Raw genomic sequence first — 230,686 nt, 5'->3', positions numbered from 1 at the left:
CGACGTTTATTTGGATGGACACTATACCCAATATGACCACTTTCCCGTGATAATTCTGAGTTTAGTCGATGCCTAATATTCACAAAACCTATCAGCTCCCCTTTTTCAAAAGTTAAAAATTGGCTAGAGGGTACTCGATTACCTTGTAAGTTTTCTCCCACTTCTTGTATACTTACTTTTTCAAACCACTCATTGAGAGAATCAAAATTTTGTAAAGAACTACTGCCATGTGGTTGTTCATCCGCATGTAAAAATGCCTCTCGATACTCCATAATTTGTTCGCTATATTCATTTTTCGGTTTTAATAGTTTCATTGTGTTTCTCCTCTCTTAATAACCTATAACAAACCCCTTAATAGCGCTATTTCACCATTAAGGGGTTTCTATCATTTTCATTCAAATAATCCCATGCTCAAATACCGCTCACCTGTATCAGGTGCAATACATAAAACTTTTTTACCAGCGCCTAATTGTTTCGCGATCATAGTCGCTGCGTAAACAGAAGCTCCTGAAGATGGCCCAACTAACAATCCCTCTTGTCTAGCTAAGTTTCTCATTGTCGTTAAAGCCTCTTCGTCTGCAATTTGAATAATTTCGTTATACACTTCTGTATTTAAGTTTTTCGGGATAAACCCTGGACTTGTTCCTACTAATTTATGAGGACCTGGAACACCTCCTGATAAAACGGGAGATCCTTTCGGTTCTACTACTGCAATATATAAGTTTGGTAGTTTCTCTTTTAACGTTTCCCCAGTCCCTGTAATAGTTCCACCAGTTCCAGCCGTTGCTACGAATGCATCAAGCTCGCCATCCATTTGTTCATAAATTTCAAGTGCAGTTGTATAACGATGAATATTCGGGTTTGCTGGATTTTCAAATTGCTGCGGAATAAAACTATTCGGAATTTGCTTTTGCAATTCTAACGCCTTCGCAATTGCTCCTGGCATTCTTTGTTCTGCTGGTGTTAAAACTACTTCTGCGCCGTATGCTTTTAATAAATTTATACGCTCTTTTGACATATTGTCCGGCATAATTAAAATCGCTTTATATCCTTTCGCAGCTGCATTCATTGCTAAGCCTATTCCTGTATTTCCACTTGTTGGCTCAATAATTGTATCTCCTGGTTTAATAAGACCATTCTCTTCCGCAACGTGCAATAAATTATAGGCAGCACGGTCTTTCACACTGCGTGATGGATTAAACATTTCTAGTTTTACATACACATCTGCTGCGTCTTCTGGAATAAATTTAGATAATCGGACGACAGGTGTATCTCCTATTAATTCTGTAACATTTTCACATAATTTCATAGTGCATCCCCTATTCTATCGTTTTCTTATCACTTGGTAATAACCAAGAAGTAAGTCCAATTAATGGTAGACAACTACATAGTAACATAATGAATTGTAGACTATATATGTCAGCCAATCTCCCAAGGACTACAGATCCTAAAGCGCCGAGTCCAAACGCAAGCCCTACAATTAATCCAGATACCATCCCTACTTTTCCAGGAACAAGCTCTTGTGCATAAACAACAATTACACTAAAACTACTTGAACTAATAAAACCGATACATAAAAATAGCGGTACGACCCACACGAGCGAAACGTGAGGTAATAAAAGTGCAAGTGGGGCTGAACCTAGCATTGAAAATACAATAATTGTTTTCTTTCCAAATCGATCTGCTAACGGTCCACCAAAGAAAGTTCCTAACACACCAGCAATCATAAATGCGAATACGAAATACTGGGCATTTTTTATCGATAAACCGTAATGCTCGATTAAGTAAAATTGATAAAAATTCCCGATACCTGCACCGTACCAAGAACGTACAAAAGTAAGAAAAACAAGAAGTATAATAACAAATTTAATATGCGTACTTACAATCGCATTTTCCGCCTCAAGCGCAGCCCTCTTTTTTCTTCTGACAGCGCCAGTCGCTAATTCATTCCTATACCAATTTGATACGAAAATTAATAATACAATTCCTACCGCTGCAAAGGCTGTAAAACCTAAAGAGCCAATTTGGCCGAGCGGAACGAAAATTAAAGCTGTAAAAATAGGCGCTAGGGAATTCCCTGTATTTCCTCCCACTTGATAAATCGCTTGCGCTAAACCTCGTTTTGCACCGGCTGCCATATAAGCAACTCGAGCCCCTTCTGGATGAAAGACTGCAGAACCTAATCCGATAAATAAAACAGAAATAATAACAATAATAAAGTTCGGTGCAAATGCAAGTCCGATCATCCCAAGCATACTCGAAAACATACCGAGGGGTAATAAAAATGGTGATGGCTTCTTATCCGAATACATACCAAAAACCGGCTGCATAATCGACGACGTCATATTTAATGCAAACGCAATCCACCCTACTTGCATATAGGATAAATTCATCGTTTTTTCCAAAATAGGAAACAATGCCGGCACAACTGCTTGCATCGAGTCATTTAAAAAATGACCGAAACTAATCGCAAATAGTATTCGATATATCGTCGGTGTTTCTATTGTATTTTTTTTTGAAACTGCCTGCATATATGAATCTCTCCTTCCTGTACAAAATATATATTTATTACAGTAGGTGTAATAAATTCTGACTTTTGAAACATTTCTATTCTATACTGGTTTCATTTCTTTTTCCAGAAATATCACTTCTTAAATAATATATTTTTTCTATACGTTTTATCGGATTTATTTATAGAAATTTTCTATATTTTCTTTTATACTAAGGCAGAGATGAAGGGAAGGTTGACAAATATGAAGAAAAAAACAAAAGGGATCGTTGCACTCTCAATCACATTATCTATGTTTTTAACAGCATGTGGTCAAAAACAAGAGGCAACAACTACCGGAGAAAAGAAAAAAGAATCTTCAAAACAAGTATTAAACATTGTAGAAGCTGGGGAAATTTCTACACTTGATTCATCTATCGCAACTGATGGGTTTTCTTACGCTGCATTAAACAACGTAATGGAAGGATTATATATGCCTGGTCCTGACAATAAACCTGTTCCTGCAGCAGCTGAATCATATAAACTGAGCGAAGACGGAAAAACATATATATTTACATTACACAATTCAAAATGGTCAAATGGCGATCCAGTAACTGCTCATGATTTTGAATATGCATGGAAACGTGCCGTAAATACAGAAACTGCTTCTGAATACGCACATATTATGTTCGATATTAAAAACGCAGAAAAAATAAATAAAAAAGAATTACCAATTGACTCATTTGGTGTAAAAGCAATTGACGATAAAACACTTGAAGTACAGTTAGAACACCCTGTTCCATACTTTTTAGGATTAATGGGATTTGCAACATTTTATCCTCAAAACAAAAAGGTTGTAGAAGCACAAGGGAAAAATTACGGACTTGAAGCTGCAAATGTAGTTTATAACGGGCCGTTCCAATTAAATGAATGGAAACATGATACAAGTTATAAAATGACGAAAAACCCGAACTACTGGGATAATAAAAATGTGAAGTTAAATGAAATTAATGTAAATATCGTAAAAGATACTTCAACAGCTGTTAATTTATTTGAAAGTAAACAAGTAGACCGAATTACGATTAATTCTGAGTTTGTTGATAAATATCAAAAAGATCCGAGCTTAAAGAAAATGGAACGTCCTTCTGTGACGTTTTTCCGATTTAGTCAAAAGAACCCTTTATTAGCAAACAAAAATGCTCGTAAAGCGATTTCTCTTGCTTTTGATAAACAAGGAATCGCAACAACGATTTTAAATAATGGTTCTATACCTTCGAATGCATTCGTTCCGAAAGGATTTGTAAAAGGACCTGACAATAAAGATTTTCGCAGTACAAGTCATGTAAAAGTAGAAACAAATGTGAAAGAAGCTAAAACACTATGGGAAACTGCGAAAAAAGAAACAAATTTACAAAACGCTTCCCTTTCAATCATAACAACTGATGAGTCTAATGATAAAAAAATTAGCGAGTTTTTAAAAGGTGAATTAGAGAAAAACTTACCTGGACTGAAAATCACATTACAGCCACTTCCAGTAAAAGCATTTTTAGATCGTGAAGGAAATGGTGACTATGAAATTTCACTTTCTACATGGGGACCAGATTATCCTGATCCTACAACATTCTTAAATATGTTTGTCACTGATGGACCGTTTAATAAGATGAGTTATTCAAACAAACAATACGACGAATTAATTGAGAAAACGAGCTCTACTTTAGTAACTGACTTACCAGCACGTTGGAAAGCGTTCCAAGATGCAGAGAAAATCTTACTCGAAGATGATGCAGCTATCGCTCCAATCTTCCAATCCGGACTTGTATATTTAGAACGTCCAACAGTAAAAGGTGTTGTTATTCGTCCATTTGCAGGAATTTATTCTTATAAGTGGGCCTCTATTACAGAATAAAAAAAGGCGATCCTAACATATATTAGGATCGCCTTTTTTATTAAATTGCAAAACGCTTATACTTTTCGTAATCACTCGTCTTACATTCTACTTCTAGTTTCGTACCTTCGTTTTCATAACTCGTAGATAAAACGTGCGCATGAGTATTGAAATAAGAAACTACCTGTCCTTGATCATACGGAATTAACATTTCACACTTCGTATACTCTTTATAAATGTGTGAGCGAATCATTTCTACAAGCTCTTCTATTCCAACATGTTTCTTCGCTGATAAATAAACACGGTCTTCTTGTACTTTCGGAATTTCCACATCTACCATATCTGATTTGTTATAAGCATAAATAGTTGGGATATTTTCTACTCCAATTTTCTTTAACGTTTCATTTGTAATATCAATTAATTGTTCGTAATTTGGATTTGCATAATCTACAACGTGAATAAGTAAATCTGCTTCAGCTACCTCTTCCAATGTTGAACGGAAAGCTTTTACAAGGTGATGCGGTAATTTGCTTACAAATCCGACTGTATCTGTTAATAAGAATGATTTGTTATCTGGCAAATCAATATTTCGCACAGATGTTTCTAACGTCGCGAATAACATATCTTTTTCAAATACTTGTTTTTCTTCTGTACCATTATAAATTTCAAGCATCGCATTCATCGTCGTTGACTTTCCTGCATTCGTATAACCTACTAATGCTACAACAGGAATTTCATTTTTCTTACGTTGCTTTCGCTGCGTTTGACGCTGCGCAACAAGAGCTTCTAGGTCTTTATTTAAAACTGAAATTTGTTCTTCAATTTTACGACGATCTAATTCTAATTTCTTCTCACCAACACCTTTATTTTTCGTACCGACGCCGCCGCTCTGTCTTCCTAATGATTCACGAAGACCGATTAAACGAGGCATCATATACTGAAGATGAGCTACTTCTACTTGTAACTGCGCTTCTTTCGTTTTCGCACGTTGCGCAAAAATGTCTAAAATTAATATGGTACGGTCAATTACTTTACAATCTAAATCCGCCTCTAAATTTCGAATTTGTGAAGGAGATAATTCGTCATTAAAAATTACCATATTCGCATCTACTTCATTTACATAGGCTGCTACTTCTTCAATCTTTCCTTTTCCAATATAATGTGACGGATTTACTCGTTGTAAATTTTGCGTCACTTGCCCAATTACCTCTACATCACAAGCTTCTGCAAGATTCGTTAACTCTTCCATCGAATACGCAAAGTCATCTTCATTACCTAAATTCACTCCAACTAAAACTGCTCTTTGTAATAATTCTTCCATATATTTATTCCTCCATTTCGATTACGTAAAATAAAAAACACAGATCACTGCCTGTGTTTTCGTAAACGGATAAGGGTTCACCAAAGAAACAGAAGAAAGCTATACTTTCATCCTATCTCATAGTCAATAAGTCCCAAGATCATATACGTATCCACAATAAGTGTTCACCTATACGATCCCATTCTATTTATAAAGGCAAAACAAAAAGAGGGCGTATTCGTCCCTCCCTCTTTTTCACATATAAGCTTAATAAAGGGTTCCTTTAAAATAGGCAGACCAATCCCGTTCACTCTGCACACAGACAGAGCCTTTGAGCGCTATTCAATTATTGGCACAAAGTATTGAGACGTAATCTGATTAAGATCAAAGGAAGCCCCTCCGTTCATTTTAAGTTACATAAAGTGTAGCATAAGTAATTCGCTTTCACAAGATGAAACCACCTATAGAAACAGAAAGAAAATCTTTATATTTTTACTTTAATCGTCATTTTTTGCGCATTCTTCTTACACTAAAAATCACAAGAGCTACTATCAGTAACAGGCCTATAGAAATGGTAACAACTTTCGACCAACTGAAACCGCTGACCATCTTCCCTTTTAAATCGACTTTCTTCGTCGGAACAGATTCTTTTGCAATTTGACTTAAAGCCACTTCGTCCGCCCCTGCCTCATCTAATCTCTTCGTTCCACTACAACTATGTGTGTGTAATTGTTTTTCTGGCCCTCTTTGAGAAGAATATACTAAATACTCTCCTCCTTCTACAAAGTGAAATACACAATCACCACCATTTGTATATACAATAATTTGCGAAGATGTTGTTCCTTTCCAAATGCCTTTCACTTCAAATAACACTTCAATTCCAACACTTTCTTTCCTTCCAATCTCAATTACTCTCCCCTTAAACACTACATCATTTTTTTGAAATGCATCTTCTGCTGATACGTTAATACAATCACAAGCATAAGATTTCTCTGGAAAAACAATAAGAGTCAACTCCCCCCACTGAGATGAAGCGTTTCAGTGGGGGCTTGAGTTAGAAAGCTAGGTCTTTTCGTCTATCACTAGACAGTTGACGCTCTAGCATTCATGCCACCTTACGGTAACACCCCAAGTATGTTTTTGGTTGGTACTGGCAACGAACGATTGTTTTCCCACTTGCACCACCCTTTCGAAAAAGAGCCGTTCTCCCTTGTGGAAGAAGCCACTACTCAGGTGAATCTGGCGTGTACTACAAGCCCCGACAAGTCGAGTACACATGGATGGTTGACACACCCACTAAGCTATGCGCGAAGCAACAGCCTTACGTTTTTGCACTTCTAATAGAATCGGCGTTTTCACTTTAAGATTTTCATCCCATTCTACAACTTTTGATTTTTGTAATGTATTCAATGCACCATTAATATCAGCGTGAATACATTTCCCTGATTTACTTTGGTACAGACCACGAGTGATTCGTTTGCCACTAAAGAGATACCGCATCTTATCATCCTTAGACCAAACTGGAACCCTATCTTTGTCTAGGAAACTGGCTTTTGAAGTATAACTTTCTTCTTGTTTCAAAAATCGGATACCCTCTTTTATACATTTATTCTCAATCGCTGCTATCAGTTTATGGAATGGGATTTGAACAAATGTTTGATTATTCTTTTTTCCCATATCAGATTTTTGTTTCCAACCTGCGTTATACCCTACAACAATAGTATCTATATCGAATTCTTTCGCTTTTTTGAACAACAAGCCTACCGTTTGTGAAATGTAACCATTTATTTGTCGTTCTCGTTTATGCCAAAGTGCAGCCATTCCATTCGTTACAATGCGTTTGGAAATTCCATTGTCCATATTTTTCAGTTGCAGATTACGTATCATTTTGTTGAAGTATTGGTTAATGGATTTTAGTTTTTTTCCATCAATTAAAAATGTATCACCTGTATTTGTTACACAACTTACTAATCTATCTACACCTAAATCGCAACTCAAAGCGTTACTCGTAGTCGTGGATGGTTTCTTCATTTGAGAAATGTGCATTTCATATGTGTAATGCACCTCAAAGAACCGACCTTTTTGCTTCGGTACAATCTCAATGTAGGAGATTTTTTTATTTCTTAAGTTTTTAGGCATACGTATTTGAATGGAGCCGAATTTTTTTCTAAATGCAATATTCATCGGAGTGATCCAATATCCGTTCTCATCCAATTTTGGCACTTGATAGATTTCAATAATTCGTTTGTCAGTGGAACGAGAATAATTTGGAAACTTCGGACGCCCCGTGAACTTCTCAGGATTTTTCTTCCACTGTTCCAACGCTTTAAAAAAGCTTTTTACTTCTGCATATAAGGCTCTACGAATCGCTTGAACAGAGTTTGATTGAACACCCCAGTAGTTCATATCGGCTTGCATGGCTGTGTCCACTTCTTTTATAGTAGCCATCCTGTTGTTATTCAAATAACTTTGTTTAATAGTATACAATCCAACATTTCGCAATGCTTTTGAACTATGTGACATGCGTTGCAGTAAACGAAATTCTTTGGCAGTAAGACAAGCTCGCCCGATATTCTGTTTCTGCGTGAATCGTTGCATCGTTTCTCTTTTCTTTTGTTTTCGTAATACTTTCACTGCTTTCTTTCTAGCCATTTTTTCACCACCTTTCTTAGAGAGTTCATTAAAATTACTTTTGACAAATTAATATTTAGAAAGAAATGGAACAAGAACATGTTCTTCATCGTAATTCCTTTTGGATCAAGTAGCAGAATGATAATCATTATCTAATTTCGTTGTCTTACAATCTATTCCCTCCTTATCTACACTATATCGTAAGACAAAAAGAAACAAACATTCGCCTCAAAAATTATTACGAGCGAAACAAAAGAATTCAGCCTACCTTCTTGCCGAAAGGGATAAAAGTCTTTATTGACATTTTTATAATCTGATATTAGTATCAGGTTATAAAAACAAGTTAGGAGATGTTCCCATGCATTCTAAATCTCGTATTACTGCAATTGGTACTTATGTTCCAAGTCAAATATTATCTAATAACGATTTAGAGAAAATGATTGATACGAATGATGAATGGATTGTACAAAGAACAGGAATGAAGGAAAGAAGAATTGCTAGCGAAGACGAATACTCCTCACACTTAGCCATTAAAGCAATTGAAAATTTATGTACAACTTTTAAAAAGAACTTAGAAGATATAGACTGTATCATCGTCGCTACAACAACCGCTGACTATGTTTTTCCTAGTGTCGCATGTCAAATACAACAACACTTCAACATACCTCATACAATAGCATTTGATTTAAATGCAACTTGCGCTGGTTTCACATATGGCTTGCACGTTGGGAATAGCTTAATCACTTCTGGATCACACGAAAAAGTACTTGTCGTAGCGACAGAAACATTATCTAAAGTTACTGACTACACCGATAGAACGACTTGTATTTTATTTGGCGATGGTGCTGGAGCTATTTTATTAGAAAGAGATGAAAACAAACCAAGCTTTATTGCCGCTCACATGGGAACAAATGGTGCCGGTGGCATTCATCTATACAGAACAAACTTATCTACTACTATGAATGGCACACCACTGCAAACAAATGAAAAAATCGTGCAAAATGGGAGAGAAGTATATAAATGGGCAACACGTACGGTGCCAGCAGGTATAAATGAACTATTACATACCGCAAATATACAAATAGATGATATAGACTGGTTCATACCACACAGTGTTAACTTACGAATGATTGAATCTATTTGTGAGAAAACCGAAATTCCAATCAAAAAAACTTTAACGAGTGTAAAATACATGGGAAATACATCTTCAGCTTCCATCCCACTCGCTCTAGATTTGGCTAGAAAAGAAGGAAAATTAAATAATGGAGAAACACTTTTACTATACGGGTTCGGTGGTGGTCTTACGCATTTAGGGCTAATTGTAGAGTGGAATTTAAGTTAAAAGTATGAAGAAGAGGTTCTAGTCAGTAACTAGAACCTCTTCTTTAATTTCTTTCTCCTTTTCGAGCCCATATCACAACAGGAATCAGCATGAAAGCTAAAACTCCTCCAGCTAATGACAATGCCGCATAACTTGAATTCGCCACTACCATACCTGACATCGCTCCGCCTGAAGCTCCAGCTAGCGCAATAAACACATCTATTTTCCCTTGTGTTTTTGCACGTGTGGAAGGTATAGTTGCATCAACAATTTGAGCCGTACCACTTATTAAACCGAGGTTCCATCCTAATCCAAGTAAAGACAAAGCAACGATTAATAGTATTAAAGAATCACTCGGCACTAGCGCCGCTATGACACCTGCTGCTAGTAAAATTACTCCGCCAGCTATACTCATCGTAGTTCTTCCAATTTTATCAATTAGCATTCCCGTAACGAGAGATGGAAGGTACATTGCACCGACATGAAAACCAATTACAAGACCTACTGCACTTAAAGCGTGACCGTGGTGTCCCATGTGAACTGGCGTCATCGTCATAATTGCAACCATCACGATTTGAGTAAGTATCATTACAATAGCTCCAACAGTAATACCTCGCTTGTTTTCTATTGCCTCTTCTGTTATTGGTTGCCCTTTATATGTATGCTCTTGTTTATATGTTTCTATCATATTAGCAATAAGTAACGGATCTGGACGAAGCATAACAAATAAAACAAGACCCGCCAGTATAAATGCCGCTGCTGATAAGATGAACGGACCAGCAAGTTCAGGAATTCCAATTGAATGAGCAAACCTTCCCATTACGCCTACTAAATTTGGACCTGCGACTGCACCAAAAGTCGTCATTACCATCGTAATACTAATAGCAGTTGCTCTTTGCTTCTTATTCGCTAAATCCGTTCCAGCATAACGCGCTTGTAAATTCGTAGCTGTGCCGGCGCCATATATGAGTAAAGAGGCTAGTAAAAGAATAATACTATTTGTTAAAGCTGCCACCACAACTCCAATAGCTCCTAGTCCACCTACTATAAAACCAGCTGCAAGCCCTATGCGGCGACCATGCTTTTGCGATAACTTCCCAACAAAGAAAGCCGCTACCGCTGATCCCATTGTAAACATAGCTGCCGGCAATCCTGCATATGCATCTGTCCCAAGCATTTGCTGCGCAAGAAGTGCACCTACTGTAATCCCAGCAGCCAACCCTGCTCCGCCGAACATTTGTGAAATGCTTACGATTATTAACGTTCGTTTATATAATTTTTGCTGCTCTTCTTCTGTATACATACGATTACTTATTGAAACATCGGCTGTATCAATCATTTCCTCACCCTCTCTATAAAACTAATCCCCCTTGTTAATGTACTATAGAACAGCAAAATCCCCAAATTTATAATGCTGAAATTTATTTATACATGTAAAGAACCCCATGGTTTACGTTTCACTCATTACCGAAGAGTTCCCATAATAATTATACTAATTTTTTCACAGCTAGCATTCCATCATTTGAGTATAACTCACCTTTAAATTATTTCCCTTACACTCCCCCTACAACTCTTTCCCCTCTCTTTTTACTCAAAGCCTTTCCTTCCCAAAATAACAAACTCACTAAAGCAAAAACTAAAATAATTGGCACACTCGCTTTATATAAATCTGTAAAACTCATAGCCATCTGATTCTTAGCATAATGATTTACATCATTCGAAAATGCGCGTATTTCTTTCTTTATACTTTCCTCTTGTTTTTCAACTTCATTTGTCACTTGACTCATTACTTCTTCTCTTTTTACATCTCTAAATTCTACTGGAACTTCTCTTAATACCTCAGCCACTTTTTGGTGAATTTGTTCATCTTTTTTCTCTTTATTGAACCCTACAAATGTTTCATTTTGATGCTTTTCGACATTTGTTTCTATACTTTGATTCTCTATTTTTTCTTTTGTTACTTGTAATATCTCAACTTGCTCGGCACTACTCACATGAATATTACGAACTTTTTCTTCTGCATAACGATATACATTCTCTTTATTTATAGTTAAATTATGAGTTAAGTTAGATACAAATATGGCGACCGCTAAAACAATACCTACTTGCCGCAACATTGATACAACACTTTGAGAAGCAGTTAATAACTCCCCTTCAAACGAAGAAGCACTTAAAACTGTAATTGGACCTACTACTAAACCATACCCAACACCTAATATCACACATGGAATAATAATTTCTATATTTGTTGAATTAACATCAATCATTTGCAACCAATAATAAGATAAGCCCATAACAAGAAAGCCTGACAAAATAATAGTTACTTTTCCGAGTTTTTTAATTAAAGTTGCTGCAGCTGGTGAGACAAAAAATATCATTGCTGAAATAGGTGTCACTAAAAAAGCTGCCTCAATTTCCGTTCGGCCTTGTATTTTCGTCAAGAACGTCGGAAGCAATACAGTAACTCCAATTAAAAATAAATTACTTAATATGACAACTATAGATGCTCCGACAAACATTCGATCTTTAAATAAATTTAAATTCACCATCGGATTATGAATCTTTCGTTCTACTAAAACAAATAGAATAAGAGAAATAGTGCTAATTGCATAACAAAACAAAGCTATATTACTTTGCCATCCCCATGTATTGCCTTTTACTAATATGAGAGTAAAAGAAAAAATTGCTGTGCTACTTAATAGCAATCCTATCCAATCTATTTTTGAGATAATACGTTCTTCATTTTTTATTTGTAGCATAAAGCAGCATAAAATGATTCCAAGAATACAAATTGGAACATTAACGAAGAACACCCATCTCCAACCGAAATTTTGCGTAATAATTCCACCTATTACTGGTCCCATCGCAGCTGACAATCCTTGTGTTACGCCTAAAATTGCAAGTGCAACATGCCTCTTAGCTAACGGCATTGCAGATACACCAATTATCATACTAGTTGGAAATAAAATCGCTGCCCCTACACTTTGTATAAAGCGAGAAAAGATAAGAAAATCGCCTATATTAGCAAAAGCACAAAGTACTGACCCGCCGCCAAAAATAATCAAACCAAGAATATACATCTTTGCTTTCCCAAAAATATCAGCTATCCGCCCTAGCGGGATAGCGAGTACTGCTATTGTCATTGTATAAACATTTAATACCCAAGACATCTTTTCCAATGAAGTATTTACACTCGTTTGTATCGCTGGTAAAGCTATATTCATAATTGTCGTATCAATCATACAAAGAAATATACCTAAGCACATTAAAAAGACAATCTTAATCCCCTTTGATTGCTGCATGTTCATCTACCCCTTTATTTATTATGAACGTGTTTCTCATTCTTCCATTTTATTGTGTTCTTTTACTTCTAGTTGTTCTAGTTTTCTTTTCAATGTCTCTACTTGAGCACTATAAGATGCAATACCTACATCGAGTGAAATTTCCTCGACAAAAGTAATACCGTTTCTCCACTTTTCATATTTCAAGCGAAGATCCGTAATGTATGCTTCTTTCTTTTCAATTTCATCTTCAATCCATTTTTTAATTGCCTTATCATTGCTATAATTACCGAAATACATCCTCATTAAAAAATCTGAACGTAAAACATCTTTCTCTACATCTGTTTGCATGTATTGATAAAACTCTTCACGCCCTTCATCTGTAATAAAGTACATTTTCTTATTTGGTTTCCCTTCTTGCATAACAACTTCTTTTTTTATTTTCCCCTCTTTTTCCAACTGACGTAACGTTGGATAAATCATTCCAAAACTCCCATCAAAAAAGTGAGTAAATACGTCTTCAAACACAATTTTAATATCATAACCAGACATTTCTTTTCCCATTAACAAACCTAAAACAACATCTCTTCCCTTCAAAATAAGACCCCCACATAGTATATAATCAATAATCATATTAACAACATTAATATGATTATTGATTATATACCTTTTTTTGTTAATTGTAAAATGTTTCTAAATAAAAATACCCTGTAATTTTGTTATCTAAAATTACAGGGTAACTCTACTTTATATTTCATATACAAACTTTGTACTATTTTACAACTTCATCTTGATTCGTTTCAAAGCTTTCTGTCTTTCCCTCTTTTATTTCATAATAATAAGAAGGTAATTCTATATTATGTTCTACAAGGTAATCCTCAATTAATGAAATAATCACTTTCAACGTTTTCAATCGAGCGTATAATTTATCGTTACTTGCGATAATTTCCCATTTTGCATTTGATTTATTTGTTTTTTCAAACATGTCTTCCATTGCTTCAACATACTCGTCCCATTTTTCACGGTTACGCCAATCTTCATCTGTAATTTTCCATCTTTTCAAAGGATTGTTCTCTCTATCCTTAAACCTCTTTAACTGTTCATCTTTACTAATATGATAGAAGAACTTCCCAATTATATAATAATCATCTGTTAATAGTTTTTCAAAATCATTAATCTCATCATACGCTCTCGTCCACTCTTCCTTTGTAGCAAAACCTTCAACGCGCTCAACTAACACACGGCCGTACCATGAGCGATCAAAAATAGTAATTTGCCCGTACTGAGGTAGTTTCCGCCAGAAACGTTGCAAGTAATGATACCGTTTTTCATGAGGTGCTGGTGCTCCAATTGGATTTACTTGAAACCCGCGCGGATCAAGGTGTTCCGTCACTCGCTTAATCGCACCGCCTTTTCCAGCCGCATCCCAGCCTTCCATAACGAGCATAACTGCAATTTTTTCTTCTTTTACAATTTGCTGCAATGCTAATAAGCGCCTTTGATATTTTTCTAATTTCTTATTGTACTTAGATTTCGATTCAATTCTTTTCGTTACATCTACTTTAGCAAGATATCCATTTTCCATAAAACAAATCCCCCTTGTTGTATGACAATGTTATTTTAACATATTATTGGAAAAATTTTCACATTAGAAAAAACTGTGTAGAAAAATCTCTACACAGCTTCCTTCTCTAATTGCACATCTACTTCAATATTCTCATTTTTATTTTTCACAGCTTTTATAAAGAATACAGCAGTTAATATAACGGTAATAACCGCACCTACCATATAAAATGTGTTTAACGGAATATTAAAACCAATTTTTGCATTTAAAATATAAATGACAGTCATAAGCGTGATAAATATCGTTGGAATTAAGGAAACAACATACAGTTTTCCTTTTATGAATAAATACATCGTTCCACTCCATAACGCAATTGCTGCAGTCGATTGGTTAGCCCAAGAGAAATATCTCCATAACAGCGTGAAATCACTTTTCGTTAAACCGTATGCAATAACAAACAATGGAATTGCAATAATTAAGCGATTTTTCAATTTCGTTTGATTAAAATTGAAATAGTCCGCAATGATAGAACGTGCCGCACGAAATGCAGTATCACCAGATGTAATTGGTAATACTGCATGCTAAAGATTCAACTCCAATAAAATTCCCAAAATAAACATATACAAAAATAATAGTTGCAGAAAAACACTGTCCCTGTGTTTTGATTGAATTTGATATATATTAACATACGAATCAATACTAAAATCGATACAGCAATGTGACATTCCATTAAGAAAACTGCAGCCTGAAAAAACAAACTTATTTTCATAAATTATAATAAATTTGAGCTTAACAAATAACCTCTTACATCATATGGTATATCCTTTTACAAAGAGAAGATAATAATAAATAAATCCGTTACAGAATGGGAGCTCTCTAAAAATGAAACGAAAAATATTTTCTCTCTTTGCACTAATCTGTTTAGCACTACCAATACAAGCTAGTGCATACACATTTCAATCACTACCAATTGCATCAAAGTCTAAACAATGGTATATCGAAATTGATAAATCTCATAACGTAAACAAGCAAGCAATCCAGCCAAAACAAGGTGTATTTGATACATATAGTTTACTCGTAAAAAACATCGGTCATGATGTATCAAACGTATCCGTGGAAATACTTGATAACAATCCTACCTCTAAAGCTACCTTTAAACCTACTACACCTAATGAAAATATTTCTAAAAGTCATACAAGCTTTGACTACATGGTATTCCCATTAGACTTTACTAGCCATAATTTTAAAGTTGTGATTACTTGGGAAGAAAAGAACTTCTCTTACAACGGCCATCCAGTAAATGAAAGTAAAAAAATGAAACAAACATTTGTATTTAATGAAGAGTAAGCCCTAATTTGATTAGGACTTACTCTTCATTTACAAAACCAGATTGAATTGCTTTTGTCACTTCTTTTGTGATGTTCAGTTTTGTTGCATCGGTGCTAATTTTCTTATGCCAAATATGCACGGAGGGCTTTTCGTTACAAAAATGTTTTATTAATACTAGTTGGTTATATGCTAGCTTATTTTCTCTATGGGTAGCAATATAGACTGTGAAATTTTTTGCTTCAAAGACCTTTTCTTGCAAAGTATATTGGCTGTCCCATTCCTTTGCGACTATGTCTTTCAAATTTTCTATAATCATATAAGTCGTTCCCCCTTCCCTTATATCATCAATCAAATCTTCGAATACTCGGCACACATAATGCTACTCCAATTGTTACAAGTACTAAAATAGCTAGTGTTATAATCGTTATCTCGCCACCTATGACAGTAGCTAACCATCCTACAACTACATAACCTAGTGGCAGTAAAGCAAATGAACCTAACATATCAAGGCTTGCCACCCTTCCGAATGCTTCTTCTGGCACAAGCTCTTGTAAACTCGTTTCCCAAATGAGTCCAAATATCATCATACCGAAACCTTCAATTGCCATTAATCCAATTAAAGCAGGTGCCCAAACAACAAACGGCATTATCAAAAGTGCACAACCACTTATTAAAACACCACCATAGGCAAGTAATCCCCGCTTATGCCATCGTTCCCTCCCGCCAAATATTAGCGCGGCAACTACAGCTCCAACACCAGAGGATGCCATTCCTAATCCATACACATATGCTTCAAAATGATGATGAACATTAAATAACCATGGAATTAATACGACGATAATTCCTGCATAACAAATATTGATGAAAGAAAAGACTAAAATTGTAATCCATAGCCACGGATGACTTTTTAAAACCAAAACACCTTCCATAAACTCTTGTTTGTAATCGATTTTTCTCTTTTCAATAGGTTTTACTTTTTTAAACTTTATTTCTCTTAAAAATAATAAACAAAAAAATGATAACAAATATGTTACTGCATCTAGTCCAAACCCTATTCCGGCAGATGCAACTGAAACGATTAATCCTCCAAGAGCCGGTCCAATTAGTCGTATACCTTGATTACTCATTTGCGTTAATGCATTAGCTGCATTTCGAATTTCTGGTACAAATACTTTCGCTCTTACAGCCGCATACGCTGGCTGAAATATCCCTTCCATAAGTCCATATAATGCTACAAGGACATATAGAAGTGGAATTGTTAATACGTCCATAAATATAAGTGTTGCAAGTAATAGCATTAATATGCAGCGAATGATATCTGTAAATAACATTACTTTCACCCGATCCATTCGATCTACGACTAATCCCGCAAACGGTAACGCAAGAATATTAGGAAGCATGTACATTGCCATAGTCATTCCCATTACAACTGTTGAACCAGTTAATGAATACACAACGACTGGCAAAATAACCATTGTTATCGAACTACCTAAAGTCGAAAGCAATTGTCCAATCCATAAGAACTTAAAATGTGGTGACGCTTTAACTGGCAATAGCAATTTACCGATATAACTTAAATTTTTCTCTGTCGGTATTTCTCCTTGCATATATCTCTCCTCTTTTCAAATTAAGTTAACATTAAAAGTAAAAACAGAAAATTCATTCTTAAATAATTTTAATTATATATGAAATTGTTAATTATTGGTAAAAACTAAAAAAAGAAAATCATAATGAATCTAAAAATATTACATGTTAAATATAAATAAAAAAGAAGCTGTCCCAAAAGGTGCTTTTTAGCCAAAATCGAATAAAAAACGAAAGACAGAAACGCTGATTTTATAACGTTTCTGCCTTTTAAATTTCATGTAATCTTACTTCAAAAGAGACTTATGAGACAGCCTCTTTTTTATTTATAATTTTAAGTTCTTCTTCATTGTCCAATATTTTTCTTGAGCATTTTCAAATGAAAATTCTACCCAACCGTTTGGATCTTCACGATATACATTTACTTTCTTACCATTTTCTAATTTTCCAACTTCATTTTGTGTAATATTTGGTACACTTTTAATTGTATAGCCAAATGGATATGGTACTTGATAGTAAGAACCTACTAATTGAACAGTAGCTGTTGCATCTTTTGCATAATCTTTATATGGGATCGCCTCACCTAATGCCTCTACATTTAATGTGTTAGGATTTTTCGGTAATCGTTTTACATTTTGATAATCTTTTTTGTTAAACGGTTTAATACGCTCCATAATATTAGCGATTTTGCCAGCCCATTCTTTATCAGTTGCATACTTTTCATTCATAGCAGGTAATGTGTAGCCATTAAAATGATTAGCACCTTCTTCTAAATAGTTCTTTCTTACATAATCGGCATTGTACGAAATACTTTGCTTGTATGACGGTAAATATTTTGCATATGCAAATGGATCGCGATCATACGCTCTTAAACCAAATAAATTATGCTTACGATATGCAATTTCCGATTTACCATAGGCAGATTCTAAGATTGCATGTGCAGCTAAATACAGTGCGCTCACACCATACTCATTTTGTGCTTGAATAAAATCTTGTCCCGTTCCAATAAGAGGACTGTCAGGATGCCATTTTTCAATAAAATTATCAATCTCTTGTGCTGTTATATTAGATGGTAACGTTATATCTAGATTGATATACGATGCCATAGCATTAAATAAAAATTGTGCATATTCTTCACGTGTTAAAACACTAGTTGGATTAAATGCACCTGCTCCATTACCTGCTGTAATGCCGTTAGATTCTAATGCACTAACTGCATCATTTGCCCAATGCGTGCTTGGTACATCATTAAACGTATGTTGAGCCTTTATTTTAAACTTAAAAGCATTCTGTATAATTACTGCCATCTCAGCACGAGTTAACGAGTCTTTTGGTCTAAATGTCCCTTTACCATCACCTACGAAAATCCCCATCTCTGTTAATGCTAAAATTTCTTTTGGGAACATCGTCGTTCCTGCGCTAATATCAGAGTATGGATTTTTATAATCACCTTTTGCTTCTGGTTTTAATGCGCGATACATTAATGCCGCTACTTGCTCACGAGTTACAACATCTCCGAACCCGAATTTACCATTATCGTACCCTGCAATAACCCCTTTTGACGTTAAATCAGTAATTGCTTCAAATGACCAATGATTTTTCGGAACGTCTGGAAATTCTTTTGTAGATGCAAACGAAGTTGCTGGAGCCATCACTACTTGAAGTGCGACTGTCACCGCTAACACATTAGAAATAACTTTTTTCATAATTTTTTTAACACGTTATGTATATGCTTGTCCCGTGTTAACTTGCCTCCCTTTATCGTATAATTTTCCCTATTAAACTAACAAACTCTTAAATAGTCAACAGTAAAAGTATACGTGATAAAAATAAACTAATCTACCATTATTTTATTTATAATCAGCATAATACGATATATCTTTTTATTCTGATATAAAATTACAAAAACTTACATAAAAAGCCCACCTCTGTATAGAAGATGGGCTCATCAATCAACATTATTATTTCGTTAAACGAGATTTTGAAACATCAAAACCTTTCCACTCATAATAATCTAAAATACCCGCAAAAATTGCTTCAGCAGCTATTTGTCTTCCAGATTCTGAAGCTAACTTCTCATAATCCGCGCTATTATCTAAAAACGCTAGCTCCGTTAATACTGCTGGCATCTCATTTTCTCTTAGTACATAAAAGTCTTCTGGTTTCACACCACGATTTCTTGTATCTAGAGCTTTAACTAATCGCTTTTGTATTTTATCAGCTAACATATAACTATCTTTTTCACGCTCAGTTAATTCTTTCTTTTCAGATCCTCTATAATAAAAAGTTTCCGTTCCATGTCCATCATGTTTTTTAGAAGCATTTGCATGGATACTTACAAAAATATCTCCATTATGTTCCTTTGCGAAATCCACACGCTTTTTAAGGTCTTCTCCTTGTTTTTCATCAAGACGAATATCTGTTTCACGTGTTAACATCACGCGGAATGGAGTTTGTTTCTCTATTAAACTTTGTAATCTTTTAGATGTATCTAATACAATATCACTTTCATGTAATCCTTGTGTCGCTTTCCCAGGATCTGTTCCTCCATGACCTGGATCAATAATGATTACCTGTTCTACTAAAGGGTTACCTATTTTAAGAGAATCTGCCTTTTTAATAAATTGAGCTGCCTCTGCTTTAGTTAGAATTTTTTCAGGCTCCCATCTGTCACCAGTCCCTACAGAAATCCCTAATTCAACTAGGATGTTAGCTTTTGCTTTACCCCAACTTTTTTCTAGATCACTGAATTTAGTTGCTGGAGTACCGTTCACTTTAGAATCTAATTTGTAAGCTTCTACAAGAAGAGATGCCATTGAAACGCGGTCGATTTTTCCGTCCGGCTCAAATCCATTGCCTGTACCTTTAACCACACCAGCTTTTTCTACAGCTGCGATGATTGGAGTAGCCCAATGTTTTTGAGAATCCGCGTAAGATGGTTTAGCGTTTTTATCGATTGATAAGTTTAAGATTTTAGCCATCATTGTAGCTGCTTCTGCACGAGTGATCTCTTTTCCAGGCTCGAACATTCCTTTCTCGTTACCTGTAACTGCGCCTTTTGCTGCTAAGTAGTTAATAGAATCTTCTGCCCAGTGCCCTGCTTGGACATCTGGAAACGTTTTTGTTTGCGCGAAACTACTAGATGAATAAGATAATATACTAGTTGCGATTAATCCTGCTGCGATTATTCTATTTTTCATAGAATATATTCCCCTCTCAAGTACAATGTTTTTATGTAACAGACTCATTATAGTTCTGAAAATTAATAATAGCCAATTGTAATTTGTATAATTTTGTATTATTATTGTATTTTTTGTCATATATAACTATAGTTAAAAACTATAAGGTTTTATAAGGGGAGAGATTCGAATGAGCAACAATTGGAAAGATATAGAACACCGTATTTACACGATGTGTATGATTCAGCGGAATAACGAAGTATTGCTAATACAGCGCCCCGATCATCTAGGCTTCCCTGGTTACATCGCTCCTGGCGGAAAAGTAGATTTCCCAGAAAGTATCGTTCACGCTGCTAAACGAGAAGTAAAAGAAGAAACTGGATTACTTGTTTCAAATTTAACTTTTAAGGGATTAGATGAATACGTAAATCCGAAAGAAAATGTTCGATATATGGTATTTAATTATTGGACAGACTCATTTGATGGTGAACTTCTTATGAATCCTCCTGAGGGCGAATTATTATGGGTACCAATCGATACAGCATTAAATCTTCCTATGCAAGATTGGTTTAAAGAAAGATTTCCATTATTTTTTGAAAAAGGTACGTTTGAAATTCAACGTGTTTGGGACCGAGACTTAGATAAACAAGTTGCTATGACAATTACGCATACGTAAAAAAAGCTTGGGATCTCTCCAAGCTTTTCTTACTTCTCCCCTATTTTCTTAATCTCATAATCAATTTCTAAAAACTTAACTCCAAATATCCACATTTTATGGTTAGCTTCTAACATTTGATTTGTGCCCTCTTTAATAATAAACGTCTCTGCTAACGGTAAACGGATTGTAAAGAAACGAGTATGTAAATAGATCCCCTCATCTCCCTTACCATTTCCTCTCAGCTTACTAGTAATAATTAAATTATTATTATCATTGCGTAATTTCAAAATTCCCGTCATATTCGAATATGGTAAAGGCAATGCGATATTCATATATGTATCGTTCTTATATGTATGCATTGAATACAAGGCTGAAAAAATAGACTTCCCTGCTTCATTTTTTCTTAGCCAAGCCCTTACATTCTCTCTTCCATCCTTCTCATCTATTATCCCAATAATAGAGCCATGCATCGTTTCCCACTTGCCGCCCATTCCTAAATGTATTTGTCCTACACGCTTACTCATTTTCTCATAACAAAATGCAAATGGGCGGAACCAGCGAGTCCATTTAATATGCGATTGTAATTCATACTCTGTTGTATTTTCATAAAAACGAATAATACTTACAGGAATCTTGGCCCTGTCAAATGTCTCACTATGAAAATCATTCATTTTATCAACTAAACCGTTGTATGCCTTACTATCTATTACATTTCTGTTATGTAAAAATGCTTCACCAACTGTCGCCTTTCCTCTTAATCTGCTCATTGGTTTCCCGTAATATTTATAGTTCGGAACACTCTTTTCAATCATCCAGCCGACAAATGCCGGCAACGCTACTCCAATTCCATTAACAACACCGTGAATCCAAACCATTTGAGCAATTGTAATCGTCATTACATGTTTCAAATTCCCATACGAATATATGAGTGAGAACATAATTGTTACCATGAGTGTACTAGACGATATGACTAGGAGGATTTTTGTGCTGATAGCATTAAATTTCGCTTTCCAAACGTAAATGCTATAACCATAAATCGCACCTAAATATAGGCACACTGCAAAAAATTCAAATACCCTTGAGTATGTAATCCCTATCGCAACTGTCATAGGTGAAATAACGATGATAAACATAATCGCATCATATACTTTACTGCTCTTTTCTCTCTTACGCCCTATTAAACCAGCTGATAATGGCAATAGAAATGCCGAATAATGAAAGTGTGCAGCTGTAAGTAAAACAATGTCAGCAGTAAACTGCATTATCGAAATCTTTACTACAGAAGCAAAAAACCAGAATCCACCTAAAAACAAATACATAAACGCACTATCGATAGCCGTTTCTTCTAACGGTTTCCATCCTCTTTCTAGCACTCTACTTACACCGAATAACGCAACGATTCCTGTATATACAAACCAAAGTAATGCAAAGAAATAGTGATTTGTTACGAAAGCTAACATTGCACCAATTGCTGCGATTGGATATAAAAGCGATACTAGTTTATAAAAGGATACATATGATCCATTTCTTGTCTTCTTATCAAGAATACAAAATGACATCGGTATAAATAACAAAATAGACAATAAAATAATTGCTTCAACTGGGTTTACATTTGTCCACTCACATATTAGAAAAACAATATAACAAGCAAGCCCAACTATTATATTTTTCATATCATTTATTTCCTCTCCACAAATGTTCCCTTATATGAAAATAATGAACCGATTAACGGATTGCGTACTTGTACATGAATTCGAAAGCATTGTCGTGTTTCATCATAACTTTCTACAATGTTGGCCTCCCCGTATAAGAATCTAGGTAATGGAACTTTTCTTCCAAACATGTAAAACCATTGTTTCTTTGAAGAAATATGCATTGCCCCCACCTCATCAATATGAAAATTCAATGTAGAAACAAGTATGTGTGGTTCACCAAAACAATCTACAATTTCATTATGCTCTTCATCCAACTGCATAACGGCGTTAAAATATCTTTTCTTATTATGAAAATAAAAAGTACGATTCCACCGTACTAGTTCATTTCCATGTTCATCTCGCTCAGCGGTATTATGTATTGTAAATGGCACTTCCTTCCCCCGCTCAGAGAAAAACATACGGAACTTTGATGCAATTTTTAATATGAATTTTACGAAAAAAGAACCTCCGTAAATTTCATCCATCTTTCCTTCTCCAGTAAAACTATTTTCTTCCGTAATCTCATAGCGTTTCTGTAATTTTGGATGAAGCTTTTTATAAGAATCCCCTAATAGTCTTTCATACATATTAGCCATACATTATCCCTTTCTCTTCCTCTTACAATTTTTTGAGCTTGGCAAGTTCGTGCCATTTATATAACCGACAATTGATAACCCCATTAGTAGAACGTTTAATGTAATTGGATTAAACGGCTCTGTAAAACTTGCAATATTCGTAAGCCCTGCCGCTATCGTTAAGGCTATTAACATAAAAATATGTACGATAAATACTTTTCGTTTTGGAAATGGCAACAGCCATAGGACACCAAAAAAAATTTCTAGTAATCCAATTATTTTAAGTACAAAAATACTATGTTCCGTTGAACCAATCATCACCGATAGCATTTTTACTTCTTCTGAATGAATAAACACTAATTTTGGCACTACCCCTTGATACATCCATACAAAGGCAAATAAAAAACATACGAGCCAATATGTCATTGTTCTTCTAATTAGTAACCTAGGGTGAAGTCCCTTCTCTAACCATAATTTTAATGCATCAAAGCTCCAAGCAGTTGCCCATCCTAATAACGGCCGAAACATATAGAAATCTATTACTTTCCCTATACGACCAAACCTCGTATCATAATCATATTGCGTCTCAAAATGAATGTGTTCTTTACGAGGGGTATACTTCCAATAACCACGACCTGTTTGAATAAGAGATAATTGATTATCCGTCCAAAATTTTAAAGAAGAAATACGTTCTCCTGTTTCTTTTCTTATCTCACCTATCGATTCACCTTCTCCAGCTATTTCAAGTCCAAATCCGATTTTTGTTTTATATAAAAACTTCTGTGGTTCTCCTTCTTTTTTCTCTAAATATGAAATTTCAGTAAAGCGAGCATCCCATTCTGTATGTATATGTGGTTCTTGCGTGTATTCCCATAATTTCTCCATTGTTGTGTTCATTTCTGCCGAAACATAAATAGGCTTTTTCCCCTTCATTCTTCCACCTCCAATGCACTATAAGTTTAATGTACATGCAATGAATTTAATTTGCTACATTTTTCACAAACTTTTTCATAAAAAGAAAGAATTTTTAAAATTTATATAAAACACTTGCTTCCCCAAAAAATTTAAATTATTATAAAACAAATGTTACCAACAACTTCATAAATCAAACACTCTCGCCTAAAACGTGAGATAGAGGTTGCAATACTTATGAGTATTCTAATGGAGACACAGAGATGTCTATGAAATTAGATGAAAGGAAGTGTTGCCGAAATCGATAATTTTCTCTGCATTTATCGATTGGGGCTGTTTTCGAATAGAAACAGAACTGTCATATGTACAGACGTGTACGTATGAAGAGCTATCTACAAAAAAGAGATATCATTTTTATGGTATTCCTTTTTTGGCGGTTTTTTTATTAGCTCCGTTTTCTGTTTCCCTTTTCCTGTAACAGCACCATCCTCACTTATTTGAGATGGTGTTTTTTGCTTTTCTCTGGTAACTACAGGAATATTGGGATTTATATATGTCCTAATCTATTCTTAAAAATGGATGAAAGAAGGAATTCGTAATGGAAACGATTGTACAAAAATTTGGTGGCACTTCTGTTGGAAGCGTCGAGCGCATTCAACATGTAGCAAATTTAATTATTGAAGAATATGAACGAGGACATAGTATCGTCTCTGTCGTTTCAGCAATGGGAAAGAGTACAGATGAACTTGTCGCACTTGCTAACGCGATTTCAGAAAATCCGAGTAAACGCGAAATGGATATGCTTCTATCGACAGGAGAGCAAGTGACTATTTCCTTATTAACGATGGCACTACAAGCAAAAGGTTATAACGCGATTTCATTAACAGGATGGCAGGCTGGTATTACGACAGAATCTGTACATAGTAGTGCACGGATTACTGACATTCATACAGATCGAATTCAATCTTATCTTACTGAAGGTACGATTGTTATTGTAGCTGGATTCCAAGGAATGAATGAAAATCATGAAATTACAACACTTGGACGGGGTGGTTCTGATACAACTGCTGTTGCATTAGCTGCTGCACTGAAAGCAAAAAAATGTGATATTTACACAGATGTGACCGGCGTATATACGACAGATCCACGAGTTGTAAAAGATGCTTATAAATTAGATGAAATTTCTTATGACGAAATGTTAGAACTTGCAAACCTCGGTGCTGGTGTATTACACCCGCGTGCTGTTGAGTTTGCTAAAAATCACAATGTCATGTTAGAAGTTCGCTCAAGTATGGAACAAGACAATGGAACAATTGTAAAAGGAGAATGTAACATGGAACAACAATCAATCGTTAAAGGTATTGCATTTGAAGATAATATTACACGCGTCACAATGAAAGGATTAGAACAAGGTGCACTTTCAACAGTTTTCTCTACATTAGCAGCGGCACATATTAATGTAGATATCATCATCCAAAGTATTACAAATGAAGGAACTGTTCACCTCTCCTTCTCCATCCATTCTAATGATTTAAGAGAAACATTAGAGGTATTAGAACAAAATCAAGAAACACTTCACTATGAATCTGTAGAATATGAAAATCATTTAGCAAAAGTATCAATTGTAGGATCTGGTATGGTCTCTAATCCAGGTGTTGCTGCGAATATGTTCACTACTTTAAAAGAAGAAAATATTCATATTAAAATGGTAAGTACATCAGAAATTAAAGTGTCTGTCGTTATTGACCGCCTTCATTTAGTAACAGGTGTCGAGGCGCTACATCAATCATTTATGGTGAAAATTGAGCCTTTAGTGCAGATGAGTTAATTTCCACTAGTAAAACTTAAAACAAATTAGATGAATCTATTTGTTTCCTATATTAATAAAAATAGGGTACGAATATTTTGCGGAGAAGTCGAAGTTATATTAGCGAATAGCAATTACATTATCAAATTCTTAAAATGATAGCATTCACGAAAAAAAGTTCGCGCATATTTCAATAGTAGAGGGTTTACGACGTGTTGTTCGTTCACAAGATGTTATATACTATGCCCGAAAACAGCTTGTCACACTTTCCTACACTGTGACAAGCTGTTTTTTGTTTAGTAGGAATTCCAGTATAATTATGAGGAGAATTAAATAATAAAATTCTGCATATAAGGAGATTAAGACTATGGCAAACAACAGATTACTAAGAATGGACAATGTCAGCATCGTTGTAGAATCTCTTGATAACGCAATCTCTTTCTTCGAAGAGATTGGATTAAAACTCGAAGGGCGAGCTACTGTCGAAGGTGAATGGGCTGGTCGCGTAACCAGTCTCGGTTCTCAGCGCGTGGAGATTGCTATGATGGTGACGCCAGGTGGCCATAGCCGAATTGAACTTTCGCGATTTCTCACACCACCTACTATAGCAGATCATCGGACAGCTCCTGTAAATGCCCTCGGTTATTTGCGTGTCATGTTCACCGTGGAAGACATTGACGAAATGGTATCGAGACTGACTAAGCATGGTGCTCAGCTCGTTGGCGAAGTAGTTCAGTACGAAAACTCATATTGACTCTGTTACATTCGTGGAACCGAAGGCATTTTAATCGGTTTGGCGGAAGAACTCGGTAACAAATAAGTAATTTTTTATTAGAATTCTTTACTGCAATAAAATATTTGAAAGAATTTCTAGCTTTATAAAACTTAGATTTTCAACCCCGTCCTAGCTTTAGAACGGGGTTATGCTTGTTTGCGCTTTTTAACGTCTATTAACATCTTAATATTATTATAAAAAAATTCATTTTCTTGTTATACTCTTTCCTAGGAAATATAACTGATTCTTCTCACTTCTTATCATATATATCTTTTCTTTTGAAAAACGATTGGAACTCATTCAAAATAACTTTCTTCACGTCAGAGTAAAAAACCATCATAAATATTGCTATTCCTAATAAGATTTCTTGTATTCCTTCATAATCAACGAAAGCACTCACAATTAGCAAACCAAATCCAATATAAAAACCAAACTCATTCTCTTTCTCAAAATCCTCATCTTCATCAATATGTATTTTTTCTTTTAAATTTCGGTTCCCTTTTATTAATTCATCGAGCGTAACGTTATACATTTCGCTCAATAAAATCAAATTTTCAATATCAGGGCAACTTTTATCATTTTCCCACTTATGCACCGCTTGCCTCGTTATACCAATCTTTTTAGCAACATCTTCTTGTGAAAATCCTTTTGATTCTCTTAATTTTTTAAGTTGTTGTCCTAAGCTCATAACGTCCCCTCCTTTAACAAATTATTACATAATAGGAGATAAAAAAGAAAGAAACCAGTAGTAAAACTCACTGTAAACCATTCGTTTACACCATAAAAAAGAGAGAATAACTCTTTGAGTTATTCTCTCTCCCTTCTATTAAAACAGATGAATGTTTTCCTTCTTGCAAGCTTCACGTAAATCGTCAGGCCATACAGAAGATTGAACTTCACCGATATGTGCTTTACGTAAGAAGTACATGCACATTCTAGATTGTCCGATACCACCGCCAATTGTTAATGGTAGTACGTCTTCTAAAATACCTTTATGGAAATCGTACTCACGTTTAAAGTCTTCACCTGTTTTCGTTAACTGCTCATCAAGTGATTTACTATCAACACGAATTCCCATCGATGATAATTCAAATGAAGATTGTAGTACTGGGTGCCAGAATAAAATATCACCGTTTAATTTCCAATCATCATAGTCAGCTGCGCGTCCATCATGCTTTTCACCTGAACGAAGTGCATCACCAATTCCGATAATGAAGACTGCACCATGCTCTTTCGCAATTGCATGTTCACGATCTTTCGGCGTTAATTCTGGATATTTATCTTCTAGTTCTTGGGAAGTGATGAAAACAATTTCTTCTGGTAAATACTTTCCAAGGAACGGATACTTTTCAAATAAGTGGTCTTCTAAATCTTTGAATATTCCATAAATTGTTAGTACTGTTTTTTGTAAGTAATCTACAGTACGCCATTCTTTTTGAACAATTTTTTCCCAGTCCCATTGGTCAACGTAAATGGAATGTGTTGCATCAAGTTCTTCATCACGACGAATCGCGTTCATGTTTGTATATAAACCTTCACCAGCTTCATATCCATATTCATGCAGTGCAAATCGTTTCCACTTCGCTAGTGAGTGAACAATTTCTAATTCTTCTCCTGAATGTAACATATCAAATTCAATTGGACGTTCTACACCGTTTAGGTGATCGTTTAGTCCTGATTTTTTCGTTACGAATAATGGTGCAGATACACGGAATAGTTCAAGTCGTTTTGCTAATTGATCCTCGAAAAATGTTTTAACTTCCTTAATTGCGATTTGAGTCTCTCTTACTGTCATTAATGATTGATACATGGTGGTTTCCTCCTAAAATGTTTGGATGTTGTGAAAAGAAGCCAACAAAAAAAGCCCTTCTTTCCCAAAAAACTGGGACGAAAGGCCTTGGTTCCGCGGTACCACCCAAATTAGCAACAGAGGTTGCTCACTTATACAATACGGAGATGAAATATCTCGATACTGTTCTTCTTGTAACGGCGAAGTTCCCGGCTAAGTCTACTTTCCTGTAAAGGATTTCGGTTAGCAACTCCAGGAGGTTCTTCATAATAGGCTTCGTATCAGGCTCACACCACCCCTGACTCGCTTAGACTACATCCTACTACTACTCGTCCTTTCATAGTCGTTTTGTTTTCACATCTCTGAAACATTTTATTAATGATTATTCTATACAAAAAATAAATAAAGTCAACAAAAATTTAAAAATATTTTTCAATTCTTTATTTTACGGCTTTATTGATTGTATTCAATATAACATCTTCACTTCTTTTGCCTTGTCAATCCAAAAAACGTTTCACTAACCGAAACTAACATATACACAACAAGTAATATAATCGTTCGAAATATAGAATCCGCAGTATTTCGTATTATTTTCATTTTCTTTGCAATTCCTTTCAGTTTACTTGCAAATTCATGATATACTATAGCATTCAAGCAGTTTTTTACTTAAAGTAAACATAGTCATTTATAAAGAGTATTTTCTAAATCATTGACTATTATCAAATAAGATTTTATATAACGGAGTGATCATATGAGTAAAACGAAAGCAAAACCGAAAAAAGGTGTAGGACAAGGTACAGGAAGTAAAGGATGGAACCGTTGGCAATCAAGCGCAAAGAAAAAGAAAGCTGCAAAACCATACAAAAGTAAAGGTACAAAGAAATAATTTAAATAAAATTTGATTTCTTTACTTTGTACAAAACAAAATATAATTGTTACAACAAAAAAGCTATGCCCTCATACATTTGAAGGCATAGCTTTCATTATTAGATCATTAAAATATCTCGAATTTCTTCCTCTGTGATTGATGATAATTTCTCTTCTCCCGGCTCAATCACTTCAGCGATTAAATGTTTCTTACTCTCTTGCAGTTCATGCATTTTTTCCTCAATTGTTCCGTGAGCCACTAACTTAATAACTTGTACCGTATTTTTTTGTCCCATTCGATATGCCCTATCTGCTGCTTGTTGTTCAACAGCTGGATTCCACCATAAATCATACAATATAACCGTATCGGCACCCGTTAAGTTAAGACCTGTACCACCAGCTTTTAAAGAAATGAGAAATAGATCCCCTTCCCCTTCGTTAAACCGGTCACATAGCTCTACACGTTCTTGCGAAGGTGTATTTCCGTCTAAATAAAAGTATGGAATTGCTTGACGATTTAACTCACGACCAATAATGGACAACATCTTCGTAAATTGAGAAAAAATTAAAATTCTCTTACCAGTACTTCTGCATTCCTCTAGTATGTCTAACAGTTGCTCAAATTTAGCTGAACTTCCCTTGTAATCATCGACGAATAAAGCGGGATGATTACAAATTTGTCGTAATCTCGTTAAACCAGCTAAAATTCTAATTTTATTTTTACGTAACGTATCTTTATCTAAATGTTTTAACGTTTCTTCCCTTAATTTCGCTAAATAAGCAGCATATAGTCTCTTTTGATCTGGTAATAACTCCGATGACTGTAAGTGCTCTATTTTATCTGGAAGTTCCTGTAATACGTCTTCTTTTAATCGTCTTAATACGAAAGGTTTTACGCGCTTCGCTATATCTTCTCGTCTTAAATCACCGAATTCTTTTCTTCCTGGTAATAATTCTGGAAATACGACGTGGAAAATAGACCATAGCTCTTCTAATGAATTTTCGACAGGCGTTCCCGTTAGGCCGAAACGATACTCAGCTTGAATTGTTTTCACTGCTCTTGCAGTTTGTGTTGTAGGATTTTTAAACGCCTGTGCTTCATCAAGAAATAGTGTATGAAATGGCCTCGCATACGATCTTATATCTCTTCTCAGTAACGGATATGACGTAATGACGACATCAAATTCCGCTACGTTTTTTAAGATTTTTCGTCGTTCTGTTTGATTTCCATCTGCAATAACCGCTCTAATATGCGGGGCGAATTTTTTCAATTCACTAAACCAATTGTAAACGAGAGAGGACGGTGAGACGACTAATATAGGCAGCTTCTTCTCCCGAATTTCAGGCAAAACAGAATCTATAAAAGCGATGCTTTGCAGCGTTTTTCCAAGTCCCATATCGTCTGCTAAAATTCCGCCAAAACGGTAATAGGCAAGTGTTTTCATCCACTCAAATCCATATACTTGATACTCTCTCATTACAGCATGTAAAGTTGGCGATACTGTAAACTTTAACTTTTTCGGATTTTGAATGCTTTCAACTAAATCTTGAACAGACTCATCTAAACTTAAAACATTACCTTCGTGTAGTCCGTTCATCCATTTTACACTCCGAATAAGTGGAACATTCACTTCTTCCCCATGTAAAAATTCTTTTCGAATACCTGATTCTTTTACAAACTGATTAATTTCATTAAACTCTTTGCTCTCTAGTGATAATAAAGAACCATTCGCTAATCGGTAATATTTACGTTTCTCTTCAAGAGCCACTAATACACCTTTAATTTCCGCTTCCGGTATTCCTTTTATATCAAAGCGAAATGACAACCAATCAATCCTTTCTTTCCTTCTCACCCTAATAAGAGGTGCTGTATCCCCTTTATGAATGCGTAATTTGATCGCTGTTGTCGCGTAAATATCAACTAAGCCTTTTAATGTTGGAACGACATGATATAAAAAGTTATACTCCGCTTCTTCATTATGCATAAAATAACCGCCTTCCGTTTTTGCGAAGGCACTTTCACTCATAATGTCTAAAATCTCTTTTTCCTTTTTCTCATCGCGATTAAAAACAGACGGTTGTCCGTCTTCTTCTAGCGGATTGATCATGACGTTTCCATAATGAAATTCAAGACCTGCTAACAAACGATTTTTCACTCGATCTAAATACAACTTTGCTTTTAGAGACGGCGTTTCAACACGATCGGATATTACTTCATCAATGCGTACCGTTCCAAGTTTCATTAATCCAGGTACAACTTTCGCTACGAAATGTTCCATCTTATTTTCAGGAATATAAAACTGATTGCTATTTGAGCGACTCATCATCTTTTGCAATTCAATAAGTCGCATACAATCTTCCATAGGTAAATGATATAATTTTCCATCGTAAAGAGCATAGTTATACATTTCCATAACTTGAACACGATTTAGGCCATCTATATGAAGTGTAAACCCACCATTATTGCCTTTCGTAAACTCAAAATGTAATGGCAATAATCCTTTTGAAATTTGTAACCCGTGAAACAGTTTCTCATTTTGTTTCAGATGTACATGCTCCACTTTAGAAAGTAAAGAGAGTATATCTCTCCACGAAGCTGGCGGTATAAATATCATACTTTCATCTTGTTTCGCATGTACTTCTAACGCATCTTCATACATTTTTTCATTATGATATATTTTAATGAGTTGTTGTATAATCGCGTCCGTTTCTTGTTTAAAACTATGTACATCTGGTGTGTATGTAAATTCATTGGAACAATGAAAAGTCTCTCTTTTCTCCACTTTAGAAAGAAATTCTCTAATATGATTTATAAAATATGTTTGCGCAAGTTTTAACTGAATTCCAAGAAGGGCCCCACCACTTTTCGTCGCTACCGGTGAACATATAAATGCAACATCTAATATTTCACGTGTATCAAAACGGTGTTGTTTACTCTTTGGCCGCAGTGGTTTGTCTGCAAACAACTGAAACATCCCGTTTGTTAATTGATCATTTCTGCTACTAACAGGGCCCATTCCACCCGTTTGCTGGTTATCATTTATTTGTATCAGTACGGCTGCAACATGTTGACAGTACGTTTGAAAAGACGCTAAAGAAGGACAACTACATCTCGCAACTACATCACCTTTTTTAGCTTTTTCTAGTGTAACATGAAAATCTTCATTCCCTTTTACCGTCGCCTCACAAATTTCGTTCGTTTCATCATAATGATTCACGATTACTTTATTTGATTTATAATAAGCTTCGCCTCTTTTGTATGAGGTTTCTCCGCATACTTCTTTAATAATCGATTTATTTAATGTAAAACTCATTGCTTTGACACCGCCTTAATGTAAAACCATTTTCTCTTACTTAACATTTTACATGCTCAACGAGAAAATATAAAATGTTGATTCAACAAAAAAGATGCTTATTTATAAGCATCTTCTTCACTCGATCTCCATCAACCGTTTCGCTTCAAAATACAGCACCTGAATAAATTTCTTCGTATTAATTCGTATATGTCCAGAAGTCGCTATTTCATCCTTTGTCATTTCTGTCATCCGTCTTCTAACTACAGTGAAATCAAAAAACTTCGGAGCATAGCTTTCAAATTTCGGATTTGAAAAGTCTGTTAGTCCGAGGGAAGCTAAATGATTCAACGATTGATAAATCGCTCTTCTTACACGTTGTTCAGATGCTTTTCTTTCCTTATCTATATCTGCATCTGAAGCCATATTATCTAATTTTTTTAATGTTATTTGGTGAAAAATATCTTTTAATGCAGGGAATCCGAATTCAAATGCTTGCGCCTTTTCTTGCCCATATAAATATTCCAACATACTAAGTAAATCTTTACTTCCGTTCTCTCCCGCAATACCAAGTTCTGCTAGTAAGAAGCGTCCAGAATCTGATATCTTTTTCCCTTCTTGCACTGCTTCACTACGCATTTGCGGCTTTTCCCACTGAAACACATTATTTAATGATTTTTGAATGTCATATATAGAGCGTTCCAAACGAATACGCTCTATCACTTTTCGTACAACAGATACTACTTCTATTTTGTTTAGTGGTTTTGTAATATAATATTCCACACCAAGTGTATACGCCTCGCCGATGAGCTGTTTCGATTCAACTTGAGAAATCATAATAATTTTCCCAGTAAATGAAGACGCTATATGGCGAACTGTTTCAATGCCATCTCTCATCGGCATGAGTAAATCAATAAATAAAATATCCACTTTTTTATAATTTAGCTGTTCTGCTTCAACAAAAGCTCCGTCTTCCGATTCTCCAATTACTTCCCCAAGATCGCCATCCTCAATAATTTGTGAAAGCATCGAACGGAAAACTTCATCATCATCTACGATATAATAAAACAAACCTATTCCCCTTCCTGCTTTAAACTGCACTCCGGTAAACAAACGATAAACTTACACCCTGTTCCAGTTTCATTATCTTCTAGCCTTACTTCTCCGCCAAGCTCTGTTACCATTTCGCGTATGTAAGAAAGTCCAATGCCTGTTGACGGGGTTCCCGTTTGATCATACTTTGAAGTAAACCCGGGCTTAAATACTAACTTCTTATATTTTTGTGCAATACCAGGGCCATCGTCAATTACTTCAAAGATTACATGTTGTCCTCGTTTATATAACTTAATATGAATGAGACCTCTATCTTCAATAGCTTCAACTGCATTCGCGACTAAGTTATTAAAGATTGATAGCACTGTATACACATGATATGCAGCGTGTTCACCTTCTATATGTTTAGAAAAACGTATATCTTTCTCTAGCATTTCAGCATATTTCTCATTTATTCTTACAATCATTTCTGTAAGCTCATGACCTTCTACATACTCAGCCACATTTTTATCTAATAACAGTTTAGATAATCCTGCAAAAATTCTTTGATTATCTTTTTTTATTTCGTGCACTTCTCCCGCTATTTTCAATGCTGTTTTACTACTGGAATCATTGTTTGCTTGTAAGTTTCGATAGAGTTGATATGCTTCTTGTGTAATCAATTCTGCATTTTGTAACGTTTTTTTCAAATGAACAGATTCTACATATAAATTCGAAAGGTGCATTAACATTTTTTCATTTTCTTTTCGGACTTGTGATTCTTTTAATTTCGTTTCATATAAATTCATCATATTTAAAAAGCCTAGTGCAAAGAAACTACGGAAAATAGCAATAATAATAAGTTTATTTAATTCAGAAACTATTATCGTTGTACCGAGCACGACCATATGATAAATCGCTAGTTCAGACATACTTGCGATAATTTCAATTGTAATTCCAAGGCATCCAATAACGATTGGTCTCTGATGAAACTTATTCACCCGACAAAGGGAAAAAAGACTTCCATAAATAAAATAGTAAAAAAACACAGGATAACGCAAATAAAATGATTCTGTCATATGAAATGAACCTTGCATGACCCAGTCAAGACATACGCGGAATAAAACAACACATATACCGACAAGAATACCTGCAGCCGCTGCTGGTATTCTTCTTAAAAATAGTAATAAAAAGAAGAAAAGCGGTGTCCCAAAGCTAACGCGAAACGTATCATTAAAAGGATGAAAATTAAGCTCTCCAGCAATCGGAACAACAACCATTAATATAATTAAAAGGGAAATATCTTTCTTCCATAATTGATTCCAATTCAAAGCTGCCACTTCCTATACTTTTTTCGGTAATAAAAGTGAAAGCCCGCTTATTTTTATAAACGGGCTTTATTTCTATATTCTAACCTTTTCTACCGCTTTTATTTGGCGATACTCCGGCTCCCAGATTGCTTCTTTCACTGCAATCTTGATATCGTTATCACTTAAGTTCTCTCTAGCTACACCTTCTGCAACAGCAACTTTCGCTACTTCAATTGCAACCATTTCCGAGATATTACGTAACTCTTCAACTTCTGGTAAAATAGGTGCTCCTGGCTGACTTGTATCTACCATGCTTGCAACTGCTTCAGCTGCTGCTGCAAACATTCCATCCGTCATGACGCTTGCACGTACGACAATTGTTCCAAGACCAAGACCTGGGAAAATAAGTGCGTTATTTGATTGTCCAATCACATACGTTACACCGTTGTATGTAACTGGTTCAAATGGACTTCCTGTTGCAACTAATGCTCTTCCTTCTGTCCACTCAATTAAATCAGCTGGTTTCGCTTCCGCAAGTGGCGTCGGATTCGACATCGGTAAAATGATCGGTCTTTCTACGTGAGAAGCCATTTCTTTAACAATCTCTTCTTTAAATGCGCCTGCAACAGTTGATGTACCAATTAAAATTGTCGGTTTTACATGTTTCACAACTTCAGTAAGTCCGATCACATCATTTTGTTTCCACTCACTTACTTCCGCTGCTTTTCTTGCATACAGCATTTGGAAATCAAGAAGATCTTCCATATTATCTGTAACTAATCCGTTACGATCAATACACCAGAAACGCTTATACGATTCTTCTTCTGATACACCTACGCGGACCATTGCATCTCTAACTTGATCTGCGATACCGATTCCAGCCGTTCCAGCACCAAATACAACAACGCGGTGTTCACTTAGTGGTACACCCGAAGCTTTCACTGCCGATAACACAGCAGCAAGTGAAACTGCACCTGTACCTTGAATATCATCATTAAATGTACAAATGTCATGACGATATTTATCTAGAATTTTTCGTGCATTTCGAGAACTAAAGTCTTCCCAATGTAAAAGTGCTTTCGGGAATTGCTTACTTACCGCTTGTACAAACGTATCAATAAACTCATCGTAAGCTTCACCAGTTATACGAGGGTGACGATTTCCAATGTAAAATGGATTGTTTAATAGTTCTTCACGATTTGTACCTACGTCTAGAATTACCGGTAATACACGACTAGGATCGATTCCAACCGCGGCCGTATAAACAGCTAATTTTCCGATGGCGATGTTTATACCACCAACGCCCCAGTCACCAATTCCAAGTATGCCTTCTCCATCTGTTACAACGACCAAATCAATATTTTCTGCTGTTGCACCGATATTTGCAAATGCTTCTTCAATACCTGACGGATCGTTAATTGATAAATACACACCACGTGGTTTACGGTATTCATGACTGTATCTTTGAATCGCTACACCGACTGTTGGTGTATATACGATTGGTAACATTTCGCGCAAGTGATCTGTTAAAATACGATAAAATAATACTTCATTTCGATCATGTAACGCCGTTAAGTATACATTCTTTAATAAATCATCCGGCTGAGAACAAAATTGTTCGTATGCTCGGCGTGCTTGTTCTTCTAGTGTTAAAACTGCTGGGGGTAATAACCCTTTTAAACCTAATTCTTCTCTTTCTTCTTGCGTGAAAGCGACCCCTTTATTTAAAAGTGGTGTTGATAATACTTCTACTCCTCTTAATGTCGTTTCTAATGAACCATTAGAAGCTACTGTAAACTTACTCATAACATCCCTACCTCTATTCATATATAGCATTTCTATATTGTAAACAAAAAAGAGGGGCTTGTCCCCCCTCTTTTTTTAATTTTTCTTTAAAAGAGTTGCTCCTGCAATCCCTGGGTGTGTCATTTCGAATGGATCTAGAATTAATTCTAAGTCTTCTTGTGACAGTACACCATTTTTCACACAAAGTTCTCGAACGGATTGCCCTGTCGCGATTGCTTCTTTCGCAACGCGAGCTGCTGCTTCATAGCCGATATGAGGGTTCACGGCTGTAATAATTCCTACACTCTTCTCAACATACTCTTTTAAGCGATCTTCATTCGCTTCAATTCCTTTTAAGCAATTATCTGTAAAGGCACGGAAACCGTTATTCATAATGCTAATGGATTGAAGTAGGTTGAAAACAAGTACTGGTTCCATAACGTTTAATTCTAATTGTCCAGCTTCTGAAGCAAGGCAAATTGTATGGTCGTTACCAATGACTTGGAATGCAATTTGATTAATTACTTCTGGCATAACAGGATTTACTTTCCCTGGCATAATAGATGAACCTGGTTGACGAGCTGGTAGCATAATTTCCGCTAAGCCAACGCGTGGACCTGATGCCATTAAGCGAAGGTCATTCGCAATTTTAGACATATTCATCATACATACTTTAAGTGCTGCTGATACTTCTGTATATGCATCCGTATTTTGCGTTGCATCTACTAAGTCTTCTGCACCAACAAGTGGTAGCTCACTAATTGCAGCTAAATGTTTTACAACTGCTTCAATATATTCTGGATCTGCATTTAAGCCTGTACCAACTGCAGTTGCCCCCATATTCACTTCATATAAGTGTTGACGTGATTGCTGAATTCGTTTCATGTCACGTTCAAGTACGCGAGAGTACGCTTTAAATTCTTGTCCAAGACGAATTGGCACAGCGTCTTGTAAATGTGTACGTCCCATTTTAATCACATGATCGAACTGTTCTGCTTTTAATTCAAACACATCGTGCATATAACCCATCGTTTGTAATAAACCTTCTAATGCGTTTAATGTTGCGATATGAATCGCCGTTGGGAATGCATCGTTTGTTGATTGCGCCATGTTTACATGACTATTTGGACTAATATAATGATAGTCTCCCTTTTCCATTCCTAATAATTCAAGAGCACGGTTGGCAATGACTTCATTTGCGTTCATGTTCATTGAAGTACCTGCTCCGCCTTGAATTGGATCTACGATGAAATGATCATGCCATTTTCCATCAAGAATTTCTTGAGCAGCTTCTGCGATTGCGCCACCCTTGTTCAATTCCAATCTTCCTACATCTGTATTCGCAAGCGCTGCTGCTTTTTTTACAACTGCGAACGCTCTAATTAAACCTTCATGAATTTTGTATCCTGTAATCGGGAAGTTTTCAACTGCACGCATTGTTTGTACGCCGTAGTATGCATAGTTTGGTACTTCTTTTTCACCTAGAAAATCTTTTTCAATTCGAACACCATTTTTAACTTCAGTTAATGTTGCCATGATTATTCACTCCTTAACGATTTCTTATGCTGCTTTTGTTTCTTTGACTGTTTCTACATATTGTTTTGCTTTCTCATTATCGAATTCGCCTTCCCACTTCGACATAACAATGGCTGCTAATGCATTTCCTAATACATTGACAGATGAGCGAATCATATCTAAAATGCGGTCAATTCCCGCAATTAATGCGATACCTTCTAGTGGTAACCCCATTGAACCTAATGTTGCTAATACAACAACGAACGATGCACCTGGAACTCCCGCCATACCTTTGGATGTTAACATGAGAACGAATAATAACGTGATTTGCTCTGTCAGTGACATGTGCACACCGTACATCTGTGCAACAAACAATGCCGCTAACGCTTGATAAATAGCCGATCCAGTCAAGTTAAATGTATAACCTGTCGGAATAACGAAAGAGGCAACTGCCTTTGGACAACCGAACTCTTCCATTTTTCTCATTATATTAGGTAAAACAGCTTCTGAACTTGCTGTCGTAAATGAAAGAATAAGTTCTTCTTTTAAAATTTTCATTAATGTAAAAATGTTTACGCCAACCATTCGCGCATTAATACCTAATACAATCACAACGAATAGTATAACAGTTACGTATACAGCTAGCACTAGTTTTCCTAAAGGAAGTAGTGTCGCTACACCAAATTTTGCAACCGTAACCGCAATTAATGCGAATACACCAAATGGTGCAAATTTCATAACTTGATTTGTAACCCAAAACATCGCTTCGAGTACACCTTCAAAGAAGTTAAAGACAGGCTTTCCTTTTTCCCCAATTGCTGCAACTCCTAAACCGAATAATACTGAGAAGAAAATAATCGGTAATAAGTCACCTTGCGCAATCGATTCAAATACGTTTTTCGGTACGATATGAACAATCGTCTCAGCGAATCCTTGCTTCTCTGTAGCATCTGCTGTTTGTTTATAAGAAGAAATATCACTTTGTTGTAAATTATTCATATCAACGCCAGTACCTGGCTGGAATATATTCGCTGCAAGTAATCCCATTAAAATAGCGATTGTCGTAATGATTTCAAAATAAAGAATTGTCTTCCCGCCCAGTTTCCCAAGCTTCTTCATATCTCCTACACCAGCTACCGCAACAATTAATGCTGAAATAACAATCGGTACTACGATCATTTTAATTAAGTGAATAAATATATCTCCAATTGGTGTGATATAAGAAATCGCCGTTTTATTACCATAGAAGATTGCCCCTACTACAATCCCTAAAACAAGTGCGACAAAGATTTGTGTCGCCAATCCGAATTTTTTCATTTATGTTCATCCCCTTTATGCGAACGCTTTCATTTAGTATTTATAAAAGCTTACTCACACATCATATAGGGGAACCTACAAAATCATACAAAAACCTACAAGTTCGTCACAAAAAATTCGAAAATTTTTCTTTTCTTTTTCATTGACACCTTTTTATTAAAAAGAAATAAAATATACTTGATAAGTAATCAGATTGTTTCGTATAATCAAAAAGATATACACTTACAACAAATCGAAATGAAAAGGAGTGGATGATATGAAAAATTATGTACAAAAATTCGTTCTATCTTCTTCTTTTCTTTTTCATTTTCTGAAAAAGGAACAAAGGCATTCGCCTTTGTTCCTTTTTTATTGCGATCTATATAGGAGGAATTGTTATGAGGCCATATAAACGTGTCTTAATTAAATTAAGCGGCGGTGCACTTGCCGATCAAACCGGAAATAGCTTTAACTCCAAACGATTAGAACATATCGCAAACGAGATTTTATCCATCGTTGATTTAGGTATCGAGGTGTCTATCGTCATCGGAGGCGGGAACATTTTCAGAGGTCATTTAGCTGAAGAATGGGGCATTGATCGTGTAGAAGCTGATAATATCGGTACACTAGGTACAATTATTAATAGTTTAATGCTCCGCGGCGTTTTAACGAGTAAAACAAATAAAGAAGTGCGCGTTATGACTTCCATACCGTTTAATGCTGTAGCTGAGCCATACATTCGCCTTCGTGCAGTCCACCATTTAGATAACGGTTATATCGTTATTTTTGGAGGCGGGAACGGGCAACCGTTTGTGACGACGGATTATCCGAGTGTTCAAAGAGCCATTGAAATGAATAGTGACGCAATATTAGTTGCAAAACAAGGAGTAGATGGCGTCTTTACTAGCGACCCAAAACATAATAAAACAGCAAAAATGTACAAAAAACTAAACTATAACGACATTGTTAGGCAAAACATACAAGTAATGGATCAAGCCGCTTTACTACTTGCCCGTGATTATAATTTACCAGCACACGTCTTTAACTTTGATGAGCCGGGAGTTATGAAAAGAATTTGTTTAGGTGAGCATGTAGGGACTTTGATTAATGATGATGCTTCATTGCTTGTGCATGAAAAATAATTATTTCTCATAAAAAAAGGGGTGTCTATAAAAGACCCCCTTTTCTTTAAACTTTATAAATAAAAATCCACCATCCCTGCAAATTTCTCCTTACAACGCTCCCAAAAAGATAACTTCTCAAAAAATTCTTTCGTCATTTCTTTTGAATCACGAAAATCCTCTGTTAACGCCTTATTAACTTGCCCTACAATAGGACCACCATGAATATAAAAATTCATTTCATCATTTATATTGAAGCTACGCGAAGTAAAGTTTGTTGTGCCAATAACGGTTAATTCATTATCAATAAGCATTAATTTGCCATGGAACATTCCTTTTTTATACCCATATACAGTAATCCCATTATTAATAGCTTGACGTATGTATGGATACGCCGCTTCTTTTATAAGAGGTAGATCTGGTTTATATGACCAAAGTATTTTTACTGTAACACCACGCTTTTGTGCTGCGATTAAAGCATTCATGGATTCTTTATTTTTCGCTATAAAATACGGCGTTGCAATTACAATTGAGTGCTGAGCTTGTTTTATAAGATCTATATATTTTTCAGCGACTTGATGCCCATTATAACTAACCATAGTATGTAGTGTATTCCCTTTGCTAGCCTTATTCGTACTCCTCTTTATATCTTCTTTCGTGTCTCGTTTCCAATCTAAAGCAAATTGTTCCTCTAAATCTTTTGCACCTTCACCTTTTATCCGTACATGATAGTCTCTCCAGTACCCAAAGTGTTTATCTTTCCCTAAGTATTCATCCCCTATATTAAAACCACCCGTATAACCAATCTCTCCATCAATCGTTGTAATGCGGCGATGATTACGATGATGAAGGGAATAAAACCCGAATGGTAATTCCTGTTTTCTACTATATGTAAAATGCACACCATTTTCCTGTAATTCTTTTTTCATCTTTCTTTCAAATGATAGATCGTTAAGTAAATCGACAGATAAATATACGTTTACTCCTTCTCTTGCCTTTTCTTTTAATAAGTTTAAAAAAGTATGGCTACTTTTATCATCCGACAAAATAAAAAAGTACGTGTAAATAGATTGCTTCGCTTCTCTTATATCAGTAAATAACTGTTTATAAAATGACTTCCCTTCTACATATAATTGAAAATCACTATAATGAGGTGTATACTCTGTCGGCATGTTTTTCCCGGCTTCCATTTTCCTCCCTAAAGTAACATCGATATGCATACAAATTACAATAAAAACAACAATAGCAATAATAATAGAAGTAACTCGCAATATTTTTTTAATCATTTTGATTTCCTTCCGCTCATTTTCTTTCCACCCTTCTATTTTGTCATTCCAATTTACATTTCATGCTTCATACAAAAAAGGATGCGACGTAACGTCACACCCTTTCCATATTAAACAAAATTTCTCGCATCATTATTTCTTCCAAACTTATAAATAGCAATTAAGAAGAATGCTACTGCAAAGGCGAATAAGATTAAAATATTTAAATACAACTCAGAGAATGGAATTCCTTGTTGTAGTTTTGATATCGTATCTAGTAACCAGCGTTGCGGAAGAAAATCAGCTACTTTTTGTACTGCTTTTGGCATAATGTCGTACGGGAAATAACATCCAGCAAGTAAACATGTTGGTACTATCACTAGATTTTGCATTGCATTTGAAGCAGCTGAACTTTTTGAAAAAGACACAATGACTAATGATAAACCAACTGCAATTAAAGCAAATATCATAAGCACACCAATCATTACTATGAAAGGCATATTAATATTTGTATGAAAAACATTCGTCATACATAATACTGCAATGACAATCTGCAATGTTAATATCATCATATTTACTGCCACATTGGATAATATAAATTTCTTTCCGTCAATTGGTGTTGATAATAATCTAAAGTACGTTCTATTCTCTTTTTCTTTTAAAATAAATCCTGATAAGTTCACTGCTGAAAACAGCATAAACATAATAAGATAACCCATCGTTTGGTTTGTCATATCTTTATTTTTCGAAGTATCTTCTAGCGTTTCAGTTTTCATTTTAAATGCATTTTTTTGATACCCTGCGTACATAGTATCAAATGTACTTTGATCTGTTCCTGCAACTTTACTAATAGCTGCTACATTATCAATATAGTTATATAAATATGATTTTATAAATCCTGTTACTTGATCACCTTTAATCGATGCAACTTCTATATGATCTGGCTTCCCTTCTCGAATACTTTTTGAAAAACCAGATTCTAATGTAATAACTCCATCAAGTTTTTTAGAAGTGAGTTTATCTTCTACTTCAGACTCCTTGATCTTACTCACGTTTACATTGTTTAATCCTTCTAAAAACTTTATCGTATCATTTGCTATCGGCTCATTTTCTTTATTTACAATCCCGATATTTAACGTTCCTTGCCCTGCATTTCCGTATATCGAAAAAGAGATGAGCGTTCCGATTATTGGCAAACTAATAATAATGAATAATCCTTTTTTATTTTTCAAAAGGACAGATAGCGTTTTTTGTATGAGCCATAAAATATCTTTCATACTATAGCCCCTCCCGTCTACGTAATGCAATAATTGCAATTAATAAAAAGAGTGCTGAAATGCCAAGATTTAAACATATTACCGGCTGTGCCGCTCCTACATCGTTTGCATAAATAATTTTCATGACAGCTGTGTTTGCCCACGTTAATGGTGATAAGTTCGTAACGAAATTTTCTTCTACTACGAAGTATGCACCACCAAAAATAGAAGCTAACTGTATAACAACAAGAATAATTGCTCTCGATGATTCAGCTGTTTTCGTAATATACCCGATCCCTAAACCGAAGCTAATTGCTAGAAAGACTTGTGTTAATAAAATAATAAATATGATTCCAAGGTGGTCGCCCCAATTCGCTTGAAATACAAATTTACTAAATAACATAACAAGTAATACGCAAAGGGCATTTGCTACTAGGCTACCAAGTACTTTTCCAATGAATATTTCAGCCTTACTTATTGGCGCAGCAATGAGACGATCTCCTGTTTTACGTATTCGTTCTCCCCGAATTAAAGAACTCGCTCCCATTCCAGCATATAATGCAATCATCGTCGTCATTACAACTGCATAGTAATCCATAGAACCTGGCTTTTTCGCAGCTTGTAAAGATGTTTCTTTTATATAATCATTATGATTTCCATTTGAAATAACTGAGCTCACCTTACTAGGATTTACTTTTGCAACCTCGGTCGCTACATTGTACTTATCAACAAACGTTGTAAGCATACCTTCCACAATACTTCCCTCAATACTACTTTTGTCACTTCCGTACAATTTTGCACCATCTTTATTTAACTCTACATAAGCAGCATATTTATTTTGCTTCACTTCTTCTTTCCCATCTATATTATCGGAAGCTTTTTTAAAATAAATACCAGATTTATCGACTTCTTTCGTAAATGCTTCAAACGATTGAGAAAGTGTGCTACTCGCTTCATCTTTATACAGCACTTGTATATCTTTAATCGATTGACTATCACTATTAAATGCATTCGTTAACGCCGTTCCTAACACAAGCATAAGTACGACCGGAAATGCTAACATAAAAACTAAAGTTCTTACGTCTCTGAAATCTCTTTTCATATGCATAATTGCAATATTGAAGATGTTCAATTGATGAACCTCCCTTTACCTTTTCTTCATTTACCTTTTATTTATCTCGTAAGTTTCTTCCAGTCAACGTAAGGAATACTGTTTCTAAGTTTGGAGCCTGCTCCTCTAACGAACGAATTTCAATGTCATGATTAATGAAGTGTTGAATAATTTTATTTAAATTGTTTACTCCTGCATCCGAGTTTACTTTAATTACGTTCTCTTCGATTTGAACAGCTTTCACACCGTTTATCTCTTTTAACTGTTCTACATCTAAATTTTCTACTGACTTCACTTCCACCCAAATATCTTTCGTATCAGTAATAATCGCTTTTAACTGTTCTTTCGTACCTTCTGCAATTACTTTACCGTGATCTACAATTGCTATTTTCGTACAAATCTCTTCTACTTCTTCCATGTAGTGGCTCGTGTAAATAATGGTGCTTCCCATTTCATTTAATTTTCGAACAGACTGGAGAATATAGTTTCTTGACTGTGGATCAATTCCAACTGTCGGCTCATCCATAATAATTAACTTCGGTCTATGAGCGATTGCACAAGCAATATTCAGTCTTCTCTTCATCCCGCCTGAAAAGTTTTTCGGATAACTTTTATGTTTATCGCTAAGCCCTACAAACTGAAGTGCTTCCTCTACCCTTGCTTTTAGTTCGGCTCCTCTTAACCCGTACAGTCCAGCAAAGAATTTCACATTTTCATAGGCAGTTAACTCTTCATAAATCGCAATATCTTGCGGAACGATACCGATATTCATCTTCGCAAATCGATTATGTTTCTTTATATTTTTTCCTAATATGCTAATTTCACCTTCATTACTTCTTAGCAAACCAGCAATCATATTTATCGTTGTACTTTTACCAGCACCATTTGATCCTAAAAAGCCAAATATCTCTCCTTCTTTAATAGATAAAGACATATTATCTACCGCGATGAAATCACCAAATTTTTTCGTTAAATTTTTAATTTCTAATGTATTCATCATTTCACCCCTATTTCGGTTTCTCTGCTGTTTATTATAAACAAAAAAAATGAACCTGCTCAGTGCAGAAGTTCATTCTTTTCACATGAGATTATTCACTTTTTTCATATGAGATGATTCATTTTCATAACCATTTCCTATACGGGCAACAGCATTGTTACTGAAAAACCACTTGTTCCATCTACAATAATTTTTCCGTTTACTGATGCTGTTCGCTCCTCCATCCCCATAATCCCGAGACCTTTCTTAACGAGAGTTGCACCTTTTCCGTTATCCTTCACTTGCACTTTCACCATCTTGTTAAGTACATGAATATCAATTGAAATGACTGTCGCATCAGCATATTTCATCGCATTTGTTAATGCCTCCGTGACATTTTCACCGATAATCTTCCACTGAATCGGTGAAATCATATCTAAATTCCCTTTATAGACGAAAGGGATATTTATATCATGCTTACCGGCAAATTCCTCTATGAATAATTTCATACGATGAATACCAATTTGCTCAGTAGGTGGCTTCATATTTTTTAATGTAACCCGAATACTTTCAATTCCATCTTTTGAAATATGAATTGCGTTTTGTAATAACTCAGCAGATTTTTCTTTATCTATCCCCATTAATCTCTTTGCTGCTTCCATTTGAATTAGCGCCCCTGTCATCGAGTGGCCAATTTTATCATGAATTTCTTGTGACAACCGATTTCTCTCTTCTAATTTAAATGTGTACTCTGATTGCTTTATGTACTCTTTATTTTCATGTAAGCTTTTCGTCAATCGCTGCATATCTTTTCGCATCTTATCATTTTGTGATTCAAGTTTTAATACACGCGATATATACCGTTCTGCCATAGTTAATACGAGGAAAGAAAATGCAACAATTAATCCATATGTCATTCGAATACTTTCATCTGTAAATATAATAAGAATCAGCATCATGATAAAGAGTTGCCATTTCTTCTCTATATAACGGAATATAATTTCATATAAGTTCAATGGTAAAAACAAAATAAAGAACGAATGAATCTTCCATGTAAATAACATAACTAGACCAATTGATACGCAAGTTAATATGTTTTTGTACGTATCTTTTTTAAATATAGAGATCAGCACGTTTACAGAAAGATATAAAAGCAAAGTAAGTATAATCCATGGTAAGTTCTCTACATTTAAATAAATATAACTAAACACAATATATATAAAGACAATTAATTTACTTACAATTAACCAAAATTCCATATCTTTAATCTACTTTCCCTGTTAAGTAATAAATCGCAATTTGTGTACGATGTTCAAGTCCAGTTTTCCCTAAAACTGATGTAATATAATTTGCAATCGTTCCTTCGGATATGAAAAGCTGCTTTGAAATTTCTTTATTCGAGAAACCTTTCGCAATTAATGCGATAATACTAAGCTCTCTTTCTGTAAAAAGACTTGTATCTATTTTACATTCGTCCTCTTTGCTTTCCATTAAATTGCACTTAATTTTATCAAGCACTACATCTTGCATAACAGTTTGACCGTTATATACTCCTTTTATTGCATCACGAATACGCTCTGGATCATTATTTTTTAATAAATAACCTTTCGCTCCGTTTTTTACTGCATCCAAAATATATTCATCATCATCGAACGTCGTTAAAATTAGCGGTTTCGTTTTCGTCTCTTCACAAATGACTTTCGTCGCCTCTACCCCGTTCATATTTGGCATACGAACATCTAAAAGGGCGATATCAACGTCGTTCTTTTTGCAATAGTCCACTGCTTCTTTCCCATCATTTACTGTATCTACCACTTCGAACTCTTCATATGTATTTAAAATAATTTTCATGCCTTCTCTAATAAAAGAATTATCATCTGCTATTAATATTTTTATTTTCATGTTTGTTAGTATGGACCTTCCCCCTACTAACATTCACATCCTTTCTTCCCGTAACATTTCCCACTTGCTCATTATATACTCCTTTTTACCATTTTTTCACACCTTTTTTCATATAGCCTCCTTTCTAAAAATATATTATTCTTTTTTTACAACATGTGTAGGGTGACCAGTCATTTCTTACGTCTATATAATAGAATGCGTCAAAAAGGAGGGAGAGACCCATTGAGGAAAAACAATTAATTGAAAAAGCACAGCAAGGAAGCGAACATGCTTTTCGTATCCTTGTGCAAACATATCGTCACTATATTTTCCAAGTTATCTTTTCTATTTTAAGACATGAAGAAGATGCGAAAGATGTTACACAAGAAGTATTCGTAAAAATTCACGCCTCTCTCCCAAATTATCAATTTCGCGGATTAAAAACGTGGATGGCGCGTATTGCCACCAATCACGCTATTGATTATAAGAGAAAAAAAGCTAGAGAAAACGAAGAACTCTCCTTATGTAAAGAAACTGAGGAAAATATAAAATCCTCTCAAAATATTGAGGCTTTATTATTGACGAAAGAGCAAAAATTACTCATTGCTCAAAAACTGAGAGAACTTCCCGAAAATTACCGTGAAGTCGTTCTCTCACATTACTTAGAAGAAAAAAGCTATCAAGAAATTGCTTTGCAGGAAAACATCGAAGTGAAAACAGTCGAAATGAAACTGTATCGGGCAAGAAAATGGATTAAAAAACATTGGAAGGAGGAAGAGTTTCTATGACGCATTATTCAAAAGAAGATTGGCGTAATTATACTTTAGATTTTATAGAAAGCAATGAACGTAAATCTATGGAAGAACACCTTTATGAATGTGATCATTGTTTAGCACTTTATATGGAAAGTATCGATGAACAACATGAAAACCTTCCAATGATAAATGATGATTCATTTACGAATAAAGTTATGACGCAAATTGATTTTGAAACGCTACAACCTAATGAAAATATAAAAACGAACTCACTAAAGCGAACGATTATTCACTACATAATTGCGACCGCAGCTACAATTATTTTTATGGTAAGTGGTTTATTCCAATATATTTTCACAGCGACATCAAATTTCGAGAAATCTTCAAAACATAACGAGTCTTCTATCTCACAACAAATTGTAAACAAATCGGTAGACACATCAAAAAAGGACGGAGGTTCAAAGCATGAATAAAAATCCCTTTTTAGCACTTGTATTAGGGCTAATTCCCGGGCTTGGTCATTTATATGTAAAGAAATTTGGACGGTTTATTTTATATAGCGGAGGGGCTGTATTTCTATTTATCTTTGCAGCATTTTGTACAATAGCACTAGGAGAGCGTGATATTGCTTTTCTTTCACTATTTTTATTATTCGTGTTATGGGCAATCAATTTATTAGATTTAGTTATCACCATTATTTATCAATCAAAAAAACAAGCAGCCGGAGAATTGACAGAGTCCTCTAAAGAGAGCGAACGATTTTATATCATTCTTCTATCTATCATCCCTGGACTTGGACATTTTCAATTAGGGCTTATGCAACGTGGACTTACATTTTTAGTAGCTTGTACAGGAATCGGAAGTATGATTATTTTCGTTGCACTTTTAACATCGCAAGAAAGTTTTCTTATCTTCCTTATTACGTTACCTGTTTTATGGATTTACAATTTCTTCGATGTTGTTCAGCAACTCCAGAAAAAAGAACGTGGCGAGCAACTAGATGATCGTACTATTTTCGAAGAGTTTGAAGAGCATCGTGAACAAGGAAAGAAGAATAAAACATTCGCTTCTATTTTAGCGATGTTCCCCGGAGCAGGACATATGTATTTAGGCTTACAACGCCGTGGCCTTCAGCTTATGGCAGCCTTTTTACTTTCCATATATTTACTCGACTTATTAAGACTTTCAGCGTTTTTATTTTTAGTACCAATCATTTGGTTCTATAGCTTTTTTGACGCTTTACAGCAAACTGCAAAATACGGAAAAGAACGTGTAAATGACGAACCTATCATTGATTATTTTATCAATCATCAAAGATGGATTGGTATTGGTTTAATTACACTCGGTGGTTATTATTTATTAGATCAAACACTCCTTCCTATTTTGAATGATTACTTTGCAACTATATTTAACATTCATCTTAGCGAGCTATATTATCGCTATTTCCAAACATCTATCGTTGCACTCCTCTTAATTGGCGGCGGCTTTAAATTGTTACTTGGAAATAAAGAAAAAAAAGGTGGTACAAAAGAATGAGAATATGGCGCGTTGGAACATTTTCAATGGGACTTTCTATTATTTCATTAGGTTGCTTCTTACTATTTTCAGTTATAAAAGGTACTGAGGTATTAGATTCCTTAACAGCATGGTGGCCTGTTTTACTTATTATACTTGGCGTAGAAATTTTACTATACCTTCTATTTTCTAAGAAGGAACAATCCTTTATTAAATATGATATTTTTAGTATTTTCTTTATCGGCGTTTTAGGAAGCGTCGGAATTGCTTTTTACTGTTTATTATCAACTGGATTACTAGAAGAAGTTCGTCACTCTATTAACACAACGAGGCAAACGAGTAATATTCCAGACGGACAATTTGATATACCTGAATCTATCAAAAAAATCGTAGTAGATGCAGGACATCAGCCTCTAACGATAGAGGGAAATAATACAAATCAAATTCATCTTTTGGGAACTTATGAAATGACGACGAAAGCAAATGAGAAACTCAATTTAAAACAAGAAGATTTCCTTTCAGTTCAAACAGCTGGGGAAACGATGTATATCACTTTAAAATCATTACCAGTCCAACATACGTTATGGAATTCAGCACCACAGGTCAAACCGACACTCGTTCTTCCACAAAATAAAAATGTAGAAGTTCGTGCTTCAAATAACGATCTATCCCTTTATCCAGGTCAATTACAAAATAATTGGTTTGTACAGGAAAGTTCAAATGTATCTGTCCATTTAGCAAAAGAAAGCGATGTATCTTTAATCGCCATAACAAACAAAAAAGAATCCCACGGAAACACACCTTGGGAACAAGTTGAAGATTTAACGAAAAAAGAAAATAATACCTCAGAAGAAAATCCAGAATTCAACGGGCAAGAACATTGGTATAAAAACTCGATTAAAACAGGAAATGGGACGTACAAGTTAAATATTGAAAAAGCTTATAATATAAATATGAGTGTTATTGAAAAATAAAAACCTTCCACAATTGTGGAAGGTTTTTCTCATATAATCGCTTTAATTCCTTCTAACACTAATCCAATCATAAATCCGCAAACAGCTCCGTTTACTCGGATCCACTGTAAATCTTTACCGACGTTATTTTCAATCATTTCGATTAACGTTTTATCATCTAACTTATCAAGGTTTTCTTGTACAAGTTTTCCGATTTTCGAATGATTCTTTTCCACAAGTGTGACAACTTGTTTTTGTAGCCACTCTTCTATTTTTTGAACAGTTTGTTCATCTTCTTTTATTTTATTCATTTGTGTTTGTAAAAATGGAATAACATATTTATCAGCAAATTCTTCATTTTTCACAAAAGTAATTGCCCTTTGTTGTACTTGCTCCAGCATCTCTTTAATTTTGTCAGTAGCATTCCAATTGGTAATCCATTTTTCTTTCCAATTTTCTAATTCTTGTAGTAACGCTTCATTTTCTTTTACATTTATAATTTCTTGACGAATTTTTGATAATATAAGTTGTCTTGTGCTATTATCTGCATCTTGTAAGCTGTTCATATTGCTAATAATGAATTTCTGCAAAATACCGCCAATTTTATCTTCATCTACAATATTCATAAACGATTTTAAAGTAAACTGTAAAAATCCATCTACTTTTATGTTTTCCATCGCCTTCATACCTAAGCTTCCGAGCTGGTATCGGGCTTCATCTTGCGCTGTCCAATCTTTCACTTTTACTAAAATATAATCAAGTGTCTTTTCATCATATTCTTGCACAACTAATTGATCAACAAGTACTTGTAAAATGTTACTTGTATGAATTGTATGCAAATACGTTTTTAATTCTTTTTCAATAATAACCGCTAACTTTTCTGTATCTATTGTTACAATCGCTTTCTCTGCAATCGTTACAATCCCCTTTTTCACAGCGTCAGACTGCATTTCTCTCTCAGCAATTTGTAGCACCATTTGCGCTAGCTGCATTTCTATTACTTTATTCGTAATACTTTCTTTCGTCAGCCACTCATTTTCTAACGTATGAATGAGTCCTTTCGTTACTCGTTTACGATTTTTAGGTAATAACGCTGTATGCGGAATTGGAATTCCCATCGGATGACGGAATAATGCTGTAACTGCGAACCAATCTGCAAGTCCGCCAACTAACCCAGCCTCAAATCCCCCTTGTATAATCTCTCCAGCTACCGTTCCTTGAAACGGGATAGAAGCAGCAAAGCCTACTCCCATAACCCCAAGCGAAATACCCGCTATATATTTAGTCTGTAATGACATCGTATACACATCCTCTTATTATGTAAAATAAAGCTTTTTTGTTATATTTATTCGATCTTAGTAATCCTTTATATCTATACTATAAAGAACATATGTGAAAATAACAAAGATTTTTATGTACATGAAAAAATGAGGCTATAACTAGCCTCATTTTCCTTATAGTATTAATTCTAAACCTTTCTTATAATACCCATTCATCACATCTTCCGGAACCATACTACCGCCAGTTCCCCACACAATATGAGCACCTTTCTTCATCATCTCTGTTAACTGTTGTTTTTGTAAATACGTATCTTCTTTGAATACTTTCACTGGTCCTATCATACCGGCTAACGCAGAAGGTTCTAAATAAATATTTTCTGTATCTGCTAGTTCCTTCAACAATCTATATAACTCTTCATCACTTACTGTGTAATTACCACTCAAAAATGGTTCCATCGTTTTACCGACAAATCCAGACGGTCTTCCTACCGCTAGTCCATCCGCGTCTGTTACATTATCAATCCCGATATCTTGAACAGCAATTTTATCATGAAGTCCTGTCATTAAACCGAGTAACATGCATGGAGAATGCGTTGGCTCTGCAAAGAAACAGTGAACGTTATCTTTATACAATAACTTTAAACCAAATGCGACGCCGCCAGGTCCGCCCCCTACTCCACACGGAAGATAAACGAATAAAGGATGCTCCTCATCTACTACAATCTCTAACTCTTCTAATTGCTTTTGTAAACGCGACGCTGCTACTGCGTATCCTAAAAATAAATCATGGGAGTTTTCATCATCTACAAAATAACAGCTAGGATCTGCATCTGCTTGCTGACGCCCCTCTTCTACTGCTTTACTATAATCAGCTTCATACTCAATAACGTTTACACCTTTACTTCTTAATAAATCTTTTTTCCATTCTTTTGCGTCTGCTGACATATGAACAGTTACGTTAAAACCTAGTTTCGCGCTCATAATCCCAATGCTTAGCCCTAAATTACCTGTAGAACCTACTGCAATTGAGTATTTCGCAAAAAACTCTCTACATATATCACTATCTAAAATAGAGTAATCATCATTTTCTGTTAACATTCCATGCTGCATAGCTAATTGCTCAGCATGTTTCAGCACTTCATAAATGCCGCCTCTAGCTTTAATTGACCCTGATATCGGAAGCCCACTATCACATTTTAATAGTAATTCTCCTAATATAGGTTTCCCGTAATTTTTCTCTAGAGACTGTTTCATAGTAGGTATCTTTACTAAGGGAGATTCAATAATACCGCCTGTTTCTTTCGTTTCAGGAAACACTTTCGCAATGTATGGTGCAAAACGCTTTAACCTTTCTTCTGCATCTTTTACATTCTCTTCATTCAATGGAGAATCTTTTATTGCCGTTTCATACTTTTCCATATTTGGATTCACCCAAAATACTTCTTCTGTTGCGATTAATTTATTTATTAGTGGGTACTCCTCTTTTACATTCTCTATTCTCTTCATTTCTCTTCCTCCTCATAACCTTGTAGCTTATGATTCAATAAATTATAATTAAATTAATTTTAATATAGTTTAACATAAATTATTCACTTTAGTTAATTTTAATTTAATTTATTTAAATAAAATTTAATAATTAGTAAGGAGCTTTTTATTATGGAAAATATAGATATTGGTAAAAAGATTGAAAAACAAAGAAAAGAAAAAGGCTTAACGAGTAAAGACTTAGCGAAGATGGCTGATATTACACCATCTATGTTAAGTCAAATTGAGCGCGGGTCTGCTAATCCTTCAATTCAAACATTAAAAGTACTCGCTAAAGCGTTAGAAGTTCCAACATTTAGCTTTTTACTTGAAGATACAAATACAGACGATTTAATTGTACGTTCTCATAAACGAAAAAAAATGATTATCGATAATTTATCATATGAATTGTTATCACCTGATTTCACAGGAAATTTAGCAACAGCAATTATGACTGTTCCGCCAAATACAGCTTCATCAGAAAATATACTAGAACATAAGGGTGAAGAATTGGCATTTGTATTAGACGGAACAATTACATTGTATTTAAACGAAGAAGAGTACACTTTAGAAACGGGTGATAGTGTAAAAATACCCGCTTATTTAAAACATAAATGGGTAAATCAATTCGAGAAAAATGCCATTGTTTTATTTTCTGTTACTCCGCCAATCTTTTAATATAAAATAAAAAAGATAGCCACGTATGGACATACTCCATATGTAGCTATCTTTTTACTTTTTCGGCACCAACAAAATTCCTAAACTAATAATAAAGAAGCTCATTATTTGCTGTACTGATAAACCAAATAGAACCGAGTGTTGTTCACTAATAAGCGAAATAATAATATGAGCAACACCCTCAACTATTAGAAAAACACTTATGTTCTTTCCATTTCCGAGTCTTTCATTTTTCATCCATAACAAGCCCATTATACAAAGGGCAAGAATAATCTCGTATGCGAAAATGGGGTGATATAAAAATTTAGATTCATATACTTTCACACCCCAAGGCAGTGTCGTTTGTACGCCTACTTTTTGATGGAATAGAAAATAGAAAACAATACTCATACATAGTGCAATAGGCAATGTATCAAGTAAAATACGAAGCGAAAATTGCTCCTTTTTACTTTTCCAAACAATGTATGCACTCGCAATTACGCATCCTACTATCATATGCTCCATACTTCCTATAGCTAATACTGCTTGCACTGGCGACCTAAAAGCCCATACTGGATTTAAAAACGCCGGTGCAAATTTCCATACAAATACGATGATAAGAAAGGCATTTGTTACTGCATCCATCATTTTTTCATATGGTACACTTTCGTCCTTCATCTTTCTTTTCATTAACATAAATCCAAATAGACTTCCAATGATAAGAGATACGGGTTGTAACCTCACGATCCACTCCATTAATACAAAATCCCCTTAACTCTCAATTAATTTCTTAAATTTCTCTTCTAATTGATCTGGAGGTAATACACCTCGTACTTGCTCTACAATAATTCCATCTTTATTAACAAAAAATGTCGTTGGTAACGAGAATACTTTATAATCTAATCCAGCTACTCCATCCATATCTAGTAAAACAGGAAACTTAAATCCGTGACGATCTGCAAATGCGCTCGCTTCTTGTACCGGATCTCCGATTGTTGCATTTACCGCAAAGATTTCAACATCCTTTTTATATTTATCATACATACGAACTAAGTCAGGTGCCTCCATTTCACATGGACCACACCATGATGCCCAAAAATTAATAAGATACGGTTTACCTTTTGCATCATGTAACGAATACAGCTTCCCGTCTAATCCTTTTAATGTTATGTCTGGTGCTTTAAATCCTACTTGTGGTAATACTTCTGTTTTCTGTAATTCCGCTTGTTTCGCTTTTCTTTCTTTTTCTTCTTTCTTTGAATTATAAAAATTAACTCCGGCCCAAATTAATGCCCCGGCCAGTATAATCGCAATTAGTTTCTTCACTTTTCTTCCTCCCCATTATTAAAAGCCTGTAAATCCACCGAATAGACGAATAAAGAATGCTGTAATTTTCGTCATTTGATTTGTATACAATAAAATCCCTGTTACAATCATCATTCCGCCGCCAATTTTCATCATGACATTGGCATATGTAACGATCCATTTTACCTTCCCAATAAAGAATGCCATCACGAAAAACGGAACCCCAAATCCAAGAGTGTACGCGGTAATATAAAGAAGTGCTCCTTCAGGATTCGTCGCACCAAGCATGAGTACAGCTGAAAATATCGGTCCAACACATGGCGTCCACCCCGCTGCATATGTCATACCGACTATAATCGAGCGAATATATCTAGTCGATTTACTTCTATACTGTACCTTTTTCTCTGCCATAAGCCACTTAGGCTGAAACAAGCCTGTCATAAACAGTCCCATCAAAATAATAAAAATCCCGCCAATTTGTTGAATCAATTTTTGGTTAGATGAAAATGTTATTCCAATCCAGCTTACCGATAAACCTAACGCATAAAATATAACTGAAAATCCGATCATAAAAAATATGGTATGCATAATCGCTGATTTTTGCATCATTCCACGATTTTCTTTTAAATCTTGAATAGACACACCTGTAATATATGATAAATAAGATGGATATAGCGGCAAAGAACATGGTGATATAAATGACAATACCCCTGCTCCAGCTACAAGCCAAATTGTTAAATCTGCTGCATTCATTTTATTCCCCCTAAAACACTACAATAAGTAGTGTTAACTGTTAAAAAAAGAGGCTATATGCACTCTCCGATAATAAGTACAACCGACATACAGAATAAACCTAATGTGACATATACCGAATTCGTATGTAACGGAATAGTAAGTTTAACAACTTTTTCATGTAACACTTGCTCGATTCGTAAATTTATTGCTGTTTTTGCAAATGAAGCTGTCACACATCGATTTTCCATTGTCTTTATTTTAATTAATTTTAATAACGCGCTGCCTAACTCGAATTTAGATTTCATTTTTTGCATTGCATACTTATCTGCAGCTAACTCCTGATACACATGATAGCGCTGCAATAGCCATTTTAATATCGGGATGTAAATCATTCCTTCTGCTAATAACATAAAACAAAATAATTTTAATGGGTCTCGATTCATTTCATGATATTCTTCATGAAAAATAATCGCATCCATTTCTTCATCTGAAAACGTTTGAAGCATCCCTTCTGACATGACAACTTTCGGACGAAATAACCCAATTGTAAATGCCGCAACTTCCTCGGTCGGCAATATATATATTTGTTTTCCTTTTCGAATGAAAGGGATAAGTACTTTTTGTAACTTTTTACTATAGAAAAATTGTCGCCAAATTCTTTTGCACACGATGAATACAGTAAGTAGTAAAAATCCAGCAATTATAATACGAATGAGCGATAATTCCTTCATATGTTGTTCTAACTGGAACAAGCAAAAATTCGAAAGAAAGAACACCTTATTTTGAAACAGAAATGGATATGTAACGTAATACACTAACATACTGAAAAAAAGGGTACTAACAATCACTGCTAACAATACGATTTTACGCATTTGCCATTTCATTTCATTGATCCTCTTTTTTTAACTGATTCAATTTGTCTTCTAATTTTTTTATTAAAGTCGGATCAACCTGTTCTAACTCATCTAGCATATGATTTACAACTAAATCTCCAAATTCCCCCATCAATTCCTGTGTCATTTTCTTCGTTTGATTGGATAAGAATTCTTCTTTTGTTTGTACAGCGCGATATATGCCACTTCTTTTCACAGTCTGTTTTTCTAAGTGTAATTTCTCTACTAACCTGTTCATAACTGTCATTACAGTATTAAAATTCACAGGTGATTCTTCACTTAGTTTTTGCTGCACTTCTTTAATCGTAATACCGTCAGTAGACCAAACAATCTCCATAATCTTTGCTTCAAGCGGTCCAAAGAAATGGTTTAACCCTTGCTCATTTAACTTATAGTTTTGAGTAAACATCGTATAGCTCCTTTCACACTACGAATTGTAGTATAAATGAAATGAAAGGTCAAACGTGAATGCTATAAACTAAAATTCACTCCCCCATTTCATTCACTGTAAACCTAACTTCTCTCCAAATGTTTCAAACAGATACTGCTCTAATATTTGCACACTAAACTTCTCATTACGCCCTAGTGCAAATAATTCCCGATCTTTTGCTACGATCGTATCTAACGGAATAACGACATTATCCACTATTTTTGTAATTTCAATGATGTTACTTTTTACATTTACCTCTGTTTTAAATTCAACATTTTCTAATACGATATGTGAACGTCTTCCTGATGTAAAAAAAGTAAAGTTAGGATTTTTAACAACGCCAATTTCAGCTTCTAACGCATATAAGTAGTGAAAAATTATATCTCTATGTCCATCTTTTATTATTTTTTCATCCTTCTCATCATCTAAGTATTCTTTCACCTTCGCTGCAAACTCAAATCGAAAATCCAACTTTTTCACACTCCCTCTCTGTATTTTTATATTAAATAAATATATTGAAATAATTTTACCATATTGTAATACAAGTTCCTATTAAAAGTAAAAAAACGATTTGTGAAATCTCTATTATTTCCGATTCCTTTTTAAAGTATAAACACTAATTCAATTTGAATTAATGCCTCGTTATATCCATTTAAACATATTGTTTCCATATTTTAAAACAATAGTATGAAATGTTATATATTGATAAATTGTTTCTAATTCATTTTACTATATAGTTATCACCACCTTTACTATTCCGATATATTGAAACTGTATTTTCTACTTATTCATTACATGATAGAAGGAATGTAACTCTCTTCTATCGAATTTTTATATAACGAAAATGATTAGGTGGTGCTTTACTATGAAATTAGCTGTCATTGGTGGCGGTGATTTACAAGATTCAAATCACTCGCCTATTAATGAGCGACTTATAAAATTAACAAATAAACAGTATCCAAACGTATTATTCATTCCTACAGCTAGTCATGATGATGAAAACTATATAAAATTATTTTTAGACACGTTTGAAAAGCAATTACACTGTGAAGTACAAATTTTACGCACTATAATCGATACACCTTCTAACTATGAAATAGACGAAATGATTCAATCAGCTGATTTAATTTATCTCGGTGGCGGGAACTATATTCACATGCTTACAGAATGGAAAGAACATAAACTAGATGAGAAATTATTATATGCTTTGCAGCAAGGAACGCTCATTGCAGGGTGTAGCGCTGGTGCTATGTGCTGGTTCACTTCTAGCATTCGATCAGATTATGAAGGCTCTGGTTATATAGAGAGCAACGGCTGGGGGATTGTGAACAAAAGATTTTGTCCACATTATAATCAATTAAATAGAATGAATGCCTTCCATTCCTTTTTACAAAATCATCAAGGTAATATAGAAGGAATTGCACTAGAGGATAATTGTGCTCTATATATTACAGAAGAATCTTTTGAAATTATCGGTGAACCTGAAAAAGCGTGGGAGTTTTATATGAGTGATAACAAACTCATTAGACAACATTTTGATATTACTTTAAAAAGCTATTTATAAAGTGAAACTTTAATCAGTGGGGGTTTTGTTCATCCTCCCACTGATTATCAGCCCTCACCAATCGGGCATTTACGGTCAGTTGATCTCCTACCTAACTTCTTTGCTCCAGCCGAATTTTAAGGTGGGAGTCTTACTGCCCGGCGAATAGCGGGATAAACTTACACTTACAAAAAATGTCCCTAAGTATAATAACTTAGGGACATTTGCATGATTTAACTCACTAATCGTGTAATTCGTTTCTTCTGCCATGAAAGCTTATAATATGCATACTGTAAAATTAAGCTGACAATAAATGCTGCTGGGTATCCAATCCATATCCCTTCTATGCCAAGACTTGTATGGTAAGAAAGGTAATACGCTACAGGTACTTCAACAAGCCAAATTGATACGACGCCAATAACAGTTGGCCATAATACTGTACCGCTTGCTCGCATTGTCGCACTAATAATTTGCGCATGACCGAAAATTAAATAACTCCATAATGTGATCATAACTAGGCTATGAGCAATTTCAATTGTAGTTTGACTCGTTAAAAATAGTGCTAGAATGTCTCTTGAGAATAAGTAAATAAGAGATATTAGCACACCACCGATGACGTAGTTCATAATAATTCCGGCCTTCACAACTTTCTGCAATCGATCAAATTGGTTTGCACCAATTGATTGTGCAGCAAAAATGGAAACTGTAATACCAAGACTAACAGCTGGCATTTGTACATAACTTGCAACTTGGTTCACAACGCCATAAGCTGCTGTTGCATCCGAACCGTAACGATTTACAAACGCGATTACCGCAATTTCTGATAATGAAACTAATATCATATTAATACTCGCTGGAATACCGAGTCGTAGTAATAGCTTTAATAAACCCCAATCCATTCGAAGATATTTCCTTACTGTACTATCTAATTGTAGTGGGTGATTTTTTTTCTTTAAATACACTAACATGACAATAAACGTAATAACTGTAGAAATAACAGAAGCATAGGCTGCTCCATACACATCTAATTTCGGAGCTCCTAACCATCCAAAAATAAGAATTGGTAATAAGATCATATTTAGCGCTGTACTTACAATTAAAAAGTAAAATGGCGTTTTAGAATCTCCTGTACCTCTCATAAACGTTGTGTATGCAAAATATAAAAATAAGACTGGCATCGATATAAATAAAATACGCGCATAATGAACACTTATATCAATAATATTTTCTGGCGTTCCCATAAGGCGCATAATGTCCATCGCAAAAATACTACCTATTATCGCCAACACAACTCCAATAATAAAGGTAAATGTCAGTGTCGTACCAACGATAGCTTTTAAACGATCTTCGTTTTTAGCTCCAAACGCCTGACCAATTAAAATCGAACTACCTGAACCAATACCAATTACAAATGAAACGAGTAAGAAAAATAGCGGGAAGAATGCTGATATGGCCGCTAAATCATTAACTCCAAGCCATCTTCCTACTACGACCATACCGAATAATTGTCCAACGGATTGTAATACATTACTTAATAGTAACGGTACTAAAAACATGGACATCGATTTCCATATCGGTTTACTCTCACTTTCTAACTTATGTGACTCCGCACCTTCTTTATTGTTATCTATAGGTGGTTTCAAATTTCATTTCTCCTTTTATTAAAAATCTGTTTTTCAACTTACATCTCTTTGTATAGTTGTTATATTGTTGTGCTTCTATTCATTTTTCTCTCCGTATATTATAACTTCACCCAATATTGACTTCCATCATCTGTTCTATCTAAAAAACCGTATTCGATTAAATATCTTCTTAAAGTTACAAAATCCGGGTATACGCTTACTATGATAGTATTTACTTCTTTTTCAGTGTACTTTTTATTACTATCAAACTTCGTCACTAAATGGCGTAATATAATTAACTTACGCTTTTGCTTTTTCGGAAATTTAGAAAGCGGTCCATCTAATCCTTTTGTAAAATGTGCTTTTAATACTTCATCATTTTCTTCCTCTGTAATATTGTAACGATCATCTACCATCGTTGCTGTTCTATGAATCGGTACAAATTTCGTTTGTACTTTTGCTTTTTCTTCTGACAGTTCCATTAACGCTAAAAACACTTTCGCTTGCTTCATTTTCTCTCGAAGTGTAAATCGATGATTTCGAATGGTTGAAGTACTTCCGCCATCCATCTCTTTTACAATCTCTTTATCATTCAGCCCCATATGGAAAAACTGAACCATTTTCTTTTGCAAATCAGTTAAACCAGTGTACTTCTTATCAAGGTTTAATAAATAATCAAACATAGATGTATGTTCATTTTGCACATGCAATTGTACAAACTTCTCTGCTTCATACAAAACTTGATTATCTTGATAAATTACACCCTTAATAAACGTTTCTCCACAAGCTAAACAAATATACTCTTCCGTTTCCTCATCAAACACATACCCTTTTTTCAATTCCTCTACCGACGCATCCCAAAACTTCTCTGAAATATCACTCATACTAAACACTCCTTTAAAATGTTTATTAAAAAACAAACAAATTTCAATATCGTTTATTATCACTTCATCATCTTAACACAATTAAAATAAACTTTTCAATGTTTCGTTTACCTATTTTACAAACTTTTATAAAAATATCTATTAAAAGGGTTTAATACAATGAAAAGCGAATGCGTTTATATAATATAGGATGTGAAATATGCTATTCAATATTTAAATGATAAAGAACTGATTAAACAGAGCACCGGTATTCACTCATTCCAAAACTTCAGCATTCAATTTTAACTACAAAAAGGTATTTCCGTATATGGAAACACCTTTTATCCATTATATATTCTATTTATAACCTCGACTAAAGCCTTACTTGCCTGTACAAATATATGCTTTCGATTTCCATTCTCAACAAATTTATTTGCACAACTACCCATAACCGTCATACAACTAATTATGACTAGCGCTAACTTTCTATTCTTGTAAGTCACTTCATACCTCTCCACTATTACAAAATTCCATGTAAATTTATCCCATCAGGAGATTTTACATGAATAATAAAACGTGTGAATATGCAATTATGCATATTCACACGTTTTATTACGATGTTATGATTTAATTTAGTTAGAGTACACATAAACCGAGGTGACTAACTTGAAATTCAAAGCGAAAAAGAATCCATTTCACGTCATTTTTATTACATTATTTATCACTATTTTTCTCGTTTCGCTATTCTTCCAAAATGAAAGTTCTATTTTTTTCACTCTTATGATGCTATTAAATATCGTAAATCTTTCTTCATTCTATCTCTCCCACTACAACGTAACGGAATCATCTCTTATCGTAAAACATGGTTTCATATTGCGTACTGAAATTCCATTTGAAGATATTCGCCACATTAAATACTCTGGTAAAAAACTTCATTCAAAGAAATGGACTAGACAGCAATTAGAAATCCATTACAATTTATTTGACTCAGTAACAGCTTTTGTACCCCAAGAAGAAGAAAAGTTCATGTCACTCTTAAAAGAAAACTGTCCACATATGAAAGTATTGAATATGCCTGCTAACAAATAATATATTTTGGTACTTGCAGTAATACAAATAGAAAAGATAAATATTAAAGAAGCCAAGACTCTATCATAAGAATCTTGGCTTTGTCTATTATTCTTTCGGAGCAATCATTTTTTTCGGATTGACAATTTCATCGAATTGTTCTTCTGTTAGTAGTCCAGATTGCAGTGCTGCTTCTTTTAGCGTTAACCCTTCTTTATGGGCATGCTTCGCAATTTTCGCTGCATTTTCATATCCGATATGCGGGTTTAATGCTGTAACAAGCATTAAGGAACGATTCACATTCTCTTTAATTACTTCTTCATCTGCTTCAATACCAACTGCACAATTATCATTAAATGAAACAATTGCATCTGCTAATAGATGAGCAGATTGTAAGAAGTTATATGCAATAACAGGTTTAAATACATTTAACTCAAAATTACCTTGGCTCGCTGCAAATCCGATTGTTGCGTCATTTCCCATTACTTGCGCTACAACCATCGTTAACGCTTCACTTTGTGTTGGATTTACTTTACCTGGCATAATAGAGCTTCCTGGCTCATTTGCTGGAATAATAATTTCTCCTAGCCCACTACGTGGACCACTTGCTAGCCAGCGCACATCGTTAGCGATTTTCATTAAATCAGCTGCTAATGCTTTTAACGCGCCATGCGTATATACAACTTCATCATGGCTCGTTAATGCATGGAACTTATTTGGTGCAGAAATAAATTGCTTACCTGTAAATTGGCTAATTTCCTCTGAAACCATCTCACCAAATTTAGGATGAGCATTAATACCTGTTCCAACTGCAGTACCACCAATTGCAAGCTCTTTCATATATGTATTGCTCTCAGCAATCATACGCTCTGTTTTTTCAAGCATACGGTGCCATCCGCTAATTTCTTGTCCTAATGTTAACGGTGTTGCATCTTGTAAGTGTGTACGACCAATTTTTATAATATGTTCAAATGCAGTTACTTTTTCTGCTAGCGTTTCTTTTAATTTCGTAATTGCTGGTAATAAGTGATTTTCTACTGCGATTACACATGCTACATGAAGCACCGTTGGAAAAGTATCATTTGAACTTTGAGACATGTTCACATCATCATTCGGATGAATATGTACGTCAGATCCCTTCTCTTTCAAAATTTGATTCCCACGGTTCGCAATTACTTCATTCACATTCATGTTTGACTGAGTACCGCTACCAGTTTGCCATACGACAAGTGGAAAATGTTCATTCCATTTCCCTGCGATTACTTCGTCAGCTGCTGCTACAATTGCTTCTGCTTTTTCTTCTGATAGCTTTCCTAACTTTTGATTGGTAAGTGCTGCACTTTTCTTTAAAATGGCAAATGCTTTTACAATTTCAAGCGGCATTTGCTCTGTTCCAATCGGGAAGTTTTCTTTACTGCGTTGTGTTTGTGCTGCCCATAATTTATCAGCTGGAACTTTAATTTCTCCTAATGTATCTCTTTCAATTCTGTACTCCATTTTTTCATCCCCTTGAAAATAAAATACCTACATCTATTATAATAACAGACTTTCTCTTAAATGATAAGGATTCTCACTCGTATATGTAGATATTCTATATTTATTTTTAAAAATTCCTCTTGACCTAAACTTAAGTTTAGGCTGTATCCTTTTCTTTGTAACCTACTATAACACTACTGGAGGAATTCAATATGAAAAAATATGCTTTCATAACAGGTGCAAATAAAGGAATTGGATATGAACTCGTTCGTCAATTAGCAGAAAAAGACTATCACGTATTTTTAGGTGCTCGTAATAAACAACTTGGACAACAAGCTGTGGAATCTTTACATGTTTCAAATGTTTCCTATACTCAAGTAGACATTTCTAGTACTCAATCCATTCAAGAAGCACTGAACAAAATCCATGAAACGACTGACCACTTAGATTTATTAATTAATAATGCAGGCGTAGCACTCGACTTCCATACGCTGCCTAGTGAATTAAATATTGAAACTTTACGCCAAGGATTTGAAGTTAACTTTTTTGGAACATTCCAAATGGTGCAAGCCTTTTTACCATTATTAAAGAAATCAAGCAACAGTAAAATTATCAATGTAACAACTGACATGGCTTCCTTAACAATGTTTGCTAATGGTGAAACACATCCAATTAATGCGTTAGGGTATAATTCTTCAAAAACAGCTATTAATGCTTTGACATTAGCTTTTAGTAAAGAATGTAGTACTAACGGTCCAGAAATTTTCGGAGTAACTCCGGGTTTTACAACTACTGACCTTAATGGTAATTCCCCAGGTGGCCATACGACTAATGAAAGTGCTAAAATTATTATTAAATATGCATTAAGTGAAACAAACTATAATGGTAAAATACTAAATAAAGATGGCATTATAACTTGGTAGTAAAAGGATGAATTCTATGTTTTATACGATCGGTCAAGTCGCTAAAATGCAACACTTAACTATTTCTCAAATACGTTATTACGATAAACAAGGACTGTTCCCTTTTCTTCAAAGTTTTGACGAAGAAGCACTGAAATATTTAGAAATGATTTTATGTTTAAAAAACACCGGTATGCCCATTCAAAAAATAAAACAATTTATCGACTGGTCTATGGAGGGAGAATCTACAATCCTTCAACGTTTGAAATTAATGAAACAACAAGAGACCAATGTCTTACAACTCATTCAAGACACTGAAAACAACTTAAAAAGATACAACAAAAAATCGCTAAATATGAGGATGAGATAACTTCTTCAACTCCTATTACAAAATAAAAAATCACCTTCTACATGTTGTAGAAGGTGATTTTTTATTTTATGATGCTTGCTTTCCTTTATCGGCATCATCTACATACCAAATGAATTTGCCTGTATATCCATAAATAACTGCTAAAATTAGCGATACGAAGCTTAACCACATAAACGGAACGTATGAGAACGTTGCTACACCTAAAATACCAGCCATAAAAATACCATTATCAGACCATGGAACCATACCTGAAGTTAACGTTCCACCTACTTCTGAGTTACGTGCTAATACACGTCGGTCTATTTTTAATTTATCATAGCTATCTTCCATAATTTTCGGTGTTAAAATTAGTGATACGTACATTGCACAACCAAATATATTCGCTAAGAATGCCACAATTAATGTAGACAATGTTACATTACCTGCAGAATTTAATTTCTTCTCGAATTTTGATACGATTACTTTTAAAACACCTAGTTTTTCAAGTAATCCACCAAATCCTAAACCGAAAATAATAACGGCTACTGATCCAAGCATACCGTTAATTCCACCACGGTTTAATAACTTGTCCACAAATTCAACACCAGATTGAATTGAGAATCCGTTATACGCTGTTCCAATCGCCTCTCCAAAGTTCATTCCTTGGAAAAGAGTTGCCCAAATTGCACCAATTAAAGCTCCCATTGCAATTGTTGGCATAGATGGTTTCTTCATTGCTAATAGTACGATAACAATGACCGCCGGAACAAGCATCCATATTTTAATATCAAATTGCTTTAATAAAGCTTCTTTTAAAAACTCTACTCGATTTAAATCTACATTATCGCCGCCATACATCCAACCAGCTACAGTAAACATAATGCTAGTAATAATGTAAGCCGGAACGTCTAATACGAGCATAGCTCGAACGTGAGCAATAACATCTACTTTTGCCATAGAAGCTGCCAGAACTGTACTATCCGAAAGTGGTGATAATTTGTCGCCGAAATAAGCTCCTGAAAGAACTGCACCAGCAACAAGTGGAAGTGGTAATCCAAGCCCTTCACCAATCGCCATCATAGCAATACCTGCTGTTCCAACTGTTCCCCATGATGTTCCTGTCGCAATAGAAGTGATTGAACAAATAATTAATGTTGCTAATAGGAATATGCTAGGGTGAATAAACTCTAATCCATAATAGATTAATGTTGGTACTACGCCACCAGCAATCCATGTTCCAATTAAAGCACCTACTGCAACTAAAATCAGTATTGCTTCTAATCCGTTAGAAATCCCTTTCGTAATTGCATCTTGCAATTCTTGATAACGAAATCCTAATCTTAATCCAAGCGCAATTACTAAAAACCATGAAATAAACAGCGCTAATTGAATTGGGAGATCAAAAATCGTTTGGAAGGAAAAGACAACAGCAAGAAATAGTAATAAAAGAACTATGATTTCTAGCATCGATGGTAATCTTACACTTTTCATTTTTTTCTCTCCTTACAAGTCGATAACATGACGTGTGTCGTCTTACATGTATGTAATATACAATTAGCGAAGACAAAACAAAATTTTCATATTATTTCGATTTATTTTTCCAGTATAATATAACACCTTTTCTATTGTAAAAGTAGATGTTACTTTTCGCAATGGAAAATATAAAAAATGTTACATTTTTATATAGAACAATCCGAAATAACTTTTTTACTATTTGCCACAACAAAATTTTTTACTATTATCCTCACCTTTTAAGGACTACCATTTTTCTCCACAAAAAAGCACACATCATAAAAATGATGCATGCTCCACTTTTATTTATACATATTTTGTATTTCTTCTTTATTTTTAAGTATTCCCACAAACTTATCACTACAACCTTTCGGAAATAATACTCCAAGCCCATATGAATGTTCAAATTGAAAATGAGGGTATTTTGCCTTGACCTCATCCCAAAATTTATACACGCCGAAGTTTCGATTTTTCACCTCAATATCATGAAATAACACGATACCGTTATTCGCAAGTTTCGGTAACCATGTTTTATAATCATGAGAAACTGCTTCATACGTATGGTAGCCATCAATATGCAACAAATTTATCGTTCCATCTTGAAACTGATCCACAGCCTCATCAAAAGTAGATCGAATTAAATTACCTATACTAGGATAGCTCATTTTCACCACTTTATCTACGATTTGAAAAACACCTTCTCCATATGGACCTGTATGCCCATCTCCTGTCCAAGTATCTACAGCAAAACATTTTGTAGGTAACCCGCCATCTTTTACCCCTTGACAAAAACTGAAAAAAGAAGCGCCTAGATGTGTGCCTAGCTCAACTAATATTTCTGGCTTTTCAAATCTTACTAAATCATATGCGAACTCTAAATGCCCAATCCACGCAGTATTCGCACGAATAAATGGACTATAATTATCAAATTCAAATGTTGGTTTATGAGTAACCCAGTTCATCGCGTATCTCCTTCTACACATATTTTTAACAAACCAAATTACTCTTATCTTTATTTTTTTATCGTAATGATTATGATTCTATTTCATGAAAATATGAAGAATTTATTCTTTTTTATTGGGGTAAAGCATCATATACATATGGGTCTGTTGGCTTATTGATTTTCTCCACTTTGTTTACTTTTACGAGTGGAAATAGTGTTCCTTTATATGTCGTTTCGTCCAACAAACCTGTTATTTTCACCCATGTTTCCTGTGGGAGCTTTTTTACGTTTTCCCCTGCAACAATCATCCCCCAGACAGATGCATCCGCAATACAACAAGTTATGCCGTATCGCGCCACTACCGCTTTATCACCCGTCACATCCTTATCATTATAGATAAACCCTGAGAATGTAATTTCTTTCCCTTTAAACCCTTTTACATCTTGGCCAATTATACTCATTGTTTGAACATAATCCTTATCCTCTACTTGTATTTTTCGTTGTCCTAACATACTTTTTTCTAATTGCTCTTCCACTTGATCTGTCACTTTTAAATTCGAGGTTTCATCTTGATCAACTAATATTTCTTTCCAATTAGAATTTGCCTGTATTCCCTCTTTTTCGTTCTTTTCCATACTTCTTGCCTGTACACTTTGAGTCATACCCCTTTTTCCCGCTAAACTTCCGTCAATTGTTACACTTCCAAATAGAAAAGCACTAATAATCGGAACAACAAATAAAACATATACAAAGAAACTTTTCATCCCTGATTTTAATGCTGTATGATGCTTACAACAATTACAATCATCCTGTTTTTCTCTCCCATCTCTCCAAACTTGTAAAGAACCAAGAAGTAAAATCACTACAAAAGCTATATACGTAAATTTAATCATTTTTAGAGCGATAAAATTATAAATATTCCCTGTTACAAGTAGTTTAAATAAGAGCATTGCTAAACCAATTAAAATAATGCCACGAATATAGCGATGATAAGCTTTCTGTTCCTGTTCCTCCACTTTCTCCCACCTCCTATAACGTTGTAATTTGCACGATTGTGTACACCGATAAAATAATAATTCCAATCAAAAAGAATACAAATCTCTTTTGAAAATAAGCAAATAGCATCAATGTATTTTTCATATCAAGCATAGGTCCAAACACAAGAAATGCGAGAAGTGCTTTTACAGAGAAAACATGTCCAAAAGATGCCGCTATAAATGCATCAGCTGCTGAGCAAATGGATAAAACATAACCAAATCCCATCATAATAATTGGGGAAATCACTTCATTATGGGCCATTACATCAAGTACATTTCGATCAAAAAACGTTTGAAATACACTCGCAAAAAAAGCACCAATCAATAAATATTTACCCGTATCAAAAAACTCATCTACAGTGTGATTCACAACATTCCCCCAGCCCTTTTTTTCTTTTTTCTGAGCCAGATCCTCTATATCTTTTAAAATATTTTTCCCGCGATAGAAATAATACACAATTAGCCCTACTAATAGCGCCACACAAATTGTTATCCCAAAGCGTGCATATACAACTACATCATTTTTTTGAAATGCATATACAGTAGATAAGAGAACAATCGGATTCATAATAGGTGCACTCAATAAAATTACAATTCCTACATGAAGAGGGAGTCCTTTTTGAATAAGTCTTCTTACGATTGGAATAATGACACATTCACACATTGGAAAAATCATTCCGACAAATAGCGCTGGAATTATTGCAACAATCTGTGATTTCGGCATTACTTTATGAATCATATCTTCCGTCACAAACACTTGAATGAGAGAAGAAACAATTACCCCTAATAAAATAAAAGGTATTGCTTCGAATATAATACTTAAAAACACGGTATTCACATTCAACCATTCTTTTGGCATACTTTTATGCAAATTTGCTAGACTTGTAAAATCTACAAAAAATAATAAAAATAGAAAAATAGCAATAAGGGCTATTCCTATTAATTCTTTTGAAACTCTATTAAAGACCAACATTATCCCCCCACTTTATTTATATTAAATCGTATACTTGTCCAAATGCCCTACACTACTGCAGCACAAATTTTATAGTCTATTCCTATTCTTAAATCGTAATCATTATGATTTATTATTGATTTTTTCTTTTTTATCACTTAATATAAAACGTAATCATTACGATTTGAAGGAGAGATTATTTTATGAAAAAAGTACCTATCACTGTATTAAGTGGTTTTCTAGGAGCTGGAAAAACCACTCTACTACATCATATTTTGGCTAACAAGAGCAACTTAAAAGTCGCTGTTATCGTTAATGATATGAGTGAAATAAATATTGATGCGTCGCTTATAAAAAAAGGTGGGTTTTCACGTACGGAAGAGAAATTAGTAGAAATTCAAAATGGTTGTATCTGCTGTACACTACGAGAAGATTTAATGATAGAAGTGAATCGGCTTGTTGAAAACGGTGATATTGACTATATAGTTATTGAATCTTCAGGTATAAGTGAGCCGATTCCAGTTGCCCAAACATTTACTTATACTGACGAAGTACTTAATATCGATTTAACGAAAAATTGTCACCTCGATACGATGGTTACAGTTGTAGATGCAAATACATTTTGGGATGATTTTGCAGATGGTGAAAGTTTATTAGACCGTAAACAGGCTATCGATGAAAATGATACTCGAGAAGTTATTGATTTACTAATAGACCAAATTGAATTTGCGAATGTCATTCTTCTTAATAAAATTGATTTAATAGAAAAAGAAGATAGGATAGAACTTCATCATTTACTACAAAAATTAAATCCCGGTGCAAAAATTATTGAAGCTTCATTTAGCAACGTACCATTGCAAGAAATTTTAAATACAAATTTATTCAATTATGAGGAAGCGAGTCAATCGGCGGGCTGGATGCAAGAACTAAATAGTGAACATCATACACCCGAAACTGAAGAATATGGTATCAATTCCTTTGTGTACCGTCGTAAATCCCCTTTCCATCCTGAACGCCTTATGAATTGGCTAAAAAAATGGCCTGTAGATGTTGTACGAGCGAAAGGCTTTTTCTGGCTCGCATCTCGTAATAATATGATAGGGCTTCTCTCTCAAGCAGGTTCCTCTATTACAATTCAAGGCGCTGGTGAATGGATAGCGGCATTACCTGAAACTGAAAGAAATCAAATTATTACAGAAGAACCCGAAGTATTGAAAAACTGGGACGAGCGATATGGAGATCGAATAACTGAGCTCGTATTTATCGGTATTGATATGAATCGTTCTGTGATTGAACAATCATTAGATGATTGTCTATTAACAGAAAAGGAAATGGAACAAAACTGGAATACATTTGTTGACCCTATTCCGGCTTTTACTTACACTTCATAATCTAAAATAAAAAAGGCTTCCGTCAACAGAAGCCTTTTTTATTTTATCGTTCTCTTAATTAACAAACTTTCTTTAATTTGAATAACAACTTCACATCTAGTACGAAATTTCAGTTTATTTTTTATACACTCCGTGATATATTGCATAATATATCCAATATATATTTTGAAAGGAGGACTAAATACCTTATGGATCCAAATCGTTTAAAAGGAATCATTATGGTTGTAATTGGTGCTTGTTTATGGGGATTATCCGGAACAGCTGCACAACAACTTTTTCAATATGAACATGTTTCTACTGAATGGTTAGTTACAATCCGATTGCTTATATCAGGCGTTATCTTACTCATTATTTCATCATTCGGAACGAGAAAAAAAGAAATATTCGGCATATGGAAACAAAGATCTGATGCTACTAAAATGATATTGTTTGGCCTATTCGGTATGCTTGCTGTACAATACACGTACTTCGCTTCTATTAAAGAAGGAAATGCTGCCGTCGCAACATTATTGCAATATTTAGCTCCTATATTTATTACTGTATACTTACTTTTCAAATGGAACGTTCGTCCATCAAAAATTGATTTCATTTCAATTGCTCTTTCATTAGTAGGCACTTTTCTCTTACTGACAAACGGGTCTGTACATAACTTAGCTGTTTCTACACCAGCTATCGTTTGGGGGATTTTATCTGGATTATCTCTTGCTTTTTATAGTTTATATTCAAAGGGATTACTAGATAGATGGTCTTCCTCAGTTATCGTTGGATGGGGCATGATTATTGGTGGTATTGGTGTAACGATTGTACACTTTATTTCTACGAAAGAATTTATTTTATTGTCAACTATGAAATATGTAAAACTAAGCACTCTACCGCTTATCACATTTGTCGTCATTTTTGGGACACTTATTGCATTTTATTTATACTTAGACAGCATACGATACCTGACTCCGAAAGAAACGACATTATTCGGATGTACTGAACCACTCGCAGCTATTATTTCTTCTGTTCTTATATTGCACGTACCATTTCAATCTTTTCAGTTATTAGGGGCTTTTTGTGTCATTGTAATGGTACTCATCTTAAGTCAAAAACCGGATGAAGGGAAACCAAAATTAAAGTTTGTTCATGAGAAAAAGGAAAATATACAATGAAAGGATGGAATTCACAATGCCTATCCCTCAAAATTATAAAAAACAAGGAAGAGTTTCGGCAAAATCACTCGTTTTAAATCAACTACAAGATTGGATTATTGAAGGTATACTGCAGCCTGACGAAAAAATTAATGATGGGGAATTGGCTGAAGCACTAGGAGTAAGCAGAACACCTGTAAGAGAAGCATTACAAATATTAGAACTTTCTGGATTGGTGGAAATGGTACCTGGGCAAAAAACAAAAATTGCTCCTATTAAGTTAGACGACATTCCGATCATTTATGAAACGATGGCTGGTCTTCACTCTATTATAGGAAAGCAAGCACTTCAAAATATTACAGACACTGATTTGGAACTACTTTCTGAAATAAATGATGATTTTCAGCGCTTTATAGAGAAGAAAAACGCAAAACAAGCGTTACAACTAGATATACAATTTCACAATACAATTTCTTCTATTGCTAAAAACCAATATATTGAACCGTTTCTAGAAAATATGCAACTTCACGTTTTACGTCTTGAATATTTATTTTTCCAAAACTTTGTTCCAGCAAGTCAATCTATTGAAGAACATCACTCCATCATTCAAGCACTGCAAAAGCAGGACGAAAAACAAATGGAACTAATGATGTCTCAAAACTGGCTCCGTCCAATGAAAGAAATATCAAAAATAATTTCTATGAAATAATAATAGAGCTGGTTACACAAAATCGTAACCAGCTCACCTTTTACTAATCTATATAGCTATGCCTGAATATCTGCATAATCTTCCATATCTTCGTACTCTTTTTCCAATTCCTCTAAAGACAGCTCGTATAATTGTCGGTCGCGAATCTTAAACACACCTGCTCCAATTAACTCATCGATTAAATGCCTCTTACGATTTTCAACAGCAAAACGGAGTTGACTACTCATCTTTAAAAAAAACTCCTTTCTACGATCATTGAAAATGATAATCTTTATCAATTACCACTTTTGATTATAAAAGATGACTCTTTATAAGTAAAGTAATTTCATGAAATATTTACCTTACAAAGTATTTGTGGCCACATTATATATATGTATGCCGCGCGAAAAATGTTATGACACTTTTTCTTATCCTTTTTCTTTCATACTTTGCAAGTTGTCTTACTATGATTAAATTCACCATCTATCTCTACTTGAATGGTGACATGTTCTACATGAAACTTCTTCTTTAATACATCCGTAGCCTCTTTTAATACACTTTGCGTTTCATTACCTTTAATAATCAAATGGCAAGTTAATACTTGAAAATCAGATGTGACAGACCATATGTGCAAATCATGAACTTCTTTTACAACCGTAATATTTAATAATGCACTTTTTACCTCTTCAACATTTATATGCTGCGGTGCACCTTCCATTAATATATGGACCGTATCACGTGTTACACGCCATCCACTAATAATGACTAAAATAGACACTAGAATACTAGCAATCGCATCTGCAGCAGTCCAACCGAAAAATTTAATACATAGCGCTGCAATAATTGCTCCGACTGATCCTAATAGATCACCTAATATGTGTAAGAAAGCACTTCTTAAATTCAAATTACCTTTCACATCTCCGCCTCTCATTAATATCCAAGCTGATAAAATATTAATAAGCAGACCAAGTACAGCAATAATAAGCATCCCATTACTAGTAATCTCAACTGGTTCTGTAAAACGGCGAATTGCTTCAATAAAAATGTATACTGAAATGACTATAAGAACGACACCGTTGCATAATGCTGCTAACATTTCAAATCGCTTATACCCGTATGTTTTCGCAGCTGTTGCTGTTTTTTCTCCAACCTTAAACGCAAGTAAACTTAAAGCTAAAGATACCGCATCACTTAACATATGCCCCGCGTCAGATAGTAGTGCTAAACTATTTGTTACAAATCCGCCAATTACTTCCGCAATCATAAAACTTGTCGTTAATACGAAAGCGATTAGTAACACCTTTTTATTGTTAGAATGACCGTGATCATGTGAATGTCCCATACGAATACTCCTTTAAATACAATATCTGTATGTTAGTATGAAACAAACTCCCCATCTTTATCCCGCATTAACGCCCGATTGGTGAAAGCTTATAATCAGTAGGGATGCCACACACTGATTAAAATTTCACTTTATCCCACTTCCTCTGTATACACACTTCGCTATTTTTCAAACAAGTCCTTTTTCTCAAATAAAAACAAGACTACTTCTTTTTTATTTTCATATTGTTTACTAAGGAAAGAATTTTTAAGGAGGGGACGAAATTGAAAAGATTATTTCTCTGTATGGAGCGTGAACTTGTTGTTGTAAAAGAACGATATGGTAACTATGAAGCATCCTATCACTTACAAAATATGCAACCTACCTGTATCGCTGTTGATCCGTTTCAACAAAACCGTGTATATTGCGGTACATTTGGACGAGGCTTATGGTTAAGCGACGATGGTGGAGATTCGTGGAAACCAATTGGAGACTCATATCGTTACTTTGATTTCCCTAAAGAAGATGGTATTTTACATTCTTCGATCACTTCTATTACGATAAGCCCTAATGAACAAGTTAACGGATATGGCGTCGTTTATGTAGGAACAGAACCCAGTGCTTTATTCCGTTCAGAAAATGGTGGTGAAACGTGGACTGAACTTAAAAATATGAAATCATTATTATCTTCTTATACGTGGGCTTTCCCGCCTAGACCGTTTACCCATCACGTACGCTGGATTACAGTTGATCCAAATAATCCAAATACAATCCATGTTTCAATTGAAGCTGGTGCTGTTATTCAAAGTAATGATAGAGGGCATACATGGATGGATAAAAAATTCGGTGCTCCTATCGATGCTCATCAATTGCTTATGCACCCAGAAGCTCCAAATCGCCTTTATGCATCATGTGGTGACGGATTTATGGGCGGACCTGATCGCGCATACCTTGAAAGTTATAACAGTGGAAACAGCTGGATCTCATGCAGCGAAGGACTTGAACATCATTATTTATACAGCATGGCTATCGATCCAGCTGATTGCGATACAATTCTCGTTTCTGCCGCACCAAATGCCGATCTCGCTCATCACCGTATTCCTTATGAATCTTATATTTATCGTAAAACGAAAGATACTCCGTTCCAGCAAGTACAGCAAGGTCTACCATCAGCAATCGGTACAGTCATTTCAATGTTTGCGACAAATCCAGCAGAACCACATACGTTTTACACTTTAAATAACAATGGCGTGTTTCAATCCAATGATAGCGGCGAATCATGGGAACAACTAAATATTCCTTGGAAAGATGAATATAAAACGCAACATCCTCATGCGTTACTCGTGACTAGTTCTTAAGGAGAAAAAGACTGCCTAATCGTTTTAGGCAGTCTTTCTTTTATTTCTTTAAATCAATTACGATGTCATCTAAAACAATACCCTTATTGCCTCCCAGTTTTCGAGACACGAAACTCTCCTTTACGTGTCCTCCAACTATTGTTACCGAGCCATAATTTTCAAGAGTGTGAATTCTTAAATTAACATGAGGCGTTATTATTAGTTTGGTTGCATTCTCATTGAGTTGTTGGAATGTTTTACTCCAATTAAAATTATAAGAATCCTCACCTGAGCCTCCATTTCCTTCCCCAGAATACTGATTACCTAAATCATCACTCACTTCTAAATCGATATCCACCCCATCCCATACACCCCTTATTTCTTGAGATACTTCTTGGTTATAGTATAAAATAAAAGACATTGGTGTTATTTCCATTCTCTCCATATTTACTTTTACACCATCTTTTTCTGTACTACCTCTAATCAATTGCTCTTTATTTTCTATTCCTCTTAGATTAATATTAAAATTCCAATCTCCCTTTATCGTTTCCTCTGTTTCTAAAATGTCTATACTTTTTATACTCCATTCAATGTTCACTGTAGTTTCTTTACTACTAACTAGATCGCTACTTGTTTTTATTAAACCTGTATATTTTCTATCAGCGACTTTAGTAATTTCATTGCTTCCTGATTGGACACCTGCTCCTTTAATAGTTAAAAAATCCAATGTACTTGGATTTCCGCCTAAATCTCTGTTACTTTCTATAGAATAGTTTATTGATACTGTCTTCCCATCGAAAATTGCATCATTTATCGTTATCTTAATTCCATTGCTTTCTTTTGTCATATTTAGTACTGTGGCGTATTGTTGATAATTATAATGAAGCTCCGTTTTCTTCTCTGCGTCCGCTTTATAATTTTCATATAACCCTGTTCTACCATTATCTAAAAATCGGAATATATCACCTACAATTGGCAATCCCCCTGCATATGTAGGAAATCCAATACCAAGCGTTGCAACTGATAACCCTACTAAAATAGATGCAGCAGCGACACCTTTTTTCCAACTTTTCATCTTTTTCTTCATACGTATCGATTGTTTTACATTGCGCTTCACTTTTTCTTTTTCAATTTCAGAAGCTTCAATTTCCTCAAGTTCTTTTTCATCTATATCAATATCATTTAATAGTTCGTAAATGTCTTTCATATGGCACTACCTCCAAAACTAATATTCGTAGCATTTTGTTGTAGTTTCTTTTTCCCACGGTACACACGATTATCGATCGCTGCCCGAGTTAATCCTAACTTGTCTCCTATTTCTTCTGTCTTCATACCGAGAAGATATTTCATAATAAACACCTTTTGATCTAACGGTTCTAATTGATTAATAAGATTCAATAACTCTTCCCTATCTTCCATAACGATTAATTCGTCTTCTACTGATTTTTCTGTACTAATATGAAACTCATCTGAAATAATTTCTACTTTTCTAGTCGCTTTCCGGTAATAATCAATCGCTTTAAATTTCGCAATCGCCGCTATCCATTTTTTAAAGTCACTTGGCTCTCCATGAAATTTATTTGCGTTATTCCAAATGGATAGGAAAATATCATTTACACATTCCTCTATAAGTCCATCATTTTGAACTGGAAGAAGAACTTTGTGCGTTATTCCTTTTATGAGTGGTAAATATGTATCAACAACAAATTCTAGCGCATCTTCTTTTTGCCGCTGTAATCTTTTTATATAATTTTTCTCATTTGATTTCATGTAGCGATTCCCCTTATTTTTTTGTAAAAGCTTTTACACCCTATATAACGTCTAAAAAAATATTTTCTCTCATCTTTTTATTATTTTTTGTATGTAATGGAATAATTCCCCTTAGCCATTGTCTCACATAACTATGCGTTTAAAGAAAATTTTCTCAAGTCTACAATTTGATTCATGTAGTACACTATTTATATAGTCATTCTTTAACTTGGTGTACATTTTACCCCGCATTAACGGGCAGTAAATCCCACCTCAAAATTGTGCGAATACGAAGATGTTAGTTGGGAGATAACTGCCCGTAAAAGCCCGATTGGTTCAACTAATAATCAGTGGGGGCTGGACCCCCCCCACTGATTAAAGTTTCACTTTATTTCATTAATCTACTTTTCAACATTTTAAATTAGGAGATGAGATGTGTATGTGTGGAATTACAGGTTGGGTAGATTGGAAGAAAGATCTTTCAAATGAACATGTTATTTTGGAAAAGATGGCAAATCGTATTCAGCATCGTGGTCCAGATGCTGAAGGATTCTGGTTTTCACCTCGTGCGGCCTTTGCACACCGACGTTTAATTGTTATTGATCCAGAAGGCGGGACGCAGCCGAAGACATTTCGTGCTGGTGATTATACGTATGCTCTTACTTATAATGGAGAAATTTATAATTTCCGTGAGCTTAGAGAACAACTTAGGAAATGTGGTCATGCATTTGAAACGCATTCAGATACAGAAGTGTTACTACATGCTTATTTAGAGTGGAAAGAAGATTGCGTACAACATTTGAATGGAATTTTCGCTTTTGCCTTATGGGATGATCAGAAGCAACAATTATTTTTAGCGCGTGATCATTTAGGCGTAAAGCCACTCTTTTACACAGAAAGAAATGACAGCATTATTTTCGGATCTGAAATAAAAGCATTATTAGCGCATCCATCTGTCCCTGCTGAAATTGATGCGGATGGCATAAATGAAATATTTGGATTAGGCTTATTTCGAACTCCAGGGTGTGGCGTCTTTAAACATATTCAAGAAGTGCGTGCTGGACATTGTATAACGTTTACACGTGATAAAAAAGTAGTTACGAAGTATTGGAATTTAGAAAGTAAAGCTCATACAGACTCTACTGAAGATACATCATCACATATTTTATCTATTTTACAAGATACAGTAAAAAGACAATTAATTGCCGATGTTCCTCTCGTCTGTATGTTATCAGGCGGATTAGATTCTAGCGGTATTACTGCACTAGCGGGGAAAGAATTTGCTGCTGAAAATAAAACACTTCATACGTATTCCGTTGATTTTGTAAATAGCGCAAAAGATTTCGAGCTAACATTTGCTCGCACTGGTTTAGACGCTCCTTGGGTAAAACGCGTTTCTGAACATGTAGGGACATCTCATCATGATATTATTGTGAATGCTGAAGAATTAGCAAATCACTTATTCGTTCCCCTCCGTGCAAAAGATTTACCGAGTGCTGGTGAAATGGAAACTTCACTATATTTACTATTTTGCGAAATGAAAAAAGATGCAACTGTAGCGTTATCTGGAGAATCTGCTGATGAAGTATTCGGTGGATATCCTTGGTTTCATCAAGAAGAATTACTGTATGTAGATAAGTTTCCGTGGCTAACAAATTGGAAAAATACTTCTCCTCTTCTATTAAATGAAGTAAGTAACCAATGTAACTTAGAAAACTATATTGATACACGATTCCAAGAAGCGGTTCTTGAAGTCCCTACTCTTGAAGGCGAAAGTAAAAAATCCGCGAAACAACGTCAAATGTTTTATTTATTTTTAACGAGATTTCTTCCGTTCTTACTTGACCGTAAAGACCGTATGAGTATGGCTGTAGGATTTGAAGTTCGCGTACCGTTTTGCGATTATCGATTAGTTGAATATTTATGGAACGTTCCTTTCAACATAAAAAGCATTGATAATATTGAAAAAGGCATTTTACGTAGAGCACTGAAATCTGCTTTACCTGATGATGTACGGAATAGAAGAAAAAGTGCTTATCCAACTTCACAAGATCCACATTATTTACAAACAATCCGTCATTTATCACTCGACATGTGCAGTAATAAAAACAATCCTATTTTCTCACTTATTAATCATTCCACACTACTTGCCATTGCCGATCAAAGTAATAAAGACATTAACAATTTTGAAGCAAGAAGTGCTATGGAATATATGCTTCAAGTAAATGAATGGTTAAAAACGTATCACATCCATATCGCTTAACAAAAAGGAGTTCAAGGATAAAAACCTTGAACTCCTTTTATATTAATTAGCGCATCGTTTATTTTCAGTATCAATAGACCATCCAATAATTGTGGCACAATCTCTTCCTTTCCACTGCAGTACATTTGTTAATACTGGCTCAATCTGCAAGCTATTTCCGTCGTGCAATATTTCTACTAAAGATTGATCATCATCAAACCTTCGTTTATCACACTCTAAAATACCGTCCGTTGCCATTACGATGTGATTCATTCCTTTTTCTAACCCTCTTACACCTGACGTAAAACAAGGGGTATTTGCTGCAAAAATATTTTTCCTACCAATATATTCGTAATTCTTCCGTTTATTTAATCGTCCTTTCCCATTCTTCGTTTTGTCAGAATGGAATAAATATGCGAAGCAATCACCAACTGATAACCAATATAAAAATTCACCTTTTCGTAAACAAATTAAACATGCAAGTTCCTCATCATCTTGATCACATTTTTCAATAAACAGCTCATCTGTAAATAACGCTAATAAGTACATATGTGTATGATGAAAAGCTAAATGTATCGGGTAGGAAAATAACTCTTTTAGTTTCTCTTTTCTTTCTGAAATTGCTTCTATTATATAATCTATATTTTTTGTTTTGTGGTGTGTATCAAAAATCATAACAAATTCAAATTGCAATTCAGGATCCCACCAAGCACTGCATCTCCTCGTTCATATGCATCACTCTCTTGATTTCCCCCATATACGCCGACTGAAAGAGGACCACATTTTTCAACATGTATTTCATCTACATACATCTGTTCATGACTCATCCATTTGAATGTATTCACAGCTATCATCCTCTCTCTTGCTAAATGTATACCTTTACACATAGATTACCTTATATTTCAATAAAAATAAACTTTTTCAACATTTTTTATCCAAATAAAAGGATTTTATTTCTATACTAACGAATATATCTTATTATACGATATAAAAACAGGAGGATTTATCATTATGAAAGACATCAATCAGCATTGGGAGAGCATTTATTATCACTTACGATATGAATATGAAGACAACCTTTCTCACCAAGCCATTCGTATTTTACAACTCGCTTCTCGTGAGAAAGAAATAACAATTGGAAAAGTCGCTACTGAGCTTACTCTCTCTCATAACACAGCATCTGAACACGTAAAGCGTCTTATTCAAAAAGGATTTATCATGAAAGAAAGAAACAAACAAGATGAAAGAGTTGTGAACCTTACTTTAACGAAAGAAGGCATTGAAGTATTAGAAAAGCATACTTTACTAGATAAAGAAAAGATAAAAATATTAGAATCACAGTTATCGAAAGAAGAACAACAATTAATCGAAAAAGCTTTTTCGTTATTAGCGAAGGAGGCAAAGTATGCATTTCCTCGTTAAAGTAATCGTTTCGGCACTTATTATCGGCGTTATTACTGAAGTCGCTAAACATTATAGTACGATAGGTGGGGTTATTGCTGCCCTTCCACTCGTTAGTTTACTAAGCCTATTTTGGATTTCTTTCGAAGGTGGGGACAAACAAGAATTAAGTCAATTTGCTATAGGTGTATTATATGGATTTCCTGCATCCGCACTACTATTATTTATCGTCTATATCGGTCTAAAAAACTCATTTTCACTTAGTACATCTGTCCTGTTCGGGATAGGGGTTTGGTGTATTGTTTTTGCTTGTCAAAAATTATTTCAAGCTTAGTTAGGAGGGGTTATTATTTATAAACTTGTAGAGGTATTGGGGCAAACGATAGAAGTATATATAACAGGAAGTAGTAAACAAACGGTAGTCATTCAAACCGGAATGAGTTGCTCATTTTATGATTGGCTCCCTATTATAGAAAAACTTTCACAACATTTTACAGTCGTTTCATACCATCGCCCAGGCTATGGAAAAAGTGAACTAGGGAATCATTCACGTACTACATTACAAGCAACAAAAGAACTTCATACGTTATTAGAAAAACTAGATATTCACGAACCAATCATTCTAATCGGTCATTCCTACGGAGGCTTATGTGCACAACATTTTGCGATGCTACATGAAGATAAGCTGCAATCACTTATTTTAGTTGATTCTACTTCTATGAACTTACACCGACTAGATGAACTTCATCTACCAATTTCTGATCAAACGGATTCAGATGATATGTGGCTTAAAAAATATAATACATACTCCAAAATGGATGTAGATATGCTTTATAATGAACTAAAGCCTATGCTCGTTGACCAATCAAGACAGTACATTGAATTTTCTACCTCTCCTCTATTATATAAAGCGACAGCTTCTGAACTATGTGAGTGGAAAAATTGTGCTCGCTCAATAAAAGAGCTATATAAAACATTAGAAACACCTTTAATCGTTATCGGTAGAGATCCTCATTATTCTATTACTCAGTTGACTGAGGGCGGCATGCCAAAAGAGGAAGCGACACAACTTGAATCAATGTGGCAAGAACTGATTCATGAACAATTACAACTCTCAATAAACAGCCAATATATACTTGCCGAACATGCTGGTCACGGAATCGAAAATGATCAACCAGATATTATTATTGAGGCTGTTCAATCTGTGCGAATAAAAAAAGGAAGCAACTAAAGCTGCTTCCTTACTTATCTATTCATAATCTTCTTCATCATCGATTTCTTCGTAATACGCATTCCCATTACTTACATAAATAGGACCGTTCGCAACATCAATACGTAATACCCATGCCCATGGCACAGCTAAACGCTTATGTATTGATCGCCAAAAGCTCATTGATTTTCTTTCGTACTCCTGGAACTCCTGAAGTAACTCTTTGTAGGAGGAACCGTCTAACTGAATATTTGCTTCTAGCAAACGAGAATGGGCATAGTACTGCAGCTCTAGTTCAGCAGCAATTTCCATTTCTTCTTCCGTTGCCATACCAATAATTGCTCCATCTGCTGGTGCAATTTCATATACGTTGTGAACTTCAATAAGCCCTTCTTTCTCTTTCTCAAACATGTAAACAGCCTCCTTTAACATATATTTTTATGTTACAAAGTCATACTTCTACAATAACTTCTCTCTTTCCTCTTTTTTTGATAAACTTTTACAAATTATTTATCTCATAATCTGCAGACAGTATTCTTTCAGCAAAACTGAAACAATTATTATCAAAAGTTAATTTCTACACGTCAGGCATATGAAGAGTTTTCCAAAACTGAAAATCATATTTCGAATCAAAATAATTCATTAGTAATACCATAATATTTCCATGCGTACCTATTACAATATTCTTACCTTTATATTTTCTTAATATACTTTGTATACATATTACGGCGCGTCTTTGTGCTATATCATTTGATTCTCCGCCTTCGTATGCATAATTCCAATCTCCCCACACTTTCTCCATAGCATCATCAAAATCCTGTACCGGCTCTGTACTTAATAATCTTTCACGTAAATCTTCTTCTATTTGTATCGATATATTATATGTATTCGCAATTCCTTGTACAGTTTGAATTGCTCTTTTGTACGGGCTAGAGATTACAACATCTATATGTTTATCTTTTAATAAGCGTGTTACATTCTTTGCATCACAATGCCCTTTTTCAGATAAAGGCCGTTCCCGTTGTTCTTTTGTATATGTAGAGTGGGCATGGCGAACGAAATATATTGTCGTCATTTTTCAACTTCCTTTCTTATTTTCAATCTATATTCAATGAAACAAATAAGAAATCCTGTATTATAAAAAGAAAAGGACACTTTTAAAAAAGCGCCCTTGTTTACATAATAAAATTATTTCATTATAATTTCCTTTTAAACTCTTCATCTGTTATAGCCTCTTGAAGAAAATAATCTATATTATTTCTCAGCTTTTGGTATGCAACTTGATCTTCTATACCGTTAAACATAATGACAGCTTCTACCTTATTACCTTTTTTATCTGTAGTATACAAACTTTTTGTCAATACGAATGCAGTAGAACCGCCTTTTTGACCAGCATATTCTAACTTACTATTATTAACTGTTCCTTTGAAAACATTCTCGATTTCTTCTTGCATTGGTTTTGGAAAATAATTTCTACTATTTATTTTTTCCATTATACTCATATAATCTTTAGCGTTTGCACCTACTAATCGATCTGACCAAATTCGCTGAAATTCCATATCTACTTTTAAGGGGATTTCACGTTTTTTCCATTCTTCTTCATTTTTCATCCATTCATGTATTTGTAACACATGTTTATTATACTCATCCTTTGACATGTTACGTATCATTTCTAACGATTGATTTTCTGGCTCATGAAGCTCTTTCTCTACATACCCTCTCATATATAATGAAGCAGTATACGAAGAGAACTTGTCATGACTAGTAAGCTCTAACTCTTTTATACTTTCATTTACTCTTTCTATTCCAAGCTTATCTAACAAATATGTTGTATTTGCATTAGAACTATAATGAATCATCCCTTTAGCGACTTCTTCTAAAGCGATCTGTCCATTTTTCACTAATTCTCTCGCTTTAGCATCTTCTAACCATTTAGGATGCGCTCCACCATCAGTGTTTTTAACGTAATATTTTTCTAACTCCTGCAATGAAATTTGTTCATCTCGACTTATTTTTCCTTCTGACACTTGCTTAGCAAATTCAACTGCTATTACGATTTTGGCCGTACTCGCTAATGGCAATTTCACATCTTCATTTATAGATGTTACTATTTCCCCATTTTTTCTAATTAGTAATGAACACGTTTCATCATCTTTATGTTCTTTTATGTACTGTAATACGTAATCAGGATCTTCTTTTGACAAATAGTGCTTCATAATAACAAAGAAAGCTATAGCGGCTACTATAATAACTCCTGCAACAATTCCTATAATCTTTAATATGTTCACAATATGCCCCCTCTAATACATTCCCTTCTATATTATAATTATAACTAATATAATTACAAAATTATACAAAACAGAATAACCCTTCCTAAAAAAGAAAGAGTTACTCTATTTCACATGATGTTATTTGTCCATTTAACGTAACGATTATATTTGAGTCGTCACTTTCTTTACTATCTTTTAGTCGATTGGAGTTAGGAGGACCAATTACAACTGACTCCTTAATTGGCGAAAGGTCCTTCTCTAATTTTTCTGCACTTACACCGTATGCAGCTTGAAATACTTCTGGCGGTGTTAATCTAAGTATGTCTGATCCTTCTGCTGTTTCAAACTGATCGTTATTGAAGAACAAATGTAATTGTACTTCTTCTGTTACTGCTGTGATCCAATGCCACCATCCCATTGGAATAAAGACAGTTTGCCCCGCTTTCACATGATAATTTTGCAATTGATTCGTTTCGGGATTTAAGATAGATGTAATTGCTTCTCCTGATACAACAACATCCAATTCCCACGCATTCGGATGCCAATGCGGTTCTCGCATATGCCCTTTTGTCATAAACAAATCAACAAACGCTCCTCCTATCATCGCTGGTAACTGCGTTGACGTAACTTCATATGCAACGTTTTTCTCATCCCTTTTAAAAAAGATATTTTTTCTTGAATCAAAGAAAAGATTTGGAGTTCCTGAACTTTTCTTTAAATTTTTATTATCTGGAACATAACCTGAACTACTCATTTTATCCCTCTTTTCCACTCCGAACATTTCGACTTTCACACTGTATCGTATGGAAAAAATGTATGAATGTGCCTAAGCATTAATATAACAAAAAAACATGCCTTCATAAGGAGAGCATGTTTTGTGATATTTTTCACATTATTTAGCTAAAAATAAACTTTTTACTTACCATGATGTAACATTAAATCACTAAGTTCTTCTTCAATATGATTTAATTTCGCAACGCCTTCTTTCCATTTATGAATATAACGTGAAACCCCAACGAAAAATAAAACAATAATTGTGGAAAGAATAATACCATACACGATTGCTACAGTACTCATAGTTACACTTCCTTGTAATTAGTAATGTGGTTATTAGTTATATTTTTATTATAAACCTTTTTCTTTTAAAATACTTCGATTTCAACTTTTTGTAACAAAATTGATTTTTCTAATATTTCGTTCATAAAAATAGCATATTTTTCACAAATTATACAAAACTTCACCTTATGTACTATTACCATATGAGTTATATTATTTAATAGGAAAAAGGGGATGATATAGTATGACGACTTGGTTTATTGTAATGTTAGTTGTATTTGGAGCATTTAAAATTATCGTTTCTAGCCTTCCTAACACTGTTATTGAATCCATTATTAGTAAGTACGAAACACATCCACAGCTTGAAGAAGCAAATGCGACTGTTACAATCAATGGAAATAACGTAGAAGGCGAACAGAAATCCAAAATTATTCATGATTTTAACAAAGGTTTATTTTTAGATCGCTATTATGCACCGCCACACAATGAGGGTACTCCTTTAATTATCAATGCAAAACGCGGCAAAAAAGATTTTACATTTTATATTTATAGTCATGAAGAGCATGTTGATGTTGTAAAGCAATATAAAAAGAAGGTAGTTGCTTATAGTTTACGTTCTAAAAACCTTCAAAATAATGATATGCTCGTGTCAGCTGATTTAGCGTAATACTCATATATAAAAAGGAATCCATAGCATATGGATTCCTTTTTACTATTTACTGAAAAATAAGTTCTGTCTTCAAACTATCTTTCGGTAACAGCCATCCTTTTTGTTCTATACTATTCATTAATACTTCTCTTTGTTCTTTCGCAATACTTTCCTCATTTGTTTTAAACGACACTTCTATTACGAAATCATCTTCGATTTTCCCTGTATTACTTAGTGGCCAAACTTCAATATTCGTTTTACTATTTTCAAACTCCCCTGTATACCTTTTCATTAATACAGGACCGTAAATACGGGAATCCCTTAACATCTCTTCTCCCCAATTCGTATACAGCCATTTGTTCATTTTCCCTGGTAACTTTTCTAATAACATGTTTTGAGCAGCTTGTTCGTCTGGTAGATCAAGTACTCCATATCCTTTCGCACTGTAACTTTTCTTATTTGAAATACTTAACGTTTTCTTCTCAAATCCCCAGTCTATTTCTGCCTCATAATTATCAGTTTTACTGTCAAATCCATCTTTTTTAGCTACTTCTAGTGCATCTTGAATTGCACCGTTTTGAATCGGGTATCTTTTTTTATATGTTAGCTCAAAATCTTTACTAAATTCTTTCTTTCGAATTCTGGCAAACCAGCCTTCATTACTTAAATTTTTATTTGCCGTATCTAAAAACTGTACTTGTATTCTTTCATAATTTGTACCAGCCTGGAAATGCTCTAGTACATCTTGCTTCATCTCTTTGTTAGAACCTAATACTTGTTCTGGTTTTAATAATAACTTCACTTCAAAACTAGGTGTCATTGGACTAGCAGCAAACCCTTCCTTATCGTTATAAAGGAAACAACAAAAGAAAATGCTCACGAATACAAATACTTTTTTCATATACCGATCCCCTTTACATTTCAAATAACTTCTATACGTTCCATAGTAAGTGAATATACATTTTCATACCCTGCCGTGCTAAGCTTTTTCTGTAATCGATCCGTATCCTCTTTCAAAGCGTGTACTAACACCGTATGTTCCGGTAATAATGCATTTAACATCTCTTTCACATCTCTTATACTTTGGTGAACTTTATATGGAACTCGCTTCACCCTACATTCTTTACCTATACGTTCTTTCAAAACTTTTTCTGCAAAACTCCCTTTAGCAACATGCCCAGTAAAGATAATAGAATTTCTTTCTTCATGCCTAATTTGTTCATAATATAACTGAGCCCGTTTCGTTTGCATATTCGCATCACTCATTACAACTATTCCATAACTATGTTGCGTACCGCCGTCATCATCCATAACTATTATGTTTCTTTTTAAACTCTCCATTAGCTCTTCAAGTTCTTCATTATTTTTGATCCAATCTTTATATACGAACATCTCATCAAATCCATCTAAAATTTCTTGATCTACTATAATGGGAAATTCTTTATATTTTTCATGTAAATACAATACGATATCTTGCGCCCTACCAAGGGGTGGCAATGGTAGTAACGCTATCCCTTTATTCCTCGCAGCTCGTTCAATTTCTGTACATAGTTCGTTTACTCGTTCATATTGCGAAACATCATCAGTATGATAAGCAGCATCTACAATTGCAACTTTTATATCGCCGCGCAATTTCTCAGGTAAATTCGCTCGTAGTATGTTAGACTCTGCTGAATAATCGCCAGAATAAAATACATATGCATGACTCATATCCACTAAAAACCAAACAGCTCCTAATACATGCCCACTATACCCCCATTGAAACCGCAATGTAGGAGTAATCTGTATCCATTCATTCGGATTACTAATCTCATCAACATATATATAATTTAAATCTTTTACATTTTGGTCATTATAAGGTAAATGCCATCCTTGCGCCAAATTGTAGTTTCTCCATTTTTCATAATAAGCAGGAAGTTGCTCCTTCGTATAACGAGTCGTCCAAATTTTTTTCTTATATCCATACTTCGCTAATAAAGGTAAACCCATCGTATGATCTTCATGAATATGTGATAAAAATACTGCATCTAAAAATGGTACAACTTCCCTCTCTATTTTTGGATAACTATCCTCATATGATCGATTAATACCACAATCAAATATTATTTTCGTCTCTTTATTTTTTACGAAGTAGCAGGAACGACCATATTCTCCCGCTCCTCCCCATACTTCTACCCTCATCATGCTACCCCTTTTCGTTTTTGCTCTATATGTTGCAGAAGTAATAAACATATTGTTGTAAGTCCAACCGAAACGACAGCCATCGCCATTCCAATAGATACTTCTCCTTGTTCAAATTGAGCAAAAATAAATGTTGCTGACGTTTCTACTGATGGAGGTAGTACGAGAAGTGATGCTACTAACTCTCTTATCGAGATTGTAAATGTCATCGCCCATCCAGCAAGAATACCCGGAATAATAAGAGGTAATATGATTTTCCTAAAAATATAAATATAATTTCCAGAAAACATACTTCCTGCCTGCACGAGAGAATCATCAATTTGTACGAACGACGCTTTTACATACTGCACTGTATAAGGTAAAAAAAGAACGACGTACGTTACGATAACCATGACTGGCGTATTGTAAATTGACAGGGGCATATAGGGTGAATTCCAAAACAAAATAAGCCCTACAACCATCACGATTCCTGGTACCATATTCGGTAACATACCGCACATATCAAGCCATTTTTCAGAGGACTTTTTCCCCTTTCGAATCATAAGCGCCAAAAAGACTCCAATTATAGCGGCAATTACCGCTGTTATAAGTGAAAAGAGAAAACTGTTCCATAAAGCTTCTAATCCTGGAGATCCAATTGTAAATAATGCTTCATAATGGCTCGTTGTAAAGTTATTTACATGTAAGCCGCCGCCTCTTAATTTCGATAAAGAAGCAATCAATATAGAAAAATACGGGATTCCAATTGATACGATTAATAAACCAATTACATAAAACCATGCTACAACGCGCACAAATATAGACAAAGTATACCTTTTAGATTTCACACCTTTTCCACTAACCATTGCATATGAATACTTTTGATTCAATACATTTTGCATATACCAAATGAGCATACATGCACTAAGTAATAAAGAAGATAATGCTGTTGCACTACTAAAATCAATTAGCCAACTCGAAATAAACTTATGAATTTCTGAAGTTAACACGTGGAACCCGATTCTTCGTCCAAATGTAGCCGGCGTTCCAAATTCAGCAATCGTCTTTACGAAAATGAGTAAAGCACCCATTACATAACTTGATACTAATAACGGCAATATGATTTTTCTTAAACGATAGAAAAAGCTTCCGCCATGAACTGCTGCCGCTTCTTCTTTACTACTCCCAATTTGAAGTAACGTGTTTTTCAACATAAAGTATAGAAATGGGAATAAATGCAGACTCATAATTAAAACCATACCTCCTAAACTAAAAAACGAAGATGAAATCGTCTTTAGCATCGGAAAAAACTGTTCGAAATAGCCGTTTGGTTGCATGAACAAAATCCAGCCCATCGATCCAATATACGGCGGAGTCATAAATGGAATCATAAAAACAATATCTAACTTACTATGCTTTCCAACACCTGTTTTGCTCATAATGAAAGCCAGTGGAAATGCAAAGATGGTTGCTCCTATTACTACGAGTACACCTAAAAGCATCGAGTTTAGAAAAATTCCAGCTAATCCACCACTCTGCATCACTTCAAACGGCTTTAAAAAATTCCAACTACTATTTTCATATACACTAGAAAGTAAAATGAGAAAAAGCGGAATGACGATTAACATCGCCACAAGTAACAAAGCTACCGTCATTCCAACTTGCCTTACTGATACGAATCGATTTACCATGTAATCACCATCTTATTGAAATACTTTCTTAAATTGTTTTCCTATTTCATCTTGTTCTTTCTCAACTGTTTTCCAATCAATATTTAATACTGGTATCTCTTCCACATTTGGTCTATTCTCAGCTTTTATATCTGTTCTACCAGGCAATAAATATGCTTTAGAAATTTGTTTTTGTACATCATCTGATAATAAATAATCTATAAACTCTTTTGCACCTTCTACATTTTTACTATCTTTCATAATACCTGCTGCACGTGGGCTAATAACTGTTCCGCTTTTTGGATAAACAATATCAACCGGTTCACCCTTTGCTTTTGCACTGTACGTCATATAATCAACACCCGCAATGACCATATCTTTTGCTCCTGTTACAACTGGATCTAATGCTTCTTGGTTTGCCCCTGCTACTGTAACTTCATTTTTCTTAAACTGTTCAAATAAATTCCATCCATCTTTTCCATTCTTTTTCACATATCCTGTTACAAAATCTAAAGCTGAACCTGAAAGTGCTGGATCTGGAAGATTCACTTTCCCTTTCCATTCTCCTTTCGTTATATCGCTCCAATCTTCAGGCACTGTCTTCACATTTTTTGTGTTATATACAATTCCTAACGCTGAAGCACTATATCCAAAATAATGTCCTTTATCATCCGACCATTCAGAACGAAGCTTATCAGCTTGTTTCGCTTCTTTGTAAGCTAACGTTTGTCCATCCTTTTTTAATCCTTCCATCGCTGGTAAAGATGCAAGTACGACTACGTCTACGACTGGATTTTTCTTTTCAGCTTCCATTCGCGCTAAAATTTTTCCAGTTGTCCCTTGAAACATTTCTACTTTTATACCCGTTTTCTTTTCAAAGTCCTTTTGAATTTTTTCTGCTAATCCTTTTGGCCCTGCACTATATACGACAATTTTCTTTTCATTAGTCGTTTTACTTTTTGCATCTGCATTACCTGTCTTTGAGCTACACCCTGTTACGACTGCAGAAAATAATAAAGTACATACAAATAAAGACTTAAGCGAACTGAATTTCTTCATACGATTCTCCCCCTATATGATGAATACATTTTTTCGGTACATATAACGATACTGGTTTCCCGATGCTTAGCTTACTATTGTGATAAGCTGTCCATACACCGCGTGTCCCCATGTCTACTTTCACTTCATAACGTTCTCCTACATATGTAACGTGCTGAATTTCACCTGTATACATTTCGCACACTTCATTTTTCGTCCAGCTTACATGCTCTGGGCGAACCATTTGTTTCCCCTCTACAAGCCAATTTGCCTTACCAACAAATTTTGCAACAAATTCATGAGATGGCTTCACATAAATATCTTCTGGTGCTCCTTTTTGTAATACTTCTCCTTGTTTCATGACAATGATTTGGTCTGACATTGACATCGCTTCTGTTTGATCGTGGGTTACATACAATGCCGTTAAACCAATGGAATGAACGATATCCATAAGCTCTAATCGCATTTCTTCTCGCAAAATTGCATCGAGTGCACTGAGCGGTTCATCAAACAAAATAAAATGCGGTTGTGTTACAATCGCTCTAGCAAATGCGACACGTTGCTGCTGTCCGCCAGAGAGTTCATGCGGATAACGTTTCTCCATCCCTTGTAAGCGAACTCGCTTTATTGCCTCTTCTACTTTTTCCCGTAATTGATTCGTTTGCTTTGTAGCCCTTAAACCAAATGCAACATTTTCAAATACAGTCATGTGTGGCCATAAAGCAAAATCTTGAAATACCATACCTATATTACGTTCATGAGGAGATGTTTTTATTTTTTTAGTAGAAGAATACATGCACGTATCTCCGAAATATATTTCACCTTTATCTGGTTCTTCCAGTCCTGCAATCATTCTAAGCAAAGTCGTTTTCCCACATCCCGAAGGTCCTAAAAGTGTGGTAAATTCCCCTTGTTTCATAACAATTTGTAATGGCTTTAACGCCTGCATTTTCCCAAAATTCTTTTCTAATCCACTAATTTTAATGTCCATCGTTTCACCTCTCTCCCCTCACTCTTAACCTGCTTTCATTCTATATGGAAGATTTATACTGAATGTTAATGTACTGTAAAGATTAAATTAAAAAACTTCTAATAAACTATTTATTTCTATAGATTCTTTCTATAGTTAAAATAAAAAAGGCGGCAATTCATAATGAATCTCTTAAAATTAGAAATTGTAGTGCTTATTAAGAAATACAAAAAGCTTACGATCGTTGCAGAAAAACTGGGTGTTAAACAACCTACTATTACATTCCATATAAAAAGCTTAGAAGAGGAACTCGGTGTATCTTTATTCGAATTACGTTCGGGAAGGTATTTCTTAACAGAGGCTGGTGAGGCATTGCATCATTATGCTTGTAAAATAGATGCACTTATGAAAGAAGCTAGACGGGTCACGCAAGAGTTTAAAGATTTTCATAAAGGCGCTATAACAATTGGCGCTAGTTATGTACCAGCGACTTATCTTTTACCAAAAATTGTTCACCAATTTCAATGTGAATTTCCAAATATAAAAATAACACTTATGGTAAAAACAGCTCCTGAAATTCGAATGATGCTACAAAATCATGAAATTGATCTCGGTGTAATTTCCGCAGCACCGTTTGATGAAGCACTTTTAAAACAGACGAATGTAATGCCTGATACACTTGTTCTTGCTTTCTCCAAAGAACATCATTTTTCAAAAAAAGAAAATGTATCATTACAAGATATCGAGAAGGAACGAATATTACTACATCGTAATCCATCTACTACAAGAGATTTACTTACAAAATGGATGTTAGCTCATAACATTACATTCCAATCTGAAATTGAATTAGATTCATTAGAAACGATGAAACAAATTTTAAAATATGGTAATGGGGTTGCCTTTATTTCTAAACTCGCTATTGAACAAGAAGTACAACGAAATGAACTACGCTACATACCCATCCCTGGATTTGAATTTCAACGTAACATTTATGCGATTCATCATGAGGACAGATGGAATTCTAAAATTATTTCTTTTTTACTACATAACATCACTTCTTATGCAACAAAAAATTAAAAGGCTGTCGTTATACACGACAGCCTTTTAAACTATAACTCTATTTATTTTTCTTCGCTTCAATTTTCGCTTGCGCCTCTTCAGCCTTATCTAATGCTTCTGAAACTTTTTTCTCTTTTTCTTTCACATCATCTATACTATCTACAGCTTTAATGAGTTTATCAATTCCTTCTTCTTCTACTTTTCTCCGCTTTGCTACTCTTTCATTCACTTTCTTTTCTACATCCTTTGCTTTTTGAAGCATATTCTCTGCATTTGATGTTACAGCTGTTTCAAGTGCATCGTCTTTTTTCATTTGTAACACTTCATTTGCAATGTCTTTCGCTTCTAAATACTTACCGTCTTTTAATGCCGTTGCTCCGTGATCCATTTTCTCGGCCACTTCTTTATATGATTTCGCTTCATTTCCTGATTTCTCTTTTTCTGCTTTTTCAAACCACATTGTTGCATCACTATATTTTTCATCTTTCAATGATTGCATACCTGTTTCAATATATGTGTCATAATTGCTACATCCAGTCATTACGACTAATAGAAAAAGCATAACAAAACTTAATTTTTTCATGCTGTTGTCTCCTTTTCTTTGCCTGCTCACTATACTGTAACATACATGAAAAAGAGTTTCAAAAACTAAAATACTAATTTGGTCATTTTTATAATGATACGTCAAATTTTTATTATTTTCTTATCTTTAAGCCGACACATCTACTTGTTTTTTCGCCATATGTTGCTTTACTCCAACTAATACAACTAACAATAAACTTCCGCCTATTGTCATCATAACAATGCTAGTTGGCAACATATCTAACAATAATCCATATACAATCATACCAAGCGGTGCGATTGCAGTCGCAATTGTTTCAAGTAGACCAAACACACGCCCTAAGTAGCTCGGATCTGTCGTTTTTTGCATATGTACTTGCATTGGAATATTTACAATCATAATTGCTATACCAGTTAACATCATGAAAGCAATATAGTAAATAAAACTTGCTACTTTTGGAATGATAACTAACAACGGAAAGACTGTACATAAACTTAAACCCGCAAATAAAAACAGTCCAGTATAAATAGAACGAAACGGATTATTCACTTCTTTACGCACTGATAAAGCAATCGCACCCATTAGCATCCCGACTGCCAACATTCCCTCAACAATACCGAGTTGCTTTGAAGATAAATGCAATGTACGTATGATAATGTATGGCAGTGCAACGGTTAGCCCACACGCAAAAAAGTTTACCCACAATGCTATTTTCATTAAACCATATATTTCATGTTGTCGTTTTACATATGAAAAACCTTCTTTTATACTCGTTAAGAAATGCTCTTTACTCTCAGCCACTTCTTTTTTATATAGATCAAATACAATAAACAATTGCAAAATAACCGCTAAAAAGAACGTAATACTATTTAACAAAAAGAACGACTGAATTGAAAAGAAACCAAATACAACTCCGCCAATAATTGGCCCTAAAATATTTGATAAAGAAGCTGCCGTTTGATTTAAAGCACTCGCTTTCTGAATACGCCCCTCATCTACTAAATTAGGAATAGACGAAGTTAATGCTACAGAATAAAAACTTGCACAAATTGATAATACTGCTGCTGAAATATAAATAAAAAGAAGTGATGGTCCAAATATAGTAGCAAGAATAAACATAATAAGCATCGTTAAGCTACTTAATAAATCTGTGCCAATGACAAGCCACTTTCGATTCACACGGTCAGCTACAGCACCAGCAATTGGTCCACAAATCATCCTTGGAAGTGATCCGCAAACAAGTGTAGTTGCAAACCCCATTCCTGAACCAGTTGTCTTTAATACGTATAACCCCATTGCGAACGTATAAATACCCGCGCCTAATAAAGACGTCATTTTTCCAATCATCATTAAAATAATATTTCTCGTTGCAACTTTCATTCTTGTATCATGTTGTCCTATACTTATATCTCCCATAATGAATCTCTCCCCGCAAAAGTTAAATTGTGTTAAACTTATTATATAATTAACTTTCCAATTTTTACAACAAAAAGTTAAATACAATTTAACTTTTTAATTATAAAGGAGCAATAATATGGCAACTCTCGGTGAAAAAATTAAAGCATTACGAAAAGAAAAAAAACTTACACAAACAGCACTGGCAGGTTCCGAATTGACAAAAAGTATGCTTAGTCAAATTGAAAATGGAAAAGCTACACCTTCCATGAAAACATTACAATATATTGCTGAAAAACTTGAATGTGAAACGAGTTTTTTATTAGAGGAAGATGAAGGAGAAATTGTAGAACTCATTACAAAAATGGAGCAACTAATAAAGGCAAATAAATGCGATGAAGTGTACGAGACTTTACTACCTATCGTTCAAACAGAGCTACCTTCTACTTTAAATACGGCTCGTTTATACAAACAATTCGTAACTGCTGCGGCGATTATGAAAGATTACAACATTGAATCTTACGTAGAAAAAGCTGTTTCTATTTTTGAAAACTATAAGTTATACCGTGACAGTACGGAAACAAAATTAAAATTATCTTTTGCGATATTCACACGTAAAAAGTATGCAGAATGTTTACAACTTATATCTAATATTAGAAATGATTATGAAGAGAAACATTTAGAAATGGATCTTATTATACATATTGAGTTATGTTTATATGAAGCCATCATATTACTAGCATGTGGCGATTATGAAAAATGTGAAGAAACGATATTAGAAGCACTCGCATTTTCAAAAAAGCATCAAGTGTATTATAAAACAGATGAATTTTACCGTATTTTATCGTACCAAAAAGTCATTACAGTTGATAAAGAACGATATTTATATTACATAAAAAAATCTGAGCAATTTGCCATTTTTACAGAAGATACTCTATCCATTGCGATAATTGACATTTTAAAAGCTTACTACTACAACACGATTACTAATGAATATACAATCGCATTAAAACATCTAGAACAATTTCGAAAAAAACTAAAAGATGAGCCAATTTTCCAAGACGACGGATTGTATTATCTTGAAAAAGGAAAAGCTTTATACGGATTAAAACGTTACGAAGAAGCTTTACAAGCATTGCAACGTGGTATTATACCAGATTATATGAACCACCCACTGGATCAAGCGTGGCTTACAACAGCAGGTGCATATCGTGCACTTTGTTACGTTAAACTGAATGATAAAAATAGAGCTCTTGAAGAAGCAACAAAAGCATATGAAGTGATACAATCGTATCCAGACTCTATTTTCTCTTCTTTTATTAAAGAAACATTACAAATAATACAAAAACTTTAAGAATGTCTCGAAATGGTATATTATTCCTCTTTTTTAGCAAAGATAATAATGATGGGAGGAATATAAATGAATATTCAACGTGCAAAAGAGCTTTCTGTGTCAGCGGAGCAAGCGAATGTTAGTTTTCAAGGCATGCCTGTTATGATTCAACACGTCGACGAAAGCAATGAAACCGCCCGCATATATGAAGTAAAAAACCCAGGACGCGAATTAACAGTTCCAGTTAATAGCTTAGAGGAAATATAAGAAATGCCACTTCATTTTTTTGAAGTGGCATTTTTCTTCCTTTAGATTACTTATTATAAATTTCTTCTATCTTCTATTTTACAGGAGCTGAAAAAATAAGAATTTTCTACTTCTTTTCTTTTTGTGACCTGCTAAAATACAAACTATGGATTAATTATTCACACTATACATTAAGGGGGAAAAATAATGGCATCTAATTTAGAAAAAAACAAGTCTTATTATGCAGTTATATTCACTTCTAATTTATCAAATAATACAACAGATTATAGTAACGTTGCCGACAAAATGGAGGAACTTGCAAAGCAGCAACCCGGATTTCTAGGTGTAGAAAGTGCGCGAGATCATTCAGGAATTGGAATTACAATTTCTTATTGGGAATCACTTGAAGCAATTGATAATTGGAAACGGAACGCCTTACATAAAGAAGCGAAAAAAAGAGGTCGTGAGCAATGGTATGAAAACTTCCACCTACGTATATGCCTCGTTGAGAAAGAATTTAAGTTTCATAGGAGTACATTGTAACGATGAAGAAAAAATTAGCTCTCGTTGTTGTTCATGAAATATATGGAGTGAACGACCATATGCATCACGTTACCCAACACTTCACTTCATCTCATATAGATGTATTCTGTCCTAATCTTCTAAAATCGCAACATGCATTTCATTACAGTGATGAAGAAAAAGCATATCATTTTTTTATGAATCATATTGGATTTGATAATGGAAAAAAGCAAATTGAAGAATTTATTACGCATCTGTCTAGTAGTTACACACATATTGGACTTATCGGCTTTAGTGTTGGTGCTACTATCTCCTGGCTATGTAGTAACAATCCGAAAATAGATTTTATTATCGGATGTTACGGTTCCCGTATACGTGACTATATTCATCTAAAACCAACATGTGCTACCTTACTTATTTTACCTGAAAAAGAAGCAAGTTTTTCAGTATCCTCTTTCATCCAATCGTTGCAGCAACAAAAAAATCCTTTACTAGAAATACAACAACTATACGGTGAACATGGATTTCTAAATCCGTACACTGAAAAATATAACGGGTACTCTACAAAGCAAGCATACAATGTAATAGATGCATTTCTTGTAAAAAACGCTTTTATAAGGGAGAGCTAAATGACACTTGCATTACTCTTACTTATTTTCATATTCATCACCTTTTTCTCAGCGCTAACTATCATTTTTATAACCGTAAAAAAAGGGGAGTTTTCCAAACGCCCCCACTTACAATCTATTATCGTTTGCCTATTATTTTTTACAAATTGGATCTTATATTTATCAACTTTTTATGCGTTACTTCCCGAAAAAATTAGTGAGTTCCTATTTCTGCCTATTTGGTTTTTCCTTTGTATATTAGGTTTTATCACTTTCTGGCGCGAATGGAGAAACAATCGTGTGTTCTCCATATGTATCGGTTTTCTTTCCTTTATTAGTTTTTTATTTGGGCTGTTTTTGTTAGTTCTTTCGGGGATGTGACCGTTATAAAGAGGATAAAAATCCTCTTTATAACAGTTTTTTTCGTTCCATAACGAAAGGAATTATTAAATAAAGAGCGTAAGCAATCACCATCCAAATGGTAAATGACATGATTTGCTGTGAGGATAATTGTGAGAATATGTTAGAAGAATTATACAAGATATAAGAATCTAAAGTTAAACCGATTGCCGTACCACATATACCTAACTTAATAACTGCATATTTTGTAGTATCTAGTCTTTTGTATAACCACATTACAAAGTATAAAGCTATCGCTGTTCCTAATTCAAGAAACGTTAATTGTAGAAAAAATTTATTAGAAGTGTATTCTAATAAAACGGAAGAACCGAAAATAATGAAGAACGCTGATGCAAAAAACCAAACGCCGATAGAAAATAAAATAGTGAGCCAAAGTTTATTATTCACTACCATTACCTCCCTTTTGTAGCTCTATGAACTTTTCCAATAACAGGTGCAAATCACCATATACTTTGTCGCTAGAAAAAGATGGATTGAATAAGGCTTGCAATGCCAATCCATCAATTAATGCATTACATAAAACGCTCCACGTTTCAGTTGAAATTTGAGATGTCATTGTACCTCCTATATTTTTATTTAACACTCTTGTTAATTCTTGGTTTTCATAATGTAACAATCCACCAATTTTATCTTTCATCGCATCATTTTGTAATCCACTAGCTACTAATTGAAAAAACAAATGATGATACATTGAATCTTTCACACATCTACTTTCGGCAGACTGTAAAGCCTTTTCTAACTGTACATCCTTTCCTATTTGTTCCCACGACGCTTTACAAAACGCTTCGGTTACTTCAAGTAATAATTGATCCTTCGTTTTAAAATGATAATATACGGTACCTTGTGTAACTTGAGCACTCTCTGCAACTGCTTTTAATGTCAACTTCTCCATCCCATGCTCTGCAATAATTTCTTTTGCTGCTTCTAGTAACTTCTCTTTATTAACAACATTCGGTTTTGCCATTTCTATGACCACCTTTTAGTTAGTTGGATAACTAACTAAAATTATACAGAAAAATCAGATAAAACAAAAGGAAGAAAAGCCAACATTCAACTTTTCTTCCTTTTATGTTTACCTTTAGATTTCACTGTCACTGATTCACAAGGTGTATAATAAATTTGAGGTGTCGCTCTATCAACAAACATCATAAACGTAATAAAGCCAATAATAAAGAAAATAAACAACGTTAACAAAATTGCTCCTATCGTTAAAAGTATCATAACACCACCCCTATATTTTTCATGTTATTACACTTTTCGCTATTATATGACCGTAATCCTTTTTAGAAAAAGAAACGTAACAAAATAATCACAATCACACCTGTTAATACTGTACCTAATAAACTACGAGTATATATCGCGACAAGAAATGTTGGAATTGCTGCGATCAGATAATCCCACTGCATCGTCTCATGCATAAATAAAACTTGTGCTAAAAGTGCTGCTAATATCGCAATTGGTATGTAATTTAACCATTTTAAACCCCAGTCTGGAATTTGTAGTTTGCTAAATACGAGTAGAGGTAAAATACGTGGCACGAGTGTAACAGCTCCTGCTGCTAATAAAAGTAATATTACGTCTAATCTCATTTCCATTTTTCAATCACCACTCCAATCGTCGCAGATAGTAATGTTGCGATAATAACCGCTATACTATCTGGCATAAATAAGTGTGAAACGTATGCAAGTATAATCGCTATAATTGCAACAGTAAGATGAATTGCTAGCTTCGGTTTACTACTTATAAGCTGAAGTACAAATAATCCGATAAACATCGCTGGTAATGCATAATCCATCCCATACATATGCGGGTCTGGTATCCACTCACCAAATAGCCCGCCAATGATAGTAGCAAGAATCCAATTTAAATAAGCCGTTACATTTAGCCCAATCATCCATCTTTCGCCTAAATATCCTTTTTGCGCTGCATGCTGTACTGCAACACCGAACGTTTCATCTGTAATTTGCGAACCAATTAGTAAGTTTTTAAATAGAGGCAGTTTCGTAAAGTACGGCGCAAGTGCAGCACTCATAAGAAGGTGGCGCAAGTTAACAAAAAATACAGTAAAAATAATTGCGGAAGCAGGTGCACCAGCTGCATACATACCAGCTAATATAAATTGGGCAGAACCTGCATAAATTAAAGTGGACATAAACGCAATTTCAATGATGGAGAAACCTGCTGTTTTTGCAATTACACCAGCTGCTATACCGATGCTCAAATAACCAAATACAGTTGGTAAACAATCTTTTACTCCCTGCTGAAATGTATCATCGCTCTGCAAAGCTACATGAGCCTGAGCTTTACTCATCCTTATCATCCTCCATTCCTTCTAAAGTTCGTTTTCCTGTTACGACATGAACTAAATCTATATTTTCACGCCATAACGTATCTAACTTATCAGCTCCAAATTCCTTCGTGATTTCTTCAACCATAATATCGTGCCGCACATACTCTGTAGCAACGAGAACTAATGCTGGGTCATACGTTGTAACAGCCCACGAAGTGCTATCATTTGTGAAGTTCGCAATTAATACTTCTTCCCCGTCACGCGCGATTACAGTTAAATGACCACCCATTCTCTTTTCAACAACGTGGGGCGTCATATAATTATGGTGAAACGTCGCGCCTATTTTTGTATTTGGAGCGCCAAATAAGATTGAAAATATATGTACGCCTTCCTCTTCCTTTTGATGAATGTATGGCTCAATTTCACGCACTTGATCTTCCCATACAGAAATCCATAACTCTTCCTTTGCTCTATTAATTATATTGCATATTTCTTTCAAAACACGATCATTTGAGCGAATATGCGAAATTACATCTATTTGTCGCTCTTGTTCTAAACCATTTAATTTCTCATCTAAAAATTCAAAGGACTTCTCAAAGTCTTTTCGCATTCGATCCATTAATTCGGTAGCTGGTACTGGTACATATTTAACTGGTTCAGAAGGTACAATATGTACCGCTCCTTTATCCATTAACTTACCGAGTACCTCGTAAATCATAGAACGAGGTACTCCTGTTTGTTTACTCACTTCATAACCAGTTACTGGGGAATGTTTTAGCAATCCAATATACGCTTTACATTCATACTGGGAAAATCCTAACTTTTGTAATTCCTTTATAATTTCATCCATCGGTAACCCCTCACAATCTAAATCGCTCTAACTTCAAAACGACGATTTTGCTTTCCTTTACTTTTTACTTTATCAATAACAAGCGTTCCTATTTCACTCGTATTTTTCACATGTGTGCCTCCACAAGCTTGTTCGTCTAAATTTTCAATTGTAACAATGCGGATTTCTTGTATAGTAGTTGACAGGAGGTTTATGGCTGTTTTAATCATTCCTACAGCATTTTCTGCTTCTTCGCGGCTCATATAACGAGTAGAAATTTCTTTATTTTGTTCAATAAGTTTATTCACTTCCTTAACAATTTCTTCTACTTCCACGCTCGATAACTCTTGTAACTCATTAAAATCGATACGTGCTTTGTCAGGATAAATTTGATTTCCAGTGCATAGAGCTCCATATTTTTCATAAACGACAGCTCCGATAAGATGCAGTAAAGAATGATGACGCATTAAATTATGACGTCTTTCCCAATTAATCTCTAATTTAACAGGACCTAATTTTACTTGAGCTCCATCTTTTATATAGTGAACTATTTCTCCCTGCTCCTTTTTTACTTTTTCAACTTCAAATACAGACCCATCTTGTACAATGACACCCGTATCACATTCCTGCCCCCCACCAGTTGGATAAAAAACTGTTTCTTTTACAAATACTTTATTCCCTTCTACTTTTATCACTTCTGTTTCGCAACTCGTTTTGTATGCATCTTCTAAATATAATGCCGTTGTCATACTCTCACCTCTTTAGTAGTTATAGTTATACCTACTAATATAAAAAAGAAGCTCCGTAAAGTCAATTGATAATTCTGAAATTTAAAATTAACAAAAGACTCCTATATTAGGAGTCCACTATCTCAATATTTCATTCGCTTCTTTTTCATAAATTTTATCAAATGAAGTCATAACGCGTTGTGATGCTGAAATCATTCTTTGATCCGTCATAAGATCTGCCATCTCTTTCGTCATATCTACATTTGAATTTTCTAGCATATGGTTTTTTACTGTCCCTGTTCCGTTCGGTAAATCAGCAATGTTCCCTTCTGCTAGTGTAAAACTTTTGTTTTCTCTTTGTACGAGACGATTATTCGCTTCTGCACCTACTGTTTTTGTTTGCAAGCGAGCAACATTGTTTTGTGTTACTGCATCATATAACGTACCGTCTGCTTGTACAGCTACTTTTGCTCCTTCTGGAATATGAATACGTTCATTATTCTCTCCCATTACGAAAGCGCCTGAAGTTGTTTGTAAATAACGATCACTATTTAATGTAAAACTACCGTCTCTCGTTAAAAACGTTTCATTATTTTTAGATGTAACGAAAAACGAAACTGTGCCTGCAGTTCCATCATCTAAAAAGAAATCTGTAGCACTATTTGTCATTTGTATATTTCCTTGTACTAAGTTCACATGCGTTGCGGCTGGTACTACAGCGTAATCGACCGAACCGATATTTGTCACAGCCCCATCACCACGGCGATATGTGTCTTGTACATCAAATACTTTAGAAGTCATATTTTCTGCTTTAAATCCTGTCGTTTGAGCATTTGCAACGTTATTCGAATGAACATTAATACGTTGCATGTAATTCATCATACCCATAGAACCTATATAAAGACCGTTCATACTCGTTTGAATAAGGCGGTTGCCTTATCCTTCACCTCTTTTCTATGATGTTTGCAACATTTGTTTCGCTAAATGTTCAGCTGTAGCGATATGTATATGTTGCTTCACGTCTTGTCCGTCTGTCATTAATACAATTGGAGCTGATGATACTGCTGGAATTTTCAACAATTCACCACTACTTGCTGTTTCATCAAATTTCGTAAATACGATACCATCAATATGAATATCTTTAAAGTTCGTAATGATTTCAATCATATCTTTACTTTTCATCGAAGCTGATAACGTTAAGCAAATATAATCTGGCTCTACTTGTCCCATCGTTTCAATCATTTCTTCCACTGTTTCTGACGCACGATAATTTTTTCCGGCTGTATCTATTAAAATATAATCGACACGCGCTTCTTCTTTAAAATACGTAAGCGCTCTTGTCATTGCAGCTTCATCACGTACAGCGATTACTTCAAATCCAATTGTCTTTACGTAATCTTGCAGTTGCTGTACTGTTCCAATGCGTGAATGGTCTGTCGTAATAAAACCGACCGTTTTTTTCTTACCGTGGAACTGCCACGCCATTTTCGCAAGTGTCGTCGTTTTTCCAACACCAGTTGGACCGATTAATGCAATTGTTTGCACTTCTTTTTCAAATACGTTTTCCGTGTTGAAATGAGATCTCATATCTTCTAATATATATTCGATCACTTCTTCTTCTGTAATCATCGTCGCATTCTCAAACTTCACTTTTAACTTTTCAGCATATGCATGAATGAAGTATTGTTCTACATCGTTTTGCTCTAGCATGCGAATTACCTTTTGAATAATAAAAGGTACAGATTCTTGCTTTTCTTTTTTTACAACAACTTCTTCTTTCTTAACGGGAACGACTTTTTTCACAGTTTTTTGCTTTTCCGTTACTTTCGTTTCTTCCGTCTGTTTCACAACGACGATACCTTTTTCAAACAGCTTTAATAGTTTCTCTTTCTTTCTTGTCCATTCTTCACTATTTCCTGTTTGCATCGCTGCGTATGACATGGGAGTCGTCACGTTTTCTAAATTGTGCAGTACCGATTGAATTCCGTTCGCCTTCACAATTTGTTCTGAAGGATCGTTCACAACATCCATTAATTGTTCATGAAATTGAGCTGTGCCTTCGTTCACTTCTTCTTGTTTATCCTCTGGAAAAGCGACTAACATTTCATAATTCTTTTTCCAAAAAAACGGGATATTTCGTTTTACACTTTCATCGACAACGTAATAATAATCTGTACCATATTGGTCAAATAATTTTCGATACAATTCATTTTTCGAAGCTGCTTTTATTCGCATTAACGCTTCTTTCTTTTCTGTACTTTCCATTACTTCACCCCCTACTATTCAATATAGGCAATTTGATCTACAACAATCTCTGGTGCTAATTCGCTAATACAAAGTACTTGTGCTTCTATTTGATAACGTTCTAGCAGTCTTACAATCGCAAACCTGAAATCTTTTCTACGTGTTAATAATACTGGTTCTCTTCCCATTAGCCTCGCTTGTTTGAATACGCGTTGTACTTGCTCAACGACTCGCGATTCCAAATCTAAATCCCAGTTTAATAAATAACCTTGATAAGAATTGTTCACAACGTCCGCATCTAATTCGATTGAATCTGAGAAGAGCGCCGCATAAATTTTACCGTCAGGATTTTTCGCATTTTCACAAATAACTTTTGAAATACATTCACGGACGAATGACGTTACACCGTCAACGTGGTTTTGATAAATTTCTTTTCCGTCAATAATACCTTCGATAATGGTTGGTAAATCACGAATAGAAATACCTTCTTTTAAAAGTTGTTTAATGACATTTTGAACGAGTGATAAGTCGATTTCTTTCTTCTTAATCTCCTCTAATAAAACGCCGTTATCATTTTCAAGCGAGTTAATTAAGTCTTTTACATGTTGACGCTGAATTAACTCATGAAGATTACGTCTAACGATAACATCTAAATGTGTAATTAATATGCTAAGTGGTTCTAATACTTGATAGCCTTTCATTTGTGCATCTTGTACCATATGCTCCAAAATCCAATATCCATCTTCACCGAAAATCGGATCTTTCGCTGGTTCTGCATCTAAATCGGCCATTACATTTGGTGTTTTCAATGCTAATAAGTAACCTGATTTTAAAACACCTTCAGCTGCCTTTGCACCTTTAATACGAATAATGTAACGTCCGCGTGGTCTAAAACTCGTATTATCTTTAAAGTTAATGCCAGGAACGTTAATACCAAGGTCGGTAATAATCGACTTTCTCATCAGAACAACTTTATCACGAGCTGTTTCTCCGTTAATTTTCTGCTTTACAAGTGCTGCTAAATCTAAACCGAGTTCTACTATAATTGGATATTTATCTGTAAATACTCCGAATGAATCTTCCACTTGTTGTAGTTGCTCATCTTCACCTTGAATCATTTCTATTTCTTTTTGAAGCTCGTCTTCTTTTTCTTTCTTTATTCGGTTTTTATTACGAATTCCTAAGAAGATAATTGTTCCACCAACGAGTGCGAATGGTAGAAATGGTAGCGGAGTAAAAATACCCATCGCTATAAATAAACCACCAAGCGCATATACAACGACTTCATGCGCTAATAACTCTTTAAAGATTCCTTCTGTTACTGTATCCGGTGAACCGTCAAATACACGCGTTACGATAATACCCGTTGAAATTGCAAGCATAAGCGATCCAATTTGGTTTACAATCCCGTCACCGACAGTTAACTGCGTATAATGAAGAGCTGCTTCACCAAAACTCATTCCTTGCTGCATCATTCCGACAATTAAGCCAAAAATAATGTTTACGAATAAAATGACAATCCCGAAAATAACGTCCCCTTTAATGAACTTCCCGGCACCATCCATCGCTCCGTAAAACTCTGTTTCCATATTTAATTTTTTTCGTTTTGCTTGTGCATCTTTTTCTGTAATAATACGCTGGTTTAAATCCGCATCGATCGACATTTGTTTCCCTGGTAAAGAATCAAGTGTAAAACGTGCTGCTACTTCAGCTGTACGAGATGCACCGTTTGCAACGATAAACTGGAATATAATTAATACTGTAAAAATAACGATACCAATTAATAAGTTCCCGCCAATTACGAACTGGCCGAACTCTTCAATAACATGACCGGCATTTCCGTTTGTCAAAATCGCTCGCGTCGTCGATACGTTAATCGATACGCGGAAAATTCCGATTAATAACAACATCGTCGGAAACGACTTTAATTCATCCCACTCGTTAATACTTGTCGCTCGCATATAAATAAGCACTGACATACTTAGTAGAAAAACGATAATGATATCAAGTATAAATGGTGGAAGTGGAATTAAGAGCGCCACTACGAATGACGCTGCTAAAAAGATAGAAAAATAGGTTCTTGCAGAATCTATCTTAAACAAAGAGATCTCCTCCAAACGCGCTATTATACTTCAAGTTCATTCGTTTGAATTAAATAGCGCATAACTTCAATTACAGCTACGTATAAATCTTCTGGAATCGTCTCATCCTCCTCGACTTGATAATATAAAGAACGAGCAAGCGGACGGTTTTCCACCATTGGTATTTCTTGTTCACGGGCAAGTGTTCGTATATATAATGCGAGCTCATCTTCCCCTTTTGCAACGACAATCGGTGCTGCGTCAACGTGTTTATTGTACCTGAGTACGACCGAAATATGAGTCGGGTTATTTACAATAAATGTTGCGCCATCCATCTTCTTCGCAATTGTTCCTTGCAATATAGCGTGCATAAAGTTTTTTCGTTTCCCTTTTACTTGCGGGTCCCCTTCATTATCTTTATGCTCTTGTTTTACTTCTTCTTTTTTCATCTTAATATCTTGTTCGTACTCCCACTTTTGATAAATAAAATCAATAATAGAAAGAACGATTAATATAATTAAAATAGCTAAGAAGATAAATTTAATTTGCCTAATAATTTCAGTAAGTGACGCAGTCCAGTTAAATCCAATCATACTCACGATTTTCTCTAAATTCTTTTTAAAGAGAACGTAAGCGACATAACCAATTAACCCCATATAAAACAGTGATTTCAAAATATCTACTAAACTTTTACGACTAAACAATCTCGTAAAATAATTTTTTGGATTAATACGTGACGCTTTCGGCTTAATAACTTTAGAAGAAAATAAGAAACCAACTTGAATCATATAATTGAATAAATGAAAAGCGTATACGAGTATTAATATCGGAGCTGATACTTTTAGTAGTAAAATCCCCATCATATAAAAATACTCGGTCGAATCTGTATTTTTTCCAATTTGATCAAACAGCACGGATACAGAATTGGCAATCTCAAATCCTAGCCAATCTCCAAAAAAGTAAACGACAACTGCTAACACAAGTATGGAAAATAAATTATTTAAATCTTTACTCCGGGCAATATTCCCTTCTTCACGCGATTTCTTACGCTTCTGCGGGGTGGCCTTTTCTGTTTTATTATCCTTTGCCATGTGCGTCCCCCTACTTCGTTAAGAAAAAGTTAAATAGTTTCGTATATTCCTCAAGCAATACATCCGTCATAATTTTAAACACATAACCGAGCATCGGTACACTCATCGCAATAAACAAAATACCACATGTAATTTTAATAACATACGCATTCATAAAAACGTTTAATTGCGGAGCGTTTTTTGCGATTAAAATTAAAACAAAGTTAATGATGAATAAGCTTCCCATGAGCGGAAGAGCAATTTCAACCGCTGATGTAATCGCAAATAATAACGTTGCGAGTAGACTATCTAAAAAACTAGTCGTCAGCAATTTTGAAATCGCCTCTGTATATTGAAACGACTTTAAAATCGTGGCAACGAAATAATTAATGCCGCCAAGTGAAATAAAAATAATGAGAAAAAATATATCAAAAATGGTTGATAGTAAAGTAGACTGTGAACCTGCGTTTACATCAAACAAACTTGCTTGTGATAAACCGATATCAAAGTCTAAAATATGCCCGGCCATTTTCGGAATGTTCCACAGCATTTCTACAATTTTTGAAAGTGATAATCCAATTACAATTTGCGTACCAGCATAAGCTGCAACGTCCCAAACAGTCTTGATGTGAGAGACATCAACTTGATCGGCAACAGTAATCGAAAGAGCAAGTCCAAATGTAACCTTCGCCATTGCTGGAATGGATCGACCTGAGAAAAACGGTAAAAAATATAAAAATGAAGTAATGCGGCAAAACGCAAAAAACGTCGCCGCCCATAATTCCATATTCATTTCAGTCCACCTATCTTAGTACGAACGCAACAGCGATGGAATTTTATCAAATAAATCTAAAATAAGCGTCGTTAACTCTTGAAACATCCACGGACCTAAAATGATAATAACGAGTACAATACTCGCCATCTTCGGTAAAAACGTCAGCGTTTGTTCTTGAATTTGCATCATTGCCATAATGACAGCGATGATAATAACGACAATCATACTTACACCGGCAACCGGCATTAAAATCATAACCCCTTTATAAAAAAAGGTTTGAAAAATATCTATAATTGGTGACGTATTCATTTATATGACTCCTATCACATAGCATCAAACGCTTCAGGCGACCGTTTTAAACATAATGTCGACGATTTTTGTATATCCACCTAAATATACGAAAACGAGTATTTTAAATGGTAAACTTAAAATCATCGGCGGTACCATCATCATCCCGAGGTACATTAACAGTGTACTAATAATCAAATCTATAAATACAAACGCTAAATAAATGAACATCCCTGTTAACAATCCCTTTTGAATTTGCGTTAACGTAAAGGATGGTACGAGCGTAAATAAGGATAGATCCTTTAAATCTTTCGGCAACTCTTCTCCGCGCACTTTCAGCATCATTTTTAAATCATGCTTATACGTATGCTTTGACATATACTCTTTCATAATCGGCGCTGTCGTTTCCGCAGCTTGACTTACTGTTATTTTCTCTTTTGTCATCGGATCCCACACATCGCTCTTTAGCTGCCCAAGAACAGGCTGCATCGTAAAGAGTGATAAAAATAAGGCAAGTCCAACAAGTACTTGGTTCGGTGGTAAATTCATTACCCCAAGTCCTTGACGTGTAATCCCAAGAACGATCATAAAATAAGTAAAATGTGTAAATAATAGAACGATAGATGAAGATAATGATAAAAGGGTAACGAGCGCAAATAACTGTACACTTGAGTTACTCGTAAACTCTTTTCCATTTTCGAAATTAATAAAACCGTTTTGGGCTGCATACGCTGGATTTACAAAAATAATTGAAAAAACGATAGAAAATACGAAAATAACGGCTAATAACGATAACTGTTTCTTTATTCTCATGATGGATCCTCTACTTTTTTCGTTTCACTCTTCACCGCGTCTTCTAGCGCTTGTTGAAACTGATTTCCTGTTCCTGTTAATTGCACAGACTGTACACCGTTATTACTAATAACAGTGAACACTTGCTTGCCGTCTACTTCAAATAAAAAGGCGCTCGTTTGATGATTTAAATACACGCCGTCCTTCACTTGAATGTGGCCATTTTCACCTTGTTTAAAAAACTGCTGCTTGCGCGTCTTTTTCGTCATATAATATGCACCGTAGCCGAGCGCACCAAACAGTAAAACGACTTGAAATAAGGTCGTCATATACGACATATGACTCCTCCTCTACTCTTTATCTTGCATTTGACTTTGCGCTTTCATAAGCGCAGCTTGCTTCTTGTCAGCTTCAATTTCAGAAATAATAATACCGAACTTCTCGTCCATTACGATCGCTTCCCCGATGCCGACTTTCATATTACTTAAATATACATCTACTTTATGTCCTAAGTTTTTCTCTACTTCCAGAACATCGCCAACTTTTAATTGCTTCACGTCACCAAGCGTAATAGATGCCTTTCCAAGCTTTACACCAAGTTCAATCGAAATATCTGAAACAGTATCAATATGTGCTTTACTTGCTTCATTTCGCTTTCCTGCAAAATCTTCTAATCCCATTAATGACACAGGAGATACTTCATGCTTCATATGGATCCTCCTACTCTACAAAACTTTTAAATAAGAGCGCCTTACGCGTTCCATCTTTTCCAATAAAACAATTAAATTTATGCTTTCCATCTACATAACCAAGTAATTCATCCGAAACTTTCGTATGGAGCGGAATTATATCGCCTTCTTCAATTTGTTCAATCTCGCCCATTGTCATCTTCTGCTCACCAATTGCAACGTGAACAGGTTTGTACACTTGATTTACTTTCGCTTCCACTTCTGAAGTATACTTTTTACGCTTATCCGAAGAATGTTCAACAATATTTTCAGACGTTAACTTATCCATAATTTCTTCAACAGATAAGAATGGAATACCGATACGCACCGTCGTATTCCAAAAATCCGTTTTCATATTTACGTTTAGTAATGAAATGATATCACTCGCTGTCGTAATCTTTAATGCATTCGGATCTGTCTCTGTCGTTACAAATTTTGGTTCAATCGCAACAACGCTTTCAAATGATTGCTCTAAATTTTTGCAAAGGAGCATAAAAATATTATCCAATGTTAAAAACTCAAATGCGGTAAGTGGTCTGCGCATCGTAAAGTTACGCTTACTATCTCCGCCAAGCCAACATTCATGAATATAAATAACGAAAGCTAAATCAATCTCAATAACAATTTCTCCAAGCTCCGGAAGGCCAAGATCAATAACGCAATATAAATAGTAATCTTTCGGCATTTTCTCCACATACTCACTCGTAAATGGAACTTGCTCAACCGTTGAAGGCTCTAACTCAATCGGAATACGCATACGCGCTGACAACGTCTGTGACGTCTGTTTACCAAATGTAGAAGCAATTGCTTGCAAGCTACGTAAATGCTCAACACCGAACTTCTCCGGTCTATTAAAATCATACTCTTGAAATTTCTCTTGCTTTCCTGCTTCTTGTGCGAAAGCTGGCATTTCCTCGCCTTCATTAACCGCCTTCAGCAGGGCATCAATTTGCTCTTGGCTTAATTTTTCGCCACTCATGACAATCCCCTTCCCTACCTTTTCAATTCAACGATTTCAACGTACATCTTCCCGTTTTTCGTCAAAATCTTTCCGGTTCCAATCTCTTCATTCTCAAGCATAAGACGTACCGTATTTTTCGTTGAATTTTCAAGACGATACAATGTACCTTTCGTAATATGAAGCAAATCTTCAATTTTCTTTTTCGTATTTCCGATTTCAAAATAAATTGTTAACGGAATATCATCTTGTAATTTCAAATCTAGCCAACTCCCATATCATGTTCACGAAAATTTCATGTTCTCTCTATATATGAAACTTCTTATTTTGAAACGTCGATATTTAATATTTTTTTAATATATCCTTGCGTTTCTTTAAATGGCGGTACGCCTCCGTACTTTCTCACATTACCAGGGCCAGCATTATAAGATGCAAGCGCTAGTACGAGGTCGCCATTATTTTTCTTCAAATAACCGCTTAACTCTTTCACGCCGCCTTCAATACTTTCAGCTGGTGAAAATGGATTTTTTATACCCATCTCTTTCACATTCGCTGGCATAAGCTGCATAAGCCCCATCGCCCCTGCATGCGACACCGTTTTCGGATTAAAATCAGATTCTACTTCAATCATTTTTTGAATTAACGTTTTCGGAATTCCGTATGTATGACTTACACGATCTATAATATCCTCATACTTCCCTTCATTGGAAGAACGTATTTTTTGAATATTATACTTCTTCGTTAATCCCCACGTATCAGCAGCCTCATTTTTCGTTTCTGAGAAACGTCGTTCAAACTCTTTTTGTGCGACTTGCACTTCAGTTTCAGGCTTTTCTTCCGGCTTACTTACTTCCTCTACTTTATTAATAGATTCTTCCGGTTTATTTACGACCGTTTCTATTTTCGTAGATTGTACCGGCTGACTCATATCCTCTACCTTTGCCGGCTGCGTAGTACCCTTCGTCTCCTTCGCAGGTTCACTCTGCAACTTCTCTTGAAAACGACTACTAACGAATGCTTGTGGACTACTTAACTTTTGCTGAATTTGTCCTTTCTTATATGCAAGCACTTCTTTTACTATATTTCCAACTATCATAATATCACCTTTTCGGTAAACAAAGATAATCTAATATTAGAGTTTTTTTTTAAAGTTTGCAATAATCCTTTTAATAATATTGTAATAAAAAAATGAATATATTGTTAAACTGTTATTTTTTTATATTTATTAATTCGAATTTTTAGTTGACACCCGCTATGACAGGGATTACAATAAATCTCGAAATTGATTTTTTCGCATATTACCGTTTTTCAATTTGCAGAAAAGTCAATATAAAAAAATGGGGGTTCTTAACATGAGAATTAATACAAACATTAATAGCATGCGTACTCAAGAGTACATGCGCCAAAACCAAGCTAAAATGAGTAACGCTATGGACCGTTTATCAAGCGGTAAACGTATCAACAACGCTTCTGACGATGCAGCAGGTCTTGCAATCGCAACTCGTATGAAAGCACGTGAAGGTGGCTTAAACGTTGCTTCTCGTAACACACAAGACGGAATCTCTTTAATTCGTACAGCTGATTCTGCTCTAAATTCTGTTTCAAATATCTTACTTCGTATGCGTGACCTTGCAAACCAATCTGCAACTGGCACTAACACGGAAAAAAACCAATCTGCTCTGCAAAAAGAGTTCTCTGCATTAAAAGATCAAATTGATTACATTTCAAAAAATACACAATTCAATGATAAAGCACTACTTAGCGGTGAAGGCGATACACAAGTTGGTAATATTACAATTAAAATCCAAACATTAGATTCTGATGATGCTGGTAAACAACTTGACATTAAATTAGGTAGTGCTACAGCTAAAGCTTTAGGACTTGATACATTATCAATTGAAGGTACTTCTGCAACTGGCGGAACTGGCGGCGGAACTGCTGATGTTTCAGCAATGAATACTGCATTTGATACTTTTAAAAATACATTTGATGCTGCAACAGATCCTGCTGATAAAAATGCAGCTGTCGACACTTTAAAAGCTGCATGGAATACTAATAAAACTAATTTTGATGCTGCTACTATTGCAGACTTTGACGCAGCTTTAAATGACTATGCAACAAACACTGACAAAGCTGCTGCATATACAGCAATTAAAGAAGGATTTGCTAAACTTGCAGCAGCTCCAGCTGCCCCAGGTACTCCAGCTACAGGTAAACCAGCAGCTTTAGACGCTGTAAAACAAATCGACAAAGCACTTGAAAGCATTGCTACTAGCCGCGCTGACCTTGGTGCAACTTTAAACCGTCTTGACTTTAACGTAACAAATCTTAAGAGCCAAGAAAACTCTATGGCAGCTTCTGCTTCTCAAATCGAAGACGCTGACATGGCGAAAGAAATGTCTGAAATGACTAAGTTCAAAATCTTGAACGAAGCTGGTATCAGCATGCTTTCTCAAGCAAACCAAACTCCACAAATGGTTTCTAAATTATTACAATAATCCATTTGAGTTAGCTTCATGAATAAACCTCTCTGCTTGCGGAGAGGTTTATTTTTTGTAAAACCTTTCTTTTTTTAGGTGGAAGAGAGCATCCGCGATGTGTAGAAGCGGTCAGTGCCTGTTTTAATCCCCTCTTAAGTTAAAACACAAATAGCAAATAAGCATAAGCCTTTTAATCTTTTCATGACCTTTTATTAGCTTTGGAACACTAACTATATCAAACTATAAGGAGTGTCTATAATGCGTATTGGTACGAATGTTTTAAGTATAAATGCTAGGCAGCCGTTGTATGAGAATGAGAAGCGTATGAATGTTGCGATGGAGCATTTGGCGACTGGTAAGAAGTTGAATCATGCTTCTGATAATCCAGCTAATATTGCGATTGTGACTCGTATGCATGCACGAGCGAGTGGTATGCGCGTGGCGATTCGTAATAATGAGGATGCGCTATCGATGCTTCGCACGGCAGAAGCTGCTCTTCAAACTGTGACGAATATTTTACAGCGTATGCGTGATTTAGCTGTTCAATCTGCTAATGGTACAAATTCAAATAAAAACCGTGATTCACTAAATAAGGAGTTTCAGTCTTTAACAGAACAAATTGGCTATATTGGCGAGACGACTGAGTTTAATGATTTATCCGTGTTCGACGGCCAAAACCGTCCTGTTACGTTAGATGATATTGGTCATACAGTAAATATAACGAAACACATTCCCCCTTCCCCTACACAACATGACATCAACATTTCAACAGAACAAGAAGCAAGAACGGCGATTCGTAAAATTGAAGAGGCTTTACAAAATGTATCACTTCATCGTGCTGATCTTGGGGCTATGATGAATCGTTTACAGTTTAATATTGAAAATTTAAATAGCCAAAGTATGGCCCTAACAGATGCTGCATCTCGAATTGAAGATGCGGATATGGCGCAGGAAATGAGCGATTTTTTAAAGTTTAAATTGTTAACTGAAGTTGCACTTAGTATGGTTTCACAAGCAAATCAAATTCCGCAAATGGTTTCCAAGTTACTACAATCTTAAAAAATCATCTTCCTTCTTTGAAACGATTCCATACAAAACAAAAGGGAAATACATATAAACTATGTATCTCCCTTTTATTTTGTACCCAAATTTTATTACTGCGTTACAGTCATAACCTGCCCACTACGATCAACCATAATTTTCATTTTACCGTCTTGTGCGTTATATAACCCTAATTTATGCAAATCTTGTTTACATTCTTTTACGAAGAAAGGCAATGTGCGAATTTGATCGATATCAGAACTCGTAATGAAATGAATTAAATGATGCGTCATTTCTTTTATATCATGAACAAGTTCTTCCTTTTCTCGCTTTAGCTTTTCATTTTCAGCCCGTAATACATGCAATTCGCCTTCGAGACCACGTGCATTCTTTTCATCTTTTGAACGCTCTGCAGCCATGCTAGAAAGCTTATAGATTCCTTCCATAAACTGATGTAGTTCATGCTCTTTTCTTTCACTACACTGGCTAATCGTTTCAAAATTATCAACAATACCAGATATAACTGTTACAAGGCTTTTTTCACTCTCTGTATTTTGAACTTCTTCTCTTAACTCTTGCTTGTTTTCTTTTTTCATCTCAACAATCGGTTGTTTTACAGGTGTATATTTTCGCTTTCGTCCTGGTTTTTGTTTTTCAATATTTTCAAACGGTATTTCACATTTTTTTAATTTGTAATACGTATTTTGCAATTGACTTTCTGTTTTTGAAAAAAGATTTAGTTCTTTTTTACTAACGTATTTTGAAATATTAATAATGTTTAAACCGTGACGTTGGGAAAATTGATACACTTCATACAGTAACTCTAGCTCAGACTTCAGCCATGTAATCGCTGATTTTTCATATGCTCGCATCCCGCCATGTTTTTCTATATCTATTTGAAATAATACCATTCTATTATATAAATCAACTAGTTCTTCATATTTTACTTGGAATTGTTTTTCTATTTTTTTAAATTCCGCTTCTAGTTGCATATCGTTCATTTTAGTATTTGACATGTTTTGTAAAAGATTTAATACATTGATTGCTGTGTGGTGATACATAATCTGTGTCACTCCCCCTCATCCTTTCACAATTCTCATCTGACTCCCATGTCTTCTCAGAAAATAGCATTTTTTTCATATCCATATTATAACATTTCGAAATTATCTGTCAAATATTAAACATACAAAAATGTATAGAAAGTATAGAAATAGAAAAATTATTTTTAATTAATATGTATAATTACATATTAATTATATTATATGGTATTTCGGATATATTTTCACCGAAAAAGTTTGCGTTACTACGCAACCTTACTAGCATATTCCAAACATACACTCTCTTATATTTTCAAATAAACAAGCCCGCTATTTATTCATTAAACGAATTGAAAATCTCGAAGTAGAGACTATTCATACAGCCACAAACACTCCAAAAATGTTTAATCTTTCTACCTGTACAGTAGAGTATAGAATGCAAAAAAGGAACTAGCCAGTACTACTTACACGTGGCTAGTTCCCTCCTCCCTACTAAAAAAATAGAGTTGTATATCAGTTCTTCAAACCCTCAATTAAAGGCTCTTTTCTTCTACTGACCTAAAACCACTCCATATCTCTGGTCTCACATCGCATAGGGCTCTATTAGGCACTGACCGCTCTACGCATGGTTAGAGCTTTTATTCCAGCTAAAAAAAGCTTTTCAAAACGTTTTTTACAGCACTAACTTATCAACTAAACCAATTAACTCTTGAATATCTGGCTTACTTACTTGAGCATTTGCTCCTACAGCTTCGCCTTTATGGAATAATTCGTTTGTAATTAATGAAGAGAAAATAATGACCGGTAAACGATTCATTACTTCACTATCCTTAACAACTTTCGTTAAATGATGTCCATCCATTTTAGGCATTTCAATATCCGTAATTAGCAAGTGAATATGTTCAAACATTTTTTCCCCTTGCTCTTTCGCTAATTTTTCAATTTGTGCTAATGCTTCTGCACCATTGCTGAAGAAGTTCATTTTCGTATATCCAGCTGATGATAATGTTTCTTCCAATATTTGGCGAAGCATCGCTGAATCTTCTGCTATATAAATAACTTTTTCAGCTCGATCTGTTTTCTGTTCTAGCCCTGCAAGTGATTTATTGTCATAACCAGTACCGCTAATTTCACATACAATTTTTTCATAATCTAATAGTAAAATAATTTGTCCATCTAGCTTTACAATACCAGATGTCGTTTCTTCTAGTCCCATAGATAATGAAGCTGGTTCATCAATTTGTTCCCACGAAATACGTTGAATACGATGCACTTCATCCACACGGAAAATAACTTTCATTTGATTTAATTCTGAAATAATAAATTTCGTTTGATCAAGTGGCTTTGTCGATTTTAAATTAAGAGCCGTTGCTAAATTAATAACAGGTAAAATTTCACCACGTACTTGTACAACACCTTCAACTGCATGATGAGATTCTGGCACAGTTGTAACAGGGAATGGATTAATGATTTCACGTACTTTCATTACGTTAATACTAAATAGGTTTTCACCAACAGTATATGTAACAATCTCTAATTCATTTGTTCCGCTTTCTAATAAAATACTTTGTGCTTGTGACATAAAGGTGTCGCTCCCCTTCCATTAATTCCGTATATCTAATTATTAAGCTTTATAAAAGAGAAAAAGTCAACTACCTATATAAAAAATATAGATAGTCGAACGATTTATTTTAAAAGACGCTTAATCTTGTATAAACGAAGCAAGTGCCTCTAATAACACTTCTTGTGCTCCTACAATTTCTGTTGGCATTGCTTCCCACTTTTTCGAAAGCTCCGTTTCTACTCTTATTCTTAGCTCCGAATCCATTTCTTCTAGCACATATTCTTTCGTCGCTATATCAACATCAAGTAGCGCAAGTGCATATAATTCTGGATCATTTATTTTTTTAAATAATTTTTTCAATATAGCTGGTGCTATATGTTTTAATTTTTCAATATGAATTTCCTTATCCGAAAATAGTAACTCATATTGAATAAACGTAACATTATCTTTAATCACTTTAAAATAGCAATTATTTTTTTTATCATTTACAAAATAACCGTTCGGATCTGCAATAATACTCTCTACTTTACGAATTAAATCCGGCAAACTACTCGCCGCCATAACAGTCCGCTGCTCAACCTCACTTGGCGAAATGAATGTAACGCGATACTTATTCTGCGCCATCCTCCTCATCTCTCCTTTTATAGAAATCTATCGTCACATACTATCCAGAAGGCACTGGTCTACTTTGAAATGATTATCTCATCCCAACGCCTCCATAGCTCTATTCTTACAACTAGCAGCTCGTCTGGATCATAACTGTTTATCCACACCAAACTTCGCTTACCTCTTCTTATACTACCCTAGTAACTCTCCATACCTCTGTCCTTACACACCAGTCGAGGTCCTATTAGGCACTAACCGCTCCAAAACAATGCTGGGTCCTCTCTTCAACCCTAAAAAGAGCTTTTAAGGTCTTTTTAGATCTTTTTAAGAGCTTTTCAACAACTCAATGTTATTGAACCAAAATGCAATCTGCTGATCCGTTATCCCTGATAGTGTAATAAAAAACTCACGGCACTTCATCTCGTCCTTAAACAGTTGATACTTCCATTCTCCTTCGCTACCAACACTTACGAAATAAAACTCATGAATACGGCCAATGATTGATTGCTTTTCACCAAATGAATATGGAGGTACTTGCTTAATTTCAAATTGATCAGGTAAATATATATGCTCTTCTCGTTCCATTTTTAACACTTGCTCAGCAAGTTCACGTTTATTTTCGAAAAAAGGCAATTGTAAAATTCGTTCTTGTCTTGTCGTCATACGAATAAAAAACCCTTTCTACTACATTACAATTTTACTTTATGATATATTATCGAATTAAGTTTACAACTTCATTTAATACTTCATCTGACACTTTAATTACTTTCGCATTTCCTTGGAATCCACGTTGATAAAGCATTAAATCAACAAATTCTACAGATAAATCTACGTTTGAACTTTCTTTTGCTGACCCTCGTACATTACCTGCACCATTCTCACCAGCAACACCTATTCCTGGAATACCCGCTGATGGTGTCGCAACGTAATTTCCATTCCCTGTTTTCATTAATCCACCTGAATTCGGGAATGTAGCTACAGCTAGTTGTCCTACAACTTTCATACTACCATCTGAATATTTCATCATAACGAAACCACCGTCAGAAATAGAATAGTCATTTGCAATTGCAGCTGGGCGCCCTGTTACTTCTGTGGTAGAAATAGTTTTCCCTGTCGGATAATTTGTTAATCCACTTAAATCAAGTGTTAGACCACTACCAAAAGGAATTTGAACAGATCCACCTTTAGTAATTTCGCCAGTTACTGGATCTTTTTGTACAGCCTCATCTGTCTCCTTTAAATTTCCTAATGTATCAAATTTAAGATTTTTTTCGCCCGTCATGCCTTCGACAGGCTTAAATTCTTTTTCGTTTTTAGAATCATTCCTTACAGAAACTGTATATGTATATTCGCCTGGCACTGGCTTTTCAACTTCTTTACCATCTACAGTCTCTTTTGTAGTCTTTTGCTTAATATTTACACGTAACGTTAACGAGTTTCCTTCCGCATCAAAAACCGTGAATTCGTGAGATAATGCATTTTGGTTTCTAGGAAGGTTTCCCCCTATTGTTGCTTTATCTGTTTGAATCCCACCAACAGCTGATCCCATCGGAATATGAATTGGGCTTGGTCGTGAAGAGAAATCTATTTCTTGTGTTCCTGTTTTCACACCATAACCTAGCACATACTGTCCACCTGTAGTTGTAACATAGTTATCTTTCGATACACCGAAAGACCCTTTTCTCGTATACTCTACATTTCCAGCATTACGATCACCAACCAAAAATAAACCGTTTCCTTCTATCGCTGTCTCCATCTTATCACTAGTTAAAGTAATAGAACCATCACTAAAATCTGTAGATGTCCCACTGAACTTTACACCGTTACCAATACTCTTTGGATTCGTACCAGCATAAGCACCATCACCACGTGAACCAACCGTATTATTATATAGCAAATCATCAAAAATAGCTTTTTGCTTTTTGTATCCAACTGTTTGTGCATTTGCAATATTATTTGAAGTAACACTTAATGCATTTTGTGCTGCATTCATCCCTGTAATACTTGTATATAACGCTTTAATCATAACCTTTGTACACTCCTTTTATTAATCTGGCTTAACCTCTTCATTTTTTTCTATATCATCTTTCTTCTCATCTTCCGGATTAGTTTCTGTTATCGGTTTATCAGAAACCCTTTCTATGAAACGAAGTGAGACAACTTGATTATCAACAATAAGTTGCACGTCGTTATTTTCAGCAAGTCGAACTGTTTCTACTTGACCAGTCACTTGCTTTCCGTTATTGCTTACACCTCTAACGTACTTTCCTAAAAACTTCATCCCTCCATCAAGAGCTGTCGAATACATCGTTGATTGCAATTTATCTACTGCTTTCGTCATATTCTGTACTTGCTCCATAAGCGATAGCTGTGCTGTTTGGTTCATCATTTGGTTCATATCCATCGCATTAAACGGGTCTTGATGTTGAAAGCTTGCTAAGAAAAGTTTCAGGAAATCATCTTTATCCATAATACCAGGTGTTTTTTGAGTACTTGCTGATACTCCGTTTGCTTGTTGAGCTGTCGACTGTGCACCAGTAACAGATGCGTTTTTTGTTTGTGCTCCTGCTTGTAACGGAATATGATTTGTACTCGTTGTATTTAATCCAACTGTTGGCACACTTTATTCCTCCAATAATCCCGCAAATTCTTTTGCATGTTGTTTTTCATGTTTCGTACTTGCTAATTTTTGTTTTTGTCTTTGCTCTTGTTCTCGCTGTTCTTTTCGATTTTCATCTTTATCTGAATAGCTAATTTGAATATTGATTTCTTTTTCTTTTAACTTCAATCTCAATTCATCAAAAATAATTTCAACACGTTTTTTCGCATCATGTTTTTCCATTTCTACGTGAACGTCAATTTGATCTCCATGTTTTTTCATAAACACCGTTAATGTACCAAGTTTTTCTGGATTTAACTGAAATAAAACACGCTCTTGTTTCACTACAAATTTTTGCAATGCTTCTACTTGCGCTTCCATTTTCTTTCCTAAGTCAGGTAACGTAACTTTCTCAGCGCTACTATTTAATTTTCCTATTTGATCCGTACCCGTTGCTTTATTTAGTAACTCCGCACCCGTTGAACTCGAATCGTTTAACACATCACCTTCAGGCAACTCTATCTTTACATCATCGCCCTCAGCTTTCGGAAGATCTACATCTAAGCCTTTGGAATCTTCTTGTTTCTTTGCAATATTACAAGTTTCTGTTTCTACAATTTTTAATGCTTGCATCGTTTGCTCTGGCATCTTCATTTTGTCTAATGCCATTTGCATTGTATCTTCTAAACATATAGCATTTTTGATATTCATATTGGAAAGGAGCTCTTGTAACTGTTGTAATTCACCTGCGGGCAATTCATTAAGTTTTACATTTCCATATTCTTTATACAGCTCTTGTATTTTTTGTATGTATTGATATAACAATTCTGGCTGCACACGTAATTGTTCAATTGCAACCATTTGCTCAGATACAGCTAATAACAACTGTTCTGTCTCTTTTTTTTCTTCTTTCTTTACAATTGGCTCTTCTTTCGTTACTGATTGTTTAGAAAGAATATATTCTTTTTTTTCTTCTTTTGGTGCTTCTTCTCGTTTCATTTTCTCCGTTTTCGGCTGCTTTTTATTTTCCATTCTCATCGTAAGATCGAATGAAGAATCTTCACTTTTTGATTGTACTTCTAGCCCTTTTTCTTTTTGCGGAGGTAAACTTTGTTGCACCGGTAATACAGACTGTATCACTATATTCACCTCATCCATTCATACACATTTTCAAATCAAGAAGCATTTTTTCTTCCTGCTTTTCTCGTACTTTTGCAAGCTTTTTACAATCTTCTTGATACATCTCATCAATGACACGTTCTTTTTCTTTTACTTGTTCTAAAAGGCTTTCATTTTTTTGAATAAAATCTTCCGTTTTTTTAATTTTCCGATTCCATTCTTCTATTCTTTCAGGTGAAAACGTATGTGACGAAAGCATACCAGCCATTATACGTTGCCCAGTTTGTACGACTTGACTACGCGATTTTACAACATATAAATCATATTCTTTTTTTTGTTCTATTTTTCTTTTTTCAGCTGTTAATTCATACACTTCTTTCAAAATCTGTTCTTTTTCTTGATTTATTTGCAATTTTATCGTGTCGTACTGCTGCTTATCCACCTGTTTTTATAGCCCCTTCCTATTATAACGCTCTCTTTTTCTATTATATAGTTTTTTTCCAAAAAAATCTGTGAAATATTAAAAAACAAAAAAATAAGACCTCTTGAGCAGAGGTCTTATACTATATGGTGCATCGCTTCAACAATATCATCAAATTGGAAACGATCTGATCGACCTTGTTTTAAAAACGTATTTATACCTTCTACTTTGTTTTTACATTCAAAAATATAAGCATTTTCTGCATTTTCTTGAATCGTCCCTAATTTAAAATACAATTCATTTTCTTTATAAATAGATAAGATTTTTCTCATTTCATTTGCAAGTTGCCAATGAGTTTGCGAAACAATTTCTTCCATAATCCTACTTACTGAATCTAATACTGAAATAGCAGGGTAATGACTAAGTGTTGCAAGCTCACGTTTTAACACAATATGTCCATCTAAAATACCACGTGCTAAATCTGGTACAGGTCCGTTTAAATCATCCCCATCAACGAGTACGGTATATATACCTGTTATGGATCCCTTTTGCGTTTTTCCAGACCGCTCTAACAGCTTCTTCATATAACTCTCCATTAAGAGTGTTTTACCACCAATCGGCAACTCTTTAACAGCAATATCAACACTTCTACGCGCGTCAGCAAAACGAGTAACAGAGTCCATCATAAGTAGTACGTTATTACCTTGATCACGGAAATATTCAGCAATAGATGTCGCAAGCTTCGCTGCACGAAGTTGCATTAGGTGACTTTCATCTGACGTCGCTACAACTACGACGCTTTTTCGCATTCCTTCTTCACCTAATTCTTTTCGAATAAAGTCTTTTACTTCTCGGCCACGTTCTCCTACTAAACTAATAACATTAATGTCAGCTTTTGCGTTTTTCGCAATCATTCCGAGTAAAGTAGATTTACCAACACCAGAGCCTGCAAAAATACCAATCTTTTGACCGATGCCAATTGTTAGCATGGAATCAATAGATTTGATTCCCGTTTCAAATACATCGGTAATTTCTTCACGTTCAAATGCATGAATAGGCGGGGCATCTAGTTTTATTTTTTGTAGTGGAATATTGTCTGCATCCTCATTTAGTACTCCGCCATTTGCACTTAACACTTTTCCGAGTAAATGATTGCCACGAGGTATAACAACATCTTCTTCAATTAGTGTAACTGAATCTCCGTAACATACTTTTTCTGTTTGTTCAAATGGAAGTAACATGTTGTTCTCTTTTTCAATTGCAATTACTTCACATAAGACGCTATGTTCTCCAACGAGACAAACATCACCGATTTTCGCCTTTGGCCCTTTCGCTACAAAAAACTGTTCTTGTACACTATGAACTTTACCGACTTTCGTATAAAACGGCGTTTCAATAAACGTATTCCATTTTTGGTTTTCATTCATTAATAGTCGATTCATACATTTTGCTCCTCAAATAACTTCTCTTCTTCCCATTGCTGGCGAAGTTTCGCAAATATAGGTGCAAATTTAAATTCAAAGAACTCTTTCTCTTCTTCCAGAACAAATTCACCGAACTGTAAGGAGAAATCATATTTCCATTCTACTAATTGTAGCAACCAATACTCTTTCGTATTTTCCTTTTCTTCTTGAATGCGTTCAAAAGTTTCTGGATGTACGGTAATAACTAGTTTTTCAAACGAAGTAGGCAATGTTTGAACGATGCCAGTTAAAATAGGTAACACATCAAGCAATCTAGCATCTACTGCTTGATTCACAATTTTTTCTGCTAGTTGAAAAGATTGATCCCATAATAATTCCATCCATTCGTATGCTGTTTCTTGTTGTTCTTTTTGAAACTGTATATGTGCCGATTCTATCTCTTTCATCTGCTGCTGTACATGTATTTGAAATTGTTCTTGATCATGTAATAACTGCTGACGTTCTCGTTCTAACATTTGTTGTTCTTGTCTTAGTTGATTCAGTTCAGTATGTAATGATTGTTGCTGTGCAAGAAGCTCTTCATGGTCCACCTGTATTTCTTCTTCTACTTGAACTGGTATTGGTTTTGGAAATTGTAATTCATACGTTTCTTCAGAAAAAGAAACAGAATTCTTGGGAATTCTGTTTTTAAATAAGGACATCATCTTCACCTCTTTGAACGATAATTCTTCCTTCCTTCTCTAACTTTTTCACTGTGCCTGTAATCGTTTGCTGTGCCTTTTCAGCATCCGTCATCTTAAGCGGTCCTAAGCCATCTAATTCTTCTAGAATCATCTCTTTACGGTTTGAAGACATACATGTAAATAATTTTTCTTTAATCTCTTCTTTTGCAATTTTAAGTGCTTTCGCAATAACACCGTTATCTGTAATTTCTTCTAATACACGACGAAGTGCAAGATCTTCAAGTCCGAGTAAGTCTTCAAATACAAACATGTTTTCTTTAATTTTCTCAGATAACTCATAATCCATTTCATCCAGCTTTTGAAAGACTGTTTTTTCAACACCTCGTGAAACGTTATTTAAAATGTTTACTATTGTTTTCAAGCCATCTGTTTTATTAATTGCATTAAACGCCATATTATTTAATTTTGATTTTAATAAATCCCCAATTTGATTTATTAATTCACCATCTACTTGCTCTAGCTTCGCAATCCCCATTACCGTTTCTACTCGCTTATGATCTGGTAATCTCTCAATTAATTGAGAAGCAAGCTGCGGTTTAATATAAGAAGCGATAATCGCAATCGTTTGTGGCGATTCATCATTAAGTACAGTAAGAAGTGGTTCTAAATCTGTAAGTGAATTTAAGAATTCAAACGGATTATCTTTGTTATACCAAAGATCTTCCAATAATTTTTCTAGTTCATCTTCTGGCATATTTTTAAATATGCGACGAATATATTCTTTATCTGGAGTCACTAGATTTAATTCTTTTACATTTAATTCATACAAGAACTCCCCTAGTACATTTTCTAACGTTTCCGGTTTATATACACGAAACTTCGCGATTTCACGAAGTAATACTTCTTTTTCCTCAGCCGTCATATATTCAATGACTTTTGCTGCCACCCCTTCTTCTAATGTACGAATAAGGATGGCAGCTTTTTCTTTGGAGGAGATTTCATCTAACATCGTTGTTCCTCCCTTACTGTCCATTTAACCATTTTTTAATTACTTTTGCAGTTCCTTCTACATGTTCTTTCGTAGCATCCTGCACTTGTTCATCTAACGTCGGTTCTTTCGGTTCTTCTGGTTCAGGTTTTGGCTCTGGTACTATTTTTTCTTCAGGAATTTCCATAATACTTTCACTACTTGCAGCAATTTCCTCTTCTGCTAAGTATTCTTCATATTCCTCTTCTTCTTTCTTTCTCTTACGTCTTGCTAAGAAGAACCATACTAGACCACCAATCGCTAATAAACCAGCTGGAATTCCACCGAATAACCACCAGTTTATGCCGCTTTCTTCTGGTTCTTTCTTCTTCTCTTCTTTCGGCTGATCAAACTGAACAGTTACAACGTTAACTTGACCGTTTGTAAAGTTTCCATTCGGATCAGCTTGAAGTCCAGCAGCTGTGCCGATTGCTTCTTTGAAAGTAGTCATATCTATTTTTCTTTTTACTAACGTATCGTTGTCTACCCATACTACAACATTTGTTTTCGTTAATTCTGGGTGTTTCTTAATTGTTTCAACTGTTTTATCTATTTCATAGTTTTCAATTTTGTTGCCATTTTTATTATCATAGACGATTTTACCATTTTGATTATTGTTCGTACCGTAGTTTGGTACTTCGCCGTTCGCTGTAATACCAGCGCCTTGCTTCGTCTCTGCTCCTTCTTGTGCAGTAGAGCTTTCTTCTTGCTCTTGTTTACTACGAAGTACACCTTTATCACCATATTTTTCTGACTGGCGTGTAACTTCATCATAGTTTACAGACACTTTCGTATTCACTTTATATTCATTCGGTTTAAACATCGTCATTAATGTTGCGTCAATATCTTGCTTTAATTTACCTTCAATTTGATGCTGCATCTCTACTTCTTTTTCATAAGAAGAGGAACTACTAGAATGAGCTTCATCTGCCCCTTTTGAGATGACACCTTTTTTGCTATCAATCACACTTACTTCTTCTGCTTTCACACCTGGAACTGCTGCACTAATCATTTGCTGTATACCCGCAACTTGATCAGCAGTTAATAATTGTCCACGCTTCACTCCAACCGTAATCGCAGCTGTTCCTTTTGCTTTTTCTTCATCAAAAATTGTCTCTTTTTCAGGTAATGTAATTTGAACATTCGCCGTTTCAACTGTCGCAAAGTTTCTTACAATATCTTGCTCCAATTGCTTTTTCGTACCGACAATTTGCTTCATTTTTTTATCTTGCTCACTTGAACCGAGCGAGCTTTCTAATAAAATTTCCTCACCGCTTTTAGAATTAAACGGTAAGCCCATCCCATTCATTTCTTTTCGAACCCATGGAGCATCATTTTTTTGCACACGAATCGATCCATCGGCCGCTAACTGATAATCAACACCTAACTTTGATAATTCTGCTGTAATCTCTTGCTTATCTGCATCATTTAAATTTTGATATACAACAACATATTTATCTGGCAAGGTGAAGTATAAAAGTGCTCCTGTTACAATCGCTAAAAGCGCAGCACCGATTACTAACTTATGCCACGTTTTTAACGATTGGATAACATTTTTCATCTTTTCCATTTAAACACACCCGTCCACTTTCCTAAATTTGCATATTAATTAGTGACTTATAATTTTCAATAAGATTATCACGTACGAGAGCAGCCGTTTTCATTTGAGACTCAGCCTTCTTCTGCTGAATTAAAACGTCATGCGTTTCTCCTACCCCTTTAGTTAGTAAATCATATACTGCTGTTTGCGCATTGTTTTGTGTTTGATTCATATCTTCCAATAAATCGATAAACTTTTTCCCCTCAACTACTGATGTTTGAGAAGTTTTCGGTGCACCAATTGACTGAATTGCTCCAAATGGTTGCATATTTAACATTGGTTGGATTTTCATATTACTATATTCCCCCTTATCCTCGGCCAATTTCTAAATCTTTATCAAGCATTTTTTTATTCGCATTCAATACACTTGTATTTGCTTCGTACATTTTTTGGGCAACCATTACATTCGTCATTTCAGCAGTCACATCAATATTTGGATAACGTACATATCCTTCTTCATTTGCATGCGGATGTGTTGGGTCATACACTAAGTTTTCAGTTTTATCTGCTTCAATACTTTTTATTTTTACCCCATTAGTAGGAGACCCATCTAACATATTTGCAAAACTATTGTTTGATTCTAGCACTACACTACGACGCTCATATAAATCTGCCCCCGGAGCCACCGTTGTATTTGCATTTACAATATTATTTGAAGTAACTTCCATCCACTTTCTCGCTGTCGTTAGTCCTGAGCCACTTGCATTAATTGCCTGAAACATCGTTGTCTCTCCTTCTACTTTTAACGTCCGCGTGCCGCTTGGTTAATTGCATATTGTGTATTAATCGCGTTAATTGAAATACCGTATAACTGATTTGCTTTCATTAAATCTAGCATTTCTGTCGTTACATCCACACTATTTCCATCTTTATTCGTTTGCATTGATTTTGTTTGAATCTTTGCATATGTATTTTTCGTATTTACTGTCGGTAAGTGCATTTCATTCGTTTGATATAAATCTGGATTGCTCTTTAAGTCTGCAGTATTGTTCTTATATAATGCACTACTTTTATTCATTTGCTCAGCAAATGTTACATCTTGTGCTTTATAGCCGGGTGTATTCGCATTTGCAATATTACTAGAAACAGTATTTCGTTTCGTCACTAAATAATTCATATAATGGCCTACATCACTCACTAAATCTGGCATATTCCACACCCTTTCTTTTTTAACTTAATGATCCACTGATGGAAGTTTCACTTCATTATTTATTTTCTTATATGCATTTATTAAAATATTAACAATCATGTACCCTTACATATTTTATTCCATTTTTCCATTGTTGTCTTTAGAAAAATACAAAAATATAAAAAAGAATACAAAAAAACTGTATACACGCAATAATCTATGAAACATTTCAATCTATAATCTACAAACTAAAGTTCATTTTTACATTATTTAGATTACTACTATTTTTTCATTACAGTCATAAAATGAAACCTCAATCAGCGGAAGTCTTTATTTAAACAAAGGAATGGATCCCCTCTTAAAAGGGGAATCCGTTTCTAAACTCTAGCACTAAAATTTACCGTAAAATGAATTAGCTTTCATGCGTCCATCATTTGTCATAATCATTTCTTCCAAAATCTTTTGCTTATCTCGAATATGCTGTGCCGCCTTAATAATGAATGGACTTACTTCTGCAGCAACTTGCGCACGCGTTTCCTCATCCAATGTCATCATCCAGCGATTTAACATTTCACTCTTCTCAGCAAACTCTCCATCTGACACTTGCAATTCACCGATTTCATTAAAACAGCCGACAAACGTCCGATAAATATCATTGTTCATTTTCAAGTGCTCCGCGGTAACCGTCTATTAAATCTTGTAACACTTTCACAATCGCATCAATGTCTTTTGCTTCACGTGTTACTTTCATTGTTTGAATTTGAATGCTAATCCAATCATATAAGCCATATAAACTATCATATAAATCTTTCGTAATTTCAGGATTTAATTGAAGCTTTAATTCTTCAAAAATACGTTCTAACTTTTCAAGAAGTGCATCTCCTTCTTGTAGTTTAAAAGCATGTAACAGTTCTTCTAAATTACGAAACTCTACAATGCATCTTTCATAAATAAAAATTGTATTTTTAATTGGATTACTCGTCATAATATCATTTTGCATATAACGTTGCCATGCTTGCATACGATCACTTCCTTACTTTTCATTAATCATCACTTTTTTGTTTTGTCATTGCTTTAATTGTTTTCAGTTGGCTATCAAGCGCCGCCAATGTACTCTCTAGCTTTTGATACTTCTTCACAATTTCATTTTGTTTGTCCAAATTTTGCTTTTCAATATCTTGAATCTTTTTATCTAGATCACTTACACGTGAGTCAATGTTTTTTACTCGTTCTCCAACTACACCTTTATCACCAAATATTTTTTCAAGTGGTTCTTCCATCATTTTCCCTAAACCATTAGATCCAAAGAAAAACTGTTTCGCTGCATCCGGTTTTTCTTTTAACGCTTTCGTTAATGCTTCGTCATTAACTTCCATCGTTCCATCTTGCTTTAATTGAATACCAAATGTGAATAAATAATTACCATCTTGTGAAAATGTTACAACATTGTTCATCGCTTGACGCACACTTTGCATAACGGCTTGACCTTGAAAAGCTCCACCTTTACCAGCAAAAAGATCTACCGTATTCACAGCTTTATTATAATCCGCAACCATCTTCTTAATAACATTCGATGCATCTGTTACGTTTGAGTCACTTACTGTAAATTTTAGGTCTATACCTTTTGTTTTTGGATCTGTTGTTGTACCAGCATCTGGTGTCCCTTCCACTTTTGGCTCAGTTACCTTTAATAATTCAATTTTCACACCTGGAAGAGCTTCAATTGTGTTGGTAGAACTTTCATCTGTGATACCATTAATACTATATTTAGCATTTTGTGCTTCATTAATTGTATTGAGCGCTGTGCCATCCGCATTAGCTAAACCAATATCTTGAAATAGTGTAGATGTGTTCCCCTCAAACTTAATTACTCCATCTGTTCCTTCTTTTTTCGAGGTCATGAAAATTTTATTTCCCAGTGTATAAGCTGATACGCTATAATCTCCATCATTAATCTTATTAATTAAATCTTTATATGTCATATCAGTTGTTACTTTTAGATCTTTACCACCTAGTTTTAACGTTTCATTTCTTGGAAGCTTCGCATTTATATCAGGAATATCATTTGAGGCTATTTGATGACGCTGCGCAAGCTGTGTAATTGTCATATTAAAAGTTCCTGCAATCGCACCACCATCAGCTTTTACATTTATATATCCGTCTTGCGTTGTCGTTACTTTTTTCTCGTTCCCTTTAAAATCCGCTAAGTTTTTAAAAGTCTGTGTGAAAGAGCTAAATTCTGATTTTAAACTTGTATATAATAGTTTATCTTGTGAAAGTTGGTTCTTTTCATTAGCATAAGGCGTCTTTCTCATTTCTAACGCTTGCATTTCTAATTCTACAAAGTTAGATGTATCGATCATATTATTTCCGAGGTTCCATATTTGTTGTCTACCACCGATACCCGTTAATGTTCCTGCCATATTTCTCACTCCTTATTGGATTACATATAATCTAAAATACTCGTTTTACTCATCGTACTAACAGCTTTTAATGTAGCTTCATATGTTGCGTTTATATAAGCTAAATCGGAAATGGCTACCGCTAAATCAACATCTTCGATTTCTTTACGATTTTCTTGAAGCGCTAAATTTTGTTCACTTAAAATTGTTTTAAACGTCTCCATTGTGTTCATTGTCGAACCAACTTCAGTTGTGCGATTAATGATGCCATCTAAGTTTTTCTTATTTTCTCCTAATAATGGCTGTAATGCTTTTTGGTCACCTTTTTGCATCGCTTCACTCATCTGTTTTAACGTTTTTATAACAGGGGATAATAGCGCTTCACCGTTACGAAATGCTTTTAATTCATAACCGTCATTTAGTTGCCAGTTCACATCATTTTGTCCACCTTGATACGTACCATCTTCTGTAAATGGTGGTTTCTCTATACTATCACCACCGAAAATATAACGACCTTGCTCTTTCGTATTCGCTAAATATACAACTTGTTTTAAAATTTGATCAATCTCTGCACCGATGGCTTTCAATTCTTTTTCACCATTTGGCCCATTTAACGCCTGCACCGCTAATTGATCTGCTCTTGTTACAGATTTTAAAACACCTTGTAAAGCAGTTTCAGTTTGTGTTAATACATTTTTCGAATCCGCTATATCTTTTTGCATTTGCTCCATATTCGCCAATGAATGTTGAATCGCAAATGATTTACTTGCTGCAAGGGGATCTTCACTCATAAGAAGGTTTTTCTTCCCTGAAGTTACTTGATTTCGATGGTATTGTTGTTGCACATTTAAATCCATTAACTGATTCTTTGCCCAGCTTGCATTTTGAAATGTAGATACTCTCATTTCTATCTCCTCCTTATATATTTCCAATCAATTACTATCATTTATCGAATAATCGAAAATAGACTATCAAACACTTCATTCATCGTTGTAATAGCTTTAGAGTTTGCGACGAAATATTTTTGGAAGGCCATTAAATTAACCATTTCCTCTTCCATATTAACGCCTTCAATACCCATTTTTTCTTGCTGAATCCCCTCTAATAAATCCACATGAATTTTTTGATAAGCATTCACTGCACTTTTATCAGATGCAACGCCAACTACGAATTGATCTAATGCTTGTTTATAAGAAAGACCTTCTTTATAATTTCCATCTGTAATTGCTGCTAATTTATTTGCTGTTTCAGCTGATATTTTCATTTTCGAAACATCTTTTGCAAATTCAGGGTTTAATTTCATATCTTTCGCTTGATCTCCAACAAAGAACTCTTTCCCCATTACTGTGTTCACTTCATTCTTTACAGAACTCATTAGTTCTTCAAGGTTTTTCTTATAACTAGCAATCTTCGCTTTCGTATCGATCGCTGATTGGATTGCTCCACTCGTTAAAGGAATTTCCGAACCGTAAATTTCAGCAGTCATTGGTTCTTTTTCTTTATTTAATTGAAGTGGATATGTATCTTGTCCATTTACTGTTAAAACACCATTCATTCTAACACTTGCGATATTAGGATTCATAGATTCATAAGACACTTCTATATTTGCATACTTAGACATTTCTGTAATGATACGATCACGTTCATCCAAAAGTTGATTTGGCACTTGTGTACCTGCCTGTCCAATTTTTTTATTCGCTTCCGCTAAACTACCAGCAAGACGATTAAATTCATTGACATGCGCTTCAATATCTTCTGTCGTTTGTGCTTCTGCTGTATCTAAGCTTTTTGCCAAACGATTTACTTGACTTGTAAACTTCCCAGTTTCAGAAATTAATGTATCGTAGTAATTTGGTTGTTCTGGATTTTTTGCAACTTCACGAAAAGCATTAAAGAAGCCATCCATTAAACTAGATAATGAATTTTTTCCTGTCGTTCCAACCATAGATTCTACACGTGATAAAGTCGAATTCATGTAGTTATAGTAAGAGAGTTGAGATAATTGATCGTTAAACTGTTTCGTTTTCACTTCATCTGTAATACGGTCAACGCCTAACGTTTGTACACCGTAACCTATTTTTTGTTCTGGTGAATAGCCCTGACTTGCTCCAGCCGATCCGTAATTCACCATTTGACGCACATAACCAGGCGTATGAATGTTTGATAAATTTTGTTTCGTCGTTTGTAATCCCATTTGTGCCGCTAACAAACCCGATAGCGGCGTATTATAATCAGATAATCTCATAATGCTTCACTTCCCCTTTACAATAGTTCGTTCATAAAGATTTGTGAATTATTGTTTCGCTCTAAATTATATTCAGAAACGGAATCCACAATACTTTCTGTAGTTTTTAATAGTACGTTTAAGTAATATTGATTTTTCAAAAGAATCATTTTTACATTCTCTTCTAATTCAGCTACATTTTTTTGTAATTCTTCCATTTTTTCAATTTCTTCGTTAGAAAAATGCGAAAATAATGCACTTACGCGAAACGGTTCAATTCCCTTTTCTTTACAAAACTGAATAACCATTTCTTCAAACGAGCTTGATAATCCTTTTAAACCATCTATGTACTGCAATTGCTCTACTTGCAATTTTTGAACTGCATTTACATTTTTATGTTTCAAATTCTCATATATTTGTTCTCCAAGCGTTTGAATGTTTTCATATGCTTTTTGAATAATAACGAGCTTTTCATATAATTGTATGTACATATCGTTTCCTTCCCTTTTACAAGACTAAATTTACAATTAAACCGTGGATTTCTCCAATCTGATTTAACATTTCTAAATGTCCCGTTTTCGTATTAATTAAATTCATAACATCTTCTAACTCATTTAATCCCATTTCCGCCTGTTTCACAATCGTCATTTTCTGTGAATAGCCATAACGTGGATGACGCGACATGACATCTTTATATTGCAATACATTATCTACGTAAAAATTCAAAAATGATTTTACTGTATTTTTGTATTCCATTACATTATCAAGCGTTAATTCCATTTCAATTTTCTCTTTAATTTCTCCAATGTTATCGACAAATGCTTCCATTTGTTCTAACAATTTATCTTTTTTTGGATCCGCATGCAAATTATCCGAAAATGCAAGTCCTGTCCTGACATTTGCTTCTTTCGGCATTTGAGTAGCAGGCGGTATATGCGATAAAATTGGATTATGCGAGATCGAACGCAGCATATATATCACCTATTTATTTTTTTATTTCTTCCTAAACTTAATCGTAAAATCCAGTTATTTATAATTATACTCTGAACACTAATATTTTGCAGTTATTTTTTATAAAAGATATGTTACAATTTAGCATGAGGTGGCACAAATCTATGAATATTTTTCTTTGTGGTTCAAATCAATTAACAGCATTAGATCAGGAAGAAATAAAAAAATTTTTAACTGACTATGCTCACAAACATAAAATTTACATATTATGTTATAAATCTATTGAAAATGAGATTCTTCGTTTTTTCATCGAAAACGAAAGACTCGCTCAAAATTTATGCCTTTACACGCTACAGCCGTTACAAGCATTAACAGATGAATTTCAAGAGGTCGTTGATTACTTAAAAAAACACGGAGCTGAGTATGTCGCTTTTAATCATCCTTCCGACTCCATTTACCGATCAGATTATATGTTTTTTGTAAAACAAATAATCGAAGATACTGATTTAGTTCTCTGTTTTTATAATGGGGACAAACATACATCTGTCATTCCCGTTGACGTTGCAAAAGAAGCAGGAATTGATGCTGTTATTTATGATTTACCAGGTTTACATGAAAAACAAATGAAAAAAAACTTTGAACAAAAAATCCGTATGATGTAAAGGGGGAGGCACAATATCGTTATTGTGCCTATTATAAATATGATAATTGAACAAGATTATGAGCATTTTATCGCGAGTTTTAAACAACAATTCAATATGGATATAGCTTCATATAAACAAGATAGAATGCGTCGTAGAATCGATGCTTTTATTTCGAGAAAGGGCTTTGTGAACTACACTAGTTTTCTAAGCAATTTACGTACCAATCAAAATTTATTTTTAAGTTTTATCGACTATATTACAATTAACGTTTCAGAGTTTTTTAGAAATAAAGAACGTTGGCAAACGTTAGAGACGAAAGCACTACCAAAATTACTCGAGCAAAATAACGGAAAATTAAAAGTATGGAGTGCCGCTTGCGCTGCCGGCGAAGAACCCTATACACTCTCTTTAATTTTATCGAAACATTTAGCTCCATTTCGTTTTGAAATACAAGCAACAGATCTTGATTTTCACATTTTAGAAACTGCAAAACGCGGTCAATATACAGAACGTTCTTTAAAAGAATTACCTGCCGATTTAAAAGAGCGTCATTTCACAAAAGAGAATGATATATATTCATTACACCAAAACATTAAGCAAAACGTCACGTTCAAGCAGCATGACCTGTTAATGCAGTCGTTCGATACAAATTACGATTTAATCATTTGTCGCAACGTAATGATATACTTTACTGAAGAAGCAAGGGTAAAACTTTATGAAAAGTTTAGTCGTGCTTTACGAAAAGGCGGCGTATTATTTGTTGGTAGTACTGAACAAATTTTAACACCTGAATGTTATAATCTTCAGCGCTTCGATACATTCTTCTACGAAAAAATATAAAAGAGGTCGTCACAATGTAAAGTGACGACCTTTTTATATAACTCGAATTAAAATAATAGCAACAATCCATACAAAGAGAAAAAGAAACGTCATAGACCATTTATGTTCTTGCATCTTATGTTTCAAAGCCTGTGATAATTGTGTCATATTCATTTCTGCAAGTGCTCTCCATACGCTTACATCCCGCTCTTTAGCAGTGCGATCTGTAACGCTAATTAAAATGGTTTCGTTAGACAATTTCGTTATATAAGCAGTAATAACCGTTACCATTAAATTTATATTTCCTTCTGAAGAATCACTTTCCACTCTAGAAATGAGTGCACTTACATCTAATAATGGAATATGTACCTTTCTACCAAATGATAGCTGTACTTCAGCAAAATCATACGTCCCATCTAACAAAGGAAGTTCTTTTATATGCGCTTGCTTAACAAGTCCTTGCAAGCTTCTCATTACTTGTTCAAATATTTTATCTGTTTGCTTTCCTTCTCCAGATAATGTATGTAACTTTTTAAAGAGTTGTAATACTGTATCCATCTCTTTAGAAAGCATTTCCTTCATAACCTTTCCATCACCTAAACTCGCAAGTAAAATCCCTATTTCATTATTTTTCGAAATAATCTTAGACTGTCCAGTAAACACTAGATTACTATGCTTTCGTTCTTTCTGGATTTCATGTTCTGAAATAGCTGCAGGCTGTTTTAATGGTTGTAGCGTCTTATTTTCAATTGTCGTACGTTTAATCTCCATCTAAGCGCCTCCACTACTATGAAATTATTAGCCCCATTCTTTATTACTTTTTAAAACTAGAAAGAGTACGAATAAACCAGACATAATAGCAAATACATTAGAAGCTTGTATTCCCTCGTCACTTTTAGCTTCTTTCTTATCTTCTGGCTCTTCTTTTTTCTCTTTCTTTTTCGAAATGACTTGATTGTTATTATCTTTATCTTTTTGAGCCTTCGCTTTATTTACTTCTTTGTTGTCTGTGAGGGGCTCTTTTATAACATAAGTAATTTTTTCTTTCTCTTTCAATGGTTCTTTTATAAGATCGTTTACTTTCTCTTCTTTTTTCGGAATTTGAACAACTGGTGGTTTTTCTTCCTGAAGCGGGATTTCTACTTTCGGGTCTTCCTGCTTCTCAGTTTCTTTCTTATCTTCTAATTTATCCTCTAATTTATCTTCATTCTCTCGTTCTTCTACCTTTTTATCCTCTTCTGTTTTTTGCTCCAAAACAGAAACGACATACTCACTTGCTTCAATCAGTTTATTTCCAACCGCATCTACTACCTCTACAAGTAGTTCGTATGTCCCACTTGGCAACGCATCCGTTATTTCAAATACTTTTTGCCATTCCATGTCGCGCTTATTGTAATCTAATAAAAATGTAATCTCTTTATTTTCTTTTCCTTTTAATGTAACACGAACTTCTTTCACAACCGATTCTACGTCTGTTGCCTTCACTCGTACATGTATAGAATCGCCTTGTTTCCGTTCAATTACGTTTCCCTTCGTCTCATCAATCGTAACTTTATGTAACTTCGGTAACTCTTTATCTAGCGTTGGTACTTCATTATTTATACGAATAAGAGGGACTTTCACTTCATTTTCTAAGAGCTCTTCTTTCTCATTTTCTTTTAAACTTTGAATGAGCTGAAGGTTCCAATCACCTTGCAAATCAAAAATCTCGACCTTGTAGTTAGCAATCCATCGCTTCGTTTCCTCTTCATACTTAAACGATAGCATTCTTTCTTGTTCATACTGATCGCCGTTTTTTGGCAAACGCAAAATACCTTTTATACTTTGAACATTTTGCTCTTTCGGCTCTACAATAACCTGCACTTCTTCGCCAACTTTTAATTCCGGCTTATTTACTGTAATAACCCCTTGATCCGTCTCTATCTTTTTTTCGACCTCTTGTTCATTTTTTGCTTCTTGTTGTTCCTCTTTACCATGATTCACTTCCACTTGCTCTGGTTGCTCTTGAACATCCTTATTTTCTTCTTGCACATTCACTTCATTTATATTTTGTTCTGGCACATTTTGCTCTTCCGCCTTACTTTGCAGCGGGAAGAGCAAGCACACATGTATGCATAACCAGCTCATTAGAAAAAACTTTACGTTTTTCATCTACTAGCTCAAACTCCTATTTCAACGACTTATAGCGATTTCGTCACTTTTACTCCGAAAAATCCATCTACATTTACAAGTTCACCATACGCCACCAATACATCATTTACATAAATACGAATTGGTTCGTCAATATCTTCATCTAGCACAATCGCTTCATTCTCTTGTAAACTTAAAATATCTTGAATTGTTTTCACTGTGCTTCCAAATACAAATTTCACGTTCATTTCTACATTTTGTAGGATGGATGTGTCCATGTAAACTGGTTCAATTTGTTTTACTTCTTTAAATTCAATAGGTTGCACAACAGGTTCTACAACTTTTTCTTCTTCAATTTCTTCCGTAACAATCTCTTCTTCCTCTTCCACCATTGGATATAGAAGTCTTCTTACCATTTCTTTCGCTTCTGAAATCGGTAAAATTTGATACATTTTTGATTGAAGCAGGTCGCCAATTTCAAGGTTGAACGTAATTTGAACGAGTTCGTCCACTTCCATTGACTCTCCCAAATATTCCATTTCTTCTTTTAAGGTTACAAATTTAACATTCGGTGGTGTCATGTCCATTTTTTCTTGAAACATTTCTGACATCGCCGTTGCAGCATGCCCCATCATTTGGTTCATGATTTCTTTAATACCGCTCAGTTCTAATTCACTAAGTTCTTTCTCTGGATCAACTTCCCCTGTCCCCATCATCATTAAATCTACCATTGTTAAAGCGACATCTTTCGTAAATACGAATACATTCTCATTCTTTAGTCCTTCAACAAAATCAACATTTAAAATAACAAACGGGACTGGTACTCCATCATAATGACGAACATTGATTGATTCTACATTGGGCGTACTAATTGTAACTGGCTGATTTAAAAGTGTTGACAATACTGTTGAAGCGGAACCAATTGAAATATTTGCAATTTCACCAAGGACATCTTTCTCTTCTTGTGTTAAATGTTCTTTTTCAACTTGTTCTTCTACAATCTCAGTTTCCGCTACTTCTGCTGGCTCGTCTTGCTCTTCTACTTCACCAGATAATTGCATTAATTTATTTATCATTTGTTTCGCATGTTCAACTGAAACAATTTGCACAAGTTTAGAGTTTACAAGATTATCTATCTTTAAATCAAACGATACTTTAACAATCGTTTGATTCCCATCGATTTCAGAGATTTTCTCCATTTCTTCTGATAACTTTACAACTTTAATTGTCGGCGGAGACATATCTACTGTATCTTGGAAGAATTCAGACATAGATGTAGCTGCGAACCCCATCATTTGATTCATCGCTTCTTGTACAGCACTTAGCTCTAATTCACCAAGTTCTTTTCCGTCCTCCACTTCACCTGTTCCCATCATCATTAAATCAGCAATGGATAATGCAACATCTTGCTTAAGGACAAGAAGGTTTTCCATATCTAATCCTTTTGTAAAATGAATGTTTAGTACAACGTGTGGAACTTCGACGTCGCTTGAATCATATAAATCTACCAATTCGATGCGAGGAGCAGTAATGCTTACTTGCCTATTTAAGATTGTTGATAATACAGTCGAAGCTGAACCAAATGATATATTTGCAATTTCGCCAAGAATATCGCATTCTTGAGGCGTTAAATGCTCATTTTCTTTTTCTAGCACAATTGTGCTCGTATCCCCTTTTGTGTGTTGCTCAGGCATTTTCTCTGCCTCCTCATTTCTGTTTTTCTATCAAATGATATAAACTCTCATTTTATTTTAACAAACTTATTATATAAAACGTTAATATGTATTTATTCCCATTTTCAGATTAGTAACAATTAACCAAAAAGCTCCCCAATTGTATACAAGTGGGGAGCTTTCCTTCATTCCTATTATAAACCTTCTGGGTTTAAAATGAGGACCACTCGTCCATCACCGAGAATCGTCGCACCAGAGAAATAATTAGAACTCTCTGCAAAGAAGTCACCTAATGACTTTAGGACTATTTCTCTTTGACCGATAATTGTGTTTACAATAAGTCCATAGCTGCGATGTGTATTACGAACAATTAACACAGGAACCATTTGACCATCATATGACGCAAACGCCTCATCTACTGTTTTCTCACCAAATACAGTACTTAAATGCTTCACTTCAATAATTTGATTACGGTAATTTAACACATCTTTTCCTTGTAAGGATTGGATGTCTTCTCTCTTAATCCGAATTGCTTCAACAATATTACCAAGAGGGAAAGCATAACGTTTATCATTCGTTTGAACAAGCATAGATTGAATAATGGACAACGTTAATGGCAGTTCAATTCTAAATGTACTACCTTTTCCTTCTTCAGAATCAATAATTAAATGTCCACCTAAACTATGGATCGTATGTTTCACTACATCTAACCCAACACCACGCCCAGAAAGGTCTGATACAACTTCAGCTGTACTAAATCCTGGTTGGAAGATCAAATCAAATACTTCACGATCCGTTAATTTATTTGCCTCAGATTCTGTTACAACACCATTTTTAATCGCTTTTTCTAATACTTTCCCTTTATGAATTCCATTTCCATCATCCGTAATTTGAATTACGACATGATTTCCACTATGGAACGCTTCTAATTTAATCGTACCTGTCTCATTTTTACCTGCATCACGACGTTGTTCAACAGTCTCAACACCGTGATCAATTGCATTACGAATTAAATGAACGAGTGGATCACCGATTTCATCAATAACAATTTTATCAACTTCGGTGTCTTCACCTGTAATTTGTAAATCGATTTTCTTCCCTAAATCTTTCGCTAACATACGTACCATACGCGGGAAACGATTAAAGACTGTTTCAATCGGCACCATACGCATGTTTAGTAGTACATTTTGAATATCTTTTGAAATATCGCCTAATCGATTTAAATGCTCAATTAATTCCTTGTTTTGAATTGCTTGTGCCAATTCATCTATACGGCCACGCTCAATTACACTTTCTTCAAACATGTTCATTAATCTTTCAATTTTTTCTAATTGAACACGTATGGAACGATTTTCCACTTTACCATTTTTCGTTTTTGCAGTGCTTTTAGCTGGTGTAGCATTAGCAGCTTGCTTCGATACTTCTTTAGTTGGTTCCACATGCGTAGCTACTTGTACATCTTCCTGCATAGCTTCTTGTGTACCCAATTCTTTCGAGACTACTTCTTTTAGTCCTTGCTTCACTTCTACTTTCTCAATTTCAGAAACATGAAGCACTATTTGTTTTAATTCTTCTTCACTTTGATCAGTATCCATAAATACCGTGAACTCAAACCCGAAAGCATCTGCTTCAATTTCCTCAATACTTGGAACAGTTTTTTGTACATTACCTACATTTTGAAGTGCTTCGATACACATAATTGCACGTACTGCTTTTAAAATAGCTTGTTGCTCAACAGTTATATGCACTTCATGTGAAACTGCATCATCATTATTTATAGGTTCTTGCTCAATATATTCCACAGGAGTTTCTACATTGCCATTCAATAATGCTTCTAATTTCTGCTTAGTTGTAATTACATCAATATTGCCCATTCCACCTTGTTGCACATCTGCAACCATCTTCTCTAAATTATCAATGCACTCAAAAATCACATCAATAATCTCTGCATTTACAACTATATTCCCATGACGAATTTCATCTAAAACGTTTTCCATTTTATGCGTTAAATCCGCCATTTCCGTAAATTCCATACTCGCTGACATACCTTTAAATGTATGGGCTGAGCGGAATATTTCTCCCACAACATCCATATCAGTGGGATTTTGTTCTAAAGTTAGCACATTTTCATTTAGCGATTGTAAATGTTCTTCTGATTCCTCAAAAAATATATTTAATAGATCTGTTTGCATTTTAATCCCCTACCTGTCTAACAAACATTTCATTTATGTATAACAATTTAGTGTTTTAAAACAAGAAAAAAGGGGGCCACACGCATATCCGCTATCAATGTTTAGACTCCTTGTGGCACCCCTTCTATATTAGCTGTTTGCTACTTTTGTTAAAGCTTCGATTACGCGATCTGCTTGGAATGGCTTTACAATAAAGTCTTTTGCCCCACCCTTAATTGCATCTAATACCATACCTTGTTGTCCCATTGCAGAACAAATAACAACTTTTGCACTTGAATCAATTTTAATAATTTCTTTTAATGCTTCAAGTCCGTCCATTTCTGGCATAGTAATATCTAATGTAACAATATCAGGTTGAAGTTCTTTATACTTTTGAATTGCCTCTACTCCATTTTCCGCTTCTCCAATTACTTCAAATTCAGAATTACTTTTTAATAAGTTTTTAATCATCGTTCGCATGAACATCGCATCGTCTACAACTAAAATTTTATGTGCCATTCTTTTTGATTCTCTCCTTCTATGTATAAGTATATCTTAATATTTAACCTTATCATTCTCACTCATTATACAAAATAAAATGATAAAATTTAATATTTTTTTAAAAGAATTTTCGTATTTTTATTATTTATTATCAAAATAACAATATACTATTCTTTTATATAAATGACAACGCGACGGTTTTTTTCCCAATTTTGCGGTGAATCATTTGGTACTACTGGCTTGGTATCTGCATATCCTACCGCAGCTAGCCTTTTATCATCCACATTATACACTTCAATTAAGTGATGAATCATATTTGCCGCTCGTGCAGAAGATAATTCCCAGTTTGAAGGGAATTTGTCGTTATGAATAGGTCTACTGTCTGTATGTCCTTCTACAACAATGGGATTTGGTACCGATTGGAAAAATCCAACTAATTGGCTTATTATCTCTTTCGCCTCCGGTTTAACGTTCGCATCACCCGTATCGAATATTAAATTATCTACTATAACGACACTTACCCCTGTGTCCTCTCGATATACATTCACTTGACTAATACCGTTATTATCTACATATGCTTTTAACTTCTTATATAATTCATCCATTCTTTTTTTCGAGATCATTTTTTCATCATTTTTTTCATGTGAAATATCTGGTATTGTATTTTCCATTACTTTTGCATCTACTTGCTCCGTATCACTAAACTTTTCAAGCATCTTTGACAATTTTACTGCATCCTGCTTTGAAGTAGCAACTAGTAATACAAAGAAAGTTAATAATAACATCGTTAAATCTGTAAAAGTCGTCATCCAACGAGGCGATCCCTTTTGCGGTCGTTTCATCATAACCATACCACTCCTTGCAATATTAGGCTGCTCGTTTTACTTTTTTTATCTTTGTTTCGTATACGTATGTATCTAGTTTTAACTTTAATTTAGAAGGAATTTGTCCGCGATACAATTCTGAAATTGCTTCAATAACGAACTTCTTCTCTGTATATAAATCTTCAATACCACGATACACTTTTTCAGCAAGAGGGATTGCAATCATATTTGCAAGTACTGACCCATACAATGTCGTTAACATCGCAACTGCCATCCCTGTACCAATTTGCGATGTGTCTTGTAAGTTTTGAAGCATAATGATAAGACCGATTAAAGTCCCTATCATGCCCCAAGCTGGAGCGAAATCGCCAATTTTATCTAATAATACTGCCCCTTTTCTTAATTCATACACTTCCGTTTCAACATCTTTCATTAACACTTCTTTTAATTCATCTTCATCGTAACCACTTAACATTAATCGAATTCCTTTTTGAATAAAAGGATTGTCTACTTGCTCTCCATCAACTTCTAAAGAAAGCAGGCCGTTTTTTTTAGACTTTTTTGAAAAATCGACAAACAAATCCGTTAACTGTTCTAAATCTTCTTCTTTTCTATGTAAAACAGTAAAAATACTTTTCGTATATTTTTTTATTTCTCCAAATCGATATGCCACAACAATTGTCGCTGTTGTTCCCCCTATAACAATTAAAATAGATGAAACATCTAAAAAGTTTTTAAAAGCTTTTATTCCACCGCCGCCAAGCATAATTGCTGCTATTACAATAGCAAAACCTACTATTATGCCCACTGGGCTAGAAATATCAAACTTCCTTTTTTTTCTTTCTGGTCTAGCAAACACTTGATTTTCGTCTCCCATATTCCTGCCCTTCCTTTTCATTTTTATAAAACATTTTTTTATTTTAATAATGCGTTTTCACATATAATAAGTATTATACGCTTATCATCTATTTATCGCAATATACTCATAGAATTGACACATTTCTTTTCCATATTAGAATTATAGTATGGAAATATGAGGAGGATCACGATGGAACATAACATTTTACAAGTCATTGCACTAGCAGAAAAACTAAAATATGAAATGCGACATAGCTGGCTTTCTAATGGACGTCAAGAAAGTGTAGCTGAACATACGTGGCGCATGTCTCTAATGGCCATTTTAGTTGAACCTTATTTAGATCAAAAAGTAAATATTGAAAAATTACTTAAAATGGTTATTATTCACGACCTAGTCGAGGCAGAAGCTGGTGATATTCCTGCTTTTGATACAATGAATAGTCATGAATTACAATTACAAAAACAAATAAATGAGCAAGAAGCAATTTTAAATATTAAACGAACATTAAAAGGTTCTCTCGGTGAGGAATTATATGATTTATGGATGGAGTTTGAAGCGAAAGAAACGTATGAAGCAAAAGTTGCTAACGCACTTGATAAACTTGAGGTGAAAATTCAGCATAACGAAGCTGATATTGATACGTGGCTACCAATTGAGCATAAAATGACATTCCAAGTAGCAAAGCATACAAACTTTGATTCTTTCCTATCTAAATTACAAAAAATCATCGAGCAAGATGGAGAAAAGAAATTACTAGCTGCCGGCATTGACGTTGAAGCTTGCAAAAGATAATGAAATAAGACACTCAATATGAGTGTCTTATTTCATTATTGTTGATACAGCCTGCTTGTAAATAAGTTGTTGTTTTCCATCAACTAACATTAAAACAGTAAATTTGTCTATCGCAACAATTTCTCCTACTATTCTAACGCCACTCTTTAAAAAAATTGTAACAATACCTTTTTCTTCTTTTATTTGTTTATACAGCTCTTCTTGTAAATGTTCCAAATACTGTTCTCTCCTTCTTTTATAAAAAATCTTAATATAAAAAACTACAAATTATTTATGTACTTTATCTTTTACATTCATAAACTTATTAATTAGTATATCTAAATCTCGGCTAAATAACAAAACTTTATCATGATCCAATCCGTGTCTAGCCACAAGTTGAATTAGTTCTTTCTTTTTGTTTTCTATTTTATTGTATAATTTTCCCATCTCCATCTCTTTACTAAAACTCCCTTTTCCCATAATATTACTTGTAAAATTATAGTACAAATCCTCTCATAAAAAAATATATAAATGGTTTTTTTTACAATTTTTATATTTTTTTATGAACAAATCACAAAATACGTAACGATTTCTTCCCATATCCCTAGCACAATATACAATCAAAATGACCATACAGGCGTTTGTCTAATTACAAAAGAGACTGGCTCCTTTTCCATAGAAAAAACATACTGTATACAGTAGTCCATGAATTATATAGATTAACTTACTCAAAAGGAGGAAAACATATGAGCTATGGTGGAAGTTGCGCTGGTTTTGGCGGTGGATTTGCTTTGCTTATCGTACTATTCATCCTTCTAATCATCATCGGATGTAGCTGTTGGGGTGGCGGCGGATACGGATACTAGTATATCCTATCCTTAACAAATGAACGAAAAACTATACGAAAACAGCTCATATTTGAGCTGTTTTTTCATACTTTCGTATGAAGTGTTATCCCTCTTTTTTGTGATTTCAACTAATAAAAAAACGTTTACTATGAAATAAGAAATATTTTTATTAAGGAGGATTACAATGATTAAAGGTCTTTACGAAGCACATTTACCTGTCCGTAACTTAGAGATATCAATAGCTTTTTATGAATCACTTGGACTGAAATTATATAAAAGAGGAGATGATATTGCTTTCTTTTGGATTAAAGAAAATGAAAGTTGGCTCGGCCTTTGGGAAGGCACAGAATACAAAGTGAATTATCACCCCTCTTTACGACACATCGCCTTTCAAGTAAGCTTACATGATTTAGAAAATGCGATACACTGGCTAAACCAAAAAGGCATTTCAGCACGAAAAGGTTTTGGAATGGAACCAATTGAACCGATTGTTTTTCCAGAATTAGCGCATGCCGCCGTATACTTTAACGATCCTGACGAAAATAGTTTAGAATTGATTGCACAATTACCTGTTGGACTCCCTACAGCTGAGAAAGTATATTTAAGCGAGTGGAAAAAACAAGTTCAAGCATCATCATTACATAAGGATTAATCTTTTTATGTCAGTTTCTTATTCTGCACTTCTTAAAACAAATAATAACTTCAAAAAACTATTTTACGGGCAATCGTTAAGTGTACTTGGAGATTGGTTTCATACTGTAGCTTTATTAACATTCGTCTATAGTATAACGGAATCTCCGTTTATGATTGCACTAACTTTTATAAGTAAAGGTTTACCACAACTTCTACTTAGTCCTTTCATAGGCGGAGTTGTAGATCGTTTTTCTAAAAAGAAGCTTCTGATTTTTACTGATATTTTACGAGGCATAATCGTCCTCACTTACTTATTTGCACTATATAAAATTGAGATTATTTTCATTTCTAACATATGTTTATCCGTACTTTCTTGTTTATTTGAGCCGGCTAAACAAGCAACCTTAAAAAATATCGTACACCAAAATCATTTCGTAACTGCTAACTCTCTTTCTAGTACAATTAATAGTTTTATGTCTATTATGGGGGCTTCTTTAGGCGGAATCCTTGCACAATCTTTACATATTGAGTTCGCTTTTTTAATCAACAGCCTGTCATACTTTATTTCAGCCTATTTTATCTATACTATGAGTGTCCCTTCTCATGATACTTGTAACAAGAAAAAAGCATTTTTTACTGATATAAAAGATGGTTATACATACATATTACAAACAAAAATCATTTTAACATTAATTCTTGTCGGCATTTCAGGGGGCATGATTGGAGGTGCTTATCAACTACTACTAACGATCTATGCTGAAGAAGTTTTCCACACCAATATTGGAATTTTATATACGGTTCAAGGGGCTGGGCTTATGATTGGAAGCCTCTTCGTTACTCTTTATATGTCTCATAGTAAAGAAAAAATGAAAAAAGTATTCGGTTGGGCCTACTTCCTACAAGGAATTTTCTTTCTCGGATTCATTTTATCCGATCAACTTATTATCGGTATCATTACTCTATTCTGTATGCGCATAGCAGGAGGAATCATCGTTCCACTTGATACGACATTACTTCAAACTTACACGAAGGACAATATGATAGGTAAAGTTTTTTCATTCCATTATTCCATTTACGGATCTCTTATTCAGTTATCCATGTTTTTTACAGGAGCGCTTTTAGAAATTCTTTCTCCGCAAGTTATTGGTACCTTGCTAGCTATATGCTGTATTTTTATTAGTTTTATATGGCTTTACCTGCTTTATCGCGGGAAACTGAGTGAAGAACCTACTATCATTTAATAGCATGTTTATGTACATGCTATTTTTATTTATGTCGAAATATAAAGGAAAAAGGCGATTTATTTTCCTTACGTTCTAATTTTTTAGAATGTACAATAAATTTAGATTATAAGAAAGGAGATGTCATAATGTTTGACGATAGACTTACTATTTCAGCTGAGCAACAGAAGCTCATTTCCAACTCAACTCGCATTCAAATTCTTCACCTTTTAAAAGACGAAGCACTCACTGCAAAGCAAGTAGCTACTAAACTAAATAAATCTGCTGGTAGCGTACATTATCACGTTCAAATTTTATATGATGGAGGGTTACTTGAATTAGTAGACACGAAAGAAAAACGAGGAATTATTGAAAAATATTATAAGGTAAAATCTGCTCACTTCTATATTGAAGAAAGCGGCACAGAGGGAACGAATACAGGTAGTCATATTGTATCTCATTTATTTTTAACTCCAGAGGAATTACAACAGCTTACTTGGGAAGTTTCACAAGTTTTATTACGCTGGGAAAACAAAACCGCTCGTCAATCAAACTCCGAAGAGGAATACGCTATTTCCTGTAGGATTAAAAAACAATGAAAGAAAGGTCCAGCCGCTCATGAAAAATAAATTATTATTATTGTCGGGAACAGGAATTTCTCGTTTAGGTGATTTTATGTATCTCATCGCCTTAAACGTAATGGTGTTAAATAGCACAAACTCCCCTGCTGCTGTAGCAGGATTATGGATTGTAGGTCCAATTGCGACCGTTGTTACAAAAATATGGTCTGGTAGTATAGTAGATCGATTAAACAAACGGTCTATTATGCTCATCACAGATATAATTCGGGCAGCTCTTATTGGCTGTGTTCCACTATTTGATTCTATTTGGGCCATTTATGTTTTTATCTTTTTAACTCGCATCGCTACATCATTTTTCGATCCAGCTTCATTCACCTATAAAACAATGCTCATACGAGCTGAAGAACGCGCTCAATTTAACGCTTGGAATAGCTTATTTACAAACGGGGCTTTCATTATCGGTCCAGCTCTTGCTGGAATACTTCTCACCACGTACTCAGCATCCTTTGTGATTTACTGCAACTCAATTTCCTTTCTACTTTCTACCATTCTCATTTACTTCTTGCCAAACATTACACTACAAACAAAGCACAAAGAAGAAGTTGCAAATACTTTCGTACAAACATTACGAAGTGATTGGAAACAAGTTTTTTCATTTGCTCGAACTGAAACTTACATTATTCTCATATTCGTTTTATTTCAAGCCACTATGCTTGTTTCTATGGCGCTCGATTCACAAGAAGTTGTATTCACAAATCAAGTACTGCTTTTATCCAACATGGAATACAGCATGCTTGTTAGTATAACTGGTGCAGCTTACGTTTTCGGTTCACTTCTTGTTTCTCTCTTTGCTAAACGATTACCAATTCAATATTGTATCGGATTCGGTATGATTTTTACAGCAATAGGTTATGTAATTTTCGCCTTTTCAAATTCATTTATAGTCGCGGCAGGCGGTTTCATTTTACTGGGCATTTCTTCATCATTTGCTGGTACTGGCTTTATCACATTTTATCAAAATAACATCCCTGTAGATATGATAGGTCGTATTGATAGCGTATTTGATTCCATAAAAAATTTCATCCAAATCTTTTTCATTTTAGCAATTGGGGCATCCGCACAATTTCTTTCCATTCAAATCACTGTAATCAGTAGCTCATTACTCATTCTTTTCCTTTCTTGTTTATTAGCAATCCGGGTAATGACGCCTTCACGAAAAAAATATTTTAAAGCTACCGGTTCATCATTAGAATATTAAATTCAACATAAAAAGCGGCTATTTTGCCGCTTTTTTCCCGTATGAAAGGACATTAGCCCTCCCACTGATTAAAGTTTCACTTTATGTTAAAATATGTATTGGACCTAATTGTGTAGGAGGACTATTTTGGAGATTATATTCACTTTCATATGTATTATATTAGTAGCTTCTATTTTACAAACAAGTACAGGTTTTGGCTTTTCTATTATGGCAACACCTTTCTTACTCATGCTATTTCTACCACAAGAAGCTATACAAATAAATATCATTTTATCATTAATTATTTCTATATCACTCATCTGGAAAATAAGAATGGACATTGATTTTATTCTACTAAAAAGATTAATTTTCGGAAGTATAATTGGTGTTCCTTTTGGTATTATCATTTTCACTTCCATTAACATCAACACATTTAAATTAGCAATTAGCATCCTTCTCTTACTATTAACGTTGATGCTAATATGCAACTTTAAGATTCAATCAACAAAATCTAGAGATTTCATAGTTGGCGGATTATCTGGTCTTTTAACGACAAGTATCGGTATGCCAGGACCTCCCCTGTTACTTTATTTTACAGGAACTGATACGAAAAAGGATAAGTTACGAGCAACTACATTGGCTTTTTATCTATTTATATATTTCATTAGCCTACTAACTCAAATACTCTTTACTGGCACAAACAAAACAATTTGGGAATCAAGTTTTTATGCTATTCCAATCGTATTTCTAGGTTTGTATATATGTCAAATTATTTTCAAATGGCTTAATCAACGGATTTTTAAAATATTTACGTACATCCTTTTGAGTTGTACAGGTATGTATCTTCTTATTGAAAGTTTGCATTTATTATAAGTAAACTTTTCAAGACAATAGATGCTTTAAATTGTACAAAAACTCATAGATTTAAACGATAAAAAGCGGCTATTATGCCGCTTTTTATCGTTTAAATCCTCAATTCCCCTTTAGCAGCTGCCCTATACTTATTCTAAGACAATCATCTTTCTCCTCCAAACAAGGCGGACCTGCATGCAGATCCGCCTTGTTACTCATTTCTTATTAAGTCCTTTTTCATTTAAAAACTCTTTCATATGCATTCTTTTTTCTTTAGACATAAACGAACTCATTGATTCTGTCCATGTTACGTTTTTCTTGTTTGATGATCTTTCTTTGTAATACGAGCTCATCGTTTCATCATATTCGTTTAATAATTCATCATATTTCTTTTCATCATACCCATTTTCATGAAGGATTGCTGCTACTGGTAAACGTGGTTTCACTCCGTGATCTTCATCTGGTACACCAACTGTCATTCCGAATACAGGATATACTTTATCAGGTAAATGAAGCAATTCACTTACTTCCCTCGGATTATTACGAATACCACCAATATAACAAATACCGTATCCTAACGATTCTGCTGCTAGCGCTAAGTTTTGCGCGAAAAGTGAAGCATCTACCGTCGCAACGATAAAGTCTTCTACTCCTTCATGCTTTATTTCTGTACCATGTTTTTCACATGCCATTTCAAGACGTTTTAAATCTGCACAACAAACAAAGAATGCTGCGCAGTCCTTCACGTGACGATTTCCGGATAACTCTGCTAGTTTAGCCTTTAAGTCTTGATCGGTTACATATATAACAGAATACGCTTGTACAAAATGCGAGGAAGCGGCATGCTGCGCAGCTTGCACCATTCTTTCCACTACATATTTTGGAATTGATTCTTCTTTATATTTACGAACTGAAACGTGTTGCTCCATTTTATGTATGATCTCATTCATGAAAAACACTCCTTTTTCTCTTCATAATGAAAAATTAACATATCTTTTCCAATATTCACAACTTATAAGCACAAAAAGAGCAATTCTTTTTTGAAGTGCTCTTTTTAACATATATATTATTACGGTAAATGAAATTATACCGACGATTATTTCAATATATCAACGATTCCTTGCACTATATCAACGATTTTTCCAATATATCGACGATTCGACAAGGGATATCGACTTGCCGACAAATAACGACAAACTCCAATCAAATTATTCCGTATCTTATTACGCCATTTTCAAAACTTTAATACCTTTTACGATATTCCAAATGAAGTAATAAATCCCTACAAGAATGAATACTGCATATGTGATCATGATCCCAATTCCAGCACCATCAGATTGATTGAAGCTTAAACCATATATGCCCGATACTGCTAATCCACCAACTAAAATTGCATACGGGAAAATATGTGACCAAAATGCTTTTTTCGCGTGGTATTTCACTTCATCCTCCGCAACGAAGTACACGATAATTGGTAGTAAAAATGGTGCAAAAAAGATACTAAAGTAACATAGTGAAGATAATATATTATTTCCTTTCATCCGATTCACCTCTAAATAGTTTTTGTTATCTTCATTATGTCAGGAATCCATTCTAGAAACTATCGCTTTACCTTTCATGAACATGACATATTTGTAAGATTTCCAACAAAAATAATTCCGCTTGGACTTCCAAACGGAATTATTTTTCTCTATATTCGATTCATAAACCAATATTGCGTAATAGCTAAATACTCTCGTATATTCGATGGAATGACAATTCGCTTCGGCGTTTCGGCCGGAAGACCTTCTAATTGTAAACCTTGCTTTGCTGCTATTTTTTTCGCTCTAAACATATGGAAGTCATTTGTTACGATCATTCCCTTTTTCATATTGTCCGGAATTAAAGGTTTTGAGAATTTAATATTTTCATCTGTACTCGTTGACTTATCTTCCATTATAATGCGGTCTTCTGCAATTTTTAGCTTCATTAATCCATTTTTCATTGCTAATGCTTCTGAAATATCTTCTCCTTTTCCTTTCCCTCCAGACACAATAACAATTGTTTTCTCATGTGATTTTAAATAGTCAGCTGCTTTATCAATACGATATTGCAATGAGTACGATGGTTTCGTTCCGTTTACTTTCGATCCTAATACAATTATATAATCCGCATCATAGGTCGCATTCATTTGTCCATGCTTATAAATGTTATATTGTAAAAATCCCACATAAACGGCACAAACCATTATAATGCCTATCATATACTTCATTATTTTCTTCTTTTTCATATCCATATACTCCTATGGTCTTTGCTTCTTTCATGATAATATCCATTTATTTGTTTGTATACAGACAAATTCCAATTCATCCTAATTTATCCTCTGGAATGTAATATTTATATTTCTTTCGGGAACAGTAAGTACAACTTTGCACGAAGGAGTGTCTCTATTGCTTCTCTTTTTATGTAACGTATCGTTCTTTTTCATTTTATTTTTACTATCACTCAAGTTACTCGGTAAATCAGCTTTAGCACAACTAACGCCTCATGATTTTGGTGCTATTATCTTTTTATCTTATTTAGCTTTTCAGGCCATACCTGTCTCTGGTGCTTTACAAGCTTTTCTCGGTATGGTCGTTATTACATGTTTGCATTTGCTTCTTACAAAATTAAGCTTACTAAACAAACTAAATCGTTTTATTCTGGGGCACCCAATTATTTTAATTAAACATGGTGACATTATTTTTGAGAACTTACAAAAAAGTAGATATCCAATCGCTGAACTTCTTTCTAACCTTCGCGTCGCAGGATATCCAAGTGTTCACGAAATTGAATATGCTATTTTAGAAGCAAATGGTGCTATTAGTATTTTACCAAAGCGCGAACTTGTACCATTAACTCCGAAAGATTTGAACATAGATGTTACATATGCCGGATTACCAATTGCCCTTATCGTTGATTCACAAATTCAATACGATAACTTAAAGTTAATTCATAAGGACAAAAAATGGTTATATAAAGAGTTAAAAGAAAAAGGAATTACAAATATTAAAAACGTTGCTTTCGCGTCTGTTCAAGAAACAGATGGATCTTTTGCTATTAGTGTAAAAAAATAGAAAATCCCCTTCATTTCTTAAGGGGATTTTCTTCATTATATCGCTTCTTTCTTTCCCGTCATATTTAATGGAACAGGATGTTTCATACGATTCATCGTAAATACGATAATCGCTGTCAATACTTCCGCTACTGGCATAACGAGCCAAATTCCGTTTATCCCAAATAATTTCGGCATAATCCATAATAATGGAATAATAAATAGCAACCCTCGGCTCATTATAATAAGTACTGATTTCGTCGTTTGTCGCACTGATTGGAAGTACTCCCCATACACAATGTTATAGCCTAAAAATACATATTGGATAAAGAACAAGCTCATACCCGTTAATGTTATTTCCAATAACTCTGGAGATTGGACATCAAATAAACCAATAATATATTTCCCGAAGAATAATCCGACAATTATTGCCACACCTCCAAGTACAACTGCAATTTTCACAGCGAACTGCAATCCTTCACGCAATCTTTCTGATAAATTCGCACCGTAGTGGAAACTAGCAATTGGTTGTAACGCTGCACCAACACCGAAGAATAGTAGCAATGTCATCGCATGGATGCTATTCACCATCGCATAGGACGCAACCCCTACTTCTCCTGCATATTGAACGAACGCAATATTAAAACCAATTGTTACAATTGCAACCGTACTTTCAGCTGTAAAGCTTGGAAAACCTATAATCATAATTTGTTTCACTGTATCCCATTCAAAATGGAATTTCGTCCATTTTAAAATGCTATTTTTTCTAAAGAAGTGTGATAATAATACAAGGAAACCAACGGCTGCCGAAAGAATAGTCGCTGAAGCAGCACCAGTTACGCCCCATCCAAAGATGAAAATAAAGATATAGTCAAACACTATATTTAATACAGCCGTTACAACTAAACCTGCCATTGCTAAATTAGGATTTCCATCATTTCGTATAAACGTACTTAAAATATTTTCTAAAACGTATATCATTCCAAATGTCAATAATACGTGTAAATAGTCTAACGCATACGGTAAAATCACTTCGTTTGCACCGAATAAGTATGCTAAATCTTCTATTCTCCATAAACAAATCGCTGCTAATACACCTACGATAATTACTGCTACCGTCATGGATTGAGTAAAAATAGACCTTGCTCTTTCTATTTTATTTTCACCTAATGCAATGGAATATAACGTTGCCCCGCCCATTCCAATCCATAATGAAATCGAGAAGAAAATTGAAAAGGCTGGAATAGCTACGTTTACTCCTGCTAATCCGTTTGCTCCAACTCCCCTACTAATCATAACCGCATCAATTACAATGTTAACCGACATTAATACCATTCCTAGAACGGCTGGTATCAAATACGAAATAAATAAGCTCTTTATCGGTTTTTCTCTTAATTTTTCTGTTGCTTCCATACTATTTTGCTCCTTTTTTCAACTCTCTTTTCTCAGTTTAAACCTTAAAGTAACTTGAAGGTCAATAGAGAATTTAAAAAATAGGTAACTTACTTATCGTGTTTCATGCCAATTTGTAATGATACGAGTCCTACAAATTATTGCTTTGTTTTTTTATTATAGGAATTTGAATTTCTGTTACTTGTTCCTCTGGATTTTCTGTTACAGACCAATCAATTAATGCAATCTCAATTGCATCTCCACTTATTTCGTATCCTTCTTGATCAATATATTTCATTAGCTTCTTATATGTTTCATCAGTTTCTTCATATGGCCCATGATGATATACACAGGCAAACATACCTTCTTTAATTTCATCTGAACTCTGTACTTGAAAAGGCATGTAATCCAAAAGAATAAAAACACTGCTATATGCTTGAAACTCATTTTGCATTAATCCTTTTTTCGCGACTGTTACACCGATATCTCCAGAAAATAAGCTATCATCCATTTGCCTCATATTTTTTTGCAACGAATGAATGTAGTACTCAAACATATCATCCGTCGTATTCGGGGCAACCGCAATAGCTGTTATTTTTCGCTGCGGGATCTCTTTTATTACCATTTGTTCAGCTTTTGCTTTTGTTGCTTCCTTAATTAAATGAATTCTATGCTCCATTTTCGCCAAAGCATACTCAATTTCTCTTTGTTTTTTCAACATCATCTCTTGTTGTTTTTCCAGTAAATTGAGTGCATATGCTGGATTTCTTTCATCAATATATTTTTTAATTTCCTTTAATGGAATGTTTAATTGGCGTAAAAACTTAATCGTATCTAATAGTGAAAATTGATCGATTGTGTAATAACGATAATTTGTTTGCGGGTCCACAGTGGACGGATGAAAAATTCCCTTCTCATCATAATAGCGTAAAGTAGATTCCGCTATATTATGCATTTTTGCCATTTCTCCAATTGTAAAGCGTTTGTTTAATAACATCTTTTATTTCCTTCCATTTCTATTTATTTCATTATATGTTCATTCTGTCTTCAAAACAAAAAAGAATTCCCCTACGAGAATTCTTTTTATTAACTCTTAAACCTCTATTATTATAGGAAGGATCATCGGTTTTCTTTTCGTATTAGTATATATAAACTTCCCTAAAGCCTCTCTTACTTCTCTTTTCAAAATACCCCAGCTATTCACATTCTCTTTCTTCAAATTATTAATTGTAATAACTGCTAATTTATTTAATTCCTTCAAAAATTCTTCTGAATCACGAACATAGACAAATCCACGAGAGATAATATCAGGACCGGAAATAATTTCTCCATCCACTTTATTAAAGGTAATAACTATTACGAGCATTCCATCTTCTGAAAGTTGTTTTCGATCACGTAATAAGGCATTTCCAACATCACCAATTCCTAATCCATCTACATATATATTTCCAGCCTGTATTTTTCTAGATTGAACGGCCACTTCATTACTAATATCTACAACATCTCCATTACGAACGATAAAGATATTTTCTTTTTCGACACCAATTGATTCTGCTAACAAACTATGGTGATGTAGCATTCTAAACTCTCCATGAATTGGGATAAAATATTTAGGTTTCATTAAAGTGAGCATTAATTTCAATTCTTCTTGATACGCATGACCAGATACATGGACTCCAGTAGAACTACCTGATCCATAAATTACTTTTGCTCCTAAAGCAAATAAATTATCTATAATTCTTGAAACGTTACGTTCATTTCCTGGAATCGGAGTCGCAGCTATAATAACCATATCTTCTGGTAAAACATCAACTTGTCTATAGTTTCCACTCGCTAAACGCGCTAAAGCTGCCATCGGTTCTCCTTGACTTCCTGTACAAAGTATCGCTACCTGCTTTGGATCTAAACGATTTACCTCACTCGCTTCAATTAACATGCCGTCTGGAATATGTAAATACCCTTTCTCTAGAGCAACTTCTACTACATTTACCATACTTCTCCCGAGCAAAGCCAATTTTCGATTTGTTTTTATGCAAGCTTCAACTATTTGCTGAACACGATTCACATTAGAAGCAAATGTAGAAATAATTACTTTTCTATTTGCTTTCATAAATATTTCCTCTATTCGTTCTCCTACTGATCTTTCTGATGGAGTAAAACCTGGTCGTTCTGCATTTGTACTTTCAGATAGTAAAGCTAGTACACCCTCACTACCTATTTTAGCCATTTTATGAATATCAGGATGTTGGTTATTTACTGGTGTTAAATCGAATTTAAAATCCCCGGTGTGTACTACATTACCTTCTCGAGTATGAAACACAATACCGAGACAATCTGGAATACTATGATTCGTTTTAAAAAATGTCGTCTTAATAGAACCGAGATCAATTTCTGATTCTGCGTGAATAACGATTAATTCTGTATCATTTTGAAGATTATGCTCTTTTAATTTAATTTCAATTAAACCTAACGTTAACTTCGTCGCATAAATTGGTACGTTAAGTTGTTTTAAAAAATATGGTATTCCGCCAATATGGTCCTCATGTCCATGCGTCACGACTAACCCGCGAATTTTTTCTTTATTTTCTTGTAAGTATGTGATGTCTGGAATTATTAAATCAATTCCTAATAAACTTTCATCTGGAAATTTAGATCCACAATCAATAACGACAATATCATTTTCATATTGAATAGCGTACATATTTTTTCCTATTTCATTTACTCCACCTAAAGCAACGATAGACAAGTTGTTTTTTAATGAATTCAAATGATAAAACCTCCTTTTCAAATTTATAATTCATGAAATAACATTTAGGTTTTATTATTTGTAATGAAAAAGGACTTCATACTATTTCATACATATAAAAATTCACACACTATTCTTATATGTATATCCCTAATAACACCGTCTCTCTCTAAAAAAGCTCCCATTTTTTCATTGATTTTTTGTAAAATATATTATATATTAATTACAAGTTCAAATTACAAGTTCAAAAGAACTTGTAATTAGACCCTTTGTTTAATGGGTTTTACATATTTTCATTAGGCAAATTCCGAGAAATCGTATGATAAAAATAAAAATGATGAGGAGAGGATCCGATGGAATTCGAATTTTTCTTTCAAATTGCACTTATTTTATTAAGTACAAAGCTTGCTGGCGATCTTAGTGTTAGATTAGGCCAACCTTCTGTACTCGGTAAATTAATTGTCGGTATCGTTATCGGTCCAGCTTTATTAGGTTGGATTGAGAATTCAGAACTTCTAACACAATTAAGTAATGTTGGAGTTATTCTTTTAATGTTTATGGCCGGTCTTGAAACAGACTTAGAGGAATTAAACGCAAACCGTAATTCTTCTTTAGCTATTGCACTTGGAGGTATTATTCTTCCATTCGTAGGTGGTTACGTTTCTGGTCTTGTTATGGGAATGGAACAAGGAAATGCTGTATTTTTAGGATTACTTCTATGTGCGACAAGTGTTAGTATTTCCGTACAAACACTTCGCGATTTAGGAAAGATGAAAACACGTGAAAGTACAACTATGCTGGGCGCAGCTGTATTTGATGACATTCTTGTCGTTATTTTATTAGCATTTGCAATGAGCTTCTTAGGTACAGACGATGTTAACTTAACAATGATTATCTTGAAGAAAGTTGTATTCTTCGCTTCTATTATTTTAATCGGATGGAAAGGTGTTCCTGCGATTATGCGCTGGTTATCACCACTACGCGTATCTGAGTCTATCGTGAGCGCGGCTCTTATCATCTGTTTCTCATTCGCATATTTCGGCGAATTATTGGGAATTGCTGGTATTATCGGTGCTTTCGCAGCTGGTATCGCGATTTCTCAAACGAACTACAAACATGAAGTAGAAAAGAAAGTAGAACCAATCGCTTACGCTATGTTCGTTCCAGTATTCTTCGTAAGTATCGGTATGAATATTACATTTGACGGTATTGGCAATCAAATTTGGTTTATCTTAGCATTAACAGTAATCGCTGTATTAACGAAACTAATCGGTTGTGGCTTAGGTGCACGAATGACTGGATTTGACGCTAAGTCTTCTGCAATTATCGGGGCTGGAATGGTTTCTCGTGGTGAAGTTGCACTTATCATCGCTGGAACAGGACTTTCTTCAGGTCTACTAGCACAAGATTACTTTACAGCTATCGTTATTGTCGTTATTTTAACTACAATGATTACACCACCAATGTTAAAATACACTTTTGGTGCAAAAGATAAAGCAATGAAAGCAAGTAAATAAGTTTAATAAGAAAGAAGATTACTATCTTATAAGATAGTAATCTTCTTTCTTATTTTATATCTAAACAATTCCGTTCGTTTTTAACCATTTTTCAAAAATAATTCGTGCTTCTTCATCATCCATATCAATACTAAATGAATACACCTTAATGCCGTAATCATCTACATATTCACCTAGCTTCATTTCCTCCACCTTTTTGTAAAAATCGCCTGCCTCATAGTGCGGAATATACGCATCCCAAACTGGTTCACTTATTCTTTTGTACGCTGTTACTTCTAAATCATATCCACCTTCATAATATCCGATGTGATAATGTTGACTAGAATCATATTTCTTCATAATAAATTCCCCTCCCTTTAAAAATTTATCATATTTCACATAATAAACAAAAGCGAGCTGTATATTACAGCTCGCTTCATTCATTAAATACGTTCCATCGCTGTCTTCAACGTTCCAACAACAAAGGCAATTTCTTCACTTGAAATAACAAGTGGTGGTGCTAATGTTAAGACGTTATTATATCCTGCTGTTGTCATACCGTTCCGTCCTATAATTAACCCTTTTTCTTTACAAGCATTTACAACGATTGCAATTTTTTCGTTATCAATTGGCTCTTTCGTCTCTTTATCATTTACTAGTTCAATTCCAACTAGTAGACCTTTTCCTCTAATATCCCCTACAAGTGGATGTTCTCCAATTTCTTCTTTTAATTGCTCTAATAAAAGCGAACCCATTTGTGCAGATCGCTCAATCAAATTTTCATTTTCCATAATTTCTAAGTTTTTAAGCGCTAATGCACAAGCTGCAGGATTTCCACCAAATGTATTAATATGACGGAAGAATTCATATTCTCCCTTTCCTTTAAATGCTTCATATATTTCTTTTTTCACAGCTGTTGCTGATAATGGTAAATACGCGCTCGTAATCCCTTTTGCCATCGTAATAATATCTGGCTTCACATCATAATTCATAAATCCAAATGCTTTTCCTGTACGTCCGAAACCACAAATAACTTCATCGCTAATGAGCAATGCACCGTGTTTTTGACACGTTTCATGAACAGCTTTCATATAGTCTTGTGGCGGCATTAAAATGCCTCCGCCCGTAATAATTGGTTCCATAATAAAAGCTGCAATCGTTTCACTTAATTCCCATGTCATAACGCGATCTACTTCTTTTACACATTCTACATCATATATGTTCTCTCTTTCTATTCCAGGCATACGATAACAATCTGGCGGTGTTACATGTAAAAAGCCTGAAGCAAATGGCTCATATTGATATCTACGCTGTGCTTGTCCCGTCGCTGCCATCGTAGCCATTGTATTGCCATGATACCCGCGGTAACGTGACATAAATTTATAACGATGCGGTTCACCTTTTTGCGCATAGTATTGTCTTGCTATTTTAAAAGCTGTTTCGTTCGCTTCCGAACCACTATTAGAGAAGAAAATAACATACTCTCCTCCAAGCCACTCATTTAATTTTTGTGCAAGCTTTATAGCCGGTTCATGTGATTGTGACATTGGAAAGTATGATAATGTTTGTAATTGCTCATATGCCGCTTCTGCAAGCTCTTTTCTGCCATATCCACTATTCACACACCAAAGACCACTCATACCATCTAAATATCTTTTTCCTTGTATATCCTCAACCCAGCACCCTTCTGCTTTTGCCCCTACCATTGTACTATTTGGACTAAAGGGACGCATTCCGTGCCAAACATATTGCTCATCTTTTGCTAATAATTCATCAGTCTGTTTCGTTTTCATCATTTCTTCCACCTTCCATAACAACTTATTTTTCACAAAAGCTGTGCTGGTGCCATGATGATTTAAATTTCTCCCTGCTTATTTTCATTCCACAAAATTAAGACGAATCCTACTTACAAAGCAGTATTATTTACAAGAAAATGACAAAAGGAAAAGGAGCTTTTCTTATATATCGAAAAGCTCCTTTTTCTTAATGCGAAGACGCATCACTAATACCATGACCAGTATTAGATTTCACAAGAATTTCATCAAACTTCGCTGCATCTTCTTTCTTACTAGATAAAATGGTCCCTAAATACGCTGCAAGGAATCCGAGCGGGATCGAAATAATTCCAGGAGTCGTATATGGGAATATCGCTTCCCCAACAAATATAGCTTTGCCAGCTACAGGGTTCCAAACATTTGGACTTAACGCTACGAGAACAATGGCTGATACAAGACCAACAATCATACCGGAGATAGCACCTGTCGTATTGAAGCGCTTCCAATAGATTGTGAATAATATAACTGGCAAGTTTGCACTCGCCGCTACTGCAAATGCTAATGAAACTAAAAACGCTACGTTCAATGTTTGAGCAAATAACGCAAGTATAATGGATAATACCGCTACTCCAATAGACGCATAGCGAGCCATTGACACTTGCTCTTTTTCCGTTGATTTCCCCTTGCGAATAATTTCATTATAAAAATCATGTGCAAATGCTGATGCTGCTGTTAATACAAGGCCTGCCACTACAGCCAAAATCGTTGCAAAAGCAATGGCTGATACGAAAGCAAATAAGAAATCTCCACCTAACGCTTTCGCTAATAAAGGTGCTGCCATATTACCAGCTGGATTCGCTTTAATAATTGCCTCATTTCCTACAAATGCGGCTGCCCCAAATCCTAAGAAAATTGTCATAATATAAAATGCACCAATTAACCACGTAGCGTAAACAACAGATTGACGTGCCGTTTTTGCATCACGCACTGTAAAGAAGCGTACAAGAATATGTGGTAATCCAGCTGTACCAAGAACTAGTCCTAAATTTAAAGATAGCGTATCAAGACCATCTTTATACTTTACCCCTGGATTTAAAAACGAATCTTTTAATGGTGTAGCTGTTTTCATTTGTGCGAACATTTCAGTCACACTGAAATTAAATTTTGCGAAAACGATAACAGAAATAATAAATGTACCAGCCATAAGTAATACAGCCTTAACAATTTGTACCCAGCTAGTCGCAGTCATTCCGCCAAAAATAACGTACACTGTCATTAATGTACCAACGATTAAAACGGATGTCGTATATTCGATCCCTAATAATAATTTAATAAGTGCACCAGCTCCAACTAATTGTGCAATCATATAAAAAATCGAAATCGTCATCGTATTAAGCGCTGCAACTCCGCGAACTTTTTTCGCATCAAAACGCGCCGCAATCATATCTGCTAACGTGTACTTTCCTAAATTTCTAAGCGGCTCTGCAACTAAGTATAATACAACTAAGTAAGCAACTAAGAAACCGATGCTATAAAAGAATCCATCAAACCCAGTTAACGCGATTGCTCCAGCTATACCAAGAAAAGACGCAGCAGACATATAATCCCCCGCAATGGCCAGACCATTTTGCCAACCAGTTAATCCCCCTCCAGCTGTATAAAACTCACTAGCATTTTTCGTTTTCTTCGATGCAAAATAAGTTATGACGAGTGTACCAAGAACGATGATTAAAAATAGTGCAAAAGCGGTTGTATTCATGGTCAGCCCCTCCCTTTTTGCATCTCTTGCAGAATGTTTTGTGAGATTTTATCAAAGGATTCCGCTTTTTTGCTGTAAATCATACATAATGACCACGTCATGATAAATTGCGCAAAAGCAAATATCCACGCCCACGTAACATCACCAAATGCCGGTGTATTGAGTACCTTTGAATACGATGTTAAAATAGGTAACGCAATAAAGAAACTTAAAAAGAAAATACTCATTGGAACGATAAACTTCTTTTTCGTATTTAATAGCAATTGAAATTCTTCTGACTGAACAACCTCTGTATAATTCACTTCATTTTGTAACTTACGTGCTGACGTATCATCTCGTTTCATTCTCTAATCCCCTCTCTTACTAGAAATACAATTCCCCCTTGTATACCTAAAGGCTGAATTTTATAAATATTCAGAAACTTATTTTCATTTTAGACAATCCATACATTCCTGCAAAGATTTTTCGATAGACATTTTTCGGCAATTTCTCCTAAGTTTTTAATATACTTTTTCAGCATAAAATTTGCGCACTTCACTTCCGCACCAGCGAAGCTTTCATACTCGTTATAACAAAATAAAAAAGTAGTGCTTATCGCACCACTTCTGTTTTTTTCTCTTTTTCTAAATTACGAGCTGTTTCGCTTAATTCAACATCTTTTCCATCTTTAAGCGTTCCAAATAGGAAATCAAATACTGGATTGGAAACACCAAACCAAAACCTTTCATTTTTATAATGGTGTAATATGTGCTGTTTTTTTAGCCATCTTCCAAACTTAGTAACAGGACGAATTGGCTTATGTGCAATATAATGTTTCCATTCATAAACGAGAAGCATAATAATCATTCCGATTCCGAATGAAAGTGTAACAGTAACACTTTTTGTTATAGCGTATGATATAAGTAAATATATAGTAAAGCTCGGTATACTAAACCATACAGGCAAAAATAAAAGCTTTAAATCATCTGGATATACGTGATGATCATAATGTAATCTTCTTAACATTTTTAATAAAAATACGTTTTTAGGTGGTTTTAAGTGAAATAAAAACCGGTGTGTCATATATTCGTTAAGCGTATAAAAAACAATCCCAAACAAACAGGCTAACATACCGATCCATGTAAAAAATTTCATTTTTAAAATAATGATGAAAACAAATAATATACTATACATAATAACGATATCATGTTGTAAAAAGAACTCTTTCCCCACTCTCTTCATGTTCCTTCCCCCTTTTCCAAAAAAACAGCCGCAACATATCGTTACGACTATTTCTTTTATTTTCTATTCTTATTCTATTCGCTTTACAAATTTGCCTGCTGCTCTATTGTCGAGAAAAAATTGTTCGATCCAAATATATTTTGCTTTGGAATAATATGTTCCACCGCAAACACTGTTACTTCTCCTCTTTGTACCTCTCCAATAATGAGTCCAAATACTTCATGATTTACCGCAAAAGTTGGTTGCTTTGTTTGTAGTAATCTTGCTGCAGTATGAAATACCGCTTCATATAGTGGATTCCTATCAGTAATTTCTTTTCGGATTTTTGGTGCTAACGTAATAATAATTTCTTTTCCGTCAATAGTGGTTCGATACATAAAAATCTCCCCTTCAATCTTATGTGAACAACTGTAAAGCTTTGTATGCAAAATGGATAGAATGTCCTACTAAAATAATACCCGCTCCGGCTGTTATATAGCCTATTGCTTTTTGCTTTAATAAAGTTCTGCCAAAATGGACAGAAAATGCGATATTTACATTCCATAAAATAATACCAACGATAATACAAAGACTATACAAAAAGGCTTCTTGTTTCGTGACCTTCGTGAGCAGTGAGCTAAGTGTACTTCCGTATATACCAAACCAAAAAACAAGATTTAATGGATTGGATATCGCAATTAAAAAAACTGCCATAAACGATTGTTTAAGGCCACCTATCTCTTCTTTTTTATATTCCATATTCGACTTAGAAATTCCTTGTTTTACACTTTGAAATCCTAAATAAAATAACAAGAAAAAACCTGTACAATACATAAAAGCTTGTACATATGTATACATAAACAGAGAAGATAAACCGAAATAGATGAGAAGCATAAACAAAATATCTGCAGTCATTCCACCAATCCCAACAACCCACGCATGCCAAAAACCTCGTTCAATTCCTCGTTTTAACATTTCAATATTAATCGGACCTACTGGCGCAACTAATGAAATACCTAATACAATTTGTTGTATAATTGCTCCAAACATCGCTCTATCCTTTCTACTTCCTTTACTATTAAGTAATGATGTAATAATTAAAAATAGACTAGCTTTCATCAAACTACTTACTAAAATACCCTTTTTTATCCAAAATATGCAAAAGAGCCATCTGGATGATGACTCTTACTTTTCTATTTTATGAAGAAAAGGACATTTTCCTTTTATCGGTTCTACATCGTCCCCTATGAAGTATTGTTTCCATTCACGATGATCCGGATCACCATAATGACTAATGTTGGGATGTTTCGGCAACTGATCCCACTTTTCAACTCGCTCTCGGACCGTTTGTCTGGAATATGCTCCTTTCGGACGATCTCCTTCTAACCCATCAAAGATAGTGCATGGCTGGAATCCAATAACGAGAGAATTTCCTAAATGTCTAGTTTTTCGTTGTTTATAAGCTGGCGCATTCCCAAATGCGAATATCGGTTCACCACCAAATGAAAATTCCCATAAGTAATGGTCTGGGTCTTCAGGAATTTGCTTCGGCCATGTTTGGTCATCTTGTTCATGTAAATATTGTAATACTTTCCAAAAGTAATCACGATAATATTCCAGTGATTGTTCCTCACATTCTGGTTCTACAAAAAGAAAAAATCCTCTTCTTACAATTGGCCGCTCTTTCATTAACTCTAAAAAAGATAACATTGTATGTGGCAAATGTCTCCAATCATTATGAGAGAGTAAGGAATAACGAAGCTCATTCTTTTTCAAAGCAGTTAAACCAAAATAACATGGGAAAGTTGGTTCTAATACGATGTTTGAAAAATTTTCAAATTCTTTTGCAACCCAATTCGGTATATCCGTTCTCATTCTCATTCCGTCATTATCTAATAAATAAGACTCATTCATTCTTTCACCTCATTATGTATAGCATTCAATTAAGACTATTACATACTCGGCCTGTCCTATACCTATTTAAAAATTTGACTGAAAAATTATTTAAAAATACAAAAAAATAAAATCGCTTACTTGACTAAATTCTCCCAATTCGTGTATATTTAAATTAATCATTTAGCAGAATATTCAAGATTATAGCATTTTTAGTTTATATTATCTTTTCAAATGAATTTCACTAAATGAAAAACGTAAATGTTTTTTAGGAGGAATTGTAACATGCAAGGAAAAGTAAAATGGTTTAACAACGAAAAAGGTTTTGGATTTATCGAAATGGAAGGCGCTGACGATGTATTCGTACATTTCTCTGCTATTCAAGGCGAAGGCTACAAAGCTTTAGAGGAAGGTCAAGAAGTATCTTTCGATATCACTGAAGGAAACCGCGGACCTCAAGCTGCTAACGTAGTAAAACTTTAATCCAACATATGACAGGAGGTTACCTTACTCGGTAACCTCCTTTGTTATTCCTTTGTATATTTCCGTTTTCCAGAGCAAAAACTATGTGAAATGCGCAATATACAAAGGAGGAAGTAATAATGGGATCAGAAGTAAATGATTTTGAAGAAGTGAAATTCCGTGTAGAAACAGCACAAAAAATGGTAGGATCAGCGACAATTTCAATGGATCCAGATACATTGGAGCATGCTACTACTGCTGTAGAAGCCGCTCGCTCTCAGCTTGAAATTATGAAGTCTGTTGCAACAGATTTAGATGAGCCATTTCTGATGAATGAGGAAAAGAAATTAAGCGAGTGCGAGCATCAATTAAATGAAGCGAAGCACTAAAAAACATCCAGAGAATTTTCTCTGGATGTTTTTTCATGACAACTGCTCTCCATACTTTTTCAATGTTTCTCCAACTGTACATTGTCTTATACAAAATGAATGAGCATAATACTTACTATTCGTCTTTCGGTTATGTTCTCGCAAAAAACACCCTTCACAATACGTTTCTAATAAGTCATTGACCTCTGTAATGAGTTGCTTTTTATCCACCTTTGCACCTCTATTCGGTTATTTCTTTATGACTATCTATAACTGTCCCTTCTAATGCTTGCGTAGCTAATTGGTGTGCTTCTTTATTTTGTTTTCTAGATATCGGCTCACATACTAGTTTTAATTTCATTTGCTTCGCCTTTTGTTCAATTTGATCTAAGTAATGATTTAAATGCTCATCATAGCAAGGCCATTCTCCAGCCAATTGCTGCAGTACAACTTGCGAATCGCCGCGAAGCGTGACCGCTTCATACTTAATCCCTAATTCCTCGAGTATATTCATACCGTATAGTAATGATGCATATTCCGCTTCATTATTATCATATATACCTTCTATATATGCATTACGGCGAATTCGGTATTGTTTATTCCCTTTTTTATAGTATACACATATACCTACTCCAGCTTCTTTCGTCTGAACATCATACCCCCCATCAAAATAAACGTGTATTTCTTGGGGCTCTTCCTCCACTTGTTTACTCAGCTTTTTCATTTCCTTTAGCGACCATTCCGCATCCATTTCATCATAAAATGATAGTTCTTTCACTCTTCCTGTTTTTTCGAAATCCTCTGCAAATTGCAGTACTTCTTCTATGTTCATATAATCTGTCGTTAATTCCGCCTGCAAACCGCGCTTCGTTTTATACAACCAATGAATTTTATATTTCATACTAGATTCCCCTTATATAAGACTTCTTATATGTAGCCAGCTAATGAAAGCCTCACTTTATTTTATTATATTGTATCAATAGTCACAGCATTATATTCAATGTGATTACATACAAAAAGAGCTATCCCTATAGGAATAGCTCTTTCATCTATTACATAAATCTTTCAAATTGTACTCGTTTATTAATCCAGTACATTACAGGCATACCGATTGCCATGACAACAAATTCACCGATTGCACATGTTAACCAAGTCAACATAAATGGTAAATCAAATGCAAGATGAAGTTCAATTGCAATCATAAACATTGTAATTGTAAAAATAACTGTATTAAAAATCATACGAGCCCAAACACCTTTAATAAATCGCATAGAAATAATCGTTGCAACTAACGCAAGAATAGATTGCCCTACTCCAAATACTAAATCATACGCGATCATAGGTGAGAAAAAGAGATTCGTTAAAAATACACCTAATACAATTCCGTAAATTGCTTTCTTATTAAATACAACGAGATGATTAAACATCTCTGAAATACGAAACTGTACATTCGTAAAGCCAAATGGCTGAATAAGCATAGAAACAGCAATATATAATGCCGCTAAAATACCATTACCGACTAAAGTTCTAATATTCATGACAAAATCTCCTTAGTTTTTTTACGTGGGATGGTTTCGAACCACGTTATTCGTTTTTTAAGCAACAAGATTATATTCTACGCAATACACACTCTTTCGTCAATAGATTCCTATCATTAACTACCTTTTTTCTTTTAGACAACGTATAATAAAACATATGAAAGTTTTAGGAGGTTTCACTTCATGACAGCAACAATTCAAAATGAAAAAGTGATCGTTTCCATTTCTGACAAAGGTGCAGAATTACAAAGCGTTCGCTTAAAAGAAGATAACACTGAATACTTATGGCAAGGCGATTCTACTTATTGGGGGCGCCGCGCACCAATTTTATTCCCAATTGTCGGCCGATTAGTAGATAATACATACTACGTAGATGGTAAACCATATTCTTTAACACAACACGGCTTTGCTCGTGACCTTACATTCTCTGTAAAAGAACAAAGTGAAACGAAAATCACTTACATTGTAACTAGTAATGAAGAAACATTAAAAAAATACCCATACGAATTCGAATTACTCGTTTCTTATGAGCTAGACGGACAAATCGTTCATGTAACATATGAAGTACATAACCCTGCTTCAAAAGAGATGTTCTTCTCAATCGGAGCACATCCTGGTTTCAACTTCCCCTTATTAGAGGGCGAATCATTTACAGATTATCATTTATCATTTAACGGTTCTGAACGCTTAGAAACAAGCGTATTAGAAGGACCTTACCTTTCAAGCAAAAAGCAAGTAATCGCTAAAAATGCAACTGAATTACCACTTACATACGATTTATTCAAAAATGATGCACTTATTTTTGAAAATATGAATACGGATGAAATCTCTATTCGTTCTCATAAACATAATAAATTTGTAAAAGTAGAATTTGACGGATTCCCATTTGTCGGCGTATGGACACCAGGCGAGAATGCTCCCTTCTTATGTATCGAACCTTGGTACGGAATTGCTGATGAAGTAACTCCAGCAAAAGATTTCAAAGAAAAAAAAGGAATTCAATCTTTACAAGCGAATGAAACATTTACATGTCGTTATAGCATTACAATTGGCTAATTACTCTATCCCCTACTTCAATGAAACATATAAGTAGGGGATCATCTTATCATTTGGAGGTTTCTCATTTTGATTGAAGTATATATTGATGGTGCATCAAAAGGAAATCCTGGTCCTTCTGGTGCAGGTGTATTTATTAGAGGGGTTCAACCAGCTGTACAATTATCATTCCCCCTTGGGATAATGTCCAATCATGAAGCAGAATACCACGCTTTACTTGCAGCATTAAAATATTGCACGGAGCATAATTATAACATTGTCTCTTTTCGTACAGATTCGCAACTTGTCGAGCGAGCTGTCGAAAAAGAATACGCAAAAAATAAAATGTTTGCACCACTATTAGAGGAAGCACTGCAGTACATAAAAAGTTTCGATCTCTTTTTTATTAAGTGGATTCCAAGTAGTCAAAATAAAGTTGCTGATGAGCTAGCTAGAAAGGCTATCTTACAAAATTAACGGGGGTATGAGTGTGAAAAAAGATTGGATCGCTCCTCTTGCTTTATTATTTGTCTCTTTTATTTGGGGAGCTACGTTTGTCGTCGTTCAAAATGCTATGTCTTTCGTTGGTCCATTTACTTTTAATGGTATTCGCTTTTTATTCGCTGGAATTATTTTATTATTCGTTCAAATGATTTTCTCAAAAAAAACTTCAAAACAAGATATAAAACAAAGTAGTCTCGCTGGATTAATCGTTGGGCTCTTTTTATGCGTTGGCTATGTGTTACAAACATTTGGCTTACTTTATACAACTTCTTCAAAAGCAGGTTTCTTAACAGGACTTAGTATCGTTATGGTACCCATTTTGTCTTTTATCTTTTTAAAACAAAAAGCTACCATTTTTATCGTAATGGGCATTGCTGTAGCAACAGCAGGTTTATACTTATTAACAGCTGGTGATTCTTTTCAATTAAACATTGGAGATATACTCGTTCTCGGTTGTGCAGTTGCTTTCGCTGCTCATATTCTTGTTAACGGCTTCTTCTCTAAGAAAGTATCACCTTTATTATTAAGCACGTCGCAAGTATTAGCTGTCGGTATGTTTTCTTCTATTTGCGCTTTTTTGTTTGAAGATTGGGAAAAATTATTTTCAGCAGCACTATGGACGAATTCTTCCTTTTTATTCGCCCTATTTTTAACTTCTCTATTCGCGACATCCATTGCTTTTTTCATTCAAACATCAGCACAAAAACATACATCTCCAACGAGAGTAGCAATTATTTTCGCAATGGAGCCCGTTTTTTCCGCCTTAACAGGCGTTCTCGTTGCAAACGAACAACTTTCTATTTCCGCTATTATCGGATGCCTATGTATATTCCTAGGCATGGTGTTTGTTGAATTACCTTCCAAAACAAAAAAAGAAGCGCAGGCCGCTTGAAGTTACGCTTGTAACTTCCGCATAAAAGCCTTAGCGCTTTTTTTATCTGTAATCTCTTCTTCTTTCAATCGTTCTAATAACGCAACAAAATAACTCCCATCAAACTGGAATTGATGTTTAATTGTCGCTTCTATTGCCGCGTTCACAATTCCATCAGATGCACCCGTATATCCTTGTCCGAACATAATAAATCCTTGTGCTTCCTCTGATAGTTTAAATCCTTTCGTATGTAAGAATGAAAGATAATCTTCTACTGTTTGCATGTTATTCCCACCTACTCAAAAATTCTCCATCTCCTATCATACATGTTTTTACACGCTATGAGAATGAATTTTATTTGACAACTTTGTAAATCTATCCGAAGTAGACGATAGAGGATTTCCTTACAATATAAAAGAATATGTAAATGGGAACTTATTTTATATTAAAGGGGATAGGGATACAAAATGAAACAAGCACTATTAATTATCGATGCGCAGCAAGAATTAATGGATGGAAATGAACAAGAAAATGAAGTTTTCCGTAAAAAAGAGCTGCTATCTACACTAAATACAGCCGTACAGAAAGCAATCGATGCAAATGCCCTCATTATTTTCGTAAGAGATATCGATGTTGCTTCTGGTAGCGGAGAAGGATTTGAAGTACATAATGAAATTCAAGTACCTCAGTCTGCAATCCTTATTAATAAAGCAGCAACAAACGCATTTTATGGCACTTCTTTACTTGAACTTTTAAAAGAAGAGAAGATTGGCCATATCGTTATCGGAGGATGCAAAACAGAACATTGCATCGACACCGCTGTTAGAACTGCAACTGTACAAGGATTTGACGTTACATTAATTAAAAATGGTCATTCCACAACTGATTCTAACGTATTATCTGCAGAGCAAATTATTGCTCATCATAATAAAATTCTACATGGACATTATAACGTGGATCATTTTTCAGTTGTTAGAGATGTCGAGGAAGACCTTTTTGAACCAACTCATGACCAATATCGTGATTAAATTACCTAAAAAAGAATCCTTACGTGAAAAGGATTCTTTTTTAGCCAAAAATTTGCGCTGCAATGCTATATAACTCATTATTCCTTTTTAATAATTGATCGCTATTTTTCATCATTATTGGTGGTGTATTCACCTTTTGAAAACCAATAACCTCTAATTCTTTCATGAAATCTTTCTTTCCTTCTGGTACATCAATTCTTAATTTACCATGATGTCCTCTTGCTAAATCATGTACAATTCTCATTGCCATTGCATCATTTTTAGCAACGATCGGTCCTATTATTTTATTTTCTGGCGTTTGTATACTTATACCGTATCCTACTACATTTTCTTTTGTATCCTTTACAACGATACACTGATCACTTTGCATAATTCTTTGTTTTAAAAACTCGTTTCGACTTGTTCCAAATGCGCCTTCATCTATTTTTATTATTTCCTCTAAATCCCCCTCTTTATAATTCATCACATATTCTTCATTTCCCTGACAGTTATAATTCGTATTGTACGAGTTACATATGTATTTAGAAACATAGCTCACTGCCCTAAATCCTAACTTTTCGTATAAAGGCTTCCCCTCATCTGTAGCAATCAGTATAATTGAAGTTCGAGCTGATACGCTATTCATGCAAGAACTCGTTATCGCCTTCCCAATCTCTCTTCCCTTATAATCCGGATGTACAATTACCATTCCTATTGACGCTAACGCCTCTCCGTATAATATAATTGCAGCGCTTGCAATCAGTTCTTTTCTCTCATTCCATACGCCATATACAATACCTGAATTAAAAATCGTTTCAACTTCTTCTCTGTTATAATCCCAACCAATATAAGAAGATAATGCAACAAGATCATTTATATTATCTTTTCTAAGACGCTCCACTCTTATTTTCAATCCAATCATTCTCCAACCCCTTATTTAGACATTTAAATCATTATTACTAAATCAACTTGTACATGTTTCCCTTTATTTGTCACACACATATCCTATTTTGACCAAGACTATATTGTAAGTGAGGTGACAACATGCCCATTACGAATCGATTTTCTACCACCACTAACGGCGCACTCGCTATTACAGGAAATACTTTAGGATTAAGTAAAATTAGTAATCAAAACCGTGCTGGTACAATCGGAGCAATTGGTGCATTCGCAACTACAAATACTGCTTTACAAGTACCTACTTTTCCTGCTGGTACAACGTTAAACTATACACAAAATAGTTCTACCGCTCTTTTAAATATACCTGCTGGTAGTACGATTCTTTACGCAGAACTCGTTTGGGGTGGAAACTATTTATCTCGTGATCAAAACATTACGAGTGTATTAGGAAACCAGGTTTCTTTTACAACACCTGTTTCAACATACTCGATTACTCCTTCAGCTGTTACAGCTTCAAATCAAACTTTCGTTTCAAATTCTATTACATTTGGCTTTTACACGCGTTCAGCAGACGTAACAACCCTTATTCAAGCTGGAGGCTCTGGTTCTTATACTACGGGAGCTGTCCCTGGACTTGTAGATCCTATAGATGCTTCTAATGGAACAATTAATTCAGCTGGATGGACGCTTATCGTCGCTTATCAAAACGGGACATTACCAGCAAGAAACTTAACAATTTACGTAGCTGGAAACCGTGTTTCTGCTGATACTGGTAGTGCAGATGTAGCTGTTTCTGGATTCTTAACACCTTCAGGAGGACCTGTAAGCGGGAGATTATTTTTAAGTTCTATTGAAGGAGATGCAGATATAACAGGGGATCAAGCGTTATTTGGACCAAATTTCAGTTCATTAAATGCTTTATCTGGGCCAAATAATGCGGTAAATAACTTCTTCGGTTCTCAAGTGAATAATGCTGCAGGAAACTTAGATACAACTGGGACATTTGGAACGCGAAATCAAAGTGCCGCTACAAGCACAAATATCTCCGCAGGCCGGCAAGGTTGGGACATTACTTCTATTGATATTTCTCCTTATTTAACAAATTCCCAAGTCTCAGCTGCAATCCGTTTAACAACTAACGGAGATGCATATATGTTAAATACAGTCGGGTTACAAATTAATATAAACTCACCAAACACACAAGCAACGAAAAGCGTGAATAAAAGCGTCGCAGCAATTGGAGATGTCCTCACTTATACCGTTACTATCCCTAACACCGGCCTTCTACCTGCTAATAACGTTACTTTTACAGACATACTCCCTAACGGCACTTCCTTCATACCTGGCACTGTAACGGTAGATAACGTACCTCAAACAAATGCAAACCCGGCTGCTGGTATATCTCTTGGAACAATTAATAACAATGCTTCTCGTACAGTAACTTTCCAAGCAACTGTCGTTTCTCTTCCAAATCAAAATCCAATTTCTAACACTGCGAATATTACATTTCAATATACACCAATTGCCGGTGGAACTACTTTTAACGGTCTTGCAACAAGCAACTCTGCTGGAACACAAATTAACCTCGCAGATATTAATGGAACAAAATCAGTTAACAAACTTTTTACTGATATTGGTGAAACGTTAACTTACAGTATCGCCTTAGCTAATATAGGAAATATCGCCGCAACGAACGTTATATATACGGATCCGATTCCTAGCGGGACTACTTTCATTCCGGGAAGTGTAACTATTAACGGCGTTACTCAAGCTGGAGCAAATCCCGCTACTGGTATATCAATTGGATCTATTGCCGCAAATTCCACTACTACTATTTCATTTCAAGTATTCGTTCCGTCCATCCCCCAAACAAATCCAATATTAAATAGTGGCACAACAACATATCAATACATCCCTGTACCAAATCAACCAGCAGTAAGTGGGACTGATACGACGAATATTGTCTCTACTCAAGTGAACAATGCTACTGTAACTATGACAAAAGCAGTAGATAAAAATTTTGCAGATATTGGTGATACACTAACATACACCGTTTCCTTTACAAGTACAGGTAATACAAATGCGAACAACGTTATTTTTACAGATGTCATTCCTACTGGAACAACTTTTGTTCTCAACAGTTTAACGATAGATGGAACGACACAAGTGGGAGCAAATCCTGCTAATGGTGTAAATATAGGATCCATCCCAACCGGTACGACAAAAAACATTTCATTTCAAGTAGTAGTAAATACAATTCCAGCGTCAAATGTCGTATCTAATGGTTCAAGCGCTTCTTATCAATATACCGTTAATCCTAGCCAATCACCCGTTACAAAAAACATTTCTTCTAATCTCGTTTCCACTCAAATTAACAATGCGAATTTAACATTAACAAAATCAACAAATAAACAATTTGCTACAATTGGTGAAACAATCAGTTATACAATTCTTATTACAAATAGTGGAAATGCAGCTGCAACTAACAGATCCACTTCCAAATGGAACAATATTGACGCCTAGTACTGTAACACTAAACGGAGTTTTACAAAATGTAGATTCTCTCGTTGCTTTACCTATCGGAACAATTCCTGGCGGAGCTACTTTTACTCTTTCTTTCCAAGTAACAGTCATCAATATTACCGCCCAAAATCCTATCATTAATAATGCATTCGCTTCTTACCTATATACTGTAAACCCAAGTCTGCCACCAACTTCAAAAACAGCAAATTCTAATTCTGTTACATCAACAATTAGACTAGCAAATCTTCATGCTACTAAGTCTGTAAATCAAACGTTTGCAGAAGTTGGTGACATATTAACTTATACCTTTGCTCTTACAAACGATGGAAATGTTGCGGCGAACAATGTAGTACTATCCGATTCAATTGCGAACGGTACTTCCTTTGTGCCAGACAGTGTTATAGTTAACAATGTTGCTCAGTCAGGTGTTACACCAGCTAGCATCAGCATTGGTAGCATCAATGCGAATACTACAATTACAGCTTCATTCCAAGTATTAATAACTAGCATTCCCAATCCAAACCCTATTTCAAATAGTGCTTCTATTTCCTATAACTTTATCGTGGATCCAAATGCTTCCCCTGTAAGTAGGAACACAACTTCAACCACTACATTTACTCAAGTCAATGACGCAAATGTCATTTCAGCAAAAACAGTGGATCGAGCATTTGCTACTGTTGGGGATGAATTAACTTATACCATTCTTTTAACGAATGCAGGAAGCGTTACAGCTGATAGTCCAACTTTCGTAGATACAAATCCAGATGGCACTACCTTTATTCCAAACACTTTCCTTATTAATGGTGTGCTACAAAATAATGCAGATCCGAACATCGGTGTTCCGTTACCTTCCATTCCTGCTAACGGTGAAATTACTGTTTCTTATCAAGTAACTGTCACCTCTTTACCAGCGCAAAATCCAACAACTAACTCATCTAGTACACAGTATAGTTTTATTTTAAATCCAGGAGATCCACCAACTATAGAAACATCTTTAAGTAATACTGTAAGTACACAAATTAATTTAGCAAATGTTATTATTTTCAAGGATGTAGATTTAACTATCGCCGATGTTGGGCAACCAATCACATATACAATTGCCCTAGCTAACCCTGGAAATATTCCAGCAAATAACGTAGTCGTTACCGATATACTCCCTCCTGGTACGACACTCGTACCAAATAGTATTTTTATAGGCGGCGCTTTACAGCTAGGTGCAGATCCAAGTGTTGGTCTTCAAGTTGGTACGATTCCAGCAGGCGGCATTACAACAATTGTTTTCCAAATTAGTGCAAATAGTTTACCTTCACCAAATCCAGTTCAAAATAGTGCTGCACTTCAATATAGCTTTATCGCAGATCCAAATTTACCTGCTGTTATTAGAAATGCTACTAGCAATATAGTAACGACACAAATTAATACCGCTAATATTGTTGCTACGAAACTAACAAGCACAAATTTCGCTGATGTTGGCGATGTCATAACGTATGCTACAATTTTAACGAATAACGGTAATATCCCTGCCTCTAATGTAACATTTACAGATATCATTCCAGCTGGTACCATCTTCCTTCCTAATACTGTAACGATTAACGGCGTCCCTATAGCCAATGCAAACCCTGCTAACGGCATTCTTATCGGTACGATAGGAGCAAATTCATCACGTACCGTTGCATTCCAGGTTTTTGTACCAACTATTCCTAGTGCAAATCCAATTCCAAATCAATCAAGCACTACATTCCAATACACATATGATCCATCCAAACCAACCGTCATGCAGATGGTGGCCTCCAACACCGTACAGACAACTATTAATAACGCTACGATTACCTCTGTAAAATCTGTTGATAAACAGTTTGCGAACGTAAATGATGTTATTACGTATACGACTACTTTAACGAATACTGGGAACACACTTGCATCAAATATAGTATTTACCGATGCAATTCCAAGCGGTACATCTTTTATTCCAAATAGTGTAACAGTAAATGGGAATATACTGCCTAATGTAAATCCAGCGAATGGAATAGCAATTGATCCAATAAATCCGAATGCAAATACGATAATTTCGTTCCAAGTGCAAGTAAATTCCATCCCGAATCCGAATCCAATCCCGAACCAAAGTAACACAACTTACCAATATGTCGTAGACCCGAACTTACCTCCAGCATCCGCCAATGCATCAAGTAACGTAATAACAACTCAAATTAATAATGCTACAATCATAGCTACGAAGTCAGTGAATACACCGACTGCTGCAATTGGAGATATCGTTACTTATACGATTGCCGTTACGAACACAGGAAATATCCCTGCTAGTGCTACAGTTTTAACAGATGGACTTGGACCAGGTGCATCCTTCATCCCGAATTCTGTTACGATAAATAACGTATTTCAACCTGGATTAGATCCTTCATTAGGTATTCATTTAGACGATATTTCACCAGGAGGAACTACTTTTATTACATTCCAAGTGAAAATTCTTGAGATTCCTCCTAGTGGCACTTTAACGAATAACGCCCTTGTAAATTATGAATATACAGTGAATCCAAACCAAACGCCTGCTGTTGGAAGCACTGTAACAAACACGACGGCTACCCCAATTATTGACGCTACTTTAGTAATAAATAAAAATGCGAGTACAACTTTCGCTACGATTGGTGATACGATTACACTCACTTCATCTGTTACAAACACAGGAAATACTACTGCGAACAACATTGTATTTACAGATTCAATTCCAAATGGTACTACCTTTGTCCCAAATAGCTTTAAAATAAACGGTGTAACCGTTCCGAATGTAAATCCACAAAATGGTATTAATATTGGTAACTTGAATGCAAATGCATCGATTACACTCAGTTTTCAAGTAAACATTGCAACACTTCCAACCCCTAATCCAATCCCTAACCAATCATCACTTCAATATAACTTTATTGTAGATATAAATGAACCGCCTGTTTCACGAACAGTTCAATCTAATAAAACTTTCACACAAGTAAATACTGCTTCCGTTATTGCAACAAAAACTGCAAGCAGTGCTTTTGCTGCTGTTGGAGATACAATTACGTATACAACTACCCTCACTAATAGCGGAAATACTACCGCTAACACACCTGTTTTTATCGATATATTACCACCTGAACTTTCATTCGTTCCTGATAGCGTACAAATTAATACGATCCCACAACTCGGATTTAGACCAGATAGTGGGATTTCTTTAGACGCAATTCCAGTTGGAGGAACGACAATAGTTAGTTTTCAAGCAATCGTCGGCTCAATACCAGCTATAAATCCAACATTGAATCAATCTAGTACGACATATTCCATCATTGTTGACCCTACCCAGCCGCCAGTGACAGAAACAGCTACAAGTAATCCAACTTTAGTGCAAATTAACGAAGCAATCATCCAAGCAACGAAAAGTGTTGATCGACTTTTTTCTGACATCGCACCTGGAAATTCATTTTTAACGTATACAGTTTTATTAGAGAATATAGGAAACACAACTGCTACGAATATCATTTTTACAGATCCGATCCCAAATAATACAGTATTTATAGAAGATAGTGTTCGCGTAGGCGGGGTTTTATTACCTGGAGTAAATCCAGCAAACGGGATACCAATTGGGGATATTATTGCAGGAGATTTTATAAATGTCACCTTCCGTGTGCAAGTAGTTAGCATCCCAAACCCTATTTTTACAATCGGACCTGGAGGACCAAACTCACCTGTTGTAAACGGAGCTTCTATTGATTACCAATTTATTAAAGGACCTAATTTACCACTTGTTTCACAAAGTACGACATCTAATTCTGTTTCGACACAAATAAATTCTGGGGAAGTTGCACTCGTTAAATCTGTAGATAAAAATTCCGCAACAATTGGTGATACACTTTCTTATACAATTTCATTAAGCAATCCTGGAAATGTAGCATCACAAAATGTGATATTTACTGATATTTTACCTGAAGGCACAACATTTATTTCTGGAACTCTTATAAATGAATTAGGCACTCAACAAATTGGAAATCCTGGGAACGGAATACAGATTGGAAATATAAATCCAAGTGGAACGACCGTTATTACTCTCAATGTACTTGTAACAAACATTCCAAGTATAAATCCAATCTCTAATTCTAGTTCTGTACAATTTCAGCATATTGTCGATCCGAGTCAACCACTTATCACTCAAACAGCTTCATCTAATACCGTTACTACAACAATAAACAGCGCAATATTAGCTACCACAAAAAGTGCCGATAAATCTATTATTTCTGTCGGAGATACGATTACGTATACAACGACTATTACGAATACAGGAAATACACCAGCAACGAATATAACATTCACAAGCGCTATTCCATCTAACACTACCTTTATACCAAATTCAGTCACAATCAATGGTGTTCAGCAACTTGGTGCACGACCAGCACTCGGAGTAACTATACCAAATATCGCTCCTGGTGAAACAGTAACTGTTACTTTCCAAGTAAATGTTATTTCTGTGCCCTCTTCAAGTTCGATTATGGATAATGACACAATCTTATATTCTTATACTGTTGATCCAAACGGAACTCCTGTTACTACTTCTACTGCAACGAATATTGTTACAAACCCTGTACTAGATGCTATGATAACGATGGTAAAATCAGTCGATCAAACACTTGTAACGCTAGGTGATACCATTACCTATACAACCATTTTAACGAATAACGGCAATACAAATGCAACGAATATTACTTTCACTGATCTTATACCAGATGGTACAACGTTCGTTCCGAATAGTGTCACAATCAATGGCAGTACACAAATCGGACTCGATCCTAATACAGGGATAACAATCGGATCAATTGCCCCTAATAGCTCAATATCTATAGCATTTCAAGTTACCGCTACTTCTACACCAATCCAAAATCCTATTGCCAATTCCGCTAGTGCGTCTTACACATTTATTGCTGATCCAAATGCACCCATTGTTTCACGAACCGCTTCTTCAAATACAGTATTTACTACCATTAATACAGCTACCATTCTTTCATCAAAGCAAGTTGATAAATTATTTAGCCATATCGGAGACACACTCACCTATACTGTCACTTTAACAAACAACGGAAACTCATCCGCACAAAATGTTATTTTCTCAGATACAATACCAAGCGGAACTACATTTATTACAAACACATTTTCTATTAATGGAATTCCTCAAATTGGTGCGGATCCATCAAATGGTGTAAATATCGGGACTATAACAGCTGGGAATACAGTAACAGTTGCGTTCCAAGTTACTGTAACATCATTATCAACCGAAAACCCAATTGTAAATTTCTCATCAACATCGTATCAATTAGTCTCACCGCCTGATACAGAAACTTCAATTAGTAATCCTGTTTCAACGCAAATTAAAGAAGCTATATTATCCATGACGAAAAATGAAAGTGTCTCCTTTGCAGATATCGGGCAAACTGCTTTTTATACTACTTCTATTTCGAATATAGGAAATACGGATGCGACTAATATTGTATTCACGGATATATTACCGAGTGGACTCACATTTGTTCCTAACACATTAACTGTTGATGGTGTTTTACAACCTGAGGCGAATCCAAATACCGGTGTATCGCTTGCAACACTTCCACCAAATGAAATATATAGTATCGTTTTTCAAGTTACCGTGGACAATATCCCTCCTAGTAACCCAGCACCAAATACAGCATCAACGACATATGAGTTTACTGTTGATCCTGTTAATCCTCCCGTTTCAAGCACAGCTAATTCTAATACGACGCTTCTTCAAATAAACAACGCAACTATTATTAGTACAAAAACAGCAAATCTTACTTTTGCGGACGTTGGTAATACAATAACATTTACACTTAACCTTCCTAATACCGGGAATGTGTCTGCAACTGATGTTACCGTTATCGATATACTTGATAGCAATTTAAGTTTCGTTCCAAACAGTTTCACAGTTAATGGGCAAACTATTCCAAACGCTGATTTATCTACTGGTGTAAATATCGGTTCAATTAATGGTGGAAGCACATCAATTGTCACATTTCAAGCCACTGTTTCAACCCTACCAAGCAACAATCCTATTTCTAATTCAGCTCTTACCACTTACCGTTATATTGTTGATCCAGATCAGCCGTTCATTCCAACTTCTAATCAATCTAACACAACGACAACACAAGTTAATAGCGCCGTCCTTACTGCACAAAAAAAATTCAAATGTAGCAACAATAGATATTGGGCAAGATATTATCTACTCCGTTACGATTACAAATAGCGGAAATGTTAGTGCGACGAATGTTATTTTTACCGATTTGATTCCAGACGGAACTTCCTTTGAACCGAATAGTTTTACACTCAATGGAACTACTATCCCAAATGCAGACCTAATTACAGGCGTTCCAATTGGTGATATCGCGCCAAACCAGTCTGTCATCGTAGCTTTTCATATTAGTGCCGATGAAATTCCGCCTATAAATCCAATTACTAATCAAGCTAGCGTTAGTTTCCAACATATCGTCAATCCAGCTAATCCTCCTGTTTCAAAAAACATTACTTCAAATAGTGTTACAACAACAACAATTGAAAGTGCTATTTTAGCTACCACTAAAATTGGAGATAAAGCTTTTGCAACGATTGGTGATACGATTACGTATACAACTACGATCACGAATACTGGAAATATTCCTGCCAATAACGTTATTTTCTCAGACCCGATACCATTGTGGACACAATTTGTTGCAGGATCAGTTATTGTTGATGGCACTCCATTACCATCTGCTTCTATCATTGACGGTATTGGCATAAATACGATCATTCCAAATCAAACTGTAACAATCATATTCCAAGTTCAAATCGTAAGCAATCCAACAACATTCACACCAGAGCTCCAAAACTTAGGATTTGTAAACTTCCAATATAATGTAGGAAATGCATTACAGGCTCAGCCTGGAAATGTGGAAACAAACGTCTTCGTTACTTCTATTAATTCAGCAATCCTTTCAGCTGTAAAAACTGTTAATACTGCCTTTGCGAATATTGGCGATACGATCACTTATACAGTTTTAATTCAAAATAGCGGTAATACAAACGCTACGAATGTAAATTTCTCAGATCCGATTCCAGCAGGAACAACTTTTGTGGAAAATAGTTTTACTGTAAATGGAAGTACCATTCCAGATGCAAATCCAAATAACGGAGTTAATATCGGAACCGTGAACACCGGTAGTTCCTTAACCGTTACGTTCCAAGTCATAGTTACATCTACTCCACCTTCGAACCCAATTACAAACGTTGCATCTATTCAATACGAATTTATAGTTAATCCAGCTTCTCCTCCCGTTACAGGCACAATAAATTCTAATAGTGCTTCCACACAAATTAATAACGCGACTGTTACAACTGTTTTAGAAGCAAATCGTACAATCGTATCGATTGGAGATATCATTACGTATACAGCAACATTAACGAATACTGGAAACTTCCCCGCAAATTCTGTATTACTCATTAACGGAGTTCCTGAAGGGGCATTATTTGTTCCAAATAGTGTTACGCTTAACGGAATTTCACTTCCAGATGCAAGTCCAACTCTCGGTATTCCAGTTGGCATTATCGCACCAGGTGATTCTGCTACGATTACGTTCCAATTTCTTGCAATTTCTATTCCACCGCAAGGAGCGATTATAAATCAAGCACTTACAAGTTACACGTATATTGTCGACCCAAGTCAACCTCCAGTTACAGCAACATCTTCATCAAATACGGTAAATACAGCTGTCGTTGATGCATCGCTATCTGTAATTTAAAATACAGATTCCCTCGTACAATCTACTGACGGTACAATCACTTACACTGTAGTCGTTCAAAATAACGGGAATACAACTGCAAATACAGTTACTTTAACAGATTTGGTCCCAGAAGGAACTGCATTTATTCCGAATAGCGTGACTATTAATGGCATTTCAGCTCCAGGTACTGATCCAAACGTAGGGGTCTCATTAAACTCCATCGCACCTTTGGAAATCGTCACCGTCACATTCCAAGTTATCGTTCAATCCATTCCAAGCGTGAATCCAATTTCTAATATAGCCCGTATTGACTATACTTTTATCGCCGATCCAACTGCTCCTATCATCTCTCGAACCATTACGTCTAATCCAGCTTTCACACAAATTTCAGATGCGAATGTTCTTTCTTTAAAAGCAGTCAATGCACAACAAGCAACAACTGGCGACATTTTAACCTACACGATAACACTGGAAAATACCGGAAATATTCCAGCTACGAATCTCATATTTTCAGATACGATTCCAGAAGGGGCTACATTCGTAGAAAATAGTTTTACACTTAACGGGACAGCTATACTTGGTGCAAATCCGAATGCAGGTGTTACTTTGCCTAACCTCGCAGCAAACGCTACTCACCTGATTTCGTTCCAAATTTTTATTAACGATCCATTCTCGCAAGAATCGATTACAAATCAATCTAATACAACATATGCAATTCAACCAGACCCAGGGCAACCACCTATTACCGAAACATCTAAAAGTAATATCGTCATTACAAATTTCGTGCAAGCACAATTGACAATTACAAAAACGTCCAATCCAATAACTGTAGATATTGGCGGAACTATACTTTATATTTCTGAAGTGAAAAATAGCGGAAATGTTGACGCAATAACTATTATTTTTACAGATTCTATCCCAGCTGGGACTACATTCGTTCCCGACAGCGTCACAATTAATGGTGTACTTCAGCCTGATGCAAATCCTGAAAACGGAATACCAATTGGAACGATTCCACCAAACAGTTCCAAAACAATACTATTTCAAGTACAAACAAATAATCCAGCTACTGAAACCGAAATAATAAATCAATCTTCAGCAACTTATCAATATGTAAGTATTCCTACAGCTCCACCGGTGAATCGCTCTGCAAATTCTAACATTGTTACAACATCACTTCAAAATGCAAATATTATTTCTGTTAAAAGCGCAGATGTAACTTTCGTATCTATTGGGCAATTTATTACCTACACAAATACACTACAAAATATAGGAACTGTTCCAGCTAACAATACGGTGTTCATTGACAACATTCCAGAAGGGACTATATTCATTGAAGATAGCTTATCAATAAATAATGTCATTCAGCCTGGAGCGAATCCTGAAAATGGAGTAAGCCTCGGCACGATACAACCAAATGAAACAGTCACTATTTCATTCCAAGTACAACTTACAAATATACCAGAGGGCAATACAGTCATTAACATTTCAGACACTTCGTATGAATACCAAATTGACCCTAGTTCTCCAATTATTCAGCGTAGATCGTTATCAAATGTAGTAAACACGGAAGTGCGGACGGCAAATGTTAGTGCAATTAAATCCGCAAACAGATCTATTACACGTATCGGTCAAAACATCACATATACAGTCGCAGTTACAAACGCTGGTACAGTACCTATTACAAATACTCTCCTCATTGACGCAATTGCTGCTGGCACCACATTCGTTCCAAATAGCATTCTTGTAGATGGCATACCAAGACCTAACGAAAATCCAATTACCGGAATCACCCTTGATATTATCCTTCCAAACAATACAATTATCGTTACATTCCAAGTAAACGTAGTCTCTACACCTTCTCAAAATAACATTAATAATATCGCTGTCATCCACTATGAGTATCAGCCAGACCCAAGCTTACCACCAATTTCAGAAACGACATCTTCCAATACTACAAATATACAATTTATTGATGCCATTCTTATCGCTACAAAATCCGCTAATACAGTATTAGCAAATATTGATGAAACTATTGAATATACAGTACTCACTCAAAATAACGGCTCCACTACAACTAACTCCATCTTTTTTACAGATACGATAGAAGATGGAACAGTATTTATTCCGGGAAGTGTAACAGTTAACAACCCTGTACTTCCTGCAGCAGATCCGAATATCGGCTTTTCCATTCCTAATATCGCATCAGGTCAATCAACTACAATAACATTCCAAGTTTCCGTTACGAATTTACCTGCTGTAAACCCAACACCTAATACTGCAAACATCGTCTACGATTTTATTTTCAATCCTGACTTTGCACCAATTCAAAAATCGACTACTTCCAACACTACTTTCGTTCAAATTAATAATGCTGATATCGTTTCACTGAAAACTGTTGATTTAACTTCTGTAACGATTGGTGACATTTTAACTTATACAACAACTTTAACGAATACAGGGAATACAGATGCTACTGCTGTTATATTTACAGACAGTATTCCTGATGGAACTATCTTTATAGACGGTAGCGTTTTAGTAAATAATATCCCTCAGCTTAACGCGAATCCAAGTTCTGGTATACTTGTAGGAACGATTGCTCCTAACGTTTCTATCCCGGTCACATTTTCTGTTACCGTTGTAGCTCTTCCAGCTAGCGGTCGTATTCAAAATCAATCAACTTCCCGTTATACAATTAATGGCGAGGAACAAGTATCCACTAGTAATATTACCTTCACTGAAGTTATTTCTGCTAATGTAATTGCAACAAAAACAACGCCTATCCAATACACTGATCTACAAACCATTATCCCTTACACAATTTCCATTACAAACAATGGGAATATACAAGTAGAAAACATTATCGTTACAGATATCATTCCAGCGAATACGAGCTTTATAGAGAATAGTGTTATTGTGGATGGAAACGCCCGTCCAAATGACAATCCACTTAGCGGGATACAAATTGATAACATTCCGCCTAATACGACAGCAACTGTTCTATTCCAAGTACGGGTTACTTCGATTCCGCAAACCAATCCAATCTCTAACACGAGTACAATTGAATATGAATACACTTTACCAAATCGACCACCTATTACCGAAACCATTATTTCATCAGCTGCTTTAACAGAAATTAATCACGCGAATTTGAATAGTAATAAAGCTGTTGACCTTGCATTTGCAACGGTCGGTGACACGTTAACGTATACGATTACACTCAATCAAACTGGTAATGTTGCAGCAAATAATGTAGTCATTCAAGATATGATTCCCCAAGGAACTACGTTTATAGAAAATAGCGTTATTGTAAACGGAGAAACTCTTCCGGGAGTGAATCCAGTAAGTGGCATACCAATTGGTACTATACTTGTAGGTGGAGACGCTATCGCTTCATTCCAAGTAACTGTGACTTCTATTCCAATACAAAACGAACTCAACAACCAAGCAATCACTACTTTTAACTATATAGTCAACCCAAATAACGTACCTGTTACAAATACTACGACAACAAATACTGTCACAACAACCGTCCAAAATGATAATGTCATTGCGATAAAAGCTGTTGATTTCACGAGTGCCTTACCTGGTCAAACTTTAACGTACACCATTACCATTACGAATAATGGTAATATCACTATTGAAGATATTATTCTAGTAGACACGGCACCAGTAGATACGACATTCGTTATTGGTAGTGTTACGATTAATGGAATCAATCAACCTAATGCAAATCCTGAAAATGGTATTACGTTAGGAAATCTTGCTCCAAATGAATCCGTTATTATTACATTCCAAGTGACAATCTCTTCTTCTACTCTTCAATCTACAATCAATAACGATGCTACTATTTCCTATACGTCTATTGTTGGTCCGACCGAACCACCTATTACGATTACAAGGCAAATAAATACCGTTACAAAACAAACAAATACTGTTACAACAACAATCATTTATCCGATGATTCAAATTGAAAAAACAGCTGATAAATCAATTGTCTTTATTGGAGATATTATTACATTCACATTAGAGATATTTAATGATTCCTCAATTCCTACAGTAAGTACTTCCGTTTTAGATATGATTCCAGCTGGTACAACATTTATAGAAAACAGTGTAACGATTAACGGTACTCTAGTTCCAAATATCCGTCCAGACATTGGTATTAATATCGGCTCTTTATCTGCTGGCTCAGTAGCAACGATAACATTTAAAGTTCTTGTCACGTCTATCCCTTCAAACAGTTCAATTATCAATTCTGCAACAGTCACAGCAGCTTTCCAATTGACACCACAGGACCCAATTATTACTTTTATTGTTAATTCAAATACCGTTCGTATACCAGTTCAATTTATAACTGCAACAGTAGTAAAAAACGCTTCCGTCAGCTCAGCTTATTTAAACCAATATTTTGATTATACGGTGCGCATTACGAATACTTCTGATATTTCACTTTCAAATGTTTCGTTACAAGATACCATTCCAGCAGGTTTACAATTTATGAACGGCACAGTCTTTATTAACAACGAACGTTCCCCACTAGCGAATCCAAATATCGGTTTCCTAGTCGCTACTAATTTAGAACCAGACGAAACAATTATCGTGTTATTCACAGTACAAGTGATAAGTCCACCTGCTAATAATGAATTTAAAAATACAGCTAATATTTCGTTACAACTTCAAGTCTCGCCTACCGCCCCACCAATTACAGTAACTATTACAAGTAACGAAAACATCGTCACCTTTGTTCCAGAAAATCCAGATGCTACACTTCCAAATTTTAATTGCTTCTTTGACGGTGAACACTTCATACGGATTACTCCTCGAAATGTACGAAATTACCTTTGGACTTGGATTTGGTGGGATTAATTTAAACAAAAAGAGATTGTAGTTTGGTTGAAACCAAATTACAATCTCTTTTTCATTCCCTTTATCGTACTACCTAATAATTTGTTCAAGCATTTACAACCAATCATCATCTCAAGTTATTTTAGTCGTAATAAGTTGGCCAGCCTCATTAATCGTTACTTTCCATTTTGCTCCACTAGCAGTCTTCATAATGATACCTTTACTTGCTTCTATTTCAATATCTCCAAACATTCTTCCACCAGTTGTCGCTAACCAAGCATTCCCATTCTCCATAGAAGACCTCGCAAACATACGATTAATCCGAAAACGTTTATGGTCTTGAACGTAACCACTGAGTGTAATTCTTACTTTATATAGTTGACTCGCCTTCATATTCGATATAATTGTATCGCCTACATTTAATGGAACATCCGATGCAACAACCCAATTTCCAGTTGCACTTAATGCATATTCAATTTTAATTTTCTTCGGGCTCTCTCCCCATCCAAAATACATGCCAAAACAATTCAACATTTGAATTGGATTTTTCGTAAAATCTAATTCAATCACAACTGGATTACTATCTGGAACATCGATATAGTTTACACTTTGTTCATCTATTAAATTAAAACAATTTGCAAGATTCCCCCCGTAAGGTAATTTCCCACTTGCTTGCTTAACAGTATACTTCTGCTGAGCATTTACTAATATATCATCTTGGTTCCCTATTAAATGTGGTTTATTTAACGTAATTGGCAACTGAACCCGAAGAGATTCTTCATAGGTAGACTTACAAACATTATATTGTCCTTTATCGACAATAGTTGTGGAAAGTAAATTCGAAAAAAGGTAGTTGCGATGCGAATTAGAAGAAAATTCAATGACAATCGGTTCGCTACTCATCCGGTACGTATCCCAAATCATACAATCAAATGTATTATAGGCACCCGTACAACGAATTACTTTTTTCGTTTGCTGTCTACATTGTACTTGAATATCATGAAATGTATTGCCTGAACTTTCATTTGGCAAATCACTATTTCCATCTACTTCAACCCCATACTGACATCCATCAATAAATATAGATTGAAATACATTTGCGTTAATCCAGCAAGGTGTATTTATATCATCTATATATTCTGTCTTCAAATGTATTGCAGTTTGAAAGTTTTTAATTTGAATAAAGTTAACTTGAAAGAAACTAATATAATCCCATGCTTTTTGACAATAAAAGTATATAGCCTTACCTTTATATGACGACGTTGCATTTATTATATTTATATTTGATATAAGAGAGTGATTAGGAACTTCTATTTGTTGTGAACCGGACACATAAATAACTGCAGATTGAAACAGTGGATTTATAACTTGAACTGTACCACCTGTTATAGACGCATTTTGTTGCAGTTCAAACGCATTAAAATCTCCATCAATTTGCAACGTAACAGTAGGATCAAGCTCTAATCTTACGTTTGATTTAATAACAATCGGCTTTACAATTTTGTACGTATTTGCGCCTGTAATTCTTACAGTGGAAATCCGATTCGATACACAGTATTCAATCGCTTGTTGAATCGCTATTGAACTATCATTTCCTGAGTTTGGAACTGCACCAAAACAATCAATATGGACACTATCTTCAGGTGCACAATCTTCTTGTGATGAAATATACTCTGTCAAAACAAATTCACTCCTCATATTACCTTTTTCATATAATATGTGAGTTTTATCTTAAAAGTTTCTATAATAAAAAAACAAACGACTTCTACAGTCATTTGTTTAATTCATATAAATCTTTCGTTTCTTCTATCATTTTTGTTAACGAGAAATATCTCTCTGCTTTCTCTCGTGCTTTCAGTCTAATACCATTCACCTTTTCTTCATTCTCTTTTAATTCCTCAAGCGCACTTACAAATCCTAATTCGCAATATTCAGATATCAAAACACCTGATTCTCCATCTATTACCGCTTCATTTATTCCGCCGACATCTATTGAAATAATTGGTGTCCCTGTGGCCATCGCTTCAATTACCACCATCGGAAACACTTCTCGAAAAGATAATAAAAGTAAGGCATCCATATTTCCTATAAATCCATATGGTTCCAAAATATTCCCTAACATCTTTACATTTTGCTGCAATCCATACTTTTCTATTTCTTTCATAATAGACTCTTTCTCTGGTCCATCACCAGCAATATAAAACTTAAAATCATCTCTCTTTTTCAACACATTTGCAATTTTTACAAATAGTTGATGGTTTTTTTCTTTGGATAATCTAGCTAATATCCCTACATGATAAGTAGATTCTGTCTTTTTCTGCCGGAATAAAAACTTTTCAATATCCACACCGTTATAAATCGTCTTTATTTTTTCTGCAGCTACATGCATTGAAATTAAATTATTTTTTTCAAACTCACTTACTGTAATAATATTGTTCACATATTTATTCATGAAATAACGAAAAAGAATTGGCATTTTCTTTTCTAATATCGTTACATTATGTTTCGTATACACGACTTTTATCTTTTTTTTCATAAACTTTTGAAGTAGAAATGAATATAAAACCATTCGTAAACTATTGGCATGAATAATTTCTATCTTTCGATCACATATTTCTCTTCGCAAGTAATAAATATTTTTCAAATGATTCCATCGACTAAGCAACATGAAATTTTCTTTTCTAGTAAGAGATTCATATAGTTCTCCATCACCTGCAGCTGTATAAACTGTAAAGTTCTCATCACGCAAATTGCTTTCCAATTTACAGAAATAACTTTCAGCTCCTCCAGTTATCAATTTGTCTGTCATCAACAATATATTCATAATTGTGTCTTCCCAACTACATTGATTTTATTTTTTCTATAGGCATGAAAAGCATACTTACTAAAATAGTAAAAAATTTGCACTGCATTCAATCGTTTTTGTGCCTTTAATAATTTCCAATACCGAAAAGCCGCTCTCATTTTATTTCTCGAAACAGAATTTTCTACAATTCTATACTTCGCTAACACTTGCTGTATTCCTTTCGCTTCATGCCCTTCATGTAATAAGTTTAGCCATAGCGCTGTATCTTCCGGCTGCACATTAGGCATTTCAATATGCGGAATTTTTTCCCGATCAATCATTACCGTTAAACAACCGATAATTGTATTTCCTGCCAAACGATGATAGTCAACAGATTTTGGTACATTCACTTCTCCATTTAGTTCATTACCGTTTTCATCGATTAAACTATACCCTGCATATGAAAAGGCCGCATTCATTTCTTCCATAAATAACAATTGTGTCTTCAATTTATGTGGCAACCATATATCATCGCTATCTAAAAAAGCAATATATCTTCCTCTCGCCTCTTCAATCGCTAAATTCCGAGCTTTCGCAGCACCAACATTTTCTTTTAATGATATTAGCCTAATACGCGAGTCCCCTTCTATTATCTCTTTAATTTTTGCAGCAGATTGGTCAGTTGAAGTGTCATCAACGATAATCATTTCCCAATTTTCATATGATTGATTTTGTACTGATAAAATCGTCTCACCTATAAATCGTATACTATTATAAGAAGGTGTTATTACAGAAACATGAGGCGCCTTATTATGTGCTGATAGACATTTTACCATCTACCTTTCCCCTTCCTTCATATATTGAAATGTACTTCACAACCATTGCTAAAAATAAAAAGAACGCTTCGTTAATAATGAGTGACAATGACATCATCTGAAATAAAAATCCAATCATGGTCAATAAAAGAAACGGTTTTTCACGAAACAGAGTATACTGCGTTAACTTGAACATTAATATGAATAAAAAAGCGCTATATAAAAGAAAACCAATTGTACCCGATTCAGACAAAATTTCTAAAAATGTATTGTGCACATATAATTTTTCGTTAAATTGAAACTCATAATAATTCGAAAAATTAAACGCACCAATTCCGATATATGGATTGGATACATAATATTTAAAAGCAGCTTCCCATAATGTAAATCTTCCACTTCCATTATCATGCGAAAAATCAGAAATTCGTTTATTCAATATGTCATCCAATTGGCCACCCATTACACTATTCGATAAACTGAAGATCACTACACCAAACAATAGTAAACTCATTATTATTTTTATTTTTTTCGCAAAACTAGATGTACATACATATACAAAAACAACGAGCACAAGTGCTAATATTCCTCCCCTTGAGAAAGTTAATAAACTTGTCGTAACACATAAAATCAATCCTAAAATGTTCGTCATATTATGTAGGTTTGTCATATAATACATAAAAAATATTGTATTATAAAAGATAAAAATGTTAGGATCATCTAGCAAACCAATTAACCTTGGATAGCCTCTATCAACTAATAGTCCAGCAAAAATTTCTCTTTCTTCTCCACCATACAATCCAAAGTGCTGTAAACCGACTATATACATTATTAAACTTACAATATTAAATATAATTCCTACATAGACAATAGATGATTCAAGTGTTGCTATTTCAACATTTCCTACTAAATTTCTCATTATAAAATAGCATCCTAAAACAAATAGCACACCAAAAATCATACGAATACTAGCATGTAAATATATAGAAAGAATTCCACTGAAACAATAGATGAAATAAAATAGTAAAAATACAACTTCATGAAAATATAGCTTTTGAATATGAAAGTTTTTAACTGTTAAACAAAAATATATGACTAAAAAAATCATATATATCTTCAGCGAAAATCCAATATATATGTTGTATTTACTTAACATGACAAATAATATTAAGAGCATAATCCATTTCATCGATATTTTCATATTATTTTCCATAGGCTATATCCCCTGTTTCGTAATATAATCCTTTTTGCGTGTTTTTCTTATAAACGAAAGAAGAAGTTTTTTCAGCTCATAATCATATAGGAATATACCAACTATTACGATTAACGTATTAAAAACGAGTGCAATGAAATGATATGTATGCAATATATATTGCACTCCAATAAAAGTTACGCCAAAATAAATTGTATAAGGCATGACAATTTGCAATACAATTTTCCCCTTCACTACACTTACCGCTATATACCCAACTAAAGCTACAATTTCAAATAAAACCATAGCATAAGCCGCTCCTATCACTCCACCAATACTACTAAAGCTATAAAGCATAGTCCCACCTATCACTAAAGCTATACATTGCACAACCGTTCTTTTATTTTGACGTCCACTCGTTGTTAAACCATCAGCTATAGCAATATTTAAACTTTGCAGTACAATGAGAAATGATAATATTTGGAGTGGCTCTACTGCATTTCTCCATTCCTCATGAAAAAATATAGAAATAAAGTAAGGTGCTAAATGATATAAACCTAGCGTCATACATATTCCCACGATCGCCATTAATTTTATTTGAAGTAAGTTTAATTTCGTATGCTCTTCTAATTTATTCTGATTATAATGCTTAAAGAGCACTGGATAAAACGCTCCTGCAATCACCCCTGGTACTTGGTATAAAGCTGCTGGCATCCGATACGCCACCGCGAAAATACCTATCATACTTAATGGCAATGTATAGTTAAGTATGATAGGTGCTAATTGTGGCGTACTCATTATTAAAAAACCGCTAATAATAAAAGGTGTCACTTGCCAAAATAACGCTTTATGAATTACAACTTCCATATTCATACTCGTCTTTCTTTTCATTACATATATGCTGCATACACCACCGATCATATAACCAAATCCATATAAACGCGCAGTTATATAAACTGGTAACTCTCCGAAAATACAAAAACATGTAATGATAATGACAACTGCCGCTGATACAACTTTAATAAGTGCTATATACTTCATACTTCATACGCTCCGTCAGCTGAAAGTAGGCAATCCCTATATTTTGCCAAGTTAATCCTATTAACATGAAAAACATTACGTTTATCATCAAATAAATCAAATTTCTATCCGCATACATATAATGAATAGCAATATAGCCGATTATAGAAATAAAAATAAGTAGAATCATCCTTACCTTTATATACGACGATAAAATCATCTCTAAGTCTACTCCATCTTTTGCCCCTTCTCGAAGAAACGTATTCGTAAGTCCTAAATCTGTAAAAAATAACATAACAAACGTCACTGCTATGGCAACACTAAACATCCCATAATTTTGTGCATTTAAAAAATTTACTAAAGCAATTAAACTCACAGCCTGAAGAAGATTAGCTAAAATCGTGCTATAAAATAGATGGAGAATATTATTTAAAATAGATCTATCCATACCTGTTCTCCTTTGCAAGCAACCTACTTACATATATTTATCTTGCACCATTACCGTTCAATACTATTAAAACGGTTTTACATAAAATATGAATGTCCATCTTAATCATTTTCATTTCAATATACTCCATGTCCCATTTCAGCTTTTCTTTCGGATCAAGATCATACCCTCCATTTATTTGTGCCCATCCTGTCACCCCTGGCTTCACAATTAAACGTTCCTTGAATTCCGGAATATAGGCATCAAATTGTTTATAAAAATATTCTCTCTCTGGCCTAGGTCCAACAAAAGACATATCACCTTTTAAAACATTTAAAAGTTGCGGCAATTCATCAATTCTCGTTTTTCTTATAAATGATCCAACTTTAGTAATTCTTGAATCATTTTCATCTGCCCATTGTGGTCCATTTATTTCAGCATTTTTTACCATCGACCTTAATTTAAATACATTAAATTTCTTTCCATTCATCCCTAAACGTTCTTGAAAATAAATTGGAGCTCCTGCTGTTTCGAAAGCAATCATAATACAAAAGAACAACATAATTGGCAGCGTTACTAGTAACAATATGAGTGAAAATATAGTATCAAACAAGCGTTTTATACTTCGATTCAAAATACTGGTCTTTTCTTGGGCCGGAATCGTATACAACTTGGCTTGATTTGTTTCACGAATCATAAATCGTTACCCCCACATTCAAGAATATAAAACTATACCTATTAATTCACATTCTTTCCTCTTTATATTTGCTATCACTTTTTGCACGGTACGTAGGGAATCTTTTCTCTTTTTGACCGCTAAGACCACTCCATCGCATTTCCCTGCAATCATGTGCGTAGCAGGAAGCTCAAATACTTCAGAGGAGTACAAGAAAATGTAATCAAAATCTTCCTTCCATTTTGCAATTACATAATCAAATTCATCTGTAGCAACTAAAGGTGTACCGGTATGTACTGTTTTTTTTGCGGGAATACAATATAAGTATTTAGATAAGTTACTAGAGAAAGTTTCATAACTACAGGAGGGATCGCTTATTATATCATTCACTGTTTTCGTATGGTTGCTTTGTAATAGTAGATGTAGCTTAGGATCGGAAAAATTCACATCGATAAGTAATACCTTTTTTTTCATTTCTGCAAACACTAGCCCTATATTGACTATAAGCGAGGCAACAACGCCTCTATCCTTCGTTGAACTAATTGTGAACACTTGTTTTCCCGATTTTTTCAACTCGTGATACAGCGTATAAAACTGCTCTTTCATTAAAGCATCATGCGGATCAAATGGAAGCTGTTTCTTTGTCTTAAACATCGACATGTTCACCTCGATATATAGATGATTGCGTATCAACTTCTGTAGATTTCTTTTTTCTTTTTGGTTTCATATTTATGTAACCAATAACAGGGATTGTTGTTATTTTCTCCAAATCTTGTTCCACGTATATACGCTCATCAAAATAATCCCGAAATACAGCTAAACCTACCCCAACAAAAAAACTAACAATTAAAGAAATAGGGATAATAAGTTGAAATTTCGGAAACAGTTTTTCAGCTTTTTCCTGTAACTCAGGGTCAGTTAATATTTTTACTCCCTGTACATTCGTATACTGCTGAAAGCTTTTTTGAGATTGTTCTGCCAGTGACTTTACAATTTCTTTTACAATTTTAGGATCCGAATCTTTTACTGTAACAGTAACAATTTGTGAATTTTCCATATTCACCACTGAAATCTTTTGAGCTAATTCATAACTTGATTGCTCTAATTTCAAAGTTTTTTTGACGGTTGAAATAATAAGTGGACTTTTTAAAATATCAACATACGAAGTTACGAGTTGCTTATTTTCCTGTGTTTTATTTGTTGAATTTTCCTTATTAAACTCATCTAAATTCCCAACGAGAATTTGTGTTGAATATTGATATGAAGGCTTTAATACGTACATAGAGATAAGAATTAGAGAAACAGTTAAACAGCACATCGTCAAAATAATTGTTACTATCCTTCTTTTCAATAACTGTTGAAAATCCTTCATACTAATTTCTTGCTTCAATTATTTCACCGCCTTTGTATGATTCATATTCTGCACATCATTCTTTACAGATAACCCTTTCTTCTTTCTATTCGCTTGCTTTGTTACATACTTTCCGACTCTGAATGCAAATTTTTCTACAAATATATACGAAAGCATTGCAAGTATAAACGAAAAAACGAGTGAAAAAATTAAAATGATAGGCAACGGTAATATTTCATGAAGCATGTACATAAGGGAAAATAAAGATATGATATGGTATAAATAAAGACTGTAAGAAATTCTCCCTAAATATAATAAGTATTTATTACGTAGCAAGGATGACAAAGTTGATACTGACAAACTTAATATGACAAATAAACATGCACTTATCGCTACTACGTAGTCTCGAAATATAAAATTATTGAGCACTTTAATTTCTCCGATAAGCCCTTCATACATATAAAGTAAAATCGCTAATAAAAACCATGCAATTTTCTCATTTTTAGTACGATTACTATAAAAAACTATTAGATTATTTTTATACTTCGCAACTAGTGCTCCTAGTAAAAACAGTACTGTGTAATGCAGGGTTAATGCATAGCTTGTTAATGTTAAACTTGAGTGAAATAATAATAGAATCACGACAGAACATATACTAAAACTAAACAATGTCAATAACGAATCCCTCAACGTTTTTCGTAAACAAACCATCAAAACTAACGGGAAAATTATTGATATTCGCATTTCATGAACAAGTGACCAAATTACGCCATTATATGCATCTGTATTATATTTCCCAACCAATAATATATGCTGCACGATTAAGCTTAAAGAACTTTCAATCGTCCATGAGCGATTAAACCATTCACTTAAATAAGAAATTCCATATTCACTCATTGTAGTTTGGCATAAAATAGCTATAAGTATTGCTACGATATATGGAATATAAATTCTGCATATACGCTTTAAAAGGAACGACCCATAACTATCGTAGTTGTTTTGAATGGAACTATACAAAACAAATCCACTCAAAACAAAAAAGATAATAACCGATTCGTTACCACTACTAAACATTAAGCGAGCAGGCGTTTCTTTTAATAGATACATAACAAATGGTTTATTATCTTCATAACTGTAATTTTGAAATACTGAAAAAATCATTAAATGATGACCAATCATTACTACTAATGAAGAAATTCCTCTAATTGAATCCAATTCTTCATACCTATTCATCGCTTTATATCAACTCCTAATGAAATGATAATAATCATTTCAAAGCGACACCATTATTCATATTCCTCTCCTTTCTTTTCATTCCAATTTTTCATATTAAAATGATTTATAGCGTAATTTTGAATGTATTGTAACATTTTTTGTAATATTATGAATAGTGAATCTCTTAAAGTGGTATATACCAATTTCAACCTCGAAAAATGAAAAAAATTGGTAGAAAAACACTATGAAAATATCTTGTATATTTACAAAAATTAAAGAGGGAAATATAGTTATTTCAATATAAAACAAAAAAGATAGCCTTTATCGGCTATCTTTTTTTACCTTATTTAGTTGCTAGAGCCACTATATGCGACATGTCGTTTCTCAATTCGTTCCTCAATTTCTTTCATATTTTCTTTATTATTTAATAGTGATTGTTTATTTTCAATTAATAATTGTTTAAAAGATTTTCTCACTTTTTTTCTCATTTTTATTGTCCTCCTTAGGGGATGGTTTATATAAAAGATAAAGAATTATCTGGTTGTTCTTATAATAATTGATTGTTGTGAATTCCATTTGAACTTTACATGAAAATTCCGTTTATTTTCTGACAACTTTGTGAACACGAAAAAGAGATCTACGTAAAACAGTTTTGTAGTTGCTTCATTTCATTACATAAATCGCCATTTACGTCATCTTATATCAATTTACCTTGTCGAAATATTTATATATTTCAAGCTACATTCCATATACTTTCATCTACTAAAATTCTTTTTTTCAAAATAAAAAAGAAGGTGTCACCTAGTCAAATTTCGACTTATGCAACATCCTTCTTTTCAAACTATTTACAACATATTGATTAATATTTCAGGTCTTCCCCAATTCATTTCTTCACAAACGAATCGTAGTTTTTCTTCATCCATTGTGTGTAATCCTTCTTCTAGCGAACATGAAATAGGAACTTCACAATGAATTTGCGCTAATTGTAATGAAATATTTAAATTCTCTAAATCACTTTCAATCTTCGTACGTTGCGCTTTCGTTAAAGATGCCACATTTTCTAGTACAGTTGCTACTGTACCATGCTCTTGAATCAGTTTATACGCTGTTTTTTCACCGATACCTTTTACACCTGGGTAATTATCGCTCGTATCTCCCATGAAAGCTTTTGCATGCACGATTTGCCACGGTTCCACACCTTTTTCTTCCATAATTTTCTCTGGTGTGTAATACTCGTAATTTCCAATTCCTTTGCGCAGAAGCATAACTGTAACGCTCTTATCAACAAGCTGCAGTAAGTCCGTATCACCTGTTAAAATGTAAACTTCCGCTTCATTACAATATTGTTTTGCAAGCGTACCGATACAATCATCCGCTTCATACCCTTTCATTCCGATAACTGGAATGGACAATTTCGCAGTCATTTCTTGTACTAAATCAAATTGCGGAATTAATTCTTCAGGCGGCGCTGCACGATTCGCTTTATAATTTGAGAACGATTCTGTTCTAAAAGTCGTACTTCCCATATCCCAGCATGTTACGATATGTGTCGGTTCAATTGCTTGCATAGCTGTTAATAAATGTTTCATATAACCATGAATCCCGTTTGTAGGGGTACCATCTTGTCGTTTCATAAATTGTCCGTAGACACTTGTTGCATAAAAAGCACGAAATAATAGTGCCATACCATCAACTAATAATACTTTTTTCATAATTCCTCTCCTACCAAAAAAATAATAACCCCACGTCATCACGTAAGGTTATATAAATAGATTACCATTCTACGTTTTTCAACTTTGTCTATTATACATTGTTTTTGTATATTTAGCATCATTTACACATTAAGACGTTCTACTACAACAAGTATGAAGAATTCCTGAATACGTATTTTTCCCAGTCGAAACAACTACAGCTTTTGCATTTCCACCAACAATATACGTCCCTTTGAAACATACGTTTTCAAGTTCAAGTGGATTATAGTCTTTCATTCGTTTTAAAGGAATAAATCGTTTGCGCTCAAGATGATAGCAGCTTTCAAATTTCTCAACACTTGCATCGTTTCCTGTTAGCACAGATTCATTTACTAATAAATCATTTGCATAGATGATACGTACATCTGCTGGTACTGTATCACCTTCTGAAAGAAAAATCATATCTCCAGGAACAAGCTCTTGTACTGGCAAATTCATCATTTTCAATTCACCGTTTAAACCTGTTACACTTGAACATTCTACTCGAGACACAGTAATTTTCTCACATTGTAATCCATTACGTACATGTTGTTTTGAAAAACCTGGGATCATTCCACTTAGCTTCATCATAACTTCCGCAATACGAGCTCTTTTTGAAGTTAATTCATTTCGGCCGTATACTTGAATACGTTTTTGTGCCTCTTTCATAGATAAACCGTCTCTTGTTGTTTTAAAATACGCAAATACAGATTTTACATCTCTCGTTGCGATTTCAATTAATAAATCTTTATTTTTTTGAAGCAATGTTTGTTCTTTCATTGATTTTTTACTTAATTTATATGACGTGTTACCCACAGTTTTGTTTGCATATAACATATTATCGTCTCCTCCTTTACAACATAGGAAGAAACGCTTTGTTTCTCGATTTATCCACTTTACTGTAAAAGTGTCTAGCGCTTAAACGTACATATAAACGCTACATGATGATAAATATAGAGGGAGGAACAAGTCGTTTCCTGCCTACATCATATATTTTTGATTTGAAGTATATGGGTAACGGAACCGAGTCAGAATTTGACATGCTCCTCACCTCCTTGTTTTCATTTTATAGTTTATACTATGAGATTACTCATAGCTTTGTAACAAAAAGACCTTTACTCCGAAAAGAGTAAAGGTCATGACATACACAAATAAACGATTCCTAATACAATTAGAAATCTACGGACCTCTCCCTCGCCGAGTTTTAGCACTGTATAGCATAGGTACATTACCAGCTACGTTAAGAAAAACCTTAATTCGATCATTCCTGTTGACCCATTGGCGTCTCTCGACATTTTTGGGCAGTAGCATTTCTCTATACAGGAGCCTCACCTAACAGAGACTTATTTTTATTACATAGAAAATGTTACTCTTATTTAAAATAGATGTCAACAGTAGCCTACAATTTTTTCGAAAGGTATAACAAACTACGGTAGATAAAATAAAAAACTTTACGTTCGAACGTAAAGTTTTTAATAAGTTATACAACCAGCAATTACAATCCCAATGGAAAGAGATAAAAACATAAGAAAAAGACCGACTGCTTGATTATCTTCTTCAAGACTTTTATTTATATTAAAGCGTGGTGTAAGCCACTCAGCTAAATAAAAGACGATAATTTGAGCCAAAATTCCAACCGCTCCCCACGAAACCATATCAAGAAGTGAAATGGAATTAGCCGCTGTTGAATATAAAACAATAGCTAACCCAAGTAATCGACCTCCAAGCACATAGCTTACCGCCTTATTTCCTTGAGCCATTAACTTAAATTCTTTTACTTTCGTTGTCACTTCCATTAGGAAAAGACCAATGCATAAAAGTCCAAGTGTTACTGCTAAATATAATAAAAAATTAATCATGTACTTTCCTCCTTTTTTATACCTACTGGTAAATAGTACGATTCATTACCCGTAATTTTTTCCCCTGCACGAATACCGATACTACTCGCTTTTCCTGCAATTAAAAACGAACCAAACACATACGACAGTTTCTCCATCCCTTTCTCTGTTTCCAGGGATACGACTGGAAGTTCTGTATACTTTTGAAATATCGGCAGTGACGCTTTATACGTTTGGTGTGCATTTTGAATCATAATATTTTCGTCCTTATCACGAACGGTAATTGTATCTCCCTCTCTACCAAATGAAGGTTTTTGAACGAAAGAACCTTTTCCTAAAAATAAATCTGGTTCTAAATATGTAGGCAACATATATTCTTTAATCCACTGTCGTTCCTCATTTGTATAAAAAGCATCTTCTTCCGCTAGCCCCCAAATAAGACACTGAATTGATTTTGGCTGAAGTAAAAATGCTGACAAAGGATTTATAATAAAAAGCTTTCCAGCTTTTACAAGTTGCAACAGCTCCACACCAACCAAATCTCCAGTTTCAGGATCTTGATCCTCAATTAAATCTTCTATTGGATACGTTTGACGATACAAAACATCAATTTGCACTCCATCCCTATCCACTAAAGCATCTTTTGTAATTCTAAGTTCTGACATTGGCACTACTTTATTTTCAACATGGCATAACTGACTCAAATACATAGTCGTATTCCAATCCTCAATATGTTCATGATGTGCCGTAAAAACAACATTTGGATTATCTATTCCCTTTGTCGCTTCCATTACAGCTTTTGTAACACCAGAAGATAGCAATCGCTCTTGACCTAAGTTTGGATCATCATAACCTAGCTTTTTACAAACTTCCCCATTCATTTGAAAGCATTCCATAATAAAGGTGGGTGTATCACTATTAAACTCAAGCATTTTTATTTGGTTATCACCTGTTAACACGAAATCAAATCGTGAAATAACAGATTCAGGATATAACCCTTTCATTCTAATGAATGATAAGCTCGCAGGAGGAAAACCAAGTTTAAGAAGCTGTTCGTCACTTAAATTACGCAACAGTCTAGCAGTCTTAAAAAATATTTTCCCCATTCGTTCAGTTGCTAATTGTAATTGTTTCCTATTCTCATTTGTTATAGAGAAAACATGAAACAAACTATACTCACATTCATATAAATCCGACCAGAAATTCGGATATTTCGAATAAAACTCTTTTCGATCCCTTATGTACTGCGACATGTTTTAGCCCCCAAATCCTCCCTTTGAACCGCTTCCAATCCCACCTTTAAATTCCGCAGACGATTGATACGATTTAAACGCCGATGAATTTTTAAAAGTGGATTTATTTTGATAGTATCGCCCACCATAGAAATAATGCCCACGATAACCTGAACTACTATCATCACACTGCCATACCCCAAGCTCATCATCCCAATCCCAATCTGAACAACTCTTATCATTTGGTTTTGGGGGAAGATCTTGTGCGCAACCAAATAAGGTGCCAGTCATTAAAGACGTTACCACACCACCAACTAGCCATTTCGTTTTTGTCACCTTCGCACTCCCCTTTTTAAATTCTATTCCTATTATATAGGATGTCATGATAAAGTAGAAGAAAAAGGAAGAAGAGGGATAAAATGCGCTTAGAATATCGACTTAATGATGAAACGAAAGGGTATCCAGCTTTATGGAACTATGCAAATATTTCTAATTCTGAAATCATCGCACGCATGACTTGTGAATATTTTATAAAAGATAAAAATACATATGTTGTCACTGCAACTTCAGTAGATCCAGACGGAACAGCAGTTATATATATTCAACAAGAAACTTTCTCTAACGATCCTTCAGATCCTACTTACTTCCACATCGGTTTTGAAATTAGGGAGCTAAAAAATACGAGTTCAAACTTGATTGAAAGTAAAGATGTATGGAACTATGAAGAAATTTTACCATCTCTTCATTCAGATATCATATATATTCAGCGCGACGGCATGCATATGGAGTTTACTTTAGATTCAAGAGAAATTGATGAAGACAGAAAATGCTATATTTATTATGGGAACTTCACAGGTGAATCGAGATAAAGTGAAACTTTAATCAGTGGGGGTTTTCTTCATCCCCACTGATTATTAGCCCTCACCAATCGGACTTTAATGGATATATGTATGCAACAAAAAAACCTTACGTATAAAACGTAAGGTTTTTATTTAGCCCCACATATGCCGTTCTCTCTAGATGTCCATAAACCTGCTCTCACAGGTGGATGCTCTCACAAATGTTTGTAACTTCCTTCTTAAAAAGATGGCATGTTAGCTACATTTAAATATTGAACTTCCATATTAAACTTATTGGTTTAAGACATGCATAAGCTACGTACACCGTAGGAATTTTATATAATGTTAGTTGAAATAAGACCCCCGCACGTGCCGCTCCTCGTAAATGTCCAAAAACCCGCTACTCGCAGGTGGATGCCCTCACAGTTACCGTACATCTTCCTCCACAAGGAAGGCTTGATGATGGTCGCTAAATATTGAGCTTCCGTATAACTAACATCGGTTTTAGACATAAATAAGTTACGTACACCGCAGGATGTATTATTTACTTGTCGTTATATTATCACATTGTTTCCAATGTGTAAAATACAAAGTTTTTCGAGCAATCTCTTGCTTGTGACCTTATTTTAATACAAATTATTTTTGCATGCAAGTGATTAATCTTCTTCTTTTGCAATTTGATTTTCTGGATAAGAAATCCAATCACTCCAGCTACCTGCATACAATTTAACATTTTGGAATCCAGCTAATTTCAATGCAAGAATGTTTGGACATGCTGTAACACCAGAACCACAATATACAATTGTTTCCTTATCTTTCGAAAGATTTTGGAATCGTTCTTGTTGCTGGGCTTCATTCTTAAATTGTCCTGATTGTAAAATTCCATCCTTCCAAAAATAGTTTACTGCTGTCGGAATATGTCCTGCTTTTGGATCAACAAGTTCCTCTACACCAGCATAACGTTTTGGCTCTCTAGAATCAATTAACGTAACATCTGCACCTGTATGAATATTCTCTCTGACCGTTTCCATCGTTACAAGCATATGACCTTGTACATTTGCTTTGAATACTTTTCGTTTAACAACAGGAATTTCCTTTGTTACCGGTAGTCCATTCTCTTTCCAAGCTGGAAATCCGCCATCTAATATATATACTTTCTCATGTCCTACATAGTTTAATAACCACCAGAGACGAGAAGCATTTGCACCCGCTTCACTGTCATATGCAATTACTGTCGTATGTTCATCCATACCAGCTTGCGAAAGCTTGTCTGCAAACTCCTCAACATTTGGCAACGGATGACGGCCACCATGTTCTGTTACAGGACTTGATAAATCTAAATTCAAATCAAAATATAATGCATGAGGAATATGTTCTTCCTCATACTTTTCTCTACCCCAATTAGGATTCGCTAAATCAAAACGACAATCGATTATACGGACGTTCTCATCTTCTATATGCTCACGTAACCATTCGACTGTAACTATCATCTTTAACGACCTTCTTTCTCTTTCAAACGATTTACATACTCCATAACCATTTCTTCTGTAACATATTTACGCTGCAAGGTAACACCATTTTTTGCAAGATCATTAATTTGCTTTGTTACAACATTAATGACATCAACCGAAAATTCTTTCCCATTTGACGCAAGAGATACGGCTGCTTCAATAGCTGCTTCACGCTGCGCATCTAATTGTAAACATGCTTTTACACTTTCATTTTGTTTACGAGAATGTGCTGTAATTGCTTTATGTACTTCCATCTTCTCTTCCCCCTAAATAAGTTATACGTTCTCATTCAATTCCATTGCAAGCCGAATCATATCACGGCATACAATCCCATTTTCAATAATCTCTTCTTCATAATGCTTCGAAAAGTAATCAAAATCAATAGAAAAAATACGAAATCCACATTTTTGATATAAAGCAAGTTGTGAAACACTAGAATTGCCTGTACCAACCTCAAGTTTTGACATACCATATCCTTTAGCGGTTTCTATGGCATGACTTAATAACTTCTTTCCAATCCCTTTTCCTTGCAAATGCTCTACAACCGCAATATTCATAATTTCCATCGTCTTCGGCCTTGTTTCCAAAAGGACATATACACCGATAACTCTCCCCTCTTGCTTAGCTACATATGTTTTCCCTCTTTGTACATATGTATCAATCTGCCCTTCACTTGGATCAGCAAGCAATAATAAAGGTTTCGGTACAGCTTCTTTCAAAATAGGTTCTATTACTACATTCATAAAAAATTCCCCTTTCTCTATTGTTCTAATCCCTCCTTGTCTACCATAAGTAATAGAAAGGAGGAATTCATCATGGACAACAATGAGAAAAAATGCAACGTCATCTCTATTGATGGAAAGAAGAAGAAAAGCGACACGTATTCCTATCCAAAATTAGTAGTAGAAAACAAAACATATGAATTTTCTTCATTCGTCTTATGCGGTGAAACACCAGACGGCAGACGACTCGTTCTTACTCATATGATTTCTACCGATGAATTTGCTGGGTTTGTCAAATCTTTAGATACAGTACTGCAAAAGAAAATTGAACGAATCTTTTTCTCATAACGACTACATCACATACATTTCTTTTTCAATCTCTACTAACTGCTTTTGCAATTGTTCTTTACTTTGTTCATATAGTGATACATCAATCTTTTCAGCCAATGCAAATAATACACTTTCATAATAGTTCATCACATCTTGCTGCATCACTTTTTGGAATAAGTTCCATTTCAAATCCCATTCTTGCTTATAATGATGAACAAATAATTCTTTTTCATCAGCTACATAGTTTGATACGAATGGCTCCAATACAACTTTAGCCTCGTCTTGCATGGAGGCTTTATCATTTTTTTCAAAAAAGCTTTTTTCATTTTTGAAATGTGCCAATGCTTTTTTGAAATCTTTTATTTCAACTGAAGGGAACGGTTCTTTATGTGTAATATCTTTATATTCATATTCCACTGTTCCATTCATAGAAATTGACTCATTTTCTACTTTACAGTTCACCACAATTTCATTCTTTGCACGCTCCATCGCTTCATCTATCCATCTTTCAAGGCGTAATGATGTCGCACGCATTTCTTGTAATAAATCATGTTGAATAAATGCTACTAGTTCCATAACGCACTGTTGCAACTGCACTTTTACATTTCCATCCGTTCGAAGCGATGCTGGATTAATAAATTCAGTAAACACATCGTTATAGCGTAGGAACAGACGCTGTTGTACGTAATAAAGCAATTCTTTCACTTCATTTTGCATCGCCTGCTCTTCAGCAAGCACACTATATGATGAAATAATATGAAGTAGTTGATCACGCTCTGCTTCATATTTTTTCGTTTGCCTCTCTTTCTCTTCATTCCCCTGCTTTGCACCATTTATCATATTTAATAAAAGCTGATCTGCCCCTTGCAATGCACCATATAAAGCATGAACAGATACAAGCATTAAATCTCTCATCATAAAGGATGTAAATGATTCCTCAAACTTAGCAATCCCAGAGTTTTGTAAAATACCGTATTTCTCTTTTTCAATATTTTTTCCTTGTTTCTCCTCAAGCGCACATAAACTTGAAATTGCAAATAAACGCGGGTTTCTAATACCGTATTGCAATAGCTGGTCTGCGATATACCCTTTTACCATTTCAAGCTCTTCTTCAGACTCTGCTAAATCGGCCGCATTAATTAAGAAGAACATTTTATCAAGAGCAAAAGTATCCTTTACACGACCAAGCTGAATTAAAAATTCACGGTCAGCACGAGAGAACACATGATTATAATAAGTTACAAATAAAATAGCATCTGCGTTCTTTATATACTGGAACGCAACGTCTGTATGACGGGCGTTAATAGAATCCGCTCCAGGTGTGTCTACAAGCGCTACTCCTTGCCTTGTTAATGCACAATCATAATACAGCTCCATGTACTCAACAAAACACGATTTTTCTTCATTCGCTACATAATCAGAAAACTCTTCTAATGTAACTTGTACTTGTTCTCCTAAATGAGCAGAAACCGTATCATATCCTTTTTGTACCGCTCGTAAAAAGCTAAATGTTGTTTTTTGCTTCCCAGTTGGTGAAGGATATTTCATAACTTTTTCAATTTGTGCTAATGCTTCGTCCAACGTATTAATTTCATAATGAAACAGCTTATAAACAGCTTTCATATCTTCTAATAGAGCCTGCTTTGATTTAAATTGAACCATTACTGTTCCGTGTGGTTTTTCCTCTGTAACCGGCAAAATTTGATTAATCGTTGCCGTCGTCGGATTTGGTGATACAGGAAGTACCTTCTCACCAAGCAATGCATTGGCAAATGATGATTTCCCGGCACTAAAAGCTCCGAATAACGCTACTGTAAATTGTTTCGTTTCCACACGACGCCTTTTTTCTATTACCTCTTGCTGTACATGTTTCAGTGCTGGCAATGGCTCTAATATCGTTTCAGCTTTCTTCACTTTCTCTAATATACGCTGAATATTTAAAGCTGCTGTTCCTTTTATTTCTTCTTCATGAGCCGCTATGTTATTATTTACAACTTCCTGCTCTTGTAGTGTGAATTTCTCACTAACAATTTGTTTTTCACTTTGTAATATCTCCTCTATTTGCAATCCTTCTGGTGTAGCAACACGCTCTTGCCAAACATTTTGCAAATAACTTTCATATGTCTCCAAATTGTTACTGTATTGCAATTTCGTTTCTTTTGCCGTTTGCACCATCGTATATTTTTCAAGCTCTTCTTCCATACGAGCAACTGCTTCCTTCACTTTTTGCTTTAAAGCGACTGCACTTTTATCAAAAATTTGCTGTGCTTTTGTAAAATAACGTCTCTTTAGTTCATTCGCTACATCCGCTGTATAAAGAAGTAAGTAATCACCTGTGAAACCTGCACCTTGTTTAATGACTTCAGCCAACATTTCTGGTCCGAAAGCAATTTCTAAAGCATATATGTCTTTCCCAATTTCCTCTGTAAACAATCCTTCTTCTTTTAAGAAGGCAACAATAAATTCTTTTACATGAAAATCAAGTTGCGTTTCAACAGTCTTTTGCAAAGCAGAATAAAAAGCATCTAAGCGTCTCTGTTTTTCTTGCTCCGTCTTTCCTTTCGCAAATAGTAAACCGACCTTAAACTTTGTTAATTTCGTTTCTAAGTACGCATTTGCCAATTCTCTCATTTCAAATGGCATTAAATACGCGTTATCTAATATAGCTTGTAAGCCTTTTATAAATTCATTTCTCACATGAGACTCTTTACTAGCCTCGCGACGTTTCGTTTCCATTAGCTCTGCTTTCTTTTCAACTATCTCTGAAATAGAAAGCGGTGATGCTAACTCTTTCTCATATTTCAAAAGAGCTTTTTCATTTTCAGAAAGAATAAACGAGAAATGTTCCCCCATTAAATATTCTGTTTCTCTCTCCATTCCCTCTCTTACATACCGCTCTTTTTCTTTCATAATAGAAGTAATTAACGTTTCTAAGCTTCCAATTTCATTATGTGGATGGTTCATCATTCGTAATGACGTATAATATACTCCATCTACTTCAATATCCCAGTTAGAGAACGATTGTTTTACACTATCTTTATAATTCTCAAACAATAATTCATTTTCTTTATGTTTATCTATTTGATTGACAACGAGATAAACCGTTTTATTACGTTGTTTCAATTCTTTAACAAATTGCAAATTCACTTCCGATTGGACGTGATTATAATCCATCATATAAAAAATTACGTCTGCTAGATGCAGCGTTGATTCTGTCGCTAATTGATGGGCATCATCTGTTGAGTCAATCCCTGGTGTATCAACTAACATAACACCTTCAGGAATTGGCGCATCATTCCGATAAATATGAACACCAATTACCTCGTCACCGTCTTTACAAATTTGTTTTAATTCTTCAGCTGAATATGCACCGTCATATTCGTACTGTTCTCCAGATTTAACCGTTACAACAACACGATCCATTCCTTTTTCAATTTTGACAACGTTAGCGCTTGTCGGAATTGGACTTGTTGGTAACAACTGCGCTTTATATAGATGATTCATCATCGTTGATTTCCCTGCAGAAAAGTGACCGCAGAACGCAATCATAAGCTGCTCTTGCTTATATTTTTGAATCACCTCAAATAACTTTAAACTATTCTCTGCATCGCCGTGTTTTTGCCACTCTTCATAAAAACAAACAAGTTTTTTCATACCGTTTGTCTGTACTATGTTTGTCATCCCCTTGTTCCCCTTTATCCAAGATGTATATACTTTTCCCCGCTATTTGCGAGCTCATAATCATCGGGAGATACATCCCTCATTGATTACAGTTTCACTTTACTATCATACTAAATTTTCAGCATATTCTCATTAAAAATAAAAAATCCCTTTCATTCTTTTTACAAATGAAAGGGATTTTATGTCATATCACTCATTTTGCTGTTCCTACTCCATTTAAAACATACTTTGCAATAACTGCATATACAGCGACTGTACCTGCTACTAATGCATATACCATACTCATGCACCAACCTTTTTTGATAATGATTATCACTTCTGAATACATTTTATCATTAAAGAGAATCATTATCAACACTTTTCATAAAGAAAGCCCCTTATAAGAAGGAGCTTCACTGCCTGTTTTGAAAAAGGGTAAAACTTGTTGTGCACTCTTATTATATCTCATCTTACATAACTTAATAGTTAAAAAAAATGGAAATCCACCCTATACCCTCCATCTTACATTTTGTATAATAAAAGGGAATTACTTAACAAGGAGGAAAATAATGACACAAAATATTTCACAAGGCGAGAGGATTCACTCCATCGATATTATTAGAGGAATAGCTGTACTAGGTATTTTTCTTGTGAACTGGCCTATTATCGCTGGGATTGACTCACGTGATCTTTCAGGAGTTTATGAGGGGCTAGATAGCTATATCCGTCTATTCTACGATATGTTTATTCAAACAAAGTTTTATACGATCTTTTCGTTTTTATTTGGCCTAGGCTTTTATATTTTTATGACTCGTGCTGAAGCGAAAACAGATCGCCCAAAAACTTTATTTGTTCGTCGCTTACTTATTTTATTATTATTCGGTTTCTTACATTACGTTCTTTTATGGGACGGAGACATTTTACATAGTTATGCAATTGCTGGATTCTTCTTATTCTTATTTTATAAGAGAGAACCTCGTACCATTTTAATATGGGCAATCGTTTTATTAAGTATTTTTCAGTTTTTCATGCTACTCGGGGGTATTATGATTGCATTCGTTCCAAAGGAAGAATTAGGATTTTCCTTACCTATCATGCCACTTGAAGACTGGGTGTCACAAGTACAAAATCGTTTCCATGCATTTTATGCTGATGGAATTGGCCTAAACGCATTCATGCTCCCAGAAACAGTTGGACTATTTTTACTTGGTTTATACGCTGGCAAAAAAGACATTTTCCGCCGCACGAAAGAGTTAGATCCAAAACTAAAAAAATGGCAAATTATTATGTTCATGTTAACATTACCAATGTGGTTCTTTATGGTCCGTTATTTCTTATCAAAACCATCTTATGAACCAATTTATATGCAGGTTTTTACAATGTTTAGCGGCAAAACACTATTCATATTCTACATTTTCACGCTCATGCGTTTATTACAAACAGAAAAATGGCAAAAGATATTACGTCCGTTCCAGTACGTTGGTCGAATGGCGTTAACAAATTATATCTCGCATACAATTGTTACGTTACTTGTATTCGGACTATTGTTCAAAAATGATTATCTTGCTCCATTATGGGTAGGACCACTATTCTGCGTCGGTTTCTACACGTTACAAATCTTTATTAGCCGTTGGTGGCTTTCACGTTATCAATACGGGCCACTTGAGTACATTTGGCGTCTTGGTACGTACGGGAAAATGATGCCACTTAAAAAGAAAAGCAAGGTCTCATAATGAGACCTTGCTTTTTTACGCTTCTCTTACCGCACTTTGCATAGACACCGGCTCTTCTTTTACTTTCACTTTACGCTGCGGCACCATATTAAATACGATATTTAAAAGTACTGCTGACGCACTTCCAAGTACAATTCCGTTATCTGTTAAAATACGAATATTTTCAGGAAGTTGTGAGAATAAAGTAGGAACGACTGTAACTCCAAGTCCGATTCCGACAGAACATGCAACGATTAATAAATTTTCTTGTTTACCAAAATCAACGCTACTTAACATTTTAATACCATATGCCATTACCATACCGAACATTGCTAACATCGCACCGCCCAGTACTGATTTTGGAATGATTGTTGTAATAGCTGCGATTTTTGGAATGAACCCAAGAACGATTAACATACCACCACAAGTATAAATAATAACGCGATTTCTTACTCCAGTTAATTGAACAAGCCCTACGTTTTGAGAGTATGTTGTATATGGGAACGCGTTGAAAATACCACCTAACACCATCGCTAATCCTTCTGCTCGATAGCCTTTTGTTAATTCTTTTTCACCAATATTTTTATTGCAAATATCAGATAATGCAAAGTATACACCTGTTGCTTCTACAATCCCTACGCAAGCAACTAAAATCATCGTAATAATTGGCGTCAATTCAAATGTTGGTGTACCGAAGTAAAATGGCTGAATACCATGGAACCAATCTGCTTCTCCAACTGCTTGCAAGCTTACTTTCCCCATACATGCTGCAACGATTGTACCGAACAATAAACCTAGCAAAATAGAGATTGAACGAATAAATCCGTCGAAGAAACGATACATAATGATGATAAATAGTAACACACCAAATGCTAATGCTAAATTTTCAAGACTACCGAAATCTTTACTTCCTACTCCTCCAGCCATATCATTAATTGCCGCTGGAACAAGTGTAACTCCAATTACAGTAACGACAGATCCTGTTACAACAGGGGGAAACAGTTTTACAAGCTTTCCAAATAATTTCGCAAAAATAACAACGAATAACCCGGCAGCAATAATTGCTCCATAAATAGAAGACACGCCGTATTGTTTTCCGATTGCAATCATCGGCCCAACCGCTGTAAATGTACAACCAAGCACAACTGGAAGCCCAATACCGAAAAAGCGATTTGATAATGCTTGTAAAATTGTCGCAACACCGCACATTAATAGATCAATTGAGACTAAGTATGTTAACTCTTTTTGATTTAAACCAAGTCCACCGCCCACAATAAGTGGAACGATAATTGCACCAGCATACATAGCAAGCATATGCTGCATACCGAGCGATGCGATTTTAAATGGATGTTGCTTCATCGTTTATTTCACCTCCGCAGTTTCTTGCTGTACAAATGTAACTATGCCGTTATCAAGTGATGCAATTTCTGCTAGTGATTCAACACGAACGCCTTGTTCACGAAGCTTCTTTCCTCCATCTTGAAATGCTTTTTCAATAACAATACCAATTCCTGCAATACTTGCTCCTGCTTGCTCCACTAAACTCATTAAACCTAAAGCAGCCTGACCGTTTGCTAAGAAGTCATCGATGATTAAAACGCGATCACTTTCATCGATATGATTTCGAGATAATGAAATTTCATTCGTTTCTTGTTTCGTAAATGAATATACGTTTGCAACGTACATATTATCTTGTAACGTTAACGATTTACGTTTTCTTGCAAAGATCACTTTTACACCAAGCTCTAATGCAGCCATAACTGCCGGTGCAATGCCTGAAGATTCAATCGTCACGATTTTTGTAATGTTCTCTTCTTTAAAACGTTTAGCAAATTCTTTTCCGATTTCTTGCATAAGTACTGGATCAATTTGATGATTTAAAAAAGCATCTACCTTTAATACGTCACCAGATAAAACCTTTCCTTCGTTCAAAATCTTTTCTTGTAATACTTTCATGTTTGTTCCCCCTCTTATGCAATAAAAAAACTCCAAAAACCGCCACCACTCGTTACAAGTGAGAGACGCGCTTTTGGAGTTTCGCAAAAAAGAATGCTAAACAAGCAAATATATTCGTCCTCACTCATAGTCAAAGTATTTACGGTACTTCGGTAGAAACTTGCAGGCCATATCCCCGCGATTATATGAGTGTAGCTAACTATTTATTTTATAGATGGATTATAACGCAATTTTTATAGTTTGAAAAGCATTTATTATTAAAACACGTACAAATTTTATAAAAACATCGTTTTCGTTCGAGTTTTGTAAACTCTTACATTCCCAATTATAACTGCGTTAAAATAATTGGTCCATCTTTTGTAATCGCAATTGTATGCTCATATTGCGCTGATAATTTCCCATCCATCGTTCTTGCAGCCCATCCATTTAAATCTACTTTCGAATATCGCATACCTGCATTGACAATGGGCTCAATTGTAATTACCATTCCTTCTTGCAACTCAGGCCCTTGTCCTCGTTTCCCAAAATGAAAAATTGCTGGTTCTTCATGAATCTCTTTACCAATTCCATGTCCTGTAAAGTCTCTTGCGACAGAAAAACCTTCATTTGCTACATAACTTTCAATTGCATAGCCAATGTCTCCTACATGATTACCGATTACCGCCTGATCAATCCCTTTATACAATGCATTCTCAGCTACTACCATTAACCTTTCTGCTTCTTCAGAAACATTTCCAACTCTATACGTCCAAGCTGAATCTGAAAGACCCCCATTTAAGTTTACTACCATGTCAATTGTTACTATATCGCCCTCAGTTAAAGGTACATCTGCCGGAAACCCATGACACATTTCATCGTTTACAGATGCACATATCCCATATGGATACCCGTTGTAACCTTTCTGCTGAGATATTGCACCATGCTTTTCTAAATATGCTTCAACAAACGTATCAATTTCTTTTGTTGTCACACCTGGTTTCATCATTTTTGCAATTTCTCTATGACATGAAGCAAGTAACTTTCCAGATTCGTGCATCAAATCTATTTCATTTTTTGTTTTAATTGTAATCATACTTACCTGTACCTTCCTTGCTAAACTTACTATTTGCTACTAATACAAATCTTCTAATTATAAAAGCAGACATCCTTTTTTCTGTTTTTCGAATGTAAATTTGTATTTCATTCGTTTTTACATATTACATCTAGTATTTTTTGTTGATGTTTATTTATAAACAAAGTATAGTAACACTATACTATTAAAAGGAGGATTGTTAAAGATGATGCATGCAGGAAGACTACGTCAGCAAACTTTGAACAATAAGTAACTTAATATGTTCAAAGGCTCTGTTTTCATAAAGCAGAGTAAACGGGATTTGTCTGCACATTTTTAATAATCTTCAACGGAAGAATACACTTTCCACATGAAGAAAGGCAGATATACATCTGTCTTTTTTTTCGTATATTTTTTCATACAAAGAGAGACGTTTATTCATTATATCCTCGTTTACTCTTAACCACAGACAGAAGCCAGTCTGTGGTTTTTTATGATTACATTTTCTTACATCGCGCTACTTTAATCATATTGATGTAGTTAGAGACAAAAAGTAACAGAGAACGTATGAAAAGATTAAAATCAGAATAAACATTTGGAGGAAATAAAAATGAATACACTTAAAATTAAACAATTAGCAAATAAGGAAGGCCTAAATATATTAGAAGACTCAATAAAAATTAATGAATCTGGCGTTGACTTTCAAGTGGCACACGTTAAAGAGCAAGACGGTGATAAATGGATATTAAGAATTCCTCGTAGACCAGAATCTATGAGAAATGCCCAACGAGAAAAAAAAGCATTAGAAATCATAAAAAATCATGCAGAATTCCAAGTTCCTGATTGGTCTATATTTTCTGAGGAACTAATTGCCTATAAACAACTAAGTGGCACTCCTGCCGCTACGATTGATATAGAACAACAACGTTATGTATGGACCTTTAACGAAAAGAATGTACCAACTGAATACTATATTTCATTAGGAAATGTTTTAGCCAATTTACACTCATTACCTGAGCAAAAATTTAATAATATAGGTGTTGAAATTCTTACTGCCAATGAATTAAGAACTTCTATGAAACAAAGGATGAATCGAGTGAAGGAACAATACCACATCAATCAAAACTTATGGGATCGTTGGCAAGCATGGCTAGCTGAAGACTCTTTTTGGCCATCTCACGTAGGAGTAAAGCACGGGGATATCCATCCAGGTCATATCCTGATTAATAATAAAAATGAGGTAACTGGCTTAATCGATTGGACAGAAGTAGGTATAGGTGATATATCTATAGATTTCACATCGCATTATCTACTCTTTGGGAAGGATGGACTAACAAAGTTAATTCACTCTTATGACAACGCTGGCGGTAAAACTTGGTCAAGAATGGATGAACATATTATCGAACTTCTAACAACGAGTAGTATCACTGTTGCTGAATACGCTCAAGTGTCAGGTTTGAAAGACATGCATGAAATAGCTGTACACATGCTAGCAACTGAAAGTTAATAAAGTTGCAAAAAAAACAGAAGAACTCTCTTCTGTTTTTTTTATTTTTTACATATATAATTCATTCTCAAAAACTCAAAACAACTACCATTTGTCTTCTGTATAAACGTTCCAACCGCTTCAAATCCGGCTCTTTTATATACTTTAATCGCTCTCTCATTAAATTTCGCTACTGATAACGTTATATAATTACATCCGTATCTTTCTTTACTAAAAGCTAGTCCAGCGTTTACGAACTGTAATCCAAATCCATTTCCAGTTCTATTAGGTTTCATTCCAAGACCTATATCAACCGTTCCATCATTTATTTTACAAACAGTAAAAAAACCAATGAGAGTGCCATTTTCCTTCACAGAAAATGTATGATTTCCTCTACTCTCTCCCTCTAAAAACTCAGCTAAATCTTCTTCATCTGCCCTTATATCGTAAAAGGAATACTTCCCTTCATAATGCCAGTTATACGCAATTTCTTCTGCTTCTTCTTGCGTCATTACTGTATATGTATAAGCCATTCTTCTATCCCCCTTTAAAAAAAGAGCTGCAAGTAAGCAGCTCTTTTTTATAACTCATAAATTTCTTTATACTTCGCTTCTAAATAATCTGCTAAGTAATTTGCATTTAACCCTTCGCCTGTTACATCTTCTAAAATTTCAAGTGGCTTTTTCGTTTTACCATATTGGTGAATATGTTCGGTTAACCATTCACGAATTGGTGTTACGTTCCCTTCTTCTAACAATGCATCAAAGTTCGGAATGTCTTTTAACATTCTTTGCTTAAATTGCGCTGCGTACATATAACCAAGCGCATAAGATGGGAAGTATCCAAATGAACCACCAGCCCAGTGAACATCTTGCAATACACCTTGTGCATTGTTTTCCGGACGAATTCCTAAATATGCTTCCATCTTATCATTCCAAGCCGCTGGCAAATCTTTCACTTGTAATGTACCATCAAATAATTCTTTCTCAAGCTCATAACGAACCATAACATGAAGCGGATATGTAAGCTCATCTGCTTCTATACGAATGAACGATGGCTTCGATTCGTTAATCGCATCATAAAACTCATCTACTGATATATCATTGAATTGGCCATCACTATACTCTTTTAATAAATCATAATTTTTCTTCCAGAATGATTTATTACGACCGATAAAGTTCTCAAAGAATAATGATTGTGACTCATGGATACCCATAGATGTTCCACTACATAGCGGTGTACCTTCAAATTTCTCAGCAATATTTTGTTCATATACAGCATGACCACATTCATGAATTGTTCCAAACACAGCCATACGGAAGTCTTTTTCATCATAGCGGGTCGTAATACGAACATCCCCTCTATTTAAAGTAATCTCAAATGGATGTACCGTTTCATCAAGACGACCTGCTTCAAAATCATAATTCAACTGCTTTAATAGCTCTAACGTAAAGTTCTTTTGTTTTTCTTTTGAAAAATGTTCTGATAAAGCACTTGTCTTTAATCTCTTTTGTGACTCAGATATTTCTTTTACGAGCGGAACGATGCGCTCACGAAGTTGACCAAATACGTGATCTAACACTTCTACTGTAATACCCGGCTCATACATATCTAATAACGTATTATATTTATATGTTTCGTAACCCCAATATGTAATAAATTTCTTTTTAAATTCAACTATTTGTTCTAAATACGGACGGAACATTTCGAAATCAGATTTCTCGCGAGCTTCTTCCCACACACTTTCCGCTTTTGCTTCTAATTTCACATATGCTTCATATTCCGCTTGTGGAATTTTTTTATTTCTATCATATTCTTTACGGCACTCTTCCACCATTTTCTTCGTCGTATCAGAAAGTTTGTCTTCACTTATTAAAGCTTCAAGCTCTGTTAAATAATTTCCCATCTCATCTGAAGTGGACATAGCAAACACTTCGGATGAAAGCATACCAATTACTTCTGAACGTTGATCAACACCTTTTTTAGGCGCACCTGTTCTTAAGTCCCAAAACATTAAACTTAATGCTTCTCCGTAATTTTGTATCTTCTTCACATATGTTAAAAATTGTTTTTCTACTTCATATGTAGCTACTGTCATCGTATAAAAACCTCCCTTTTCTACCTCAAACTTAATTCGACACGGAAATCTAAATTCCTTTTATAATAGAAAAAAAGCTTGGCAAGCGCCAAGCTTTCTCCTTATAATTCTTTACCTTCTACCGGTAGTACGTTTTTCACCGCTTCTACCACTTTCTCATCTTCTGTATCAGATAAGAAGATTGATATAGCACCTTTATCGTCGCTCGTACGAATTAAACGACCAATTCCTTGACGAAGACGTAAAATCATATATGGTACATCTACATCCCAGAACGGATCATTCACATGTTTACGCTTCGCTTCAAACACAGGATCGTTTGGAGGGAATGGTAATGACCAAATGATAACATGTGATAATGATGAACCAGGAATGTCTAAACCTTCCCATAAATGAACGGCACAAAGTACAGTCTCTTCTTCATTTTGGAAGCGAGAAACGAGCTGACTAATTTCTTGATCTCCTTCATATAAGAACGGAACTGACATTTGCTCTTTACTTACATATTCCTTAAACGCTGCAAGCTCTTGCGTTGTACGGAATAATACAAGTGTACGTCCATTTGTTTTTTGTATATTTTCAAGTGTATATTGACACTTTCTTTCCCATTCATTTTCTTTCGTATGCGATAGTAAGTTTACTGCCATTTGCTCTTCATAATCAAACGGTGAGGCAACTGAGAATGATAAGTAATCTTTTACCCCTAAGCTATTCGCTGTAAACGCGAATGAATCGTTATTAGATAATGTAGCAGACGAGAAGATATACGGGATTTTCTTCGAGAATACTTTCTCTTGTAACACTTCTTCAACTGCACGTGGCATAATTACTAACGTGAAGGCTCCATCACCTTCTTCACCCCATGTAATTACATTTTTCTCATGCATGAACAGACGAAGTGAATGTTCTAACACATCTAAATGTTCATCAACGATATTTAAATCATACGTGTTTACTGTATGCATTTCACTTTCAAATACTAACGCATCACCGACTTCACCAATTTTCGCATAAAGTCGTTTTGCTTCTGCTGTTACTTTTTCTGTCACAGTAATTTCTAAACGATCAGAACCGGCAATTTCCTTTTTATTTTCTTGTAACACATCAAAGAATCGCTCTGTTTGCCAAATTGTTTCTTCTACTAAATGTGCAAACTCTTCACGAATATCGTTTTGTAATAATCTCGTTAAAAGTTGCTCCATCATCGTTTGCTTTAAACGATATGTTAAAGCTTTTTGAGCTGCATATTCTACAAGATGTCCTTCATCGAATACAACGCAACTACTTTCTGGTAATAATGGAATTTGTCCTTCACGCTTTCGAGCATCGTACGTCCAAATATGATCCATATAGAAATCTTGAGAACAAATAATTAAATCTGCTGCTTTACGATAATGTTCACGTGAAAGAGTTTGACCACAACGATGACGAGAATCACAAGTGAAGCAATCTTGGAAGTAATCCCAATTTACTTTTGACCATTCTTCGTCATTTAATAGTGGAAATTCTTTTCGGTCACCGTAGTGAGTAAAGTTTTGCATCGTACCATGATCAAATACGAATTGTGGTAATTCATAATATACGTCTTCAATTACTTCTGGAGCTCGTCCACTCATAACATCTTCAAGCTTACGCAAACATAAATAATTATCCATTGATTTCGCAAGTCTTACATCTACAGATAAGCCTAATGCTTCAGATAATTTCGCAATGTCTCCTTCTTCTTTCACAAGTTGCTCAATTAACGTTTCATCTGCACAAGCAATTATAGCTGGTTTCCCAGTATAACGCGCATAGCAAATTGCATATAGAAGATATACAATAGTTTTCCCTGTTCCTACACCCGCTTCTGCGAACATAACTTTCTTTTCTTGGAAAGCACGCTCTAATTGAAACGCCATAAAAATTTGTTCATCACGCTCTTCAAAGCCTTTTTCCGGAAGGATGTCGTAAAACACATCTCCAATCCACTCATTCAACTTATCGTAAAAATTGTCTTGTTTTCCTACTTCAAATGGTAATCTCTTCTCAGTAAACATCCTTAGCCTCCAACCAAAAAGTTTTTCTATAAAAAGATATAGTAACCGCTACTCATATGTGTGCAGCTACTTTCCCCTGTTGCCATACATATAAATACACGAAAAAAAATTTTCCTTTCGAAAAAGGAAAATTTTCTTCTATATTAATGACTTTAAATACCGTTTATCAATCGCTGTTTCATGTGAAAGAGCTGACAAATATTCTTCTTGTGCTTTTTGTATTTCATCTACAATCACACCTTGACTATCCACTTCTTTTCCGAGCTCATCATACGTACGGTGAATAGCCTTTTGAATCATTGATAACTGGAAACTATCCATATTAGTTCCTCCTTTACGCATTACATAATAGCCAGTATATGCGCGCTGGAGGAGTTTTATACTATGAATTACGCGGTGGACGTTTTCCGAAGTACTGGTAGTAATCTGTACGGATAAATCCGTTAAACAGTTTACGTTTCTTCGATGCATCTTTTCCGTAGCACTTCTCAAATGCTTCGTAACTTGTTAATACATACGCTGACCATGTATCTAATGGACGGAATACTTGTCCCATTTCTTTGTACAATTGTTCAACAAGTGCTTTTTCACTTAAACGTTCTCCGTATGGAGGATTCGTTACAACATAGCCATAATCCTCTTTTGTTGTGAAATCTTTTACTTGCATTTGTTTAAATGTAATTAAATCGCCTAAGCCTACTTCTTCTGCATTATCTTGAGCAACTCGGATCATACGATGATCAATATCTGATCCAATGATTTGCAATGGTTGATCATAATTCGCTAAATCTTCAGCTTCTTGACGAGCTTCACGCCAGTTTTGTTTACCTACCCAGCCCCACTCATCTGATGCGAAGCCACGGTTAAATCCTGGTGCGATATTTTGTCCAATTAATGCTGCTTCAATCGGAATTGTACCTGATCCACAGAAAGGATCCACGAAAGGACGATCTGGCTTCCAGTTTGTTAATTTAATTAAAGACGCAGCTAATGTTTCTTTTAAAGGAGCTTCCCCTTGATCCACACGGTATCCACGTTTATGAAGTCCAACACCACTCGCATCAATTGTCAATGTTGCAATATCCTTAAGCATTGCAATCTCAATACGGAATAACGGACCATCTTCTTCAAACCAAGTTGTACGTTTATATGTTGTTTTTAATTTTTCAACGACAGCCTTTTTAACGATACGTTGGCAATCTGACACACTGAATAACTCAGATTTTAAAGATTTACCGATAACAGGGAACTCACCATTCTCTGGAATATAATCTCCCCAGTTTAATGCTTTCGTTTTCTCAAACAGCTCATCAAATGTTGTCGCTTTGAATTCGCCAACTTTAATTTTCACACGGTCCGCAGTACGTAACCATAAGTTCGTGCGACAAATCGCCTTTTCATCTGCTTCAAATGTTACTTTGCTGTTTTCTACTTGGCATTCATAACCAAGATCACGAACTTCTCGGGCAACTAACGCTTCAATACCCATTGCCGCTGTTGCGATTAAAGTAACTTTTCCCATTTGCATTCACCTCTTATGTATATTCAAACAATGATTTAATAGCCGTTTATCCTATTAATCATTACATTTTACAAAAAATTTTCTCATTAACCATTTTAACTCATACATTATAACTTCATACAAATAAAAAGCCCTCCTCTAACAAAGGAGAGCTGAGTTATTTCATAGTTGGTTCATAACGTTCTGTAAGCCATGTTCTGTTCCTTTGTACTGCAAACGGCCCACGCCTCGTACTCCGGTGGCAATCATCTATCTACAGGTTATACAACCTGTCCTTTCCCATCGTTCATTTCCTTGGAAAAGATTCCCCTACCATTATTTGGGTTTCTCGCTCGTGGGGTTTACCTCGTTCCACTCCTATCATTTCTTCAAGGACTTCGTCACTGTGGCACTTTAAAGGTAGTCAAACCATATCCGAAAGGACTTAGGTTTTTTCCCTGCCGTTAAACCAGCCTTACAGCCAGAATACCCTAGCTTATGAATTGGCTAGGCACGAACACTACAGCCATCTCAGGCCGTGCGAGCATGGACTTTCCTCTACAACGTTGGCGTTGCAGCGATTACCCAAACGTTATGACATCCATTAGTATAGTGGAAACAAAAAGATTTTGCAATGTTTTTTTCTATGTAAAATGCTTTAACTTTTTTCCCACTAGAAATTATTCGTATAACTTACTTCCAAATACAGCTTTTTCTAAATTAGATAGACGTTTTAAAATATCCGTATTCGTGCTGTTGTATACAGGTTGTGCAACTGGTGGTTGTACAGGTTGTTGTGGAATTTGCGTTGCTGCTAGTTTTTGTTCCTCTAGTTCACGCTTTAAACGAGCATTTTGTTGCTTTAATTGCTCAAACTCCTTGTGGAAAGCTTCATAGTCTTTAATGATCATATCAAGAAACTTGTCTACTTCTTCTTGTTGGTAACCTCTCATACCTGTTTTAAATTCTTTTTCTAAAATATCTTTTGCCGTTAATTTAATTTTATCCGAAATCATTTTCTTCACCTCAAATTTTTGCCAAAACTTTCATTAACTAAATTTTTTCAGAAACAATGCTTTTTGTCAATCATATATACGAGTACTATATTACATATTACTCAGCATTATTCCACTGTTCCTCTTCTATTATATCTTGTAAATCAGAAAAAAGAATGAAATAACTGTGATAATTTTCTATTTCTCCTTTTTTCTTTGCTGCTTCTACAATATATTTAGGACTCCCTGGTTTTTCTTCATCATATACAGCTAAAAGTGCATCACTTTTTTCAATAAAAAATTGATTTTTTAATTTAAATTGCTCTGGGCTTTCGTACTTCCGTTTCGTAATACTATCAATATGGTCTGCTTGAGAGAGAATAAATTCGTAATATTCACGGTTATCTTCCTTCCAACTTTCTTCTTGTTCTAAAAAAGGAGTAAATATACCTAATTTTAGATCTGGGTATTCTACTTGCATTTCAAAAACAACTTCAGCAGCCCATAATTCCACCCCTAACTGCCCACTTATTATCACCCATTCCAAACCTTCTTCTACAAAAGCAGTTAATTTTCGGTGCAATGCCTTTTTTATACATTCCACCCCTGGATGATCATTTTTAAATATACCAAGTTCAAATGGTTTATATCCCGTTACAGCAATTACTTTCATACCAACACTCCAATTACAAAAAAAGAACTAGCATTTCGCTAGTTCTAACATATCATTTACTTTTTAAATATTCCACCAACGTTTGGTCCAATATTCGGACCTACTGGTGATACATTGTTTGGTAAAAATGGTGATACATTTGGTGGCCCTACCGGTGATACATTATTCGGTAAGAATGGTGATACATTTGGTCCTGGACCAAATGGAGATACGTGATGTCCGTGATGTCCATGATGTCCGTGACCACATGGTCCACATCCGCCGCCAAATCCTGGATCGATTGGATCTACAACATTTACATTTGAGTTTGTTTGCGGGAAGAAGTTTTGTTTTTTAATTTGCTGATGATGTACATGTGTTGTATGCGTCGGGAAAATGTGTGGCACCACCGTTGTTGAAAAAGAATGTGTTACGCATTGTTTCGTCGGATGAATGACAGGAGCAGTTGTACAAATAGGTCCTGTAGGCTTATGCCCTCCAAAGCAAGGATGACAATGATGCATAGTTTTTTCTCTCCTCTCTCATAAAAAAAATCTGATTACACTTTACAGTATGAGAAAAGAGGGAAAGCCGTTTGTTATATATACCCATTTATTACAAGGAAATTTGTCTAGTCCTTACTTCATATACCATACTTTTTATAGACAACCCTCCAAAATTACTTACCAAAAAATCCTCCAACTTGCTTTACAATACCTGTCACTTGATTCATCGCGTTCATCATTTGTCCGGCTGTATTCATCATTTTATTTACATCATAGTTCCCATCTGACGTTTTAAATTGGGAAACAAAACTAGAAAACTGACTCGGTTGCTGTTGTTGTTTTTGCTTATTCTGTGTCGGATACGGTTGTTTTGGCGGATAAAACATCGCTTGTTGATTTCCATAAGGGGATGGCGGCATATAATATTGCGAATTCATATAAGGTTGTTGTTGATTCATATAAGGCTGCTGCGGTTGTTGTTGATTCATAAACGACACTTCAAATGGTTGATAATAATTTTGATTTCCATAATAAGGCTCGAAAGGATACATATTATACCTTAAATATGTATCCGTATTATATTGGTACATATTTTGCTGTGTATATGGATTAGCTTGCTGATATACGTTGGATTGTTGAAACATGCATTCTCTCCTCCTTCACATAAGTTTCTACATATATAATATGTACCGGTAAAATAATGTGTGTGACAGAGTATCTGTCTATTTTTGTCGGAAGTTTAAATTTTTAAAAAATTAAAAAAGAAAACCCTTCCATGCTATGATAATGAAGAAGAAGATTCTCATGGGGGAGGAATCAACATGGTATTAGGGGATTTAAAACAAGCGTTTTCTCAAAAAAAGGGGTATTACACAGAGAATGTAAATGAATTGTTAGACTTTGCGAGACATTGGTATCTCGAAGGAAAAATATGCATTTCCGATTACCGAACTTTAATAAAAGAATTAGAAATAAACGGGGCAACAAAACCTACAACAATGACAGAAGCATAAAAAAACAAGAGGGTTCCCCCTCTTGTTACTTACATTGCTCAATTATATTTTGCAAAGTATACGAAATGGCTTGATGCGTTTCAAAGAATCGCTTACCTTTACCTTTATTTACAAAGCATTGCAACACATTTGTTTGTAAATTATCGTATACTTGATCAATTTGCTGTACATGTATATACTTCGGTTTTTCTTCCTTAATCCATTTATAAGCTAATTCTTTCCACACTGTTAATTCTTCATCTACCATATTTACAAACGGTTTCATATCCTTATAAAAATCGTATTCAACCATTTCTCTTTTTTTCACATTTGCTTCATTATTATACTGCATAAGTTTTTCCGAAGATTGTACTAACGCTTCATACACCATTTTATTCCCACCTTATTATGCACTCACTACGACGTTTTGAAATGCCTTCACCCAGTTCCCTTTTTCTTCGTGATGCACTAATTTATTTTCCATATGCTCAATATGCATTTCTGTTATTTCTATCTTATTGCATATTCTTTCACTCTTATCCTTCAATGCATGATTCATTCTAATCCCTATATTCATTTCCAGCAAATCGAGAGAACTTAACATTTGATCCATTGTTTTCATTACATCTTCCTTCTGAACCATCGCCATATACAAAACGCCTCCTTCTTTGCTTTTCCTTTGTCATGTAATTTCGCCGAATGATTTCGCACTCCTGCCCACATGACAAAACTAGTTGTTATTCGTCAAAGAAATCATTTTGCATGTCATTTATAGAAATGGTAACAATACAAAAAGGAGGTGTATGAAAATGGCAAAGAACAAAAGCGAAAAAAAGAAAAAACAAAACAAACAAAATAAACCCGAAACTGGTAATCCAAAGTTAGATGGTCCAAACTTCCCTGCTACATAAAGTGAAACTTTAAGTCAGTCCTCACAATCGCGCTTTTACGGGCAGCCCCCACCTAAATTCTTTGCTTTCACTGAATTTTGAGTCAGGGTCTTACTGCCCGGCAAATAGCGGGGTAATGTGAAATTTTAGTGATTTTACAAAAAGCTGATTTCTGAAACATCCTCAATCTCTTATATTTATTACATTTTGAGATTGAATCTTTACTCGTAGCAGGATTACTTCACATTAAGAAGTCCCGTCTTCACAAATGAAGACGGGACTTCTTTTTTATTATATCATGAACTCATCTATCCTTTTAACAAAACGATTTACGATAGAAGCAGCATAGATTTGCTCCCTCTTTCTTTTATACCATTCCGTTATATCAACTTCTCCCTTATACTCTTCCAGCAAAAACAGCTCTTTTATTTCCGTATCTCTACAAAACCAATCTCTCATACTTATTTCCTTATGTGCAACAACAGGATAAACCTCTCTAAGGGCTGGTGTACAAGATTTTCTCGCTTCTCTTACATAATGTTCATAATCCGCTCTTGATCCTGTGTGTATCGTTTGCGATGCGAACCTATGGAATAAACGTTTGTAATTCGGATGGAACAGTAATGCCGCTAATTTCTTTCCTAGTTCTATACGCTTTTGTAACGTTTCAAATTGATAAACTGAAAAACCATACATATTCCCTTCGACGGTTGGAAAAATAACGGCACTAATATGAAGCATTTCTTGCAATTTAAAAAGGACCGTATGAAATACATGTTTTTTAAAATATGCATTTTCAATGATTGGTTTTTGAATTTTGTTCTGTTCATTTATAATAAGCGCTATCATGAGCCTATTTATATCTTTTTTCTCCCAAAAATATATCCATTCTTTCTCCATAAAAATTGACACGTTGAAATATTGTAACAAATAGAATAGAGGCACCTGCCTCCTCTTACTTTCTTCGTATAACAATAGCTGAGGAAATGCATCTAAAAAAATAATCCAATTTGCTTCTTCATAAGTTAGAAACAAATGTTTTTTTACTGTTTGAGGTAAAACAGTAGCATAATATCTCCCTTCTAAATCAGTCATATTCCATCCTGCATTTCTTGAGACCATACTTGCTAAAAAAGCCCACCTAATCTCACTATTTCTTACATAATATTCTTGATAACACTGTGTTCGAGAAATGTTGTCCATATTAGCTATTTCTATTTCCCTCTTAATGTTGTAAACGATTGTTTTTTCCTCTTCTGTACAGACCATATTTTTACGATATTGCTTAATTTTTTCATAATCATTCCATGTAAACATAAATAAGTCCTCATGCCTTTCTTGAAAAAGGTCACATCTTTTTTCATTTTTTGTTATAATCACCTTTGTAAGTAATTCTTAGCAAGTTGGGAGTGGACACACTATGACCATTCGTTACCCAAATGGAAAACGGTACAATCAAGCTTCACAACCTCATAAAACACCAATTAAAAAACATACTTACAGTAATAGAGGTATGTCCCTTGAAGAGGAATTGAATGAAACGAATGAATATTACTTAACCCATAATATTGCATGCGTACATAAAAAACCTACACCTCTTCAAATTGTAAAAGTAGATTACCCCGCTCGAAGTGCTGCAGTGGTAAAAGAAGCGTATTTTAAACAACCTTCTACAACAGATTACAACGGTGTATATAAAGGGAAGTACATCGATTTTGAAGCGAAAGAAACAAAAAATAAAACCAGCTTTCCACTTCAAAACTTCCACCTTCATCAAATTGAACATATGAAGCAAGTAATCGCTCATAATGGAATTGCATTTGTTATTATTAAATTTACACTTTTTGATGAACTTTATTTATTAGATGCAAAACATATTATTGCATTTTGGAATCGTCAAAATACTGGTGGAAGAAAATCGATTACGAAAGAAGAAATAGAAGAGCATGGATCTTTATTATCATGCGGTTATCACCCTCGGATTGATTATATCCGTGTACTAGACACGGTTTATTTTTCGTGATAGAGTCATCACTAAGGCTCTTTTTTCGACTTTTGGGGAGAGAATGAAAGGTAGGAGAAAGTATAATGTCAGATAATTATCGTTCTCGTACAGAACGAAACCATGTAAAAAATCAAAAGCAAGAAACAAATACAGAGAAAAAACCAAAGAAAAAAGGCTCCTTTTTTAAAAAATTCCTTATAGGTTGTCTACTTCTTGGTATCGTTGGTCTTGTAGCTGGCGTGTCCGCTTTCTTTGTTATGGTGAAGGATGCTCCAAAATTAGACAAATCAAAACTTGTCAATCCTTTATCAACAAAGTTTCTTGATAAGGACGGGAACTTTTTCTATGAATACGGTGCTGAAAAACGAACCCACGTTACGTATGATCAAATTCCAAAAGTAGTTGAAAATGCATTCCTTGCAACTGAGGATTCACGTTTCTATGATCATAATGGAATTGATTTTAAACGAACTACAAAAGCAGTTATGGAAAATGTCACTGGGGGATTCGGATCTCAAGGTGGTAGTACGATTACACAACAAGTAGTCAAAAACTATTTTCTAACGATGGACAAAACTGCAAAGAGAAAAGTGCAAGAATGGTACCTATCTTACAAATTAGAGCAACAATACTCTAAACATGAAATTTTAGAAATGTACTTAAATAAGATTAACTTAGGTAACCGTTCGTACGGTATTGCAACAGCAGCAAAAAAATATTATGACAAAGATTTAAAAGACTTACAGTTACATGAAGCTGCTATGCTCGCTGGTTTACCCCAAGGCCCAAACATTTATGATCCAACCAAAAAGGAAAATGTTGAACGAGCAACAAATCGTCGTAATGTCGTATTGTCATTAATGAATCGACATGGTTATATAACAAAAGCTGAAATGGATAACGCAACGAAAATCCCTGTAACTGAGGGTCTTCAACCATCTTCAGAAGTAACAGAGATGAAGTATCAAGCATTTTTAGATGCTGTTGTAAAAGAAGTTGAAAAAGAATATCCCGATGTAAATATCGGTTCAGATGGTTTAACAATTCATACAACACTTGATCAAGATGCGCAAGATTATGCTGATAAAATTATGGATGGCAATCTTATTAAGTATCCGAACGATCAATTCCAAGGATCATTCGTATTTATGGATACACAATCTGGAGAAGTTCGAGCAATTGGAGCTGGGCGTAAAGAAAGTAAGTCTACTTTCAAAGGTCATAATATGGCCACTGATTTAAAACGCCAAGTTGGTTCAACAATGAAACCAATTTTCGACTACGGTCCAGCAATTGAGAATTTACAATGGTCTACATATCATCAATTAAATGACTCAGAGTATACGTATTCCACTGGTAAAAAAATACGAAATGCAACAAATAGTTACAAAGGTGACGTTTCACTACGTGAAGCTTTGAAAAAGTCATTAAACATTCCAGCTTTAAAGACAGCTCAAGCGGTTGGTCTTCCTAAGTCACAAGCGTTTGCTGAAGGTTTAGGTATGACATTTAAAGACGGCAAAACATTTGAATCAACAGCAATTGGTAGTAACGATAGTTCTCCATTACAATTAGCAGGGGCATATGCAGCCTTTGGTAACGGTGGGAACTACAATAAACCGCACTTCGTAAAAGAAGTTATCTTCCCAGATGGGAAAAAGAAAAGTTTTAAACCGAAAGAACAACGTGCGATGCAAGACTACACAGCTTACATGGTGACTGACGTTCTTCGTGACGTAGTAAAACCTGGTGCTGGCGGTACTGGTCCAACAGCATACGTTTCAGGTGTTGATGTTGCCGGTAAAACAGGAACACAAAACTTTGATGAAGACGTTATTAAAAAATATGGTATTCCAGCTGATGCAAACAGAGATAGCTGGTTCGCTGGATATACACCGCAATATACAATGGCAGTATGGACTGGTTACGAAAAAAATGGCCCAGAAAACTACATTAGTGATCGTTATACTAGAATTGCACAGCAAATGTTCCAAGTAATGATGAGCAAATTCGCTACAGATAAATCCCGTTTCGAACGTCCTTCTTCTGTACAAGAATTAAATGGTGAATTGTACGTAAAAGGTGCTAAGAAAGATGCAGTGAAACAAATTAAAGTAGATGCACCTAGTGGTCTTAATGTTACTTTCGATGGGGCTAGCACCGTTACACTAAACTGGTCTGGACCAGCAGAAGTTGATGCGTATGCAGCAAGCTATAAAGCAACTGACGGTTCAAGTGGTAGTTTATCAATAAATGGTACGAAAGCTACTCTTGGTGGTATTAAACCAGGCGTTACTTACAGCTTCTCTGTGGTAGCGAAAAAAGGTACTGGAACAAGCCCAGCAGTTGGAGCATCCTTCACTGCGCCTGGCGGAACTCCAGATGCGAAGAAAACTGAAGAGGAAGCTGCCAAAAAGAAAGCCGAAGAAGAAGCTAAGAAAAAAGCTGATGAGGAAGCTCAGAAAAAGGCTAATGAAGATAAATTAAAACAAGAAGAAGCCAAGAAAAAAGCTGATGAGGAAGCTAAGAAACAACAAGAACAACAACATAAACAGCAAGAAGAAGCTCAAAAGAAAGCTGATGAGGAAGCTAGAAAAAAAGCTGAAGAAGAAGCTAAAAAACAACAAGAACAACAACATAAACAGCAAGAAGAAGCTCAAAAGAAAGCTGAAGAAGAAGCTAGAAAAAAAGCTGAAGAAGAAGCTAAGAAACAACAAGAGCAACAACAAAATCCAGGTGAAGATACACCACACGCAGACGGAAATGTTGTTACAACAGAGTCTTAATACAAAAAAGAAGTCCTTTCTCTTAACGAGAAAAGGACTTCTTTTTTGTTATCATTTTCTTTACATATAGCTTTTCTATTTCAATATACAACTGCGCTAACTGAATATAAGAATGATAATTATTCGGTTTCTTTATAATGAACGAATAGCGCTCTATAAAATTCACTGGTTGTACTTCCAACATACTCGTGTAATCTTTCATTTCGTTCAAACTATGAATAGGTTGCTCATTTAACCAATATACAATTGATAACAAATGCGCTGCAAAAAGAATCATTGGACCTTCCGCTTCTTGCTTATTTCTATTTCGAAATAGTGTAGCAATGTCTTCATGCTTACTTTTCCATACATTCAATAGTACTGGAATACTTTTTTCAATTTCATTCCACGGCTCATATTGTCTTTCCATATCATATATAAAATAAGTATGTTGTATGATTTCTTCAAAAGACTGTTCTGTATAATATGCAATCGAATGTATACTTTCTTTAAAAAATGGTAAGCATCGAAATTCTTTCGGTATTTCTATCACTCGTTCCATCCTTTATTTCCCCTTCATTCGCTTCTTTCCTTCACGACAAATTTCTAGTAAAGGGCATTCTTCACATTGTGGCCGTTGTGCTTTACAGTGATAACGTCCAAAGAAAATCATACGGTGATGTGTAACACCCCATTCATCCATCGGAACTTTCTTCATTAATGTCTTTTCTACTTCTAACACCGAATCTTTCCATCTACAAATCGCTAACCGTTTACTCACTCTTTCTACATGCGTATCAACAGCAATTGCCGGAATGCCAAACGCTACTGAAACAACTACATTTGCTGTTTTTCTCCCGACTCCTGGTAATTTCGTCAGCTCGTCACGGTCTTCTGGAACTTTTCCATTATAATCATCCAGCAACATCCGGCACAATTTTTGAATGTTTTTTGCTTTATTTCTATACAACCCAATAGAACGTATATCTTGTTGTAACTCTTCTAAAGAAACACTTAAATAATCTTCTGGTGTTTTATATTTTTGAAATAAATTTTTCGTCACTTTATTTACAAGTGCATCTGTACATTGTGCAGATAATGCTACCGCGATTACTAGTTCAAACGGATTATCATGAATTAATTCACAATGTGCTTCTGGATACATATCTGCCATTGTGTCTAAACAATAACGGATTTGCGTTTTATTTAACATATACTTCCTCCTACATTACTGCTCCAACCAATTATAAAAAGGCACTTTCCCAGTAAATTTCGTCTCTTGTTTTGTCGTTTGCTGCGTTCGTTGTTGATTTGCTCTAAACTTTCTTCCTTGATTTTGGGCTTGATCTACTGTTTTAATACCATTCTTTTTCCACTCAAATAAAATACGATCAATATATCTGAAATTAAGCTTACCACTCATTACAGCTTCCCTGAGGGCCGCTTGAATTAAATTCGGATGGTGTTGATCTTGATCTTCCCACATTCCCAACGTCTCACATTCAAATGGAGACAGCGGTCTTCCAAATTCCTTTTCAAATACTGTATATAAATTTACTTGCAATTGTTTTATTTCTTTTTGTTCTTCCTCTATTGATTCATTCATTAAGAAATGCAATATTTTTTCCCAAAGCGGTTGTAAAGAATAACTTTCACACATCATCGCTTCTGATTTTTGTCCACCTTCTAATGATAAAAAACCTTTTTGAATCAATGCCTGAATGACTTCCATACATTTCATTTCACTAATCGTCATCCGTTCTGAAATCTCTGACGGAGTTGGAAACGAATTGCCCGACTCTAAAAATGTGTGTACATGAAGTACAACCATAAATTCAGTTTCATTTAACCCTAATTTTTTATAATGCATCATAAGTAATTTTGGAATTGCAATGCTTCCCTGCTCAAACCATTGTAACATCATTTTCTTTTTCATCACCAAACACCTCGCTCTCTAGTATAACACACCTTTCGCTATTTCTTTTTACCACAATTCGTCAAAAAAACCTCCCTATTATGTAGGAAGGTTTTTTGTATTGCGTTAATAAAATATACAATTAAGCTTGCACTTTACTTTTCATAAACGTATGAATTCGTTCTAATGCTTTCTCTACTTGTTCAAGAGATGTCGCATATGATAAGCGAACGTTATTCGGAGCACCAAATCCTGTACCTGGTACAAGAGCTACTTTTTCCTCTTCTAATAGAGCTTTTGCCCAATCATCAACGTTTTCGTATCCTGATAAGGCTACAGCTTCTTTTACATTAGGGAATAAGTAAAATGCACCTTGTGGTTTAATGCAAGTAAAGCCAGGGATTTGAATTAATTTATCATAAATAATGTTTAATCTCTCTTCAAATGCTTGACGCATTGTTTCTACAGGTTCTTGTGAGCCTGTATATGCCGCAATTGCGCCGTATTGAGCGATTGA

The 230,686-nt window shown here is 34.8% G+C and carries 225 protein-coding genes, 3 other RNA genes, 7 pseudogenes, 4 riboswitches and 1 other annotated feature (2 of these 240 running past the window's edge); of the genes and pseudogenes, 60 read left to right on the top strand and 175 right to left on the bottom strand.

The window, feature by feature from the left end; genetic code table 11:
• The 3 genes from AAG068_RS08955 to AAG068_RS08945 form a co-directional block, all read right to left on the bottom strand.
• Window positions 1-314, bottom strand: partial view of a GNAT family N-acetyltransferase gene (locus tag AAG068_RS08955; RefSeq protein WP_342718990.1) — the 5' portion only. It extends 199 nt beyond the left edge of the window; the window shows 314 of its 513 coding nt (coding positions 1-314); the start codon lies at window positions 312-314; its stop codon lies off the left edge, out of view.
• A 77-nt stretch (window positions 315-391) separates the two neighbouring features.
• Window positions 392-1,309 (bottom strand): cysteine synthase A, encoded by a 918-nt coding sequence (gene cysK, locus AAG068_RS08950; protein WP_342718989.1) that lies wholly within the window; start codon window positions 1,307-1,309, stop codon window positions 392-394.
• Between the two features lie 10 nt (window positions 1,310-1,319).
• Entirely contained in the window at window positions 1,320-2,531 is a 1,212-nt protein-coding gene (locus AAG068_RS08945; RefSeq protein ID WP_342718988.1) for an MFS transporter, read from the bottom strand.
• A 222-nt stretch (window positions 2,532-2,753) separates the two neighbouring features.
• On the opposite strand from AAG068_RS08945, the gene AAG068_RS08940 reads away from it, so the two are divergent.
• Window positions 2,754-4,394, top strand: a complete 1,641-nt coding sequence (locus AAG068_RS08940) for a peptide ABC transporter substrate-binding protein (protein ID WP_342718987.1) — start codon at window positions 2,754-2,756, stop codon at window positions 4,392-4,394.
• 40 nt (window positions 4,395-4,434) lie between these two features.
• Here AAG068_RS08940 and hflX read toward each other — a convergent pair whose 3' ends face one another.
• From hflX to AAG068_RS08925, 3 genes are all read right to left on the bottom strand, one after another.
• Entirely contained in the window at window positions 4,435-5,694 is a 1,260-nt protein-coding gene (gene hflX, locus AAG068_RS08935) for a GTPase HflX (protein ID WP_000391878.1), read from the bottom strand.
• A gap of 483 nt (window positions 5,695-6,177) precedes the next feature.
• The gene (locus AAG068_RS08930; protein WP_342718986.1) at window positions 6,178-6,687 is read right to left on the bottom strand and encodes a cobalamin biosynthesis protein CbiN; all 510 of its coding nucleotides are present in this window, start codon (window positions 6,685-6,687) and stop codon (window positions 6,178-6,180) included.
• 282 nt (window positions 6,688-6,969) lie between these two features.
• The gene (locus AAG068_RS08925; protein ID WP_342718985.1) at window positions 6,970-8,325 is read right to left on the bottom strand and encodes a transposase; all 1,356 of its coding nucleotides are present in this window, start codon (window positions 8,323-8,325) and stop codon (window positions 6,970-6,972) included.
• Window positions 8,326-8,662: 337 nt separating this feature from the next.
• Here AAG068_RS08925 and AAG068_RS08920 point away from each other — a divergent pair, with 337 nt between their 5' ends.
• The gene (locus AAG068_RS08920; protein ID WP_342718984.1) at window positions 8,663-9,646 is read left to right on the top strand and encodes a ketoacyl-ACP synthase III; all 984 of its coding nucleotides are present in this window, start codon (window positions 8,663-8,665) and stop codon (window positions 9,644-9,646) included.
• A 43-nt stretch (window positions 9,647-9,689) separates the two neighbouring features.
• On the opposite strand, the gene AAG068_RS08915 is transcribed toward AAG068_RS08920, so the two are convergent.
• The 5 genes and pseudogenes from AAG068_RS08915 to AAG068_RS08895 all read right to left on the bottom strand — a co-directional run.
• Window positions 9,690-10,964 carry an MFS transporter gene (locus tag AAG068_RS08915; protein WP_342718983.1) on the bottom strand — a complete coding sequence of 425 codons (1,275 nt, stop codon included), beginning with the start codon at window positions 10,962-10,964 and terminating at the stop codon, window positions 9,690-9,692.
• A 214-nt stretch (window positions 10,965-11,178) separates the two neighbouring features.
• Complete coding sequence (locus AAG068_RS08910) at window positions 11,179-12,927, bottom strand: MFS transporter (protein ID WP_342718982.1); 1,749 nt, start codon at window positions 12,925-12,927, stop codon at window positions 11,179-11,181.
• Between the two features lie 36 nt (window positions 12,928-12,963).
• Window positions 12,964-13,503, bottom strand: a complete 540-nt coding sequence (locus tag AAG068_RS08905) for a PadR family transcriptional regulator (RefSeq protein ID WP_342718981.1) — start codon at window positions 13,501-13,503, stop codon at window positions 12,964-12,966.
• 175 nt (window positions 13,504-13,678) lie between these two features.
• The gene (locus AAG068_RS08900; RefSeq protein WP_342718980.1) at window positions 13,679-14,491 is read right to left on the bottom strand and encodes a polyphosphate kinase 2 family protein; all 813 of its coding nucleotides are present in this window, start codon (window positions 14,489-14,491) and stop codon (window positions 13,679-13,681) included.
• An 89-nt stretch (window positions 14,492-14,580) separates the two neighbouring features.
• Window positions 14,581-15,045: pseudogene (locus AAG068_RS08895) on the bottom strand (carbon starvation CstA family protein); the annotation flags it as partial.
• A 307-nt stretch (window positions 15,046-15,352) separates the two neighbouring features.
• Between AAG068_RS08895 and AAG068_RS08890 the strand changes: the two are divergent.
• Window positions 15,353-15,817 (top strand): hypothetical protein, encoded by a 465-nt coding sequence (locus AAG068_RS08890; RefSeq protein ID WP_342718979.1) that lies wholly within the window; start codon window positions 15,353-15,355, stop codon window positions 15,815-15,817.
• Window positions 15,818-15,836: 19 nt separating this feature from the next.
• On the opposite strand, the gene AAG068_RS08885 is transcribed toward AAG068_RS08890, so the two are convergent.
• From AAG068_RS08885 to AAG068_RS08870, 4 genes are all read right to left on the bottom strand, one after another.
• Entirely contained in the window at window positions 15,837-16,115 is a 279-nt protein-coding gene (locus AAG068_RS08885; protein ID WP_342718978.1) for a hypothetical protein, read from the bottom strand.
• Between the two features lie 28 nt (window positions 16,116-16,143).
• Entirely contained in the window at window positions 16,144-17,406 is a 1,263-nt protein-coding gene (locus tag AAG068_RS08880) for an MFS transporter (protein WP_342718977.1), read from the bottom strand.
• Between the two features lie 303 nt (window positions 17,407-17,709).
• Window positions 17,710-19,089 carry an S-layer homology domain-containing protein gene (locus tag AAG068_RS08875; RefSeq protein ID WP_342718976.1) on the bottom strand — a complete coding sequence of 460 codons (1,380 nt, stop codon included), beginning with the start codon at window positions 19,087-19,089 and terminating at the stop codon, window positions 17,710-17,712.
• 255 nt (window positions 19,090-19,344) lie between these two features.
• The gene (locus tag AAG068_RS08870) at window positions 19,345-20,583 is read right to left on the bottom strand and encodes an N-acetylmuramoyl-L-alanine amidase (RefSeq protein WP_342718975.1); all 1,239 of its coding nucleotides are present in this window, start codon (window positions 20,581-20,583) and stop codon (window positions 19,345-19,347) included.
• Between the two features lie 169 nt (window positions 20,584-20,752).
• Between AAG068_RS08870 and AAG068_RS08865 the strand changes: the two genes are divergently transcribed.
• A complete protein-coding gene (locus AAG068_RS08865; RefSeq protein WP_342718974.1) occupies window positions 20,753-21,238 on the top strand; it encodes an 8-oxo-dGTP diphosphatase in 486 nt (161 codons plus the stop codon).
• Window positions 21,239-21,267: 29 nt separating this feature from the next.
• Here the strand turns inward: AAG068_RS08865 and AAG068_RS08860 are convergent, their stop codons facing one another.
• Genes AAG068_RS08860 through AAG068_RS08850 form a run of 3 tightly spaced genes read right to left on the bottom strand, consistent with a single transcriptional unit; the run spans window position 21,268 to window position 24,422 of the window.
• Window positions 21,268-22,893 (bottom strand): YndJ family protein, encoded by a 1,626-nt coding sequence (locus AAG068_RS08860; protein WP_342718973.1) that lies wholly within the window; start codon window positions 22,891-22,893, stop codon window positions 21,268-21,270.
• Between the two features lie 5 nt (window positions 22,894-22,898).
• The gene (locus AAG068_RS08855; protein ID WP_342718972.1) at window positions 22,899-23,510 is read right to left on the bottom strand and encodes a DUF4166 domain-containing protein; all 612 of its coding nucleotides are present in this window, start codon (window positions 23,508-23,510) and stop codon (window positions 22,899-22,901) included.
• A gap of 3 nt (window positions 23,511-23,513) precedes the next feature.
• Window positions 23,514-24,422, bottom strand: coding sequence for a DoxX-like family protein (locus AAG068_RS08850; RefSeq protein WP_342718971.1), 909 nt, complete (start codon window positions 24,420-24,422; stop codon window positions 23,514-23,516).
• 191 nt (window positions 24,423-24,613) lie between these two features.
• A riboswitch (Lysine riboswitch) is annotated at window positions 24,614-24,800 on the top strand.
• Between the two features lie 199 nt (window positions 24,801-24,999).
• Here AAG068_RS08850 and AAG068_RS08845 point away from each other — a divergent pair.
• Window positions 25,000-26,229, top strand: coding sequence for an aspartate kinase (locus tag AAG068_RS08845; protein WP_342718970.1), 1,230 nt, complete (start codon window positions 25,000-25,002; stop codon window positions 26,227-26,229).
• Between the two features lie 346 nt (window positions 26,230-26,575).
• A pseudogene (locus AAG068_RS08840) lies at window positions 26,576-27,028 on the top strand (VOC family protein).
• Window positions 27,029-27,233: 205 nt separating this feature from the next.
• On the opposite strand, the gene AAG068_RS08835 reads toward AAG068_RS08840, so the two are convergent.
• Entirely contained in the window at window positions 27,234-27,671 is a 438-nt protein-coding gene (locus AAG068_RS08835; RefSeq protein WP_342718969.1) for a helix-turn-helix domain-containing protein, read from the bottom strand.
• Window positions 27,672-27,809: 138 nt separating this feature from the next.
• Complete coding sequence (gene asnA / locus AAG068_RS08830) at window positions 27,810-28,793, bottom strand: aspartate--ammonia ligase (RefSeq protein ID WP_098347643.1); 984 nt, start codon at window positions 28,791-28,793, stop codon at window positions 27,810-27,812.
• Between the two features lie 70 nt (window positions 28,794-28,863).
• Window positions 28,864-29,122 (bottom strand) — a binding site (T-box leader).
• Between the two features lie 401 nt (window positions 29,123-29,523).
• Here asnA and AAG068_RS08825 point away from each other — a divergent pair.
• Window positions 29,524-29,658, top strand: a complete 135-nt coding sequence (locus AAG068_RS08825) for a DUF3934 domain-containing protein (RefSeq protein WP_000047591.1) — start codon at window positions 29,524-29,526, stop codon at window positions 29,656-29,658.
• A 100-nt stretch (window positions 29,659-29,758) separates the two neighbouring features.
• Here the strand turns inward: AAG068_RS08825 and AAG068_RS08820 are convergent, their stop codons facing one another.
• From AAG068_RS08820 to AAG068_RS08795, 6 genes are all read right to left on the bottom strand, one after another.
• Complete coding sequence (locus AAG068_RS08820) at window positions 29,759-32,953, bottom strand: SNF2 helicase associated domain-containing protein (RefSeq protein WP_342718965.1); 3,195 nt, start codon at window positions 32,951-32,953, stop codon at window positions 29,759-29,761.
• A 117-nt stretch (window positions 32,954-33,070) separates the two neighbouring features.
• Window positions 33,071-34,003 (bottom strand): response regulator, encoded by a 933-nt coding sequence (locus AAG068_RS08815; protein WP_342718964.1) that lies wholly within the window; start codon window positions 34,001-34,003, stop codon window positions 33,071-33,073.
• Window positions 34,004-34,005: 2 nt separating this feature from the next.
• The gene (locus tag AAG068_RS08810) at window positions 34,006-35,304 is read right to left on the bottom strand and encodes a sensor histidine kinase (RefSeq protein ID WP_342718963.1); all 1,299 of its coding nucleotides are present in this window, start codon (window positions 35,302-35,304) and stop codon (window positions 34,006-34,008) included.
• Between the two features lie 63 nt (window positions 35,305-35,367).
• Window positions 35,368-37,080 carry an oxaloacetate-decarboxylating malate dehydrogenase gene (gene malS / locus AAG068_RS08805; protein ID WP_342718962.1) on the bottom strand — a complete coding sequence of 571 codons (1,713 nt, stop codon included), beginning with the start codon at window positions 37,078-37,080 and terminating at the stop codon, window positions 35,368-35,370.
• Between the two features lie 75 nt (window positions 37,081-37,155).
• Entirely contained in the window at window positions 37,156-38,595 is a 1,440-nt protein-coding gene (gene aspA / locus AAG068_RS08800) for an aspartate ammonia-lyase (protein WP_000224205.1), read from the bottom strand.
• 24 nt (window positions 38,596-38,619) lie between these two features.
• Complete coding sequence (locus tag AAG068_RS08795; protein ID WP_000713273.1) at window positions 38,620-39,891, bottom strand: cation:dicarboxylate symporter family transporter; 1,272 nt, start codon at window positions 39,889-39,891, stop codon at window positions 38,620-38,622.
• Between the two features lie 377 nt (window positions 39,892-40,268).
• Between AAG068_RS08795 and pyrH the strand changes: the two genes are divergently transcribed.
• Entirely contained in the window at window positions 40,269-41,012 is a 744-nt protein-coding gene (pyrH, locus tag AAG068_RS08790; RefSeq protein ID WP_098253734.1) for a UMP kinase, read from the top strand.
• A gap of 53 nt (window positions 41,013-41,065) precedes the next feature.
• Here the strand turns inward: pyrH and AAG068_RS08785 are convergent, their stop codons facing one another.
• The 6 genes from AAG068_RS08785 to AAG068_RS08760 form a co-directional block, all read right to left on the bottom strand.
• Window positions 41,066-42,277, bottom strand: coding sequence for a phospholipase D-like domain-containing protein (locus tag AAG068_RS08785; RefSeq protein WP_342718961.1), 1,212 nt, complete (start codon window positions 42,275-42,277; stop codon window positions 41,066-41,068).
• Between the two features lie 110 nt (window positions 42,278-42,387).
• On the bottom strand, window positions 42,388-43,533 hold the full coding sequence (locus tag AAG068_RS08780) for an ABC transporter permease (RefSeq protein WP_342718960.1): 1,146 nt from the start codon (window positions 43,531-43,533) through the stop codon (window positions 42,388-42,390).
• A gap of 1 nt (window position 43,534) precedes the next feature.
• The gene (locus AAG068_RS08775; protein ID WP_342718959.1) at window positions 43,535-44,644 is read right to left on the bottom strand and encodes an ABC transporter permease; all 1,110 of its coding nucleotides are present in this window, start codon (window positions 44,642-44,644) and stop codon (window positions 43,535-43,537) included.
• Window positions 44,645-44,681: 37 nt separating this feature from the next.
• Window positions 44,682-45,620 (bottom strand): ABC transporter ATP-binding protein, encoded by a 939-nt coding sequence (locus AAG068_RS08770; protein ID WP_098520700.1) that lies wholly within the window; start codon window positions 45,618-45,620, stop codon window positions 44,682-44,684.
• A gap of 137 nt (window positions 45,621-45,757) precedes the next feature.
• Window positions 45,758-46,858: a sensor histidine kinase gene (locus tag AAG068_RS08765; protein ID WP_342718958.1), complete on the bottom strand. Its 1,101-nt coding sequence runs from the start codon at window positions 46,856-46,858 to the stop codon at window positions 45,758-45,760.
• 4 nt (window positions 46,859-46,862) lie between these two features.
• Window positions 46,863-47,501 (bottom strand): response regulator transcription factor, encoded by a 639-nt coding sequence (locus tag AAG068_RS08760; protein WP_342718957.1) that lies wholly within the window; start codon window positions 47,499-47,501, stop codon window positions 46,863-46,865.
• 284 nt (window positions 47,502-47,785) lie between these two features.
• Between AAG068_RS08760 and AAG068_RS08755 the strand changes: the two genes are divergently transcribed.
• From AAG068_RS08755 to exsE, 4 genes are read left to right on the top strand one after another with little or no spacing between them, the layout of a single operon-like run.
• Window positions 47,786-48,268 (top strand): RNA polymerase sigma factor, encoded by a 483-nt coding sequence (locus AAG068_RS08755; RefSeq protein ID WP_342718956.1) that lies wholly within the window; start codon window positions 47,786-47,788, stop codon window positions 48,266-48,268.
• Window positions 48,265-48,708 (top strand): hypothetical protein, encoded by a 444-nt coding sequence (locus AAG068_RS08750; protein ID WP_342718955.1) that lies wholly within the window; start codon window positions 48,265-48,267, stop codon window positions 48,706-48,708. Before AAG068_RS08755 ends, AAG068_RS08750 begins: the two co-directional genes overlap by 4 nt.
• Window positions 48,701-49,771 carry a hypothetical protein gene (locus AAG068_RS08745; protein ID WP_342718954.1) on the top strand — a complete coding sequence of 357 codons (1,071 nt, stop codon included), beginning with the start codon at window positions 48,701-48,703 and terminating at the stop codon, window positions 49,769-49,771. The genes AAG068_RS08750 and AAG068_RS08745 overlap by 8 nt, the downstream gene beginning before the upstream one ends.
• Complete coding sequence (gene exsE / locus AAG068_RS08740; RefSeq protein WP_342718953.1) at window positions 49,768-50,724, top strand: exosporium protein ExsE; 957 nt, start codon at window positions 49,768-49,770, stop codon at window positions 50,722-50,724. The genes AAG068_RS08745 and exsE overlap by 4 nt, the downstream gene beginning before the upstream one ends.
• Before the next feature lie 29 nt (window positions 50,725-50,753).
• Here exsE and AAG068_RS08735 read toward each other — a convergent pair whose 3' ends face one another.
• Window positions 50,754-52,001, bottom strand: coding sequence for a DUF445 domain-containing protein (locus tag AAG068_RS08735; protein ID WP_342718952.1), 1,248 nt, complete (start codon window positions 51,999-52,001; stop codon window positions 50,754-50,756).
• Window positions 52,002-52,157: 156 nt separating this feature from the next.
• A complete protein-coding gene (locus AAG068_RS08730; protein ID WP_342718951.1) occupies window positions 52,158-53,489 on the bottom strand; it encodes a D-serine ammonia-lyase in 1,332 nt (443 codons plus the stop codon).
• 150 nt (window positions 53,490-53,639) lie between these two features.
• Between AAG068_RS08730 and AAG068_RS08725 the strand changes: the two genes are divergently transcribed.
• Window positions 53,640-54,185: a helix-turn-helix domain-containing protein gene (locus tag AAG068_RS08725; RefSeq protein WP_342718950.1), complete on the top strand. Its 546-nt coding sequence runs from the start codon at window positions 53,640-53,642 to the stop codon at window positions 54,183-54,185.
• 54 nt (window positions 54,186-54,239) lie between these two features.
• Here AAG068_RS08725 and AAG068_RS08720 read toward each other — a convergent pair whose 3' ends face one another.
• The 6 genes from AAG068_RS08720 to AAG068_RS08695 all read right to left on the bottom strand — a co-directional run bounded on the left by AAG068_RS08720 (window position 54,240) and on the right by AAG068_RS08695 (window position 57,998).
• Window positions 54,240-54,920 carry a prolipoprotein diacylglyceryl transferase family protein gene (locus AAG068_RS08720; RefSeq protein ID WP_342718949.1) on the bottom strand — a complete coding sequence of 227 codons (681 nt, stop codon included), beginning with the start codon at window positions 54,918-54,920 and terminating at the stop codon, window positions 54,240-54,242.
• A 15-nt stretch (window positions 54,921-54,935) separates the two neighbouring features.
• Window positions 54,936-55,490 carry a TlpA family protein disulfide reductase gene (locus AAG068_RS08715; RefSeq protein WP_000733163.1) on the bottom strand — a complete coding sequence of 185 codons (555 nt, stop codon included), beginning with the start codon at window positions 55,488-55,490 and terminating at the stop codon, window positions 54,936-54,938.
• An 18-nt stretch (window positions 55,491-55,508) separates the two neighbouring features.
• Window positions 55,509-56,222, bottom strand: a complete 714-nt coding sequence (gene ccdA, locus AAG068_RS08710; protein ID WP_342718948.1) for a cytochrome c-type biogenesis protein CcdA — start codon at window positions 56,220-56,222, stop codon at window positions 55,509-55,511.
• A gap of 53 nt (window positions 56,223-56,275) precedes the next feature.
• The gene (locus AAG068_RS08705) at window positions 56,276-57,088 is read right to left on the bottom strand and encodes a M56 family metallopeptidase (protein WP_342718947.1); all 813 of its coding nucleotides are present in this window, start codon (window positions 57,086-57,088) and stop codon (window positions 56,276-56,278) included.
• A 1-nt stretch (window position 57,089) separates the two neighbouring features.
• A complete protein-coding gene (locus AAG068_RS08700) occupies window positions 57,090-57,506 on the bottom strand; it encodes a BlaI/MecI/CopY family transcriptional regulator (protein ID WP_342718946.1) in 417 nt (138 codons plus the stop codon).
• 93 nt (window positions 57,507-57,599) lie between these two features.
• Entirely contained in the window at window positions 57,600-57,998 is a 399-nt protein-coding gene (locus AAG068_RS08695) for a DUF3942 family protein (RefSeq protein WP_342718945.1), read from the bottom strand.
• 394 nt (window positions 57,999-58,392) lie between these two features.
• Between AAG068_RS08695 and AAG068_RS08690 the strand changes: the two genes are divergently transcribed.
• Window positions 58,393-59,091: a peptidase E gene (locus AAG068_RS08690; RefSeq protein ID WP_342718944.1), complete on the top strand. Its 699-nt coding sequence runs from the start codon at window positions 58,393-58,395 to the stop codon at window positions 59,089-59,091.
• 212 nt (window positions 59,092-59,303) lie between these two features.
• Here the strand turns inward: AAG068_RS08690 and AAG068_RS08685 are convergent, their stop codons facing one another.
• Together AAG068_RS08685 and AAG068_RS08680 are read right to left on the bottom strand one after the other, a co-directional pair.
• Complete coding sequence (locus AAG068_RS08685; RefSeq protein WP_342718943.1) at window positions 59,304-60,713, bottom strand: MATE family efflux transporter; 1,410 nt, start codon at window positions 60,711-60,713, stop codon at window positions 59,304-59,306.
• A gap of 98 nt (window positions 60,714-60,811) precedes the next feature.
• Entirely contained in the window at window positions 60,812-61,576 is a 765-nt protein-coding gene (locus AAG068_RS08680) for a DUF2087 domain-containing protein (protein WP_342718942.1), read from the bottom strand.
• A 645-nt stretch (window positions 61,577-62,221) separates the two neighbouring features.
• On the opposite strand from AAG068_RS08680, the gene AAG068_RS08675 reads away from it, so the two are divergent.
• A complete protein-coding gene (locus AAG068_RS08675) occupies window positions 62,222-62,644 on the top strand; it encodes a PH domain-containing protein (protein ID WP_342718941.1) in 423 nt (140 codons plus the stop codon).
• A gap of 87 nt (window positions 62,645-62,731) precedes the next feature.
• Here AAG068_RS08675 and fumC read toward each other — a convergent pair whose 3' ends face one another.
• Window positions 62,732-64,120, bottom strand: a complete 1,389-nt coding sequence (gene fumC / locus AAG068_RS08670) for a class II fumarate hydratase (RefSeq protein ID WP_342718940.1) — start codon at window positions 64,118-64,120, stop codon at window positions 62,732-62,734.
• Window positions 64,121-64,311: 191 nt separating this feature from the next.
• Here fumC and AAG068_RS08665 point away from each other — a divergent pair, with 191 nt between their 5' ends.
• A complete protein-coding gene (locus tag AAG068_RS08665) occupies window positions 64,312-65,022 on the top strand; it encodes an SDR family NAD(P)-dependent oxidoreductase (protein ID WP_342718939.1) in 711 nt (236 codons plus the stop codon).
• 16 nt (window positions 65,023-65,038) lie between these two features.
• Window positions 65,039-65,397: pseudogene (locus tag AAG068_RS08660) on the top strand (MerR family transcriptional regulator).
• Window positions 65,398-65,437: 40 nt separating this feature from the next.
• Here the strand turns inward: AAG068_RS08660 and nhaC are convergent.
• The 4 genes from nhaC to AAG068_RS08640 form a co-directional block, all read right to left on the bottom strand.
• Window positions 65,438-66,841, bottom strand: a complete 1,404-nt coding sequence (nhaC, locus tag AAG068_RS08655) for a Na+/H+ antiporter NhaC (protein WP_000843992.1) — start codon at window positions 66,839-66,841, stop codon at window positions 65,438-65,440.
• A 323-nt stretch (window positions 66,842-67,164) separates the two neighbouring features.
• Window positions 67,165-67,824, bottom strand: a complete 660-nt coding sequence (locus AAG068_RS08650; RefSeq protein WP_075310219.1) for a class I SAM-dependent methyltransferase — start codon at window positions 67,822-67,824, stop codon at window positions 67,165-67,167.
• Between the two features lie 112 nt (window positions 67,825-67,936).
• Complete coding sequence (locus tag AAG068_RS08645) at window positions 67,937-68,821, bottom strand: TIGR03943 family putative permease subunit (protein ID WP_342718938.1); 885 nt, start codon at window positions 68,819-68,821, stop codon at window positions 67,937-67,939.
• Between the two features lie 13 nt (window positions 68,822-68,834).
• A complete protein-coding gene (locus tag AAG068_RS08640; RefSeq protein ID WP_342718937.1) occupies window positions 68,835-69,812 on the bottom strand; it encodes a permease in 978 nt (325 codons plus the stop codon).
• Between the two features lie 185 nt (window positions 69,813-69,997).
• Here AAG068_RS08640 and AAG068_RS08635 point away from each other — a divergent pair, with 185 nt between their 5' ends.
• The 3 genes from AAG068_RS08635 (at window position 69,998) to AAG068_RS08625 (ending at window position 73,027) form a co-directional block, all read left to right on the top strand.
• Entirely contained in the window at window positions 69,998-71,185 is a 1,188-nt protein-coding gene (locus tag AAG068_RS08635) for a GTP-binding protein (protein WP_342718936.1), read from the top strand.
• A 188-nt stretch (window positions 71,186-71,373) separates the two neighbouring features.
• Window positions 71,374-72,339 (top strand): DMT family transporter, encoded by a 966-nt coding sequence (locus AAG068_RS08630; RefSeq protein WP_342718935.1) that lies wholly within the window; start codon window positions 71,374-71,376, stop codon window positions 72,337-72,339.
• A 16-nt stretch (window positions 72,340-72,355) separates the two neighbouring features.
• A complete protein-coding gene (locus AAG068_RS08625) occupies window positions 72,356-73,027 on the top strand; it encodes a GntR family transcriptional regulator (protein ID WP_342718934.1) in 672 nt (223 codons plus the stop codon).
• A gap of 56 nt (window positions 73,028-73,083) precedes the next feature.
• Here AAG068_RS08625 and fbpA read toward each other — a convergent pair whose 3' ends face one another.
• Complete coding sequence (fbpA, locus tag AAG068_RS08620) at window positions 73,084-73,254, bottom strand: Fur-regulated basic protein FbpA (protein ID WP_000098301.1); 171 nt, start codon at window positions 73,252-73,254, stop codon at window positions 73,084-73,086.
• A gap of 194 nt (window positions 73,255-73,448) precedes the next feature.
• The gene (locus tag AAG068_RS08615; protein ID WP_342718933.1) at window positions 73,449-74,348 is read right to left on the bottom strand and encodes a cation diffusion facilitator family transporter; all 900 of its coding nucleotides are present in this window, start codon (window positions 74,346-74,348) and stop codon (window positions 73,449-73,451) included.
• Between the two features lie 263 nt (window positions 74,349-74,611).
• Between AAG068_RS08615 and AAG068_RS08610 the strand changes: the two genes are divergently transcribed.
• Window positions 74,612-75,685 carry a WD40/YVTN/BNR-like repeat-containing protein gene (locus AAG068_RS08610; RefSeq protein WP_342718932.1) on the top strand — a complete coding sequence of 358 codons (1,074 nt, stop codon included), beginning with the start codon at window positions 74,612-74,614 and terminating at the stop codon, window positions 75,683-75,685.
• Between the two features lie 40 nt (window positions 75,686-75,725).
• Here AAG068_RS08610 and AAG068_RS08605 read toward each other — a convergent pair whose 3' ends face one another.
• Complete coding sequence (locus tag AAG068_RS08605) at window positions 75,726-76,871, bottom strand: DUF4179 domain-containing protein (protein ID WP_342718931.1); 1,146 nt, start codon at window positions 76,869-76,871, stop codon at window positions 75,726-75,728.
• Window positions 76,868-77,434: a sigma-70 family RNA polymerase sigma factor gene (locus tag AAG068_RS08600; protein ID WP_342718930.1), complete on the bottom strand. Its 567-nt coding sequence runs from the start codon at window positions 77,432-77,434 to the stop codon at window positions 76,868-76,870. The genes AAG068_RS08605 and AAG068_RS08600 overlap by 4 nt, the downstream gene beginning before the upstream one ends.
• Window positions 77,435-77,852: 418 nt before the next feature.
• Between AAG068_RS08600 and asnB the strand changes: the two genes are divergently transcribed.
• Window positions 77,853-79,676 carry an asparagine synthase (glutamine-hydrolyzing) gene (gene asnB, locus AAG068_RS08595; protein ID WP_342718929.1) on the top strand — a complete coding sequence of 608 codons (1,824 nt, stop codon included), beginning with the start codon at window positions 77,853-77,855 and terminating at the stop codon, window positions 79,674-79,676.
• Between the two features lie 42 nt (window positions 79,677-79,718).
• Here the strand turns inward: asnB and AAG068_RS08590 are convergent.
• A pseudogene (locus AAG068_RS08590) lies at window positions 79,719-80,542 on the bottom strand (protein phosphatase 2C domain-containing protein).
• 124 nt (window positions 80,543-80,666) lie between these two features.
• Between AAG068_RS08590 and AAG068_RS08585 the strand changes: the two are divergent.
• From AAG068_RS08585 to AAG068_RS08575, 3 genes are read left to right on the top strand one after another with little or no spacing between them, the layout of a single operon-like run.
• Window positions 80,667-81,077 (top strand): MarR family winged helix-turn-helix transcriptional regulator, encoded by a 411-nt coding sequence (locus tag AAG068_RS08585; RefSeq protein WP_342718928.1) that lies wholly within the window; start codon window positions 80,667-80,669, stop codon window positions 81,075-81,077.
• Entirely contained in the window at window positions 81,061-81,390 is a 330-nt protein-coding gene (locus AAG068_RS08580; RefSeq protein WP_342718927.1) for a DUF3147 family protein, read from the top strand. Before AAG068_RS08585 ends, AAG068_RS08580 begins: the two co-directional genes overlap by 17 nt.
• Before the next feature lie 36 nt (window positions 81,391-81,426).
• On the top strand, window positions 81,427-82,287 hold the full coding sequence (locus AAG068_RS08575; RefSeq protein WP_342718926.1) for an alpha/beta fold hydrolase: 861 nt from the start codon (window positions 81,427-81,429) through the stop codon (window positions 82,285-82,287).
• A gap of 18 nt (window positions 82,288-82,305) precedes the next feature.
• Here the strand turns inward: AAG068_RS08575 and AAG068_RS08570 are convergent, their stop codons facing one another.
• The 6 genes and pseudogenes from AAG068_RS08570 to AAG068_RS08545 form a co-directional block, all read right to left on the bottom strand.
• On the bottom strand, window positions 82,306-82,677 hold the full coding sequence (locus tag AAG068_RS08570) for a hypothetical protein (RefSeq protein WP_342718925.1): 372 nt from the start codon (window positions 82,675-82,677) through the stop codon (window positions 82,306-82,308).
• An 88-nt stretch (window positions 82,678-82,765) separates the two neighbouring features.
• Window positions 82,766-83,341, bottom strand: a pseudogene (locus AAG068_RS08565) (histidine phosphatase family protein).
• Window positions 83,342-83,462: 121 nt separating this feature from the next.
• Window positions 83,463-84,554: a serine hydrolase gene (locus AAG068_RS08560; protein WP_342718924.1), complete on the bottom strand. Its 1,092-nt coding sequence runs from the start codon at window positions 84,552-84,554 to the stop codon at window positions 83,463-83,465.
• A 100-nt stretch (window positions 84,555-84,654) separates the two neighbouring features.
• On the bottom strand, window positions 84,655-85,290 hold the full coding sequence (locus tag AAG068_RS08555; protein WP_342718923.1) for a cupin domain-containing protein: 636 nt from the start codon (window positions 85,288-85,290) through the stop codon (window positions 84,655-84,657).
• Between the two features lie 161 nt (window positions 85,291-85,451).
• Window positions 85,452-85,613, bottom strand: coding sequence for a hypothetical protein (locus AAG068_RS08550; protein WP_000108701.1), 162 nt, complete (start codon window positions 85,611-85,613; stop codon window positions 85,452-85,454).
• A gap of 65 nt (window positions 85,614-85,678) precedes the next feature.
• Complete coding sequence (locus AAG068_RS08545; RefSeq protein WP_002052063.1) at window positions 85,679-85,795, bottom strand: hypothetical protein; 117 nt, start codon at window positions 85,793-85,795, stop codon at window positions 85,679-85,681.
• A gap of 41 nt (window positions 85,796-85,836) precedes the next feature.
• On the opposite strand from AAG068_RS08545, the gene AAG068_RS08540 reads away from it, so the two are divergent.
• Complete coding sequence (locus tag AAG068_RS08540) at window positions 85,837-86,259, top strand: YfmQ family protein (RefSeq protein WP_342718922.1); 423 nt, start codon at window positions 85,837-85,839, stop codon at window positions 86,257-86,259.
• Window positions 86,260-86,308: 49 nt separating this feature from the next.
• Here AAG068_RS08540 and AAG068_RS08535 read toward each other — a convergent pair whose 3' ends face one another.
• The 5 genes from AAG068_RS08535 to AAG068_RS08515 are packed head-to-tail and all read right to left on the bottom strand — an operon-like array spanning window position 86,309 to window position 92,100.
• Window positions 86,309-87,142 (bottom strand): hypothetical protein, encoded by an 834-nt coding sequence (locus tag AAG068_RS08535; protein WP_342718921.1) that lies wholly within the window; start codon window positions 87,140-87,142, stop codon window positions 86,309-86,311.
• 20 nt (window positions 87,143-87,162) lie between these two features.
• Window positions 87,163-88,425: an MBL fold metallo-hydrolase gene (locus AAG068_RS08530; protein WP_342718920.1), complete on the bottom strand. Its 1,263-nt coding sequence runs from the start codon at window positions 88,423-88,425 to the stop codon at window positions 87,163-87,165.
• Window positions 88,422-90,092, bottom strand: a complete 1,671-nt coding sequence (locus tag AAG068_RS08525; protein WP_342718919.1) for an ABC transporter permease — start codon at window positions 90,090-90,092, stop codon at window positions 88,422-88,424. The genes AAG068_RS08530 and AAG068_RS08525 overlap by 4 nt, the downstream gene beginning before the upstream one ends.
• A 12-nt stretch (window positions 90,093-90,104) precedes the next feature.
• Entirely contained in the window at window positions 90,105-91,130 is a 1,026-nt protein-coding gene (locus AAG068_RS08520; protein WP_342718918.1) for an ABC transporter substrate-binding protein, read from the bottom strand.
• A complete protein-coding gene (locus AAG068_RS08515) occupies window positions 91,108-92,100 on the bottom strand; it encodes an ABC transporter ATP-binding protein (RefSeq protein WP_342718917.1) in 993 nt (330 codons plus the stop codon). The genes AAG068_RS08520 and AAG068_RS08515 overlap by 23 nt, the downstream gene beginning before the upstream one ends.
• A 162-nt stretch (window positions 92,101-92,262) precedes the next feature.
• On the opposite strand from AAG068_RS08515, the gene AAG068_RS08510 reads away from it, so the two are divergent.
• A complete protein-coding gene (locus tag AAG068_RS08510) occupies window positions 92,263-93,156 on the top strand; it encodes a LysR family transcriptional regulator (protein ID WP_342718916.1) in 894 nt (297 codons plus the stop codon).
• Window positions 93,157-93,196: 40 nt separating this feature from the next.
• On the opposite strand, the gene AAG068_RS08505 is transcribed toward AAG068_RS08510, so the two are convergent.
• Both AAG068_RS08505 and AAG068_RS08500 read right to left on the bottom strand, forming a co-directional pair.
• Window positions 93,197-93,721: a hypothetical protein gene (locus tag AAG068_RS08505; protein ID WP_342718915.1), complete on the bottom strand. Its 525-nt coding sequence runs from the start codon at window positions 93,719-93,721 to the stop codon at window positions 93,197-93,199.
• Window positions 93,722-93,847: 126 nt separating this feature from the next.
• The gene (locus AAG068_RS08500; RefSeq protein WP_342718914.1) at window positions 93,848-95,116 is read right to left on the bottom strand and encodes an MFS transporter; all 1,269 of its coding nucleotides are present in this window, start codon (window positions 95,114-95,116) and stop codon (window positions 93,848-93,850) included.
• A 118-nt stretch (window positions 95,117-95,234) separates the two neighbouring features.
• Here AAG068_RS08500 and AAG068_RS08495 point away from each other — a divergent pair, with 118 nt between their 5' ends.
• The 5 genes from AAG068_RS08495 to AAG068_RS08475 all read left to right on the top strand — a co-directional run bounded on the left by AAG068_RS08495 (window position 95,235) and on the right by AAG068_RS08475 (window position 98,185).
• Window positions 95,235-96,449 (top strand): helix-turn-helix transcriptional regulator, encoded by a 1,215-nt coding sequence (locus tag AAG068_RS08495; protein ID WP_342718913.1) that lies wholly within the window; start codon window positions 95,235-95,237, stop codon window positions 96,447-96,449.
• 66 nt (window positions 96,450-96,515) lie between these two features.
• Window positions 96,516-96,695: an H-type small acid-soluble spore protein gene (locus AAG068_RS08490; protein WP_001025740.1), complete on the top strand. Its 180-nt coding sequence runs from the start codon at window positions 96,516-96,518 to the stop codon at window positions 96,693-96,695.
• A 186-nt stretch (window positions 96,696-96,881) separates the two neighbouring features.
• Complete coding sequence (locus tag AAG068_RS08485) at window positions 96,882-97,217, top strand: antibiotic biosynthesis monooxygenase family protein (RefSeq protein WP_342718912.1); 336 nt, start codon at window positions 96,882-96,884, stop codon at window positions 97,215-97,217.
• A gap of 2 nt (window positions 97,218-97,219) precedes the next feature.
• Window positions 97,220-97,825: a dienelactone hydrolase family protein gene (locus AAG068_RS08480; RefSeq protein WP_342718911.1), complete on the top strand. Its 606-nt coding sequence runs from the start codon at window positions 97,220-97,222 to the stop codon at window positions 97,823-97,825.
• Window positions 97,826-98,185: a hypothetical protein gene (locus AAG068_RS08475; RefSeq protein ID WP_342718910.1), complete on the top strand. Its 360-nt coding sequence runs from the start codon at window positions 97,826-97,828 to the stop codon at window positions 98,183-98,185.
• A gap of 27 nt (window positions 98,186-98,212) precedes the next feature.
• Here AAG068_RS08475 and AAG068_RS08470 read toward each other — a convergent pair whose 3' ends face one another.
• From AAG068_RS08470 to AAG068_RS08380, 19 genes are all read right to left on the bottom strand, one after another.
• Window positions 98,213-98,611 carry a DUF5367 family protein gene (locus AAG068_RS08470; RefSeq protein WP_342718909.1) on the bottom strand — a complete coding sequence of 133 codons (399 nt, stop codon included), beginning with the start codon at window positions 98,609-98,611 and terminating at the stop codon, window positions 98,213-98,215.
• Window positions 98,604-99,188 carry a TetR/AcrR family transcriptional regulator gene (locus AAG068_RS08465; protein WP_342718908.1) on the bottom strand — a complete coding sequence of 195 codons (585 nt, stop codon included), beginning with the start codon at window positions 99,186-99,188 and terminating at the stop codon, window positions 98,604-98,606. The genes AAG068_RS08470 and AAG068_RS08465 overlap by 8 nt, the downstream gene beginning before the upstream one ends.
• Before the next feature lie 86 nt (window positions 99,189-99,274).
• The gene (locus AAG068_RS08460) at window positions 99,275-99,445 is read right to left on the bottom strand and encodes a DUF3951 domain-containing protein (RefSeq protein ID WP_000602240.1); all 171 of its coding nucleotides are present in this window, start codon (window positions 99,443-99,445) and stop codon (window positions 99,275-99,277) included.
• Window positions 99,446-99,507: 62 nt separating this feature from the next.
• Complete coding sequence (locus AAG068_RS08455; protein WP_000425935.1) at window positions 99,508-99,819, bottom strand: AzlD domain-containing protein; 312 nt, start codon at window positions 99,817-99,819, stop codon at window positions 99,508-99,510.
• Window positions 99,810-100,535, bottom strand: a complete 726-nt coding sequence (locus tag AAG068_RS08450; RefSeq protein ID WP_342718907.1) for an AzlC family ABC transporter permease — start codon at window positions 100,533-100,535, stop codon at window positions 99,810-99,812. Before AAG068_RS08450 ends, AAG068_RS08455 begins: the two co-directional genes overlap by 10 nt.
• Complete coding sequence (locus AAG068_RS08445) at window positions 100,528-101,364, bottom strand: TrmB family transcriptional regulator (RefSeq protein ID WP_342718906.1); 837 nt, start codon at window positions 101,362-101,364, stop codon at window positions 100,528-100,530. Before AAG068_RS08445 ends, AAG068_RS08450 begins: the two co-directional genes overlap by 8 nt.
• 17 nt (window positions 101,365-101,381) lie before the next feature.
• Window positions 101,382-102,092: an alanyl-tRNA editing protein gene (locus tag AAG068_RS08440; RefSeq protein WP_342718905.1), complete on the bottom strand. Its 711-nt coding sequence runs from the start codon at window positions 102,090-102,092 to the stop codon at window positions 101,382-101,384.
• 117 nt (window positions 102,093-102,209) lie between these two features.
• Entirely contained in the window at window positions 102,210-102,983 is a 774-nt protein-coding gene (locus AAG068_RS08435) for a flagellar basal-body rod protein FlgG (RefSeq protein ID WP_342718904.1), read from the bottom strand.
• A gap of 42 nt (window positions 102,984-103,025) precedes the next feature.
• Window positions 103,026-104,336 carry a flagellar biosynthesis protein FlhF gene (flhF, locus tag AAG068_RS08430; protein ID WP_342718903.1) on the bottom strand — a complete coding sequence of 437 codons (1,311 nt, stop codon included), beginning with the start codon at window positions 104,334-104,336 and terminating at the stop codon, window positions 103,026-103,028.
• 14 nt (window positions 104,337-104,350) lie between these two features.
• Complete coding sequence (gene flhA, locus AAG068_RS08425) at window positions 104,351-106,417, bottom strand: flagellar biosynthesis protein FlhA (RefSeq protein WP_342718902.1); 2,067 nt, start codon at window positions 106,415-106,417, stop codon at window positions 104,351-104,353.
• A gap of 23 nt (window positions 106,418-106,440) precedes the next feature.
• Window positions 106,441-107,487, bottom strand: coding sequence for a flagellar type III secretion system protein FlhB (flhB, locus tag AAG068_RS08420; protein WP_001030104.1), 1,047 nt, complete (start codon window positions 107,485-107,487; stop codon window positions 106,441-106,443).
• Window positions 107,488-107,497: 10 nt separating this feature from the next.
• Window positions 107,498-108,259 carry a flagellar biosynthetic protein FliR gene (locus tag AAG068_RS08415; RefSeq protein WP_342718901.1) on the bottom strand — a complete coding sequence of 254 codons (762 nt, stop codon included), beginning with the start codon at window positions 108,257-108,259 and terminating at the stop codon, window positions 107,498-107,500.
• A gap of 15 nt (window positions 108,260-108,274) precedes the next feature.
• Window positions 108,275-108,550 carry a flagellar biosynthetic protein FliQ gene (locus tag AAG068_RS08410; protein WP_001098085.1) on the bottom strand — a complete coding sequence of 92 codons (276 nt, stop codon included), beginning with the start codon at window positions 108,548-108,550 and terminating at the stop codon, window positions 108,275-108,277.
• Between the two features lie 33 nt (window positions 108,551-108,583).
• On the bottom strand, window positions 108,584-109,342 hold the full coding sequence (locus AAG068_RS08405; protein ID WP_001220586.1) for a flagellar type III secretion system pore protein FliP: 759 nt from the start codon (window positions 109,340-109,342) through the stop codon (window positions 108,584-108,586).
• Window positions 109,339-109,659 carry a hypothetical protein gene (locus tag AAG068_RS08400; protein ID WP_000121176.1) on the bottom strand — a complete coding sequence of 107 codons (321 nt, stop codon included), beginning with the start codon at window positions 109,657-109,659 and terminating at the stop codon, window positions 109,339-109,341. Before AAG068_RS08400 ends, AAG068_RS08405 begins: the two co-directional genes overlap by 4 nt.
• A gap of 12 nt (window positions 109,660-109,671) precedes the next feature.
• On the bottom strand, window positions 109,672-110,031 hold the full coding sequence (gene fliN / locus AAG068_RS08395; RefSeq protein WP_000680012.1) for a flagellar motor switch protein FliN: 360 nt from the start codon (window positions 110,029-110,031) through the stop codon (window positions 109,672-109,674).
• A gap of 10 nt (window positions 110,032-110,041) precedes the next feature.
• Window positions 110,042-111,028, bottom strand: a complete 987-nt coding sequence (fliM, locus tag AAG068_RS08390) for a flagellar motor switch protein FliM (RefSeq protein ID WP_000012364.1) — start codon at window positions 111,026-111,028, stop codon at window positions 110,042-110,044.
• Between the two features lie 14 nt (window positions 111,029-111,042).
• On the bottom strand, window positions 111,043-111,267 hold the full coding sequence (locus tag AAG068_RS08385) for a flagellar motor switch protein FliN (protein ID WP_000775712.1): 225 nt from the start codon (window positions 111,265-111,267) through the stop codon (window positions 111,043-111,045).
• Between the two features lie 62 nt (window positions 111,268-111,329).
• Window positions 111,330-112,103, bottom strand: coding sequence for a lytic transglycosylase domain-containing protein (locus tag AAG068_RS08380; RefSeq protein ID WP_342718900.1), 774 nt, complete (start codon window positions 112,101-112,103; stop codon window positions 111,330-111,332).
• A 256-nt stretch (window positions 112,104-112,359) separates the two neighbouring features.
• Here AAG068_RS08380 and AAG068_RS08375 point away from each other — a divergent pair, with 256 nt between their 5' ends.
• Entirely contained in the window at window positions 112,360-113,505 is a 1,146-nt protein-coding gene (locus tag AAG068_RS08375) for a flagellin (protein WP_342718899.1), read from the top strand.
• Window positions 113,506-113,745: 240 nt separating this feature from the next.
• A complete protein-coding gene (locus AAG068_RS08370; protein ID WP_342718898.1) occupies window positions 113,746-114,546 on the top strand; it encodes a flagellin in 801 nt (266 codons plus the stop codon).
• Window positions 114,547-114,641: 95 nt separating this feature from the next.
• On the opposite strand, the gene AAG068_RS08365 is transcribed toward AAG068_RS08370, so the two are convergent.
• The 22 genes from AAG068_RS08365 to AAG068_RS08260 form a co-directional block, all read right to left on the bottom strand.
• Entirely contained in the window at window positions 114,642-115,589 is a 948-nt protein-coding gene (locus AAG068_RS08365; RefSeq protein WP_342719724.1) for a DNA-binding domain-containing protein, read from the bottom strand.
• A 649-nt stretch (window positions 115,590-116,238) separates the two neighbouring features.
• A complete protein-coding gene (locus AAG068_RS08360) occupies window positions 116,239-117,147 on the bottom strand; it encodes a chemotaxis protein (protein WP_000075958.1) in 909 nt (302 codons plus the stop codon).
• A 120-nt stretch (window positions 117,148-117,267) separates the two neighbouring features.
• Window positions 117,268-117,753: a LysR family transcriptional regulator gene (locus AAG068_RS08355; protein ID WP_342718897.1), complete on the bottom strand. Its 486-nt coding sequence runs from the start codon at window positions 117,751-117,753 to the stop codon at window positions 117,268-117,270.
• A 306-nt stretch (window positions 117,754-118,059) separates the two neighbouring features.
• Window positions 118,060-118,398 (bottom strand): DUF3964 family protein, encoded by a 339-nt coding sequence (locus AAG068_RS08350; RefSeq protein ID WP_000213336.1) that lies wholly within the window; start codon window positions 118,396-118,398, stop codon window positions 118,060-118,062.
• A gap of 49 nt (window positions 118,399-118,447) precedes the next feature.
• A complete protein-coding gene (gene flgE, locus AAG068_RS08345) occupies window positions 118,448-119,761 on the bottom strand; it encodes a flagellar hook protein FlgE (protein ID WP_342718896.1) in 1,314 nt (437 codons plus the stop codon).
• A 21-nt stretch (window positions 119,762-119,782) separates the two neighbouring features.
• On the bottom strand, window positions 119,783-120,355 hold the full coding sequence (locus AAG068_RS08340) for a flagellar hook assembly protein FlgD (RefSeq protein WP_001143481.1): 573 nt from the start codon (window positions 120,353-120,355) through the stop codon (window positions 119,783-119,785).
• 3 nt (window positions 120,356-120,358) lie between these two features.
• Window positions 120,359-121,474, bottom strand: coding sequence for a flagellar hook-length control protein FliK (locus tag AAG068_RS08335; RefSeq protein WP_342718895.1), 1,116 nt, complete (start codon window positions 121,472-121,474; stop codon window positions 120,359-120,361).
• Window positions 121,475-121,484: 10 nt separating this feature from the next.
• The gene (locus AAG068_RS08330; protein ID WP_342718894.1) at window positions 121,485-121,895 is read right to left on the bottom strand and encodes a cytoplasmic protein; all 411 of its coding nucleotides are present in this window, start codon (window positions 121,893-121,895) and stop codon (window positions 121,485-121,487) included.
• Between the two features lie 116 nt (window positions 121,896-122,011).
• Entirely contained in the window at window positions 122,012-123,316 is a 1,305-nt protein-coding gene (fliI, locus tag AAG068_RS08325) for a flagellar protein export ATPase FliI (RefSeq protein WP_342718893.1), read from the bottom strand.
• Window positions 123,313-123,999 (bottom strand): FliH/SctL family protein, encoded by a 687-nt coding sequence (locus AAG068_RS08320; RefSeq protein WP_342718892.1) that lies wholly within the window; start codon window positions 123,997-123,999, stop codon window positions 123,313-123,315. The genes fliI and AAG068_RS08320 overlap by 4 nt, the downstream gene beginning before the upstream one ends.
• Window positions 123,986-124,990, bottom strand: coding sequence for a flagellar motor switch protein FliG (locus AAG068_RS08315; protein WP_000883361.1), 1,005 nt, complete (start codon window positions 124,988-124,990; stop codon window positions 123,986-123,988). Before AAG068_RS08315 ends, AAG068_RS08320 begins: the two co-directional genes overlap by 14 nt.
• Window positions 124,991-125,003: 13 nt before the next feature.
• Window positions 125,004-126,578: a flagellar M-ring protein FliF C-terminal domain-containing protein gene (locus AAG068_RS08310; protein ID WP_199677570.1), complete on the bottom strand. Its 1,575-nt coding sequence runs from the start codon at window positions 126,576-126,578 to the stop codon at window positions 125,004-125,006.
• A 22-nt stretch (window positions 126,579-126,600) separates the two neighbouring features.
• On the bottom strand, window positions 126,601-126,900 hold the full coding sequence (fliE, locus tag AAG068_RS08305; protein WP_070805665.1) for a flagellar hook-basal body complex protein FliE: 300 nt from the start codon (window positions 126,898-126,900) through the stop codon (window positions 126,601-126,603).
• A 16-nt stretch (window positions 126,901-126,916) separates the two neighbouring features.
• Entirely contained in the window at window positions 126,917-127,330 is a 414-nt protein-coding gene (gene flgC, locus AAG068_RS08300) for a flagellar basal body rod protein FlgC (RefSeq protein ID WP_342718890.1), read from the bottom strand.
• A gap of 20 nt (window positions 127,331-127,350) precedes the next feature.
• Window positions 127,351-127,758: a flagellar basal body rod protein FlgB gene (flgB, locus tag AAG068_RS08295; protein WP_342718889.1), complete on the bottom strand. Its 408-nt coding sequence runs from the start codon at window positions 127,756-127,758 to the stop codon at window positions 127,351-127,353.
• Window positions 127,759-128,127: 369 nt separating this feature from the next.
• Complete coding sequence (locus AAG068_RS08290; RefSeq protein ID WP_001058080.1) at window positions 128,128-128,400, bottom strand: hypothetical protein; 273 nt, start codon at window positions 128,398-128,400, stop codon at window positions 128,128-128,130.
• Entirely contained in the window at window positions 128,390-128,758 is a 369-nt protein-coding gene (gene fliS / locus AAG068_RS08285; protein ID WP_001149509.1) for a flagellar export chaperone FliS, read from the bottom strand. The genes AAG068_RS08290 and fliS overlap by 11 nt, the downstream gene beginning before the upstream one ends.
• A gap of 22 nt (window positions 128,759-128,780) precedes the next feature.
• Window positions 128,781-130,160, bottom strand: a complete 1,380-nt coding sequence (locus AAG068_RS08280; RefSeq protein ID WP_342718888.1) for a flagellar hook-associated protein 2 — start codon at window positions 130,158-130,160, stop codon at window positions 128,781-128,783.
• A gap of 20 nt (window positions 130,161-130,180) precedes the next feature.
• Window positions 130,181-131,044 carry a flagellar hook-associated protein 3 gene (locus AAG068_RS08275; protein ID WP_342718887.1) on the bottom strand — a complete coding sequence of 288 codons (864 nt, stop codon included), beginning with the start codon at window positions 131,042-131,044 and terminating at the stop codon, window positions 130,181-130,183.
• Window positions 131,045-131,085: 41 nt separating this feature from the next.
• Window positions 131,086-132,384: a flagellar hook-associated protein FlgK gene (flgK, locus tag AAG068_RS08270; protein WP_001239680.1), complete on the bottom strand. Its 1,299-nt coding sequence runs from the start codon at window positions 132,382-132,384 to the stop codon at window positions 131,086-131,088.
• A 17-nt stretch (window positions 132,385-132,401) separates the two neighbouring features.
• Window positions 132,402-132,854: a hypothetical protein gene (locus AAG068_RS08265; protein WP_000275896.1), complete on the bottom strand. Its 453-nt coding sequence runs from the start codon at window positions 132,852-132,854 to the stop codon at window positions 132,402-132,404.
• A gap of 16 nt (window positions 132,855-132,870) precedes the next feature.
• Complete coding sequence (locus AAG068_RS08260) at window positions 132,871-133,335, bottom strand: YaaR family protein (RefSeq protein WP_000946323.1); 465 nt, start codon at window positions 133,333-133,335, stop codon at window positions 132,871-132,873.
• 143 nt (window positions 133,336-133,478) lie between these two features.
• Here AAG068_RS08260 and AAG068_RS08255 point away from each other — a divergent pair, with 143 nt between their 5' ends.
• A complete protein-coding gene (locus AAG068_RS08255) occupies window positions 133,479-133,976 on the top strand; it encodes a flagellar motor switch protein FliG (RefSeq protein WP_166688534.1) in 498 nt (165 codons plus the stop codon).
• Between the two features lie 39 nt (window positions 133,977-134,015).
• On the top strand, window positions 134,016-134,798 hold the full coding sequence (gene cheR, locus AAG068_RS08250) for a protein-glutamate O-methyltransferase CheR (protein ID WP_342718886.1): 783 nt from the start codon (window positions 134,016-134,018) through the stop codon (window positions 134,796-134,798).
• A gap of 33 nt (window positions 134,799-134,831) precedes the next feature.
• Here cheR and AAG068_RS08245 read toward each other — a convergent pair whose 3' ends face one another.
• From AAG068_RS08245 to AAG068_RS08215, 7 genes are all read right to left on the bottom strand, one after another.
• Window positions 134,832-135,548, bottom strand: a complete 717-nt coding sequence (locus AAG068_RS08245) for a hypothetical protein (protein ID WP_342718885.1) — start codon at window positions 135,546-135,548, stop codon at window positions 134,832-134,834.
• A gap of 27 nt (window positions 135,549-135,575) precedes the next feature.
• Entirely contained in the window at window positions 135,576-136,928 is a 1,353-nt protein-coding gene (locus tag AAG068_RS08240; RefSeq protein WP_342718884.1) for a transglycosylase, read from the bottom strand.
• A gap of 29 nt (window positions 136,929-136,957) precedes the next feature.
• Entirely contained in the window at window positions 136,958-138,601 is a 1,644-nt protein-coding gene (locus AAG068_RS08235; RefSeq protein WP_342718883.1) for a flagellar motor switch protein, read from the bottom strand.
• 173 nt (window positions 138,602-138,774) lie between these two features.
• Window positions 138,775-140,772 (bottom strand): chemotaxis protein CheA, encoded by a 1,998-nt coding sequence (locus AAG068_RS08230; RefSeq protein WP_342718882.1) that lies wholly within the window; start codon window positions 140,770-140,772, stop codon window positions 138,775-138,777.
• A gap of 129 nt (window positions 140,773-140,901) precedes the next feature.
• Window positions 140,902-141,270 carry a response regulator gene (locus tag AAG068_RS08225; protein WP_000940576.1) on the bottom strand — a complete coding sequence of 123 codons (369 nt, stop codon included), beginning with the start codon at window positions 141,268-141,270 and terminating at the stop codon, window positions 140,902-140,904.
• Between the two features lie 149 nt (window positions 141,271-141,419).
• On the bottom strand, window positions 141,420-142,097 hold the full coding sequence (locus tag AAG068_RS08220; protein WP_000977942.1) for an OmpA family protein: 678 nt from the start codon (window positions 142,095-142,097) through the stop codon (window positions 141,420-141,422).
• A 22-nt stretch (window positions 142,098-142,119) separates the two neighbouring features.
• A complete protein-coding gene (locus AAG068_RS08215) occupies window positions 142,120-142,953 on the bottom strand; it encodes a flagellar motor protein MotP (RefSeq protein WP_342718881.1) in 834 nt (277 codons plus the stop codon).
• Window positions 142,954-143,124: 171 nt separating this feature from the next.
• On the opposite strand from AAG068_RS08215, the gene AAG068_RS08210 reads away from it, so the two are divergent.
• Window positions 143,125-143,727 carry an HD domain-containing protein gene (locus AAG068_RS08210; protein ID WP_342718880.1) on the top strand — a complete coding sequence of 201 codons (603 nt, stop codon included), beginning with the start codon at window positions 143,125-143,127 and terminating at the stop codon, window positions 143,725-143,727.
• Between the two features lie 27 nt (window positions 143,728-143,754).
• Here the strand turns inward: AAG068_RS08210 and hfq are convergent, their stop codons facing one another.
• Window positions 143,755-143,943 carry an RNA chaperone Hfq gene (hfq, locus tag AAG068_RS08205; RefSeq protein ID WP_000400658.1) on the bottom strand — a complete coding sequence of 63 codons (189 nt, stop codon included), beginning with the start codon at window positions 143,941-143,943 and terminating at the stop codon, window positions 143,755-143,757.
• Window positions 143,944-143,994: 51 nt separating this feature from the next.
• Window positions 143,995-144,213, bottom strand: coding sequence for an aspartyl-phosphate phosphatase Spo0E family protein (locus AAG068_RS08200; protein WP_342718879.1), 219 nt, complete (start codon window positions 144,211-144,213; stop codon window positions 143,995-143,997).
• A 239-nt stretch (window positions 144,214-144,452) separates the two neighbouring features.
• On the opposite strand from AAG068_RS08200, the gene AAG068_RS08195 reads away from it, so the two are divergent.
• The 6 genes from AAG068_RS08195 (at window position 144,453) to AAG068_RS08170 (ending at window position 149,098) form a co-directional block, all read left to right on the top strand.
• The gene (locus tag AAG068_RS08195) at window positions 144,453-144,572 is read left to right on the top strand and encodes a YjcZ family sporulation protein (protein WP_000120179.1); all 120 of its coding nucleotides are present in this window, start codon (window positions 144,453-144,455) and stop codon (window positions 144,570-144,572) included.
• 166 nt (window positions 144,573-144,738) lie between these two features.
• Window positions 144,739-145,206, top strand: coding sequence for a VOC family protein (locus AAG068_RS08190; RefSeq protein ID WP_342718870.1), 468 nt, complete (start codon window positions 144,739-144,741; stop codon window positions 145,204-145,206).
• A 7-nt stretch (window positions 145,207-145,213) separates the two neighbouring features.
• Window positions 145,214-146,428 (top strand): MFS transporter, encoded by a 1,215-nt coding sequence (locus AAG068_RS08185; protein ID WP_342718869.1) that lies wholly within the window; start codon window positions 145,214-145,216, stop codon window positions 146,426-146,428.
• A 128-nt stretch (window positions 146,429-146,556) separates the two neighbouring features.
• A complete protein-coding gene (locus tag AAG068_RS08180; protein WP_342718867.1) occupies window positions 146,557-147,006 on the top strand; it encodes an ArsR/SmtB family transcription factor in 450 nt (149 codons plus the stop codon).
• A 19-nt stretch (window positions 147,007-147,025) separates the two neighbouring features.
• The gene (locus AAG068_RS08175; RefSeq protein WP_342718865.1) at window positions 147,026-148,246 is read left to right on the top strand and encodes an MFS transporter; all 1,221 of its coding nucleotides are present in this window, start codon (window positions 147,026-147,028) and stop codon (window positions 148,244-148,246) included.
• Between the two features lie 126 nt (window positions 148,247-148,372).
• Window positions 148,373-149,098: a sulfite exporter TauE/SafE family protein gene (locus AAG068_RS08170; protein ID WP_342718864.1), complete on the top strand. Its 726-nt coding sequence runs from the start codon at window positions 148,373-148,375 to the stop codon at window positions 149,096-149,098.
• A gap of 194 nt (window positions 149,099-149,292) precedes the next feature.
• On the opposite strand, the gene nfsA is transcribed toward AAG068_RS08170, so the two are convergent.
• The 3 genes from nfsA to AAG068_RS08155 form a co-directional block, all read right to left on the bottom strand.
• Window positions 149,293-150,027: an oxygen-insensitive NADPH nitroreductase gene (gene nfsA / locus AAG068_RS08165; RefSeq protein WP_342718863.1), complete on the bottom strand. Its 735-nt coding sequence runs from the start codon at window positions 150,025-150,027 to the stop codon at window positions 149,293-149,295.
• 273 nt (window positions 150,028-150,300) lie between these two features.
• The gene (locus AAG068_RS08160; RefSeq protein WP_342718861.1) at window positions 150,301-150,618 is read right to left on the bottom strand and encodes a DUF4870 domain-containing protein; all 318 of its coding nucleotides are present in this window, start codon (window positions 150,616-150,618) and stop codon (window positions 150,301-150,303) included.
• Between the two features lie 149 nt (window positions 150,619-150,767).
• Window positions 150,768-151,319, bottom strand: coding sequence for a YdcF family protein (locus tag AAG068_RS08155; RefSeq protein WP_342718860.1), 552 nt, complete (start codon window positions 151,317-151,319; stop codon window positions 150,768-150,770).
• A 187-nt stretch (window positions 151,320-151,506) separates the two neighbouring features.
• Between AAG068_RS08155 and AAG068_RS08150 the strand changes: the two genes are divergently transcribed.
• Window positions 151,507-152,172 carry a DUF421 domain-containing protein gene (locus AAG068_RS08150; RefSeq protein ID WP_342718859.1) on the top strand — a complete coding sequence of 222 codons (666 nt, stop codon included), beginning with the start codon at window positions 151,507-151,509 and terminating at the stop codon, window positions 152,170-152,172.
• Window positions 152,173-152,207: 35 nt separating this feature from the next.
• Here the strand turns inward: AAG068_RS08150 and AAG068_RS08145 are convergent, their stop codons facing one another.
• The 3 genes from AAG068_RS08145 to AAG068_RS08135 all read right to left on the bottom strand — a co-directional run bounded on the left by AAG068_RS08145 (window position 152,208) and on the right by AAG068_RS08135 (window position 156,309).
• Window positions 152,208-153,563 carry an MATE family efflux transporter gene (locus AAG068_RS08145; RefSeq protein WP_342718858.1) on the bottom strand — a complete coding sequence of 452 codons (1,356 nt, stop codon included), beginning with the start codon at window positions 153,561-153,563 and terminating at the stop codon, window positions 152,208-152,210.
• 130 nt (window positions 153,564-153,693) lie between these two features.
• Window positions 153,694-154,539, bottom strand: coding sequence for a MerR family transcriptional regulator (locus AAG068_RS08140; protein WP_342718856.1), 846 nt, complete (start codon window positions 154,537-154,539; stop codon window positions 153,694-153,696).
• 96 nt (window positions 154,540-154,635) lie between these two features.
• Window positions 154,636-156,309 carry a ribonuclease J gene (locus tag AAG068_RS08135; RefSeq protein WP_342718855.1) on the bottom strand — a complete coding sequence of 558 codons (1,674 nt, stop codon included), beginning with the start codon at window positions 156,307-156,309 and terminating at the stop codon, window positions 154,636-154,638.
• 332 nt (window positions 156,310-156,641) lie between these two features.
• Here AAG068_RS08135 and AAG068_RS08130 point away from each other — a divergent pair, with 332 nt between their 5' ends.
• Entirely contained in the window at window positions 156,642-157,805 is a 1,164-nt protein-coding gene (locus tag AAG068_RS08130; RefSeq protein WP_342718853.1) for a cation:proton antiporter, read from the top strand.
• Window positions 157,806-157,865: 60 nt separating this feature from the next.
• On the opposite strand, the gene AAG068_RS08125 is transcribed toward AAG068_RS08130, so the two are convergent.
• The 8 genes from AAG068_RS08125 to AAG068_RS08090 all read right to left on the bottom strand — a co-directional run bounded on the left by AAG068_RS08125 (window position 157,866) and on the right by AAG068_RS08090 (window position 164,432).
• A complete protein-coding gene (locus AAG068_RS08125) occupies window positions 157,866-158,228 on the bottom strand; it encodes a DUF3986 family protein (protein WP_342718852.1) in 363 nt (120 codons plus the stop codon).
• Complete coding sequence (locus tag AAG068_RS08120) at window positions 158,228-159,577, bottom strand: aspartate aminotransferase family protein (RefSeq protein WP_342718851.1); 1,350 nt, start codon at window positions 159,575-159,577, stop codon at window positions 158,228-158,230. The genes AAG068_RS08125 and AAG068_RS08120 overlap by 1 nt, the downstream gene beginning before the upstream one ends.
• 190 nt (window positions 159,578-159,767) lie before the next feature.
• Complete coding sequence (locus AAG068_RS08115; protein WP_342718850.1) at window positions 159,768-161,318, bottom strand: solute symporter family protein; 1,551 nt, start codon at window positions 161,316-161,318, stop codon at window positions 159,768-159,770.
• Window positions 161,319-161,320: 2 nt separating this feature from the next.
• Entirely contained in the window at window positions 161,321-161,662 is a 342-nt protein-coding gene (locus AAG068_RS08110) for a DUF485 domain-containing protein (protein ID WP_000817374.1), read from the bottom strand.
• A 247-nt stretch (window positions 161,663-161,909) separates the two neighbouring features.
• The gene (locus AAG068_RS08105) at window positions 161,910-162,539 is read right to left on the bottom strand and encodes a sterol desaturase family protein (protein WP_342718847.1); all 630 of its coding nucleotides are present in this window, start codon (window positions 162,537-162,539) and stop codon (window positions 161,910-161,912) included.
• Window positions 162,540-162,622: 83 nt separating this feature from the next.
• Window positions 162,623-162,916 (bottom strand): cytoplasmic protein, encoded by a 294-nt coding sequence (locus AAG068_RS08100; protein ID WP_144610696.1) that lies wholly within the window; start codon window positions 162,914-162,916, stop codon window positions 162,623-162,625.
• A gap of 19 nt (window positions 162,917-162,935) precedes the next feature.
• Window positions 162,936-163,568 carry a LysE family transporter gene (locus AAG068_RS08095; protein ID WP_342719723.1) on the bottom strand — a complete coding sequence of 211 codons (633 nt, stop codon included), beginning with the start codon at window positions 163,566-163,568 and terminating at the stop codon, window positions 162,936-162,938.
• A 135-nt stretch (window positions 163,569-163,703) separates the two neighbouring features.
• Complete coding sequence (locus AAG068_RS08090) at window positions 163,704-164,432, bottom strand: YqcI/YcgG family protein (RefSeq protein ID WP_342718844.1); 729 nt, start codon at window positions 164,430-164,432, stop codon at window positions 163,704-163,706.
• Window positions 164,433-164,696: 264 nt separating this feature from the next.
• Between AAG068_RS08090 and cspB the strand changes: the two genes are divergently transcribed.
• Both cspB and AAG068_RS08080 read left to right on the top strand, forming a co-directional pair.
• Window positions 164,697-164,894, top strand: a complete 198-nt coding sequence (gene cspB, locus AAG068_RS08085) for a cold shock-like protein CspB (protein WP_001161732.1) — start codon at window positions 164,697-164,699, stop codon at window positions 164,892-164,894.
• Between the two features lie 119 nt (window positions 164,895-165,013).
• Window positions 165,014-165,262, top strand: a complete 249-nt coding sequence (locus AAG068_RS08080; protein ID WP_171484745.1) for a DUF2564 family protein — start codon at window positions 165,014-165,016, stop codon at window positions 165,260-165,262.
• Window positions 165,263-165,295: 33 nt separating this feature from the next.
• Here AAG068_RS08080 and AAG068_RS08075 read toward each other — a convergent pair whose 3' ends face one another.
• The 3 genes from AAG068_RS08075 to AAG068_RS08065 all read right to left on the bottom strand — a co-directional run bounded on the left by AAG068_RS08075 (window position 165,296) and on the right by AAG068_RS08065 (window position 166,779).
• Window positions 165,296-165,472 (bottom strand): zinc-finger domain-containing protein, encoded by a 177-nt coding sequence (locus AAG068_RS08075; RefSeq protein ID WP_000358801.1) that lies wholly within the window; start codon window positions 165,470-165,472, stop codon window positions 165,296-165,298.
• Window positions 165,473-165,482: 10 nt separating this feature from the next.
• Window positions 165,483-166,142, bottom strand: a complete 660-nt coding sequence (locus AAG068_RS08070) for a ribonuclease H family protein (RefSeq protein WP_342718840.1) — start codon at window positions 166,140-166,142, stop codon at window positions 165,483-165,485.
• Between the two features lie 151 nt (window positions 166,143-166,293).
• Window positions 166,294-166,779 carry a QueT transporter family protein gene (locus tag AAG068_RS08065; RefSeq protein WP_001026467.1) on the bottom strand — a complete coding sequence of 162 codons (486 nt, stop codon included), beginning with the start codon at window positions 166,777-166,779 and terminating at the stop codon, window positions 166,294-166,296.
• A gap of 6 nt (window positions 166,780-166,785) precedes the next feature.
• A riboswitch (PreQ1 riboswitch) is annotated at window positions 166,786-166,830 on the bottom strand.
• A 132-nt stretch (window positions 166,831-166,962) separates the two neighbouring features.
• Between AAG068_RS08065 and AAG068_RS08060 the strand changes: the two genes are divergently transcribed.
• The 3 genes from AAG068_RS08060 (at window position 166,963) to AAG068_RS08050 (ending at window position 169,210) form a co-directional block, all read left to right on the top strand.
• Window positions 166,963-167,835 (top strand): aldose 1-epimerase family protein, encoded by an 873-nt coding sequence (locus AAG068_RS08060; protein ID WP_342718839.1) that lies wholly within the window; start codon window positions 166,963-166,965, stop codon window positions 167,833-167,835.
• 69 nt (window positions 167,836-167,904) lie between these two features.
• Window positions 167,905-168,291, top strand: coding sequence for a reverse transcriptase-like protein (locus AAG068_RS08055; protein WP_342718838.1), 387 nt, complete (start codon window positions 167,905-167,907; stop codon window positions 168,289-168,291).
• Window positions 168,292-168,304: 13 nt separating this feature from the next.
• Window positions 168,305-169,210, top strand: a complete 906-nt coding sequence (locus tag AAG068_RS08050; RefSeq protein WP_342718837.1) for a DMT family transporter — start codon at window positions 168,305-168,307, stop codon at window positions 169,208-169,210.
• Window positions 169,211-169,212: 2 nt separating this feature from the next.
• On the opposite strand, the gene AAG068_RS08045 is transcribed toward AAG068_RS08050, so the two are convergent.
• A complete protein-coding gene (locus AAG068_RS08045; protein WP_063224108.1) occupies window positions 169,213-169,473 on the bottom strand; it encodes a DUF6123 family protein in 261 nt (86 codons plus the stop codon).
• Between the two features lie 183 nt (window positions 169,474-169,656).
• Between AAG068_RS08045 and AAG068_RS08040 the strand changes: the two genes are divergently transcribed.
• Window positions 169,657-170,217, top strand: a complete 561-nt coding sequence (locus AAG068_RS08040) for a cysteine hydrolase family protein (RefSeq protein WP_342718836.1) — start codon at window positions 169,657-169,659, stop codon at window positions 170,215-170,217.
• A 40-nt stretch (window positions 170,218-170,257) separates the two neighbouring features.
• On the opposite strand, the gene AAG068_RS08035 is transcribed toward AAG068_RS08040, so the two are convergent.
• The gene (locus AAG068_RS08035) at window positions 170,258-171,118 is read right to left on the bottom strand and encodes a GNAT family N-acetyltransferase (RefSeq protein WP_342718835.1); all 861 of its coding nucleotides are present in this window, start codon (window positions 171,116-171,118) and stop codon (window positions 170,258-170,260) included.
• 122 nt (window positions 171,119-171,240) lie between these two features.
• On the opposite strand from AAG068_RS08035, the pseudogene AAG068_RS08030 reads away from it, so the two are divergent.
• A pseudogene (locus AAG068_RS08030) lies at window positions 171,241-186,287 on the top strand (beta strand repeat-containing protein).
• Window positions 186,288-186,398: 111 nt separating this feature from the next.
• On the opposite strand, the gene AAG068_RS08025 reads toward AAG068_RS08030, so the two are convergent.
• The 15 genes and pseudogenes from AAG068_RS08025 to AAG068_RS07955 all read right to left on the bottom strand — a co-directional run bounded on the left by AAG068_RS08025 (window position 186,399) and on the right by AAG068_RS07955 (window position 200,880).
• Window positions 186,399-187,946 (bottom strand): hypothetical protein, encoded by a 1,548-nt coding sequence (locus AAG068_RS08025; protein WP_342718834.1) that lies wholly within the window; start codon window positions 187,944-187,946, stop codon window positions 186,399-186,401.
• A 91-nt stretch (window positions 187,947-188,037) separates the two neighbouring features.
• Window positions 188,038-189,090, bottom strand: coding sequence for a glycosyltransferase family 4 protein (locus AAG068_RS08020; protein ID WP_342718832.1), 1,053 nt, complete (start codon window positions 189,088-189,090; stop codon window positions 188,038-188,040).
• Window positions 189,087-189,887, bottom strand: a complete 801-nt coding sequence (locus tag AAG068_RS08015) for a glycosyltransferase family 2 protein (protein WP_342718831.1) — start codon at window positions 189,885-189,887, stop codon at window positions 189,087-189,089. The genes AAG068_RS08020 and AAG068_RS08015 overlap by 4 nt, the downstream gene beginning before the upstream one ends.
• The gene (locus AAG068_RS08010; RefSeq protein WP_342718830.1) at window positions 189,862-191,076 is read right to left on the bottom strand and encodes an O-antigen ligase family protein; all 1,215 of its coding nucleotides are present in this window, start codon (window positions 191,074-191,076) and stop codon (window positions 189,862-189,864) included. Before AAG068_RS08010 ends, AAG068_RS08015 begins: the two co-directional genes overlap by 26 nt.
• Before the next feature lie 3 nt (window positions 191,077-191,079).
• A pseudogene (locus AAG068_RS08005) lies at window positions 191,080-192,523 on the bottom strand (oligosaccharide flippase family protein).
• 37 nt (window positions 192,524-192,560) lie between these two features.
• A complete protein-coding gene (locus AAG068_RS08000) occupies window positions 192,561-193,199 on the bottom strand; it encodes a sugar transferase (protein WP_342718829.1) in 639 nt (212 codons plus the stop codon).
• Between the two features lie 18 nt (window positions 193,200-193,217).
• Window positions 193,218-193,838 carry a CpsD/CapB family tyrosine-protein kinase gene (locus AAG068_RS07995; protein ID WP_157829835.1) on the bottom strand — a complete coding sequence of 207 codons (621 nt, stop codon included), beginning with the start codon at window positions 193,836-193,838 and terminating at the stop codon, window positions 193,218-193,220.
• On the bottom strand, window positions 193,825-194,568 hold the full coding sequence (locus AAG068_RS07990) for a YveK family protein (protein ID WP_342718828.1): 744 nt from the start codon (window positions 194,566-194,568) through the stop codon (window positions 193,825-193,827). The genes AAG068_RS07995 and AAG068_RS07990 overlap by 14 nt, the downstream gene beginning before the upstream one ends.
• Window positions 194,569-195,762: an acyltransferase family protein gene (locus tag AAG068_RS07985; protein ID WP_342718827.1), complete on the bottom strand. Its 1,194-nt coding sequence runs from the start codon at window positions 195,760-195,762 to the stop codon at window positions 194,569-194,571. It abuts the gene before it with no gap.
• Between the two features lie 329 nt (window positions 195,763-196,091).
• The gene (locus AAG068_RS07980) at window positions 196,092-196,232 is read right to left on the bottom strand and encodes an FbpB family small basic protein (RefSeq protein ID WP_048527108.1); all 141 of its coding nucleotides are present in this window, start codon (window positions 196,230-196,232) and stop codon (window positions 196,092-196,094) included.
• Window positions 196,233-196,589: 357 nt separating this feature from the next.
• Entirely contained in the window at window positions 196,590-197,456 is an 867-nt protein-coding gene (locus AAG068_RS07975) for a 5'-3' exonuclease (RefSeq protein ID WP_270705612.1), read from the bottom strand.
• A gap of 129 nt (window positions 197,457-197,585) precedes the next feature.
• Window positions 197,586-198,311, bottom strand: coding sequence for a cation-transporting P-type ATPase (locus tag AAG068_RS07970; protein ID WP_342718826.1), 726 nt, complete (start codon window positions 198,309-198,311; stop codon window positions 197,586-197,588).
• Between the two features lie 344 nt (window positions 198,312-198,655).
• Window positions 198,656-198,821, bottom strand: a riboswitch (M-box (ykoK) riboswitch).
• A 125-nt stretch (window positions 198,822-198,946) separates the two neighbouring features.
• Window positions 198,947-199,333 carry a DUF350 domain-containing protein gene (locus AAG068_RS07965; protein WP_000606860.1) on the bottom strand — a complete coding sequence of 129 codons (387 nt, stop codon included), beginning with the start codon at window positions 199,331-199,333 and terminating at the stop codon, window positions 198,947-198,949.
• A complete protein-coding gene (locus AAG068_RS07960; RefSeq protein WP_342718825.1) occupies window positions 199,330-200,565 on the bottom strand; it encodes a glutathionylspermidine synthase family protein in 1,236 nt (411 codons plus the stop codon). The genes AAG068_RS07965 and AAG068_RS07960 overlap by 4 nt, the downstream gene beginning before the upstream one ends.
• A 3-nt stretch (window positions 200,566-200,568) precedes the next feature.
• Complete coding sequence (locus tag AAG068_RS07955; protein ID WP_000169021.1) at window positions 200,569-200,880, bottom strand: hypothetical protein; 312 nt, start codon at window positions 200,878-200,880, stop codon at window positions 200,569-200,571.
• A gap of 83 nt (window positions 200,881-200,963) precedes the next feature.
• Between AAG068_RS07955 and AAG068_RS07950 the strand changes: the two genes are divergently transcribed.
• Entirely contained in the window at window positions 200,964-201,413 is a 450-nt protein-coding gene (locus AAG068_RS07950; protein WP_342718824.1) for a hypothetical protein, read from the top strand.
• A gap of 122 nt (window positions 201,414-201,535) precedes the next feature.
• Here AAG068_RS07950 and ssrS (AAG068_RS07945) read toward each other — a convergent pair.
• The 5 genes from ssrS (AAG068_RS07945) to AAG068_RS07925 all read right to left on the bottom strand — a co-directional run bounded on the left by ssrS (AAG068_RS07945) (window position 201,536) and on the right by AAG068_RS07925 (window position 203,637).
• Window positions 201,536-201,719: non-coding RNA, 6S RNA (ssrS, locus tag AAG068_RS07945), on the bottom strand.
• A gap of 21 nt (window positions 201,720-201,740) precedes the next feature.
• Window positions 201,741-201,923, bottom strand: a non-coding RNA gene (ssrS, locus tag AAG068_RS07940) — 6S RNA.
• A 116-nt stretch (window positions 201,924-202,039) separates the two neighbouring features.
• A complete protein-coding gene (locus tag AAG068_RS07935; protein WP_342718823.1) occupies window positions 202,040-202,873 on the bottom strand; it encodes a sulfurtransferase in 834 nt (277 codons plus the stop codon).
• A 2-nt stretch (window positions 202,874-202,875) separates the two neighbouring features.
• A complete protein-coding gene (locus AAG068_RS07930) occupies window positions 202,876-203,148 on the bottom strand; it encodes a YpbS family protein (protein WP_221839558.1) in 273 nt (90 codons plus the stop codon).
• A 21-nt stretch (window positions 203,149-203,169) separates the two neighbouring features.
• Complete coding sequence (locus AAG068_RS07925) at window positions 203,170-203,637, bottom strand: GNAT family N-acetyltransferase (RefSeq protein ID WP_342718822.1); 468 nt, start codon at window positions 203,635-203,637, stop codon at window positions 203,170-203,172.
• A gap of 72 nt (window positions 203,638-203,709) precedes the next feature.
• Here AAG068_RS07925 and AAG068_RS07920 point away from each other — a divergent pair, with 72 nt between their 5' ends.
• The gene (locus AAG068_RS07920; RefSeq protein ID WP_000369740.1) at window positions 203,710-203,964 is read left to right on the top strand and encodes a DUF3931 domain-containing protein; all 255 of its coding nucleotides are present in this window, start codon (window positions 203,710-203,712) and stop codon (window positions 203,962-203,964) included.
• 3 nt (window positions 203,965-203,967) lie between these two features.
• Here AAG068_RS07920 and AAG068_RS07915 read toward each other — a convergent pair whose 3' ends face one another.
• Window positions 203,968-207,627 (bottom strand): dynamin family protein, encoded by a 3,660-nt coding sequence (locus tag AAG068_RS07915; protein WP_342718819.1) that lies wholly within the window; start codon window positions 207,625-207,627, stop codon window positions 203,968-203,970.
• Window positions 207,628-208,175: 548 nt separating this feature from the next.
• On the opposite strand from AAG068_RS07915, the gene AAG068_RS07910 reads away from it, so the two are divergent.
• The gene (locus AAG068_RS07910) at window positions 208,176-209,339 is read left to right on the top strand and encodes a DUF418 domain-containing protein (RefSeq protein ID WP_342718818.1); all 1,164 of its coding nucleotides are present in this window, start codon (window positions 208,176-208,178) and stop codon (window positions 209,337-209,339) included.
• Window positions 209,340-209,354: 15 nt separating this feature from the next.
• Here the strand turns inward: AAG068_RS07910 and pbuX are convergent, their stop codons facing one another.
• The 3 genes from pbuX to AAG068_RS07895 all read right to left on the bottom strand — a co-directional run bounded on the left by pbuX (window position 209,355) and on the right by AAG068_RS07895 (window position 212,346).
• Entirely contained in the window at window positions 209,355-210,677 is a 1,323-nt protein-coding gene (gene pbuX, locus AAG068_RS07905) for a xanthine permease PbuX (protein WP_342718817.1), read from the bottom strand.
• A gap of 3 nt (window positions 210,678-210,680) precedes the next feature.
• Complete coding sequence (locus tag AAG068_RS07900; protein WP_342718816.1) at window positions 210,681-211,274, bottom strand: xanthine phosphoribosyltransferase; 594 nt, start codon at window positions 211,272-211,274, stop codon at window positions 210,681-210,683.
• 107 nt (window positions 211,275-211,381) lie between these two features.
• A riboswitch (purine riboswitch) is annotated at window positions 211,382-211,483 on the bottom strand.
• A 116-nt stretch (window positions 211,484-211,599) separates the two neighbouring features.
• Window positions 211,600-212,346, bottom strand: coding sequence for a type I methionyl aminopeptidase (locus AAG068_RS07895; protein ID WP_342718815.1), 747 nt, complete (start codon window positions 212,344-212,346; stop codon window positions 211,600-211,602).
• 589 nt (window positions 212,347-212,935) lie between these two features.
• Between AAG068_RS07895 and mphL the strand changes: the two genes are divergently transcribed.
• Window positions 212,936-213,832 carry a macrolide 2'-phosphotransferase MphL gene (gene mphL / locus AAG068_RS07890; RefSeq protein WP_342718814.1) on the top strand — a complete coding sequence of 299 codons (897 nt, stop codon included), beginning with the start codon at window positions 212,936-212,938 and terminating at the stop codon, window positions 213,830-213,832.
• A 41-nt stretch (window positions 213,833-213,873) separates the two neighbouring features.
• Here mphL and AAG068_RS07885 read toward each other — a convergent pair whose 3' ends face one another.
• From AAG068_RS07885 to AAG068_RS07840, 10 genes are all read right to left on the bottom strand, one after another.
• On the bottom strand, window positions 213,874-214,344 hold the full coding sequence (locus tag AAG068_RS07885) for a GNAT family N-acetyltransferase (RefSeq protein ID WP_342718813.1): 471 nt from the start codon (window positions 214,342-214,344) through the stop codon (window positions 213,874-213,876).
• Between the two features lie 47 nt (window positions 214,345-214,391).
• The gene (gene ypwA, locus AAG068_RS07880) at window positions 214,392-215,909 is read right to left on the bottom strand and encodes a carboxypeptidase (RefSeq protein ID WP_342718812.1); all 1,518 of its coding nucleotides are present in this window, start codon (window positions 215,907-215,909) and stop codon (window positions 214,392-214,394) included.
• Window positions 215,910-216,010: 101 nt separating this feature from the next.
• Complete coding sequence (locus AAG068_RS07875) at window positions 216,011-217,948, bottom strand: ATP-dependent DNA helicase (RefSeq protein ID WP_000493699.1); 1,938 nt, start codon at window positions 217,946-217,948, stop codon at window positions 216,011-216,013.
• 138 nt (window positions 217,949-218,086) lie between these two features.
• Window positions 218,087-218,269 (bottom strand): DUF3921 domain-containing protein, encoded by a 183-nt coding sequence (locus tag AAG068_RS07870; RefSeq protein WP_000376898.1) that lies wholly within the window; start codon window positions 218,267-218,269, stop codon window positions 218,087-218,089.
• Window positions 218,270-218,330: 61 nt separating this feature from the next.
• Window positions 218,331-219,470: a THUMP domain-containing class I SAM-dependent RNA methyltransferase gene (locus tag AAG068_RS07865; RefSeq protein ID WP_000521234.1), complete on the bottom strand. Its 1,140-nt coding sequence runs from the start codon at window positions 219,468-219,470 to the stop codon at window positions 218,331-218,333.
• A 181-nt stretch (window positions 219,471-219,651) separates the two neighbouring features.
• Window positions 219,652-220,042: RNase P RNA component class B (gene rnpB / locus AAG068_RS07860), an RNA gene on the bottom strand.
• Window positions 220,043-220,129: 87 nt separating this feature from the next.
• Window positions 220,130-220,465, bottom strand: a complete 336-nt coding sequence (gene gpsB, locus AAG068_RS07855) for a cell division regulator GpsB (RefSeq protein WP_342718811.1) — start codon at window positions 220,463-220,465, stop codon at window positions 220,130-220,132.
• 97 nt (window positions 220,466-220,562) lie between these two features.
• A complete protein-coding gene (locus AAG068_RS07850; RefSeq protein ID WP_342718810.1) occupies window positions 220,563-221,117 on the bottom strand; it encodes a DUF1273 domain-containing protein in 555 nt (184 codons plus the stop codon).
• Window positions 221,118-221,173: 56 nt separating this feature from the next.
• Window positions 221,174-221,620 carry a CotD family spore coat protein gene (locus AAG068_RS07845; RefSeq protein ID WP_342718809.1) on the bottom strand — a complete coding sequence of 149 codons (447 nt, stop codon included), beginning with the start codon at window positions 221,618-221,620 and terminating at the stop codon, window positions 221,174-221,176.
• A gap of 155 nt (window positions 221,621-221,775) precedes the next feature.
• Window positions 221,776-222,246: a YppG family protein gene (locus AAG068_RS07840; protein WP_306185525.1), complete on the bottom strand. Its 471-nt coding sequence runs from the start codon at window positions 222,244-222,246 to the stop codon at window positions 221,776-221,778.
• A 177-nt stretch (window positions 222,247-222,423) separates the two neighbouring features.
• Between AAG068_RS07840 and AAG068_RS07835 the strand changes: the two genes are divergently transcribed.
• Window positions 222,424-222,615, top strand: coding sequence for a YppF family protein (locus tag AAG068_RS07835; protein ID WP_000242661.1), 192 nt, complete (start codon window positions 222,424-222,426; stop codon window positions 222,613-222,615).
• A gap of 25 nt (window positions 222,616-222,640) precedes the next feature.
• Here the strand turns inward: AAG068_RS07835 and AAG068_RS07830 are convergent, their stop codons facing one another.
• Together AAG068_RS07830 and AAG068_RS07825 are read right to left on the bottom strand one after the other, a co-directional pair.
• Entirely contained in the window at window positions 222,641-222,985 is a 345-nt protein-coding gene (locus tag AAG068_RS07830) for a YppE family protein (RefSeq protein ID WP_342718808.1), read from the bottom strand.
• A gap of 15 nt (window positions 222,986-223,000) precedes the next feature.
• The gene (locus AAG068_RS07825; RefSeq protein WP_342718807.1) at window positions 223,001-223,243 is read right to left on the bottom strand and encodes a hypothetical protein; all 243 of its coding nucleotides are present in this window, start codon (window positions 223,241-223,243) and stop codon (window positions 223,001-223,003) included.
• An 85-nt stretch (window positions 223,244-223,328) separates the two neighbouring features.
• Between AAG068_RS07825 and AAG068_RS07820 the strand changes: the two genes are divergently transcribed.
• Window positions 223,329-223,505: a phage portal protein gene (locus tag AAG068_RS07820; protein ID WP_342718806.1), complete on the top strand. Its 177-nt coding sequence runs from the start codon at window positions 223,329-223,331 to the stop codon at window positions 223,503-223,505.
• Window positions 223,506-223,775: 270 nt separating this feature from the next.
• Here the strand turns inward: AAG068_RS07820 and AAG068_RS07815 are convergent, their stop codons facing one another.
• The gene (locus AAG068_RS07815) at window positions 223,776-224,801 is read right to left on the bottom strand and encodes a DUF2515 domain-containing protein (protein ID WP_342718805.1); all 1,026 of its coding nucleotides are present in this window, start codon (window positions 224,799-224,801) and stop codon (window positions 223,776-223,778) included.
• A gap of 103 nt (window positions 224,802-224,904) precedes the next feature.
• Here AAG068_RS07815 and recU point away from each other — a divergent pair, with 103 nt between their 5' ends.
• Together recU and AAG068_RS07805 are read left to right on the top strand one after the other, a co-directional pair.
• Entirely contained in the window at window positions 224,905-225,507 is a 603-nt protein-coding gene (gene recU / locus AAG068_RS07810; RefSeq protein ID WP_000155592.1) for a Holliday junction resolvase RecU, read from the top strand.
• Window positions 225,508-225,572: 65 nt separating this feature from the next.
• Entirely contained in the window at window positions 225,573-228,275 is a 2,703-nt protein-coding gene (locus AAG068_RS07805) for a PBP1A family penicillin-binding protein (protein ID WP_342718804.1), read from the top strand.
• A 22-nt stretch (window positions 228,276-228,297) separates the two neighbouring features.
• Here the strand turns inward: AAG068_RS07805 and AAG068_RS07800 are convergent, their stop codons facing one another.
• From AAG068_RS07800 to aspB, 4 genes are all read right to left on the bottom strand, one after another.
• Window positions 228,298-228,816, bottom strand: coding sequence for a YpoC family protein (locus tag AAG068_RS07800; RefSeq protein WP_342718803.1), 519 nt, complete (start codon window positions 228,814-228,816; stop codon window positions 228,298-228,300).
• 3 nt (window positions 228,817-228,819) lie between these two features.
• Window positions 228,820-229,467, bottom strand: coding sequence for an endonuclease III (gene nth / locus AAG068_RS07795; protein ID WP_342718802.1), 648 nt, complete (start codon window positions 229,465-229,467; stop codon window positions 228,820-228,822).
• 15 nt (window positions 229,468-229,482) lie between these two features.
• Window positions 229,483-230,190, bottom strand: a complete 708-nt coding sequence (dnaD, locus tag AAG068_RS07790; protein ID WP_342718801.1) for a DNA replication protein DnaD — start codon at window positions 230,188-230,190, stop codon at window positions 229,483-229,485.
• A 121-nt stretch (window positions 230,191-230,311) separates the two neighbouring features.
• Window positions 230,312-230,686 carry the end of an aspartate transaminase AspB gene (aspB, locus tag AAG068_RS07785; protein WP_342718800.1) on the bottom strand. 813 nt of this gene lie beyond the right edge of the window, so 375 of the gene's 1,188 nt are visible here — the last part of the coding sequence; its start codon lies beyond the right edge, outside the window; it ends in the stop codon at window positions 230,312-230,314.

This window comes from Bacillus paramycoides (genome assembly GCF_038971285.1).
In the GTDB taxonomy this organism is placed as follows: Bacteria; Bacillota; Bacilli; order Bacillales; family Bacillaceae_G; genus Bacillus_A.
The sequence above is the reverse complement of the archived record's forward strand: the minus strand, read 5'-3'. Positions and strand labels throughout refer to the sequence as shown.

What these genes read in the sequence shown, in the direction of transcription:
- AAG068_RS08175 (WP_342718865.1), top strand. Translation starts at nt 147,026, where the DNA reads ATGAAAAATAAATTATTATTATTGTCGGGAACAGGAATTTCTCGTTTA.
- AAG068_RS08280 (WP_342718888.1), bottom strand. Translation starts at nt 130,160, where the DNA reads ATGGCAGGAACATTAACGGGTATCGGTGGTAGACAACAAATATGGAAC.
- AAG068_RS07960 (WP_342718825.1), bottom strand. Translation starts at nt 200,565, where the DNA reads ATGTCGCAGTACATAAGGGATCGAAAAGAGTTTTATTCGAAATATCCG.
- AAG068_RS07895 (WP_342718815.1), bottom strand. Translation starts at nt 212,346, where the DNA reads ATGATTACAATTAAAACAAAAAATGAAATAGATTTGATGCACGAATCT.
- AAG068_RS08400 (WP_000121176.1), bottom strand. Translation starts at nt 109,659, where the DNA reads ATGTCGTATATGACGACCTTATTTCAAGTCGTTTTACTGTTTGGTGCG.
- AAG068_RS07980 (WP_048527108.1), bottom strand. Translation starts at nt 196,232, where the DNA reads ATGAGAAAAAAAGTGAGAAAATCTTTTAAACAATTATTAATTGAAAAT.
- AAG068_RS08380 (WP_342718900.1), bottom strand. Translation starts at nt 112,103, where the DNA reads ATGATAGTTGGAAATATAGTAAAAGAAGTGCTTGCATATAAGAAAGGA.
- AAG068_RS08185 (WP_342718869.1), top strand. Translation starts at nt 145,214, where the DNA reads ATGTCAGTTTCTTATTCTGCACTTCTTAAAACAAATAATAACTTCAAA.
- AAG068_RS08890 (WP_342718979.1), top strand. Translation starts at nt 15,353, where the DNA reads ATGAAACGAAAAATATTTTCTCTCTTTGCACTAATCTGTTTAGCACTA.
- fliS (WP_001149509.1), bottom strand. Translation starts at nt 128,758, where the DNA reads ATGCAAGCATGGCAACGTTATATGCAAAATGATATTATGACGAGTAAT.
- AAG068_RS08820 (WP_342718965.1), bottom strand. Translation starts at nt 32,953, where the DNA reads ATGAGTTTTACATTAAATAAATCGATTATTAAAGAAGTATGCGGAGAA.
- AAG068_RS08210 (WP_342718880.1), top strand. Translation starts at nt 143,125, where the DNA reads ATGGAACATAACATTTTACAAGTCATTGCACTAGCAGAAAAACTAAAA.
- AAG068_RS08510 (WP_342718916.1), top strand. Translation starts at nt 92,263, where the DNA reads ATGAATCTCTTAAAATTAGAAATTGTAGTGCTTATTAAGAAATACAAA.
- asnB (WP_342718929.1), top strand. Translation starts at nt 77,853, where the DNA reads ATGTGTGGAATTACAGGTTGGGTAGATTGGAAGAAAGATCTTTCAAAT.
- AAG068_RS08070 (WP_342718840.1), bottom strand. Translation starts at nt 166,142, where the DNA reads ATGAAATATAAAATTCATTGGTTGTATAAAACGAAGCGCGGTTTGCAG.
- AAG068_RS08445 (WP_342718906.1), bottom strand. Translation starts at nt 101,364, where the DNA reads ATGGATGAAATTATAAAGGAATTACAAAAGTTAGGATTTTCCCAGTAT.
- AAG068_RS08375 (WP_342718899.1), top strand. Translation starts at nt 112,360, where the DNA reads ATGAGAATTAATACAAACATTAATAGCATGCGTACTCAAGAGTACATG.
- pbuX (WP_342718817.1), bottom strand. Translation starts at nt 210,677, where the DNA reads ATGAAGCAACATCCATTTAAAATCGCATCGCTCGGTATGCAGCATATG.
- AAG068_RS08105 (WP_342718847.1), bottom strand. Translation starts at nt 162,539, where the DNA reads ATGAAGAGAGTGGGGAAAGAGTTCTTTTTACAACATGATATCGTTATT.
- exsE (WP_342718953.1), top strand. Translation starts at nt 49,768, where the DNA reads ATGAGAATATGGCGCGTTGGAACATTTTCAATGGGACTTTCTATTATT.
- AAG068_RS08760 (WP_342718957.1), bottom strand. Translation starts at nt 47,501, where the DNA reads ATGAAAATAAAAATATTAATAGCAGATGATAATTCTTTTATTAGAGAA.
- AAG068_RS08870 (WP_342718975.1), bottom strand. Translation starts at nt 20,583, where the DNA reads ATGAAAAATAGAATAATCGCAGCAGGATTAATCGCAACTAGTATATTA.
- AAG068_RS08500 (WP_342718914.1), bottom strand. Translation starts at nt 95,116, where the DNA reads ATGGGAGATATAAGTATAGGACAACATGATACAAGAATGAAAGTTGCA.
- AAG068_RS08570 (WP_342718925.1), bottom strand. Translation starts at nt 82,677, where the DNA reads ATGTTTGAGAAAGAGAAAGAAGGGCTTATTGAAGTTCACAACGTATAT.
- flgK (WP_001239680.1), bottom strand. Translation starts at nt 132,384, where the DNA reads ATGAGATTATCTGATTATAATACGCCGCTATCGGGTTTGTTAGCGGCA.
- asnA (WP_098347643.1), bottom strand. Translation starts at nt 28,793, where the DNA reads ATGTATCAATCATTAATGACAGTAAGAGAGACTCAAATCGCAATTAAG.
- AAG068_RS07930 (WP_221839558.1), bottom strand. Translation starts at nt 203,148, where the DNA reads ATGGAAGTACATAAAGCAATTACAGCACATTCTCGTAAACAAAATGAA.
- fliE (WP_070805665.1), bottom strand. Translation starts at nt 126,900, where the DNA reads ATGAAAATCCAACCAATGTTAAATATGCAACCATTTGGAGCAATTCAG.
- AAG068_RS07840 (WP_306185525.1), bottom strand. Translation starts at nt 222,246, where the DNA reads ATGTTTCAACAATCCAACGTATATCAGCAAGCTAATCCATATACACAG.
- nhaC (WP_000843992.1), bottom strand. Translation starts at nt 66,841, where the DNA reads ATGAAAAGTGTAAGATTACCATCGATGCTAGAAATCATAGTTCTTTTA.
- AAG068_RS08360 (WP_000075958.1), bottom strand. Translation starts at nt 117,147, where the DNA reads ATGTCACAAGCACAAAGTATTTTATTAGAAAGCGGAACAAATGAATTA.
- AAG068_RS07830 (WP_342718808.1), bottom strand. Translation starts at nt 222,985, where the DNA reads ATGGTGTATGAAGCGTTAGTACAATCTTCGGAAAAACTTATGCAGTAT.
- AAG068_RS08940 (WP_342718987.1), top strand. Translation starts at nt 2,754, where the DNA reads ATGAAGAAAAAAACAAAAGGGATCGTTGCACTCTCAATCACATTATCT.
- AAG068_RS08310 (WP_199677570.1), bottom strand. Translation starts at nt 126,578, where the DNA reads ATGGAAAAGATGAAAAATGTTATCCAATCGTTAAAAACGTGGCATAAG.
- AAG068_RS07875 (WP_000493699.1), bottom strand. Translation starts at nt 217,948, where the DNA reads ATGTTTACTGAGAAGAGATTACCATTTGAAGTAGGAAAACAAGACAAT.
- AAG068_RS08440 (WP_342718905.1), bottom strand. Translation starts at nt 102,092, where the DNA reads ATGACAACGGCATTATATTTAGAAGATGCATACAAAACGAGTTGCGAA.
- AAG068_RS08600 (WP_342718930.1), bottom strand. Translation starts at nt 77,434, where the DNA reads ATGAAATCAAATGAGAAAAATTATATAAAAAGATTACAGCGGCAAAAA.
- AAG068_RS08060 (WP_342718839.1), top strand. Translation starts at nt 166,963, where the DNA reads ATGACAGCAACAATTCAAAATGAAAAAGTGATCGTTTCCATTTCTGAC.
- AAG068_RS07800 (WP_342718803.1), bottom strand. Translation starts at nt 228,816, where the DNA reads ATGGAACGAGTGATAGAAATACCGAAAGAATTTCGATGCTTACCATTT.
- AAG068_RS08845 (WP_342718970.1), top strand. Translation starts at nt 25,000, where the DNA reads ATGGAAACGATTGTACAAAAATTTGGTGGCACTTCTGTTGGAAGCGTC.
- flgE (WP_342718896.1), bottom strand. Translation starts at nt 119,761, where the DNA reads ATGATTAAAGCGTTATATACAAGTATTACAGGGATGAATGCAGCACAA.
- AAG068_RS08700 (WP_342718946.1), bottom strand. Translation starts at nt 57,506, where the DNA reads ATGTTTACTCAAAACTATAAGTTAAATGAGCAAGGGTTAAACCATTTC.
- AAG068_RS08850 (WP_342718971.1), bottom strand. Translation starts at nt 24,422, where the DNA reads ATGAAGGGGAAAAAGCCTATTTATGTTTCGGCAGAAATGAACACAACA.
- AAG068_RS08040 (WP_342718836.1), top strand. Translation starts at nt 169,657, where the DNA reads ATGAAACAAGCACTATTAATTATCGATGCGCAGCAAGAATTAATGGAT.
- AAG068_RS08515 (WP_342718917.1), bottom strand. Translation starts at nt 92,100, where the DNA reads ATGGACATTAAAATTAGTGGATTAGAAAAGAATTTTGGGAAAATGCAG.
- AAG068_RS08680 (WP_342718942.1), bottom strand. Translation starts at nt 61,576, where the DNA reads ATGAGTGATATTTCAGAGAAGTTTTGGGATGCGTCGGTAGAGGAATTG.
- AAG068_RS08625 (WP_342718934.1), top strand. Translation starts at nt 72,356, where the DNA reads ATGCCTATCCCTCAAAATTATAAAAAACAAGGAAGAGTTTCGGCAAAA.
- AAG068_RS08735 (WP_342718952.1), bottom strand. Translation starts at nt 52,001, where the DNA reads ATGTCATTACAGACTAAATATATAGCGGGTATTTCGCTTGGGGTTATG.
- AAG068_RS08010 (WP_342718830.1), bottom strand. Translation starts at nt 191,076, where the DNA reads ATGGAAAATAATATGAAAATATCGATGAAATGGATTATGCTCTTAATA.
- AAG068_RS07985 (WP_342718827.1), bottom strand. Translation starts at nt 195,762, where the DNA reads ATGAATAGGTATGAAGAATTGGATTCAATTAGAGGAATTTCTTCATTA.
- AAG068_RS08490 (WP_001025740.1), top strand. Translation starts at nt 96,516, where the DNA reads ATGAATATTCAACGTGCAAAAGAGCTTTCTGTGTCAGCGGAGCAAGCG.
- AAG068_RS08095 (WP_342719723.1), bottom strand. Translation starts at nt 163,568, where the DNA reads ATGTTTGGAGCAATTATACAACAAATTGTATTAGGTATTTCATTAGTT.
- AAG068_RS08235 (WP_342718883.1), bottom strand. Translation starts at nt 138,601, where the DNA reads ATGCCTGAGCAACACACAAAAGGGGATACGAGCACAATTGTGCTAGAA.
- AAG068_RS08865 (WP_342718974.1), top strand. Translation starts at nt 20,753, where the DNA reads ATGAGCAACAATTGGAAAGATATAGAACACCGTATTTACACGATGTGT.
- AAG068_RS08585 (WP_342718928.1), top strand. Translation starts at nt 80,667, where the DNA reads ATGAAAGACATCAATCAGCATTGGGAGAGCATTTATTATCACTTACGA.
- AAG068_RS07970 (WP_342718826.1), bottom strand. Translation starts at nt 198,311, where the DNA reads ATGTTATATGCAAACAAAACTGTGGGTAACACGTCATATAAATTAAGT.
- AAG068_RS08650 (WP_075310219.1), bottom strand. Translation starts at nt 67,824, where the DNA reads ATGAACTGGGTTACTCATAAACCAACATTTGAATTTGATAATTATAGT.
- flgB (WP_342718889.1), bottom strand. Translation starts at nt 127,758, where the DNA reads ATGCCAGATTTAGTGAGTGATGTAGGCCATTATATGAATTATTTAGTG.
- AAG068_RS07885 (WP_342718813.1), bottom strand. Translation starts at nt 214,344, where the DNA reads ATGGCTTATACATATACAGTAATGACGCAAGAAGAAGCAGAAGAAATT.
- AAG068_RS08540 (WP_342718922.1), top strand. Translation starts at nt 85,837, where the DNA reads ATGACGACTTGGTTTATTGTAATGTTAGTTGTATTTGGAGCATTTAAA.
- AAG068_RS08545 (WP_002052063.1), bottom strand. Translation starts at nt 85,795, where the DNA reads ATGGTAATAGTACATAAGGTGAAGTTTTGTATAATTTGTGAAAAATAT.
- AAG068_RS07995 (WP_157829835.1), bottom strand. Translation starts at nt 193,838, where the DNA reads ATGTCGATGTTTAAGACAAAGAAACAGCTTCCATTTGATCCGCATGAT.
- AAG068_RS08255 (WP_166688534.1), top strand. Translation starts at nt 133,479, where the DNA reads ATGAATATTTTTCTTTGTGGTTCAAATCAATTAACAGCATTAGATCAG.
- AAG068_RS08780 (WP_342718960.1), bottom strand. Translation starts at nt 43,533, where the DNA reads ATGAAAGATATTTTATGGCTCATACAAAAAACGCTATCTGTCCTTTTG.
- AAG068_RS07845 (WP_342718809.1), bottom strand. Translation starts at nt 221,620, where the DNA reads ATGCATCATTGTCATCCTTGCTTTGGAGGGCATAAGCCTACAGGACCT.
- AAG068_RS08145 (WP_342718858.1), bottom strand. Translation starts at nt 153,563, where the DNA reads ATGGAAGCAACAGAAAAATTAAGAGAAAAACCGATAAAGAGCTTATTT.
- nth (WP_342718802.1), bottom strand. Translation starts at nt 229,467, where the DNA reads ATGTTAAATAAAACGCAAATCCGTTATTGTTTAGACACAATGGCAGAT.
- AAG068_RS08120 (WP_342718851.1), bottom strand. Translation starts at nt 159,577, where the DNA reads ATGAAAACGAAACAGACTGATGAATTATTAGCAAAAGATGAGCAATAT.
- AAG068_RS07920 (WP_000369740.1), top strand. Translation starts at nt 203,710, where the DNA reads ATGGACAACAATGAGAAAAAATGCAACGTCATCTCTATTGATGGAAAG.
- AAG068_RS07850 (WP_342718810.1), bottom strand. Translation starts at nt 221,117, where the DNA reads ATGAAAGTAATTGCTGTAACGGGATATAAACCATTTGAACTTGGTATA.
- AAG068_RS08860 (WP_342718973.1), bottom strand. Translation starts at nt 22,893, where the DNA reads ATGAAAAATATAATAGTTGGGCTTGCTTGTTATATTGTTTTTCTAATA.
- hflX (WP_000391878.1), bottom strand. Translation starts at nt 5,694, where the DNA reads ATGGAAGAATTATTACAAAGAGCAGTTTTAGTTGGAGTGAATTTAGGT.
- AAG068_RS07825 (WP_342718807.1), bottom strand. Translation starts at nt 223,243, where the DNA reads ATGGCGATGGTTCAGAAGGAAGATGTAATGAAAACAATGGATCAAATG.
- AAG068_RS08160 (WP_342718861.1), bottom strand. Translation starts at nt 150,618, where the DNA reads ATGAAAGGAAATAATATATTATCTTCACTATGTTACTTTAGTATCTTT.
- AAG068_RS08855 (WP_342718972.1), bottom strand. Translation starts at nt 23,510, where the DNA reads ATGGCTAATATGTATGAAAGACTATTAGGGGATTCTTATAAAAAGCTT.
- AAG068_RS08525 (WP_342718919.1), bottom strand. Translation starts at nt 90,092, where the DNA reads ATGGTAAATCGATTCGTATCAGTAAGGCAAGTTGGAATGACGGTAGCT.
- fliM (WP_000012364.1), bottom strand. Translation starts at nt 111,028, where the DNA reads ATGAGTGGCGAAAAATTAAGCCAAGAGCAAATTGATGCCCTGCTGAAG.
- fliI (WP_342718893.1), bottom strand. Translation starts at nt 123,316, where the DNA reads ATGAATCGACTATTAATGAATGAAAACCAAAAATGGAATACGTTTATT.
- AAG068_RS08690 (WP_342718944.1), top strand. Translation starts at nt 58,393, where the DNA reads ATGAAATTAGCTGTCATTGGTGGCGGTGATTTACAAGATTCAAATCAC.
- AAG068_RS08035 (WP_342718835.1), bottom strand. Translation starts at nt 171,118, where the DNA reads ATGATTGGATTGAAAATAAGAGTGGAGCGTCTTAGAAAAGATAATATA.
- AAG068_RS08945 (WP_342718988.1), bottom strand. Translation starts at nt 2,531, where the DNA reads ATGCAGGCAGTTTCAAAAAAAAATACAATAGAAACACCGACGATATAT.
- AAG068_RS08550 (WP_000108701.1), bottom strand. Translation starts at nt 85,613, where the DNA reads ATGAGTACTGTAGCAATCGTGTATGGTATTATTCTTTCCACAATTATT.
- dnaD (WP_342718801.1), bottom strand. Translation starts at nt 230,190, where the DNA reads ATGAAAAAGAAAATGATGTTACAATGGTTTGAGCAGGGAAGCATTGCA.
- AAG068_RS08290 (WP_001058080.1), bottom strand. Translation starts at nt 128,400, where the DNA reads ATGAACAATGATATTTATCGGACGTTTGTCGGCTGTTTTAATGAAATC.
- AAG068_RS08350 (WP_000213336.1), bottom strand. Translation starts at nt 118,398, where the DNA reads ATGACGACAAGACAAGAACGAATTTTACAATTGCCTTTTTTCGAAAAT.
- AAG068_RS08520 (WP_342718918.1), bottom strand. Translation starts at nt 91,130, where the DNA reads ATGAAGAAATTCAGTTCGCTTAAGTCTTTATTTGTATGTACTTTATTA.
- AAG068_RS08875 (WP_342718976.1), bottom strand. Translation starts at nt 19,089, where the DNA reads ATGAAAAAAGTTATTTCTAATGTGTTAGCGGTGACAGTCGCACTTCAA.
- cysK (WP_342718989.1), bottom strand. Translation starts at nt 1,309, where the DNA reads ATGAAATTATGTGAAAATGTTACAGAATTAATAGGAGATACACCTGTC.
- AAG068_RS08925 (WP_342718985.1), bottom strand. Translation starts at nt 8,325, where the DNA reads ATGGCTAGAAAGAAAGCAGTGAAAGTATTACGAAAACAAAAGAAAAGA.
- AAG068_RS07950 (WP_342718824.1), top strand. Translation starts at nt 200,964, where the DNA reads ATGCGCTTAGAATATCGACTTAATGATGAAACGAAAGGGTATCCAGCT.
- AAG068_RS08370 (WP_342718898.1), top strand. Translation starts at nt 113,746, where the DNA reads ATGCGTATTGGTACGAATGTTTTAAGTATAAATGCTAGGCAGCCGTTG.
- AAG068_RS08355 (WP_342718897.1), bottom strand. Translation starts at nt 117,753, where the DNA reads ATGGCGCAGAATAAGTATCGCGTTACATTCATTTCGCCAAGTGAGGTT.
- AAG068_RS08910 (WP_342718982.1), bottom strand. Translation starts at nt 12,927, where the DNA reads ATGCAGCAATCAAAGGGGATTAAGATTGTCTTTTTAATGTGCTTAGGT.
- fbpA (WP_000098301.1), bottom strand. Translation starts at nt 73,254, where the DNA reads ATGAGTAGTCAACTCCGTTTTGCTGTTGAAAATCGTAAGAGGCATTTA.
- AAG068_RS08580 (WP_342718927.1), top strand. Translation starts at nt 81,061, where the DNA reads ATGCATTTCCTCGTTAAAGTAATCGTTTCGGCACTTATTATCGGCGTT.
- AAG068_RS08535 (WP_342718921.1), bottom strand. Translation starts at nt 87,142, where the DNA reads ATGAAAAAAGTATTTGTATTCGTGAGCATTTTCTTTTGTTGTTTCCTT.
- AAG068_RS08630 (WP_342718935.1), top strand. Translation starts at nt 71,374, where the DNA reads ATGGATCCAAATCGTTTAAAAGGAATCATTATGGTTGTAATTGGTGCT.
- AAG068_RS08530 (WP_342718920.1), bottom strand. Translation starts at nt 88,425, where the DNA reads ATGATGAGGGTAGAAGTATGGGGAGGAGCGGGAGAATATGGTCGTTCC.
- AAG068_RS08555 (WP_342718923.1), bottom strand. Translation starts at nt 85,290, where the DNA reads ATGAGTAGTTCAGGTTATGTTCCAGATAATAAAAATTTAAAGAAAAGT.
- pyrH (WP_098253734.1), top strand. Translation starts at nt 40,269, where the DNA reads ATGAGGCCATATAAACGTGTCTTAATTAAATTAAGCGGCGGTGCACTT.
- AAG068_RS07815 (WP_342718805.1), bottom strand. Translation starts at nt 224,801, where the DNA reads ATGTTTACATGGAATGATTATGAAAAAATTAAGCAATATCGTAAAAAT.
- AAG068_RS08615 (WP_342718933.1), bottom strand. Translation starts at nt 74,348, where the DNA reads ATGGGACATTCACATGATCACGGTCATTCTAACAATAAAAAGGTGTTA.
- AAG068_RS07870 (WP_000376898.1), bottom strand. Translation starts at nt 218,269, where the DNA reads ATGGATAGTTTCCAGTTATCAATGATTCAAAAGGCTATTCACCGTACG.
- ccdA (WP_342718948.1), bottom strand. Translation starts at nt 56,222, where the DNA reads ATGAATGCAGCAGATTTAACAATTTGGCTTGTAGCTGGAGCAGGGGTA.
- AAG068_RS08090 (WP_342718844.1), bottom strand. Translation starts at nt 164,432, where the DNA reads ATGAATGAGTCTTATTTATTAGATAATGACGGAATGAGAATGAGAACG.
- AAG068_RS08115 (WP_342718850.1), bottom strand. Translation starts at nt 161,318, where the DNA reads ATGAATACAACCGCTTTTGCACTATTTTTAATCATCGTTCTTGGTACA.
- flgC (WP_342718890.1), bottom strand. Translation starts at nt 127,330, where the DNA reads ATGTTTCAGGCAATTAATGCAAGTGGCTCAGGACTAACGACAGCGAGA.
- cheR (WP_342718886.1), top strand. Translation starts at nt 134,016, where the DNA reads ATGATAATTGAACAAGATTATGAGCATTTTATCGCGAGTTTTAAACAA.
- AAG068_RS07835 (WP_000242661.1), top strand. Translation starts at nt 222,424, where the DNA reads ATGGTATTAGGGGATTTAAAACAAGCGTTTTCTCAAAAAAAGGGGTAT.
- AAG068_RS08450 (WP_342718907.1), bottom strand. Translation starts at nt 100,535, where the DNA reads ATGAGTAAAGCTCAGGCTCATGTAGCTTTGCAGAGCGATGATACATTT.
- AAG068_RS08315 (WP_000883361.1), bottom strand. Translation starts at nt 124,990, where the DNA reads ATGTTAGATGAAATCTCCTCCAAAGAAAAAGCTGCCATCCTTATTCGT.
- AAG068_RS08730 (WP_342718951.1), bottom strand. Translation starts at nt 53,489, where the DNA reads ATGAAGAGAATAGAGAATGTAAAAGAGGAGTACCCACTAATAAATAAA.
- AAG068_RS08435 (WP_342718904.1), bottom strand. Translation starts at nt 102,983, where the DNA reads ATGAACGGTCTTTATATAGGTTCTATGGGTATGATGAATTACATGCAA.
- AAG068_RS08180 (WP_342718867.1), top strand. Translation starts at nt 146,557, where the DNA reads ATGTTTGACGATAGACTTACTATTTCAGCTGAGCAACAGAAGCTCATT.
- AAG068_RS08635 (WP_342718936.1), top strand. Translation starts at nt 69,998, where the DNA reads ATGAAAAAAGTACCTATCACTGTATTAAGTGGTTTTCTAGGAGCTGGA.
- AAG068_RS08125 (WP_342718852.1), bottom strand. Translation starts at nt 158,228, where the DNA reads ATGAATGAAGCGAGCTGTAATATACAGCTCGCTTTTGTTTATTATGTG.
- AAG068_RS08245 (WP_342718885.1), bottom strand. Translation starts at nt 135,548, where the DNA reads ATGGAGATTAAACGTACGACAATTGAAAATAAGACGCTACAACCATTA.
- AAG068_RS07805 (WP_342718804.1), top strand. Translation starts at nt 225,573, where the DNA reads ATGTCAGATAATTATCGTTCTCGTACAGAACGAAACCATGTAAAAAAT.
- aspA (WP_000224205.1), bottom strand. Translation starts at nt 38,595, where the DNA reads ATGGCAACATTAACTGAAGTTAAAAATGGTGTTCGAATTGAAAAAGAT.
- AAG068_RS08485 (WP_342718912.1), top strand. Translation starts at nt 96,882, where the DNA reads ATGGCATCTAATTTAGAAAAAAACAAGTCTTATTATGCAGTTATATTC.
- AAG068_RS08705 (WP_342718947.1), bottom strand. Translation starts at nt 57,088, where the DNA reads ATGAAATGGCAAATGCGTAAAATCGTATTGTTAGCAGTGATTGTTAGT.
- AAG068_RS08000 (WP_342718829.1), bottom strand. Translation starts at nt 193,199, where the DNA reads ATGATTCGTGAAACAAATCAAGCCAAGTTGTATACGATTCCGGCCCAA.
- AAG068_RS07900 (WP_342718816.1), bottom strand. Translation starts at nt 211,274, where the DNA reads ATGAAAGTATTACAAGAAAAGATTTTGAACGAAGGAAAGGTTTTATCT.
- AAG068_RS08365 (WP_342719724.1), bottom strand. Translation starts at nt 115,589, where the DNA reads ATGTATCACCACACAGCAATCAATGTATTAAATCTTTTACAAAACATG.
- AAG068_RS08220 (WP_000977942.1), bottom strand. Translation starts at nt 142,097, where the DNA reads ATGATGAAACGACCGCAAAAGGGATCGCCTCGTTGGATGACGACTTTT.
- AAG068_RS08785 (WP_342718961.1), bottom strand. Translation starts at nt 42,277, where the DNA reads ATGATTAAAAAAATATTGCGAGTTACTTCTATTATTATTGCTATTGTT.
- AAG068_RS08265 (WP_000275896.1), bottom strand. Translation starts at nt 132,854, where the DNA reads ATGTACATACAATTATATGAAAAGCTCGTTATTATTCAAAAAGCATAT.
- AAG068_RS08750 (WP_342718955.1), top strand. Translation starts at nt 48,265, where the DNA reads ATGACGCATTATTCAAAAGAAGATTGGCGTAATTATACTTTAGATTTT.
- AAG068_RS07865 (WP_000521234.1), bottom strand. Translation starts at nt 219,470, where the DNA reads ATGGGAAAAGTTACTTTAATCGCAACAGCGGCAATGGGTATTGAAGCG.
- AAG068_RS08505 (WP_342718915.1), bottom strand. Translation starts at nt 93,721, where the DNA reads ATGAAAAAATTAAGTTTTGTTATGCTTTTTCTATTAGTCGTAATGACT.
- AAG068_RS08065 (WP_001026467.1), bottom strand. Translation starts at nt 166,779, where the DNA reads ATGAATATTAGAACTTTAGTCGGTAATGGTATTTTAGCGGCATTATAT.
- AAG068_RS08665 (WP_342718939.1), top strand. Translation starts at nt 64,312, where the DNA reads ATGAAAAAATATGCTTTCATAACAGGTGCAAATAAAGGAATTGGATAT.
- AAG068_RS08410 (WP_001098085.1), bottom strand. Translation starts at nt 108,550, where the DNA reads ATGAATACGTCACCAATTATAGATATTTTTCAAACCTTTTTTTATAAA.
- AAG068_RS08455 (WP_000425935.1), bottom strand. Translation starts at nt 99,819, where the DNA reads ATGGAAATGAGATTAGACGTAATATTACTTTTATTAGCAGCAGGAGCT.
- AAG068_RS08475 (WP_342718910.1), top strand. Translation starts at nt 97,826, where the DNA reads ATGACACTTGCATTACTCTTACTTATTTTCATATTCATCACCTTTTTC.
- AAG068_RS08880 (WP_342718977.1), bottom strand. Translation starts at nt 17,406, where the DNA reads ATGCAAGGAGAAATACCGACAGAGAAAAATTTAAGTTATATCGGTAAA.
- AAG068_RS08140 (WP_342718856.1), bottom strand. Translation starts at nt 154,539, where the DNA reads ATGTTATTAAACAAACGCTTTACAATTGGAGAAATGGCAAAAATGCAT.
- gpsB (WP_342718811.1), bottom strand. Translation starts at nt 220,465, where the DNA reads ATGATTTCGGATAAAATTAAATTAACGGCAAAAGATATTTTAGAAAAA.
- AAG068_RS08260 (WP_000946323.1), bottom strand. Translation starts at nt 133,335, where the DNA reads ATGCTGCGTTCGATCTCGCATAATCCAATTTTATCGCATATACCGCCT.
- AAG068_RS08155 (WP_342718860.1), bottom strand. Translation starts at nt 151,319, where the DNA reads ATGATAGGCATTATAATGGTTTGTGCCGTTTATGTGGGATTTTTACAA.
- AAG068_RS08795 (WP_000713273.1), bottom strand. Translation starts at nt 39,891, where the DNA reads ATGAAAAAATTCGGATTGGCGACACAAATCTTTGTCGCACTTGTTTTA.
- AAG068_RS08215 (WP_342718881.1), bottom strand. Translation starts at nt 142,953, where the DNA reads ATGGGAGACGAAAATCAAGTGTTTGCTAGACCAGAAAGAAAAAAAAGG.
- recU (WP_000155592.1), top strand. Translation starts at nt 224,905, where the DNA reads ATGACCATTCGTTACCCAAATGGAAAACGGTACAATCAAGCTTCACAA.
- AAG068_RS08020 (WP_342718832.1), bottom strand. Translation starts at nt 189,090, where the DNA reads ATGAATATATTGTTGATGACAGACAAATTGATAACTGGAGGAGCTGAA.
- AAG068_RS08745 (WP_342718954.1), top strand. Translation starts at nt 48,701, where the DNA reads ATGAATAAAAATCCCTTTTTAGCACTTGTATTAGGGCTAATTCCCGGG.
- AAG068_RS07965 (WP_000606860.1), bottom strand. Translation starts at nt 199,333, where the DNA reads ATGATTAATTTTTTATTATATTTAGCAGTAACACTTGGACTTTTATGC.
- AAG068_RS08835 (WP_342718969.1), bottom strand. Translation starts at nt 27,671, where the DNA reads ATGAGCTTAGGACAACAACTTAAAAAATTAAGAGAATCAAAAGGATTT.
- AAG068_RS08015 (WP_342718831.1), bottom strand. Translation starts at nt 189,887, where the DNA reads ATGGTAAAATGTCTATCAGCACATAATAAGGCGCCTCATGTTTCTGTA.
- AAG068_RS07975 (WP_270705612.1), bottom strand. Translation starts at nt 197,456, where the DNA reads ATGAAAAAAGTATTATTAGTTGATGGTATGGCACTATTATTTCGTGCT.
- AAG068_RS08190 (WP_342718870.1), top strand. Translation starts at nt 144,739, where the DNA reads ATGATTAAAGGTCTTTACGAAGCACATTTACCTGTCCGTAACTTAGAG.
- AAG068_RS08195 (WP_000120179.1), top strand. Translation starts at nt 144,453, where the DNA reads ATGAGCTATGGTGGAAGTTGCGCTGGTTTTGGCGGTGGATTTGCTTTG.
- AAG068_RS08920 (WP_342718984.1), top strand. Translation starts at nt 8,663, where the DNA reads ATGCATTCTAAATCTCGTATTACTGCAATTGGTACTTATGTTCCAAGT.
- malS (WP_342718962.1), bottom strand. Translation starts at nt 37,080, where the DNA reads ATGAGTAAGTTTACAGTAGCTTCTAATGGTTCATTAGAAACGACATTA.
- mphL (WP_342718814.1), top strand. Translation starts at nt 212,936, where the DNA reads ATGAATACACTTAAAATTAAACAATTAGCAAATAAGGAAGGCCTAAAT.
- AAG068_RS08900 (WP_342718980.1), bottom strand. Translation starts at nt 14,491, where the DNA reads ATGGAAAATGGATATCTTGCTAAAGTAGATGTAACGAAAAGAATTGAA.
- AAG068_RS08605 (WP_342718931.1), bottom strand. Translation starts at nt 76,871, where the DNA reads ATGAAAGACATTTACGAACTATTAAATGATATTGATATAGATGAAAAA.
- AAG068_RS08725 (WP_342718950.1), top strand. Translation starts at nt 53,640, where the DNA reads ATGGAAAATATAGATATTGGTAAAAAGATTGAAAAACAAAGAAAAGAA.
- fumC (WP_342718940.1), bottom strand. Translation starts at nt 64,120, where the DNA reads ATGGAGTACAGAATTGAAAGAGATACATTAGGAGAAATTAAAGTTCCA.
- AAG068_RS08225 (WP_000940576.1), bottom strand. Translation starts at nt 141,270, where the DNA reads ATGGCACATAAAATTTTAGTTGTAGACGATGCGATGTTCATGCGAACG.
- flhB (WP_001030104.1), bottom strand. Translation starts at nt 107,487, where the DNA reads ATGGCAAAGGATAATAAAACAGAAAAGGCCACCCCGCAGAAGCGTAAG.
- AAG068_RS07915 (WP_342718819.1), bottom strand. Translation starts at nt 207,627, where the DNA reads ATGACAAACATAGTACAGACAAACGGTATGAAAAAACTTGTTTGTTTT.
- AAG068_RS07910 (WP_342718818.1), top strand. Translation starts at nt 208,176, where the DNA reads ATGACACAAAATATTTCACAAGGCGAGAGGATTCACTCCATCGATATT.
- AAG068_RS08770 (WP_098520700.1), bottom strand. Translation starts at nt 45,620, where the DNA reads ATGAATACATTAGAAATTAAAAATTTAACGAAAAAATTTGGTGATTTC.
- cspB (WP_001161732.1), top strand. Translation starts at nt 164,697, where the DNA reads ATGCAAGGAAAAGTAAAATGGTTTAACAACGAAAAAGGTTTTGGATTT.
- AAG068_RS08495 (WP_342718913.1), top strand. Translation starts at nt 95,235, where the DNA reads ATGGCAACTCTCGGTGAAAAAATTAAAGCATTACGAAAAGAAAAAAAA.
- AAG068_RS08480 (WP_342718911.1), top strand. Translation starts at nt 97,220, where the DNA reads ATGAAGAAAAAATTAGCTCTCGTTGTTGTTCATGAAATATATGGAGTG.
- AAG068_RS08460 (WP_000602240.1), bottom strand. Translation starts at nt 99,445, where the DNA reads ATGATACTTTTAACGATAGGAGCAATTTTGTTAACGTTGTTTATTTTC.
- AAG068_RS08045 (WP_063224108.1), bottom strand. Translation starts at nt 169,473, where the DNA reads ATGCAAACAGTAGAAGATTATCTTTCATTCTTACATACGAAAGGATTT.
- AAG068_RS08765 (WP_342718958.1), bottom strand. Translation starts at nt 46,858, where the DNA reads ATGGAATTTTGGTTAATTGTAAGTAAATTAATTGTCTTTATATATATT.
- AAG068_RS08915 (WP_342718983.1), bottom strand. Translation starts at nt 10,964, where the DNA reads ATGATTGATACAGCCGATGTTTCAATAAGTAATCGTATGTATACAGAA.
- AAG068_RS08465 (WP_342718908.1), bottom strand. Translation starts at nt 99,188, where the DNA reads ATGGCAAAACCGAATGTTGTTAATAAAGAGAAGTTACTAGAAGCAGCA.
- flhF (WP_342718903.1), bottom strand. Translation starts at nt 104,336, where the DNA reads ATGGAAAGTACAGAAAAGAAAGAAGCGTTAATGCGAATAAAAGCAGCT.
- AAG068_RS08110 (WP_000817374.1), bottom strand. Translation starts at nt 161,662, where the DNA reads ATGAAACGAGATGATACGTCAGCACGTAAGTTACAAAATGAAGTGAAT.
- AAG068_RS08720 (WP_342718949.1), bottom strand. Translation starts at nt 54,920, where the DNA reads ATGGAGTGGATCGTGAGGTTACAACCCGTATCTCTTATCATTGGAAGT.
- fliN (WP_000680012.1), bottom strand. Translation starts at nt 110,031, where the DNA reads ATGAAGCATGAAGTATCTCCTGTGTCATTAATGGGATTAGAAGATTTT.
- AAG068_RS08320 (WP_342718892.1), bottom strand. Translation starts at nt 123,999, where the DNA reads ATGTCCTTATTTAAAAACAGAATTCCCAAGAATTCTGTTTCTTTTTCT.
- AAG068_RS08230 (WP_342718882.1), bottom strand. Translation starts at nt 140,772, where the DNA reads ATGCAAACAGATCTATTAAATATATTTTTTGAGGAATCAGAAGAACAT.
- AAG068_RS08240 (WP_342718884.1), bottom strand. Translation starts at nt 136,928, where the DNA reads ATGAAAAACGTAAAGTTTTTTCTAATGAGCTGGTTATGCATACATGTG.
- AAG068_RS08130 (WP_342718853.1), top strand. Translation starts at nt 156,642, where the DNA reads ATGGAATTCGAATTTTTCTTTCAAATTGCACTTATTTTATTAAGTACA.
- AAG068_RS08885 (WP_342718978.1), bottom strand. Translation starts at nt 16,115, where the DNA reads ATGATTATAGAAAATTTGAAAGACATAGTCGCAAAGGAATGGGACAGC.
- AAG068_RS08100 (WP_144610696.1), bottom strand. Translation starts at nt 162,916, where the DNA reads ATGTATCGAACCACTATTGACGGAAAAGAAATTATTATTACGTTAGCA.
- nfsA (WP_342718863.1), bottom strand. Translation starts at nt 150,027, where the DNA reads ATGAATGAGATCATACATAAAATGGAGCAACACGTTTCAGTTCGTAAA.
- AAG068_RS07925 (WP_342718822.1), bottom strand. Translation starts at nt 203,637, where the DNA reads ATGAATGTAGTAATAGAACCTATTTTGAAAGAAGCTGTACCGAAACCT.
- AAG068_RS07935 (WP_342718823.1), bottom strand. Translation starts at nt 202,873, where the DNA reads ATGATAGTTACAGTCGAATGGTTACGTGAGCATATAGAAGATGAGAAC.
- AAG068_RS08080 (WP_171484745.1), top strand. Translation starts at nt 165,014, where the DNA reads ATGGGATCAGAAGTAAATGATTTTGAAGAAGTGAAATTCCGTGTAGAA.
- AAG068_RS08415 (WP_342718901.1), bottom strand. Translation starts at nt 108,259, where the DNA reads ATGAATATGGAATTATGGGCGGCGACGTTTTTTGCGTTTTGCCGCATT.
- AAG068_RS08275 (WP_342718887.1), bottom strand. Translation starts at nt 131,044, where the DNA reads ATGAGAGTATCTACATTTCAAAATGCAAGCTGGGCAAAGAATCAGTTA.
- AAG068_RS08405 (WP_001220586.1), bottom strand. Translation starts at nt 109,342, where the DNA reads ATGAGAATAAAGAAACAGTTATCGTTATTAGCCGTTATTTTCGTATTT.
- AAG068_RS08825 (WP_000047591.1), top strand. Translation starts at nt 29,524, where the DNA reads ATGAGTAAAACGAAAGCAAAACCGAAAAAAGGTGTAGGACAAGGTACA.
- ypwA (WP_342718812.1), bottom strand. Translation starts at nt 215,909, where the DNA reads ATGACAGTAGCTACATATGAAGTAGAAAAACAATTTTTAACATATGTG.